This window comes from Comamonas sp. C11, assembly GCF_024496285.1.
Taxonomy (GTDB): Bacteria; Pseudomonadota; Gammaproteobacteria; order Burkholderiales; family Burkholderiaceae_C; genus Comamonas; species Comamonas testosteroni_F.
Window position 1 is genome coordinate 2,285,740 of sequence record NZ_CP101743.1, and the last position, 226,765, is coordinate 2,512,504.

Genomic DNA, 226,765 nt, shown 5'->3' on the forward strand with positions numbered 1-226,765 from the left:
TGGTGCAGCTGGAGGCAGGCATTGCCGTTAAGGCTGCAGTCCGGGTCGATTCTGTCAGGCTGTTGCCGTTGCGTCCTGGCGCATGACGCCCTGCAAAAACGCCTGTTCGGCAAGCTGTGCCAGCGGGGCGCGAGGGATGCGACCGCGGCGTTCTCCATCGATGAGCGCGATCACGGTTCCCAGCCATAACTCGGTCAGCGTTGCGGCACTGAAATCGATGCGGAACACGCCTTCTTGTTGGCCGCGCAGGAAAAAGGCGTCGACCTTGGGTTCCCAGATCGCATTTTCCTCCATGGGTTTTTCGACTTCGTTCCAGTAATAGGTCAGGAACAGCGTGAATTCGCGATGTTCAAGATGCTTGGCATTGAGGCGCTTGAGTGCTTCGAGCACCGGCCCTTCCTCGATACGGGCCTCATCCAGCGCTTCGTCCAGCGTGCGCAGGCTTTGCTCCAGCAGGCGCTTGATCAACAGATCGCGTGTGGGGCAGAAGCGATAGAGGGTCGCCTTGCTGATGCCTATGGCCTTTGCCAGTTCCTGAAGCGTGGCGCGCGGGTGGTTGACCAGGGCCAGGGCCAAGGGGGGGAGGATTGCTGTGTTGTCGTGAGGGGCTGTCGTCATTCGTGGCTCCGGTTGGGGCGGATACGGATGAACCTATTTTGATTCAAGCAGCGTGCCTGAAAGCTTGGGATAGCAACTTTACTTGGTATCAAAATGCCATGAATCAATATAGGTCTTAATGAATCAAATTTGATTCAAAAAATATTTTCATGCATCATGCGCTTCTTTCAAGATTTGACAAGACTCAAAAGCCATGAAGAAGAACAGCCAGAATGTGCGTGCCTGGCCGGCCCTGGCCGCATTGGCGGCCGCAATGATGTTGGCCGGCTGCATCAAGTCGGAAGCGGGCGCCCCGCCTCAGGAATTGCCGCTGGTGGATGTGGTGACCGTCAAGCCCAGGGCGCTGAGCATCAGCGCTGAACTGCCCGGGCGGGTCGAGCCCGTGCGTGTGGCGGAGGTGCGTGCGCGGGTGCCGGGTATCGTGCTGAGCCGCAACTTCAAAGAGGGTGCCGATGTGAAGGCCGGCGAGGTACTGTTCAACATCGACCCTGCGCCGCTGCGCGCGGCGCTGTCGCGGGCCCGGGGCGAATTGGCACGAGCCGAGGCCGCGCTTTCCGATGCTCAGTCCGTGGTGCGTCGTTACGAACCGCTGGTTGCCCAGGAAGCCGTCAGCCGCCAGGATTTCGATAGTGCCAAGGCTGCGCTGCACAGTGCCATGGCCACGCGTCAATCTGCTCAGGCCGAAGTAGAGGCGGCACGCCTGAACCTGGACTATGCGACGGTGAGGGCCCCGATTGCGGGCCGCATCGGCCGTGCGCTGGTGACGGAAGGCGCCCTGGTCGGTCAGGGGGAGGCCACACCGATGGCTGTGATACAGCAGCTCGACCCCATTTATGCCGATTTCCGCCAGACCGCAGCGCTGGCCACGCGCTTGCGTTCACAGCAGCAGGGGGAGCAGTCGCAGAGGAGTGCTTCCGTGACGCTGGTGGCGGACGGCCTGGACGAGAAGCGTCAGGGTCGCATGCTGTTTTCGGATGTGACGGTGGATCGCGGCACCGGCCAGCTTGCGCTGCGTGGTGAATTTCCCAACAAGGATGGCTTGCTGTTGCCCGGCATGTATGTGCGTGTGACCCTGGGGCTGGGTGAGGATCCCGCGGCCATTCTCGTGCCTCAGCGTGCGGTGCAGCGCGGCAGCGATGGACTGGCCCATGTCTTGGTGCTCGATGAGCGCAACACTGTGCAGGCTCAGAAGGTGAGCACCGGCGCCATGTACGGATCCGAGTGGCATATCACCGAGGGCCTGAAGGAAAACGCCAGGGTGTTGGTCGGGGGCCTTGCTGCAGCCGTGCCCGGCACCAAGGTGCAGGTCAGAGCTGCCGCTGCAAATGTCGCGGACGCCGTCAAAGACGCGGAAGCCGCTGTAAAAAAATGAGCAGTATGCGCTGGTCCTGAAAGCGCTGAATGCCCAAAAGACAAGCCTTATTCAAGGATAGATAATGTCCCGGTTTTTTATTGATCGCCCCAAGCTGGCCTGGGTGGTCGCGATCTTCATCCTGCTTGCCGGCCTGCTGGCGATCCCGGCCTTGCCCGTGGCGCAGTTTCCCAACGTGGCGCCGCCGCAGATCTCCATCTCTGCAACCTATCCGGGGGCATCGGCCACCACGGTAATGGAGTCGGTGACCAGCGTCATCGAGGAGGAACTCAATGGCACCAAGGGTCTGCTGTACTTCGACTCGTCCAGCGGTGCCACGGGTCTGGCCGAAATCACGGCCACCTTCGCGCCTGGTACCGATCCCGCACTGGCCCAGGTCGAGGTGCAGAACCGCATCAAGAAGGCCGAGGCCAGGCTGCCCGCATCGGTCATGCAGATGGGTCTGCAGGTAGAGCAGGCCAGCGCCAACTTCCTGCTGATCTATTCGCTGACCTACAAGGGTGACGACAGCGGCAAGAACGAGGTCCGCCTCTCCGACTATGCGGTGCGCAACATCAATAACGAGATTCGCCGCGTGCCCGGGGTGGGCAAGGTGCAGTACTTCGGCGCCGATGTCGCCATGCGGGTCTGGGTCGATCCGCAGAAGCTGCTGGGCTACGGCCTGTCGGTGGCGGACGTGAATGCGGCCATTGCCGCGCAGAACGCCCAGGTGCCGGCGGGCAGCTTCGGCAGCCAGCCCGGATCGTCCGAGCAGGAGCTCAGCGCCACGATTGCCGTCAAGGGCACGCTGAGTTCGCCCGAAGAGTTCGGTCAGATCGTGTTGCAGGCCAGGGCCGATGGCTCGGCCGTGCACCTGGCCGATGTGGCGCGTCTCGAGGTCGGCCAGCTCGATTACAGCTTCGCCTCGCGCGAGGACGGCCACAAAGGAGTGGCGGCCGCCGTGCAACTGGCACCTGGTGCCAATGCGATGCAGACCGCCAAGGCGGTCAAGGCGAGGCTAGCCGAGCTGTCGCAGAACTTCCCCGACGATATTCAGTACGCCGTGCCCTACGACACCTCGCGCTTTGTGGAAGTCGCCATCGGCAAGGTGATCCAGACCCTGGTCGAGGCCGTGGTGCTGGTGTTTCTGGTGATGTGGCTGTTTCTGCAGAACCTGCGCTATACGCTGATTCCCACCATCGTGGTTCCGGTGTGTCTGGCCGGTACCCTGGCGGTGATGTATGCGCTGGGCTTCTCGGTCAATATGATGACCATGTTCGGCATGGTGCTGGCCATCGGCATTCTGGTCGACGATGCCATCGTGGTGGTGGAGAACGTGGAGCGTCTCATGGCCGAGGAGGGCCTCTCGCCGCTGGCCGCCACGGTGAAGGCCATGCAGCAGGTCTCGGGGGCCATCGTCGGCATCACGCTGGTGCTGGTGGCCGTGTTCCTGCCTCTGGCCTTCATGAGTGGCTCGGTGGGCGTGATCTACCGTCAGTTCTCGCTGTCGCTGGCGGTCTCCATCCTGTTCTCGGGCCTGCTGGCACTGACATTCACGCCAGCACTGTGCGCTACGCTGCTCAAGCCGGTTGCCGAGGATCACCACGAGGAGAAGAAAGGCCTCTTCGGCTGGTTCAACCGTCACTTTGCCAAGCTGACAGAGCGTTTTTCGCTGCTCAACCAGCGTCTGGTCAGGCGCACGGGCCGCTATATGCTGATCTATGCGGCCATCGTGGGCGGGCTGGGCTTTGCCTATACGCGCATGCCCGAGTCCTTTGTGCCCTATGAAGACATGGGCTACTACATCGTCAGCGTGCAACTGCCTCCTGGTGCGACCGAAGCACGTACCGAGGCCGTGGTGCGCGACATGGAAGCCTATGTGCAAAGCCGCCCCGCCACGGCCCAGGCCGAGTTCCTCATGGGCTACAGCTTCTCGGGCATGGGGCAGAACGCGGCCATGGCCTTCGTCACGCTCAAGGACTGGTCCTTGCGCGGCAAGGGCCAGGCGTCGTGGGATGAGGTCCAGGCCTTCAATCAGCGCTTCGGCAGTCTGTCCGACGGTGCGGCCATGGCTGTGGATCCGCCACCCATTGACGGCCTGGGCAATTCAGGCGGTTTTGCGCTGCGTCTGCAGGACCGCGCCAATCTGGGCCGCGAGGCCCTGGTCGCCGCGCGCGACGAGCTGCTGAAGAAGGCCAATGCCTCGCCGGTGATCGCCTACGCAATGATGGAGAACCTCGAAGACGCGCCGCAGCTGCGTCTGGACATAGACCGGCGCAAGGCCCAGGCCCAGGGCGTAAGCTTCGCGAGCATCAGTGCCGTGCTGTCCACGGCCTATGGCTCGGCCGTGATCAACGAGTTTCCGAATGCCGGGCGCCTGCAGCGCGTGGTGGTGCAGGCCGACACGGCCGCGCGCATGACGCCCGAGGCCCTGCTGCGCCTGTATGTGCCCAATGCCCAGGGCGAGCAGGTGCCGCTGGCCTCGTTTGCCAGCGTGGAATGGGAGCAGGGGCCGGTGCAGATCTCGCGCTACAACGGCTATCCGGCCTTCCGTATCGCGGGTGATGCCAAGCCCGGGCACACCACGGGCGAGGCCATGGCCGAGCTCGAACGCATCCTGGGCGAGATGCCGCGCGGCATAGGCTACGAGTGGACGGCGTTGTCCTATCAGGAAAAGGCTGCTGGCGCACAGGCCCCCAAGCTGTTCGCACTGGCCATCGTGGTGGTGTTCCTGCTGCTCGTGGCCCTGTACGAAAGCTGGAGCATTCCAGCGGCCGTGATGCTGATCGTGCCCATAGGTGCGCTGGGCTCGGTGCTGGCCACTTCGGCGCTGGGTCTCTCGAACGATGTGTACTTCAAGGTCGGCCTGATCACCATCATCGGCCTGGCGGCCAAGAACGCCATCCTGATCGTGGAGTTCGCCAAGGACCTGCACGAGCGTGGCCATTCGCTGGCGGAAGCGGCATTGCAGGCAGCCCGTTTGCGCTTCCGTCCCATCGTGATGACTTCGCTGGCCTTCATCCTCGGGGTGGTGCCGCTGGCACTGGCCACCGGGGCGGGAGCCTCCAGCCAGGCCGCCATCGGCGTCGGCGTGATCGGCGGCATGCTCAGCGCCACTTTGCTGGGTGTGCTGTTCGTGCCCATCTTCTTTGTCTTCGTGCTCTCTCTGCGGCGCAAGCGCCGCGCAGTGCCGGAGGAAAAAAACACAGACTCCGAAGGAGAACCCGCATGAACGGGCGAAACCCCATGCGTACCGCAGCGCTGACGCTGATTGCCGCAGTGCTCTGCGGCTGCTCTTTTGCACCGACCTATGACAGGCCTGCTGCGCCCATTCCCGGCACCTGGAGCGCGGCATCATCGGCCTCGACTGCATCGGTGCAGAGTTTGCACTGGAAGGAGTTCGTGATCGATGAGCGCCTGCGCTCGCGTATCGAAACGGCGCTGGCCCACAACCGCGATCTGCGTCAGACACTGCTCAATGTACAGACTGCTCGCGCGGCCTATCGCGTGCAGCGTGCGGACCAGTTGCCCGGTCTGGAGGCTCAGGCCGGGGGCAACCGCCAGCGCCTGCCTGCCGACCTGAGCGGCACAGGAGCGGCCAGGGTGCAGAGCAACTATCAGGCGGGTGTCGGGCTGATGGCTTTCGAGCTCGATCTCTTCGGCCGTGTGCGCTCGCTGTCCGAGGCCGCGCTCATGGAGTATCTGGCCACCGAAGAGGCCGCGCGCAGCGTGCAGATCAGTCTGATCGCAGAAGTGATCCAGGCCTCGCTGGCCCAGGATAGCGCGCGGCAGCGCCATGCCCTGGCGCTGCGCACCTTGCAGGCGCGCGAGAAGGAATGGCAGCTGATGAGCGAGCGCAGAAAGACCGGCACTGCAAGCCGTCTGGACGAGCAGGAGGCGCAAGGACAGCTTGAGCTGGCGCGCGCAGAAGTCGAGCGCTTCGAGCGCGAGCTGCGCCAGGCCGCAAACGCGCTGGACTGGCTGGTGGGTGATGGCGCGGTGCAGGCTGTCGTGGATTTGAATGCCAAACCCATGGTGCAGGAGATCGGCGCCGGTCTGCCGTCCGAGCTGCTGGTGCTGCGTCCCGATATCCGAGCCGCCGAATATCAGCTGCGCTCACGCAATGCAAGCATTGGCGCGGCGCGGGCCGCGTTCTTTCCGCGTATCTCGCTCACGGGCTCCTATGGCTCGGCCAGTGCCGAGCTCTCCGATCTGTTTGCCGGCGGTCAGCGCTCCTGGTCCTTTATGCCGCAGCTGAGCCTGCCGATTTTTGATGGCGGCCGCAATCGCGCCAATCTGGAAGTCGCTCAGCTGCGCAAGGACATGGCGATCGCCAGCTACGAGCGCAGCATTCAGACGGCGTTTCGCGAAGTCAGTGATGCACTGGCCTCCGTGGAGACGCTGAGGCGCGAGGAGCTTGCCCGCCAGCGCCTGGTGCAGACCAGCGCGAATACGCTCAAGCTCGCCGAGCTGCGCTATCGCGCGGGGGTGGACAGTCATCTGCGCTATCTGGATGCGCAGCGCACCGATTTTGCGCAACAGATGGCTCTGATCGAGGTCAGCACGCAGCGGCAGATGGCTCTGGCCACGCTGTTCAAGGCCTTGGGTGGCGGCTGGGGTCGAGCAGCTGGTTGAGTGTTGCTGGGCTTGTTTCCCGTCAACCAGCTTCACGCGAGCTCGCCAAGCGAGAGCGGCCGCCGGGAGCAATCCGGCGCTGCCGGTGCAAGAGCCAGGACGAAGTCCTGGCTCTTTTTTTGCGCGTGGGTGGCGGCAAGACCATGCCGTCCCTCACACTTGCCGGCGCCAGGCTGGATACGCGTGGTGCTAATGCTGCACCGTGAATTCAATTCGCACTCACGCTCGAATGCGGTGAAAAGAAAAAAGGCCTTGAATCTCTTCAAGGCCTTTTATCATTTGGCGGAGCAGGCGGGATTCGAACCCGCGGTGGGCTATTAACCCACACACGCTTTCCAGGCGTGCGACTTAAACCACTCATCCACCGCTCCACAGCGATCCCAAAATACTTCATTTCTGAAGTAAAAAATCAAGTGTGGTCGACTTGATTTTAAAATCTGGCGGAGCAGGCGGGATTCGAACCCGCGGTGGGCTATTAACCCACACACGCTTTCCAGGCGTGCGACTTAAACCACTCATCCACCGCTCCGTGTGATGAAGCCGCTATTCTAACCAGAAATTTCGACCTCAAAATGAAAGTGCAGAAAGTTCTTTTCTGCATGTGGCCTCAAGCGAGCAGGCTCAGGCGCTCTTGCCCACCTGAACCATCTTCATGGCGGAAGCAATCAGGCCGGAGACCTCGGTCATGTTCGCAGGAATGACCAGGGTGGTGTTGGAGTCCGCAGCCACCTTGCTGTAGGCCTCCACGGCGCTCTCAGCCACCTTGAGCTGAACGGCCTGCTCGCCACCGGGCTGGCGAATGGCCGTGGCCACTCGCTCCAGCGCCTGTCCGGTCGCTTCGGCCACGGTGGTGATGGCGGCAGCTTCACCCTGCGCCTTGTTGATGGCCGCTTGCTTCTCGCCTTCGGAGCGGGCGATGAAAGCTTCGCGCTCGCCGGTGGCGATGTTGATCTGTTCCTGGCGGCGACCTTCGGAGGCGGCGATCAAGGCACGCTTTTCGCGTTCGGCCGTGATCTGGGCCTGCATGGCACGCAGAATTTCAGCGGGCGGTGTCAGGTCCTTGATTTCGTAGCGCAGCACCTTCACGCCCCAGTTCAGCGCAGCCTCGTCGATGGCATTGACGACCTGGGCATTGATCATGTCGCGCTCTTCAAAGGTCTTGTCCAGTTCCAGCTTGCCGATCACGCTGCGCAGCGAGGTCTGGGCGAGCTGGGTGACGGCCATGATGTAGTTGGACGAACCATAGCTGGCGCGCATGGGGTCGGTAACCTGGAAGTAGAGAATGCCGTCCACGGTCAGCTGCGTGTTGTCGCGCGTGATGCAGACCTGGCTGGGTACGTCCAGGGGAATTTCCTTGAGGCTGTGCTTGTAGGCGATGCGATCCACGAACGGGATCAGAAAGTTCAGGCCGGGTGTGAGCGTGCCTGCGTATTTGCCCAGGCGCTCCTTGACCCATGCATGCTGCTGGGGAACCACCTTGATCGAGCGGACGATGAAGATGACGGCAATGATGGCGATGGCGAGAGGGACTGCGTAATCCATATTGTCTCCAGCCCTTGTGGGGCGTTGGTGTGAAGAAAGAGAGCGAAGCGTTGCAGCGCCCAGCATAACCATGCCGGGGCTGGCTGGTGATCAGATCTTGTCAACCAGAAGGCGGTTGCCAATGACTTCGGCCACGCGATGCGGGCCCGGGATGGGCAGGGCGCCCTGACGTCCCATGACGGTCCAGGTGGCGCCGCGATAGCGGACCTGGGCCGTGCCGTCGGCATTCCACTGCTCCACGACCACGGTTTCGCCCACATCCATGTTGACATCGCGATTGCTGGAGGAGGGCAGTCTGCGCGGGCTGCGCTTGCGCAGCAGATAGCAGACGAGGACGGCGCCCGAGCCCAGCAGGGCCGCGGCGACGATCTGGTTGCTGGTGCCCAGGCCGAAGTGAGCGCAAAGCGCACCGGCAATGGCACCAAGAGCCAGCATGAGGAGATAGAAAGTACCGGTCAACAGCTCCGCAATGACTAGCAAACCGACAAGCAACCACCACGCGGTGGAGTGATCCATACCTGAGCTCCTGTTAAGGCCTGTATTTAGTGCACCACATTCTGGGTTAAAAACAGCCTGTTTCAAAGCCGCAATAAGGATATTCCTTACACTTCGCGGCTGTTTCGTTTTTTAGGCCTGATTGGTACGGAGGCTGTTCATGAAGTTTCGCTTTCCCATCGTCATCATCGACGAGGACTATCGTTCCGAGAACACCTCGGGACTGGGTATCCGCGCCCTGGCTCAAGCCATTGAAGAAGAGGGCTTTGAAGTCCTGGGCGTGACCAGCTATGGCGATCTGTCGCAGTTCGCCCAGCAGCAAAGCCGGGCCAGCGCCTTTATTTTGTCGATCGACGACGAGGAATTCCAGCTCGGCGGCGACAAGGACCCCATCATTCACAGCCTGCGCGACTTCATCGGTGAAGTGCGCCGCAAGAATGAGGAGGTGCCCATCTATATCTACGGCGAGACCAAGACCAGCCGTCACCTGCCCAACGACATTCTGCGTGAGCTGCATGGCTTCATTCACATGTTCGAGGACACGCCCGAGTTCGTGGCCAAGCACATCATCCGCGAAGCCAAGAGCTATCTGGAGAGCGTGCAGCCCCCGTTCTTCAAGGCGCTGCTGGACTACGCCGAAGACGGCTCCTACAGCTGGCACTGCCCCGGTCACTCGGGCGGCGTGGCCTTTTTGAAGAGCCCCGTGGGCCAGATGTATCACCAGTTCTACGGTGAGAACATGCTGCGCGCAGACGTCTGCAATGCCGTGGAGGAGCTGGGCCAGCTGCTGGACCACAACGGCGCCATCGGCGAGTCCGAGCGCAATGCCGCGCGCATCTTCAATGCCGACCACTGCTACTTTGTGACCAATGGCACATCGACCTCCAACAAGATCGTCTGGCACCACACTGTGGCACCTGGCGATGTGGTGGTGGTGGACCGCAACTGCCACAAGTCTATCCTGCACTCCATCATCATGACGGGTGCGATTCCGGTGTTCCTCAAGCCCACGCGCAATCACTTCGGCATCATCGGCCCGATTCCGCAAAGCGAATTCAGCGTGGAGTCCATACAGGCCAAGATCGCCGCCAACCCCCTGCTCAAGGGCGTGGATGCCAAGGCCGTCAAGCCCCGCGTGCTGACGCTGACGCAGTCCACCTACGACGGCGTGCTCTACAACACAGAAACCATCAAGGGCATGCTGGACGGCTATGTGGCCAATCTGCACTTCGATGAAGCCTGGCTGCCCCACGCTGCCTTCCATCCCTTCTATGGCAGCTACCACGCCATGGGCAAGAAGCGCAAGCGCCCGATGCACTCGGTGGTCTATGCCACCCAGTCCATCCACAAGCTGCTGGCCGGCATCAGCCAGGCTTCGCATGTGCTGGTGCAGGACAGCCAGACCGAGAAGCTGGATCACCCGCTGTTCAACGAGGCGTATCTGATGCACACCTCGACCAGCCCCCAGTACAGCATCATCGCCAGCTGCGACGTGGCTGCTGCCATGATGGAGCCGCCCGGCGGCACGGCGCTGGTGGAGGAGTCGATTGTCGAGGCGCTGGACTTCCGCCGTGCCATGCGCAAGGTGGAAGACGAGTTCGGCGACGACGACTGGTGGTTCGAGGTCTGGGGCCCTGAAGCCCTGGCCGAGGAAGGCGTGGGCACGGCCCAGGACTGGATCATCCGCGGTACGGACGCATCGACCAAGACCCGCTCCAAGAAGAACGGCAAGGAGTTCGACAACTGGCACGGCTTTGGCGATCTGGCCGACGGCTTCAACATGCTGGACCCCATCAAGTCCACCATCGTCACGCCCGGCCTGGACCTGGATGGCGACTTTGCCGACACCGGCATTCCCGCGTCCATCGTCACCAAGTACCTGGCCGAGCATGGCGTGGTGGTCGAGAAGACCGGCCTGTATTCCTTCTTCATCATGTTCACCATCGGCATCACCAAGGGCCGCTGGAACACCATGCTGACGGCGCTGCAGCAGTTCAAGGACGACTACGACCGCAACCAGCCGCTGGCGCGCATCCTGCCCGAGTTCTGCCAGCAGCACCGCCGCTACGAGCGCATGGGCCTCAAGGACCTGTGCCAGCACGTGCACGAGCTGTATGCCAAGTACGATATTGCGCGCCTGACGACCGAGATGTATCTGTCGGATCTCAAGCCTGCGATGAAGCCCTCGGATGCCTATGCGCATATCGCGCAGCGCAAGACCGAGCGTGTGGAAATCGACCATCTGGTCGGCCGCACCACCGTGGGCCTGGTCACGCCTTACCCACCCGGAATTCCGCTGCTGATCCCCGGTGAAGTCTTCAACAAGAAGATCGTGGACTACCTGGTGTTTGCGCGTGAATTCGCCAAGGAATGCCCGGGCTTCGAGACCGATATCCACGGCCTGGTGGAGCTGGAAGACGAAAACGGCGAAATCCGCTACTACGCGGACTGCGTGGCCGGGGAAGGCGTCAAGCCTGTGGCAGTGAAAAAGACTGCTGCGGTGAAGAAGCCCGCTGCAAAGAAGACGGCAGCCAAGAAGACGGCTGCGGCGCCCGTAGCCACGACCGTTGCCAAGACGCCTGCCAAAAAGGCGGCAACAAAGCCGGCAACAAAGGCAGCGGCCAAGTCCACCGCAAAGCCGGCAGTGAAGGTCGCGGCCCAAACTGCACGGAAGGCTGCATAAGCCTTGGCTTTTGCAAGGTCGGGGTGACCCCGGCCTTTTGCACATCAGCCCGGAGTGCCTGCACTTCGGGCTTTTTCATATCCCTGCCATGCATCCATTCCTGCAACCGGCTGGCCCCGTGCCTCTGTGGAAGCTGCTGGCGGCAGCCAGCCTGGGCTGGGCCCTGTTCATGCTCTGGGGCTGCCTCAATGAGACAGGCAGCAGCGGTGGGCTGATTCTCAGGCTGTTCCCGTTTCTGCGTGGCTTCGAGCACGCGGACAAGCTGGTGCATGCCGGCCTGCATACGGTGCTGGCGGGTTTGCTCTGCTGCGCGGGGCTGGCGCGTGCGCATGCTACGGGCTTGCGCTGGAGCGCCGGGCAAGCACTGGCCGTGGTGCTGATCTGTGCCGGCTATGGCGGCATGATCGAGTTGCTGCAGGCCGGCTTCTCCACCACGCGGTCAGCCGAGTGGCTTGATGCGCTGGCCAATGCCGCAGGCGCGAGCCTGGCCGTGCTGTTCATTCAGGGGCTGTGCTGCATGAAGCAAAAATAGTAGCTGCTTGCGCTTGACCTGAGTTGCGTACAGGCATGAACCTATTTGAGAAACAGGTGGTTATTGCGCAAGCCGCTCCTGCTTTTGATGACTATTCCAGAGTGATCTTCGCGTCGCGGATCAGCGCGGCCCAGCCTGCCTGCTCCTTTTGCAGATAGGCCTGGGCATCCTGAAGGCTGCCCCCCATGGGTGTGCTGCCTTCGGACTGCAACTGCTTGAGCACTGCAGGGTCCTGCAAACCGGTGTTGACTGCGGCGTTGATCTTCTGCGCCAGCGCTGCAGGCGTGTTCCTGGGAGCCACGATCAATTTCCAGTCCACGGCTTCAAAGCCGGGAAAGCCGGACTCGGCCACGGTGGGTACCTGGGGTAGGATGGCTAGACGCTTGGCCGAAGTCACGGCCAGTGCGCGCAGGCGCTGGCCCTTGATCATGGGGTAGACCGCCTGAGGCGTGCCGAACATATAGTGGGTCTGCTTGCCCAGCAGATCGGTCACGGCCGGCGCGGCGCCCTTGTAAGGCACGTTGAGCACATCGATCTTGGCCTTGAAGGACAGCATTTCCCCTGCCAGATGCCCGACGGTGCCCGTGGAAGCCAGACCTTGCTTGATGGCTCCAGGCTGGGCCTTGGCTGCGGCGATCAGGTCCTGCAGCGATTTCCAGGGCGAATCGGTGGGCACGACCAGCACCACGGGCTGAGAAGCCACCAGCGCCACGGGAAGCAGATCGGTCTTGGCGTTGAACGGCATGCTGGGCAGCAGCGAGGGATTGATGGCCAGATTGGCAGTCTGCCCCATGCCGAAGGTATAGCCGTCGGCCGGTGCCTTGGCGACAGCATCGAGACCGATATTGCCGCCTGCGCCAGGCTTGTTGTCCACCACGATGACCCAGCGATTCGCGGTCGCCATGCGTTCGCTGATCTGGCGCGTCACCGTGTCGGTGCCGCCGCCAGGCGTGAAGGGCACGACCATGCGTATCGACTTGGCAGGCCATTCGCCGGGCTGGGCCGCAGCACTGCCGGCGGCCAGCGTCATGGCCGTCAGCGCGCATGCTGCCATCGCCAGGCGGCGGTTCGGGTGTCGGGAAGAGGGGCTGTACGGCATGGTCTTGTCTCCTGAATGATGGAAATGGGGCGAAAGAATCCCCGCAGGGCGCGCGTGGGCGCCCTGTTCTGGGGTGGGTGAGTCGTGCGGGGCGATGGCCCCGCAGGGCCGCTCAGTCGGGCTGGCCCTGTGCCAGCGCCTGGGCCTGGGCCTGGCTATAGCCCAGCGCCGTCAGAATCTCCAGGCTGTGCTCGCCGAGTCTGGGCGGCGAGAGGCGCACCTGCAGATGCTTGCCGTCCAGGGTCAGCGGCAGCAGCACGGTCTTGCTGTCGCGGCCGTCCGGCAGGGTGATGGGGGCCAGCGCACCGGTGGCGTTGAGGTGAGGGTCCTCGAGCAGATCGTGCGGGCGGGCGATGGGCGCAAACGGCAGGCCCTTGGCCTCGAAGACGCTGGCGATATGCGCGGCGCTGTAGCCGGCCATGGTTTCGCGCAGCAGCGGCATCAGCCAGCTGCGGGCCTGCACTCGATCGTTGTTGCTGCCAAGGCGCGGATCGTCACGCAATTGCTCCAGGCCAAAGGCATCGCAGAACTCGCGCCAGGCGCCGTCGCTGACCACGGCCAGAAAGATCTGCTCGCCGCCCTGGACTTCGAACACGTCGTAGATCGCCCAGGCCGAAATGCGTGCGGGCATGGGGGCTGCGGGCTTGCCAGTCACCGCGTACTGCATCATGTGCTGGGCGATCAGAAACACATTGTTCTCGAACAGTGCGCTTTGCACTTCCTGGCCCTTGCCCGTCTTCTCGCGCTGGGCCAGGGCTGCCATGGCTCCCATGGCGCCGAACATGCCGCCCATGATGTCGTTGACGCTGGTGCCCGCGCGCAGCGGGTCGCCAGGGCGGCCCGTCATATAGGCCAGGCCCCCCATCATCTGCACCACCTCGTCCAGGGCCGTGCGGTGTTCGTAGGGGCCGGGCAGAAAGCCCTTGTGGCTCACATAGATGAGGCGTGGAAACTGCTGCTTGAGGCTTTCATAGTCCAGGCCCAGCTTGGTCATGGTGCCGGGCTTGAAGTTCTCGGTCACCACATCGGCTGTGGCGATCAGCCGCAGCGCGGCCTCCTTGCCCTCGGGGGTCTGCAGATCCAGCGTCAGGCTTTTCTTGTTGCGGTTGAACAGCGGGAAAAAGCCCGAGCCCGAGCCCAGCAGCTTGCGCGTGGCATCGCCGTTGCGGCCGTGACCTACGGGCTCGACCTTGATGACTTCGGCGCCCAGGTCGGCCAGCATCAGGCCGCAGCTGGGGCCCATGACCATATGGGTGAATTCCACCACGCGGATGCCTGCATAGGGCAGGGGAGCAGCGCTGGTGCTGGCGGATTCGGTTGAGGAGTACATATTCATCTCTTGTGGTGCTCGACTCATCGGTATGAGCCGAGGCGTGATCAGTAACGGTGAGGCACAAAGCCCTTGGGCAGGCCTGCAGGTGGCAGCATGCCGTACAGCGCCTCCCCGGGCAGGCCGGCGGCCAGCGTTTCTCGCGCTGCAAGCAATCGCTCAATATCAATGCCGGTGCGCAGCCCCATGGCTTCGAACATGAAGACCAGATCTTCGGTCACCACATTACCCGAGGCGCCGGGAGCATAGGGGCAGCCGCCCAGCCCGGCCTGGGAGGCGTCGAAAGTGCGCACGCCCGCCTCATAGGCGGCCAGGCAGTTGGCCAGGCCCAGGCCTCTGGTGTTGTGCATATGCGCAGCGCCCGCCCTGTCGCCGAGTTCGCTGCGCAGGCGCGTGAACAGGCGCTTGACCTGGGCCGGGTTGGCCATGCCCGTGGTGTCCGACAGGCCCGATTCGTCGGCGCCGGCAGCCACGCAGGCTGCTGCCAGAGCGATCACCTCGTCCTCGGGCACCAGGCCCTGCAAGGTGCAGCCGAAGGCGGTGGAGATGCCGGCCTCGATATGCACGGCAGGGGCCATCTCGTCGCGAAGCCTGGCGATGGCGTGCACTTCCTCCACCATCTGTGCGGGTGTCTTGCGCACATTGGCCATGGAGTGCGCGGGGCTGGCCGATACGGGCAGTGTGATCTTGTGCGCGCCGGCGCGCATGGCGGCTTCGGCTCCCTTGAGATTGGGCACCAGGGCCATGATGGTGACGCCGGGGTGGGTGACGGCGTGGCGCACGACCTCGGCGGCATCGGCCATCTGAGGCAGCAGCTTGGGCGAGACAAAGGAGCCGACTTCGATTTCCTGCACGCCCGCTGCCACCAGGGCATCGATCCAGGCGTATTTATGGGCCGTGCTCATGGTGGCAGAGACCGACTGCAGGCCGTCGCGGGGGCCGACTTCGCTGATCAGGAGATCGAAGCGGTGGGGGAATGACATGGTTGCCTCACTTGGATTTCATGCTTGCATTGCAGCTGACACAATGCTTTAATGGTGTTCTATCTAATAGAACTTAATTCTTTCTATTGAAATATTGCCTTGCGTCCTGATGCCCTGTCAAGATGCGGGGCAGGAGTTTTTCATGCCGCGTAAATCCCTGAATGAATCCGTAGCCGACGAGAATGCCGCGCCTGGCGGTGTGGCAGCCGTGGACCGCGCCCTCAGTGTGCTGGGCGCATTCCAGGATGGCGATGCCGCGCTGAGCCTGGCCGAGCTGGCCGAGCGCACGCGCCTTTACAAGAGCACGGTGCTGCGATTGCTGGCTTCTCTGGAGCATGGCGGCTGGGTTCAGCGCCAGGATGACGGGCGCTATGCGGTGGGCCCGGCCGTGGCCAGGCTGCATGCGGTTTACGAACAGAGCTTCTCGCTGGACAAGCTGGTCATGCCGGTGCTGCGCGCACTGGTGCAGGCCACGGGCGAGAGCGCTGCCTACCATGTGCGCCAGGGGCGCGAACGCCTGTGTCTGTACCGCGTGGATTCGCCGCATCCGGTGCGCGATCATGCGCGCACCGGCGATCTGCTGCCCCTGGACAAAGGCGCGGGCGGGCGCGTGCTGGTTGCTTTTGACCCGGAGCTGGGCGACTGGTTGAAGAAAAATCGCAACCACTATGCGCGTGTACGGGCTGATGGTTACGAAGCCCTGGTGGGCGACAGGCACAGCGAGATCGCCGGCATCTCGGCACCGGTCTTTCGCCGCAACGGGGAGCTGGCGGCCGCCCTGACGCTGACCATGCCAGCGCATCGCTATGACGAACGCTATGTCAAAAACGTGTTGCAGGCCGCGCGCGACCTGGGGGCGCAACTGCCGTAGCCTTGGGCGCCGTTGGCATGAGGCGCATGGTCGGCAGTCGCAGACGGAGATGAAGCCCGAGTCACGGGCCTGCCGGCTCGGGCTGAAAGCCCGGTTCGCTGCGTATGCGCAAAAAGCGGGCAAAGCGCGGCAGGCCGCTTTTTTCGTGCAGGCCCTGGTAGCGGTAGGTGACCCAGCTGCCCAGCGCAGGCGGGCTTTTGCGCATCTGTGCCGTCAGCCCGGAGCCCAGTGAAAACTGCTTGCCGTCCGGGGTCTGCACCAGCAGCGCACCCGTCATGCCCTGCCATTGTCCGCGTCCGCTTTTGTAGCCTATGACCCGGGCTTCGGCATCATCGAAAGGCTTGAGCTTGAGCAGATCGTCGCTGCGGCCCGGGCGATAGGGTGCGCTGCCTTTGTGCAGCATCAAGCCCTCGCCGCCGCCTTTGACGACTGTGTGCATCCATTGCCGCAACTCGGCTTCCGAGCCCAGCTTGCGCTGCTCCACCATCTGCACCCAGTCCTGGGCAATGGCCCCGACGGTGCGCTGCAACAGCGGCAGGCGCTGGTCAAAGCTGCCCGGAGCTGCGGGCAGATCGAACACCATGAATTTCATCTGGCGCCAGGCCCTGTCGTCCGGGATGGCCTGTGCCGTGGTGGACTGGGCATGGGCAAACCGGCCGCGTCCGGCCCAGAGCTCGCCATCCATGGGGGTGGCTGGCCAGCCCCGGACAAAACACTCTGGCGTCGCGATCCGCTGCCCGCCACGGCTGACGAGCTGGTGGCCGTTCCAGTAGCCGCGTACGCCGTCCAGTTTTTCGCTGACCCAATAATCCTGCAGCGGCAGGCCGCTGCGCCAGACCTGGGCCAGCATCAGCGAAGGCGGCTGTGCCGTGGTCTGGGCCCGCACGGCAACAAAGCCCATGCAGAGACAGGCACAGACCAGCCAGAGAATGCATTCCCGAAGGGATCGGTGCCGTGGTTCAGGCATGGCTATCTCCCGGTAAAGAGGCAACTCATGCTAGAGCGCGCAGCCTATGCTGTCGATGCGGGTACGAACCCATGTCAAAGAACATAGCTATCAGCGGCTTATCTATCAAGGATTGTGTTGATTCCAATGAAAAAGCCGCTGCGGCCAGGCAGCGGCTTTGTCCCGGGGCAGGGCCTTCAGTCGCGGCTGATAACGGCGCAGGCGATGCGCGCGCCGGCATTGCCCGTGGGCTGGGTGGTGTAGTCGTCGGGCTGTGCATGGACGATGACCGCCCGGCCTATGACATTGCCGGGGCCGGCCAGCAAGGTGATGTCTGCCGACTGTACGTTGACGGTGGCCACGCCGTTGGAGTCGGCCTTCAGGCTGGGCAGGTCGCCCATATGGTGCTGGGTCGAGTCATATTTGCCATGCGGATTGCCCAGTGGGTTGAAGTGGCCGGCAGCGGCATTGCCGTTGTCGCCGCAGTCGCCCTTGTCGTGGATGTGAAAGCCGTGCTCGGAATTGGGCTTGAGGCCGTGAATCACGGCATTGACCACCACCTGCTGGCCGGTCTTCTGGGTGAATTTCACATCGCCGCTGACCTTGCTGCCCGAAGTGGCCTGCAGCCTGGCGATGGCCTGGGCGGGCTGGGGCTCGGGGGTGCTGCAGGCCGTCAGGGCAGCAGCGGATGCGGTCAGGATGAGAAAACGATATGGCATGTAAGCTCCTCTTGAATATTCGTCAGAACCATAGAGAAAACACTGTGAACCATAGCGTCAGTGCTTTGCCGCGCTTGTAGGGCAAGGGCCAAGATGTCGGCAGCGGTCTCAAAAAACAAAGCCCCGCAGGCTGCTGAGGCCTGCGGGGCTGGTGTCGTCAAAAGCCTGGGGCTCAGACCTGATCGGCAGACAGGCCTGCAGTCTGGCTGAAGCCGCCGTCCACATAGGTGATCTCGGCGGTCACGCCGGAGGCCAGGTCGGACAGCAGGAAGGCCGCGACATTGCCCACGTCTTCAATGGTCACATTGCGGCGCAGAGGAGCGGCATCGGCCACGCGGCCCAGCAGCTTGCCGAAGTCCTTGATGCCGGAGGCGGCCAGGGTCTTGATGGGGCCGGCGGAGATGCCGTTGGCACGGATGGCGCGGCCGTCGGCAGTGCGGCCCACGGCTTCTGCCAGGTAGCGCACGGATGCTTCCAGCGATGCCTTGGCCAGGCCCATGGTGTTGTAGTTGGGGATGGAGCGCAGAGCCCCCAGATAGGACAGCGTCAGCAGCGAGGACTTGTCGTTCAGGTAAGGCAGGGCAGCCTTGGCCATGGCGGGGAAGCTGTAGGCGCTGATATCGTGGGCGATCTTGAAGTTCTCGCGGCTCAGACCGTCGAGGAAGTTGCCGGCAATGGCTTCACGGGGGGCAAAACCGATGGAGTGCACAAAGCCGTCGAACTTGCCCCAGGTGGCACCCAGGTCGGCGAACAGCTTTTCAATCTGGGCGTCGTCGCCCACGTCGCAGTCGAACACCAGCTTGGAGTCGAAGTCGGCAGCAAATTCGGTAATGCGGTCCTTGAAGCGTTCACCCACATAGCTGAAAGCCAGTTCTGCGCCTTGCTCGTGGCAGGCCTTGGCAATGCCGTAGGCAATGGAACGGTTGGACAGGACGCCCGTGATCAGCAGCTTTTTACCGGCGAGAAAACCCATTGTTGTTCTCCAAAGAAAATTGAAAGAGACGATGGCTGCATCTGTGGCAGACGCGCCATCTTTGAAAACGTATCTGTTCGAACTGGGTGCGAACCAGTCGGGGTAGGGCAGAATTGTCGCATGCGCCATTGGATGATTTGCTCAGCCCTGATTGTCAGCAGCCAAGTTGCCACGCCTGCCCTGGCAGCACATGGCTATGCGCTCTGGGGGCAGCCCAGGTACGCGGTCGACTTCAAGCACTTTGACTATGTGAACCCTCAAGCGCCCAAGGGCGGCGAGTTGCGCATGGTCAGCAATCTGCGCTATTCGACCTTCGACAAGTACAACCCCTTCACCATCAAGGGCTCGCCGCCTGCCTATCTGGCGGACATGCTGTTCGAGACCCTGCTGACCCCCAGTCTCGACGAGACGGCTACGGGCTACGGCCTGCTGGCCGAGGATGTGGATGTGGCGGCCGACGGCCTGTCCGCGACATTCAAATTGCGCAAGCAGGCGCGCTTTCACAACGGAAAGCCGGTACTGGCTCAGGATGTGAAGCACAGCTACGAGACGCTGCTGAGCAAATATGTCTCGCCTGGCTACAAGACGCTGTTTGCCGAGGTGGCTGCCTGTGATGTGCTCGACGAGCGCACGGTGCGTTTTCGCTTCAAAAAGCCCAACCGTGATCTGCCGCTGACCGTGGGCGCTCTGTTGCCGGTGTTCAGCCGTGACTGGGGGCTGGGCGCGGATGGCAAGCCCAAGGCCTTCGATCAGGTGGTGATGGACACGCCTATCGGCAGCGGGCCCTACAAGATAGGGCCGGTCAAGTTTGGCAAGGACATCAGCTATGTTCGCGATCCTCAATATTGGGGGGCAGCCTTGCCGGTGCGTGTCGGCCTGGCCAATTTTGACCGAATCACCATCAAGATCTACAAGGACAACACGGCGCGGCTGGAGGCACTCAAGGCCGGCGAGTTCGATCTCATGCGCATCAACAGCGCGGGCGACTGGGCCAGGCGTCTGACGGGGCGGCGCTTCGCCTCGGGCGAACTGGTCAAGGGCGCGTTCGAGAACAAGCTGCCCTCGGGCTTTCAGAGTTTTTTCCTGAATACGCGGCGTGAGCTGCTCAAGGATGTGCGTGTGCGCGAGGCCTTGGGCCTGGCTTATGACTTTGAGTGGATGAGCCGTCAGATGTTCTATGGCGCATATCAGCGCGTGCATGGATTGTTTGGCAATACCGCTTGCGAAACCACGGGCGATCCCAGCGATGCCGAGCTGGCCCTGCTCAAGCCCTACGAGAGCAGTCTGTCGCCAGGCACGCTGGGGCAGATGGCCCAGCCGCCACGCACCGATGGGCCTGATGGCCTGCGCGGCAATCTGCGGCGTGCGCAGAAGCTGCTGGCCGATGCCGGCTGGACGGTCAGGGATGGCGCCTTGCGCAATGCCGGGGGCGAGCCCATGGTGCTGGAATATCTGGACAGCAGCGAGAGTGGTGTCAAGATCGTCAGCAGCTGGATGCGCAATCTGGAGAAGCTGGGCATCACGCTCAAGGTGCGCAATGTGGACTACGCGCTCTATCAGCAGCGCATGGACAAATACGACTTCGACATCGTGACGCTGAACGTGCCCGGTACGCACAACCCGGGTCAGGAATATGCCGAGCTGTTTGGCAGCGCCGCCGCCGATGTGGAGGGAGCCTCGAACTATGTCGGCCTCAAGAGCAAGGCGGTGGATGCCATCATCGCCCAGATGGCTGCGGCCAAGTCCGAGCAGCAGATGCTGCCCGCCTGCCATGCGCTGGAGCGCATCATCGTGCACGGGCATTACCTGATTCCCCAGTATTACTCGGGCACGCACCGCATGGTCTATGACGCCTGGAGGCTGGCGCTGCCGGGGCAGATTCCGGCCTATTCGCCGGGCGAGCTATGGGCGGTCTATGCCTGGTGGGCCAAGTGAAGTCGCCCCCACGCTCCACCGTTGCACGGGTCGCTGCCCGCCGAGGGGGCTGGCCTTGCTTGGGGCGGCCCGGCGCTGCGGCCATCGCCACCGCAGCTGAAAACAAGGGTTGATCGAAGATGTTTGCCTATATTCTCAAACGCATTTTGCTGATGATCCCCACGCTGCTGGGCGTGCTGCTGCTGACCTTTGTGGTCATCCAGTTCGTGCCCGGCGGCCCGGTGGAGCAGTATCTGGCCGAGGCCAAGGCTGGCGCTGGACATGGAGCCGAAGGCGCTTCCATGAGCTATCGCGGCGGCCAGGGCGTGGATCCCAAGCGCCTGGAGGAGATCAAGGCGCTGTACGGCTTTGACAAGCCGCCGGTTGAACGATTCGTGCAGATGCTGGGCCAGTTCGCACGCTTCGATCTGGGCACCAGCTTTTTTCAGAACAAAAGCGTCTGGGCGCTGGTCAAGGAAAAACTGCCGGTCTCCATCAGCCTGGGGCTGTGGACGTTTTTCATCAGCTATCTGGTGGCCGTGCCACTGGGCGTGGCCAAGGCCGTTCGGGCCGGCTCGCGCTTCGACCTGGCGACCACCATTGTGATTCTCATCGGCTATGCCATCCCGGGCTTTGTGCTGGGCGTGGCGCTGCTGGTCGTCTTTGGCGGGCAACTGCAGTGGTTTCCGCTGCGCGGGCTGACTTCGGCCAATTTCGACGAACTCAGCACCATGGGCAAGGTGGCGGACTATCTCTGGCATATCGCGCTGCCTGTGACGGCCATGGTGGCCGGCAGCTTTGCCGTGACAGCCATGCTGACCAAGAACTCGTTTCTCGAGGAGATCCGCAAGCAATATGTGCTGACGGCCCGTGCCAAGGGTCTGTCCGAGCGCCAGGTGCTCTACAAGCATGTGTTTCGCAATGCGCTGATTCCCATCGTCACGGGCTTTCCCTCGGCTTTCATCGGCGCCTTCTTTGCCGGCGCGCTGCTGATCGAGACCCTGTTCTCGCTCGACGGTCTGGGTCTGCTCAGCTATGAAAGTGTGATCCGGCGCGACTTTCCCGTGGTGCTGGGCACGCTGTATCTGTTCACGCTGATCGGTCTGGTGACCAAGCTCATCAGCGATCTTTGCTATGTCTGGGTAGACCCCCGGGTCAAGTTTGACTGATTTATGCAAGATAAGCCTCAAACCAATGCCCTGCAAGCGCAAGCAGCTATGAATTCAGGAGTTGATGCCATGCAGACTGTGTCTGCTGCCCAATCCGAGTCCCCGGGGCGCCGGGCCTGGAGGCGTTTCAGATCCAACCGGCTGGGCTTTGTCAGCCTGCTGATCTTCACGGTGCTGGTGCTGCTCAGCCTGTTTGCAGAGCTGCTGTCCAACGACAAGCCGCTCATCGTGCGCTACGAGGGGCAGACCTATTTGCCGCTGCTGCACGATTACCCGGAAACCACGTTTGGCGGCGACTTCCATACGCCTACCGATTACCTTGATCCCTTCATCCGGCAAAGGCTCGGCGAGGGCGACAACTGGGCGATCTTCCCCCTCAACCGCTATGGCAAGTCCACCATCAACTACTTTGCCAAGTCACCCAACCCTTCTGCGCCGTCGACCGACAACTGGCTGGGCACCGACGACCGGGGGCGCGATCTGCTGGCCCAGCTCATCTACGGTTTTCGCGTCAGCGTGCTGTTCGGTCTGGCGCTGACGGCCGTGGGCGTGCTGCTGGGCGTGCTGGCGGGGGCGATACAGGGCTTTTTTGGCGGCAAGACGGATCTGGCCTTTCAGCGCCTGACGGAAATCTGGGGCTCCATGCCCGAGCTCTACCTGCTCATCATCTTCAGCGCGCTGTTTGCTCCCAGTGTCTCGCTGCTGCTGATTCTGCTGAGCCTGTTCGGCTGGATGGGGCTGGCCGACTATGTGCGCGCCGAGTTCCTGCGCAATCGCCAGCTCGACTATGTGAAATCCGCCCAGGCCCTGGGTGCCAGCAATCGCTCCATCATCTTTCGCCACATCCTGCCCAACAGCATGACGCCGGTGATCACCTTTCTGCCGTTTCGCATGAGCGGGGCCATCCTGGCACTGACCTCGCTCGATTTCCTGGGCCTGGGCGTTCCCCCGGGCACGCCCAGCCTGGGCGAGCTGCTGAGCCAGGGCAAGAACAATATCGATGCCTGGTGGATTTCCCTGTCCACCTTTGGCGTGCTGGTCGTCACGCTGCTGCTGCTGACCTTCATGGGGGACGCCCTGCGCGATGCGCTGGACCCGCGCAAGCAGGCGCGTACCGAGGCTGCAAAGCGCGCAGGAGGCAAGCCATGAGCAAGGAGAAATACGAGGGTCAGGCCGGCAGCAAGCTGCTGGCCGTGCACGATCTGAGCGTGTCTTTTGCGGGCAAGCCCGTGGTTCAGGGCGTGAGCTTCGAGATGGCTGCCGGTGAAAAGCTGGCGCTGGTGGGGGAGTCCGGCTCGGGCAAGTCGGTCACTGCGCTGTCGCTGCTGCGCTTGGTGGGAGACGCCCAACTGGGTGGCCGAGCCCTGCTGGACGGGCGCGATCTGCTGCAGCTTTCGGAGCGCGAGATGCAGGGCATACGCGGCGGCGATATCGCCATGATCTTCCAGGAGCCGATGACAGCGCTGAACCCGCTGATGACCGTCGGCGCGCAGGTGGCAGAGGTGCTGCAGCTCAAGCAGGCACTGAGCCGTGCCCAGGCCCAGACGCAGGCGGTGGAGCTGCTGGCCACCACCGGCATCCCCGAACCGGGGCGCAGGGCGCAGAGCTTTCCGCACCAGCTCAGCGGTGGCCAGCGTCAGCGCGCCATGATTGCCATGGCCCTGGCCAGCCGTCCCCGGTTGCTGCTGGCCGACGAGCCGACAACGGCGCTGGATGTGACGCTGCGTGGCCAGATCCTGGATTTGCTGGCCGATCTGCAGCGGCAGACCGGCATGGCCGTGCTGATGATCACGCATGACCTGAACCTGGTGCGCCGCTTCGCCGACCGTGTGGCGGTCATGGAAAAAGGCCGCCTTGTGGAGCAGGGCGCTGTGGCCGAGCTGATGCGAAACCCGCAGCACGCCTATACCCGCAAGCTGCTGGCCAGCAGGCCGGTGCGCAATGTGGCCGATGGGCCCGTGCCGGCCGGTGAGGCTGCCGTGGTGCAGACCCAGGCCTTGCAGGTGAGCTATGCCACGCCCTTGCCCGGCATTCGTGGCTGGTTCAAAAAGGGGGCGTTCGTTGCGGTCAAGGGCGCGGATATGCTGCTGCGGCCCGGTCGTACCCTGGGTGTGATCGGCGAATCGGGTTCCGGTAAATCCACGCTGGCCCAAGCCGTGCTGGGGCTGTTGCCTGCGGCCGGGGAGCTGCAGGTGGCCGGCAGGCAATGGCAGCAGCCGGCAATCCGCAACAGCGCCGCCAATCTGGCGCTGCGGCGCAAGATCCAGGTGGTGTTTCAGGATCCGTTCTCCTCGCTCTCTCCGCGCATGACGGTGGAGGAGATCGTTGGCGAAGGCCTGCAGATCCATGCCCCTGAGCTCGCTGCCGCGCTGCGGCGCGAGCGCGTACTCAAGATGCTCGAAGAGGTGGGCTTGACCGAGGCCCAGTTTCCCGGCCTGCTGCAGCGCTATCCGCATGAATTCTCGGGCGGGCAGCGGCAGCGCCTGGCGATTTCGCGTGCGCTCATCATGGAGCCCGAGGTCCTGGTGCTGGATGAGCCCACGAGTGCACTCGACGTCACCATTCAGCAGCAGGTGCTGGCCCTGCTGCAGCGGCTGCAGAAGGAGCGTGGCCTGGCCTATCTGCTCATCACCCATGATGTGGATGTGATTCGCGCCATGGCCCATGAGGTGCTGGTCATGAAGGATGGGCAGATCGTTGAGCAGGGCGGCGTGCAGGCGGTGCTGACGGCGCCGCGGCAGGCCTATACGCGCCAGCTGGTCGAGGCCGCCGGGGTCGTTGCCGAGTCGCCGGCGGTCTGAATTGATAGCGAGCAGCGCTTTCCCTTCAACGGCTTGAGGCTTTGAATGCCCGCAATTGCTGTCGATTCGCTGATGCGCGAGGCGGGCATTCGCTGAAAAACACTGAATCCGCACTCGAAAGTTCGTATTTATTTGGCGCGAATTCTCTGGCTGTGGCCTAATTGATCCTTTTCAACCTCCCAATTGAGAATTCGACATGGGCAATAAGATCGTTACCGAAGCAGACCGCAAGGCCACTCCCCGTCCCCAGGCACCCAATGGCGTGACCCTGCCCACTCCCGGCCGTGGCCAGCGCGTGAGCCTGGAGCGTGGTTCGCACACTCGCAGCAAGAAGCAGCCCGGCAAGCGCCACGGCTAATTCCTGCAGCAGGCTGCGCCCCGGTGCGGCCCGCAAAAAAGCCCTCGTCACTTCGGTGCGAGGGCTTTTTGCTTTTCACGGCTTCAGAGCGTTGGTTTGCTTATCCCTGCAGATTTTTCAGCTTGCGGCGCAGCTGCTGCACTTCCTCGATGAGGTCGGTGGTCAGGGCGGCGAGCTGGGGGTCGGCGTCGAAGCTGTGTTCCAGCTGGGCAATGCGGCGCGCACGCACCAGCGTCTGGCTGCTGAAGCGCCATTGCTCATGGCTGATCTCGCGGATCTGGCCGGCGTTGTCGTAGCTGATGACGCCTGTCTGCACATGCTCGATGACCCATTGCGGGCTGGTGCAGCAATGGCGGGCCAGCTCGTGCAGATCGAGAGCGGCCTGCTCCAGCAGCTCGGCAGGTTCGTAGAAAGGGTAGTGGGAGGTGCTCATGGGAAAACCTTTCAACTCAGGCTGCGGGCATCGAACTGCGGGAAGGCCTTGGCAAAGTCGGCATAAGCCTGCTTTTGCGCGGGTGTCGCGGCGGGCGGGAAGACCACATCCAGCACCAGATACAGATCACCCGGCGTGGCGGCGGGCAGGCCCTTGCCCTTGAGGCGCAGCTTGCGACCCGAGCGATAGCCGGCGGGCACGGTGACTTCCAGTTCCCCGGCCAGCGTCTTGAAGGGGATGGGGCCGCCCAGCTCGGCCTCCCAGGGTGCGAGTGGCACTCGCTGGTACACATCCTTGCCCTCGGACCACCAGCGTGGGTCGCTGCGAAAGTGCACTTCCAGCAGCAAATCTCCTGGGGCACCCTTGCCCAGGCCTGGGTTGCCCTGACCGGCAAGGCGAATCATCTGGCCCTCGCGCACGCCCTTGGGAATGGTGACCTGCAGCTCCTTGTCCTTATGGGTGGGGATGCCCTGGTCATCGAGCGCGGTGCTGCGCAGATGCAGCGAGCGCACGGCTCCGCTGTAGCTGTCCTGCAGATCCAGCTCTATGCGGGCATGCTGGTCCTGGCCGCGCATATCGGGCGTGCTGCGTGCGCTTTGCTGGCCTTGATGGCGTCGTGCACGCGCGGCCTGGCCGAACATCTGCGAGAAGAACTCGCTGAAATCGGCGTCGCTGCCGGCATCGCCATGACTGCTGAAGTGAAAATCCTGCTGATCCCAGTCGGGTGGCGGGCGAAAGCCTCCGCCGCCCTGGGCTCTGGCATTTTGCGCAAACTGCATCTCGTCGCCCATGGCGTCATAGGCCGCGCGTTTTTCGGGGTCGGAGAGTACGGTGTTGGCCTCGTTGACTTCGGCCATGCGGGCGTCCGCATCTTTTTCCTTGCTGATGTCGGGGTGGTATTTGCGGGCGAGTTTGCGATAGGCCTTCTTGATGTCCTCGGTAGAGGCCTTCTTGTCCACGCCAAGTATCTTGTAATAGTCCTTGTAATCCATGGAGTCACCAATCTTCTTGTCAAAAGATGGGCGCAAGACTGTTGCCTTGGCTGCCGCCATTGCTGCGCCCGCATTCAGGAAAATAATAGGGATAGAGTGCGGCAGCTTCAAGGGTCTCAATGCGCGCTGGTAGGGTGATGAACGGGGTTTGAGTCCTTGGGGGCATCTGGCGCTACCATTGCCGGGATCAATGCAAGGGCGTGTGCGAAGGCCTGCCCAGAGTTTGTGAAATGAAACAAGAAATTACAAAAGCAGACGCATGGCTGGTTGTCTGCCTCTGTGCTGACTGGTGCGGTACCTGTAAACAGTACCGGCAGCCCTTCGAGGCTCTTGCTGCCCAGTTTCCGCAGATGCGTTTTGTCTGGCTCGATGTGGAAGACCGTGAGGATGTCGCTGGCGATCTGGACATAGAAACCTTCCCGTCCATCTTGGTGGCGCAGGGCGAGCAGGCCAGATTCCTCGGGCCTGTGCTTCCGCAGTCGGGGGTGCTGGCGCGGATGCTGCAATCCCTGCCCGCAGATGCAGCGGCGAGGCCAGCCGATGTGCAGGAGGCCCAGGATTTGCTGCAGCGATTGTTGCGCGCCGATGACCTGGAGGAAGTCTTGCGTTGATCGCTGTTTTATGCGAGACACTTTTTGCGAAAACAATGGTTTGCGGCTACAATCACGGCTTCACGACCAAACGGGCGGGTACATACCGCCCGTTTTTTTTGGGCAATTCATGGCGAAACCTGTTTCTTGCAGAGCTAAGTCCATGATTTGACAGATTTTTCGGGATTGAACTGAATACACGTGGCACTACAGCAAATCGTTGAACAAACCGTGACAGGTCTGGGCTATGACCTGGTTGAAATCGAGCGCTCGGCCGGCGGCCTGCTGCGCATCACGATTGATTTGCCTTGGCAGGCGCCGGAGGAAGGTGCGCCTGAGCTGCCCGAGCAGTTCGTGACAGTGGAAGACTGCGAAAAGGTCACGCGCCAGCTTCAGTTTGCGCTGGAAGTCGATGGTGCGGACTATGCCCGCCTGGAGGTCTCTTCTCCAGGCATCGATCGTTTGCTGCGCCATGAGCAGGACTTCATCCGCTTTGAAGGCTCGGAGGTGGATCTGACGCTCAAGGCTCCCATCGGGGCTGCCGGTGGCGACAAGATCAATGCAAACCGCAAGAAATTTCGTGGCACGCTGGAACGGACTGAAGAAGGTGGCTGGCAGATCGTCTGGAGCGATGAGCCGCCTCCCAAGCCTGGCGTGCGCGTCAGCAAGAAGCGTGAGCCAGCGCCATTGAACGCGATGGGCTTTACGCTTGACGAGTTGCGCGAAGCTCGTCTGGCACCGATTGTGAATTTCAAAGGACGCGCAGCCAAGCCCGAATGAGGCAGCTGAAGCGTTGGAATCTTTTGGGGCAAAGAGGTCGCATGCAAATCCTCTTTGTGTGATTGAAATAGGAGAGTCGTCGCATGAATCGCGAACTGTTGATGTTGGTTGAAGCCATTTCGCGTGAAAAGAACGTGGAACGCGATGTGGTTTTTGGTGCCGTGGAATCTGCACTGGCACAGGCCACCAAGAAGCTGTACCAAGGTGAAGTAGACATCCGCGTGTCCATCGATCGCGAAAGCGGCGACTACGACACCTTCCGCCGCTGGGTGGTGGTGTCTGACGATGCCGGTCTGCAGAACCCCGACGCCGAAGAAATGCTGATGGATGCGGAAGACCGCGTGCCCGGCATTCAAATTGGTGAGTTCATTGAAGAGCAGATCGAGTCGCTGCCCATCGGTCGTATCGGTGCCATGGCTGCCAAGCAGGTCATCCTGCAGAAGATTCGCGACGCCGAGCGCGAAATGCTGCTCAACGAATTCCTGGCCCGTGGCGAGAAGATCTTTACCGGTACCGTCAAGCGCATGGACAAGGGCGACATCATTGTCGAATCCGGCCGTGTGGAAGGCCGACTCAAGCGCGGCGAGATGATCCCCAAGGAAAATCTGCGCAATGGCGACCGCGTGCGTGCCATGATCATGGAAGTCGATGCCACCTTGCGCGGCGCTCCCATCCTGCTGTCGCGCTCGGCTCCCGAATTCATGGTGGAATTGTTCCGCAATGAAGTGCCCGAGATCGAGCAAGGCCTGCTGGAGATCAAGAGCTGCGCCCGTGACGCCGGCTCTCGTGCCAAGATCGCCGTACTGAGCCACGACAAGCGCGTGGATCCTATCGGCACCTGCGTCGGCGTGCGTGGTACCCGTGTGAACGCCGTGACCAACGAACTGGCCGGCGAGCGTGTGGATATCGTGCTGTGGTCCGAAGACCCCGCCCAGTTCGTGATCGGTGCTCTGGCTCCTGCCAATGTCTCTTCCATCGTCGTGGACGAGGAAAAGCACGCCATGGACGTGGTGGTGGACGAGGAAAATCTGGCCATCGCCATCGGTCGCGGCGGTCAGAACGTACGTCTGGCCTCCGAGCTGACAGGCTGGAAGATCAATATCATGGACGCTGCCGAGTCTGCTCAGAAGCAGGCCGACGAGTCGGCTGTCTCGCGCAAGCTGTTCATGGAAAAGCTGGATGTGGACGAGGAAATCGCCAACATCCTGATCGAAGAAGGTTTCGAGACCCTGGAAGAAGTGGCCTATGTGCCGCTGCAGGAAATGCTCGAAATCGAATCCTTCGACGAAGAGACGGTGAACGAGCTGCGTAGCCGCGCCAAGGATGCACTGCTGAGTCAGGAAATTGCTCGCGAAGAAAATGTGAGCAAGGCATCCGAGGATCTGGTGTCTCTGGACGGCATGAGTGCCGAACTGCTGGACAAGCTGGCGCAAGCTGATGTGCACACCCGTGACGATCTGGCCGACCTGGCGATCGACGAGCTGACCGAAATCACCGGTCAGACCGCCGAAGAAGCCAAGGCCTTGATCATGAAGGCGCGTGAGCACTGGTTTACCGATGGGCAAGAGTAAGGTCAGGGAGGTACAGAGCATTTATGTCGAGTAATACGGTTGCAGAATTTGCGAAAGAGCGCAACACGACCCCTGATACCTTGCTGCAGCAGCTCAAGGCCGCCGGGGTTGACAAGGCAAATGCCGCTGATGCGCTGACCGAAGGTGACAAGCAGCGCTTGCTGTCTCACCTGCAGGCAAGCCATGGCAGCGGTGCCAAGAAGATCACGCTGACCAAGAAGTCCACCAGCGAAATCAAGCAGGCGGATTCATCGGGCCGTGCCCGTACGATTCAGGTGGAAGTGCGCAAGAAGCGCACTTTCGTGAAGCGGGAAGACACTCCCGCCGAGGCTCAGGCCAATGCGGAAAGCATGGCTAAGGCTGTGCAGGAGCGTGCCGCTAGTCAAGAGCTGGTACGCCGTGAAGAAGATGCTCGCCGCGAGGCCGAGCTGTTGAGCCATCAGGAAGAACAATTGGCCAAGGAACGTCAAGAGCGCGAAGAGCGCGAGCGCCGCGAGCGCGAAGCCGAGGAACGTGCTGCAGCCTATGCAGCCGCGGAAGTCGCCAAGGTGGCTGAAGCCAAGGCGGCAAAGGAAGAGGAAAAGCGCGAGCACGCCGCAGGCGCTGCCGCACGTGCAGCGGCCCAGGCCGAGGCACGCGCCAAGGCGGAAGCCGAATCCCAGGCCAAGGCTGCTGAAGAAGCCAGCCGCGCCAAGGATCTGGATGAGCGCCGCCGCAAGGCCCTGGCCGAGGCGGAAGCCATCCGTGCCATGATGGCTGCGCCCAAGAAGGTGCTGGTCGCCAAGAAGCCCGAAGAGCCCAAGAAGGCTGCTCCGGTCGCTGCGGATGCCAAGAAGCCTGTTGCCGCCAAGGATGGCAACAAGCCTGCAGGCGGCGCTGGTGCAGCCAACGCTGGTGGTGGCGCCCGTCCCGGCAAGGAAGTCAAGTCCGCCAAGCTGTCTTCGAGCTGGTCCAACGACGCGGCCAAGAAGAAGGAAATCAAGACCCGTGGCGACAGCTCCGGTGGCGTGGCTGGCCGTTCCAACTGGCGCGGTGGCCCCAAGGGCGGCCGTCGTGGCAATGACCGTCACGAGCAGCAACAGCAGCAGGCTCCCGAGTTTCGTCAGCTGGAGATTTCGGTGCCCGAGACCATCACCGTGGCCGAACTGGCCCACAAGATGGCCATCAAGGCATCCGAGGTCATCAAGGTTCTGATGAAGATGGGCCAGATGGTCACCATCAACCAGCCGCTGGACCAGGACACCGCCATGATCGTGGTGGAAGAAATGGGTCACACCGCCAAGGTGGCAGCGCTGGACGATCCCGAGGCCTTCACTGCCGAGGAAGTTTCCAACTCCGAAGCCGAGCAACTGCCTCGCGCTCCTGTGGTGACCGTCATGGGCCACGTGGACCACGGCAAGACCTCGCTGCTGGACTACATCCGTCGCACCAAGGTGGCATCGGGCGAAGCCGGCGGCATCACGCAGCACATCGGTGCCTACCATGTGAAGACGCCTCGCGGCATCATCACCTTCCTGGACACTCCCGGTCACGAGGCCTTCACGGCCATGCGTGCTCGCGGTGCCAAGTCCACCGACATCGTGATTCTGGTGGCTGCTGCCGATGACGGCGTGATGCCCCAGACCAAGGAAGCCATCAAGCACGCCAAGGCAGCTGGTGTTCCTATCGTGGTGGCCATCACCAAGGCTGACAAGCCCGAAGCCAACCCCGACCGCGTCAAGCAGGAACTGGTCGTGGAAGAGGTGCTGCCCGAGGAGTACGGCGGTGATTCTCCCTTCGTTGCCGTGTCCTCCAAGACTGGCCAGGGCATCGACGAGCTGCTGGAGCAAGTGCTGCTGCAGGCCGAAGTGCTGGAACTCAAGGCGCCGGTGGAAGCCGCTGCCAAGGGTATCGTGATCGAAGCCCAGCTGGACAAGGGCCGTGGTACCGTGGCTACGGTGCTGGTGCAGTCCGGTACGCTGAAGGTCGGCGATGTGGTGCTGGCTGGCCAGACCTATGGTCGCGTGCGAGCCATGCTCGACGAAGACGGCAAGCAGACCAAGGAAGCCGGTCCTTCCATCCCTGTCGAGATCCAGGGTCTGAACGAAGTGCCCCAGGCGGGTGACGACTTCATGGTGCTGAGCGACGAACGCCGTGCCCGTGAAATCGCAACCTACCGTGCCGGCAAGTTCCGCAATACCAAGCTGGCCAAGCAGCAGGCTGCGAAGCTGGAAAACATGTTCGCCGAAATGTCCGCTGGCGATGTGCAGACTCTGCCCATCATCATCAAGGCCGACATGCAAGGCTCGCAGGAAGCTCTGGCAGCCTCGCTGCTCAAGCTGTCGACCGACGAAATCAAGGTTCAGCTGGTGTACTCCGGTGTGGGCGGTATTTCCGAGTCCGACGTCAACCTGGCTCTGGCTTCCAAGGCCATCATCATCGGCTTCAACGTGCGTGCGGATGCTCAGGCCCGCAAGACCGCGGAAGGCAACGATGTCGACGTTCGCTACTACAACATCATCTACGACGCCGTGGATGAGGTGAAGGCTGCGATGTCCGGCATGCTGGCTCCCGAGAAGCGCGAAGAGATCATCGGCATGGCCGAGATCCGTACCGTGTTCGTGGCGACGAAGATCGGCACCATTGCCGGCTCGTACATCACGCAAGGTCACGTCACCCGCAACGCACACTTCCGTCTGCTGCGCGACAACGTGGTCATCTACACGGGCGAGATCGAGTCGCTGCGCCGCCTCAAGGACGATGTCAAGGAAGTCAAGGAAGGCTTCGAGTGCGGTATCAAGCTGCGCAACTACAACGACATCAAGGAAGGCGACGTGCTGGAAGTCTTCGAGATCAAGGAAATCGCTCGTACGCTGTAAAAGCAATAGCTGCTAGCGCCTGTTGTGCAAGGGTTTGAGGCTGAAAATGCCTTGAGCTCCTTGTGCGGCAAGCGCAAATAGCTCCTTTTTTATTCATGGCAACCAAACGCAAATCTGCTGCTCCCAACCGCAGCTTCAAAGTTTCCGACCAGATCCAGCGTGATCTGTCGGAGCTGATCGCCCGCGAGTTGAAGGACCCGCGCGTCGGCATGGTCACGCTGCAAGGCGTGGAGGTGACTCCTGACTATGCCCACGCCAAGGTGTTCTTCAGCGTGCTTGTCGGCGATCCCGAAGTGACGCTGGCTGCACTCAATCAGGCCGCAGGCTTTCTGCGCAACGGCCTGTTCAAGCGTCTGCACATTCATACCGTGCCCACGCTGCATTTCGTCTACGACCGCACTACAGAGCGCGCTGCCGACATGAACGCCTTGATCGCCAAGGCCGTGGCGTCGCGCGGACCCGAACAGGAATAAGCACATGAACGCCCCTCGCACCCGGGTGCAGCGGCGCCCTGTGCATGGGGTGTTGCTGCTCGATAAACCGCTGGGCTGGTCCAGCAACGATATCTTGCAGAAGGTCAAGTGGCTGCTGCGCGCCGAAAAGGCCGGGCATACAGGCACGCTTGATCCGCTGGCCAGTGGCGTGCTGCCGCTGTGTTTCGGCGCTGCCACCAAATTCAGTCAGCTTCAGCTCGAAGCCGAGAAAACCTACGAAGCCATTGCCCGCCTGGGCCAGACCACGACCACGGCCGATGCCGAGGGCGATGTGGTGCTGGAGCGTGCCGTCGATCTGGCCGCCATCACGCCCGAGCGCCTGGCGCAGGTGCAGGCCCAGTTCACGGGCGACATCAAGCAGGTGCCGCCCATGCACAGTGCGCTGAAGAAGGACGGCAAGGCACTCTATGAATACGCCCGTGCGGGCGTGGAAGTGGAGCGTCCCGCACGCGATGTCACCATTCATGCATTGGATCTGACGCTGGTGCAGGACGATCAGGGGCATCCAGCCATCAAGATGAGAGTGACCTGCAGCAAGGGCACTTACATCCGCACATTGGGCGAAGACGTGGGCGAGGCCTTGGGCTGTGGCGCCCACTTGCGTTTTCTGCGCCGTGTGGAAACCGGCGGTCTTGAGGTGTCGCGCTGCGTGACGCTGCAGGCGCTGGAAGCCATGAACGATGAAGAGCGCATCGCACAGGTCCGGCCTGTGGATACCCTGCTGCATCGTCATGCCGTCGTCACCTTGGGTGAACAGGATGCAGGTCGCTTTCTATCAGGCTTGCGCCGCCGAGGGTCTTGGGCTGATGCCCCGGCCGTGGCGGTGTATGGTGAGCGCCCGCATGCCCTTTTAGGGGTAGGCCGTGTGGCGAGCGGGGAATTGATCCCCGAGCGCCTGCTCAGTCCGCTAGAAATTCAACAAATTTTGGAAGGAACGCCGCGTCCACAAGCAAGCGGCATTTTGGAAACATTATGAGCAAACAAATCCGCAACATTGCGATCATCGCGCACGTTGACCACGGTAAGACCACCATGGTGGACCAGCTGCTGCGCCAGTCCGGCACTTTTGCCGAGCACGAAAAAGTCGTCGACACCGTGATGGACAACCATGCCATCGAACGTGAGCGCGGCATCACCATTCTGGCCAAGAACTGTGCCGTGTCCTGGAAGGACACCCACATCAACATTCTCGACACGCCCGGTCACGCGGACTTCGGCGGCGAAGTGGAACGCGCTCTGTCCATGGTTGACGGCGTGGTGCTGCTGATCGATGCGCAAGAGGGCCCCATGCCCCAGACGCGTTTCGTGACCAAGAAGGCTCTGGCCCTGGGCCTGCGCCCCATCGTGGTGGTGAACAAGGTGGACAAGCCCGGCGCCAACCCCGACAAGGTGATCAACGCCGCTTTCGACCTGTTCGACAAGCTGGGTGCCACCGACGAGCAGCTGGACTTCCCCGTGGTCTACGCCTCCGGCATCAACGGCTGGTCGTCCAAGGAAGAGGGCGAGCCCGGTGCCAAGTGGGGTGAGGACATGTCCGCCCTGTTCGACACCATCCTGGATCACGTGCCTTCCGTGCAGGGCGATGCCAGCGCTCCCCTGCAGCTGCAGGTTTCCGCTCTGGACTACTCCACCTTCGTGGGTCGTATCGGCGTGGGCCGCATCACCCAGGGCACGCTCAAGCCCGGCCAGCAAGTGGCCGTGATGGCCGGTCCTGACGGCAAGAGCTACAGCGGCAAGATCAACCAGGTGCATACCTTCCAGGGTCTGGATCGCGTGCAGGCCACCGAAGCCGGTCCTTCCGAGATCGTGCTGATCAGCGGTATCGAAAACATCGGTATCGGCGAGACCGTCACCGACCCGGTCAATCCCCAGCCTCTGCCCATGCTGAAGATTGACGAGCCCACGCTGACCATGAACTTCTGCGTGAACACCTCGCCCCTGGCAGGTCGTGAAGGCAAGTTCGTGACCAGCCGCCAGATCTGGGACCGTCTGCAAAAGGAACTGCGCTCCAACGTGGCTCTGCGCGTCAAGGAAACCGACGAAGACGGTATCTTTGAAGTCTCCGGCCGCGGTGAACTGCACCTGACCATCCTGCTGGAAGAAATGCGCCGCGAAGGCTACGAGCTGGCCGTGTCCAAGCCCCGCGTCGTGATGCAGATGATCGACGGCGAAAAGCACGAGCCTATCGAGCTGGTGACTGCCGACATCGAAGAAGGCCACCAGGGCGGCGTGATGCAGGCACTGGGCGAGCGCAAGGGCGAGCTGGTGAACATGGAACCCGATGGCCGCGGTCGCGTCCGTCTGGAATACCGTATTCCTGCCCGTGGCCTGATCGGTTTCACCAACGAATTCCTGAACCTGACACGTGGTTCCGGCCTGATTGCCAACATCTTCGACAGCTACGAACCCCATAAGGGCGACATCGGCGGCCGCAAGAACGGTGTGCTGATCTCCATGGACGACGGTGAAATCTTCACCTACGCCCTGGGCAAGCTGGACGACCGTGGCCGCATGTTCGTGAAGGCCGGCGACCCCGTGTACGAAGGCATGATCATCGGCATCCACAGCCGCGACAACGACCTGGTGGTGAACGCCACGCGTACCAAGCAGCTGACCAACTTCCGCGTCAGCGGCAAGGAAGATGCCATCAAGATCACGCCACCCATCGAACTGTCGCTGGAATACGGCGTGGAATTCATCGAAGAGGACGAGCTGCTGGAAATCACCCCCACCAGCCTGCGCGTGCGCAAGCGTCACCTGAAGGAACACGATCGCAAGCGTGCTTCGCGTGATGCGTAATTCACAGGCCTAGGCTGTGAATCCAAAAAAAGGCCCTTAGGGGCCTTTTTTATTGCACGCTGCTGCCCGACGGGCCGCTCGTCTGCCTGGTTTGATACATCGCAACCGCTGCAGTATCGATTCGTCGCTATGCGAGCCATGGGTCGAGTTGCTGCCGGGCTGCAGCTGTCAAGTGCTGCAGCAGATGCTGACCTCACGGGTCCGCAGCGAAGCCTGGAATCCTGGCTCCGGAGCGCTGATGAAAGAGCAGGGGATCCGCTGAGTCGCGGTAGCTTCAGAAACAAAAAACCGCATGGGAGGCATGCGGTTTTTGATAACGGCCCTGTCTCGCGCCGTTGAGAAGCAGTCGATTTACTTCTGCGTCAGAATCCAGGCCACCAGCTTCTTGGCATCGGCATCGTTCACCTGGGGATTGGCGGGCATGGGCACGGGGCCCCACACGCCGGAGCCGCCCTTGATGACCTTGGCAGCCAGCTTGTCGGCTGCATCCTTCTGGCCTGCATACTTGGCGGCCACATCCTTGAATGCGGGGCCAACCAGCTTCTTGTCAACAGCGTGACAGGCCATGCAGTTCTTGGACTGCGCCAGGGCCTGATCGGCCATGGCAGGGGCCACGGCAGCGGCGGAAAGGGCGAAAGCGATCAGAAATTGCTTCATCATGAGTTCCCAGGGTGCGGGGTTAAAGTTGATCTTTTAGCGCATTGTAGTGCTTGGCTTGTGTACTCTCCAGTGCACTCTGTGTTCTGGAAAATCAACAAAAAGGGGGATGTATGTATCTGTTAGGTTTGGCGATCGTGTTGTCGCTGCTCAAGCTGGCTGAGATCGGGCCTGTCGCAGGCTGGAGCTGGTGGCCGATTCTGGGCGTTTATGGCGGGGCTGCCGCCTGGTGGGCCTGGGCCGATGCTTCCGGCTATACCAAGCGCAAGGCCATGGACAAGATGGACCGGCGCAAGAAAGAGCGTATCGAACGTCAGAGGCAGGCCATGGCACCGGGTCAGCGACGTCGTTGAGTGGCGAATCAGGCATCGTGATTGACGATGTCTGGCGATTGTTTTGCCTGACAGCCCGCCATGGGCTAGGCATCGCTGCCTTGCAGTGCTGGGCCATAATCCAAAGAATCATTTCCCGATAACGTCTTATAGCGAACCCCATGCCCGCATACCGTTCCAAAACCTCCACTGGCGGCCGCAACATGGCCGGTGCGCGCGCCCTGTGGCGTGCCACCGGCATGAAAGATGGCGATTTTGACAAGCCCATCATTGCGATTGCCAATTCCTTCACCCAGTTCGTGCCTGGCCATGTGCACCTGAAGGATCTGGGGCAACTGGTCGCGCGCGAGATCGAGGCGGCCGGCGGTGTGGCCAAGGAGTTCAACACCATCGCCGTGGACGATGGTATCGCCATGGGTCATGACGGCATGCTGTATTCGCTGCCCAGTCGCGACCTGATCGCGGACTCGGTCGAGTACATGGTCAATGCCCATTGCGCGGATGCGCTGGTGTGCATCTCCAACTGCGACAAGATCACTCCCGGCATGCTGATGGCCGCGATGCGCCTGAACATTCCGGTGATCTTTGTTTCCGGCGGCCCTATGGAAGCCGGCAAGACCAAGCTGGCCAACCCCGAAACCAAGACCATCGAGTTCAAGAAGCTGGATCTGGTGGATGCCATGGTGATCGCGGCCGATCAACGCTATTCCGACGCCGAAGTGGCCGAGGTGGAACGCTCCGCCTGTCCGACCTGCGGTTCCTGCTCGGGCATGTTCACCGCCAATTCGATGAACTGCCTGACCGAAGCGCTGGGCCTGTCCCTGCCCGGCAACGGCACCGTGGTGGCTACGCATGCCGACCGCGAAGAGCTGTTCCTGCGCGCCGGCCGCCGCATCGTCGAGCTGGCCCGCGACTATTACGAGAACGGCAACGACAACGTGCTGCCGCGCTCCGTCGGCTTCAAGGCGTTCGAGAACTGCATCACGCTGGACATCGCCATGGGCGGCTCCACCAATACCATCCTGCACCTGCTGGCCATCGCCCAGGAAGCGGGTATCGACTTCACCATGGCCGACATCGACCGCCTCTCGCGCGTCGTGCCCCAGCTGTGCAAGGTGGCGCCCAACACGCCCAAGTACCACATCGAAGACGTACACCGCGCCGGCGGCATCATGGCCATCCTGGGCGAGCTGGACCGCGCCGGCAAGCTGCACACCGATGTGCCCACGGTGCATGCCAAGACCATGAAGGATGCGCTGGAGCAGTGGGACATCATGCGCACGCAGGACGAGGCCGTGCGCCACTTCTACATGGCCGGACCGGCCGGCATTCCCACGCAGGTGGCGTTCAGCCAGAACACCCGCTGGCCCAGCCTGGACCTGGACCGTGCCGAAGGCTGCATCCGCAGCTACGAGCACGCTTTCAGCAAGGAAGGCGGCCTGGCCGTGCTGCGCGGCAACATCGCGCTGGACGGCTGCGTGGTGAAGTCCGCAGGCGTGGACGAGTCGATCCTGGTGTTCGAAGGCCCGGCCCATGTGGTCGAGTCGCAGGACGAGGCCGTGGCCAACATCCTGGCCGACAAGGTCAAGGCCGGCGATGTGGTCATCGTGCGCTACGAAGGCCCCAAGGGCGGCCCCGGCATGCAGGAAATGCTCTACCCCACCAGCTACATCAAGTCCAAGGGCCTGGGCAAGGCCTGCGCGCTGCTGACGGACGGCCGCTTCTCGGGCGGTACCTCCGGCCTGTCCATCGGTCACTGCTCTCCCGAAGCGGCAGCCGGCGGCGCGATTGGTCTGGTGCAGAACGGCGACATCATCCGCATCGACATTCCCAACCGCAGCATCAACATGCTGGTCAGCGACGAAGAGCTGGCCCGCCGCCGTGAAGCGCAGAATGCCAAGGGCTGGAAGCCTGCCCAGGCGCGTCCCCGCAAGATCTCCGCGGCCCTCAAGGCCTATGCCAAGCTGGTGACCAGCGCCGACACCGGCGCTGTGCGCGATCTGTCGCTGCTCGACGATTAAGTTACGTTTGTTTCGTCATTTCGTCAGCGCGGCCTCCCATGCTGACGGACAATCCCACAGCCGCTCGATGCAAGTCGTGCGGCTGTTTTTATTGTCTTGCCAGAAAGTGATCTCCATGTCTTTCGCTGTTCGCCCCTCCTTCTTGTCGAAGACAGCAGGGCTGCTGGCCTTGCTGGGGGCATTGACGGCGCAGGCTGCAGAAGGGCGTTACCCGCAGCGTCCCGTGCGTCTGGTGGTCCCTTTCACACCCGGAGGCTCCACCGACATCGTGGCGCGACTGGTTGCCGATGCCATGCACACGACTATGGGTCAGCCCGTGGTGGTCGACAACCGCTCCGGCGCCAGCGGCTTCATCGGGGCCGAGGCCGTGGCCAATGCGGTGCCTGACGGCTACACGATCGGCCTGGGCACCATCAGCACGCTGGTGGTCAATCCCATCATGCTGCCTCAGTCGGCACGCATAGATCCTGCCAAGGCCTTTGTGCCGGTGGTTGCACTGGCATCCATTCCGTCGGTGTTCTCCGTGCATCCCAACATGGGTGTGCAGAACTATGCCCAGTTCCTCACTCTTGCGCGCAGCAAGCCGGGTCAGTTCAATATCGGCTCGGCCGGAGTAGGCTCCATCGGGCATCTGATTGCCGAGCGTCTCAATGTCGATCTCAAGCTCAAGCTGCACCACATTCCCTACAAGGGGCAGGGGCCGGTGATCAGCGGCGCATTGTCGGGCGAGACCCAGGTGCTCAGCGATCAATACCCCTCGTCGGCTCCGCATGTGGCTGCGGGCCGCCTGGTTCCGTTTGCCGTGGCTGCACAGGAACGCTTGCCTGCCCTGCCGCAGGTGCCCACGTTCAGGGAGTTGGGTCACCCTTCGCTCAATGATCTGGCCATCACCTGGTTCGGCATCGTTGCTCCGGCAGGAACGCCGCAGGCCGTCGTGGCCAGGATCAACGGCGCTGCCAACGCGGCCTTGCAGGAGCCAGCCGTGCAGGAGCGGTTGCAGGCCATGGGCGTGCAGGTATTGGGCGGCACACCGCAGCGATTGAGCGCCATGATGGATGAGAGCGCCAAGGTCGTGCGCCAGACCGTGCGCGAGCAGGGCCTGGCGGTGGACAAGCCGCATTGACGCTTGAAGGAGCGCCGCCTGCGCCGCTGGCGCCGGATGCAGCAGGATGCCAGGTCGAGGTTTTTCGCATCAGGGGGCTTTGAGCCGGTGAATGAGGCCCTGCAGCGTTCTCGGAGCATGCAGTTTTGCAGAAACGTCATCGGCCTGCGGCACAATGCCTGACATGCTGATGTATCCGCACATTGATCCTGTAGCCGTGCAGATTGGCCCGCTGGCCGTGCACTGGTATGGCATTACCTATCTGGTGGCCTTTGGTCTGTTCCTGTTTCTGGGCACGCGCCGACTGCACCACCCTCCATTCAAATACATGACGGGCGAGCGTGCCTGGGCGCGCAAGGATGTGGAGGACATTCTCTTTCTCGGCGTGCTGGGCGTGGTCGTGGGCGGGCGCATCGGCTATTGCCTGTTCTACAAGCCCGGCTACTACCTCTCGCATCCGCTGGAGATTCTTGCCGTTTGGCAGGGCGGCATGAGTTTTCACGGCGGCCTGCTGGGCGTCATCGGCTCCATGATCTGGTTTGCGCGCTCGCGCAGGCGCAACTGGCTGGAAGTCGCAGATTTTGTGGCGCCCTGCGTGCCCACAGGGCTGGCTGCGGGCCGCATCGGCAACTTCATCAACGGCGAACTCTGGGGACGTTTTGCGAGTGCCGATCTGCCCTGGGCCATGGTGTTCCCGCAAAGCGGCTCCATGCTGCCGCGTCATCCCTCGCAGATCTATCAGTTCCTGATGGAAGGGCTGCTGCTGTTCATCATCCTGTGGCTTTACGCGCGCAAGGAGCGCAAGCCCGGCCAGGTCGCGGCGGTTTTTCTGATCGGCTATGGGGCCTTCCGCTTCATTGCTGAGTACTTCCGCGAGCCCGACGACTTCCTGGGCATTCTGTCGCTGGGCATGAGCATGGGGCAGTGGCTGTGCATTCCCATGATCGTGGCCGGTGTGCTCATGTGGGTGTGGTGCGGCAAGCGCCAGGCCTACGCGGTTCAGCGGACCACGGCCTGAAGGCCAAATCCAGAAAAGCGCAGACTCCGGTCTGCGTTTTTCATGGCGTGCCATGCGAGGCCGAAAAACTGCACATAATGGCTGAAAGCGTTACTGCAATTGCGGTATCTGCTTCTTCAATGAGAGCATGATGGTGCTGGAACAAGGAGATGCATATGGGGTGGGCAGCCGAGTGGATTGAGCAAACCAAGCTGTGGGTGCGCGGTGCAGAGGGCGAGAAGGGCGATGGCAAGCATCGCCCGCTGGCGCAACGCCTGGAAGCCACCTTGCGTCGTGGGGAGGAGGCGCTGTCGCCGCGCGAGCTGCGTCGCTTGCTGCAGGACATGCAGCAGGTCGCCGATACCGCGCTCAGCGACGTGGAGGGCGGCCGTCACGCGCAGCTGCTGATGGATTGGTATGCCAAGGCCGATCTGGCCGCACGCAAGGACTTCTGGCTGCTGGCGATCGAAAAGTTCGGCCCTGATGCCAAGGCCCTGCAGGCGGCCCGCGAGCGCTACGACAAGGCGGGCAGCGATGTAGAGCGTGGCGAGGCCGAGATGAGCCTGCGCCGCGCCCTGGTTTCATCGCGCACGCGGCTGTTGCAGCGTTTTGCCCAGCCCAAGGGCGGCATGGGCTTTCTGGTCGACATGCGCGCCGAGTTGCTGGCCTTGCCCAAGGCGGAGCAGCACTATGTGGCGCTGGACGCCGAGCTGGAGCATCTGTTCTCCAGCTGGTTCGATGTGGCCTTGCTGGAGCTCAGAAGCCTGAACTGGGATTCGCCTGCATCGCTGCTCGAAAAGCTGATCAAGTACGAGGCAGTGCACGATATCCGCAGCTGGGCCGATCTGAAGAATCGCCTCGACAGCGACCGCCGCTGCTATGGGTTCTTCCACCCGCGCATGCCCAATGTGCCGCTGATCTTTGTGGAGGTGGCACTGCTGGACAAGATGGCTGGCAGCATGGCTCCGTTGCTGGACGAGGCCGCAGCGGCTGCCGATCTGGCCAAGGCCAACACCGCCATCTTCTATTCCATCAGCAACACCCAGACCGGACTCAAGGGCGTGAGCTTCGGTGATTCGCTGATCAAGCATGTGGTGGAGACGCTCACGCAGGAGTTTCCCAAGCTCAAGCAGTTCGCCACGCTGTCGCCGATTCCGGGACTGCGCAGCTGGCTGAGCAAGAACGGCGATGCTGCGCTGGCGGAGCTTGACGACAAGCAAAAGGCAGCCCTGGAAAAAGTCGCCGGCGGAGTGAGTGCCGCGCAATTGCTGGCTGCGCTGGACGATCCCGGCTCGCTGCCGGAGAAATCGGTGGTGCGTCAGGCTGCCATGTTCTGCGCTGCGCGCTATCTGGGTCGGGAAACTGCCAAGGGTCGTCCGCTGGATGCCGTGGCACGCTTTCACCTTGGCAACGGTGCGCGCGTGGAGCGCCTGAACTGGGCGGCAGACCTGTCGTCCAAGGGGCTCAAGCAATCCATGGGGCTGATGGTCAACTATCTGTATGACCTCAAGCGCCTGGACAAGCACCGCAGCCTGTTGGCGCAGAGCAAGATTCCCGTTTCCTCGGAGATCGAATCACTGTGCAAGGGTTGAGTGCATCGCGGCTCGCGCTGCGCCCGGCCTGAGCCGGCTTTTGCTGCTGCGTCTTCCAACCACAAGCCTGGCGGCGGCGATGCGGCTGACCGGGCGCGCAGAGGAGACATGCATGCAGGATTCTTGGGCAAAGAGCGTGGGTTTGCAGCGGCGCACGCTGCTTGGGTCGACGGGGGCATTTTTAGCGGCAGGGGCGTGGGGCTGGTCCGGCATGGCCCAGGCATCGGAATGGCCGAGCAGGCCTGTCAATCTGATCGTGCCTTTTCCTGCCGGCGGTGGCACCGACACCTTTGCCCGACCGTTCTCTGCCCAGTTTGCCAAGACTTCGGGCAAGACCCTGGTGATAGACAACCGCGGTGGCGCGGGCGGTACGCTGGGTGCCAGCATTGCGGCCAAGGCCGCACCCGATGGCTACAACTTCTTCATGGGCGGCACCCACCATGTGATTGCGCCATCGGTCTATCCCAAGCTCGAATACGATCTGGAGCGCGACTTCATCCCGCTGGCGCTGCTGGCCAGCGTGCCGCAGGTCGTGGTGGTCAATCCCAAGAAGGTGACGCATGCCAGCTTGCAGGCTCTTGTTCAGGACCTGCGTGCCAACCCCGGCAAGTACAACTATGCCTCGGCAGGGCCGGGTTCCTCGCACCATCTGGCGGGCGAGTTGTTCAAACTGCAGACCAAGACCCAGATCACCCATATCCCCTACAAAGGCGCAGGGCCGGCGCTGCAGGACCTGATTGCCGGCAATGTGGACATGCTGTTCGATGGCCTGGGCTCATCGGCCCAGCATATCAAGGGTGGCCGCATCAAGGCCTTGATGGTGGCGGGCGCCAAGCGCAACCCCGCCTTTCCCGATGTGCCCAGCGCGGCCGAGTGCGGCCTGCCGGACTTCACCGTCACCACCTGGTATGGGCTATGGGCCCCCAAGGGCACGCCTGCCGCCGTGCAGCAGCAGATGCTGGACGAGGTGCGCAAGATCGGTGCCGCCGAGGACATCAAGGCTGCCTGGGCCAAGAACGGCGCCGATTACGGGCAGCTGAGCCAGCCGCAGTTTGCCAGCATGGTGCAAAGCGAGATCCAGCGCTGGGCCCATGTGGTCAAGGCGGCGAATGTGAAAATTGACTCCTGAGCCTGCTGGCTGCCTTGCGGGGCGCCCTTTGCTGACGCCCCATTTTGAAGAAGTGATTTTTCCAGTGCCTGGCGCAACCGGCCAGGCCAGGGCCGGGCCTATGATGGCCATGGACCTTTTGCTTTCACCGTTTCCGAGTTCGACAGCATCACGATGACCGACATGCCTCAAGCCAATCTTTTCAGCGCGCTGCGCGCTGCATTTCCTGCGGATCTGACGAAAATCGCCGTGGAGGCCATCGAGCCCGATGGCTCCAGCCTCTACTACACCTGGGCCGATCTGGAGCAGGGCAGTGCACGCATGGCCAATCTGCTGGCCTCGCTGGATCTGCCCGAGGGCAGCCGCATTGCGGTGCAGGTGGAAAAGTCGGTCGAAGCCATGATGCTCTACCTGGCCACGCTGCGCAGCGGCCATGTGTTCCTGCCGCTGAACACGGCCTACCAGAGCGCCGAGATGGAGTACTTCATCACCAATGCCGAGCCGGCCGTGGTGGTCTGCTCCCCCGGTTGTTTTGGCTGGGTGTCCAAGATTGCCTTCAACCACGGCGTGGGCCATGTCTACACCCTCGGCACTGATCGCACGGGCAGCTTGCTGGAGCGTGCGGCGCACCATAGCGATGAGCACCAGGTCGCTGCGCGCCGCGCCGACGATCTGGCGGCGATTCTCTACACCAGCGGCACCACGGGGCGCAGCAAGGGCGCCATGCTCAGCCACGGCAATCTGCTGAGCAATGCGGCCATGCTCAAGGTCTACTGGGGCTGGCAGGACGGCGATGTGCTGATTCACGCGCTGCCCATCTTCCATGTGCATGGCCTGTTTGTCGCCATTCACGGGGCGCTGCTCAACGGCAGTCCCATGATCTGGTTTGCCCGCTTCGAGCCCGAGGCCGTCATGGCGCGCTTCAAGGATGCGACCGTCTTCATGGGGGTGCCAACCCTTTATGTACGCATGCTGGCCGATGCCAGGCTGGACCGCGACATGGCTGCGCACATGCGTCTGTTCATCTCGGGCTCGGCGCCCATGCTGATCGAGACCTTCCGTGCCTGGAAGACACGTACCGGTCACACCATCCTTGAGCGCTATGGCATGAGCGAGACCATCATGCTGACCTCCAACCCCTATCAGGCAGATGCGCGCTATGGCAATGAGGCCGAGCGTCGCGGCGCAACCGTCGGCTTTCCCCTGCCTGGCGTGGGCGTGCGCATTCATGGCGATGACGGCAAGGCCCTGCCCGCAGGCGAGATCGGCAATATCGAGGTGCAGGGCCCCAATGTCTTCAAGGGCTACTGGCGCATGCCCGAGAAGACGGCAGAGGAGTTCACGGCCGACGGCTGGTTCAAGACCGGCGATGTGGGCCTGCAGGACGAGCGCGGCTATTTCAGCATTGTGGGGCGCAGCAAGGACTTGATCATCTCGGGCGGCTACAACGTCTATCCGGCCGAGGTGGAGGGCTTCATCAACGATCTTCCCGGTGTGGATGAAAGTGCCTTGGTGGGCGTGCCGCATCCGGACTTTGGCGAGGTCGGCGTTGCCGTCATCGTGCCGCGCAAGGGCGTGCAGCTGGATGGGTTGAAGATTCTGGAGTCGCTCAAGGCCAGGCTGGCCAATTTCAAGGTGCCCAAGCGCTGCTATGTGGTGGACAGCCTGCCGCGCAACACCATGGGCAAGGTCCAGAAGAAGCTGCTGCGCGATCAGTATCAGCAGGAGTTCTCCTGAGCCTGGTCGAAGCGGACGCCAAGCGTTGGTTTTTGGCTGCAATATTGCCTGTGTTTCAGGCGCTTGTCTTTTGACTTGACTCCTGAAAAGTGAGCTGATTGTGCAGTCTGTAAGACATATTCAGCATTGAATCGACTCAAAAATAAAGCGGCTTGTACGCAGGCTGCTTTTAATTTGTGAGTTGCAAACGGCGGCCCTTGAGCGGCCTGTGTCACCGAATATCTGGGACAAGCCGGGCCAGGAACGCCCGGTCAGGGACGCCCGGTCAGGGCGACCGGCCGGGGCTGTCCCCCAGTACAGATGCCATCCCCTCAAGGGAAGCCGCTAAGCGGCTCAGGGGGATCCGATCAGCGCAGCACCAGCACAGGCACGGGCGAGTGCGTCAGCACATGCTGGGTTTCGCTGCCCAGCAGCAGGCGCTGCAGACCCTTGCGACCGTGCGAAGCCATGACGATCAGGTCGCAGTCGTGCTTTTTGGCCATCTCCACAATCGACTCGGCCACCAGGTCGGAGTGGGCGATTTCGGTGGTGACATTGACCTTGCGCTCATGGCCAAAGGATTTGACGCCGTTCAGCAGGGTCTGGGCCTGATTGGTCCATTGCTCCTCAATGCGCTTGGCTTCCTTGATGTCCAGCAAGTCGCTGCCTTCCAGATAGCTGCGCGGATAGTGCGAGACAACCTTGAGCGCAATCACGCTGGCGCCGCACAAAGCGGCCAGATCCAGGCCTGCATGCACAGCCTTGTCTGAGAGTTCGGTGCCGTCGGTAGCAATCAAAATGCGGTTGTACATAGCTTTCTCCTTGGGTTGCATGCGTTGTAAATACAAGCATATGTCGATTGGGCAGTTAACGGTTGATTAATGTCAAGATGGGTATCATCTGGCGTAGTTACGCTTGAAACATGTCCCAACACACTACTGTCCAGCCATCCGCGGCAGAGCCTGCTGTTGCTGACACCGGTTTCCTGAACGTGTCCCAGATGCACAGTCATCTGCTGGACGATCCGCAAGAATGGAGCTCGTTTGGCCGACCCGCCGGCCAGGGCTCCAAGGCTCCAGTCTCCGAAAACACGACCGAATTCCCAGTTTGGGACTCTTTTGTGGTTTTGGAGGGCATGCACTGTGCTGCATGTGCGCTGACCATCGAGGAGGCGCTCAGAGCTGTCCCCGGAGTGCAGGCCGCCGAAGTCAGCGCCGCAACGCGCCGAGCCCGTGTCCAGTGGCGCCCGACCCAGGTGCTTCCATCGCAATGGATGGAGGCCGTCTTGCGTGCGGGCTACCGCGCCTTGCCCGCGCGCGACGCATTTGCGCGCGAGCTGCGCCAGGCCGAGACGCGCCGTGCCCTGTGGCGCTGGCTGGTGGCCGGCCTGTGCATGATGCAGGTGATGATGTATGCATGGCCTGCCTACACGGCGCGTCCCGGCGACCTGTCGCTGGAGATGGAGACCTTGCTGCGCTGGGCATCCTGGGTGATTTCTCTGCCCGTGGTGCTGTTTTGCTGCGGCCCGTTCTTCAAGAGCGCGCTCAAGGACATCACCCAGCGCCGCGTGAGCATGGATCTGCCCGTGGCCATAGGCATGCTGATCACCTTCGTCATCAGCACGCTGGGAACTTTTGATCCTGCCGGTCCCTTTGGTCAGGAAGTCTTCTTCGACTCGCTGACCATGTTTGTCTTTTTCCTGCTCACGGGGCGCTGGCTGGAGCTGCGTCTGCGCGATCGCACGGCCGGTGCATTGGAAGCCGTGATGAACCGGCTGCCGGATTCGGTGCTGCGTCAGCAGCCCGACTCGGGCGAGTTCGAGCGTGTGGCCACGCGCCGCCTGCGTGTGGGTGATGTGGTGCGTGTGCTCGCGGGCGAGGCTTTCCCCGCTGACGGCCGGATTCTGCGCGGCACCACCCATGCCGATGAGGCTCTTCTGACTGGCGAATCCACGCCTGTTTTGCGCGCACAGGGCGATGCAGTCACCGCCGGCAGCTACAACCTTGACAGTGTTGTCGAGGTGAGAGTGGATAGCGTGGGTGAGGGCACCCGCTTTGCGCAGATCGTGAATCTGATGGAAAGCGCTTCGCTGCAAAAGCCAACACTGGCCCAGTTGGCCGACAAGGTGGCCCGGCCTTTTCTCGTCGTGGTGCTGCTGGCGGCGCTGGCTGCAGCCATCTGGTGGTGGCCCACCGACCCAGGCAAGGCCATGATGGTGGCCGTGGCCGTGCTCATCGTCACCTGCCCCTGTGCGCTTTCCCTGGCCACCCCCGTGGCCATGCTTACGGCGGCCGGCACCCTGGCGCGCAGCGGCGTGCTGGTGCGCAATCTGCAGGGGCTGGAGGCGCTGGCCGCCGTGGATACGCTGGTGTTCGACAAGACCGGAACGCTCACGCGCGACGGCCTGGTGCTGCGCGCGCTGACGCCTGCTGAAGGTCAAAACACCGATGAGCTGCTGGCGTTGGCCGCCTTGCTGGCGCGCCAGTCCATGCATCCCGCTTCCAAGGCACTGGCCCAGGCGGCCGAGGTGGCCGAATTGCCTGCCAGCGCATGGCTGCTGGATTCCGTCCAGGAAATCGCTGGCAGCGGCCTCGATGTCTGGGTGCAGGCGCGCAGCAATACCGCCTTGCGCCGCCATCTTCGTCTGGGCTCGGCCGCGCATTGCGGCGTGCCTGAGCTGGCTCCGCATGAGCTGGGGCAGAGCGTGGTGCTGGCCGAGGAATCGCAAGGTGGCTGGCTGCCCCTGGCGCAGTTCCATCTGAGCGAGGATGTGCGCCCTGAAGCAGCCCAGGTCATTGCCGACCTGAGGCAGCAAGGCGTGACGGTGCAACTGCTCTCGGGTGACCGCTCTGCAGCGGTGCAAACCGTGGCCGCCAAGCTGGGCATCGAGCAGGCGCAGGGCGACTGCAAACCGCAGGACAAGCTGGCAGCCATGCAGGCGGCACAGGCTGCAGGGCATAAAGTTGCCATGGTGGGCGACGGCCTGAATGACGGCCCAGTTTTAGCCGGAGCGCATGTCTCTTTTGCTTTTGGTAGAGCAGTGCCGCTGGCACAATCGCGAGCAGACTTCGTGGTACTGGGAGACAGCCTGGAGTTAGTGTTGCAAAGCCTGTTGCTGGCCCGACGGACCCTGTCCGTGGTGCGCCAGAACCTGGGCTGGGCAGCAGCCTATAACGCGATCTCTATTCCTCTGGCCCTCGTGGGCTGGATGCCTGCCTGGCTGGCAGGGCTCGGCATGGCGCTGAGCTCCTTGCTGGTCGTCGCCAACGCAGCTCGTCTTGCACGTGCGTTGCCGCTGCAGGCTGCTGATAGCAACGCGTCCGCCCCCGCGCACCTTGCGCTGCGGGGCACCGTCATGCCACTGATTCAAGGAGGCCATTGATGGACATTCTGTATGTATTGATTCCGCTGTCGGTTGTTCTGGTCATGGCCATTGTGGCTGCCCTGTGGTGGGCCGTGTACCGGGGCCAGTTCGAGAGCGTGGAACAGGAAGGCGAGCGCATTCTTCGCGACGATTGATGTGGCTCAACGAGCCCAATGAGAAACCAGTGAACACTTTGCAAGAAATCTAAGAGGTGCCCGATGGAAGCAACAAATAACAATGCTGTCTATTACGACGACACCGTCGTAAGACAGTTCTCTATCATGGCCGTGGTATGGGGGGTGGTAGGTATGGCAGTGGGCGTGTTTATCGCGTCCCAGCTGGCCTGGCCGGAACTCAACTTCGGCATTCCCTGGCTGAGCTACGGACGTCTGCGCCCGCTGCATACCAATGCCGTGATCTTCGCCTTTGGTGGCTCGGCCTTGTTCGCCACCAGCTACTACGTGGTGCAACGCACCTGCCAGACCAAACTGTTCATGCCCAAGCTGGCCAGCCTGACCTTCTGGGCCTGGCAACTGGTCATCGTGGCTGCGGCCATCAGCCTGCCCCTGGGATACACCCAGGGCAAGGAATATGCCGAACTGGAATGGCCCATCGACCTGTTGATCACCGTGACCTGGGTGTCCTATGCCATCGTGTTCTTCGGCACCATCGGCATCCGCAAGGTCAAGCATATCTATGTGGCCAACTGGTTCTTCGGTGCCTTTATCCTGGCCGTGGCCTTGCTGCACGTGGTCAACAACGTCTCCATTCCTGCAGGCTGGATGAAGAGCTACTCGGCCTATGCCGGCGTGCAAGACGCCATGGTCCAGTGGTGGTATGGCCACAACGCGGTGGGCTTCTTCCTGACCGCCGGCTTCCTGGGCATGATGTATTACTTCATCCCCAAGCAGGCCGGTCGTCCCGTGTACTCGTACCGCCTGTCGATCGTGCACTTCTGGGCACTGATCTTCACCTATATGTGGGCCGGTCCTCACCACCTGCACTACACTGCGCTGCCCGACTGGGCCCAGTCGCTGGGCATGGTGTTCTCGCTGATCCTGCTGGCTCCCAGCTGGGGCGGCATGATCAACGGCATCATGACGCTGTCGGGTGCCTGGCACAAGCTGCGTGACGACCCCATCCTGCGTTTCCTGATCGTGTCCCTGTCGTTCTACGGCATGTCCACCTTCGAAGGCCCGATGATGGCCATCAAGACCGTCAACGCGCTGAGCCACTACACCGACTGGACCGTGGGCCACGTGCACTCCGGCGCTCTGGGCTGGGTGGGTCTGATCACCATGGGCTCTCTGTACTACCTGATTCCCCGCCTCTTCGGCCGCGAAAAAATGCACTCCGTGCCCGCGATCGAGCTGCACTTCTGGATGGCGACCATCGGCATCGTGCTGTACATCGCCGCAATGTGGATTGCCGGTGTGATGCAGGGCCTGATGTGGCGCGCCGTCAACCCCGACGGCACGCTGACCTACACCTTCGTGGAAAGCGTGAAGGCGACCTATCCCTTCTATGTGATTCGCGTGACTGGCGGTCTGCTGTATCTGGGCGGCATGCTGGTGATGGCATGGAACACCTGGAAGACCGCAATGGCCGGCCGTTCCGTCAAGGTGGCAGTGCCTGCTGTGGTGGCTCACGCCTGAGCATTGAGGAGCAAAAGCAATGTCTGATCAAAATAACGCAGCTCCCAAGAGCTTTTCGCACGAGAAGATCGAGACCAGCAACTTTTTGCTGATCGCGCTGACGCTGTTCGTGCTGACCATTGGTGGCCTGGTGGAAATCGTGCCGCTGTTCTTCCAGAAGTCCACGACCGAAGCCGTGGCGGGTCTCAAGCCCTACACGCCGCTGCAGCTGATGGGACGCGACGTCTATCTGCGCGAGGGTTGCTACAACTGCCACTCGCAGATGATCCGTCCCTTCCGCGCCGAGACCATGCGCTACGGCCACTACTCGGTGGCGGGCGAGTTCGTGTACGACCACCCCTTCCAGTGGGGCTCCAAGCGCACCGGCCCCGACCTGCACCGTGTGGGCGGCAAGTACAGCGACGAATGGCATCGCATCCACCTGAACAACCCGCGTGATGTGGTGCCCGAGTCCAACATGCCTGCTTACTCCTGGCTGGAAGCCAACAAGGTGGATGACACGGCCGTGGCAACGCGCATGAGCGCGCTGCGCAAGGTGGGCGTGCCCTACACCGATGCGGAGATCGCTGGTGCTCAGGCCGAAGTCAAGGACAAGACCGAGATGGAGGCAGTGATTGCCTATCTGCAGGTCCTGGGTCGCGCCGTCAAGTAACAGAGGAGGGACTGGAAAATGGATATCACCACCATGCGTGTTCTGGCCACACTGGCATCGCTGGCGTGCTTCGTGGGTATCTGGTGGTGGGCGTATGCCCGCCGCAACCAGGCCCGTTTTGACGAGGCAGCTCAGGTTCCATTCCTGGAAGACTGAGTCTGATCACTACAACGAGAACATCCCATGAGCGACTTCTTTAACAACTTCTGGTCCGTGTATATCGCGGCCGTTTCGCTGATCGGCATCCTCGGCTGCTTCTTGCTGCTGGTGCTGGTGGCGCGCCGCAAGGTCGTTCCTTCCACGGACAACACCACCGGTCACGTCTGGGACGAAGACCTGCGCGAGCTCAACAACCCCATGCCCAAGTGGTGGATGGGGCTGTTCGTGATCACCGTGGTCTTCAGCCTGGCCTATCTGGTGGCCTATCCAGGTCTGGGTTCCTTCAAGGGCGAGCTGGACTGGACCCAGTATGGTGCCTATGACAAGGAAATGGAGAAGGCCCGTGTCGACCTGGAGCCCATGTACGCCAAGTTCGTCAGCATGCCCACCGAAGAAATGGCCAAGGACCCCCAGGCCATGGCCATCGGCGAGCGTCTGTTCATGAACAACTGCGCGCAATGCCACGGCTCCGATGCGCGCGGCAGCAAGAGCTTCCCCAATCTGGGCGACGGTGACTGGCTGCATGGCGGCACGCCCGACAAGATCAAGGAAACCATCACCAACGGCCGCATCGGCGTGATGCCTCCCATGGCGGCAGCCGTGGGCTCGGCGGAAGATGTGCGCAATGTGGCGCACTATGTGCTGAGCCTGTCGGGCAGCCCCCACGATGCCGTCAAGGCTTCGCAGGGCAAGTCCAAGTTCGTGGCCTGCGCGGCTTGCCACGGCATGGACGGCAAGGGTAACCAGGCGCTTGGCGCACCCAACCTGACCGATGACATCTGGCTGCATGGCTGGGGCGAGTCCGTCATTGTCGACATGGTCAACCATGGCAAGATGAACGAGATGCCTGCTCAGAAGGACAAGCTGACCGAGGCGCAGATCGCGGTGCTGGCTTCCTATGTCTGGGGGCTGTCCAACGCAAGCGCCCGGAAGTAAGACGGGTGATGAAGGCGGTGCCGAGGCACCGCCTTTTTCGCATTTGAATTTTCAGTAATTACAAAAATATTAAGGAACTGCGATGCCCTGCGATCCGGAGAAACCTCGCAAAGTCATTCCGATCACGGCTGAGCCTGTGGACGGCGGTCAGGAATATATGCCCATGTTCGCCTCCGAACAGAAGGTGTACTCGCGCGCCATCAGCGGCGTCTTCTCGCGCTGGCGCTGGATCATGGTGTTCCTGACCCAGATCGTCTTCTACGGTTTGCCCTGGCTGCAGTGGGGTGAGCGCCAGATGGTGCTGTTCGACCTCGGGGCGCGGCGCTTCTATCTGTTCGGACTGGTGCTGTATCCGCAGGACTTCATCTATCTGACGGGGCTGCTGATCATCAGCGCGCTGGGGCTGTTCCTGTTTACCGCCGTGGCCGGGCGTCTGTGGTGTGGCTTCTCCTGTCCGCAGACGGTCTACACCGAGATCTTCATGTGGATCGAGAGCAAGGTCGAAGGCGATCGCAGTGCCCGCATGCGTATCGACAAGCATGGTTGGACCTTCGAGAAAATCTGGAAGAAGTCGCTCAAGCAGTTTCTCTGGATCGTTCTGTCTCTTTGGACAGGCTTCACCTTTGTCGGCTACTTCGTGCCCATCCGTGAACTGGGTGTGGAGCTGATGGCCTTCCAGGGCGGCTGGCAGATTTTCTGGGTGGCGTTCTACGGGTTCGCAACCTACGGCAATGCCGGCTATATGCGCGAGCAGGTCTGCAAGTACATGTGCCCCTATGCACGCTTCCAGAGCGCCATGTTCGACAAGGACACCATGATCGTCAGCTACGACGCCCAGCGTGGTGAAGCGCGCGGCCCGCGCAAGAAGGACGTTGACTACAAGGCACAAGGCCTGGGGGACTGCATAGATTGCAAGCTTTGCGTTCAGGTCTGCCCTGTGGGCATCGACATCCGCAAGGGGCTGCAGTATGAGTGCATCGGCTGCGGTCTGTGCATCGATGCCTGCAACTCCGTGATGGACAAGATGGAGTATCCGCGTGGCCTGATCCGGTTGACCACTCAGAATGCCGTGGCCAAGGCCTGGAAGCAGGTGCAGGTGATTCGCCGCATTTTCCGTCCGCGCGTGCTGATCTACTCGGCCGTGCTGGTAGCCCTCAGCGCCGCCATGATCGCCAGTCTGGTGCTGCGCGAGCCGCTCAAGGTCGACGTGATTCGCGACCGTGCCGCGCTTTCGCGCATCGTGGCGGGCGGCAAGCTGGAGAACGTCTACCGTCTGCAGATCATGAACGCCACCGAGTCCGAGCAGCGCTACCGTATCAGCGCCGAGGGCCTGGAGAATCTGGAGGTCGCATCCGATCAGGAAGTGAGCGTTGGCCCTGCAGAGACACGCGGCATTGCGGTGCGGCTGCAGATTCCGTATGGCTCAGCCACTCCCGGCTCGCACCCCGTACACTTCAATGTGGATGCAGTGACTGCCGGAGCAGGGCGTATTTCCGAAAAGACGGTGTTCCTGGTGCCGCGTTAATGCCAAGTCTTGCCGGTCTTCATGAGCCATCACGGAGGCCGGACAAGGGCACCGCCAATCGGCAACAATTGATGCCACCCTGCCATGCGTGCCTGGGTGGTCAGAATTTTGGAAAGAGGTTTCATCATGTTGGCAGCACAAGCCAAGGTCTCGCAAACGGCCAAGATCATCCACCCCGAGGACGGCAAGCCCTGGTGGAAGTTTGCCCATGTCTGGCTCATCATCGCCGGCCCGGTGATCGTGGTGATTGCCGGCTTTGTCACCGCATACATCGCACTGAGCAGGCCCGATCCCGTGATTGACCCTGACTACTACCGCCATGGCATGGAAATCAACCAGCGCCTGAGCGAAAGTGAAAAAAGCCTGGCGCCGGCAGTGACGGGGCGCAACCATGCCGCGACGCCAGCCAAGGATCATCCGCTGGATCGCTGACTGCGATTTCAACGCATCATCCTCAAGGCCGCTTCCGCGGCCTTTTTTTACGCCTATGGTTGCAGACTTTTCTGGAGCACGGCCGGTCGTGGCGGAGCTCTATGTCTTGGTCGACCGCAGAGTCGGACGGTTGTCTGCAGTGCTCAAAAACCGGCAAAGGATGGCCGGGCGGGTTCAATATCAGGAGCGCATAGCGCTTTATCAAAGCTTATTTCAGATAGATATTGACCTTAAGTCAATACAAAGAATGCACTGGAAGCTCTTTAAATAATAGCGGTTCAGGGTTTCCTATCTGAGTGCATGCCCTTGGTGTGGCAGGGAAGGTCATGGCAATTGTGCAAAATGGGTTCAAACCCACAGGCCAAGGAGAATCGCGATGGATGCTCGACGCTGGATGTGGATTGTCTGGCCGGCTTTTCTGGCTGCGGCAATCATGGAAATGGTGGTATTTGCCTTTGTGGACCCGCTGGACATGCACTGGCTGGGCTCGCCTCTGGAATGGTCGCGCAATGCCATTTACACCCTGGCCTTTTTTGCCTTCTGGGCGGTCGCCGTGGCCAGCGGACTGATGACTGTCATGTTGGGGCGTTCGGCCAGCGATCTGAACCAGGGCATAGTCTCGGAGCCCCTGGTCGAGTAAAGCGCTGCGCACAGGGCCGCAGTTTCGGGGCCGGTGGCGGCCCCGGATGGTGCTTGGTCGCTCTCTGTGCTGGCGGCCTCGGCGGCGGGAAGCTTCTGGCAGGCATTCGCTGCCATCAAAAAAGCCCGCTGTCTTAACTTAGCCCTGGCATTGCTGGCTGTTGACGATGCGCTTGAGCGCATCGGTATCCAGAATGCGCAGATGGCGCTGTCTGACTTCGATGATGCCTTCCTCGGCGAACTTGGAGAAGGTGCGGCTCACGGTCTCCAGCTTGAGTCCCAGATAGCTGCCGATTTCTTCACGCGTCATGCGCAGCACCAACTCCGACTTCGAAAAGCCGCGTGCCGACAGACGCTGCACCAGGTTCAGCACAAAGGCTGCCAGACGCTCTTCGGCGCGCATGCTGCCCAGCAGCAGCATTACGCCATGCTCGCGCACGATTTCGCGGCTCATGACCTTGTGCACATGATTTTGCAGCGCCGTGACTTCGCGCGAGAGCTGCTCGAGCTTGTCGAAAGGCATGATGCAGACTTCGGCATCTTCCAGGGCCACGGCATCGCAGGTGTGGTGGTCGTTGACGATGCCGTCCAGGCCAATGATCTCGCCGGCCATCTGAAAGCCTGTGACCTGGTCGCGTCCATCCTCAGTGGCCACGCTGGTCTTGAAGAAGCCGGTGCGAATGGCGTACAGCGAGGTGAACTCTTCGCCATTGCGAAATAGCAGCCCGCCGCGCTTGACCTTGCGGCGCGTGGCCACAATCTCGTCAATACGCTCCATTTGTTCATCGTCCAGGCCCATGGGCATGCACAGTTCACGCAGATTGCAGTTGGAGCAGGATGCTTTGATGGTCTGAAGATTCATGGGCTTTTAGCAACGGCGCAGACAGACACAGAGTGGAGAGTCGCGCCGGTCGTTGACCTCGTGGTTGAAGATGAGATGGATCAAATTGTCGCAGCACTCGCCTTGATGTCTCTTGATTTTCATCAAGGACAGGGTGATTGCCTTGGGGCACATTGCCCGTATTCGTTCAAAAACATGCGCTTTTGCCTATTTCGGGCATGATTTTCAGGATCTGATTTCCATTGAAATCTGCTCTATACAGAGTGTGGGCGCACCCTAACTCCCAGTTATGACCGCAGTCACGCCTGAGTTGCTGAGCCGCTTTGATATCCCCGGCCCACGCTACACATCATTCCCAACAGCCGACCGTTTTGTTGAGGCTTTTGGTGCAGACGACTATATCCTGGCATTGAAACAGCGCAAGACGCATTCGGGCTCACGTGCCTTGCCCCTGTCCGTTTATGTGCATGTGCCGTTTTGCGAGTCGCTTTGCTATTACTGCGCCTGCAACAAGATCGTGACCAAGCATCATGAGAAGGCTGCCGAGTATCTGGATTATCTGAGCCGTGAACTGGCCATGCATACCGAGCATTGCGGCAAAGGCCAGTTGGTAAGCCAGCTGCATCTGGGAGGCGGCACGCCGACCTTCTTCAGCGATGCCGAGCTGCGGCAGCTGATGCTTCTGATGCGTGAGCATTTCAAGCTCGATCCAGCCGGCGAGTATTCCATCGAGGTCGATCCGCGCACGGTCAGCAACGAGAGGTTGAAGGCACTCAAGGACATGGGCTTCAATCGCCTGAGCTTTGGCGTGCAGGATTTTGATCCCGCAGTGCAGAAAGCGGTGCACCGGGAGCAGCCCGCCGAGCAAGTCTTTGAGTTGGTGGCCGAGGCCCGCCGTCTGGGCTTTGTCTCCATCAATGTGGACCTGATCTACGGTCTGCCCAAGCAGACAACCGAGTCTTTTGCGCGAACGCTGGCCCAGGTCAATGAGCTGCGTCCCGACCGCATTGCGTTGTATGCCTATGCGCATCTGCCTGAGCGCTTCAAGCCGCAAAGGCGTATTGCATCCGCTGACTTGCCCATGGGACAGGACAAGCTGAACATGCTCTCCGGCGCAATTGATGCCTTCATGAATGGCGGCTATGTCTATGTGGGCATGGATCACTTTGCGCTGCCCGACGACTCTCTGGCCGTCGCCAAGCGCCAGGGGCGCCTGCATCGCAATTTCCAGGGCTACAGCACCCAGCCCGATTGCGACCTGATTGCGTTGGGCGTATCGGCCATCGGCAAGGTGGGCGCCACCTACAGCCAGAACGTCAAGACCCTGGAAGAGTATTACGACGCCATTGATGGCGGCATGCTGCCCGTGCAGCGCGGATTGGCGCTCTCGCGTGACGATCTGGTGCGCAGAGCCATCATCATGGCCATCATGTGTCAGGGCTCCGTCCTGTATGAGCCGATGGAGCAGGCCTGGCTGATCAATTTCCGCGAGTACTTTGCTCGGGAGCTGGCAGCACTGGCGGAAATGCAGCGCAATGGCCTGGTTCAGCTATCCGACGAGGGCTTCAAGGTCACGGGCCTGGGCTGGTTTTTTGTGCGCGGAGTAGCCATGCTGTTTGATCGATATTTGCAGGCCGACCGAAACCGCGCGCGCTTTTCGCGCATCATCTAGCGCATGTTGTTTTCGCTGGTCTGGACTGCTTTGATCATGGGGCTCGTGGGTGGGCCCCATTGTCTTGTGATGTGCGCTGCACCCTGCAGCGTTGTGACGGGTGCAAGGCCTACCAGCGACGGCCAGGTCATCGCCTTGCACGGCCTGCAAAAACGCCAATGGCTGCGTACCAGTCTGTTTCATCTGGGACGCATTGCTGGTTATGCCCTGCTGGGCGGAGTGGCTGCCGTGGCCATGGAGAGTCTGGCCTGGCTGACCAGCCAGACAACGGCCTTGCAGAAGCTGTGGACGCTGATGCATGTCGCGGTCATGGCCTGGGGTCTGGCCATGGTGGTGCAGGCGCGACAACCGGTGTGGCTGGAGCAGGCGGGGCGTTCTGTCTGGACCAGGGTCCAGCCCTGGGTCGTCGCCCCAGGAGGGAGTCTGGCCGCGGGCTTTGCCTGGGCCCTGATGCCTTGCGGCTTGCTGTATTCGGCAGTGCTGGTGGCCGCGCTGAGTGGCGGAGTCTGGCAAGGTGCTCTGTCCATGACAGCCTTTGCCGTTGGCGGCGCAGTGTGGCTGCTGGCGGGTCCCTGGTTGTGGCAACTGGGGCAGTCGCATCTCAATACATTGCGGGCGCGCTGGGGCACCAGAATTGCGGGTCTGATGCTGATTGGTGTTGCGAGTTGGGCTTTGTGGATGGATCTGGTCTACAAACCCAGCCTTTGGTGCCGATAAGTCACACAGGAAGGGAATGTTGGTGCAGTTTGCATCCCAACAGACCCTAGTCATGCTTGAGCAGTCATGGAACTGCGGAATAATGTCTTATCTTGTGTGTAGCGCTCAAAGTGAATCGTTTCGTTGCTATTGATATCGGACAACTGCGAATTGGCATGTATGTCCATCTGGAGACTGGCTGGTTGCGCCACCCGTTTCCCGTCAGCAGCTTCAAGATTGTCAATGAAGAGCAGTTGCAGACACTCAGGACCTTGAAGCTCAAGGCAGTTCAGGTTGATCTATCCAGAAGCGATCTGGAAGCAGAGGCTGCGCCTCCGGCCGCAGACCCTCAACTCGCTCCTGTCCCCCCTGAGAATGATGCGCATGCATGGCGCAACAGTATCTTGGGCGTGCAATCCAGGTTTCTGGGCGCGGTTTCCGTATTTGATGACGTGCAGGCCTTGTTGCCAGCCAACCCCGAGAAGGCGCGGACAACGACGGATATGCTGGTTGCGCAGCAAGTCGTCAAACTGGCGCAGGCTCGTGATCTGAGTTTGCATCTGCTCGCGGATACGGGTGGCGCGACCTTTGGCGTTCATGGTGTCAACGTCTCTGTACTGAGCCTGCTGCTGGGTAAGACGCTGGGCCTGTGCGATGACATATTGAAGGATCTGGGCACGGCAGCCCTGTTGCATGACATCGGCAAGCCAGGGCTTGAGATTTCCGCGTCGGCCAATGCACTGAATCAGGGCACGGGCCGCACGCCTCTGCGAGAGACCGTGTATGCGCGCCATGTCGGAGAGTCGGTGGCACTGGCGCTATCCATGGGCTATCCCCCTTCCGTCACGACGGCCATCGCCCAGCATCATGAATGGGCCGATGGGTCAGGCTTTCCACTTGGCTTGCTGGCCGAAGACATGGACATTGCCGGACAGATCCTGGCGCTGGTCAATAATTTTGAGCGCTTGTGCAATCTGCCACTGCAAGGCAACGAAATGACGCCCCATGAAGCCATGGCTGCACTGTACGGACAGTATCGCCAGCGATATGCGCCCGATGTGCTCAAGGCATTCGTGCAGACCTTGGGGGTCTATCCGCCGGGCTCTTTGGTGGAACTAAGCGATGGGCGGATGGGCGTAGTGGTGTCTGTCAACACCAGCCAGTCGCTCAAGCCGCAGGTGCTGACCTATGACATGCAGGCGCCGCAGAAGCTGCGGTTCGTAGATTTGCTTGAATATGTGGGTTTGGGTATTCGCCGAGGCTTGACGCGAAATCAGCTTTCTCGAAATGCGTTAGAAGCTTTACAGCCGCAAAGGCGTCTTTGCTACTTTTTTGACAGTTCTGCAGCACCTGCTGCCGAGAAAGACCTCGCGTGACTTTGCAGCAGAGTTTTCTGATTGACCCTCTGCTTGCCTCCATGCTCGATGGTTTGCAGGAGGCGGTCTGGCTGCTGGATGCGCAGACATTGCGTGTCGTGCATGCCAATGCAGCCAGTATGCAGCTCACGGGCTACACGCCCGAGCAGGCGCAGGAGCAGTATGTCGATGTGCTGTGCGCCTCCCTGGTGCAAAAGGCGTTCTGGCAGGATGCCTCAAACTGGGTGGGTGGGGCGAAATTTCTCACAGAAATTTGTACCGCCAATGGTTCATTGACAGCTGTGGAGATGGGGGTGGGCTCCATCGCCTTGAATCCACGCTGGTTGATGCTCACCATGCTTGACCGCAGCGAGCAGTTGCGGCACGAGAGCGAACTGGACATGCTGCTTGCAGAGTTGCGGGCGACGCTTGAGTCCGCTGCAGATGGCATGCTGGTCTGTGATCTGCGCGGCGGAATTCGTGCATTCAACCACCGTTTCGCGGAGCTGTGGCAACTACCCGAGCCACTGCTCGTGCAGCGAGATGATGCGGCCGTCTTTGCCCATCTGGAAGCGCAGACCATCAGCAGCGATAGTCAGTTCACTCTTTTGCAGGATGCGCAGGACCTGTCGGCTCCTGAAACCTCGGAGGTACTGCAACTGCTCAGTGGCAGGGTTCTGGAGCGCCGCTCCGTGCCTCAGCTCAGTCGCGGTGTGGCGATAGGGCGTATCTACTCCTATCGAGACATCACGGTGGAGTCCAGCTCGGCGACAGAGCTGCGTCTGGCTGCAAGAGTGTTCGAGTCCAGCCTGGACGGTATCTTCATTGCCGATGCCAATGGTGTCATCGTTCAGGTCAACCCGGCTGGCGGGCAGCTGCTGCATGGCAAGGCGGTGCTTGGGCTCGCTGCCTGGACTCTGTTCGAGTCCGAGGGAGGGCCTGTGTCCGACCTGCTGGAGCTGGCGGCTGCGCGCTGGGATGTGGGCAGCTTCTGGGAGGGCAATCTTTGGCTCAAGCAGAGCGAAGGTCAGCGCTGCGCGGTCTGGCTGTCCTGGGTGGCATTGCGTGACGGCTATGGGCGTCTGGTACAAAGCATTGGCTTTATGCGCGACATGACCATGCAGCGCAGTGCCCAAAAGCAGATTGAGCAGCTGGCTTACAGTGATGCGTTGACAGGGCTGCCCAATCGCCTGAGCTTGAGCCGTCACGTGCAAGCCGCCATCACTGCAGCGCGCTTCACACAGCAGCCCTTCAGCATTCTGTTTCTGGACCTTGACCGTTTCAAGATCATCAACGATTCACTGGGCCATGACTTCGGCGACCGGGTGCTCAAGCTGGTTGCTCAGCGGCTGAGCGGCCTGCTGCGTCCTGCCGATGTGCTGTGCCGTCAGGGCGGGGACGAATTTGTTCTCTACCTGCATGATTGCACGGGGGAAGGTGCTTCGGCCGTGGCCGCCCGTATTCTGGACGAAATGCGCCAGCCCTTCATGCTTGACGGTCTGGGCTTTTCCGTTCAGTGCAGCATTGGGGCTGCGCAATTTCCGGCGGATGGCTTGACGCTGGACGAGCTGATTCGTCAGGCCGATATCGCCATGTATCGCGTCAAGGAGCGTGGACGCGGCAATTTCAGCTTCTACCAGCCGCAAATGAGTGCGGGTCTGCTCTCGCGCATGAAGCTGGAGCATGCCATGCGCCAGGCGCTGGACAAGGGACATATGGCCGTGCACTTTCAGCCACAGGTACATATCCGTTCGGGTCGCATCGTGGCTGCAGAGGCCTTGCTTCGATGGACGGACCCCGAACTGGGGGTGATCTCTCCTGCAGCCTTCATTCCCTTGGCGGAGGAGTCCGGCTATGTGGTTGCGCTGGATGCCTGGGTGCTGGAGCAATCAGTACAAGAGGCGGCGCGCTGGCTGGCTATGGGCAAGCCCGTCAAGGTATCGGTGAATGTCTCCGCGCTGGAGTTCAGGCAGCCGGACTTTGTGGACCGCCTCAAATACGTGCTGGAAGCCAGCGGCTTGCCGGCACAGTGGCTGGAGCTGGAGCTGACCGAGAGCATTTTGCTGCAGGAGGCGCAGGAAATGGCTTTGCGCGTGCATCAGATCGCAGAACTGGGTGTGGGCCTGGTCATTGACGACTTCGGTACCGGCTATTCGAGCTTGGCCTATTTGAAAAAACTGCCGATCTCCAAGATCAAGATCGACCAGAGTTTTGTGCGCGGCCTGCCGCACGATGCGGGAGACAAGGCCATTGTGGGCGCCATCATCAGCATGGGGCAGGCATTGGGTGTGGAACTGGTGGCAGAAGGTGTGGAAACACAGGAGCAATGCCAGGCCATTGAGCAGTTACAGGGTGACTACTTTCAGGGCTATCTGTGCTCGCCAGCCTTGCCTGCGGAGCAATTCCGAAAGCGCTTGGAGCTGGGTGCATCCGGGCAGGAGCCGAGAGTTCAGCCGTATTCGTCGGATGACGATGCCAGCGGTATTCATATTGCAGGTCTGCAATAGTTGGAGGCCATGCTTTTTTGCTAGGTTTCCTATCGTCTGATTTGACGATGTGCAGTTTGTGGGGACTCAGCAAAATCAAGCCATTTCTTGGGCCGACTTCCGGGTGCGTGCATCAATGAAGAACGCGCGCAGAGTTGAGTAACTGTGCGGTATTTGATGGGCCGGATTTTTTGAGATAGCAAATGCCCAAAAGCGATTACGCAACTTTTGATTTCTACAACTATCGCTCGGATGCTCTTCAGGCCGTCACCGGCTTTCCCGTTCCGTATGCTGTGGAGCCTGAGGCAGCTTCTTCGCCGGAACAGGTTTCGGTCATCAGTACCGAAGCCTTGAGTCCACTGATTACTGCGCTGTACGAGTCAGCCATGGACCCGCAGAACTGGAGGGTATTTCTGGAGCTGCTGCGCTCAAGCGCCAATGGCAACTACGCTTCGCTCGTGGTGCGCGACCCTCATGGTGAGAATGTGGGCTGGGTAATTTCGGCAACGGGCGGTCGCTCCGAAGTCATTCCCTACGACCCTTATGCGCAATGGAGTCCGTTTCTCGGTATCGTCAAGGACAAGGTGTTCACCCTGTTGGATGTGATGACGGAGGCCGAATGGCATTCCTGTCGCTACTACACCGACTGGTGCAAGGGGGTGGACATCGAGCACATTCTGGCTGTGGATGTCATGACCGATAACGGCTGCTCCTATGGTTGGCGTGTCACGCGGCCTGCGGCGGCGGGAGCATTCGAGTCAACACATCTGGACGTGGTGCGCATGTTGGTGCCGCACCTCAAGCGGGTGTTGAACATGCAGCTGAATCTGCATCGTGACCGGCAGGTCATATCGCTATACGGGCGTGCCACCGCGCAACTGATGATGGGCGTGGTCATTCTCGATCAGACGGGGAAAATGATAGAGGCCAACCCAGCGGCCACCACCATTCTGAACGTGGGTGATGGAATACGGGTCAACAACGGTGGGCTCGAGGCGGTCTATGCCAATGACAATCGCCGGCTGCAGCGTCTGATCCGCGATGCCTTGCTTTCGCCCAAGCTGGAGAGCGTCTCCATGGCCGAGGGTATGTCCATCACTCGCCAGTCCGGTCAACTCAACTGGGGCGTGGTGGTGCAAAGCATCTCTCCCGATGAATGGACCGAAGGCAAGCAGCGTCCCAGCGTAGCGGTTTTTCTGCGCGATACGACGGGCAAGGCAGAGCCGCCCGTCAAGCTTACACAACAGCTTTTTCATCTGACTCCTGCAGAGACAGCAGTGGCCACGCATCTGAGCAACGGCATGTCTTTGGAGGAGGCTGCTGACGCCCTGGGTATCAAACCCAATACCGCCCGTGCCCATTTGCGCTCCATCTTTTCCAAGACCGGGGTTCGTCGTCAGACCGAACTGGTGCGACTCTTTCTCAACAGCGTGGCCTGGCTGGGCAATCATTGATTCCAGCCCGGAAAACAGGCAAAAAAGGCCCGCATTGCAGGCTGTTTCTTGTGCCTCGTTGGGGGTTGTTGCAAGCACGGGGGCATCTGCCATTGCCTCGTGGTTGCTGGAGTCGCAGTCATGACGCCTGAAGTCCTCATTCACCGGCTGGGCTCATGCCTTAGAGGTCGGCATTATCACGGCAGAGACGCAGCCTGCAAGGTTGAAACCAGCTTTGAATGCGAATGCAAGCAGGTCACCGACGTCTGGAACTGTTGAATGCCGATCGCAGTCTTTCAGTTGGTCGCCTAGTACGCCTGCTGCACAGGCGAGAGCATCGGGCACTGTCGGCTGAGTTGCCTGCGCAGGCCGCATGCAGGGGAACAGGGTGGCAGTTGTTTGCAATGCTTTGTGGCATGGTCGGGGATCTTGCTTTCGGTTTCCGCTCCTCGAATGAGAACAGTACGCGACGGGCCGAGGTGTTTGTGGACAGTGGCTGCAGGGAGGTGCTCGTCCCTGGGCTTCTTGAAAGCAGGAGGGGAGGGATGCATGGCAGCTGCCGCAGCACCTACCAGATTGAATGGTGATCAGAGGGCTTCAGAAAGTAAAAGCCACATAGTGGAGGGCTATGGGTAAACTATTGCTGATTAATTAAGTGAGGCATGTATGGATCGAATGGATGCCAGTGCAACGTATGAAATGAGCCCGCGCAGGGTTGTTTTTGAGTACATGACCAACGGTGAGGCTCGATCGGCAGCTATCAGTGGCGATGCGCTTGAGCGCCTGACGAGAGCCAAGGAACTTGCTGGAGCGGGGCAGAACTTGGCGGCATACAGAGCCCATTGGCAAGCAATTCACGGGCTGGCAGCGACAAAGCACGATCAAGGTCAGGGTCCTGTCGTCATTCGCGTCGGTGATATTCAAGCTCGATAGAGTGATGTGGGTCCTGTGCCAGACTCCCTGTGCTCGTGAAGGAGTCGGGCGGCGACCTTTCTTGCTTTCTGAATCTGAACGTCAAGCCATTCGGCCTTGACGGCACGCTCTGTACGTTACGAAGCGGCTGTAAAGGGTATGGAGTTTGCTTAATGGTGCAGTGCGCATGGCGCGCGAACCTGTTTGTCGGTTGAAGTGGCTTGTCAGAGCCCACTCATGTGGCTCACGGCTGGAGTGCAGTTAACTCATGTCGGGCGGCGTGGAGTTGGCAGATGGCCGCCGTCGACGTAGATGTTCTGACCGGTGATCCATTCGCCTTGGTCGCTGCACAGGAATGTGACCAAATGGGCAATGTCTTCGCCGGTACCTGCCCGACCCAGAGAGATGTAGCCGGCGATCATGTCGTCCCACACTTTGCCGCGAGGAACATCATCCAGGCGACTTGTTTCCACGATGCCTGGAGCCACGACATTCACGCGGATCTTCTTGGGGCCAAGCTCTCGCGCCATGATGGTGCTCAGGCCATTGATGGCCACCTTGGTGGTGGCATAGGCGCCGGTGTCCGGCGCCAGCAGCTGCGCTGCCAGCGATGAAATATTGATGATGGCGCCGCCATCTCCCTGTGCCCCCATTTGTTTTGCGAACGCACGAGACATATAGAAGGTTCCGTTCAGGTTGACATTCATCACCCGATGCCATGTATCGATGGACAGCTCCGTCACCGGGGTGCGGTCGTCGCCGCGGGTTGCGCCCGCGTTGTTGATCAGAAAATCCACACGCCCCAATTCTGCAATCGTGCGTGCAAGCAGTGCGTCGATGGACTCCGGGTTGCTGACGTCGGAAACCACAGGCAGGGCGCGGCGCCCGAGCTGGCGGATTTCATCTGCCACCGATTCGATATCGCGCCAATGTGCATCACGCTCATCTTCCGGATAGGTTTCGGGGGCGCGGCCCGTGCCCGTCAGGACGACATCACAACCCGCCTGCGCCAATGCCAGTGCAATGGGCCGACCAATGCTGCGCATCCGGCCAGCACCGGTGACCACGGCCACTTTGCCTTCAAAACCAGTCAACGTATACGACATGCCACTTCCTTGCGATAGGTTCCCGGAACATTCAGACGAATCAAGATTCTTCGGTCTGGCCTGAGGCTCATGCACTCCAATCTGCGCATCAAGGACGATGCAACCGTTGAAGATCGAGCAACTCATCAGCCGGATTCTTGGAGTGGCGCCGCTGAGGAAAATCGTCTGATGAGACTAGGGATACGCGCCCATTGAAGGGCTCCTGCTGGCTTGTCAGTCTGGGGGCTTTGGGCGTGCGCTGGGTGCAATTGGATAATCCCGGTACTCCTTTTGCGTTAGAGCATTGGCAGCACAGACGCAGGTTGGATCGACTGCCTGCATGGGCTGGAGCAGCGCTTTCCAGAAAGAAAAAACCCGCTCGGTGCGGGTTTGGATCGGGGCCGATCAAGCGCGGCGAAGTGCTCAGATGCCTTGAAATTTGAATGGCGGCGACGCTTTGAATTGTTTGGTTGCATCCCCGGAATAGGTGTGATTCTGGTCCGGTCCCAGATCGATCTTCATTACCTTGCCTTTTTCCTTGCTGAAGTCCAGTGCCTTCAGGTCCACCCAGAATGTGTTGGGCGTCAGCGCCGACTCAAAGAAATACAGCTTGCGCTCGTGATCGAACACGGTGCGCCAGCGGGTGGAGGAGATATTGGGCTCTTCCGGGGTATTAAGGCCGTACGGCACGGAGGCATTGCGGATCACGCTGAAGACGCTGGCCAGTGCCTTGTTCGGGCTTTGATCCTTGGGGATGGCGTTGACGTAGAACGAAGCGCGGGCGAATCGGTCTGCAGCACGGTTGGTACCGGGCAGCATGGTGGTGCCCCCAATCTGCTTCCAATAGGTATTGAGCGCCAGTTGCTGGTCGAAGGTCGGCGAGTTTGTCATGACCTGGTATTGACGACCGTGATGAATGACTTGCTTGCCACCGATGTATTCCACGATCGCGCTATCACCGCTGGCATCGGAGATGGAGAGGTGCACGGTGGTCAGCCGATTTTCGCCAGGCATGTTGTCGGATACCAGAGTGAATGGTTCTTCGCTCAGGGCGGCCACAGCCTGCTGTACGGTCGCAAAGTTGTCCAGCACATATTGAGCCCAGGCAGCGATCGACAGACCCGGCTTGCTGTTGGCGCCGAAGGAGGGATATTGAGACTCGACGAGCCACAGAAGGTTGGCATTCAGGCCGGCCTCGTTGACGCCGTCGGTGGTGGAAATGTCATAGCCCGAGGTGATGACGCTGCCGTACTTGGACGTCCAGCGCACGGTGTTGGGGCCGGTCTCGCCAGTGCGCTGCATGCCTCGCGGCAGGACCCAGAGGTTGCTGACGATGTCACTCTTCCAGTCCATGGATCGTGCAGTGATCACGTGGCCGTTGGCGCCCTGAAATACCAGCCGTGTGCATGCCCAGGAACTGGACGCCGCCGCAAGACCTGAAACTCCCAGCACGAAAGCAGCCACATGAGGGCGGATACATGGCATGTTCATCTTCATTAGTGCCTCCACGGTTAAAAAATGTGAATGGTGCCAAGCATGCCACATGCATCGGTAGTGAGATATTGATCAAGCTCCAGCGGCATGGATGCCAGGCCATGGACATTCAAACGGCCTCGGTACCCGCTCTTGCAAGAAGCCCAGTAAGGCAGCGGTGATTCACGATCTGTTCGCTTCCACCATATCAGGCATCAGGCATCAGGCATCAGGCATCAGGCATCAGGCATCAGGCATCAGGCATCAGGCATCAGGCATCAGGCATCAGGCGCGGAAGCTTGCCCTTGGCAATGGCTCCACCGGTATTAAGCTGCGATCGTCCAGGCTCTCTTCGTCCATGACCGCATCGAGAAGCACCATGTTCTTGATAGCTGTGGGTAGAGGACGGAATGACCATCCACAAGGATGTTGTCTTGCGGATCAGGCTCTTGGCTAGCCAGAGATTTGAACTAGGCGAGAACTACGCGATTGCGTCCAGCTGCCTTGCCTCGATACATGGCTGCATCAGCGCGCGAGATGAGGGCTTCCGCGGTTTCTCCCTGTCGATACTGAGTCGCACCCAGCGTACAGGTCACTCGCAGATCTTGGTGCACCAACTGTGCCCACGGGAGTGCTTCTGTGCTTTCGCGAATTCTTTCGAGCAGCGCTCCTGCCTGGGCCAGTTGTGTGTCACAGAGCACCAGAAGAAATTCTTCTCCGCCGTAACGACCAGCGCAATCGGTTGCACGAATCTGCGAAGAGAAAAGTTGTCCAAAGGCTCGAAGCACTTGATCTCCTCCTTCGTGACCGTAACGGTCATTGACCTGCTTGAAGAAGTCAATGTCAAGCATTGCGATGCAAAACGGTGCGTCTCTGCGTTGAGCTGCATGAATACATTGTTGCAGTCGATCCATGACCCCTCGGCGGTTGGCCAGTCCCGTCAAGTCATCGTTGCGCACCAAGTTTTCAATCTGCTTCAGCGCGACGGCCAGTTTTTCATTGCTCGCACTGAGTCGATATTGCATGCTGCGAAAGTAGGTGACCAGGACGCTGCATCGGACGACCGCTCCGAGCATGACACCGACAGTGAGGAACTGCCCGATGAGGGTATCGGTGGTCATGCGCATCTGCGGCCCTACCCAATAAACGGCCAGCGCAATTGCAATGAGCGTGCAACTCCAGGTCATCCAGAAACTTGTACGCCGCGGAGCAAGAAAGCCGTCGGTACTGAAGACCAGAAGCATAACCAGTGCCTGGAACGCAACCTGAGGAGCTGCGACAAGCAAGCCCAGCACCCCTGTAACCGCGACTAGCTGGTGCCAGAAGAACAAGCCTGGGTCACTCCGAGTCTGGCTCCAGCCACTGGCGTAGGCCCAGGTGATGAAGGCCATCCCTGCGCCTATCCAGAGGCCATACAGCAGCACTGCATGCAACGGCACGTAGCCTGCCCAGCAGTGGCCGAGGAATAAAAGGAAGGCATATAGATGGCTCAATAGGACCGAAGCGTGCAACTGCCATGTACGCTTACGCCAGCGTTTGAAATGCTGAGTTTCATCGGCAAGAGGCGATGAAGACTTGGGGCCCCACAAAGGTGGTCCGCGTGTTTTTTCAGGGGAGTAAGCCATTGCCGATTAATGGTCGCTAAGGTGCAAAGTGCGATTGGTTGTTACAAATAATAGTTTGCCCGAATTCTCGCCCTGGAAAAATACGGTGAGTGACCTGACAAAGCTCGGATCGAACTGACAGCTATCGGGGTATCAGGCAATGCGACTCAGAGCCATTGCAAGGCTATATCGGTAGAAGTGTTTCCTGACGCCATTAACTCGACATGACGACCTAAGACACAGCGGTAAATGTTCATGCTCTTGAACAGTGCACTCCAGAAATAAAAAAGCCCGCTTGAGCTGGGCTGGTGCACTAATTGGGTAGGCAAACAGGATGTTCAACAAGAACTTACATGAGGCGCGCGCGGCAAGACTAGCCTGCAAGGCTCCACGTTCTTAAGGAGTTGCTATGAAGGCGCTACTTTTAATCGCGGCACTTGCCGGTACGCTGGCCGGGTGCTCAATGATGCCGGGGCGTAGTTCCGGGTCTATGCCTGCCGAGGGTTCCAGTCAGACGATGGGTGGCATGAATATGAGCGGCGACCGGGATCGCTGGATGTATGACGACAATGGGCGTTCTTGGACCGGAGGTGATGGTGCCTTTTCTGGCGCCCAGAACAGATAGGTGAATAGCTGGGTCAAGGTTTTGCTTTGAGACACTGCACGGTCCTTTCGTCCAGCCGCTCGGCATACGCGTCTGGGTACACGAATTCGTCGTGCAGTGCCTTCACTGGAACAAAGGACTCATCAGCCTGCGCGAAAGAGCCGATCAGCCTCGACCTCTGATAGACAGGCAAGTTTTATGGCTTCGAAGCTTCAAAAAACAGAGCGTATGAATACTGACTGTTGTATGAATTAGGTAAGCAAAGTAGCCGTTCAACAAGAATTTACAGCGGGCACACGCCTCAGGAATAGTCTTGAAGACTCCTTCTTCTCAAGGAGTTGTCATGAAAGCGCTACTTTTAATTGCAGCAGTGGCCAGTACGCTGGCGGGCTGCTCAATGATGCCGGGGCGTGATGCCGGGCGCATGCAAGAGCAAGGTGCCCAACGGACGATGGGAAACAGTGATATGCGCTATGAATGGGGGCGTGGAGCGTATCAAGGTCCGGAAAGCATGCCGCTGTGGGCTGGCGGGGATGACACTTCTGGAGGCCTTGGCTTGCGTCGTGATTAAGCAGGAAGAACCACATCTTGCAGCGTTGTTGCATTACAGGGACTTCTCATCAATGCAAGCGCGGATAGGTAAGTTGTGACTGACCTGTCTGCCAAAGACGATACAGGTGCTTGAAACGAGGAACAGACTGCACATCTACAGACGGGGTTAGGCACGAGGTGTGCGCCCCCAGAAACAAACCGCGCAGCAGGGCTCCATTCAAATCTCGTGACGTCTTGCGACTCACAATGCAACAACCGAGCTTGCCTGCTGCTGGTCTGACCTGTTCATTGCATCTTTGATTTCACGTCTGGGATGTTGAAGTGCCTCTCTCAGGCAACGGCAGAGACGGGTGGCCTGGATGCGCGCAATCTGATGCTCACCGGGCACGATAACTGGTATGCCCAGATCTTCAAAAGGTGTCTTGAAGAATGTATTCGCCATGGTGAACACGGTACCCCGCAAACCGACTTTTCGTGCACCTCGCTCCTTTGCCGCATTGCAGGTGGCGTCAATGGCGCTCACTATGGGAATCGGTGACAGCGCGAGTATGCGGTCCAGAACGATGTTGGGCGTATTGCCAGTCAGCCCCACCATGTCCGCGCCACCGGCGGCCAGGCTGTGAATTGCGCCGAGCACGTAGTCGGAAAGCTGGTCAAACTCGCGTGCACGACAAAGGCTGAACACCTTGAAAGCGTTGAGGCTTTCGATGGACAGGCGAGGCAGATTCTCGTTGCCTGCCTGTGTCTGAACGCCGTGAATGATCTTTCGGTAATAGGCTACGGTGGACGCAGGGCCGATACCACCAATGAGACCGAGTTTTTTTATTTCGCTGTTCCTTGAGGTCATTCCGGGTGCTTGCCCATGGCTGCATTCAGCGAGGCTGATGTATTGCCTGCTGGAACGGTGCCGGCATGGGTTTCTATGAAGCGCCTGAGCAGCATCAACGGCGTTGGTGTGGGGCTAACGCCTTGCAGCATGGCCGCTGGATCCAGACCTTCCGCGCGAAGCAGTTGCGCTCTCGCATTGATGCAGGCTGCCATGACTTCCGATGTGAACTCTGGATGAAACTGCACGGACACTGCGGTGGGGCTGTAGCGGACGATCTGATGAGGATCGTGAGTTGAGCGAGCCAGTGCCCTGGCTCCATTGGGTAAGCACAGGATGGTCTGAAGATGTGTGAGGTGAGCCTGGAAGCGAGGTGGGCATCCGGCGAGCCAGGCGTCCGGCTCTGCAGCCGAGAGCTGTTCGATTTCCAGACTTCCCATCTCTCTGCCGTCAGGGTGGTAATCCACGATTCCTCCCAGTGCGTGGGCCATAAGCTGATGCCCATAGCAAACGCCCATGAGCGGCATCCCCTGTGCCACAGCCTGCCGTATCCATTTGGCTGTCGCTTCGCTCCAGGGGTGCTGATCGGTCACCATGGACCACGAGCCCGTGATGATCGCCGCACGGTGCTGTCCGGGCTCGGGCAGAGGTTCTCCTTCATACACCTTCACTATGTCCATGGTTTCGGGCATGCAGCCGACGGCTGTCAGAAACCACTGGGGAAGATCGCCTGTGATGGCTCGAATGTCCTCGGGCGGTGTGCCCGCCTGGATCAGCAGCAAAGCTTGAGAGTCCACGAGAAATGGGAGAAGGTGGCAAGACCTCACACTTTAGTGAAACAAAACCATCATGAATACTGAATTTCAATGATGAGTGAGGCCTCCTCGATTCTTCACGCCACTTCAAAGTAGAGAATCCACCCCAGGGAGGTGTCTGCATGAAGAAATCCAGATTTACTGAAGCGCAAATCGTCGGCGTCCTCAAGGAGGTCGAACTCGGCGCCAAAGTCGGTGACACCTGCCGCAAACATGGCATCAGCGATGCCACGCACTACAAGTGGAAGAGCCAGTATTCAGGGATGTCCGTGCCGCATCGGGCCCAGATGCGACAACTGCAGCAAGAGAACGCCAAGCTCAAGCGCATGTATGCCGATTTGGTGCTCGTGCACCATGCCCTGAAGGATGTTGTCGAGCGAAAGCTCTAACCCCGGAGCGTCGGCAGTCCATCGTGCATGCGTTCATAACCGAGCACCGCCTAAGCCAGCGCAGAGCTCGCCAAACTGTGGGCCTGGCTCGATCAACGCTGCGATATGCACCTTCGGCCTGTGACGACTCCGGGGTGATCGACTTCATCCAAGGATAGGTGGCATTGAATCCTCGTCACGGGTTTGGGCTGCTTTACGCCAGCGCCCGCTATCAAGAACGGCCCTGGGGCAAGACCGCGCTTTGGCGTGTGTACTGCCAGCTAAAGCTGAATCTGCCCAGACGGGGCAAGAAGCGTTTGCCTCAGCGCATCAGGCAGCCGTTGGACGCCGCCCACAAGCCGAATCCGGGCCGGAACTGTGACTTCATGTCTGACGCACTGTGGTCAGGCCGACGCTTCAGAACCTTCAACTTCATTGACGAGTTCAAACGGGAGTTCCTGCGCATCGAGATTGATACCAGCTTGCCTGCCGCTCGAGTGGCGCGGGCCTTGGAAGAGCTTGCCGAGGTCCGCAGGGTGCCACAGTCCATTCGCCTGGACAACGAGCCGGAGTTTATCGGCCAGGCATTGAAACAATGGGCACAGAGTAAAGGCATAGAGCTGAACCACATTCAGCCGGGCAAGCCGGCGCAGAACGCTTATGTTGAGCGTTTCAACAGAACTTACAGAACGGAGGTGCTCGACTGCCATGTCTTTGAATCGTTGCCGGAAGTGCGCTCGATGACCGAGGACTGGCTGCATCGCCACAACCTCCATCGTCCACATGAATCGATAGGCAGGATTCCGCCGGTCGCGTATCGTGTCAAACGTTTCCCCAACCTCTACTTTTAGGTGGCGCAGGAAAACGAGGAAGCTTGAATTAGACTGAACATTGATTGCAGGTGGCCCTACCTGCCGGAAGACTACCTGATGAACCACTCTGCGCGCTTTCCCTGGCAGCTACGCATTCGCGTGCACATCGCAGTCTTGACCATAGCCTGCATGGGCTTGGTGGCCATCTTGCTGATTGGCCTCGGGTGGGTGGCCACAACCCAGCGATTGGTGCAGGACTCTGGTCAGCGTGCAGCGCGCGACACCGAGGTGTTAAGTCAGCAGATACGCTTGCAGTTGACACCGGCGCAAGGGGCATTGCGCCATATCGGTGCTGGGCGCCTGCCCTTGGCGACGGATGAATCCAGCCGTTTGCAGGCGCTGGATGCATTGTTGGGCGAATTGCGTGCCAATCCGCTGGAAGCTGCCGTGTATGTCGCCTACCCGAATGGTGATTTCGTCGTGGTACGCCCTTTGAAACTGGACGTTGTACGGCAAAGCGTGGCAGCGCCCGATGGGGCAGAATTTTTGATCCAAACGGTCACACAACAGCCGGATGGCAGGCGCCTTGGCCGTTATCGCTTTCTAGACAAAGCCGGCAATCTGCAAGAAGTTCAGGACAAGCCAGATTACCAGTATGACCCGCGCACGCGCCCCTGGTACGCAGTCGCACGGCAACAGCCTGGTGTCGCGCAGCTGACGCAGCCCTACCGGTTTGCCACCACCCAGAGGCTGGGTGTGACACTGAGCCGGCAGTCTGCAACAGCCGATGCTGTGGTTGGCATCGACGTGGATTTTGATGATCTGGAGCAGTTGTTCTTGACGCTGCGTGCCACCCCAGGCACCCGCCTCGCCTTGGTTCACAGCAGTGGCCAGGTGATGGCGGCAACCGTCGACCTGCACAGTGTCGGTGGCGATGCGCAGCCGATGCTCGACGCCATCAACGAACCCCAGTTGCTCCAACTGCTCAAGGCCCCGAAGGCGTTTGGCACACCGCAGGTGATGGAGATCGAGGGGCACCGTTGGGTGGGTCTGCACACACAGATTGATATCGGTCTGGGCACCGCGCTCGATCTGCTGCAAATGCTGCCGTTTGACGAGCTGGCCGCAGAGGCACGGCAACGCGCGCTCTACTTCATCGGCATGGCTGCGGCCTTGGCACTGTTGCTGCTGCCCCTAGGCTGGGCCGCCGGCAACGCCATTGGACGCAGCATCAATCTGCTGCGCGAGCGCAGCCTGCGCATCGCACGCTTCGACTTTACGGGAGCGCCGCTTCCTCCCAGCCGCGTCAGCGAAGTGGGCGAATTGTCCCAGGCCGTGCAACACATGGGAGGCACGATCGAAGCCTTCCTCAGCTTGACGGAAAGCCTGGCCACGGAGCCTGAGGTGGAGCGCATGCTGCAGCTTGTGCTTGAACAGCTGACGCAGGCCACCCAATCCGAGGCAGCAGCTGTCTATCTGTGGGATGCCCAATCTGCGCACATGCAGCGCGCCGCCCAGGCTGGCAGTTTGGCCATCCCCCTGTCCGAGCGCTTCACCTACCCGCCCTTGGATGACGCCGGAGCGGGGACCGCTGCGTCGGGCAGCGTCAAGCGGCTCGAATGTGAACTACGCGGTCGCCAAGGCGGTCTGCAAGGGCTTTTGGTGCTTGAGTTCAAGGCCGACGCGGCGCACGAAGATGCCGCCTTCTACCGGTTTGCCCGTCGTCTCTCGGGAATGTTGGCTGTGGCCATCGAGACACGCCAGCTTCTGGAATCGCAGCAGCGCTTGTTCGATGCCATCATCCAGCTGATGGCCGATGCCATCGACGCGAAAAGCCCCTACACCGGCGGCCATTGCGAGCGGGTTCCGCAGATGGCCATCGAATTCGCTGATCGCTTGCATGCATCTACTGATGGGCCGTATGCAAGCTTCAGCATGAACAAAAACGAGCGCTACGCGTTCCACTTGGGCGCGTGGCTGCACGACTGTGGCAAAGTGACCAGTCCAGAACACATCGTCGACAAGGCCACCAAACTTGAGGTCATCCGCAACCGTATCCATGAAGTGCGGCTGCGCTTTGAAATTCTGTGGCGGGATGCTGAACTGGCAGCCACGCGTGGCGAATTGAGCGCCGACCAGTTGCGCGCCCGCCAACTGCAACTGCAAGACGACTTCGCATTTGTCGCCAATTGCAATCTGGGGGGCGAGTTCCTGTCCGATGAATCCATTGCCAAATTGCGCAGCATCGGCGTGCAAGGCTGGCAACGCCATTTCGATGATCGCCTTGGTTTGTCGACCGCGGAGTTGCGCCAACTGGATGCATTGCGCCCCGAGGCGCCGCCGCTACCAGCAATCGAAGCCTTGCTGGCGGACCTTCCAGAACACCGGATTCCCTGGGGCGACGACTGTCCCGCCGTGGAAGTGGGAGACCCACACAACAAGTACGGTTTTGACATGAAGCGCCCCCCTTATCAGCAAGACCTTGGGGAACTGCACAACCTGAGTATCCGGCGTGGCACTCTCACTGACGAAGATCGCTTCAAAATCAACGACCATATGGTGCAGACCTACATCATGCTCAAGGGACTACCCTGGCCGACAGGGTTAGAGCAGGTCCCAGAGTTGGCTGCTACGCACCACGAACGCCTTGATGGCGAGGGTTATCCGCGGCGCATCCCGGGTGAGCGACTGGGTGTGCTGGACCGAGTGATGGCAATATGTGATGTATTTGAGGCGCTAACCGCTGCAGACCGCCCATACAAACCAGCCAAAACCTTGAGTGAGACTCTGCGAATCATGGCCTCTATGTGTATGGAGCAGCACCTGGACGCCGAGTTGTTCCGCTACTTTCTGCACACTAGGCTGTGGGAGGTATTTGCAGCTCGCTTCATGAAAGCCGAACAATACGATGCTGTGGATCTGGATGCTCTTGAAGCATTGCTACCTCTGCAGCCTAGTTCTACAAGTAGTTCTGAGATAGCCCCCTGAATCTCCGGACATGGTCCATCATTTATCTTTGAGATAGGCATAGGACTGTGCGTATGACTAGGCATACAGAGACGATTGAGGTCATCACCCGAGACCAGCGCAGGCGGCGCTGGTCGGCTGTCGAGAAGGCGGCCTTGATTCGCAAGACGTATGCCGGGCATGAGCGTCTCGCTTGTGGCCCGCCAGGAGGGCGTGTCGGCGAGCTTGCTATTCACTTGGCGGCGATTGGATCGCGAAGGCGCACTGGTGGTCGTGAGCGCCGGCGAAGCGGTTGTGCCGGCTTCGGAGCTGGCCGCAGCTCGCGCCGAGATCGCCAAGCTGCAACGTGTGCTGGGCAAAAAGACCTTGGAGAACCAGATCCTCAAGGAAGCCGTGGAGCTTGCCGCAGCAAAAAAGTGGATTGCGCGCTCGCCCTTGTTGCCTGGGGATGACCGATGAAGTCGGTCTGCTCGGTGCTGGGCGTGGCGCGCTCGAATCTGCATGTGCGACATCACCGCTCTGCCCACTGGCAGGACAGCCGCAGAGGCCGCACCCCGGTTCAGGATGAGCTCTTGCTGGCTGACCTGAGGTGCCACATTGCCGAGTTGCCCAGCTATGGCTATCGCCGCGCCGGTGCGCTGCTCAATCGAGAGCGACGTTCGCAAGGTCAACAGGTGCTGAACCACAAGCGCATCTACCGGGTCATGGCGCAGCATCGACTGCTGTTGCCCAAGGCGCCCAAGCGATGGCATTCGAGCCGTATTCACGATGGTCAGGTCAGTGTGCCGATGAGCAACATGCGCTGGTGCTCTGACGGCTTTGAGATCAAGTGCGATTCGGGCGAGACGGTCACAGCCACCTTCGCCAAGGACTGCTGCGACCGGGAGATCCTGGCCTGGCGAGCTTGGGAGGGCAAGGGACTTGCGGGAGAGCCTGTGCGCGACATGCTGGTGGAAGCCGTGGAGCGGCGCTTGGGCACGGTTGAAGCCGTGCCCCTGGAGCGTGAATTGGAGTTGCTCACCGACAACGGCATCGCCTACATCGCGCATGAGACGCGTGGCATTGCTAGATCGCTGGGCCTGAAGCCGATCAACACGCCCGTGTGTAGCCCGCAGAGCAACGGCATGGCCGAGAGCTTCGTCAACACCTTCAAGCGCGACTACATGAGCCGTATGGACCTGCGTGACGCGCCGACGGTGCTGGCGCAATTGCCGGGTGCGTTCGAGCACTTCAACGAAATCCACCCGCATTCGAGTTTGAAGATGATGTCGCCCAGGGAGTTCCGACGACGGCAGAATCACCCCGCCCATCAGGGCTAGCTTAGCGACAGGACGGTGTCCGGAACTACGGGGCAAGATCACACGTTTCAGAGGCAACCTCAAGTCAGGGGCGGTTTGGGTTAGCGGTCTTGGCTCCGACTCCAGTATGTACGACGCAGTTTTTTTGCCTTGCTTGTTGGAGGCATATTTGCGCCTAAGGAGGATTTGCAATCCGGTGTGCTGCAACCCGGTTTACCAGTGCCTTGGCTAATATTGACAATGCGCCTGTTGCCATCTTTGTCACGTACTTGTACGGAACCGTACCAAGGCGAGGGCGGCATGCCGCCACCATCGAACAATACGTTGTTTCTCGCACCAGTCAGATAGCTCACTTGGTACCCGCGTGCATTGCCGAGGTTAGCCTTGCAGGTCTTTGAGTCCAGAGGCAGAGGCTGATTGGTACCGAATGCCACTGAGGAGCCGATGATGGTTGGTGCATTCACTCCTTTTTCACCACTGGACGCGAGGTTGACATAGAACCCCTTTCAGCTGTCTGCCAAGCTAGGGGTGTACGGTACAGAGGTGGCATCTTTCAGATGAGTCGTATTGGTATCGTTGACCACGCTCCAGCTGTCTCCACTCAGACCGTTGGCGCCTATTTGCGTATCCTTGATCATGTAAAAGCGGTTTTGCACGCTAGTTGCCTGACTTGCGTACATAGGATGCTCACGGTCACCCGACACAGCCACCACAATGTCTACCGATTTCGACATTGTCACATCCGGTGGAAAAAAGAATTTACGCTTGGGCGTACTTGAACCTCCTAGTGCTGCCAACTGATAAGCCTGCCAGGTGCTTGGGCCGTAGTTGAGGGTGTGCAGAATTTTGTGTAGATGGACAATCCACCGCCGGCGCAAGCCGGCCTGTCCGTAAGCACAATGAGCACCAAGAAACGCGACGTACCCGAAGCACTGCTGTCTGGCCTGCTGGCCAACTACAAGAAGCCCGAAGACCTCATCGGCGAGAACGGCCTGCTCAAGCAGTTGACCAAGCTGCTGGTGGAGCGAGCCCTGGACGCCGAACTGACCGAGCATCTGGGCCACGAACGCAACGAAGCGGTAGCCAACACCACTGGCAACACCCGCAATGGCAAGAGCAAGAAGACCCTCAATGGCGATTTCGGCGAGTTGCCCATCGAGGTGCCACGTGACCGCCATGGCAGCTTCGAGCCCCAGCTCATCCCCAAGCACCAGACCCGCTGGGCCGGCTTCGACGACAAAATCATCTCGCTGTACGCCCGCGGCATGACGGTGCGCGAGATACAGGCCCACCTGGAGGAGATGTACGGCACCGAGGTCTCGCCCAGCCTGATTTCCTCGGTGACCGACGCCGTGGCCGATGAAGTCAAGACCTGGCAAGCCCGCCCGCTCGATGCAATCGACCCCATCGTCTATCTGGACTGCATCCATGTGAAGGTGCGCGAGGGCGCTGTGCGGGTCAAGGCGGTGTAGTTGGCCATCGGCATCACCATGACGGGTGACAAGGAGGTGCTGGGCCTGTGGCTGGCGCAAACCGAGGGTGCCAAGTTCTGGCTGCAGGTCGTCACCGAACTCCGCAACCGGGGCGTGCAGGACATCTTCATCGCCTGCGTCGACGGGCTCAAAGGCTTCCCCGACGCCATTGAGGCGGTATTCCCCAAGGCGGTGGTGCAACTGTGCATCGTGCACATGGTGCGCCACAGCCTGAACTACGTCTCGTGGAAGCGTCGCAAAGAAGTGGCCGCCGACCTGCGACGCATCTACACAGCAACCACCACCGAGGAGGCCGAGCTGATGCTCGGTGAATTCGAGGCCCGCTGGGATGCCGAGTACCTACCCATCGGCCAGTCCTGGCGCAGGAACTGGAGCCGGCTGATTCCGTTCTTTGACTACCCACCCGAAATCCGCAAGGTCATCTACACCACCAACGCCATCGAGTCGGTCAACATGAGCCTGAGGAAGCTGACCAAGAACCGGGGCTCGTTTCCCAGTGACGAAGCGCAGACCAAACTGTTCTATCTGGCCCTACGCAACATCAGTCAGAAGTGGAGCATGCCCATCCGGGATTGGAAGGCTGCGCTTACCCGCTTTACCATTCAGTTCGGAGGCCGCATCTCCGTCAATTGAAGTCCGAACCGTTTACACAAAAATTCGGACACGCCCAGGCGCGATACCACCCAGCCATGCCTTGCGAGATCATGGCCAAGACTGCATCGAGTGTGCGCGGCGCCAGTTGGCGCTGAGGCGGGAGCAACCCAGACAGAGCACACTTGTCGCTTGTACCGGCCTATCTTGGTGCAACGTCGCTCAGCTTATTTCTGAAATGTCAGAGCTCGGCGAGTGCTTACCGAACACCTTCTCCAAATGGCTGCTCGCGTTCTGGGGCGTCGATGCCCTACGGCCTGACTTTGACTTGCTCATAAGCGCCAGATTGGCCGCAGTGAACTGTCAGAGTGTACCGTCCGAGATGCTGACAATGAGGCAAAGGAGGGCGGCTGCCAAGCATAACCTCAGTCTATTAGGCAAGAAAAAAGGTTCATCGAGGAATTCCGTGGAGATGAGCCCGTTCGTTTTGTAATCTGACGGCTGCGAAGCTGACATCGGAGAACAAATCAAATGCTGGACTCGAAGTTATTGCAGGCTCTTGGCGGCTGGGAGGGCTACGAGGTTGAACGTGTGCAGTGGCCCCAGGGCGATAGCCGCACCGTGTCGATCTATCTGAAGCCGCAGGCCAGCATCATGCATTGCGAACGCTGCGGTGCGCAGTGCAGCCAAGTCCATGAGACCACGACACGGCGCGTGCGCGATCTGGCACTGTTCGAGTACAAGGTGGTGCTGCATGTGCCGCGTCGGCGTCTGTGGTGCGATAGCTGTGGTGGCCCGCGCCTGGAGAAACTCAGCTGGCTCGGTCGCTACCAGCGCGTCACAGACCGTCTGGCACAGGCGTGCAGCCAGTTGCTTCGCAGCAGCAGCATCAAGGCAGTCGCGGCCTTCTTCGATCTTGGGTGGCACACGGTCAAGTCCATCGACAAGGCCTTATTGCTGGCCACTACCGCGCAGCCGCAATGGGAGCGGATCGAGTACTTGGCAATGGACGAGTTTGCGTTGCACAAGGGCCATCGCTACGCCACAGTCGTCGTCGACCCCATCAGCCGGCAGGTGCTGTGGGTGGGGCAAGGGCGCTCACGCGAGACGGCCCGCCAGTTCTTCGAGCAGTTGCCCGTTGGCGTTGCCCAGCGCATTCGCGCGGTTGCTATCGACATGACTACTGCCTACGAGCTGGAGATCCAGGCCAACTGCCCCAACGCCGAGATCGTCTATGACCTGTTCCATGTCGTGGCCAAGTATGGCCGGGAGGTTATCGACCGAGTGCGTGTCGATCAGGCCAACTTGCTGCGCCAACAGCCCTTGGCGCGCAAGGTGCTCAAGTCCAGCCGCTGGTTGCTACTGCGCAATCGCAACAAGCTGCAGGCTCAACAAGCAGTGCAGCTCAAGGAGCTGCTGGCGGCCAATGAGCCATTAATGGCGGTATACGTCTTGCGCGATGAGCTAAAACAGCTGTGGTTTTACCGTCGTCCGGCTTGGGCGCATCGCGCCTGGCAGCACTGGTGTGAGCAAGCGCGCCAAAGCGGTATTACAGCACTGAGCACCTTCGCTCAGCGCTTGCAAAGCTACCTGCACGGGATCATCGCCCGATGCCGGCATCCGTTGAACACAAGTGTTGTCGAGGGCATCAACAACACCATCAAGGTCATCAAGCGCCGGGCCTATGGCTACCGCGATCAGGACTATTTCTTTCTGAAGATTCGCGCAGCCTTCCCCGGTAATGCGCGATGAACCAAAAAAAAGCCCGCAATGCGGGCTAATCATCAATTCAAAACAGATGCCTAAGTTGTTGATTTCAATGACGTGCAACTGCTTGGTTTTGTTTGGCCTTTTAGGCTGTTTTTATCAAAAAACCAACTGAATCAACAGCCCGTGGCGTGTAAAGGTGTCTGCAAATGCCACCGATTCGTCATCCTGAACCGGGGGTTCAGGTGGGCAAGAGCAACCTATCGTTGGGTTCATCTGACGCGAGACGATCACGCTCAATAGGTGATTTATCAAGCCCATGCTCGTTGAGCATTGGTTCAAGGAAATATAAAAACCGGCAGATTTGCAGACGGTTTTATTCTAACGGGTATTGGCAGTCGCGCGGAGGTCATGACTGCTTTGCTGCTGAGGTTACCTGATCAGAGCAGCCTGGCGTCAGCATCCAGTGCCTGATCGAGCTTGAGCACCAGTTGCTCGGCAAGCTCTTGCTGGCGCTGCAGTTCAGCCTGGGCGGCCTCATTGACCTCGGGGGGCGCGAACTGCTCCTGAGCAAGCGCCTGCATTTCAGCCTGGGCGTTGGCCATATGGGCCTGCTGGGCATCGCGGTCGAGCACATCGAACGCCATGTTGAGGGCTGCCAGCACTGCCACCCGCTCGCGTGAGCGGACCTTGCCGCTGTCGCGGATACGGGTCATCGCCTCGTCCACGCGGCGAACGGCTTCCTGCACACGTTCTTCTTGACCATCGGGGCAGGTCAGCACATAGCTTTGCTGCATGATTTGCACATCGATCTGCTTCATGGGCGTCAGTGGCGGGTCTGGTGATGGAGGGTGACGGCTGTCACTCTCCCTGGTTGGCGGGCAGGCGTTCGATCAATGCATCGACGCGCGCACGAGCGGCCTGCAGGCGCAGACGCAGCAAATCGCGCTCTTGCGTCAGAGCGATGACCTGATCGGTGAGCAGGGTGTTGGTGCGCTGCAGTTCCTCGTGGCGCACCAGCAGACGCTCTACGCGCTCGGCAATGAGATCAAGAGAGGGCTGGGTGGTCATAGACTCTGCCATTGTAGGTCTTGCAGTCCGTGGGTGAGTATAAATGTGCAGGCAAATTCGCAGTTTGCGCCAGAGCACGGCCTGCTTGACTGCCGCAGTCGGGAAACTGCAATATTTCTCTCAAAATCGTAGCGTGCTGCGCAAGTTCTGTGTGCCTCAAAGGCGTGTTTAAGGTAAAAAATCGTCACCTGAACCGCGCAAGGCTACTTCGAATGAAGGATTTGCGCCGCGTAGCGCTCATTACAATGGGCGCCTGTTGGTGCTCGAGGCTGCTTTCTGTGGTCTCAGTTCAACGGGAAGCAGGGAGGGGCTGGCCAGATGCACTGGCTCTCCGAACCTGCGCTGCCCCCGCAACGGTCGGCGAATGGAGTGCTGCGGCATTCCGCCTTTTTCCCCATGGCCACTGGCGCTGCGCGCTGGGAAGGCCGGCAAGAGGATGATTCGCCTAGCCCGGATACCGGCCAACATGGGTTGCCTGCATTTTGTGCAGGTATGTTTGCTCAATGTCGGCGGGTAGGCTGACGTGGGCGTATTCAAGTGTGCTTTCCATGAGTCAGCAATCTTCGTCCCTGCGCATGGCGCAGGTGGCTTCGCGCGCACGCGCATCGTTTGTTCTCCGTCCCACCTTGCTGGCATCTGCGTTGGCCATGGCGTTTGCCGCACAGGCTCAGTCAACTGCACAGGCCGATGCGGTGCAGATGAAAGAAACCGTGGTCACCGCCAATCGCATCGAGCAGCCTTTGTCCGATCTGGTGGCTGATATGTCGGTTGTGGGGCGTGAAACGATTGAAGCTGCGGGCGCCGTGGGCGTGGCCGATGTGCTCTCGCGTCTGCCAGGTGTGCAAATGGTGCGCAACGGCGGCGCCGGCTCGACCACCAGTGTCTATCTGCGCGGTGCCGACACGCGCTTCACTGCCGTCTATGTCGATGGAGTGCGCGTGGACTCGCAGTCCACGGGCGGTGCCTCCTGGCAGGATGTTCCGCTGGAAGCGATCGACCGCATCGAGGTGTTGCGAGGCCCGGCGGCGGCTGTCTACGGCTCGGACGCCATCGGCGGCGTGGTGCAGATCTTCACCAAGAAGGGCGAGGGCAAGGCCAAGCCCTATGTGGGCCTGGGCTGGGGCAGTCGCGGCACGGTGAAGGCTCAGGCCGGCGTTAGCGGCGGTGTGGCGGGCTGGGACTACAGCCTGGGTGTTTCACATGCCAGCAGCAACGGCTTCAATGCCAAGACCTCCGCGGGCTTCAATCCCGATGCCGATGGCTATCGCAGCAATGCCTTCAACGGCCGTGTCGGCTACCAGATCAACAGCAATCAACGTGTTGAGGCCACGGCTCTGACCAGCTACATGAATGCGGGTTACGACGCCACTGTCTCCAAGACCAGCCCCATGACCGACGACCGCAGCATCTACAAGATGAATGCGGTAGGCCTGAACTGGCTGGCCAAGTGGAGCGATGTCTACAGCACACGCCTTCAGTACACGCAGTCACGCGATTTCTACCAGACCAAGCCCAGTGTCTATGAAACCGACACGCGTTTGCACAGCTATCTGTTCCAGAACGAGTGGCGGCTGGGAGCGCAGACCGTGACGGCCGCGCTGGAGCGCCGTGAGGACAAGCTGGTCAACAATGGCTTGGATATCGGCAGCCGCAATCGCTCTCAGAATGCGCTGGCACTGGGCTATGGCCTGCATGCTGGCAAGCACACGCTGCAGCTCAACGCCCGTCATGACCGCGACAGTGAATTTGGCGGCCACACCACGGGCAGCGCTGCCTATGGCTACGAGTTCATGCCTGATTGGCGCGCAACCGCGTCGGCCGGCACTGCCTTTCGCGCGCCAACGCTCTATCAGCGCTTCAGCCAATATGGCGATGCCAGCCTGTCGCCTGAAAAAGGCCGCAATGTGGAACTGGGCCTGAAATGGGGTAAGGGCAGCGACAGTTTCTCGGCCACGCTTTATCGCAACAATGTCTCCAATCTCATCAACTATGTGGGTGGGACGGGCTCCTGTGCGGGGAATACCGGCATTTACGGCGGCTGCTATGCCAACGTGGCCAAGGCCCGTTACGAAGGTATCACCCTGGCCGCCACCACCCGCTTGGGCATGGTGAATCTGCAAGGTTCGGTGGACTTCCAGGATCCGCGCGATATCGATAAGGATCTGCAACTGGCTCGCCGCTCCAAGCGCTATGCCAATCTGTCTGCCGACACAACGCTGGCCGGCTGGAGGCTGGGCGCCGAAATGCAGACGGCCGCAAAGCGCTTTGACGACGCTGCCCACAAGACCGTGCTGGGAGGTTACACGCTCTGGAACCTGAGCGCACAAAAGCAGTTGAGCCGTGAATGGAGCCTGGTGGCGCGCATCAACAATCTGGCTGACAAGCGATATGAGCTGGCCCGAACCTATGCCACCGAAGGCCGCAGCGGCTATATCGGTGTGAAGTGGGAAGCTAACTGAGCAGGGTCGCCATGACATCCATCGCAATGCCGGAAAAAACTACCCGCTGCCCCGCGCTGCTGATCAGTGCTCCCGCCTCCGGCCAGGGCAAGACCACCGTGACGGCTGCTCTGGCACGGCTGCATGCGCGCCAGGGACGCAAGGTGCGTGTATTCAAGTGCGGGCCGGATTTTCTGGACCCCTACTGGCATGAGCTGGCCAGTGGTTCGCCGGTGCATTCGGTGGATTTGTGGATGACGGGAGAGGCGGATGTGCGCCAGCGCCTGCATGAGGCGGCCCAGGAGGCCGATCTGATTCTTGTCGAAGGCGTGATGGGCCTGTTCGACGGCAGCTTCAGCGCGGGCGATCTGGCGCAGTTGCTGGGGCTGCCCGTGCTGGCCGTGGTCGATGCCTCGGCCATGGCGGGCACTTTCGGGGCGCTGGCCTATGGCTTGCAGCATTACCGTGATGGTCTGCGCTGGGCCGGCATGCTGGCCAACCGCGTCGCCACGGCCCATCATGCCGATCTGCTCAGGCAAGGCCTGCGTGAGCCGTCACTGTGGCAGGGGGCCATGCCGGGTGTGCAATTGGGCGATGCAGCAGTCAAGGCCAGGTCTGCGGCGCTGCTGCCCGAGCGCCACCTGGGCCTGATCGCAGCCCACGAGCTCGGCGATGCGCTGCAGCGCCTGGATGCCGCAGCCGATGCCCTGGCCCAGACGCCGCTGGGGCAGAGGGCCTGGGGTTCGGACGACGGCCAGCCCAGCTGGCAGGATTGGTGCGTGGACTTTGCCGCGACGGACATTCGTGCTGATCAGCCGCGCGTGGAGCCCTGGCTGAGCAGCCGTCGCATTGCCATTGCGCGCGATGCGGCGTTTTCGTTTATCTATCCCGCCAATCTGGACTGCCTGCGTGCCATGGGGGCCGAGCTGTGCTTTTTCTCGCCGCTGGCTGGCGATGCGCTGCCGCTCTGCGATGCGATCTGGCTGCCCGGCGGCTATCCGGAGCTACATGCCCGGGCCCTGTATGAGAACCGGCAGTTGCGCGACGGCATTGCCGAGCATATGGCGCAGGGCAAGCCGGTCTGGGCAGAGTGCGGCGGCATGCTGGCCCTGTGTGACGGAGTGACTGCCCTGGACGGCAGCACCCAGCCCATGTGGGGGCTGCTGCCCGGTCAGGTCGTCATGCAGAGCCGGCTCGGCGGTCTGGGCATGCAGCAACTGGCACTCGATACGGGCTTGTTGCGCGGTCATACCTTTCACTACACAAGGCTGGAGACAGCCATGCCGGTGCTTGCACGCAGCAGTCGCCCCGGCGCGACCGTTCAGGCTGATCGTGGTGAGGCACTTTATCAGCATGGCAGTGTGCGAGCCAGTTACTTTCATGCCTGGTTTCCGTCCTGCCCGGCAGCGGTGGCGTCGCTTTTTGGCGCAACAATCGAAGACTGAATCTTTCGTCCATCACCACCATGAGCCCTGCAAGCACAGTCTCCTTCGTCATGCCGCGTACCCAGCTGATTCTGGGCGGGCAAAAAAGCGGCAAATCCCGTCGTGCGGAGCTGCTGGCGCGCCAGTGGCTGCAGGCGGATGCCGGGCATCAGGCAGCGCTGGTGGCAACCGGCCAGGCCTGGGATGCGGAGATGAGCGAGCGCATTGCGCGCCACCAGCGTGACCGCGCCGAGCGCGTGCCAGGCATGCTGACCATAGAGGAGCCGCGCGAGCTGGCCCAGGTGCTGGCGCAGCACAGCAGCCCGCAGCGGCTGCTGGTGATTGATTGCCTGACCTTGTGGCTGACGAACTGGCTGATGCCGGTGCAGGCCGAGGATTTGGAGAGAAATCAGTCTCAAACCCATGACTGGCAAGAGCAGATAGCTCTCTTTTTGAAAGCGATTGATGAAGCGGCAGGCCCTGTCATTCTGGTTGGCAACGAAATCGGTCTGGGCGTGATTCCCATGGGGCGCGAAGTGCGCGCCTTTGTCGATGCGCTGGGCTTGCTCAATCAGCAGGCGGCTGCGCATTGCGAAAGCGTCACGCTGATGTGCGCCGGCTTGCCGCTGGCGCTGAAAGGGCCGCAGGCATGAGGGCCACCGTAAAATATTTTGCCGCTGCTGCGCTGCTTGTTTGTGGCCTGGCTGGTGCGTTGTCGGTGGCCGCGCAGTCCGTGCAGATCACCGATGGACGTGGCGCACAGGTGCAATTGGCAAAGCCGCCGCAGCGCATCGTCAGCCTGCTGCCTTCGCTGACCGAGAGCCTGTGTGCGCTGGGCGGCTGCGAGCGTCTGGTGGGGGCGGATCGCTATTCCAACTGGCCAGCCCATGTGAAGACCTTGCCCGTGGTGGGCGGCGGGCTGGATCCGAATATCGAGAGCATTGTGGCGCTCAAGCCCGATCTGGTGCTGGTTTCCATGGCGTCACGGGCCATTGCGCGAATGGAGGCCCTGGGCCTCAAGGTCGTAGCGCTGGAGCCGCGCACCCACGAGGAAGCACGCACTGTGCTGCAAAAGCTGGGCGTGTTGCTGGCCTTGCCGCCGGCGCAGGGTGCAGACCGTGTCTGGGCCGGGATAGAGGCCGATATGAGCAAGGCCGCCGCCAGCGTGCCTCTGTCCATGCGTGGCCAGCGTGTGTACTTTGAGGCCAGCCGCGGCCCTTATGCCGCAGGCGAAAGATCCTTTATCGGCCAGACGCTGACGCGGCTGCATCTGCGCAACGTGGTCGACGCCAGGCAAGGGCCGTTTCCGCGCCTGAATCCCGAATATGTAGTCAAGCAGGACCCAGACCTGTTGATGGCCGGTGAGCGCTCCTGGAAAAATGGCATGCCAGAGTATCCGGGCTGGGCGCAAATGCGAGCCGTGAAGCAAGGGGCCATTTGCTCCTTCACGCCCGAGGAATCCGACATTTTGGTGCGCCCAGGTCCCCGCATGGCCGAAGGCGCGCAGCTCATCGCCCGATGCCTGAATGGGTTGGCCGCCAAGCAGGGCAAGAGTCGATGAGCGACAAGCCCTCTGGCAGCACTCATGCTCCCAATACTCAGGCAGGCATTGCTGCGCCCTGGCTGCTGATCTGGCTGGCGCTGGCTGCAACTGTGCTGGTCCTGCTGGGTGCGGGAGTTGGCAGCACGGGTTTTGAGAGCGTGCTCAATGCCCGCCAAGACCCGCTAGCCTGGCAGATCGTGATGAATATTCGTCTGCCGCGCACGGTGGCGGCCCTCCTGGCCGGAGGCCTGCTGGGGCTGGCTGGGGCGGTGGCGCAGGGCGTGTTTCGCAACCCGCTGGCCGATCCTTATTTGCTGGGCAGTGCCTCGGGCGCATCGCTGGGCGTGGCGCTGGCCATGGGTGCCCTGGGTGTCTCGCCTTTCGCTCTGGCCGGCCTGGCCCGCTGGGGCGTGACGGGTGCCGCTTTTGCTGGTGCCGTGCTTGCCGTGGTGCTGACCCTGGTGCTGGCCAAGGGCGTGCAGAACACCATGCGCCTGCTGCTGGCCGGCGTGGTGGTGGGCGTGGTGCTGGGCGCGGCCGCATCGCTGGTGCTGCTGATGAACCCCGACATCATGCAGGCCATGCAGTCCTTCATGCTGGGCAGCACGGCCTTTGCGGGCTGGCCTGCCTGCAGGCTGATGCTGTGGGTGCTGCTGCCCACGCTGGTGCTGTCATGGAGCCTGAGCCGGGTGCTCGACGGGCTGGCACTTGGCGAGGCTACGGCCCATAGTCTGGGCCTGCCGCTGGCGCCGCTGCGCCTGCTGCTGATCGTGCTGCTGGCGCTGGCCACGGGTACGGCCGTGGCGCAGACCGGCCTGATCGCTTTTGTAGGCCTGGCCGCGCCCCATCTGGTGCGTTCCGTGGTGCGCGCACTGCACCGCTGGCTGCTGGTGCTGAGCAGTCTGACGGGGGCGGTGCTGCTGCTGGCCGCCGATCTGCTGGCGCGCTGGCTGATCGCACCGCAGGAGCTGCCCGTGGGGGTGCTCACCGCCGTGCTGGGAGGCAGCTATCTGCTCTGGCTGATGCACAAGCGTGGCGCCATGCCGTCTGGAGATGGCACATGAATGGCGATATCGACACTGGTATCGCATTGACGACCGATGCCCTGAGCGTGCAGCTGGGCGAGCGTGAGGTGCTGCGCCAGATCAGCCTGCGCATTTCCCAGGGCCGCTGGACGGCCATCGTCGGCCCCAATGGCGCGGGCAAGTCCACGCTGCTGCGCGCCATGGCAGGCATGCGTGCCGCCAACCAGCGGCAAAGCGGTGCCGTGTTCCTGCAGGGCCGCAAGCTCGGCGACTGGAATGGCCGCGAGCGTGCCAAGGCCCTGGCCTGGCTGGGCCAGAATCAGCCTGTTGCGGCCGATATGGCCGTGTATGACGTTGTCATGCTGGGGCGTTTGCCCCACCAGGGCTGGCTGGCACCGGCCTCGAACGCTGACCGGCAGGCCGTGGAGCAGGCGCTGCGCCAGACCCACGCCTGGGACTGGCGCCAGCGCAGCATAGGCCAGCTATCGGGCGGTGAACGCCAGCGCGTGCTGCTGGCACGGGCTCTGGCAGTGCAGGCCCGGACCCTGCTGATGGACGAGCCGCTGGCCAATCTTGACCCGCCCCACCAGACCGACTGGATGCTGACGGCCCGCAGTCTGGTGCAGCAAGGCGTGACCCTGGTCAGCGTGCTGCACGAGCTGTCCTTTGCCCTGCTGGCCGATGAAATGGTCGTTATGCAGGCCGGCCGTATCACCCACCAGGGCGCGTGCGGCGATCCTGCCACCCATGCCGCGCTGGAGGCCGTGTTTGACCGGCGTATACAGGTGCGCGAACTCGACGGCCTATGGCTGGCCCTGCCGCGCCTGAGCTGAGCTCGGCCGTAATTCTTGAATTTTTGCCCTTAAGCCCTTGATAGACAAGCGAGAGTAGCTATGAATATTGAAACGCCTCCCACCGAGAAGCCTTACGAAAAGCCCGAGGGCGAGCGCCGCGGCCTGATCATCGTCAACACCGGCAATGGCAAGGGCAAGAGCACGGCCGCCTTTGGGCTGGCCTTTCGCGCCACGGGCCGGGGCAAGGCCGTCAAGGTCTATCAGTTCATGAAGGTGCCCACGGCCCGCTTTGGCGAGCATCGCCTGGCCGAGCAGGTCGGTCTGCCCATCGAAGGGCTGGGCGATGGCTTCAGCTGGAAGAGCAAGGACCTCGATCACTCCGCCCAGCTGGCGCGTGACGGCTGGGAAAAGGCCAAGGCCGATATTCTTTCGGGCGAGCTGTTCCTGGTCGTGCTCGACGAGATCACCTATCCGCTGATCTATGGCTGGCTGCCGCTGCAGGAGGTGCTGGACACGCTCAAGGCGCGCCCCAAGGATGTGCATGTCTGCCTGACAGGTCGCCGCTGCCCGCAGGAAATCATCGACATCGCCGACACCGTGACCGAGATGACGCTGATCAAACATGCCTTTCAGGCGGGTATTCCCGCTCAAAGAGGTATCGAAGACTGATGGCTTTTGCCATGTCTGTGGCGCGACAATAGTTCCATGACCGAATCCAAGACCAGCTCCTACGCGACGATTGCCGCAACGCCTTTCACCGAGGCCGAGCGTGCTGCCGTCTACCGCGCCATTTATGAGCGCCGCGACATGCGTCATTTTGCAGGAGGGAAGGTGGCAGACGAGGTCTTGCTGCGCCTGTTGCGCGCTGCGCACCACGCGCCCAGCGTGGGGTTCATGCAGCCCTGGCGCTTTATTCGGGTCAGGAGTGCCGAATTGCGCCTGCAGATCCACGGTCTGATCGAGGAGGAGCGCGTGCGCACCGCCCATGCCCTGGGCGAACGTGAAGAAGACTTCATGAAGCTCAAGGTTCAGGGCGTGCTCGATGCGGCCGAGGTGCTGGTCGTGGCCATGCCGCCGGGACGCGAGGCGCATATCTTTGGCCGCCGCACCCTGCCCGAGATGGATATCGCCAGCAGTGCCTGTGCCATCCAGAACCTCTGGCTGGCCGCGCGTGCCGAAGGTCTGGGCATGGGCTGGGTCTCGATTTTCGATCCGCTGGCACTGGCCAGATTGCTGCAGATGCCTGAGGGTGCCCACCCGCTGGGAGTGCTCTGCCTGGGCCCAGTCGACGCCTACTATGCCGAGCCCATGCTGCAGCAGGAAAAATGGGCCTGCCGGGCGCCTCTGGAAGACATGCTGATGGACGATGTCTGGGATGATTCGCGCGTGGTGGCTGCGGCGACCAAGGGCAAGCAGGGCAGTGGGCCATGCGCCGGCAAGGGCAAGCCAGACGCATGACGAGTTTTGGCTGGACTGAGCTGATCGGTCTTTCTCTCAGTCCGCTGGCATGGCTCTATCAGGCATTCACCGCCAGTGATCTGGCGGCGCTCAACTGGGCGGCCAATGTGCAGGCGGGCCTGCTGGCCGTGCTGGTGGCTCTGCTGCTGGATCGGCTTTGGGGCGAGCCGCCAGTGTGGCTGCACCCCGTGGTGCTGATGGGCAAATTGCTGGGCTCGTCGGGGCAAGCGCTTGCGCCGCGTGCCGAAGTACAGAGTGACTATCTGCGTTTCTGCCTGGCAGCGCTTGTCTGGTGTGCGCTGGCGGCTCTGTTTTTCATCGTTTATGGCCTCGCCCAGTTCATGCTGGGTTTTGCCCCCTGGTGGCTCTGGGGACTGGTGATGGGGGTGTTGCTCAAGCCGCTACTGTCCTGGCGCATGCTCAAGGATGAGGTGCTGGCCGTGGAGACCGCACTGCAGCAATCGCTGCCCGCAGGGCGGGAGCGCCTGAGCTGGCTGGTGAGCCGCGACACGACTCAGCTGGACGCGGCCACCGTGCGAGAAAGCGCCATCGAGACCCTGGCCGAGAACCTCAGCGACTCCGTGATTGCTCCGCTGTTCTGGTTTGCCGTGGCCGGCTTGCCCGGGGCGGCCGTCTATCGTCTTGCCAATACTGCCGACGCCATGTGGGGCTACCCTGGGTGGCGAGGCCAGGGCGACCGCCGCCGCCACTGGCAATGGGCAGGCAAATGGGCGGCCCGCGCCGACGATGTGCTGAACTGGATTCCGGCGCGCATCACCGCAATGTGGCTGGCGCTGCTGGCCGGCGGCCTGTCCTGGACGGGTTTGAGGCGCGATGCAGCCGTGACGCCATCGCCCAATGGTGGCTGGCCCATGGGAGCCATGGCGCAGGCACTGGGGGTTCAGCTTTCCAAGCCCGGCGTCTATAGACTCAACCCGCAGGGGCGGGCACCGCAGGCGACTGATCTGGAGATGTCTGTAAGATTTGCATCAAAAGTGATCGCAGCGCATGTCCTGCTTGCGTTAGCAGCTATGATTTTGATTGTTCTGTGGAGAGGAAGGCTGCTTGCCAATGTTTGATGTGAATGCGGCAGCCATGCATGGCGGTACCGATGCGCTGGGCGTTCCGGCGCACGATTTTTCGACCAATCGCAATGCCTGCGGGCCTTGTCCCATGGCCGTGAAGGCGTTGCAGGCCGCCCATGTGGCGCAATACCCCGATCCGCAATACGGGGCATTGCGCGCGCAGCTGGCGGCTTTTCATGGCGTGGCGGTGGAGCGCATCCTGATCGGCGGAAGCAGCAGCGAGCTGATTCATCGCCTCACGCTGCACGCTGTGCGCAGCGGTGCCAAAAGCGTGCAGTTTCCCCAGCATCACTATGGTGACTATCTGCAGGCCGCGCGGGTATGGCGGCTGGCGCTGTGCCGCCGCACAGAAGCGGCCGTGGCGCCGGTGCTCGGCTGGGCCTGTGAGCCTTCAAGCCCGCTGGGGGCGATGGAAGACATCTGGCCTGCCTGGCAGCAGCCGCCGGCGCAGAAGGAATGGCGCGTGCTGGACTGCGCCTACCGTCCGCTATGGCTGGAGGGCCAGCCACCCGGGCGCGATCTCGACGGTGTCTGGCAACTGTGGACGCCCAACAAGGCCCTGGGCATGACGGGGGTGCGGGCTGCCTATGCGATTGCGCCCATGCAGGTCGCAGCCGCAGAGCTGCAGGCGCTGAACGCGCTGGCGGCATCCTGGGTGGTGGGCTCGCATGGCGTGGCCATGCTGCAGGCCTGGGTGACGGACGAGGTGCAGCAATGGCTGGCCCACAGCCTGATGACCTTGCGCCGCTGGAAGGCGCAGCAGCTTGCGCTGTGCGAGAGGCTGGGCTGGCAGGTTGTTCCCGGTCATCAGGCCAATTACTTTGTCGCAGGTCTGCCGCTGGCAGAGCTTGCCGCGCCTCTGGCCGGGCTGCGTGCCCAGGGCATCAAGCTGCGCGACTGCGCAAGCTTCGGCCTGAGCGGCCATGTGCGGCTGGGCGTACTGCCGCCCGTGTCGCAGGCCGCGCTGGAGCAAGCCTGGAAAAGCATTGAATGACCTTGCCGATCAGACCTGATGAGCGCAAGACGCTACCATTTCCCATGGACACTGAAACCTTGAAGCTGCGCTCGGTGCTGGTGGAGCGCTATGTCACGCCGCTGCGTGAAGGCGGCTCCATGCCGGCGATTGTCGAGGCCGACGACCTGGGCACCTATGTGCTCAAGTTCCGGGGCGCCGGGCAGGGCGTGCGCGCGCTGTTGGCCGAGATCATCTCGGGCGGCATGGCACGTGCGCTGGGCCTGCCGGTGCCTGAAATCGTGCTGCTGCACCTGAACGGCGACCTGTCTCGCACCGAGTCCGACCCCGAGATTCAGGACCTGATTCGCGCCAGCGACGGGCTGAACGTGGGGCTGGACTATCTGCCGGGCTCCATCAACTTTGACCCGGCAGTGGACGTGGTGGACGATGACTTTGCCTCGCGCCTGGTGTGGTTCGACACCCTGGTCAGCAATGTGGATCGCACGGCGCGCAACACCAATATGCTGATGTACCAGAAGCAGCCCTGGCTGATCGATCATGGCGCGAGTCTGACGTTTCACCATGCCTGGAACGGAACGGTTGCCGATCCGGCCAAGCCTTTTGCGCCCAGTGCCGAGCATGTGCTGCTGCCACAGGCCAGCCAGCTGGCGCAGCTGGATGCGCAACTGGCAGCCAAGCTTGGACCCGAAGTGCTCAAGAGCATCGTGGACGAGGTTCCCGACTGCTTTCTGGAGCAGGCCGCTGCCGACAAAGAGGGCGAAGTGCTCAGGAATGTGCAGGCCCATCGCGCGGCCTATGTGAATTATTTCGTGGCCCGGCTTGCCGAGCGTGGCCGCTGGCTGCAAGGAGTGATCGATGCACGCGCATGAGGTCTACGACTACGCCATCGTGCGGGTAGTGCCGCGCGTGGAACGTGAGGAATTTGTGAATGCAGGCGTGATCCTCTCCTGCCAGCGCACCGGCCATCTGCAGGCCGCCGTGGCCCTTGACGAAAAGCGTCTGCTGGCGCTGGACCCGAATGTGGACCTTGAGGCCGTGCACCGTCACTTGGGCTCCATCGTGGCCATCTGTGAAGGCAGGGTCGATGGGGGGCCGATTGCGCGGCTGCCCATGCGCGCGCGCTACCACTGGCTCACGGCCAAGCGCAGCAGCATCATCCAGACCTCGCCTTCGCATATGGGCATGTGCACCCATCCCGGCGAGGCGCTGGCCAGAATCCTGCAGCGCGTGGTGCTGCCGATCCCAACCGAGATTTAAGACATGACAGCACGTTGCATCATGGTGCTGGGTACCAGCAGTGGCGCGGGAAAAAGCTGGGTGGCCACGGCACTGTGTGCCTACTACCGCAGCCAGGGCCTGAAGGTTGCGCCGTTCAAGGCGCAGAACATGAGCAACAACGCGCGCGTTGTGGCCACGCCCGAGGGCCGCTGGGGCGAGATCGGCACGGCTCAGTATCTGCAGGCGCTGGCCGCGGGGGCCGTGCCCGATGTACGCATGAATCCGCTGCTGCTCAAGCCCGAGGCGGACACGCGCAGCCAGGTGGTGCTGTTCGGACAGGTCAATGACGAGCTGAGCGCCATGCCCTGGAGGGGGCGAAGCCTCAAGGTCTGGCCGCAGATCGCGCAGGCGCTGGACGAGCTGTGTGCCGAAAACGATGTGGTGGTGATCGAAGGCGCAGGCTCGCCGGCCGAAATCAATCTGCATGCCAGCGATGTGGTCAATATGCGTGTGGCCAAGCATTGCAACGCACATTGCCTGCTGGTCTCGGACATAGACCGCGGCGGTGCCTTTGCCCATCTCTACGGCACCTGGGCACTGCTGCCTGAGGATGAGCAAAAGCTCATCAAGGGCTTTGTGCTCAACAAGTTCCGTGGCGATGCCGCACTGCTGGCACCGGCGCCCCAGATGCTGGAAGAGAAGACGGGGGTACCCACGGTGGCCTGCATTCCCATGCAGTTCCAGCACGGTCTGCCCGAAGAGGATGGCGTGTTCGATGATCGCGGCAGCACGGGAGCCGGGCGGGCCGTTCACACCACGATTGCCATCATCGCCTATCCGCGCATCAGCAATCTCGATGAATTTCAGCCCCTGCTGCAAGTGCCGGGCGTGCGCGTGGTCTGGGCTCGCTCTCCCGCGCAACTCGCCGAGGCGGACTGGGTCATTCTGCCGGGTAGCAAAGCCACGGCTGCCGACCTGGCCTGGATGCGTGCGCAAGGGCTGGATGCAGCCGTCGTCGCTCATGCCGAACTCGGCAAGCGCGTGCTGGGCATTTGCGGCGGTCTGCAGATGCTGGGTGAGGCGCTGATCGATCTGCATGGCGTGGACGGCAATGCCGCAGGCCTGGGTCTGCTGCCGTTGGCGACATTGTTTGCGCAGGACAAGACCGTGCAGCCAACGACCCTGCAACTGCCTGATCTGCAAGCCCCATGGAATGCCCTGAGCGGCGTGACAGTACGTGGCTACGAGATCCACCATGGCCAGACCCAGCTTCGTGCCGACATGCAGATGGCCAGCGTGCGACCGGCTCAGGAACTATTGCCCGGCATGCTATGGCAGGGTGGCAACAGCGCTGTCATCGGTACCTATCTGCACGGCCTGTTTGAAAACGCCGAGGTAATTCATGCGCTGTTCGGCCACGATGCACCCAGCCTGGAGCAGGTGTTTGCGCGGCTGGCGCAGGGCGTGGGGCAATGGTTTGAGCCGGGCGCGCTCTGAGCTTCGGCCTGGTTTGTAGGACTGATCCTGCGGGCTCATAGCCGCTGAACCGATAAGTCTCGCCTGAGAGTGCGTGCAAGCTGACCGGGCTATTCACTTTTTGGAATGGAGTTGCGTATGGCTTTTTTCAAGGTTCAGACTCTTCAACTAGCTTTGGGTGCAGCGGTTTTGTCACTGGCAGGCATGGCCAGCGCACAGGTGGATGCAGCCAAGCCGGCGGCTGAGGCAGCTGCGATGGATGCGGCCAAGCCTGCGATGAAAAAGCACCACCACCGCCATCATCACAAGGGCCAGCGTCCCATGCGCGAGAGCAATTCGTCTTCTCGCGAGGCGATGGCTGCCAATGCCGAAGCCAAGAAGGGCAAGCTCGACGACGGCCAGGGCATGAGCCAGTACGAGCGCAATGCCTATGCCCGCTGCGGCGTGTTCAAGATCGAAATCGACAAGCAGGCCTGTATGGCGCGTGTCAAGGACGGCGCTGTCAGCGGCTCGGTCAAGGATGGCGGCATCCTGCGCGAAATCACGGTTGAGGAAGTCATTCGCTGATGCTTTTGCAGCGTCTTCAGCCAAGGCCCTTCGGGGCCTTTTTTCATGCTACGCCTGAGCAATCGACGAACTTGGTGTTCCGGTGCCGATGAAAGCGCGATACTTGCAGGATCCCAAAAACGTGCCTTCCGTATCCCGGTGGTGGATGGCACTCAGGCCTGATGCACCGGGAATGACTGCACGCATGAGTTCCGCTTCTTTTTCCGAATTCCTACCGTCCACCATCTGGTCCTGCCCGCAGGTGCAGGACATCCATGACGCGGCGCTGAAAGCCCGCGTCCAGCATCGCCTGGATTTCAAGACCAAGCCTCAGGGATCGCTGGGCGTGCTGGAACAACTGGCCTTGCGCATTGCCGGCATCGTGGGTTGCGAGACTCCCAATCTGTATGCGCCGCAGATGGTGGTGTTCGCTGCGGATCATGGACTGGCTGCTCAGGGTGTGTCGGCCTATCCGGTCGACGTGACCTGGCAGATGGTGGAGAACTTCCTCGCTGGCGGCGCGGCCGTGAGCGTGCTGTCCCTGCAGAACGGAATTGATCTGAATGTGGTCGACTGCGGCGTGGCCCGCGACTTTGAGGTGCGCGAGCAGGATCCTGCGCACAAGCTTCCCAAGGCCCATGAGCCGCGCCTGTGGCGGCGCAAGGTGGCTTATGGCACGGCGGACTGCAGCCAGGGCCCGGCCATGAGCGAAGCCCAATGTGCGATGGCGCTGCGCAATGGCGCAGAACTGGTCAAGAAACTGCCGGGCAATGCACTGTTGCTGGGCGAGATGGGCATAGGCAATACATCCAGCGCTTCATTGCTGCTGGCGCGTCTGTGTGGCGAGCCGGTGGAGGAGGTGACCGGGGTGGGCACGGGCCTGAGCAGCGAAGGCCTGGCACGCAAGATCGCCGTGCTCGGGCGGGTGCTGGACTTTCATGCCGGCGTGCAAGAACCACTGGCCGTACTGGCTGCCATGGGCGGGCTGGAGATCGCCACCATGACGGGAGCTGTGCTGCAGGCCGCTGCCGAACGCCGCCTGATCGTGGTGGATGGCTTTATCACCACGGCCGCCGTGCTGGTGGCCAGCCGCCTGCAGCCCCATGTGCTGCAGCGCTGCGTGTACGCGCATCGATCGGGTGAACCGGGTCATGCCCGCCTGCTGGCCCACCTTCAGGCCCAGCCCATGCTGGACTGGCAGTTGCGCCTGGGGGAGGGTTCCGGCGCGGCACTGGTCTGGCCGCTGCTGCGCTCGGCCTGCACCATGCTCAACGAAATGGCCAGTTTTGAATCGGCCGGCGTCAGCGGCAAGAGCTGAGGAACTTGAAAAAATATAGCTGCAAGCGCTTTGTGGATATTCGTTTGAGGCGTTTTTAGCTCTTTTTTTTAGCTGCCGGTGCCGGGGTTTTGGGCGTGAAATCGCAGTATTTTGAAGCCACGCATTCCCAGCAGCGGGGCTTGCGCGCCTGGCAGACATAGCGGCCCAGCAGGATCAGCCAGTGATGGGAGTCCACCGCGTATTCATCGGGTACGCGCTTGAGCAGCTGCTTTTCGACTTCCAGCGGATTCTTGCCGGGTGCGAGCCCCGTGCGGTTGCTGACGCGGAAGATGTGCGTGTCCACGGCCATGGTGGGCTGACCGAAAGCCACGTTGAGCACCACATTGGCGGTCTTGCGGCCTACACCGGGAAGGGCTTCCAGCTCTTCACGAGTTCTGGGTACTGTGCCTCCATGCAGCTGAACCAGCATGCGGCAGGTCTCCATCAGATGCTTGGCCTTGCTGCGGTACAGGCCTATGGTCTTGATGTAGCTCTCCAGCCCCTCAAGCCCCAGATCCAGAATGGCCTGCGGAGTGTTGGCAACAGGAAAAAGCTTGCGCGTGGCCTTGTTCACTCCCACGTCGGTGGCCTGGGCAGACAGCAGCACGGCGGTCAGCAACTCGAACACCGTGGTGTATTCCAGCTCGGTTTGTGGCGTGGGGTTGGCGGCCTTGAGCGCAGCAAAAAACGGCGCTATATCGTTTTTCTTCATGGGCAATATTGTGGCTTGTCGTTCAGGGAGAGGGACAAAGAAAAAGCCGCTGCAATATACAGCGGCTCGGCGGGCGCAACAGCGGCGAGTCAGGGGTCCAGGTTGTAACTCAACACAAGGCTGTAGCGCAGTTCCCTATCGGGATTGTTGACGGAACGATCGCCCAGCGGCTTGCTCATGGCCAGGTCCAGTGCGTAGTGGCGGCTGTCGGACAGGCGCAGGCCCAGGCTGGCAGAGCGCAGCGTATTGCCTCTGACGCCGCTGGTCTGCTGATGCGTGCGTGCCCACTCATAGAGCAGATAGGGTTCGGCCGACTTGATCCAGACCTGGTTGATGAGGAACTGGTAGTTGAGCTCGGCACTGGCGCCTACGCCGGAGTCGCCCGAGAACTCGCCAGCCTGATAGCCGCGGCCGAAGCGGGTGGAGCCAAAGGAGATTTTCTCCGGGACGGGAAGAATGTCGGCACTGTATTGCCCGCCCACGGCAAAAGCGGCGCCCATCTTGTTCGCGAAGCGATGGCGCTGTGCATAGTCGGCGGTGATGCGTGTGAAGTCCAGCTTGGCCGGATTTTCAAGCTTTTGCAGCAAGCCCTGCCGATAGTAGAGGTCCAGATTTTTGTAGGCCCCCAGACTGTCCAGGCCGTGGGCCAGCAAGACCGAAGCCGAGCGGGTGGTGGTCTTGCCAAAGGACGCCCAGGCCATTTGCGCATAGAGCGTGCGAACCTTTTCCTCGCGCAGCAGGGAGGCCTGGCTATCGGCCAGTTCACGGCTGTAATTGATGGCATACAGACCCGCCGTGGTGCTGAGCTGGGTGGTATTGCTCAAGATCCATGGGTGGCTGATATTGAAGTCCAGCTTGCGCTGCTGTGTCAGGTCGTCAATGCCGGGAATGCGCGTTGCAGGCGGGTTGAAGCTGCGGTAGTCGGAATAGCTGACACGTGCCTGCGTACCCTCGGGTTTCAGTTGCTGAGTGAAGCCTATGCTGCCGAAACGCTCCTTGTCGGGGTTCTGCAACATCGCCGAAGCCTGAAGCTGGCTGCCTGCCCACAAGGGGTCATTCAGGGTGAGAGATGCAATGATGCGCGGCGTGGGCTTGCGCGCCTCGCCTCCGACGGTGACGGCAATGGGCTTGTGCTTGGATTTGATGACCAGGGGCACTGCACCATCGGTGGTGGTCGGCAGATTGGCCGACGCTGTGATCTGCACTCCAGGAAGGCGTGCCATCAGCTGGGTCTGGTGCTGAAAGGTTTTGGTGGTCAAAGGCCTCTCATTGAGCAGCGGCTGGGCAATTTCGCGTATCTGCTCCTCGGAGCGACCGAAGTTCCCCTCCAGATTCAAGCTCTGTACATAGCCCTCGACCACGATGACCTGCACCGCACCATTGGCAAAGTCCTGCGGAGGAAGGTAGGCAAAAGAAAGGGCGTAGCCATGGCGTTGATACAGCTCGCTGACCTTCTGGGTCGCGGCGTTGAGCTCGCCCACCGTATGCGTGCCATTGATGAAGGGCGTGAAAAGCGCGCTGACCTCTTCGAAAGGAATTGCCGTGCTTCCCTGCACATTGACGCCACGTACTGCGACCCGGAGGTTGATGAGATCCTGAAGACTAGGCTGAGGCTTGTCTATCTGCATCGGTACCTGCCTGGGCTGCTGCTGCAGATTCCTTGCAGCTTCGGGTGTCTGGGGCAGGCTGTTGAGCGGGTTGCCAGCCTGCTGTGACCAGGCCAGAGGAGCCCAGGCCGCAAGTGCCAGTGCCTGAATCCTGTAGCTGATGCGGCCCTGTGGTTTTGCTTTTGACTGCAAAAGTCCCTCCTGTTCTATTTTTATGACTCTCATTGTTCCCTACCTCCCCAGAACTGGGTATGGGGCTTTCGTAAAAAAGCCCGCCTGCAGGCGGGCCAGGCTCAAGCGGTGCACAGACCACCGCCGTTCCCCTTATTTGCTGGTGGCTACCGCTCCACCGCCCAGGCCGAGCGCCAGATTGCCGCCCAGCAGTCCACCTAGCAGGCCGCCCGAGGTGCTTGCACCACCTGCAGCTCCTGCGCCCGCAGCTACATTGGTCACGCCGCCAAGTACACCGCCCACAAGGCCTGTGACTGTGCCAACGGTGTTGCCGACCAGGCCCGTCACCGCAGTGCCTGCACTGCCGGTGCCTCCTGCTGGAGCGCCAGCCGATCCCGTGACACCGCCGACAAGCCCTGTGACGCCGCCCAGCATGCCGCCGACAACATTGCCTGGTCCACCAGCGGGGCCGCCTGTGCCGCCCGTGACATTGCCAAGTGCGCCACCGAGCAGGCCGCCGCTAGGTGTGCCCGGGCCAGTCACCACGCCCCCCAGGCCGGCCACGGTCTGGCCGACACCCGAAACCACACCGCCCAGCGGAGCAACAACGGGAACCCCGGTGCTGGTGACGGAAACTCCCACATGATTGACTACACCGCCCACGGTGCCCAGCAAGCTGTTAACCGGTTGGCCCAGACCTGTGGTCTGAACCAGATTCTGGGTGGTACCGAGCACGGTGCTCAATACCGGTGTGGCGACCTGGCTGACCTGAGTCGTCAAACCCGAGACCAGCGGGTTGCCGGTCAGCTTTGCCGCCGTGCCTTCGACGCCGGAAACGGTGGTACCCAGGATTTGTACCGTGCCGCCTGCCAGGCCCGCCACATCGCCGACCACGCCAAGCTGAGGAGTGTCCAGCGCACTGACCGTCTTGCCTGCCGAAGTGACCGCAGCGCCGAGATAGCCGACAGCAGGAGCCACGCCTTGCAAGGTGGTGCCGATGGGGTCGGCCGTCTTGCCGATCTGGCCCAGGCCTGCGCTGACGCCGCTACCCACACTGTTGACGGCATTGTTCACATTGCCAAGAATGCCGCCGGCCGGCTGGGCCACACCGCTCAGAGGCGTGCCGTTGGTGGCCGTGCCCAGAGTGGAGGTCACGATGTTGTTGACGTCGCTGATGACGCCGCCTGTTCCGGAAAGCGTTCCCGTGACATCCGCCACGGTGTCACGCACCGGCGTGAGCGGAGTGCTTGCCACAGGCGGATTGCCCGTGCCGCCATCACCGCCGCCGGTATTGCCACCACCGGTATTGCCACCACCGGTACCGCCGCCTGTGCCACCGCCAGTTCCGCCACCAGTGCCGCCTCCGGCAACAACATCTCCGCCGCCGGTGCCGTCGGGTCCGAGGTCGCTGCGCAGAGAGCCGCTCGAGCCACAGGCAGCCAGACTGGCAACCAAGGCTACGGCACATAGGCTGCGCAGGCTCAACGGGGTCTTGCCGTCAATGGCGACAGACAGGGCCTTGCCGGTAAAAGTATTAGTGCGCATAAATCCTCCATCCCAAAAACAAGTGAAAAAATCCGTCAAATACGCGGTCCGTTGATCGGTAGGCGTATGTTCTTGTCAGAGGCTAGGCGCTGTCCAATTCAAAGTTTGAGACACGAAGTTATGCGTAATTAACAATTACTATCAACTTTTATAAATTGGTAGGAGCTTGATTACTTGCAGCATGGAATAGCGCCTACATAAAAGCCACTTCCTGTCTCTGGAGCTATTCGCGCGCCACAATGGGCATCTGCCGCTCAAGCAGCGACGAGATTCCCGTAGCGCTTTAACCAAGAAAACGTATGCAATTTGCCAAACGACTCGATAACGTAGAAACCTCTGCGATCCGCGAACTCTTCAAGCTGCTGGGCAAGCCAGGCATCATCAGTTTTGCGGGCGGCTTTCCAGACAGTGCCATGTTTGACGTAGCCGGGATCAGCGCTGCCTCTGCGGCAGCCCTGCAGCAGGAGGCGGGAGCCGCATTGCAGTACGGTGCGACAGAGGGCTACCAGCCGCTGCGCGAGCAACTGTCGTCCTTTATGGCCGGCAAGGGCGTGCCCGATGTGGCGCCTGATCAGCTCGTCGTCACCACCGGCAGCCAGCAGGCACTGGACTTGCTGGGCAAGACCATGGTGGGAGAGGGTGACAAGGTCATCGTCGAAGGCCCGACTTTCCTGGCCACGATTCAGTGTTTCCGCCTCTATGGCGCAGAGGTGATCTCTGCTCCTGTGGATGAGCATGGCGTGAAGACCGACGAACTGGAAAAGCTGATTGCCGAGCACAAGCCCAAGCTGGTCTATCTGATCCCGACCTTTGGCAACCCCAGTGGTGCCATGCTGAGTCTGGAACGCCGCAAAAAGGTGCTGGAACTGGCCGTCAAGTACCAGACTCTGGTGGTGGAAGACGACCCCTACGGCGATCTATACTTCAATGAAGCGCCTCCTGCCAGTCTGCTGTCGCTGACACGCGAAGTCCCCGGCAGCCGAGAGTGGCTCGCTCACTGCGGTTCCTTGTCCAAGGTGCTCAGCCCCGGTCTGCGTATCGGCTGGCTGATTGCACATCCCGAATTGCTGGCTCGCGCCGTGATGTGCAAGCAGTTCAGCGATGCTCATACGAGCACCTTTGCCCAGGCCACTGCAGCCCAGTATCTGAAGTCCGGTGCCATGCCCAAGACCCTGGCTCATGTGCGCGAGGTCTATGCCAAGCGTGCCAAGACCATGGGCGATGCGCTGCGTGAGCAACTGGGCGATGCCGTCGAGTTCGTACAGCCTGCCGGCGGCCTGTTCATGTGGGTGCGGCTGACGGGCGCGCGTGGCCAATTGGCGGATGCGGCTATGCTGGCCAAGAAGGCCATTGAAGAGGGTGTGGCCTTTGTACCGGGCGCTCCGTTCTATGCACAGAACCCTGATACGGCGACCTTCCGCCTCTCGTTTGCCACGGCTGACGAGGACAAGATTCGCGCAGGCATTGCTCGTCTTGCCAAGGCGCTGAAGTCATGAGCGATGGTCACGAAGCGCTGCAAGAGCGAATCATGGAGCTGGAGATCAAGGCCAGCTACACCGAGGATTTGCTCGAGCAACTCAATATGACGATCTACCGCCAGCAGCAGCAGATCGATCTGTTGATCAACGAGGTGAGGGAACTCAAGCGCCAAGCGCCAGAAGGCGGGGGCGCGATGGTGCGCAATCTGCGCGACGAGTTGCCGCCGCATTACTGAGCACGCTGGGCGGTGCGGTCGAGAAAAAGGCCGGAGTGAAAGCTCCGGCCTTTTTTTGGTTCATCGAGGAATTCCGTGGAGATGAGCCCGTTCGTTTTGTAATCTGACGGCAGCGAAGCTGACATCGGAGAACAAATCAAATGCTGGACTCGAAGTTATTGCAGGCTCTTGGCGGCTGGGAGGGCTACGAGGTTGAACGTGTGCAGTGGCCCCAGGGCGATAGCCGCACCGTGTCGATCTATCTGAAGCCGCAGGCCAGCGTCATGCATTGCGAACGCTGCGGTGCGCAGTGCAGCCAAGTCCATGAGACCACGACACGGCGCGTGCGCGATCTGGCATTGTTCGAGTACAAGGTGGTGCTGCATGTGCCGCGTCGGCGTCTGTGGTGCGATAGCTGTGGTGGCCCGCGCCTGGAGAAACTCAGCTGGCTCGGTCGCTACCAGCGCGTCACAGACCGTCTGGCACAGGCGTGCAGCCAGTTGCTTCGCAGCAGCAGCATCAAGGCAGTCGCGGCCTTCTTCGATCTTGGGTGGCACACGGTCAAGTCCATCGACAAGGCCTTATTGCTGGCCACTACCGCGCAGCCGCAATGGGAGCGGATCGAATACTTGGCAATGGACGAGTTTGCGTTGCACAAGGGCCATCGCTACGCTACAGTCGTCGTCGACCCCATCAGCCGGCAGGTGCTGTGGGTGGGGCAAGGGCGCTCACGCGAGACGGCCCGCCAGTTCTTCGAGCAGTTGCCCGTTGGCGTTGCCCAGCGCATTCGCGCGGTTGCTATCGACATGACTACTGCCTACGAGCTGGAGATCCAGGCCAACTGCCCCAACGCCGAGATCGTCTATGACCTGTTCCATGTCGTGGCCAAGTATGGCCGGGAGGTTATCGACCGAGTGCGTGTCGATCAGGCCAACTTGCTGCGCCAACAGCCCTCGGCGCGCAAGGTGCTCAAGTCCAGCCGCTGGTTGCTACTGCGCAATCGCAACAAGCTGCAGGCTCAACAAGCAGTGCAGCTCAAGGAGCTGCTGGCGGCCAATGAGCCATTAATGGCGGTATACGTCTTGCGCGATGAGCTAAAACAGCTGTGGTTTTACCGTCGTCCGGCTTGGGCGCATCGCGCCTGGCAGCACTGGTGTGAGCAAGCGCGCCAAAGCGGTATTACAGCACTGAGCACCTTTGCTCAGCGCTTGCAAAGCTACCTGCACGGGATCATCGCCCGATGCCGGCATCCGTTGAACACTAGTGTTGTCGAGGGCATCAACAACACCATCAAGGTCATCAAGCGCCGGGCCTATGGCTACCGCGATCAGGACTATTTCTTTCTGAAGATTCGCGCAGCCTTCCCCGGTAATGCGCGATGAACCCTTTTTTTGCACTCGAACCGTGTCATGTCGCCAGCAACCCAAGGCAGTGCATGTCCAGCGTGCTATGAAGTTTGGATTTACTCCAATGGGGTACTGGCAACGTTCTTTATCTTGCCAAGGAAGAGGCGGGTAAAGAAGGCGGCCATGACGATGATCAGCAAAATCACGGCCAGGCTCATCAGTCCGTAGTCGGTTGAAAAGAGATCGATCATCAGCTTCATGGTGCCTCCCTGTTGAGTTTCCGCCTTCTTGCGGCATGTCTCACTATGGCCGCTCGGCCTGGCTGGAGGCTTGTGCTGCATCAAGCTTTGACTGCTGCCGCTTTGAGGCAGAGCAAGCTGGCGCGCATTGCGAATCCTCAATCCTGGCGGGTGTTTTCAGGGACTTTTGCTTTGAAGTTGACGAAATTCCTTTCAAAGGAGGGAGCCGTTGCCAACTTACTTTCGCAAAAAGGGCAGGGTTACCTCTGCAGGAATGGGGCAGACATAGGGCTTGCCTTCGCGGCGTTGAAGTAGTTCTTCCTTGGCGCGTTCCAGCAACTCGGGCTGGGCGAACAGTTCCACGGCGGTGGCTGTCAGAATTTTTGCGGCGTGCACCATGCCGGTGTGAGCCAGGCCGGACTGCCCTTGTGACACCATCTGCCAGGAGTGCAGCGGCGTGCCGAAAGCATAGCAGGCCACCCAGGCCTGAACCGTGGGCGTAATCCAGCTCACGTCGGCCACGTCGGTGGAGCCGAACATGATGTCTTTGGTGTTCGGGTCGTAGGGCGTCAGACCTTCGAAAATGGCCGGCACCTTGCCGCGCAGCACGCTCGCCAAAGGGCGGCTGACGGCATCGACATCGCTTTTGTCCAGCGTGGCCTGGAACTGGCCGGCAACAGCATGCGCCTGTGCATCGGCCTGCAACTGTCCCAGTGCCTGCATCTGCGCATGCATCACGCTGTTCAGCGTGCTGTTTTGCAGCAGATTGGAACAGGCCTTGTCGAAGATGATTTCGAGCTTGCAGTCCGTCATCAGCGCGGCGCCACGCGCCACGTTCTGAACGCGCTCATAGAGTTCGGTGGCTTCGTGGTTGCGTGCTGCCCGCACCAGATACAGCACTTCGGCGCGCGCCTGCACGACATTCGGTGACAGACCACCGCTATCGGTGACAGCGTAGTGCACGCGGGCGTCCGAGGGCATGTGCTCGCGCAAATAGTTCACCCCTACGTTCATCAGCTCCACTGCATCCAAGGCGCTGCGGCCCAGGTGGGGAGAGTGCGCGGCATGCGATGCCTTGCCGTGGAAGACAAACTTCGCCTGGATATTGGCCAGCGTACTCTGGCTGAACAGACCGGTGTAGCTGGCTGGGTGCCAGGTCAGTGCTGCATCCACATCATCGAACACACCGGCGCGGGCCATGAAGGTCTTGCCGGAGCCGCCTTCCTCGGCCGGACAGCCGTAATAGCGCACGCGTCCATTCGTTCCTGTGCTTTTCAGGTGTTGTTGCAGAGCAATAGCGGCAAAGTGCGCTGAAGTGCCCAGCAGATGATGGCCGCAGCCGTGGCCGGCCAGACCGGGGCTGTCGGTGGACGGGGTGCACACCAGTGCACCGCTTTGCTGGTTCAGGCCTGACAGGGCGTCGTATTCACCCAGCAAGGCAATGACCGGGCCGGTATCGCCCCATTCGGCCATGAAGGCGGTAGGGATGCCTGCCACATCGCGGGTGATGCGAAAGCCAGCCTGCTGCAGCGCATCGATGTGGAGCTGGACCGACGCGTTCTCGGCATAGCGCAGCTCGGCCAGAGACCAGATCTGGTCGGCCAGCGCCGTCATGCGCGGTGTCTCACGTTGAAAGAAATTCTGCAGGGCGCTCATCGCTTGCATGGCAAAAGTGTCCTTGAGCTGTGGTGAAGAAGATGGGGCATGAGTAAGCCGCCGGACGACTGCAGCGAGCGCCGGCCGCAGGGCAGGCTCTTATTCGGGCTTGACGCCGGCCTTGTCGAGCAGGGCCTTGTTGCGCTTGAGCTCGGCGGCGATCTGGGCCGGGAACTGGGAGGGTGCCGTCTCGGTCGCCGTAGCGCCCAGATTCTTCAGATGCTTTTGCACCTCGGGCAGGTGGACGGCTTTGACAGCCGCATCCTGCAACTGCTTCACGATGGGGGCTGGTGTGTTGCTGGGGACGACCAGTCCGAACCAGCTGATGCCCAGTTCGTTGAGTTCGTCGTAGCCCAGTTCCTTGAAGGTAGGCACATTGGGCAGGTCGGGCGAGCGGCCATGTGAGGCGACCACCACGGGCAGCAGCTTGCCGCCCTTGATCTGTGGCATTGCCGAGGGCAGCTGGTCGGTCATGATCTGAACCATGCCGGCCAGGGCGTCATTGAGTGCAGGGCCGTTGCCGCGATAGGGCACGATCTGGATCTGGGTCTTCATGGTTTCGTTGAACGAGGCGACCATCAGATGTCCCAGCGTTCCCAGTCCCGGTACTCCGGCGCTGTAGGTGCCGGGCTGTGCCTTGATCTTGGCGAGGAAGTCGTTGAAGTTGTTCACGCCCATCTTGGGGTGGGCCATATAGACCGAAGGCATGGTCACCAGATTGGCCACCAGAAGCAGCTTGCCTTCAATCTTGCTGGCGCGTTTGTAGAGCAGGGGGTTGATGGTGGCCGTGCTCACGGTAGCCATGCCAATGCTGTAGCCGTCCGGAGCTGCCTGGGCGATGGCCTCGCTGCCGATCAGCCCTCCAGCGCCGCCCTTGTTGTCCACGATCACCGGTTGTCCCAGCGTGGTGCGCATGCCTTCGGCAATCACGCGCGCCACGATGTCGGTGGAGCCGCCGGCGGCAAAAGGCACGATGAGCTTGACCGGCTTGCTTGGATAGGCGTCAGCGGCCAGCGCCTGCGATGCGGCCAGGGTCCACAAGGAGCTGGCAACCGCCAGCGAGAGCAGGCCGACGCGGCGAGTGAGGCCTTTTGTGCAGCAGCGAGTGCGTGAAGAGATGGGCATGGAGGGCTCCTGAAAGGTATCGGCCAATCCATGCCTACACCATCAGTGCTGTTCACGAATTTCTGCCGTCATGGAAATGAAATATAGAAATTTCGGAGCCTTGGCAGTACATGTTATTTGCGGTTAGCTATAAGCTTTGCCGATACCTTGGGTGCGCCTCTCCCTGTGGGGTGTGATTTTTACTGGTGAAAACCCTTATACCCCTCACAATCCTTGAGATCATTGATCACGTTTGCCATGGACAGTGCCTGGGACAGAGATGCCGCTCAAAATCGCTGGATCTGTTTGGGGGGCGTGTGTATTTTGTTCACGCTCGGTGACATCGGAGGTTTCGGCTTCTCAAGTTGATGACTTGAAAGCCACCGTCGAGGTGCTCTCAGCAGATTGCCTTGGCGGTGTGATCGAGCAGCGGCAATATTGCCTTGCCTGCGGCCGGCGCTGCTTGGCCGGCTTGGGCACGAGCAATCGCATCGAGCTTGAGTTCAGACTGTTCGCTGGTTGCCACAGCCGGACGCCGGCCGGGGCAGACTCTCGAATGAGGGCTGGGCAAAGCCTGGGACTGTTGGCGGCGTCGTGCCGTGTTGGGGCACAAGGGTTGTATTGTGTGCACAATGGTGGCTCCGCTCGGACGAGCGGCTCGCGCATTCCAAATGCTGCTTTATATTGATTCGCGTCGCAGACCATCCAAGAAGACCGCATGTCGATCAAATCCATTCTGAAATCCACCGTGGTGGCACTGACGATCGTGACCGGTGGGTCGCTTTTCGCACAGGGCACTCCCATCAATGCAGCGGCCTATGATGCTCTGGTTACCCAGGGGCCTGTGGCCGATGCGGCGACCATCGCATCAAGCACCTGGGCCAGCAAGATCAAACAGGCTGGCACGCTGCGCCTCGGCAGCACGCAAACCTCGAATCTTTTCTCGCTGCTCAATGAGAAAGACGGCAAGATCCGCGGCTTTGACCTGGGTCTGGCCCAGCTCATCACTCGCTATATTCTGGGCGACGCCTCGAAGTACCAGTTCACGCAGGTGACCTCGTCCACGCGTGAGCAGGTGCTTATCAATAATCAGGTGGACATGGTCTTCGCCACCTACTCCATCACTCCTGCTCGCGCCGAGAAGATCTCGTTTGCCGGCCCTTACTACACATCGCAGTCCGGCGTGCTGGTCAAGTCGAACAACAAGACGGTTCAGTCATACAACGACCTGGGCGGCAAGAAGGTGGCCACGCAAGCGGGCTCCACGGGGCCTGCGATATTGGCCCAGTATGCCCCCAAGGCTGTTGTGCAAGAGTTTCAGACACATCAGGAAGCCCTCGATGCACTGCGTCAGGGGCGCGTGGATGCCTACGTGACCGATTACACGCTGCTGCTCAATGCCCTGAGCCTTGGCACCAGCAACGCACGGCTGGCGGGTGCGCCATTCGGCGCGCAGGACCCCTATGGCGTTGGACTGCCCAAGGGCTCGGACGGCGTAGCATTTATCAATGCCTTCCTGAAGAAGCTGGAGGCTGACGGAACCTGGGCCAAACTTTGGACTATCTCCATAGGGCAGCGCACCGGTAGCACGACTGTTCCGACACCGCCCGCTCTGCCTTGAACGATGGGTGAGGTTTCCAGGCTCCTGGCCGACTATGGGCCTGCCTTCTGGCAGGCCCTCTTGCTGACTTGGAAGCTCACGGTGGTGTCCTTTGTGCCCGGGGTCATGCTGGGCACGGTCATCGCGGTGCTTAGGCTTATGCCATTGCCGCCGCTGCGCATGGCACTGACCGTCTACGTCGAGATCTTCCGCAATATTCCCAGCGTAGCGCTGCTGATCTTCATCGTTTTCGCGCTCCCCGATCTCAACATCGTGATTGACTATGAGCCCAGCGTGATCCTGACGCTGACGCTGGTCTGCTCCGCATTCACGGCGGACTATCTGCGCTCGGGGATCAACACCATTCCAGGTAGCCAGATTGAGGCTGCGCTCAGCCTGGGCATGCGGCCGCTGCAGATTGTTTCTGCCGTGGTCTTGCCACAGGCGCTGCGTTCGGTGGTGCAGCCGATGACTTCGCTGCTGATTGCATTGATGCTGTCGACCTCTCTGGCGTCGCAGTTGCCGTTTCCAGGCAGGGAGCTCACCGCGCTCGTATCCAAGATCGCCAACGATTCGGCGCTCGGCATTGCCGCGTTCGCCGTGGCCGCCACGATGTATGTTGCGACAGGCCTGCTCATCGCCTGGGCCGGCGCGGCTCTGGAAAAGAAAGTGCGGATACTGCGATGAGCCGTTCTCTGGAGGACTTTCTGTTTGCTGCGCCAGGCGCCCAGGTCCGGGCCGTCACCAACGCGGTGAGCTCGATCGCGGCAGCCGTGCTGCTTTTGCTGGCGGTGGCAATCGTGTTCCGCTTCCACTCGGCAGGGCAGCTCGATGCCCCGTATTGGGAATTCTTTGCCTGGCCGACGACCTGGAGCTTTCTTGCCAAAGGTCTGCTCGGCACGCTGGCGTCGTCGGCGATGGCCGCCGTCATTGCTCTGGCCCTCGGGCTGGTGCTGCTGCTGGGGCGGCTGTCGCGGCTGAGGCTGATGCGTTGGCCCAGCATTGCTGTCATCGAGTTCCTGCGCGGCACGCCGACGCTGCTGCTCATCTATGTTTGCTTTCTGGTGCTGCCATCGGTCGGGATCAAGCTGAGCACCTATTGGATGCTGACCTTGCCCATAGGCCTGAGTACCGCAGCCGTGGTTGCCGAGGTATACCGCGCTGGCGTGCTCGCCGTTCCGCGCGGCCAGACCGATGCTGCGCGAAGCCTGGGGTTGACCGAAGTCCAGGTCTTTTTCTCCATCGTCTTTCCTCAGGCCCTTCGCTACATTGTTCCGGCACTGGTTGCGCAACTGGTGATCGTGGTCAAGGACACCACCTTCGGCTATGTCGTCACCTATGGTGAACTCATGCAGAACGCCAAGGTGCTGATAGCGAACTACCACTCGCTGGTGCCTGTATACCTGGTCGTGGCGGCGCTTTACTGCCTTGTGAACTATGCGATCTCAAAGGCGAGTCAGCGACTAGGTAGGCCCATGCATTGATTACTCTTGGGAAGTTCACGGGTGGCTGGTACAGCCCTCTGTCATCAGCAATAGGGGCAATCGGGAGCGAGTGCATAGTCAGATGCGTGCACACTATCCGAATAACGGTCATTTCGATGCTCGATGCGAGTGGCTCGCTCTCGAACACCGGATATGTTCGCTGCCGGCATTGGCGAGAGGCTGCAACGAACTTTGCGGAAGCGATCGACACCCGTTGAAATCATGGCTGCTGACTCTTCTTTTTCTCAGATACAGGCCGGAGCAGGGGCTGCAAGCCCCGAGGGCCGCTTGCTCTTTTCCCGTATGGTCAAGCAGGTACGGCTGCGTCAGTTGCAGCTTTTGCTGGCTTTGCAGCAATGTGGCTCGGTCATGCAGGCGGCAGTGGAGCTGAGCATGAGTCAGTCAGCAGCTACCCAGGCCCTGGCCGAACTGGAGCGGGTGCTGGACATCAAGCTGTTCGAACGCCATGCGCGCGGCATGCGGCCCACAGTGGCAGGCCAGGCCTTGATCGATGCGGCACGCAGCATGCTGGTGGGATTGCAGGAAGTGTCCGAATCGCTGGCCTCCATCCGTCGCGGGGCTTCGGCAGCGTTACGCCTCGGGGCCATCCCGGCAGCTGCGCTTTCGGTGCTCTCCCAACTGCTACCACGCTTTTATGAGGCACACCCGCAGGTCTATGTGGATGTGCATGAGGACGCCAGCGCTCCTTTGCTGTCGCAGCTCATGGCTTCGGGTCTCGATGTGGTGTTCTGTCGCCAGCCCCAGCTTTTGCCGGCGGAGTTTTCCTTTGAGCCGCTGCTGCTGGATGCGGCCGTGGTGATTGCGGATGCCGGTCATCCGCTTGTCGGGCGGCGCGATGTGCCGCTGCCTGCCTTGAGGGGCGCGCGCTGGGTGCTGCCGAGCTTTGGCATCGCGGTGCGCAATATCGTGGAGACCGAGGTGCTGCCCGTGCTGGAGGATGCCTCCTGGTTTCCGGCCTCCACCGTGTCCCTGCCCGTGCTCGAGGGCCTGCTCACCCAGCCTGGGGCCGTATCGCTGGTGCCTCGCAGCATCCTGCCGGGACTGCGTTCCCAGGGGCGTGTGCGTGCGCTGGATGTGCGTATAGAGGGAGGTTTGCCGCCGCTGGGTGCGGTGTATCGCACAGACCATGCGCCAGCGCTGCTGCAGGAGATGCTCAGGCTCTGGCATCGGCTCGAGCTGCCTCATGCGGCAGCACCTGCGTCCGCATAGGCAGGCACTGGCAATCAAGCTGAACGTCCCGGACCATCGAGTCCTTGATGAGGTGAAGCACACCGCATGGTGATCCGGTGTACCTGCCAGGCGACTGATGCGCCTTGGCGGCCTTGGGTCAGGGTGCCGCAACCCTGCGCAGCAGGTAGATGTCCATGATCCAGCCATTTTGCTCGCGGGCCTGGGCGCGCCTTCTGGTGATGTCTGGCGCGATGTCGCAAAGCCGGCCATGCATGAGCAATTGCTGGGGCATGCCCAGATAGGCGCCCCAGTAGATGTCGACATCGGTGTCTTTCAGCTGTTCATAGCTGCGTTGGCCATCGAGCATCACGACCAGGGTATTCACCCCGGATGGCCAGCCGTTTTCGCGCAACTGGCGACCGGTGGTGATCAGAAAGGGCTCGCCGATGTCATTGAGTGCAATGCCGTGGGCACTGCACAGCACCTGCATGGATGTGATGCCGGGCACGACGCGTACCTGTTCGCGGGCCAGGCCCAGACGCGAGGCAATGCGCAGCGTGCTGTCGTAGAGGGCCGGGTCGCCCCAGACAAGCAGGGCCACACGCCCCGAGCGCTCAGGAAGACGGTCCTGAAGACTGACTTGCCAGCGCCGGGCAATGGCGTCGTGCCACTCATCCACCTGCTGGTCGTAGTCCGATCCCTGCTGACGGCGTTGCGGCATGTCGAAGTGAGCAATTCGGCGCTCGTCTACGGCCAGGCTTTGCAGCAGCGACAGGCGGACCTGGGCCAGCTCCGCCTTGCTGTCCTCCTTGTGTGGCAGCAGAACCAGGTCGGCGCTGCGAATCGCTTTCTCGGCTTCCCGGGTGAGGTGATCGGGGTTGCCGGTGCCGATGCCGATCAGGAATAGCTCCAGCATCAGGCGCCCTCGGTTCCGCACGGAAAACGCGGTTCGTCGCCGCGCGGCCGATAGCGGCGATCGTAGTCATTGGCATAGAGCCGGCTGCTGCCGAAATCCTGCTGGCTCAGTGTGGCCCCGACCAGAATCAGTGCGCTGCGCTGCAGCGGATTGGATTGGGCTGTGCTGGCGATATCTCCCACGCGGGTGCGCACCAATTGCTCGTCCGGCCATGAGGCGCGCCAGACAATGGCTGCAGGGCAATCGGGGCCGTAATGGCTGGTGAGTTCCTGCTGCACCTGCTCGGCCACATGGACCGACAGATGAATGGCCAGCACGGCGCCGGTCGCCGCGAAGGCGGCCAGGGTTTCGCCGTCGGGCATGCTCGACGCCCGGCCCGAGGTACGTGTCAGCACCACCGATTGGCAGGAGCCAGGCAAAGTCAGTTCCGCTTCCAGAGCAGCGGCCGCTGCGCTGAAAGCGGGGACACCCGGCGTGACGGTGTAGGGGATGTTCAGCTCGCGCAGGGCGCGCAACTGCTCACCCATGGCGGACCAGATGCTCAGGTCACCGGAATGCAGGCGGACAACATCCAGCCCTTGCTCATGTGCGGTCTGGATTTCTGCCACGATGTCTTCCAGCGACATGGGGGCGGTGTTGACGAGACGGGCACCCGCAGGGCAGTGCGCCAGCAACTCGCTGGGTACCAGCGAGCCTGCATATAGACACACAGGCGAGGCAGCCAGCAGATCACGCCCGCGAACGGTGATGAGGTCGGCCGCACCGGGGCCGGCTCCGATGAAATGAACGGTCAAGGCAAAACTCCAGGGATAAATGGTGTGGGCAGCGGCAAGCCGGCAATCGCCAGCGTCGCACGTCGGTCTGCCGAAACGGTGCGCAGCACCAGCAGTCGGCTATGGGCCAGGACGGTGCCGGCGTGCAGGGCCAGGGCTTCTGCAACGCTGCCCGTGGCAAAGCGCTGCTGCAATCTTGCGGAATGGGATGGTGTGGCGATATGAGCAATCGCGCTTTCTGCAAAGCTCTTCCAGTCGATATGGCCCGGAATCTGGCTCGCCCAATCCTGCAAGGCGCTCGCCGCTGAGGTCTGGCTCCTGCTGGCCAGGAAAGCAAAGGTCCAGCGGCAGGGCGCTGAATCAGCGCTCTCTAGCCTCTGCTGGGCCTGGGTCCAGCAGCTTTCGAATGATTGGGGCAGAGCGCCGGCCTGAAAGCCCCAGCCTGCGAACAAATATCTCATTGACTGCTCCAGACCCACTGCACCAGGGGGCGGGCCGGGGACCAGGAATGCATGCTGCCCAGGCTCTGTGCTTCGCTCCATTGCAGCTGATACAACTGGCCACCATGCGTGCGGTGCAGCTCCAGCAGCAGTGCCTGAGTGTGCAGCGCCACGGCATTCACCACCAGCCGCCAAGGTCCGGAAAGACGCATGTGCAGGGCATTGAACAGCTCCGCGCTGAAGCCACCGCCGACAAAAACGGCCTGAGGCTCTGGCTGCAGACGGGGCAGGGCTGCCAGGGCATGGTCGTGAACCACTTCGATCGCTGCCGCATAGCGCTCAGCGTTCTGCGCAATATTGGCCACACGCGCGGCGTGCTGCTCCACGCAGATGGCCTGACCGCCAGCCAGACACCACTCGATGGCGACCGAGCCCGAGCCCGCACCCAGATCCCAGAGCCACTCGCCTTGGCGCGGAGCCAGCGCAGCCAGCGTCATGGCCCGCACCGGGCTCTTGGTGATCTGCCCGTCATGTGCAAACTCACTGACGGGCCTGCCTGGTACCCTGGACAGACCTTTTTCGCCGCGCGCTTCGAAAGCCGCAGTCACAGGGGCCTTGGCTGGCTGGCTTGCCAACAGGGCGGCCAGTTCGCGCACCGTGCCGCTGCGTATGTCCTGCTGATTGCTGCCTGCCTGCTCCACCAGCCACAGCGGGCTGTCGCCCCAGCCCTGTTGCTGCAGCCATTGAGCCAGAGTGTGAGCGGCCGTTCCATCACGCAACAGGCAGATAAAGCGCTCTTGAGGCGCCAGCAGAGGCGTCAGGCTGCTCAGGCTGCGGGCATGAAGGCCCAGACAATGGGTGCGCTCCTGGGACCAGCCCAGCTCGCCTGCAACCCAGGAAAATGTCGAGGCTTGAGGGTAGTTGCGCCACTCGCCCAGTTCCAGGCGTCTGGCCAGCGATGCACCGGCACCGAAGTGAAACGGATCGCCGGACACCAGCACGGCCACGCCTTGCTGTCCGCGCAGTTGCAGCACGGGCTCGACGCTGAAGGGGATCGGCCACGCTCTGCCACGCGCTCCTGCCTGCGCCAGCGCCAGATGACGCGGACTGCCGAACACAACACTGGCATCATCCAGGGCTTGTCGCGCTGCGGGGCTCAGGCCTTCCAGCCCTGACGGATGAATTCCGATAATTGAAAGCCACGGATTGGCCATGACCCAAGTTCTCCTGTTAGGCGGCACTTTCGATGCCTATATGTTGTCCACGCTGCTGCATGAGGCCGGGGTGCAAGCCATCTATTCCTATGCCGGAGCCACCCAGACGCGCCGTACTCCGGCTTTGCCGGTGCGTGTAGGCGGCTTTGGCGGCGTGCAGGGGCTGGTCGATTACCTGAGTGCGCATCACATCACCCATGTCATCGACGCCACCCACCCGTTCGCGGCACAGATGAGTGCCAATGCCATCGCGGCCTGTGCCCAACTGGATCTGCCCTTGCTGTCCATGGAGCGGCCAGCCTGGCAGGCACAGCCCGGCGATCAATGGCGGCATGTGCCGGATATGGCGGCTGCCGCCAAGATCCTGAGCCCCATGCTCAAGCGGGTGTTTCTGGCCATAGGGCGCAAGCAGCTGGCGGCGTTTGCGGGCCTGGCCGGCGAGCACCAGTTTGTGCTGCGCGTCATCGACCGGGAAGGCGGCGCCTTGCCTTTGCCGGCATCCAGCTATGAGCTGATCGTGGCGCGCGGTCCGTTTCGGCTCGCCGACGAACTGGTGCTGCTCGGGCAGTACCGCATCGACTGCATCGTCAGCAAGAACGCCGGTGGCGCAGATACCTATGCCAAGATCGAGGCCGCGCGGCAGCTGGGTATTCCGGTCATCATGGTCGACAGGCCTGTGCTGGCGCCGCGCGCCCAGTGCCAATGCCCGCAGCAGGCCATGGAGTGGCTGCGCCGGCAGTGCTGCTGAGCAGCTGTACCCGGCAAGGCCTTGTGTGCGCTCAGGCATGGTCTGTCACGGCAGAGGTAGCGCTGCTGCTTGTCTCATAGCTGCGCGGGGTATAGACATGCTTGCCCACCTGGCGGGTCTGGCTGTTGCCCACGATCACCACCGTGCGCATATCGGCCATATCGGCTTGTGCATCCAGCAGCCGCACGATCTGCAGCGTTTCATCGGGGCGACTGACGTTGCGGGCAAAGCAGATCAGGCGCTCGGGCTCGCACTCCTGCTGCAGCACCTGCAGTGCCCGGGAAAAGCCTTGCGGGCGTGACCGAGAGCAGGGGTTGTAGAACGCCATGGCGAAATCGGCCTGGGCGGCCAGACGGATGCGGCGCTCGATGATGCTGGCGGGTTTGAGGTTGTCGGACAGGTTGATGGTGCAGAAGTCATGTCCCAAGGGGGCGCCCAGACGCGCTGCCGCGGCCAGCATGGCGGTGATGCCCGGCTGCACCTGAACGTCCACGCTCTGCCAGCGGGCATGCTCCTCGGGGCTGGCCTGCTCCAGCGTCTCGAACACGGCACTGGCCATGGCGAATACGCCCGGGTCGCCCGACGAGAGCATCAGCACCTTGCGGCCCTGGGCTGCAAGATTCAAGGCATTGCGCGCACGCTCCAGCTCCTCGCGGTTGTCGCTGGCGTGCAGTTGCAGATGTTCCAGACCCTGCAGCCGCGCCACATAGGGAAAGTAGCCGAATGCATCGCTGGCGCTGGCAATGCTTTCGCGCACCTGCTGCGTCAGCAGGGCATCATCGCCCGGGCCCAGGCCCAGCACTAGGAGTTGTGGAGGCATTGTGGTCGTGCTCATGACAGCGCGATCACATGTCGTTTGCCGGGCGGCGGCCCTGGCCGTGCACGACGATGATGGCGAAATAGGGGCAGCGCTCGGGTGCATCGCGCAGCGGCATGACCTGCTGATCGCTCATGGTGCCGTTGATGACCAGCCAGGCGCGCTCCAGCTTGCCTTGCTCGTCCAGCAGTGCACGGATGCGGCCCAGATGCCGTCCCACCTTCATGATGACCAGTGCGTCCGAGCGCGCCATATGCTCGCGCAGCGGCGTATCGGGCAGGGTCGCGGGCAGCACGCTCATCACATCGTCGCCCCAGGTCATGGGAATGCCGGTGGCATGCCAGCAGCCCACCATGCCGGGTATGCCGGGCAGCACCTCCACCGTCACCTGTTCCGCCTGGCGCAGGCGCACATAGAGATGCATGAAGGAGCCGTAGAAGAATGGATCGCCTTCGCAGAGCACGATCACATCCTCGCTGCGCGTCAGCTCCGTCAGCCGGGCCTGCCAGTCCTGATAGAAGCTGGACAGCTGGGCGATGTAGCGCGGGTCGTCGTGCGGAATCTCCGTGGTCAGGGGGTACTCCATCGGGTACTCCGTGACCTCGGCATGCAGAAGGCCATTGACCAGTTGCCGCGCCTTGCCCGGGTGACCGCGCTTGCGGAAGTAGGCCACATGACGGGCGTTTCTCAGCAAGCGGTCGGCCTTCACGCTCATCATGTCGGGATCGCCGGGACCCAGTCCCACGCAGAAGATTTTTCCGTGATTCATGGTGACTCTTCCTACTCCACCGTGGTTGCCAGTGCGTTGATGGCGGCAACCGTGATGGCGGATCCGCCGAGGCGTCCTTGCACGATGGCAAACGGAATCTGCCCCCATTCGCGCAGCGCGTCCTTGGACTCCGCAGCTCCCACAAAGCCGACCGGGCAGCCGACGATGGCGGCCGGGCGCGGACAGCCCGGGTCCTGCAGCATATGGAGCAGATGAAACAGGGCCGTCGGCGCATTGCCTATGGCGACCACGGCGCCGTCCAGATGCTCGCGCCACAGCTCCAGCGCAGCGGCGCTGCGGGTGTTGCCCATGTCGGCTGCCAGCGCTGGCACACGCGGGTCTTGCAGGGTGCAGATGATGGGGTTCCGGGCCGACAGGCGCTTGCGCGTGATCCCCTCGCTGACCATGCGTGCATCGCAGAGCACGGGTGCTCCGCGCTGCAGCGCGGCTTCCGCTGCTTCGGCAAAGGTCGGGGAGAAATGGATATGTGCGGCCAGTTCCACCATGCCGGCCGCGTGAATCATGCGGCAGGCGACCCGCTCTTCCACGGGGTTGAAGCGCTTGAGATCGGCCTCTCGGCGGATGATGCTGAACGATTGCCGGTAAATCTCTTCACCGCACTTTTCATAGTTGTAGGTCATTGAGTTGTTGCTGTATCTCGTGAGGATCGGAGTTCAGAGGCCGATAGGGAATGGATGCCCGGGCCGACGGCTGCGCTTCGGCGGGGCTGGCGTGGAGCCATATCTGGCCCGTTGTGTCCTGGCTGGCAAACACCACACTTGTCGCATCGGCAGGCAGGGCACAGAGCTTGGCGCAGCCGCTGATATGAAGATGCCGGTCCGCCGCCTGTGAGCTGGCGAATTGCAAGGCCATGGGCTGGGCCGGGATATGGGCCTGAGGGCAGTTGGGGGCACCGGTGCAGGCCGAGACCCGCAGGCGCACATCCGCAGACTGGCTGATCCAGTCCCTGGCATCGAGCCTGGCAGGCAGTGAATCCAGGTGCTTGTTCGGCAGCAGCAAGGATTTCCAGGGCGTGACCCGGATCTCCGCTTGTTCGGGCATGAGAGCCGCCAGCTTCTGTATGGCCCATGCGTCCAGGCGTCCCAAGGGGGCGCCGAGCAGCAGGCCGTGAGGATTGAGCGCTCCGGGCCGCAACGGCCTGGCAGCGCTCCTGTCCGGAGTGCGGGGCTCAAGGTGATGACTGGCCTTGGCGAGTCCGCAGGCATGAAGGTCGATAGGCTTGGCAAGGCCGCGCAATCGGCCTGCCGCCTGCGCACTGCGCTCGCGGGCAAACCACAGGGCAATCTGTATGGCTGCCTGCACGGCAGCCGGTGCAGTCTCAAAGCCATACCAGTCTTCCGATTGGCCCAGGGCAAGTCCATAGCCTCCATCGGCGCAGGCCCATAGTTGAAGGTCGGAGCTCAGGCTTCGGAGATGGCACTGCGGATCGTCGACCAGCATGTCGAATTTGCCGGGCAGGGCCGGCATGTTCTGCTGTTGCAGGGCCAGGGGACTGAGGTCACGCGCAGTTGCACCGCAAAGCGCCAGAGCCAGTGCATGGGTGCGATCTCCTCTTGTATAGAACGGAGTGCAATGCACGGCAGGCGCCAGATCTGCCTGCTCATCGGCAGGGGCCAGCCTGGAAACAACGAGCGCTGCGCGCAAGGCAGGCAGAGCCGATTCGTGCACGCCGCGCAATTGCAGATTGCCGAGGCGGGTCAACTCGATCTGGCCCGCGGCATGGGTTCGTGCGAGTTCGGCCAGTACCAGCCACTGAGCGGCGGTGAGAGACGCACAGCGAGGTCGCACGCGCACGATCCAGCCGTCCTGTGCCTGCATGGGCTTCCAGGTGCTGGGACACCAGCCACGAATCTGGATGGGCTCAGGGCTGGACAAGCTCTGCTCCACACAGTGCGGTCAGCGCGCCGCCGACCCACAGGGACAAATCTGAATGGCAAATTCCATGCAACATAGGTCATTCACGGTCGGTTTGGCCGAAACCCGGGCCAGACAAACAAAATGTGCAGAGGGAAAATGAAGAGGTGATGAGCCGCGCGCAGGCACGGACATATCACAAGCCACATGCAATCCCGCTGCGTCTTGTACACATCAGGCCGGTCTCCGGACTTACAGAGCCCACCTGAGGGTGGCATATCGATGCGCCTTCCCGCTTTCGCAGTGGCTGCCATGGCCGTGGGCCAGAGCTTGCATCTCCATATCTCTGATTACCGTTGCGGGTGCAGTGCAGGATTGATGGGAGAACTCCATCCACCTGCTTCTCGTTTCACCTCCGCGTGCAAAAGCACGCCATGAGGCACCTGTGGTGGCGCGATCTTACGCGATAACCTGATGCACCCGGCCCAATTCATCGGCTTGGCAGTAGCTCTCCTGCTGTCTGTACGGTGACCGTATATCGATCAGGCGAGCAGGCGGGCCGCAGTGATGCCCTGTTTGATGATTATCAAAATAGATGGCTATTGGCGCTTGTCTGTTAGAGGGTCGGGGTCATTTATTGGGCGAATTTCAGCGGCAGTCGCAGGGTGTCCGGCCAGACCTTTGCCAGTCGCTCGGCGCCGCCAAACAGACGTCTGCTCTGGCCCGCAGCGGTTTCACAGTCCACCAGAATCTGTGTCAAGGCAGGTACGGGACCGCGCTCCAGCTGCAGCACATCGGGGCTGCGGAAGTCGCTGATCAGCCACAGGCAGGACGGTTGCCGGGAGTGTCTGGCCGCCATCTGCCAGCCTGCCTGCAGGGCCTGGGTCAGCGGCGTGCCGCCACCGCCGCGCAGCGGCTCGATCAGATCGGCATTCCAGCGTGGCGCCCTCGCGGGCTCCAGCAGCCAGTGCAGCCGACCTGCGCCGAAGCAGAGCAGGGCCACGGATTCGCGCTGCAGATAGGCCCGGCGCAGCCACTGCAGCAGCAGACCCTTGGCCTGGGCAAACGCACCGCTCTCCACCATGGAGGCCGAGCAGTCCAGCAGGAACAGGTGTTGCCTGGGTACAGCTCCCTCCGGCTGGCGCCAGCGCAGATGTGCGGAGGCCAGCGGCTGACCTTGGCGCTGGCGCAGGGTAGCAGTCCAGTCAATCGATGCCCCTGGCATCTTGAGGATGCTGGGTGCGGCGTGGCTGGCCAGGGCCAGGCCATGGTTTTCTGAGCCGACTTGCCTCCGGCCGGCGCTCAGCGCAGCGGACCGGAGGCTCGGGCTTTTTTTGCGGCCAGGGCCTCCAGGGCTGCCTGCGCCATGGCGTCGGCCTGTTGAGCCTCAAATGCGACGCTGCTCACGGCCCGAGCTTGCCCCCAGCCGGGAGGCGGCTGTTCGAGGCCCGGACCTGTGTCTTGAGGCAAGGAGCTGGTGGCGCCGGGCTCGCCGATGGCCGGCGAATGGGATGCTGGCACCTGGGTACCAGGCTCTACGCGGTCTTTGCTGTCCTTGCCGGATTGGGCTGCGGGCGCGGCTGGCGGTGTGCTGGCCGGTGTCTGCCGGGGCTGACTGGCGCTGCCCGGGTCTGGCTGGGCAGCGCGATGCTGCAGCACCAGTGGCGCGACTTCGGCCACATGTGCGGGCGTGATGCTCTGACTGCCTTGCCAGGCCGCCAGGGCGCGTGCAGCGCGCAGCATGACCAGGTCGGCCCGCAGCCCGTCGACCTGGGCAGCAATGCACTGCAGGGCCACGGCCTCGTGGACGTCATCACTCCATGCCAGCTCCGAGGCATTGCGACAACGGCTGCGGGCCTGCGCCAGCCTTTGGCGAATCTCCTGTTGCTCGGTTGCATGAGATCGGGCAAAGCCCTGGGGGTCCTGATCAAAGCGCAGCCTGGCCCTGACAATGCTGCTGCGCAGTTGCGGATCATTGGCATTGTCCAGTTGCACGCACAGGCCCAGCCGGTCCAGCAACTGTGGTCGCAGCATGCCTTCTTCGGGGTTCATGGTGCCGATCAGCACAAAGCGCGCGGCATGGCTGTGCGAGATGCCGTCGCGCTCTATGCGATTGATGCCGGAGGCCGCCACATCAAGCAACACATCGACGATGGCATCGGGCAGCAGATTGATTTCATCGACATAGAGCACGCCATCGTGCGCCTTGGCGATCAGACCCGGAGCGAAGTCCACTTCGTGGCCTGAGAGCGCCTTGGACAAGTCCAGACTGCCGGTCACATGTTCGATGGAGGCACCTAGCGGCAGGGTGACGAAAGGCGCAGGTGCCAGCAGATCCGCCAGCGCACGTGCTGCCGTGGACTTTGCCGTGCCGCGCGGACCTCGAATCAGCACGCCGCCCAGCTGGGGCTCGATAGCGGCCAGCAACAGGGCCTGTACCAGGGTGGGCTGTCCCTGTATGGCAGAGAGTGGGAATACGGGGGTCAGATCGTGGTTCGGGCTCATTGGGAAACCTGTCCTTCCATGAATTCTTCGTGCTCCAGCATCTGGGCCAGCAGGCTCTGGTGATGTTCGCCGGGCTGCTCCCACATGCCGCGGTCTATGGCTTCCAGCAGGCGCGAGACGATATCGCCCAGCGCCTGTGGATTGTGCTGGCGCAGAAACTGGCGCACGTTCTCATCCTCCACATAGGCCTGGGTGACCATGGCGTAATGCTGGTCCGAAACCAGCGCGGTGGTGGCATCGAAGCCGAACAGATAGTCCACCGTGGCCGCCATTTCGAAGGCGCCCTTGTAGCCGTGGCGCATGGCGCCCGCAATCCACTTGGGGTTGGTGACGCGGGCGCGCACCACGCGGCCGATCTCCTCGGCCAGGGAGCGAATCCTGGCAGACTGAGGATTGCCATGGTCGCCATGGTAGATGGCAGGGTCGCTGCCGCCCAGATGGCGCACGGCTGCTACCATCCCGCCCTGATGCTGGTAGTACTCGCTGGAGTCCAGCAGGTCATGCTCGCGGCTGTCCTGGTTCTGCAGCACCACATCGAGTGCCTGCAGACGCCGCTCCAGCGCGGCGCGGGCCGGCACGCCATCGGCCTGCTGGCCGTAGGCGTAGGCTCCCCAGTGCAGATAGTGGCGTGCAAAGTCGCCCGCGTCGGTCCACTGGCCGGTACGCAGCATCTCATGCATGCTGGCTCCATAGCTGCCGGTGGGCGCACCGAAAACGTGCCACAGCGCCTGTTCGCGGGCCGCGTCGGCGCTCAGGCCCTGGTCCATTGCGGTTTGCGTGTCACGCAGCATGCGGGCGCGGATAGGGTTGTCCTCGGCGTCCTCATCGAGTTCGGCCACGGCACGTACTGCGGCATCGAACATCTGCACGACATTGGGAAAGGCATCGCGGAAAAAACCGCTGATGCGCAGCGTCACGTCGACACGCGGGCGACGCAGCCCCACGGCGGGAATGACTTCAAAGTCGGTCACGCGCTGGCTGCCGGCCGCCCATTTGGGGCGAACCCCGATCAGGGCAAAGGCCTGGGCGATATCGTCACCCCCGGTACGCATGGTGGCCGTTCCCCAGACGGAAAGACCGATGGCCTGCGGATATTCGCCATGTTCCTGCAGATAGCGCTCCAGCACGCGCTGAGCGGACTGTTGTCCCAGCGCCCAGGCGGTCTGGGTGGGGATGGCGCGGGTGTCCACGGTGTAGAAGTTGCGCCCTGTGGGCAAGGTGTCGCAGCGCCCGCGCGAGGGCGAGCCGCTGGGCCCGGGCGGCACAAAGCGCCCTTGCAGTGCACGCGAGAACTGCCGCAGCTCCTGCGGGCCGCAGGCGTCCAGTGACGGTGCAATCTGCTGCTCTATGCGTCTGAGCACCTCCTGGGTGTGCGGCCAGTCGCGGGCCAGCTCGGGCCGGGCAATGACCTGCAGGGCCAGCAACTCGAGCCGCTCGCGCGTATCGCCGCCGTGGCGCCAACTGCCGGCATCCTGCTGCTGCAGCTCGGCCGGGCGCGGGCCGTTCCAGGGGGCTGCGGCGTCCATGTCCAGGGGGTTCCAGTCCATGGCCGGCAGCAGGTCGGCTGCCAGTGCGCTGAGCAGGCCCTGCTCGCTGCCGGCATTGCCGGGATAGCGCGCCAGTGAGACCAGGGTGGATTCACGCAACTGACCTTGGGGGGAGCGGCCGAAGATATGCAGGCCATCGCGGATCTGGGTTTCCTTGAGTTCGCACAGATAGGCATCGATGCGCTCCAGCAGTTGCTCGTCGGCATCGGGCTGCGCGTCCGCCGCTTCGAGGCCGAGTTCGCGCAGCAGATCCTGGCGTCTGGCGCAGTCCAGAATCTGCTTGCGCAACAGGCCGGAGCGGCGCAGATCGACCAGCAAGGCTTCGTAGTATTCGTCCACCAGGCGTTCCAGCTCCTGCATGGGGCCGTGATTCTCGGCGCGCGTGAGCGGCGGCATCAGATGGTCGATGATGACAGCCTGGCTGCGGCGCTTTGCCTGTGCTCCCTCACCGGGGTCGTTGACGATGAAAGGATAGATATGCGGCAGCGGGCCGAGGATGGCATCGGGCCAGCATTGCTGCGACAGTGCGAGGCTCTTGCCTGGCAGCCATTCCAGATTGCCGTGCTTGCCCACATGGACCATGGCGTCCACGCCGAACACATCGCGCAGCCAGAAGTAGAACGCCAGGTAGTGATGGGGCGGCACCAGCTCGGCGTCGTGATAGCTGGTGTAGTCATTGCGTCCATCGAGCGTGCGCGCGGGTTGTATGCCCACGAAGACATGGCCCAGCTGCAGGCCGGCAATCATGAACCAGCCATCGCGCAGCATGGGGTCCTGCTCGGGTGCACCCCAGCGCTCGGCTATGGCCTGGGCCATATCGCCGGGCAGCTTTGCCAGGCGCTGTTGATAGGCCTGCAGCGAATAGCCCTGGCTCGCGGGACGCAGAGGCCATTTTTTGGGGTCGTTGGCAATGCCTTGCTGCAGCAGGCCCATCAGAGCCAGACCGGAGTCGGGTCGCGCAGCGGCATCGCCCAGCTGCCAGCCATCAACTGACAGCTGATCCAGCAGGGCGATCACGGATTCCGGCGTATCGAGGCCCACGCCGCTGCCCATGCGCGCCTCGCTGCCCGGGTAGTTGGCCAGTATCAGCGCGGCTTTCTTCTGCGCTGCGGGCTTGCTGCGCAGACGACACCAGCGCCAGGCCAGCTCGGCAATCCAGGCAATGCGGTCGGGCTCGGCCTGGTAGCTGATCACGTCGGCTTGCGTCAGCTCGCAGCGATGAGCCAGGCCCTTGAAGCTCATGGCGCGCGTCATGATGCGGCCATCCATTTCGGGCAGCACCACCTGCATGGCAATGTCGCGCGGGCGCAGGCCCTGGCTGTCGGCCAACCAGTCTTCGCGGTTGCTGCCGCTGGCAATCACCTGCAGCACCGGGATGTCGCCCGCCAGCGCGTCGGCCACTTCACCCGTGCGCGCATGCTCTCCCAGTGCGGCAAATGCCGTGGTGTTGAGGATGATCTGCACCTGGTGGGCGATGCACAGGGAGCGCAGCGTCTGCAGACACAGCCCGTCCTTGAGCGACTCCAGAGCCAGCGGCAGTGGGTTCAGGCCGCGCGCGAGCAGGGCGTTAGCCATGGCATCGAAGGCCTCGGTATTGGCCGCCAGCAGATGCGAGCGGTAGAACACCAACATGGCGACGGGGGCGCCGGGCTGCCAGCGTGCCTGCAGGTCGTCGAGGCCCGCAAGATGCCCGGCATCGTCAGCCAGCCAGCTTTGTGGCACATGCACGGCCACGGGGGGCAGAACCCGCACGGGCGCGCCCTCGCGGCCCTGGTTCAGGCCCCAGGCTGCCGCCATGCGCAGGAACTCGCGCGCATTGCCCAGGCCGCCAGCGCGCAGATATTGCCACAGCGCGCGGCTTTGCTCGGGCTCCAGCGTTCCCTTGGCCAGCAGCTCCGGGTCTTCCTGGTTGTCGCCCGAGAACATGGCCAGCTTCTGGCCCTTGCGGCGCGCCAGCTTTTGCAGCTGCTCGATGCCGTAGGGCCAGGTGGACTCGGCTCCCAGGTGGTCGACGATGACCAGCCTGGCATGCTGCAGCACCTCGTCGATATACAGATCGAGCGAGGCGCTCTGGCGCAGATGCAGCAGATTGGCGAGCCGCAGCGTGGGCACGGACCCAGTGGCCTGGGGCTCGGCCTGCAGCCACATCCGGTAGGCATCGGCCAGCAGCGACAGCGTGGTGTCGGCGGAACTGAGCACCACCATATCGGCAGGCGTCTGGTCCAGACGGGTGATGATGCTGTCGTCTTCGACAAAGCCGCCAGGGCGGGAGCTGAGCAGGTGCATGATTCAAAAAGATAGCTTTATCCGCTTGCCAGTAAAGCGATTGAGGCTGATTTTGCTTGGATTCATGCCTGTGCGCCCAGCAAGGCCTGGCGCAGCACGGCGGCGTCCAGCTGCTTGCCGATGAACACCAGGCGCGTGGCTGCAGCTTCGCCCTCGGCCCAGGCACGGTCGAAATAGGCATCGAAGCGGCGACCCACGCCTTGCACCAGCAGACGCATCTTCTTGCCCGGCAGAGCGGCAAAGCCCTTGACGCGCAGCACGCCATGTTGCTCCACGATGGACTGCAGGGCCTGCATCAGGCGCTCGCGGTCCACGGCACCCAGGTCGAGGTGCAGGGAGTCGAAGGCATCGTGGTCGTGGTCTTCGTCATGGTCGTGGTGGCTGTGCTTGTCGTCGATCGACAGCTCGGCGGCGCGATGCTGGCCCAGCAGCACGTTCAGCGGCACCTGGCCCTGCACGGCTTCGATCATCTTCACGCTGGCCGGTACTTCTTCTGCCACCAGGGCACGGACCTGGCCGAGCTGTTCGGCCGTGACCAGATCGGCCTTGGACAGCACCACCAGGTCGGCGGCCGAGAGCTGGTCTTCGAACAGCTCATGCAGGCTGGCGTCATGGTCCAGATTGGGGTCGGCCTGACGCTGTTCATCGACGGCATGCGGATCATGGGCGAACTGGCCGGCAGCCGCAGCGGGCGTGTCGACCACGGTGACCACGGAATCGACGGTGAAGACATTGGCAATGTCGGGCCACTGGAAGGCCTGGACCAGGGGCTTGGGCAGGGCCAGACCACTGGTTTCGATCAGCAGCACATCAATGTCGGCGCGGCGTTCGGCCAGGGCCTTCATGACGGGGAAGAACTCTTCCTGCACGGTGCAGCACATGCAGCCGTTGGCCAGCTCGTAGATTTGTCCATCGGCACCGCCTTCTTCCTTGCAGCCTATGGCGCAGGTCTTGAGGATTTCGCCGTCAATGCCCAGTTCGCCAAACTCGTTGACGATGACGGCCACGCGCAGACCCCTGGCCTGTTCCAGGATATGGCGCATGAGCGTGGTCTTGCCGCTGCCGAGAAAGCCGGTGACGATGGTGGCGGGGATCTTGGTGGTTTGCATGGATCTATCTCCGGTAGAGGAAAGCAAGAGAAATCAGGGGCGCTTCAAGGCGACCGGCCCGTGGACATGGCGTTCCGCATTGACGCGGTCATGCAGCACATGGCCCGTGAGAGTGGCCAGCATGCTGTCGGCATCCATGGGACCGTACCAGACGCCATCGGGGTAGACGATCATCAGCGGACCATGGTTGCAGGGGTACTGGCAGCCGGTCTGCAGCGGCTGCAGCTGGCTTTTCAGTCCCGGGGTTTCGCGTATCGTGCGCGTCAGCGTGGGCCATAGCTGCAGCGCTCCCTTGGCAGCGCAGCGCGGGCCCACGCACCACAGCACATGATGGCGGTGCTCGGGCACCAGCGACCAGCCTTTGGGGTCGTGCTCCCATGGATCGTCGCCCAGCACCTCGGGCACATCGGGCTGGCGCAGTGCTTCTTCCACGGACCGCGCCAGTAGCTCGGTCAGCCCGGGCAGCTGCAACAGCGGCTGACCAAAAACCAGGCGCGGTGAGGGCTGTGAGGAATCACGTGCTGCACGCCAGCGCATGATGAGCTTGTGCAGCCAGCGGCGCAGCGACGCCTCGTCGGGCACCATCACGGGCAGGATCAGGATGGTCCATGAGGTGGCGCACAGGTCCAGCGCCTCGTTCAGCGTGGGCTGGGCGCGGTCCACATAGGCGGTGCTCACCTGCTGCACAGGCTTGCCCGCAGCAGTCATGGCCGTTTCCAGCCGTGCGGCCAGGTCGTTCAGCTCTGTCAGGCCCGCGCTATATGCGCCGCCACGGCTGAGCAGGATGATGGACAGCGACGTCGTCGCCGCTGTCTGTGCGTCTGCGAGCTGTTGCATGGCAAGGGATGCCTTCACGGCAGCTCTCCTGCAGAAAACTCCACGCGCTGAACGCTGATCTTGCGCTCGGGGTGCAAGGCGGCTGCCAGGCGCTGCGCGGCTTCGATATTGCGCGGGCCGGGCGTGGCCTCGGCATAGCTCATCACGAAGAACCGGCGATTGCGAATGGCGGAAACCGCTTCAAGCTCCTTTTTTTGCAGCAGGAAGTCGATCTTGCCCTGAGCATCGGGCTGGCCGTAGTCAATGATCACGATCCACTCGGGGTCGCGCTCGATCACGTCTTCCCAGTTGCCGCGCTGCCAGTTCTGGCTCAGGTCTGCAAAGATATTGCTGGCACCGGCTTCGTCCAGCATGGCTTGCGGCATGCCGAAGTGGCCGACGGTGACGGGAATCTCCTGGCCGCTGTCGTAGACAAAGACGCGCGGCGCCGTGCGATTGCCTTGCATCTGCTGGCGCAGCAGGGCCTGGGAGGCCCGCAGCTTGTCTATGCGTGGCTGGGTCTGCTGGAGGACGCCAAATATGCGGCTGATGTTCTCCATGTCCAGCAATGCATCGTCCAGTGCGATGCGCTCGCGCTTTTGCACGCGGATGCAGGACTCGGACAGCACATAGGAGGCGATGCCGTGGCTGGCCAGGCGCTCCGGGGTCACTGCACCTTGGCGAAAGCCATAGCTCCAGCCGCCAAAGACAAAGTCGGCTTCGGCGCCCAGCAATACCTCCAGATTCAGGCCCTGGGATGAAAGATCGGGCAGGCGCTGCAGCCAGGGCTTGAGCTGGGGGCTGATCTCCTTGCTGGAGGGGATGCCCGAGTAGCCGACCAGGCGCCGGCCCAGGCCCAGATAGAGAAAGCTCTCGGTGATGTTGACGTCGTGGGTGACGGCGCGCTGGGGAACCTTGTCATAGCGCACGGTCTGCCCACACACCGGCAACTCCAGCGCTGGCCGATGCTGGCGCGTCGATACTGCAACCGCCTGCGGCTCGGGTGCTTTGTCGCAACCGGCCAGCAGCAGCGAGGCGGCCAGCAGCGCCGAGGCGCAGGGGCGATTCAAGCCAAGAGCTTGCATGGCAACAGGCCTGCGCAGCATCAGAAGCGCATCACAGCGGACAGCTCCACGCTGCGGCCGCGCCCCAGCAACCATTGATTGCTGCTTTGGGCCGATGTGGCGTAGAGGCGGTTGGTCAGGTTGCGGCCCACCAGACGCAGCGTGGTGCGCGGGTTCATATCCCAGCTCAGCACGGCATCGGTCACTACATAAGAGGGCAGGCGGGTGGTGTTGGCGTTGTCGGAAAAGCGGTCGCCCACGTAGCGCAGGCCCAGCGAAGCCTGCCATGGGCCGGTGCGGTAGTGGCCCCAGAGGTTGGCCGTCACGCGCGGCACGTTGCTGGGGCGGTTGCCTGTACGGTCCACCCCCTTGCTGCCTTCGAGCAGACGATCGAACTTTGCATCCACATAGGACAGATTGCCTTCGAAGCGCAGTGTCTTGCTGGCATGGATGAGGCCGGTCAGCTCCAGCCCCCTGGACGACTGCTTGCCGCCCTGAACCGATAGTGCCGGACGATCGGGGTCGCGGGTGATGATGTCGTCCTTGACGATGCGATAGGCCGCCACGGTCCATTCGCCACGCCCATTGGCCAGCTGCTGCTTGTAGCCGACTTCGATCTGGCGGCCCTGGCTGAGGCTGAAACCCGATTGCGACTGGGCAATCGACAGCAGGCTGGTGACGGGGTCATGGCCGGTGCTGGTCTGCACATAGGCGCTGCTGAGTGCATCGAACTTGTGAGTCAGGCCCAGGCGCCAGGAGGTGCCGTTCAGCGGCTTGTCAAAACCCGATCCGTCCTGAATATTGTTGCGCGAGAAGGCATACCAGTCGCGGCGCATGCCGGCCATCAGCAGCCACTGTTCGCTGATCTTCCAGGCATCTTCGAGATACAGCGCATTCTGGCGGATGCTGGAGTTCATGCGCGGCAGATAGGCGTCGGGGCTGTCCCAGTAGCCATGCTGCGGCTCGAAGGCCGAAACCGTGGACTGACCGGTGTAGGGCGAGTTGCTGCTGCTGGTGAACTGGGCGTTGGAGATGTCCCAGCCCATGGCGATCTGGTGGCTGGCGGCCTTGAGGTCTAGCCCCATGCGATTGCCCGTCTGCTGCACATCGTGGCCGATTTCCAGATAGTCGGATCGCCCCACCTGGCCAGTGGCCGGCTGGTAGTCGTAAGCCTCGATATTCTTCCAGTGGCGATCGGACCTGAAGTGATAGAGCTCGTTGCGAACTGTCAGCGTGTCACTGGCACGCCATTGGGCCTTGGCGCGAAAACGCTGGTCCTTGAACTGATCGATGGCATCGAGCACGTTGTAATTCTTTTTGCGCAACTCCCTGACGATCTGCCCGTCGACCACGGGTGTGCCGAAATAGCGCTCGGGCTTTTGCTGGCTGATGTCGGCGCTCAGGTCCACGGTCAGATCGCTGCGCGGCGTCCAGCGCAGTGCGCTCATCAGCTTGCCGCTGCTGGCCTTGCCCAGCTCGCGCTCGCCGTCGGTGCGGTCGCCATAGGCATCGAGCCGGTAGCTCAGGGTCTCGCCCAGTGCGCCACTGGCGCCGATGCCGGCGTAGGCCCTGCCGTGGCTGCCTGCTCCCAGCAGCACTTCGGTGGAGCGCTCGCGGCTGGGCTGCTTGCGGATGGCGTTCATGGTGGCACCTGTGGTGCCACTGCCATACATCAGCGATGCGGGGCCGCGCAGCACTTCGATGCGCTCATAGCCCCAGCTGTCGCCCGGATAGTTGACGGTGCCCGAGGCCACGCCCAGCATGATGCCGTCCTCGGCAATGCCGATGGAGTTCACTCCACTGAAGCCGCGACTTGAAAAAGACAGCCCGCCATTGCCAGGGGCGCCCGATGCGCTCAGGCCTACGGTGCGGGTGACGGCGTCGGAGACCCGGTAGTCAGCACGCTCGTCGATCTGCAGCGAAGACACGCCGCTGACACTGGCAGGAAGGTCCAGCACGGGTACATCCACATGGGACGCCGTGGTTGCCGGCTGGCTGGTCTGCAGCTCATGCGAGGGCAGACGGTTTTCCCGCACTGTGACTTCGGGCAGGGACTGCTGGGCCATGCCGACGGCGGGACAGAGCAAAAGCAGCTTGAGTGCGGTGCTGCCTAGATGGCGCAGCTGAGGCTTGGAGTTGAGGGCGGAATGAAGAGCAGCAGAGGTTTGTGGATGAGAGCACATATCACGAGGCCGAAACTGCCTGAAGGGATAGCTGTGCCGCAGACAGGTCCGCCTTTTTCAGGCATGACGCAATCCACTTTCTGGCCGCTATCCGCACCCCGCAGACAGTTTTCGTAAAGACCGCCCAGAGGGGCGGAGTTGAGTCATCGGCAGGCCGGTCTCCGGGCTCACAGGCAATTCATTGCTGAACTCACGACTCGCCTTCCCGGAAGATGCAGACCGTCGCGAGGCGAGGGGCCGGATCATGTCCAGTGGCTGCAAGCGCCGATGCGCTCGCATGAGTGTGTTGACCTGTTTACCGTTGCGGGGGCAGCCAAGGCTTCCTGAGCTTGCGATCAGACCTTGTTCCCGTTTCACTCGCTTCAAGCGAGCACCTTCCGAAACGAAGCGCCATCAAGGCGCCGCGAGAGTTTATCAGCCCCTGGGCGAAACGCAGAGGGATTTAGAGCAACTCGTCCGGCATGAACTCGATCAGCGGTTTGCCGCTGCGCTCGGCGATGCGTACCTGGGCACGTACTCCATAGACTTCGGCAATGGTCTGCTCGGTCAGCACCTGGGCCGGCGTGCCCTGTGCCACCAGTTCACCTGCCTTGAGCAGGTACAGGCGGTCGCAGTAGTGGGCAGCCAGTGGCAGCTCGTGCAGCGCGGCCAGCGTGGTCAGGCCCAGGCTGCGGATCAGGTTCATCAGCTCGAACTGGTGGCGTACGTCCAGGTGATTGGTGGGCTCGTCCAGCACCAGCAGCCTGGTCTGCTGGGCCAATGCCCTGGCCATGAGCACGCGCTGCTTCTCGCCACCTGACAGGGTGGAGAACATGCGCTGTGCCAGCGACTGGGCCTGGACCTGGGCCAGGGACTGGGCGATGATGCGAAAGTCTTGCTCGCTGTCCCGGGCGAAAGATCTCTGGTGCGGCGTGCGACCCATGAGCACCACATCGCAGACGCGCAGATCGAACTCGCTGGCGTTTTCCTGGGTCAGCACCGCCATGGAGCGGGCATTGTCGCGAGCGCTGCGCTGCCAGACGTCCTGTCCGTCTATGCAGACCGTACCGCTCGCAGGCCTGAGCATGCGGTAGATCATGCGCAGCAGTGTGGACTTGCCGCTGCCGTTGGGGCCGAGCAAGCCGACCAGTTCGCCATGCCGGATATGCAGGCTGATGTCCTCGACAATGGAGGCGGCCGCCGTCTGCCAATGCAGGCGGCTGGCCTCCAGCAGGCAGGAAGAGCTGGGTGCGGAACTCACGGATTGTCCTTTTCCCGCACGCTCTTGCGGCACAGCATCCAGACAAAGAATGGGCCGCCCAGCAGCGAGGTGATGACACCCACGGGTACTTCGGCGGGGGCGAAGCTGATGCGCGAGAACACATCGACCCAGATCAGGAAGATGGCGCCTGTGAGCGCTGCCACAGGCAGCACGCGCCGGTGCTCGGAGCCGACCAGCATGCGGGCGACATGGGGCACGATGAGGCCGACAAAGCCGATCGGACCTGTCAGCGCCACCAGCACGCCCGTTACCATCGAGACCAGGACAAATAGCCAGCGCCTGGTGCGGGTGGTGTCCACCCCGAGCGTGGCGGCGGTCTCTTCGCCTGCCAGCAGCGCATTGAGCGAGCGGGCCTGTGCCAGCAGCAGGACCACGCCAGCCGCCAGCAGGGCGGCCGGCAGGCCCAGCTCCTGCCAGCGGGTTCCTGCCAGGCTGCCCAGGGTCCAGGTCAGCACGGAATTGGCCAGCTCGCGCTGATCGGCCGTCAGCACAATCAGGCTGGTAACGCCGCCCAGGCAGTAGGCAATGGCCACGCCACCCAGAATGAGTCGCGATGCCTGCAGTCTTCCATTGGCATGGGCCAGTAAGTACACGGCCACACAGGCCAGCAGCGCACCGCTGAAAGCTCCCAGTGGCAAGGCCAGCTCGCCGGCAAATGCCAGTGCGCCGAAGGCCAGCACGCTCACGGCCCCGACCGACGCACCGGATGAAACGCCCAGCAGATAGGGGTCGGCCAGCGGATTGCGCACCATGGCCTGCATGGCCACGCCCACCAGCGCGAGGCCTGCGCCGGTCAGGGCAGCCAGCAATACGCGCGGCAGGCGCACACGCCAGACAATCTGGTATTGGGCGCTGCTCCAGCTGCCCGAAGGCCAGTCCAGGCCCAGGCGCTGACCCAGCTCATAAGCCGTGATCTGCCAGGCTTGCCCGGGGGCGATCCGTACCGGCCCCAAGGTGATGGCCAGAGTCAGGGACAGCAGCAGCACTGCCGTCAACATGGCCAGCCATAGCTTCAGCTGATGGCGTTGCTGGACGAACATCTGTGTCAACGGCTGGGTCATGGCTGCAGCCGGGCGGGGCTCCAGGCCGGGCAGGGCAGGGTGCCGTCGGAATCGGCAAAAGGCATGGTGCCAGCAGGTCCAAGGCGCAAGGCGCAAGCCTGTGCAAGGTGTCTCATTGTCATCAGCCAAGGCAGACGGTCTGCATGCTGGTGACGAGATCGGGCGGAGGGCGGGCCTCGCAGCCTGTTGCCGTCACGCTGCTCCCCGCAGACGCTCGTTGCACATGCCGACTGCCGGAACTGGGCCCGGGCGGTCAGCGCTCAACAGGCCGGTATCCGGGCTGGCAGATTGCGCGAGGCATGTCACTTCGCCTTCCCGGCGTTGTCGCGCGCCTCGTCGAAGAGGCCACGTAGAACGCCAGTGACGGGCTTGTGCAAGCGCAAAAGCCATGAAGTGGTTTGATCTGCTTACCGTTGCGGGGGCAGCCAAGGCTTTGAACCTTGTTCCCGTTTAACCCGATGAAGCACCGGGCACCTGTCGCATGGAGAAAAAGCCTGCAGCACCGCAGTGCCGAGACTTGTTTCAGCGAAAAATTATATAGCAGCGCATCCAGACATCGTCTGGGAGATATGGGCGACTCCTTTGAGGCGGCGAGGCGCAGAGACGGGGGCAGCCGTCGCGTTCAGCGCGACGCCGGTGCTGGAAGGCACGAAGTTCATGCCCTGTGTCGACACTGTCTGCGATCGATATCCGATCTCCAAACAGGCTGTAGTGGCCTGAAATGTCGGTGGCGGCTGTTTTTTGAGTGGTCGCAGTCAAAACTGAGCTGACATTTGTGCATAAAAATAGAGGCTGAGACAGCCCCTGATTTTGAGGACACCATGAGCATCTGGTCCATCGACGCACAGACCGTCACCCACAGCATTCAGCTCGCTGTTGCGCCGGTTTTTTTTCTGACTGCCGTGGCCGGCATGATTGGCTCCGTTGCGGGGCGGCTGGCCCGCATCATTGACCGCGCCCGCAAGCTGGAGGAAAGCCTGCGCACCCTGGACGATCACGATCTGATCGCGCGCCACCTCAAGGAGCTGCATTTTCTGCGCGAGCGCGGGCGGCTGGCCAATGTCTCCATCGCGCTGCTGACGCTGTGCGGCATGTGCATAGGGCTGACCATCGTGCTGCTGTTCGTGGGTCAGGCCTACGGCGTCAGCGGCCACGGCTATGCCGTTTTCAGCTTCCTGCTGGGGGTGCTGGCCTTTGTGCTGGCGCTGTGCTGCTTTCTTTGGGAGACCATCATGGCAACACGCATTCTGGACTTTCATATGCTCACCCAGGCCAGGGCGGCCGTGCGCCATGTGGAGTCCGAGCATCGCCCCTGATTGCGCTGCGAGACATGTTTTTCCTGCCTCTGATCCTGGTACCCATCGTCTTGCTGATGGCACTCTCTCGCCTCTATCAGATTCCCGTGCAGCTGCGCTCGGGCCGGCTACGGTTGGTCGAGCGCGGCAGGCCGGGCTTGCGTCTGGCCACCTTGCTGGCCTATGTCGGCCTGCTGGCAGGCAGCGGGGCATTGCTTGCGGCCTTGGTGTATGCAAGCTTTTTCGCGGCCGACCGGTGGCCGGCCTATCTGCACCTGGCCCCTTGTCTTGCGCTTTATCCCTTGCTGTATCTGGCGTCCGCATGGGTGTTCTATTACGGCCTGAAAAGCCTGCTGCAGACTGAGCTAGTCCTGCATGGGTTCCAGCCAGGCAGCTGCGGCATGGATGATGCAGTCGGTCAGGCGTTGAAGGCTGGCCTGGGCATTGCGGGTATGGGCCCAGTACATGGGGATGTGGAGGTCTCTGCCCGGAAGCAGTTGCATCAGATCGCCACTGGCCAGTTGTGAGGTAATCAGCTGGGCCGGGTGCATGCCCCAGCCCATGCCCAGTTCCACGGCACGGGTGTAGCCCTGGTTGGAGGGCAGAAAGTGACGCGCATTGTTGCGCCGTCCGTCCAGCCCCAGGCCGTGCAGCCATTGGTCCTGGAGGCTGTCCTTGCGGCCGTAGTACATCATTGGCGCCTTGGCCAGCATCTGGGCCCGCTCCCGGTCTGACTCGGCTTGGGCCAGGTGACGCTGCACAAACTCCGGGCTGGCCACGGCGATATAGCGCATGCGGCCCAGGGGCCAGGTGTTGCAGCCAGCAATCGCAGAGCCCGTGGCCGTGACGGCGGCCATGACTTCGCCTTCCTTGATGCGTTTGGCCGTGTGGTCCTGGTCGTCAATGCTGATGTCCAGCAGTTCGTTGCCGTCCTGCGTGAAGGCCGCCATGGCATCCATGAACCAGGTTGACAGGGAGTCGGCATTGACCGCCAGCTTTAGCGTGGGCAGGGCGGTCTGTCCTTCCGGGATCAGCTCGGGGTTCTTGCGGCGCAAATCGTTTTCCAGCAGCGCTACCTGCTCCACATGCAGGCACAGGCGTCGGCCGGCCTCCGTACCGGTGCAGGGCGTGCCGCGCAGCACCAGCACCTGTCCCACGCGTTCCTCGAGCAGCTTGATGCGCTGGGAGATGGCGGAGGGTGTGACATGCAGCTTGCGCGCCGCACGCTCGAAGCTCCCCTCGCGCAATACGGCGGCAAGTGCTTCCAGTCCTGCATAGTCGAGCATTAGAGTTTCTTCATTGGATTGAGTAAATGTAATTTTACTTAATTGATGCGCAGAGCAAGAATCCGGGCCGGTTTGGAGGAGTCAGCGGCTCATGGACATGACAACTAATTTTTATTCCGCCTGGATTGCAGGCTTTACGGTGTGCGCTTCGCTCATTGTTTCCATCGGCGCCCAGAACCTGTATGTGCTGCGCCAGGCAGTACAGGGCGAGCATGTGAAGGCCTGCGTGGCTCTGTGTGTGCTCAGCGACGGGCTGCTGGTTGCGTTGGGGGTGGCCGGCATGGCGCAGATGCTGACCAGCTATCCGGCATTGGCTCAGTATCTGACGCTGGGCGGAGCCGCATTCCTGCTGGCCTATGGCCTTTTCGCCTTGCGGCGCATGTGGCTGGCCCCGGATGCGGCCATGGAGATTGGCGGGCGCAGGGCGGCGCCGCGCGGGATGACGAGCGTGCTGGCAGCGCTGGCGGCCATCACCTTGCTCAATCCCCATGTGTACCTGGATACGGTGTTGCTGATGGGCTCGATTGGCGCCCAGCAGGAGGGCGCAGGCCGCTGGTCCTATGTGATGGGGGCGGCCTCGGCCAGCTGCCTCTGGTTTGTGCTGCTGGCGATGGCGGGGCGCCGTCTCAAGCACCTGTTTGCCAACCCCGGTGCCTGGCGCGTCATGGATGGCATCACCGGTGTGATGATGCTGGGTCTGGCCTGGTGGGTGGCGAGCAGCGCTTTGGGAATGGAGGTTTGAGTCTCAAGCTGTGCCTGCACCATGCATTGCAGACTCTTTCCCACACTCGTCTTGGCTTTTCAAGCCTCTGCAGCCTGCTCCCACAGACCCACGGCTTCGATGAGGTTCCAGCTATTGCATTCGATGCGGTAGTGGCCTGTGGCTCCGGTTTTCTGGCTCTGGCCCTCGATCACCACAATATGCTTGCCATGACGCCGGGCTTCTGAGATCGGGCGGATCTTGTCGTAGTTGTGCTTCTCGGCAATGTCGCCACGAAAGGCAATCGTCACCTGCTCGCGCCGGGGGAAGTAGTCCTTGGCATATTTGTTCAGGGTGCGATCGGCAACCAGCGTGGCCATATCGGGCGAGGTGGCGGAAGAAGCGTTCATCGTGTCTCCTCAAGAGTGGACTCTTGTTGTGCGCAGAATCTGAGCCGGTTTATGACGCAATTGTTGCATTTTGTTTCCAGTGGCGCCAGTGCCAGTCGCCATGGCAGATGGCAGATGGCAGCCCTCGTTCTGCATCAAATCGGGTCGCACTGCCGAACTGCCTTATGGCGCGGACAGCGGCAGCTGCAGCCCTGTCTTGATGCGCTCCAGCGCGATCGAGGTGCTGTAGCGGCGAATGTTCTCGTCACCTTCGAACAGGCGTTTGCAGATGGCCTGGTAATCATCCATGTCGGTTGCCGTGACGACCAGGATGTAGTCGGTTTCGCCCGTCACATAAAAGCATTGCTGCACCGCCGCTTCGTCGGCGATCCTGGCCCTGAAGCCGCGCGACAGGTCCGGCCTGTCGTTGACCAGCTGCACGGTAATGATCGCGGTCAGCGTACGGCCCACCTTGACGGGCTCCAGCACGGCCACGTTGGCGGCAATCACCCCTGTTTCCTGCAATCGCTTGATGCGCCGCTGCACGGCAGGGGCCGAGAGGTTGATGTGCTCCGCAATCAGGCGCTGTGGCATGAGGTTGTCACGCTGGAGCAGGGCAAGAATCGCGTGGTCAAAGGAGTCCAGGTCGGCAGCAGGCATGGTGTGGGATGGGTTGAGAGCGAAACTTGCAGATTCAATGCTGAAAACGAGCAAATTTCGCGGGTGACATGCAATATCGTACTCACCTATGTCAAAGAACAGCTGGAATCATTGGTGGCCCGTGTTGGCCGTGTTGGGATCGGTCACTGCACTCGGGCTGGGGACTTCGCTGGCCAAGCAGCTTTTTCCCCTGATCGGTGCCCAGGGCACATCGGCACTGCGAGTGGGCTTTGCAGCGCTGATTCTGGTGTGCGTCTGGCGGCCCTGGCGCTGGTCGCTCAACCGTCAGCAGGCACAGGCTCTGCTGGTTTTCGGCATGGCGCTGGGCGGCATGAATCTGATGTTCTACATGGCGCTGCGCGATATTCCGTTTGGCCTGGCCGTGGCCATCGAGTTTTCCGGGCCGCTGGCCGTGGCCATCTACTACTCACGCCGCGCACTGGACTTTGTCTGGCTGGCGCTGGCGGTTGTCGGCCTGGCACTGATTCTTCCTCTGGGCGGCAATGCTTCGGGCCTTAACCTGTCGCCGGTGGGCATTGCCTGCGCGCTCGGGGCCGCCATCTGCTGGGCCTCCTACATCGTGCTGGGACGCAGACTGGGCCATATCCCCAGCGGCCAGGCCGTCTCCCTGGGCTTGCTGTGCGCGGCGTTGGTGGTGGTGCCGTTTGGTGTGGCCGAGGCCGGGCTCAAACTGCTGACGCCGTCGATCCTGCTGTTCGGGCTGATGGTGGCGGCCATCTCCAGCGCCTTGCCTTACTCACTGGAAATGCTGGCTCTGCGCCGCCTGCCGCCTGCCACCTTCGGCATCGCGCTGGCAACCGAGCCAGCCATTGCAGCACTGATGGGCATGCTGCTGCTCAGCGAGAACCTGACGGCCACGCAGTGGACCGCCATTGCCTGCATCATGGCTGCAGCCATGGGTAGTGCCGTGACGCGGCCAGGCGCCAAATCACCCGCAGTGGATGCTTCTGCAGCTACTTCCGGATGAATACCCATGCTATGAAAAGAGATGCTGTTAGCGCTTGCTCATCAATACTTTGCTGAAATATTTCTAGTGAATAACCCTTGAAATTTAAGCAGCAAGCTCTTTTTTCTGTAGCTGCAATGGTTCTAAACGCTGCTTGTTCAGCGTTTTTTATTGCCACCTCGACTGCCTGTAAATCGATGTTCCGATCAGTTTTTCGAGTCGTCGAAATCTTGAATGATGGCAGATAGATAGGGGGCTTTGTTGCTTCAACGAGAGCAGGCTTCTATGCTCATTTCGAGTCATATTTTTTGACCGATTTTTACGCTATCCGGTTTGCGGTTTTGGCTGTCGTGGCTACTGCGTATTTGTAGGAATCTCGGTCTATTCAAATTAGGAGCGAGGTGCTACAACGGATGCACACGGTAACGAATGCCTAGCAACTTTGCGGCACTGATTCGAGCCCTGGTGCCGCCACGGGAGGTCATATGGATGTCATCAGCAATTCTGCAGCACGCTACGTTCGTCTGCGTGAAGAAGAAATGTCGCTGGACGAGTACCTTAGCCTTTGCCAGCGTGATCCCATGGCTTATGCCGGAGCCTCACAGCGCATGCTGTCCGTCATCGGTGAACCCGAAATGGTGGATACCCGCAACGATCCCGTGCTGTCGCGTCTGTTTGCCAACAAGGTCATCCGCCGCTACCCCGCGTTCTCCGAGTTCTACGGTATGGAAGATTCCATCGAGCAGGTGGTGAGCTTCTTCCGCCATGCGGCCCAGGGTCTTGAGGAACGCAAGCAGATTCTCTATCTGCTGGGGCCTGTTGGCGGCGGTAAAAGCTCGATTGCAGAGCGCCTCAAATACCTGATGCAGAAAGCCCCGTTCTACGCGCTCAAGGGATCGCCGGTGAACGAATCGCCACTGGGTTTGTTCGACCCCGTGGAAGACGGTCCGGTGCTGGAAGATGAGTTCGGCATTCCGCGTCGCAGTCTGCAGCATGTACTCTCGCCCTGGGCAGTGAAGCGGCTGGAGGAGTTCGGCGGAGACATTCGCCAGTTCCGAGTGGTCAAGCGCTACCCCAGCATTCTCAAGCAGATAGGCATTGCCAAGACCGAGCCCGGCGATGAGAACAACCAGGATATTTCCAGCCTGGTGGGCAAGGTGGACATCCGCAAGCTGGAAAACTTTTCGCAGGACGACACCGACGCCTACAGCTACTCGGGCGGCCTGTGCCTGGCCAATCAGGGTCTGCTGGAGTTTGTGGAAATGTTCAAGGCTCCGATCAAGGTGCTGCACCCCTTGCTGACGGCCACGCAGGAAGGCAATTACAAGGGCACGGAAGGCTTTGGCGCGATTCCGTTTGACGGTGTGGTGCTGGCACACAGCAATGAAAGCGAATGGAAGGCCTTCCGCAACAACCGCAACAACGAGGCGTTTCTCGATCGTATCTACATTGTCAAGGTGCCTTACTGCCTGCGCGTGAGCGAGGAGGTTCGCATCTACGAGAAGCTGATCCGGGAGTCTTCGCTGGCCAACGCCATCTGCGCGCCCGGCACGCTCAAGATGATGGCTCAGTTCTCGGTGCTCACGCGCCTCAAGGAGCCAGAGAACTCCAGCATCTTCAGCAAGATGCAGGTCTATGACGGCGAAAGCCTCAAGGACACTGATCCGCGCGCCAAGAGCTATCAGGAATACCGCGACTACGCGGGCGTGGACGAGGGCATGGAGGGCATCTCCACCCGCTTTGCCTTCAAGATACTGGCCAAGGTCTTCAATTACGACAGCACCGAAGTGGCGGCCAACCCCGTGCACCTGATGTATGTGCTGGAGCGGCAGATCGAGCGCGAGCAGTTCCCGGCCGAGCTGGAGACCAAGTACATAGGTTTCATCAAGGAATATCTGTCCCAGCGCTATGCCGAGTTCATCGGCAAGGAAATCCAGACTGCCTATCTGGAGAGCTATAGCGAGTACGGCCAGAATATCTTTGACCGCTACGTCACCTACGCCGATTACTGGATTCAGGACAGCGAATACCGCGATACCGATACCGGCGAGGTGTTCGATCGCAATGCGCTCAATGCCGAGCTGGAGAAGGTGGAAAAGCCGGCCGGCATTGCGAATCCCAAGGACTTCCGCAACGAGATCGTCAACTTTGTGCTGCGGGCCAGGGCCAACAACCAGGGCAAGAACCCCAGCTGGACCAGTTACGAGAAGCTGCGCGTGGTGATCGAGAAGAAGATGTTCTCCAACACCGAGGAGTTGCTGCCGGTCATCAGCTTCAACGCCAAGGCCAGTGCCGAAGATGCGCGCAAGCATGAGGACTTCGTCACTCGCATGGAAGCCAAGGGCTATACGCCCAAGCAAGTGCGTCTGCTTTGCGAGTGGTATCTGCGCGTGCGCAAGAGCAGCTGACAGTGGTGTCGGTGGCCCGGCGCGGCCACCGGCAGGACGGTTGAGGACAGCCCCTTGAGATGGGAGCACAGATGGCACTGCATATCATCGACCGCAGGCTCGCAGGCAAGAATAAATCGGTGGGCAACCGCGAGCGGTTTGTGCGGCGTTTCAAAGAGCAGATCGCTGAGGCGGTGCGCAAAGCCGTGTCTGCGCGCGACATCCGCCACATCGATCAGGCGGAAAGCATCACCATTCCGAAAAAAGACATTCAGGAGCCGGTCTTCAGGCATGGGCAGGGTGGTATCCGCGATATGGTGCTGCCCGGCAATCGCGAGCATGTGCGTGGTGATCGCATTGCCCGGCCGCCTGGTGGAGGTGGCGGCTCGGGATCGCAGGCCAGCGATAGCGGTGAGGGGCAGGACGACTTCACTTTCACCTTGACCAAGGAAGAGTTCATGGAGCTTTTCTTTGAAGATCTGGCCCTGCCGCGCCTGCTGCGCAACCACATCGGCAACACCTTGCAATACAAGACAAGGCGCGCCGGCTACAGCCATGACGGCACGCCCAGCAATCTGGCGCTGGTGCGCACCATGCGCGGTGCCCTGGGGCGGCGCATTGCGCTGACCAAAGCTTCGCACCGTGAGCTCAAGGTACTGGAAGAACAGCTTGAAACTCTGCTGGCGCAGGATGACGGCACCAGTGAGGCAGTAGCCGAGTTGCAGCGCCGTATCGATACCTTGCGTGAGCGTATCGGCGCAGTGCCTTTCCTGGAACAGCTGGATCTGCGCTTTCGCAATCGCAGCAAGGTGCCCGTGCCCAGCAGCCAGGCCGTGATGTTCTGTGTGATGGACGTGTCCGGCTCCATGGACCAGGAGCGCAAGGAGCTGGCCAAGCGCTTTTTCATCCTGCTGTATCTGTTTCTCACCAGGCATTACGACAAGATCGAGATTGTTTTCATCCGCCACCACACACAGGCCGCAGAAGTCAGCGAAGACGAGTTCTTTCACTCCACGGAAAGCGGCGGCACGGTAGTCAGCAGCGCGCTGGTCCTGCTCGAACAGATCATCAGGGCCCGCTACCCGGTCAATGACTGGAATATCTATGTCGCCCAGGCCAGCGATGGCGACAACTTCAGTGACGACGGCGGCAAATGCCACAGCCTTCTGGCCGAGAGAATATTGCCGCTGGTGCGCTACTACGCCTACCTGCAAGTGGTGCTCGAGGAGCAGAGTCTCTGGGAAGAGTACAGCCGCCTGCTGCCGCTGTTCCCCCATTTCGCCATGCGCAAGGTATCGGCAGCCAGCGAGATCTACCCGGTGTTCCGCGATCTCTTCAAGAAGGATGGGGTATCGATATGAACCTCAATCTCTATCCCGTGCTGGATCTCAGCGCCAGCAGAAAGGCCGGAAATTCGCATGCCCAGGGCGAGCCTCGCTTTCGCGATGTGCCGCAGGCACCTTTGATGGCATCCCAGCGACCGGCGTCTCCCTTGCCCGACCCCAGCGACTGGACTTTCGAGCTGATCGAGCAGTATCACGCGGCGATTGCGGCCACGGCTGAACGCTACGGCCTGGATACCTATCCGAATCAGCTGGAGATCATCACTGCCGAACAGATGATGGATGCCTATTCCAGCGTGGGCATGCCGGTCAACTACCGGCACTGGAGCTATGGCAAGGAGTTTCTGGCCACGGAGCGCCGCTACCGACGAGGTCACATGGGACTGGCCTATGAGATCGTCATCAATGCCAATCCTTGCATCAGCTATCTGATGGAGGAGAACAGCACGGCCATGCAGGCCCTGGTGATTGCTCACGCGGCCTATGGGCACAACAGCTTTTTCAAGAACAATTATCTGTTTCGCATGTGGTCCGACGCGGGCAGCATCATCGACTATCTCGTCTATGCGCGCGACTATGTGGCGCAATGCGAGGAACGCTACGGCTTCGACACCGTGGAGCAGTTGCTGGATTCCTGCCATGCGTTGTCGAATTTTGGTGTAGACCGCTATTGCCGTCCCTCGCACAAAAGCCTGTCGCGCGAGCGCGCCGAGAGAGAGGCGCGTGAAGCCTATGTGCAGCAACAGGTCAATGTGCTGTGGCGCACGCTTCCTGCCCGAAGGGACAAGGACAAGGACAGCACGACGCAAGGCAGCGAGCGTTTTCCCCGAGAGCCCGAAGAGAACATCCTCTATTTCATCGAGAAGAACGCTCCCTTGCTCGAGCCCTGGCAACGGGAGATCGTGCGCATCGTGCGCAAGATCGCCCAGTATTTCTATCCGCAGCGCCAGACTCAGGTGATGAATGAGGGCTGGGCCACCTTCTGGCATTACACATTGCTCAACACTCTTTATGATGAGGGCTGGCTGACCGATGGCGTGATGCTGGAGTGGCTTTCATCGCATACCAATGTGATCTACCAGCCGCCCGCCGGCCACCGGGCCTTCAGCGGCATCAATCCTTATGCGCTGGGCTTTGCCATGTACCGTGATATTCGGCGGATCTGCGAAAAGCCGACGGAGGAAGATCGCCGCTGGTTTCCCGACATGGCCGGTACGCCATGGCTGCCGGCTCTGCACCACGCCATGCGCAATTACAAGGACGAGAGCTTTGTCGGCCAGTTCCTGAGCCCGCACCTGATACGCGACATGCGTTTGTTCTCTCTGCATGATGACCCTGAGGAACGTGATGTTCTGGTCAGTGCCATTCACGACGAAGATGGCTACCGCACGCTGCGCCAGTTGCTGTCTCAGCAATACGACCTGGGGACGCGCGAGCCCAATATCCAGGCCTGGAGTGTGAATCTGCGTGGCGACCGCAGTCTTACTCTGCGGCATACCCAGTACCAGGGCAGGCCGCTGGCAGAAGATGCACAGGAGGTACTCAAGCATGTGGCTCGCCTGTGGGGGTTCGGCGTGCATCTGGAAAGCGTCAACGGAGATGGCGAGACACCGGTTTTGCTGCACTCGGTGCCTGCACCCTCGCATTGAGAAATCTCAGGTGGTAATTGCTTTAAGTCATTGCATGTAAAGCGCTATATGCAATCAAATTAAAAGCAAAAAGCGCTGCTACTGCAGCGCTTTTTCTGGGGCAGGACGTCAAGTGTGGCCGATGGCCGGTTCTGTCCGGCCCGGGGCCACAGCAGGTGTCTGTACCCGCCGCACCCTTCGCAGCACGACCGCCATCCCCTGTCTAGGAAGGCTGCGCCAGCGCTTCGAAAGGCTTGGCGAATCAGAACGCAGGAACCACAGCGCCCTTGTACTTTTCCTGGATGAATTTCTTGGTGTCTGCAGAGTGCAGAGCGCTCATCAGCTTGGCAATGTCGGCACCGTTGGCGCGATCCTTGCGGGCCACCACGATATTGGTGTAGGGCGAGTCGGCACCTTCGATGAACAGGGCATCCTTGGTGGGGTTGAGCTTGGCTTCGATTGCGTAGTTGGTGTTGATCAGAGCCAGGTCGACATCAGCCAGGGCGCGGGGCAGCAAAGGCGCTTCCAGTTCCTTGAACTTCAGCTTCTTGGGGTTCTTGACGACGTCCAGAGCAGTGGGTGTCAGGCTCTTGGGGTCCTTGAGCTCGATCAGGCCATGCTTGGCCAGCAGAATCAGTGCACGGCCGCCATTGGAGGGGTCGTTGGGAATGGCCACGGTAGCGCCATTCTTCAGATCCTTGATGTTCTTGATCTTGCTGGAGTAGGCGCCGAAGGGCTCCACATGAACCTTGCCGTTGGGTACGGCCACCAGCGAGGTCTTGCGGTCCTTGTTGTAGCTGTCCAGATAGGGCTGGTGCTGGAAGAAGTTGGCATCCAGCTGCTTGTCTTCCACCGCTGCATTGGGCTGCACGTAGTCGCTGAACTCCTTGATTTCCAGATCGATACCCTGAGCCTTCAGCGCGGGCTTGATGTGATTGAGGATTTCGGCGTGAGGAACGGCCGTGGCGCCCACCTTGAGCACGTCAGCAGCCTGGACCGACAGCGCCAGAGTGGCAATAGCGATAGCAGAGAGAGCTTTCTTCAACATTGGTTCTGACCTTTTTCAGCAAGTTGCAATAAATTCCGGGCCTCATCTGGACCGCAGTGAACTAAGGTGCATAGTCTAGTGCCGTGCATCAACGTCTGCAGGACATTTTTCTTATTTGGTTATAAGAGCGTCGTTTTTTATACAAAATTTCATTCCGATTGACTGTCATGAATGCCGAAATGCTGGAGCGCCTGGTGCGCGTGCCTATGCCTTATGGCAAGTACAAGGGCCGTTTGATTGCCGATCTGCCCGGTAACTACCTCAACTGGTTTGCCCGCGAGGGCTTTCCCAAAGGAGAGATCGGTCAGTTGCTGGCTTTGATGCAGGAGCTTGATCACAACGGACTCAGTGGCTTGCTGGAGCCCATTCGCAAGGCTGCAGGGCTGCCGCCAAGAGCACAGGAATAGGCCGCAGAGAGGGCCTCTGCAGTGATGGCGCCAGGCGGCTGAAATACCCTGCTTTGGCCCCGAAGGCGTTGTCAATCCTCGGTTCTGGACATGTACGGATGCAGCTGGTCACAGGGGCGGCCTCAAGCCTCGGATTCTTGCGAGAGGCCCGAATGCTGAACAATGCGTCCCTTGCCTGCATGTTTGGCTGAGTACATGGCCTCGTCCGCACTCTGCATCAGGTTGGCCGAGGAACTACCTGCGGTGCTGATGGAAATACCGATGCTGCTGCCGACTTGCACCATCACTCCACCATCCAGCGCAATGGGCTGGCGCACGGCCTCCATGCAGCGCTTCATGACAGACATGGCCTCACCGGAAGTTCGCAAGCCGGATAGCAGTACCACGAACTCATCGCCGCCCAGGCGGGCAACGCAGTCGCCGGCACGAGCCTGGGCCGTCAGGCGGGCAGCCACCACACGTAAAACCTCGTCGCCTGCGTCGTGACCCTGGGTGTCGTTGACCTGTTTGAAACCATCCAGGTCCATGAAGCACACGGCAAGCATCTGGCCGTCGGCCAGTTCCTGGTTCAGCGTTTCCTCAAGTGCTCGGCGGTTCGCCAGACCCGTCAGAGCGTCGTGGTTGGCAAGGTGGTTGGCGGCTTGTTCACCTCGCTTGAGGGCGTCGATGTCCACCAGAATCCATAGCGACTCTTCGGCATTCAGCAGTGTGCCGGATGCATCCACCCACAAAAGCTTGCCCTCGGCATTCTGCACCTGGAACTGCGCGTGAAATTTGCCCCGAGCCAGCAAGGAGGCATAGGCTTTTTCGCCGATACGCCTGTAGGAGGCTTCGTCAGGGTAAAGCATGCGCGTGGATGCGCCTTGCAGTGCAGCTGCTGGCTGCTTGAGCAGACGACGCATGGCGGGGTTGGTCCAGATGATCTTGCGCTCGCGCAGGCGAGCCATGCCGATCAGGTCATTGTTGATGACCAGCTCCTGCTCTTTGCGAATGCGGCGTTCACGCTGCTGCAGTCGGTACAGGGCGACCGAACCCAAAGCAATCAGGGCAATGCACAAGCCGGCTAGACCCCATGCACGCCAGGCGGAGGCGCGCCACATGGCCATATAGGCCTCCGTACCCAGCCCGGTAAACACCGTCAGAGGATATCCGGGCAGCCGATGGTAGGCCGTGATGCGCTCCACGCCATCGATCAGGGTCGGTGTGATGTACCAGCCTTCCTCGCTGTTGCGGCTGATGGCCTGGTGATATTCAGACGAGACAGCGGCCTTGCCGATACCCGCGTCGGCATCCTGGCTTGCAGCTGGATAGCGTGCGACCAGCAGTGCCTGATCGGTGCGCAATGCCATGGCGCTGCTGGTGCCGAACGACTGGCGCTGGAATAGCTGGTGAAAATGTTCGGCCGCGACTATGGCATAGACGATGCCCTGGAACTGGCCGCCCTCGGCCTGAAGACGTCTTGCCAGCACGATAGACCATTTTCCGAAGGAGTGGCTGATCAAAGGCTGGGACACCACCATTCGGTCCGTTTCGCGGGCTTGAGCGAAATAGGCGCGCTCTGCCACTGAAAACGGCACATCAATTTCGCTGGGAGTGATGAGTACCTCGCCAGCACTGTCTGTGATGCGCAGGGCGGTGACAAAAGGAATCAGGGCACGCTGCTCCTGAAGCATTTCGTACAAGGCAAAGTTGGCAGCGGAAAGGCCGTCAAGGCTGCGCGTGCGGTAACGACTGGCAATCGATGACAGAGCGTTGTCTACCTGTCGCACCTCGGCAGCCATCTCCAAGCTCAGGCTGCGTGCCTGGTGCCTGGTTACGGCTACTCCCAGGTCCATGTCCGCGCGGTAATTGGCATGAACGCCAAGCCACGTGGCAAAGCACAGCAAGGCCGCTACCAGCAGGTTGCCGAGCACGATGCGATGCAAAAGCTTGTGAGAGCGAAAGCTAGTCATCTTGATTCTTGAGGTTCTTGAATACCAACCTGGATAGGAAACAGCTCGGTTCCCGACATTTGCATCAATCAGCTGCCGAGTAAAGCGTCGCAGAGCTCAACAGCGCAATGGTCTTGCAATCATCCAACAGGTGCCGGGAGGTTGATGCGAGCAGGTGCCAGAGAGGGTGTGCCGCGTGCGTGAATGGTCAGTAGTGGAGTTCCAGCCATCGATGTATTCCTGGTGAGTGATTGTGCAGGGCCGGGACCTTCCACCATGCTTGTCGCGGGCACAAGGCGATGCGGTCGGCAGAAGATGGAGCCGAAGCATATGCGGAAATAGTGAAGGCATTGAGAAACCTGAAATGAGAATTGATATCATTTAAGGTCTGTTTGAGATTTACCCCCATTGCACCATGTCCGTTGTCGAAACAGCCTCCCATCGTGAAGTCGCCGCGCTCTACACAGATCATCACGGTTGGTTGCAAGGCTGGTTGCGCCGAAAGGTGGGCAATGCCTTTGATGCAGCAGATCTGACGCAAGACACTTTTGTCCGAATCCTGGGCGTGCGTGAGCCGCCGCGCATAGAGTCGCCGCGCGCTTATCTGACCACAGTGGCCAAAGGGGTACTGGTCAACTGGTGTCGGCGGCAGGCGCTGGAGCGTGCCTATCTGGAGGCTCTGGCCCTGTTGCCCGAACCTGAAGCGCCGTCGCCTGAGCACCGGGCCCTGGTGCTGGAGGCCCTGCATGAGATAGATGCCATGCTTGATGCCTTGCCGCCGCTGGTACGACGCACTTTTTTGCTTTCACAGCTGGAGGACATGAAGTACGGAGATATCGCCTTGCAGCTGGGCGTGTCGCTGACCAGCGTCAAGCGTTACATGGCCCAGGCTTTCAGGCAGTGTCTGGCGCTGATGGAATGACTGCAATGGATGCACGTTTGCTGGACGAAGCTGCGGACTGGCTGGTCCGTCTGAACGATGAAGGCCTGACGGCTGCCGAACGCATCGCCTTGGAGCGCTGGCGCCAGGCCAGTCCCGCCCATGAAGGCGCCTGGATGCGGGCCGAGCGGCTGATGGACAAGCTGGGCGGGTTGCCGCCGGCGCTGGCCATGCCGGCGCTGGGCCGATCGCAGCGGCGCAGCCGACGGGCCGCTGTGGCCAGGCTGGCGGTTTTGCTGGCCGCCGTGCCTGGTGGCTGGATGAGCTGGCGTGTGGCACAGCAGCAGGGGTGGGCCGCTGATCTGCGTACTGTCACGGGCGAGCAGCGCCGCGTGACATTGGCCGATGGCAGTCGTTTGCTGCTGGATACAGGAACGGCCGTCGATATCCGGTTTGATGCTCATCAGCGCCTGATACATCTGCACCGGGGCTCCATCCTGCTGGAAACTGCTGCCGATCCCAGTGGCGTGGATCGGCCGTTGCTGGTGGCGACGGCCGTAGGGCGCCTGAGGGCGCTGGGCACACGCTTTTCGGTGCAGCAAAACAGCGAGGGCAAATTCGTGGATCTGGCCGTAACCGAGGGTGCGGTCGAAGTCACATTACTCGGAGCCTCCCGGCCCGCGCTGGTGGTGCCCGCGGGCAGCTGGGCGAGGTTGACTGCGCTGGGCACAGGGGAGCTGCAGACGGTACGACCGCAGCAACTGGCCTGGGCGCACGGCATGCTGGTGGCGGACGCCATGCCCATGGCAGAAGTCTGCACTCAGTTGTCGCGTTACCGGCCCGGCCTGCTGCACTGTACCCCGGAGGCTGTGTCCATCAAGGTGTCGGGCGCGTATCCCTTGGCCGATACCGACCGGGCCTTGGCCATGCTGGCCGAAACCTATGCCGTGACGGTGCATCGGCGTTGGCAGGGTTACTGGGTCACGGTGGCGGCCAGCTGAGTTCACAAGCAAGGCACCTTAAAAAATGCACGAAGGTGAGACTTTCTTGAAAGTTGTTTGGCAAGCAAGGTGAACCACTCATTTTTGCTTCCAAAGGACTGTCTTTCATGCCTGCTTCCATGGCCTCCCGTTCCTTATCGAATCCTGTATTCAGCCCCGTTGCGCGCGCCGCGCAGCTTGCCTTGCTGGGCTGGGCGCTGGCGGCGACCACCGTGCAGGCTGCCGAGCCGCCCGCAGCCGGGCAGGCTCAGGCTTACCGGATAGAGGCAGGGCCGCTGGGCCGGGTGTTGTCCGAGGTGGCAGCTACGGCCGGCATGGCGCTGTCGTTCGATCCTGCGCTCACACAAGGTCGGCAAAGCCCGGTGCTTTCCGGCAGCTATACGCCGCGCGAGGCACTGCAGCGCCTGCTGGCTGGCAGTGGGCTGGAGCTGGTGTCGCGTCCCGGCGGCAGCTACACCCTGCAAAGGCAGACCGTGGCGCCCGTCTCGAGTGAGGAGGGCAGCGTCCTGTCCGAAGTGCGCGTCACGGCTCAGGCCGAGCGCAGCGGCACCACGGAAGGCACGGGCAGTTACACCCAGACCGGTCCCAGCCGCACGGCCACGGGTCTGGGCTTGACACTGCGCGAGACGCCCCAGTCGGTAAGCGTGATGACACGCCAGCGGATGGATGACTTCAAGCTGGAGACGCTGGCCGATGTGCTGGAGCAGACGCCCGGCATAGGCGTCTATCGACAGAACAACGCGACGGACTTTCAGGCCCGCGGCTCGGAGGTGAATCTCCAGGTCGACGGCATGTCCCAGCTCAGCAATGGCTGGTACTTTGTCACCAGCACCATGTATGCGCTGGACGATATGGCGGAAATGGACCGCGTCGAGGTTCTCAAAGGCTCGTCGGGACTGGTTGTCGGCAAGGGCGGCTATGGCGCCACAGTCAACCTGATCCGCAAGCGTCCCACACGCGAGTTCCAGGCCAGCGTGCGCGCCAATGCCGGCAGCTGGGATACCTATCGAGCGCAGGCCGATATAGGCGGCTCGCTCAACGAGGCGGGGACGCTGCGTGGTCGTGTGGTGGCCTCCATGACGGATGCGGGCAGCTTTCGCGACAACGAAAAGAGCAACAGCAAGATGCTGTTCGGCACGCTGGAGGCCGACCTCACCCCCGATACCCTGCTGAACCTGGGCATCACGCTGCGCCAGCGCGAGGCACGCGGCTTCGGCACGACCCGACCCATACAGCGCTACACCGCAGCGGGTGCCGAAGTGGGGCTGATGCCGCGTTCGTTCAACAACGGTGCACCCTGGTCGGGCTATGAACAGGAAAGCACCGAGCTGTTCGGCAGCGTGGAGCAGCGTCTGGCCCATGACTGGACGGCAAGTCTGAAGTTCTTCCATCAGAGCGTGAAGATGGACGACATGATGCTGGGCTACCTCTGGAACAGCACAACCGCTGCCTATCTGCCATGGCAGGACGTGGAAAACCGCAACTGGTCGGTCAACCTCGATGTCAAAGGTCCTTTCACCCTGCTGGGCCGCACACACGAGTTGCTGGCCGGCGTGGGCATGTCGCGCTACCACAGCGGCCTGCTCTACGGCAGCTCGAAGAATGTCCCGCTGGCCAATCTGGGCCTGAGCTATGCCCAGGGCGGCGGTGCGCTGGCCCAGCCCGACTTCGGCAACTGGAACTACGACCGGCATGTCTTCAATCAGCGCCAGCGCTATGCCTATGCTGCAGGGCGCTTCCGTCTCGCAGATCCGCTGCAGCTGATTGCGGGCATGCGCGTGACGCAGTACCGTCAGCATGATGTGACGCCAACCTGGTGGAATTACGATATGCGCGAAACCGTCACCACGCCCTATGCGGGCCTGGTCTATGAAGTGCATCCCCAGGTCTCGCTGTACGGCAGCTACGCGACCATCTTCAAGCCGCAAAGCGCCCAGGACGAGCAGGGGCGTACCCTAGATCCCGAGCAAGGCAAGACCTATGAGGTCGGGGCCAAGGGCGAGTTCTTCGACAAGCGGCTCAACGCCAGCATCGCTCACTTCTGGATGAAGACCGATAACTCGGCCGAGGAGACAGGCGGTTTCACCCCTGGCGGCGACATGGCCTACCGTGCCGTCAGCGGTGCCACGCGGCGCGGCTGGGAGCTGGAACTGTCGGGTGAGCTGGCGCGCGGCTGGCAGGTACAGGGCAGCCTGGTGCAGCAAAACAGCTCGCTGACCAGCTCCAGCCAGTATCCCAAATACCAGCTCAAGCTCGGCAGCACCTACCGCTTCGAGGGTGGATCACTGCGCGGCCTGACGCTGGGCGCGGCCACTCGCTGGCAAAGCAAGACCTCGACCAGCGACAGCCGCAACACTCTGGCGCAGCAGTCCTATGCAGTGCTGGATCTGATGGCCCGCTACCAAGTCGACAAGCATCTGTCGCTGAGCCTGAATGTGAACAATCTGCTGGACAAGAAATACTTTGCCGGCGTCAGCAGCCTGGGTGGCCTGTACTACACCTGGGGTGCGCCGCGCAGCGTGAACGTGGGTATGCGCTACGACTTCTGAGTGCAGACAGTGCTCCAGCCCTGGGGGCTCCCGGTGCAGTCGGCCTGAGAGCAGCGGCGCTCCAGGCTGGCGATCTCTGCTGCCGCTGCCATGGTTCAGCCAAGGCTCCGTGCGGGCTGGCGGTGTCAAGCCTGCGCCGCCGCAGGCCCTGCCGCTGGAACCGGCCTGTGCCACGGGGCGGGGCGGATGACCCTTTTTGCTTTTTCGTTTGTCATACATAGAGACAGGCCCTGCGGCCTGCTTCGCCCCGGGTTGTCCGGGACATCCATCTCTCTCCTTATGTCATGACCCCCTTCTTTCCAAGCTTCGCGGGCAGCAGCGTCCTATCCCGACTGCTGGCCGCCGTCCTGGGCGGCTACCTGCTGGCCAGTGCCCTGGCCGTATTCCTTGCCACAGTCTTGCCTGCATCGCGTGCCGAGGCCGTGCTCACTGGCATGCTGTGGAGTTTTGCGCTGCACGTGCTGGCCGTGATCTGGGCCTTCTCGCCGGTGTCGCCCGGCCGCGTCTGGCTGGGCCTGCTGCTGCCGGCTGTCGTCATGGTAGCGGCATCGGCGTGGCTGGCAGGGGGAGGCTGAGCATGGACGAGCAGAAAAAAACCTCTGGCGCTGGGCAGGGCGGCTTTCGCCAGGCCCAGGCCTGGTTGCATACTTGGTGCGGTCTTTGGTTTTCCTGGCTGCTGTTCGCGGTGTTCCTGACGGGCGCGCTGGCAGTCTTTGCGGAGCCTATTTCGCACTGGATGACGCCCGAGCACCATGCCAAGGAGGCCGAACATGCGCAGGCGGCAGTCGCCGGCAAGCAAGGGGGCGACCTCGCGCAGCGGCTGGCATGGGGCTTGGCCTATATGGAAAAACACCATCCGGGGGCCGAGATGTGGGAGCTGTGGCCCTCGGATGCCCAGGGAGCCGGCGACCTGCGTGTGTACTGGTTCGATGAAAAGCACCAGTACGCCTCGGCCCAGCTGGATTCCGCTACCGGCCAGCCGCTGGGCAAGGACCCAGCTCATGGCGTTGTGCGCGCCACCCAGGGCGGCCACCATTTCGTGGATTTTCACTATCGGCTGCATGCGGGGCAGGCGGGACTCTGGGTGGTCGGCTTTGCCGGCGTGGCCATGCTGGTGGCGCTGCTCAGCGGCATCATCACGCACCGGCGTATCTTCAAGGACTTCTTCACCTTTCGTGCTCACAAAGGTCAGCGCAGCTGGCTGGATGCCCACAATGCGGTGGCCGTGCTGACGCTGCCGTTCCAGATCATGATTGCCTACACGGGGATTGCCATCTCCGGTTCGACCTTGATGCCGGCCGGCATTGCGGCCTACTTCGGTACGGGTAGCCAGGGGCTGCGCTCCTATGTGGTGGCACTCAACGAGTCGGACAGGCCTGAGCGTTCGGGCCGGGCCATGGCTGTTCCGGATCTGGAGCCGTTTGCCCGGCTCGGCCAGGAACTGATGGGCCAGCCTGTACGGGCCGTGGTCGTGGACAACCCCGGTGACGCTGCGGCACGCATCGGTGTCTATGGCTGGAACAGCGACGAGGAAATGCAGCAGCGCCTGAGCCCCACGACCGGCATGGTGATGTTCTCGGCGGCAACCGCAGAAGTGCTGAAGCTGCGCCAGCCTGGCGATGTGGACGGTGCTGGCGCCTCCATGACCAAGACGGTGATGGGCAGTTTGCATCAGGTGGAGTTCGGTGGACAGCCGCTCAAGTGGCTGTATTTCCTGTGCGGGCTGGCAGGCAGCGCCATGATGGCAACCGGGGCCATTCTGTTCGTGGTCAAGCGTCGTGGCAGGCATCTGGGCAGGCAGGCTGGCGAGTTCGGCAGCGCCACGGCGCGCGTGTACCGGCTCGTCGAAGGACTCAATGTGGCGGCCATCGCCGGTCTGAGTCTGGGCTGCATCGGCTATCTGTGGGCCAACCGCCTGGTTCCCGTCGGGCTGTCCCACAGAGCGAATTGGGAGCTGGCGGTGTTCTTCTGGCTCTGGAGTCTGGCGCTGCTGCATGCTCTGGTGCGTGCGCCCGCAGCGGCATGGCGGGAGCAGCTGGGCCTGCTGGCCGCTTTGTGCCTGCTGCTGCCGTTGCTGAACTGGATTACGGTCGGTGACAGTCTGCCGGCCCAGGTTTCTCGCGGTGACTGGGAGAGCGCGGGTGTGGAGCTGTGTTCCATGGCGCTGGGATTGCTTGCCGCCTGGGCCTGGGCTTGCCAGAGGCGCCGCGGCGCCGATGCAGCGCGGCGTGTTTCTGCCGTCAAGATGGAGGTGGGAGCATGAATGCCTTGCAAGCATCGGTGCTGGCTTTTGCACTGGCCCTTGCGGGCATGGTGGCGCTGGCTTTTGCCATGGAGCGCCATCATGAACAGCTCACGGGAGACATGGAGATTTCTCGGGCTCGATCGCGGCTGTTGCGCTGTGCGGGAGTATTGCTGCTGGCGGTTGCCGTCATGCCCTGTCTGCGCGCCTGGGGCTTCTCCGTGGGATTCGTGGCCTGGCTGGGCTGGCTGTCGATAGGAGCGCTGCTCGCCGTTGCCCTGATCAGCGCCGCCGCCCGTGGGGCCGCTGCCGCTGGTTGCATTTTTTCAGTGGTGGCTCTGGCTTGGGTCTTTAGCGTGTGACGGGATCTGGCGGAGCATCATCGCCAGTTGCGGTCGGCACAGACCGTGGTACAGGTGTCTGCCGGGGCGCTTTACGCTGGACGTGTGCATGTCGTTCTGACTTCTCGCGCAGCCAGGAATGGTCGCAGATGAGGGCCATCTGAATGTCGAGCGGATGAGTTGGCCGGCGGCTTTCGATTTTGCAGTCTGGCGCAAGGCAAGTCATGGAGTAGGGTCTGGCATTGCGCAACGCCTCAGATGCAAAAAAAGGGATGCGATTCGCACCCCTTCCTTCTTAAATGAGGCCGGGAGATCTGAATTCCTGGCCGGCCTGTATTGATGCCCGGTTGCGGGCTGATGATTACTTGGCGGCTGCGCGTGCTGCTTCCGCCTTGGCCTTGGCCTCGTCCAGCTTCTTTTGCAGAGCGGCGGCTTCCGCTTCAGCCTTCTTGGCCTCTTCTTCCTTGGCCTTCTTGGCTTCTGCTTCCTTGTCGCCGCCACCCATGGCGCCTGCAATGGCATTGCCAGCCATGGTGCCGGCCACGGCACCAACGGCGGCGCCCGCCATGGTGCCCATCATGCCGGATCCACGAGCTGCAGGAGCCGCTGCTGCAGCGGGAGCGGCCGCAGGAGTTGCCGCTGCGGCGGGGGCTGCGGGTGTGGCAGGTGCAGCAGCCTTGGGTGCGGCGGCGGCAGGAGCCACGGGTGCGGGCTGAGCGGGCGCCTTGCTGCCGATGCTGGCAGGGCGGACAGACTTGCTGCTGCCCATGCGCTTGGCCTGAGCCAGGGAAGGCACGGTCAGCGATGCGATGGCGATGGCAATCACGGAGGCAGCAGCACGGTACGAAGTCTTCACGAAATGGTTTCCAGTCATGGTTGTCATAGATGGCTGCCTGCTTCTCAAGGATGCAGGCAACCAGCATGCCTTGCGACGCCTGTCGCATCAGGTTTGCTTGCTATGGTATTTAAAGTCAATGGGTGGATTTTCAAGGTGCTGAACTGAAACTGTCCGTAAAAGGACAGGGCTCAGACCCTGGCGGCCGGATGTTGTGTGATGTATGAGGCCGCACGCTATTGTAGGAACAGTCTGCATGCGCAAAAGTTCCAGCAGTCTTCAATGCAGGGAAATAGTCATGAAGTGCCCCGCAGCGGCTGAAGCGTAAGCGGGGCATGCTATCGAATCAGAGAGAAATTGCTTTAGCGCTTTTGGTGCAGCTGCACCCAGTCCAGAAAGCGTGTCATGTACTTGACGAGGAAGTCATGGCTGCCCTGGCCGATCCTGCCGTCGGCGTCGAGCAGCGTGTCGGACCAGCGCACAAAGCCCTCGGGCTGGGGCAGGGTGGGCATGTCCAGCGACACCAGCACATTGCGCAGGTGCTGCTGGGCCATGGCCGTGGCAGCCGCGCCGGGCGAGCTGCCGATCACGGCGGCCGGCAGTCCTGCCCAGACGGATTGGCCATAGGGACGGCTCAGGCCATCGAGCACGTTCTTGAGCGATGCGGGGATGGAGCGGTTGTATTCGGGCGTCACAAACAGAACGCCGTTGCAGCCGCGAATCAGGGGTTTGAGCTCGTCGAAGGGCTTGAAATCGGGGGTGTTATCGAAGTCGCGGTTGTAGACCGGCAGGCGGCTGATATCGATGAATTCGAAATCGGCCTTGTCCTGCATGAGTGCGGCCAGGCCCTGGCCGAGCTGGCGGTTGATGGACTGCTTGCTGAGACTGCCCACGATGACGGCGATTCTGAGTTGGCCCATGCTCTGACCTTTCGACTGGGTTGAGGGAGATGCATGGCACTGTAGCAAAGCTGCCGGGGATTGCTGCGCCGCAGTGGGCGCAAAAAAGCCGCGGCCCCAAGATGACGGGACAGCGGCTTATGGGCGCGTGTGCTTGTTGCTGCCTATCGGAGCACTTCCAGCAGGCGATCCAGGCCGCCCTCGTTGATGGCAACCTTGGCCTCGTTGCGCACGCGCGGCTTGGCGTGGAAGGCCACGGACAGGCCGGCCGCCTGCATCATGGGAATGTCGTTGCTGCCATCGCCCACGGCAATGCACTGGCTGGCATCGATGCCGATCAGCGAGGCCACTTCAAGCAAGGTACGTCGCTTTTCAGCGCCGTCGCAGATATCGCCCCAGGCCTGCTCGATCAGGCCACCGGTCAGTGCACCGTCCTTGATCTCCAGCACATTGGCGCGCACAAAGTCGATATCCAGCAGGCCGCGCACATGCTCGGCAAAGTAGGTAAAGCCGCCGGAGACCAGCAGCACCTTCAGGCCGGCGGCCTTGGCGGCCTTGATCAGGGTTTCAGCGCCCGGCGAGAGTTTCAGGCGTTCGGCCAGAACGCGGGCCATGTCGGCTTCGGTCACTCCGACCAGCTTTCCTACGCGCTGGCGCAGGCTGTCCTTGAAGTCGGTGATTTCGCCGCGCATGGTGGCTTCGGTAATCGCCGCCACTTCGGCTTTCTTGCCCGTGGCGTCGGCGATCTCGTCGATGCATTCGATGGTGATCAGCGTCGAGTCCATATCAAAGGCGATGAGCTTGTAGTCCGCCAGCTTCTGGGGGGCGGTAAAGCCGCGGATCATCAGGCCGGGAGCGAATTCGGTGGCGTCGGTCATTGCGAGTCGTGCGAATGAGGAGGTAGCAAAAAGGGGAATGGCGGAGATCGGGTCTGCGCCATTCCTCAAGATGGCCGCCATTATCCGCTGTTGTGGCGGGCTTCGGCTTGCCATTCACCCAGGAGTCTGCCCCCTGGTGCTGCACGAGACGGCATCTACTGCGGCTGAATGCCTGCGGCCTTGACCAGTTCGGCATGCAGCCTGATGTCCTGGGCCACGGTCTGCCTGAGCTGCTCTGGCGTCGATGGCGCGACTTCCATGCCGTTTTCACCCAGTTTGGTCTTGATATCGCTGTCCAGTGCAACGCGCACGGCGCGGTTGAGCTTGTCGATCACGGGCTGAGGCGTCTTGGCCGGGGCGAACAGACCGACCCAGGCCGAGAGGTTGAGATCGGTAAAACCGCCTTCCGCCATGGTGGGAGTGTTGGGCAGCATGGCCGCGCGCCTGGGCGCCATCAGCGCAAGGGCATGCAGCTTGCCGGCCTGGATATGGGGCAGGGCTTCGGGCAGCACGGCAAACAACATGTCCACATTGCCCGCCAGCGTATCGTTGACGGCTGGCGCACCGCCTTTGTAGGGCACGTGCAGCATCTTGGCCTGGGTGCGCGTCTCGAACATCAACGCTGCCAGGTGCTGGGGGCTGCCGTCGCCGGATGAGGCAAAGGTCAGCTTGCCCGGGGCGGCCTTGGCTGCCGCCACCACGGCAGCCACACTGGGGAACTTCTGCCTGTCCTTGACCACCAGCACCATGGGTTGGTTCACCAGCTTGCTGATGGGCGCGAAGTCGGCCTCGGGGTCATAGGGCAGGGATTTGAAAATGCTCCTGTTGGTGGTCAGGAATGAGGCTGGAGAGACCATCAGCGTATAGCCGTCCGGTGCAGAGCGTGCCACGGCCGGCGTGCCGATCTGGCCCGAGGCGCCGGCGCGGTTGTCCACCACAAAAGGCTGCTTGAGTTCGCTGGCCAGCTTTTGCCCCACGACTCGGGCAATCATGTCGGCGCTGCCTCCTGCGGGCAGGGCGACTATGACCTTGACCGCGCGCTCGGGATAGGCGTCCTGTGCCTGGGCCGTGGCGGCAAAGCCCGCCACCAGCGCGCAGGCCAGTGCGGGGCGGGCCATGGCATGAACGGCATGGTGAATTCTGCTGTGAGCGGTATTGCGGACGGGTTGGAGCAGCATGCGATCCCTCTCTTTCTCAAGATATGCACCGGCTTGGTGATTGCCGCGGTGCGATAGCCCGATGATGAGCAAGCCTTGTGCCAAATGCCTTGGCGTCTTGCCGGATGGGAAAGATGCGGTTTGCGCAGTGGCCGGGAAAGTGGCAGAGCTGAAGTGGCAGAGCTGATGCGCCTCGACGGCCTCAGCTTTCAGGATTGCCAGGCGGCTGCAGATATATGGCATCGGACCAGGTGGCCACCCAGTGCGGGCGAAACACCACGAATACTGCGGTCAGCATGCCGGTGGTCACGCCGTCGCTCCAGGCCATGAGCCAGCGGGCCATGCGCGAGAGCTCGTCGTTGACATTGGGCAGCACATGCCCCGCCCATTGGCCGAGCAGGGATGCGATGAACACGCACACAACCGTGCCCAGGAAGCCGCGCAAGAAAATAAAGACAAAGATGTTGTGCCAGCACCAGCGGCGCACTGCAGCTCCCCAGAGCATGGCCAGCGTGGCCGGCACCAGCCCCTGCCAGACCGCCAGGCCCAGAGCGTCCTGCAGTCCGAGTGCGGGAGCCAATGCAAAGGCAATAGCGCTTGTCGCAATCAGTACGGGCACTGCAAGTGGCCAGCCGATCAGAAGCAGCACCAGCGGTGCACCAGACCAGTGCAGCTGCAAGGGCATTTTGTGCAGCGCAGGCAGTGCCCAGATCCAGGGCAGCAGCACCAGAATGGCCAGCAGCGGTGTGATCAGCGGCGACAGCACCGGGTCATGCATGCCGCCGGGACCGGCCCGGCTGCCCAGCATGCGCCAGGGGCGGCAGAGCAGGGCCAGCAGCAGGGCCAGCAGGGTAATGGCGGCTTCAAGAAACATGGCGGCTCGGAAAATCAGGTTCCATCGCCATCTTGCACTGTCTGCATCGGCCGGGGCTCAATAGCCCTGCTGGCTTTGTCAGCAGCCCCGTTATCAGGCATGAACGGCAGCTTCGTTCTTGAGCGGCTGGCCCAGGCTGCGCAGTACATCGCGCACCATCTGGGCACGGTCCTTGGGGTTCTCCAGCTCTTTTTCGATGCGCAGCTTCTCATTGCCCGCCAGCTTGATGTGCTTGTTCTTCTGGATCAGGTGAATGATGCTCATGGGATCGATGGGCGGCTGAGGCTTGAAGCTGATGTTGATCACGCCGGGTGCAGCATCGACCTTGACCACGCCATAGGGCTGGCTCAGCACGCGCAGGCGGTGCACGTCGATCAGGGTCTGCGCCTGGGGCGGCAACTTGCCGAAGCGGTCCACGATTTCCTCGAGCAGGGTATCGATCTGATCGGCGGTCTTGGCCGTGGCCAGCTTCTTGTAGAACGACAGGCGCAGATGCACATCGCCGCAGTAGTCGTTGGGCAGCAGGGCCGGAGCGTGAAGATTGATATCGGTGGAGGCCGACAGCGGCGAGAGCAGATCGGGTTCCTTGCCTGCCTTGAGGCTGCGCACGGCTTCGGACAGCATCTCGTTATAGAGCTGAAAGCCCACTTCCATCATATTGCCGCTCTGGTTTTCACCCAGCACCTCGCCGGCGCCACGGATTTCCAGGTCATGCATGGCCAGATAGAAGCCCGAGCCCAACTCCTCCATCTGCTGGATGGCCTCCAGCCGCTGCTGGGCCTGCTTGGTCAGGCTGTCCAGGTCCGGCACCATCAGATAGGCATAGGCCTGATGGTGGCTGCGTCCCACACGGCCGCGCAACTGGTGCAGCTGTGCCAGGCCGAACTTGTCGGCGCGGCTGATGAGAATGGTGTTGGCCGATGGCACGTCGATACCGGTTTCGATGATGGTCGAGCACAGCAATATGTTGTAGCGCTGGGCCACGAAGTCGCGCATCACGCGCTCCAGCTCGCGCTCGGGCATCTGGCCGTGGGCCACGGCGATGCGGGCCTCGGGCAGGATTTCTTCCAGCTTTTGCTTGCGGTTCTCTATGGTCTCGACCTCGTTGTGCAGGAAGTAGATCTGTCCTCCGCGCTTGAGCTCGCGCAGCACAGCTTCGCGAATCACGCCCGTGCCTTCGTTGCGCACAAAGGTCTTGATGGCCAGACGCCGCTGCGGCGCCGTGGCAATCACCGACAGATCGCGCAGCCCCTCCAGGGCCATACCCATGGTGCGCGGAATCGGGGTGGCCGTCAGTGTCAGCACATCGACCTCGGCACGCATGGCCTTCATGGCCTCCTTGTGGCGCACGCCAAAGCGGTGTTCCTCGTCGATGATGAGCAGGCCCAGGTTCTTGAACTGTGTGGATTCGGACAGCAGCTTGTGCGTGCCGACCACGATATCGACCGTACCGTCCGAGATGCCCTCGATGGCGGCCGTGATTTCCTTGCCCGAGCGAAAGCGCGACACCTCGGCCACCTTGATCGGCCATTTGGAGAAGCGGTCCACCAGGGTCTGGTAATGCTGCTCGGCCAGCAGCGTGGTGGGGGCCAGGAAGGCGACCTGCTTGCCGCCCATGGCTGCCACAAAGGCCGCGCGCAGCGCGACCTCGGTCTTGCCGAAGCCCACATCGCCACAGACCAGGCGGTCCATGGGCTGGGGGCTGATCATGTCCTGCACCACGGCGTGGATGGCAGCGCGCTGGTCGGCCGTTTCCTCGAAGCCGAAGTCGGCCACAAACTGCTCGTAGTCGGCCGTGGGGAAGCGGAAGGCATGGCCCTGGCGCGCAGCGCGGCGGGCGTAGATATTGAGCAGCTCGGCCGCCGAGTCGCGCACCTGCTCGGCGGCCTTGCGCTTGGCTTTTTCCCATTGCGTGCCGCCCAGCTTGTGCAATGGCGCATCGTCGGGCGAGACGCCGGTGTAGCGGCTGATCAGATGCAACTGGCTGACGGGGACATAGAGCACGGCGTCGGCCGCATATTCCAGATGCAGAAACTCCTGCAGTGCGGGCGTGCCGTCAGGGTTCTTCTGGCCCATGTCCATGTTGATCAGCCCGCGATAGCGGCCTATGCCATGGTCGGAGTGAACAATGGGGTCGCCTACCTTGAGCTCGGACAAGTCCTTGATCAAGGCCTCCACGTCGCTGACCTGCTCCTGGCGTCGACGACGCCGGCCCGTGGGGCTGCTGGCAAACAGCTCGGTTTCGGTAACGAAGTCCAGGCCTTCCTCGACCCAGGCAAAGCCCGTCATCAGGCTGGAGGTGGCAATGCCGACCTTTTCCGTGGCATCGGCCTGGAACTCGGCCAGAGAATCGAACACGGGCGGGTTGACGCCCGAGGCGCGGAAAAAGTCCAGCAGGCTCTCTCGCCTGCCATCGGATTCGGCCAGAAGCAAGACCCTGCTTGCACCAGCTGCTATATGTTTTTGCAGCTTGGCCAGCGGGTCATCGGCTCCGCGCAGCACGGAAAGGTCTTCGAGCTTCTGGAAGATGGCGCTGTCGGCCACATCTTCGGTGCCCGGGCGCAAGGCCAGCTGGGCATGCTCCTTGCTGCGGGTATAGAACTGGTCGGCGCTGAGAAACAGGGTCTCGGGCGGCAGCGCCGGGTGGTCGGGGTCGCCTTGCACCAGACGGTAGCGGTCCTTGGTGTCCTGCCAGAAGCGCTGGAAGGCCGGCTCCAGATCGCCATGCAACACCACGGTGGCCTCGTCGCCCAGATAGTCGAAGACGGTGGCCGTCTCGTCAAAGAACAGCGGCAGGTAGTACTCGATGCCGGCCGTGGCAATACCGGCACCCATGTCCTTGTAGATGCGGCTGCGCGTGGGGTCGCCCTCGAGCAGCTCGCGCCAGCGGCTGCGGAACTTGGCGCGCGCCTCATCGTCCATCGGGAACTCGCGGCCTGGCAGCAGGCGCACCTCGGGCACAGGGTAGAGGCTGCGCTGTGTGTCGGGGTCGAAGGTGCGGATGGAGTCGATCTCGTCGTCGAACAGGTCCACGCGATAGGGCTGGAGCGAGCCCATGGGGAACAGGTCGATCAGGCCGCCGCGCACCGCGTATTCGCCATGACTGACCACCTGGGACACATGCTGGTAGCCCGCCAGCGTGAGCTGGGCCTTGAGCTTGGCCTCGTCCAGCTTCTGGCCTTGCTTGAATTCAAAGGTATAGCCGGCCAGAAACGAGGGCGGAGCCAGGCGATAGAGGGCCGTGGTGGCGGGCACGATGACCACATCGGCGCCATGCTGCTTGTCGCGCTGGTTGATGCGCCACAGCGTGGCAAGGCGTTCGCTGATCAGATCCTGGTGCGGCGAGAAGCTGTCGTAGGGCAGGGTTTCCCAGTCGGGGAACAATGCGCAGCGCAGCTCGGGGGCGAAGAAGGCCATCTCTTCCATGAGCCGGTGGGCGTCGGCTGCATCGGCCGTGACGATGGCCGTGACCCGGCCGTCCTGCTTTTCGCGCTCGCCCAGCCTGGCCAGCAGCAGCGCGTCGGCGCTGCCGACAGGGCGGGGCAGGTGAAAGCGTTTACCGGGAGTGAGCTTGGGCAGTTGCATGGTTTTTCACAGACGAACGCAGGCAGCGGCGCACAGAAGCGGGCTGGATGCAAAAAAAACGGGGACAGATTGAATGCGGGCGAGTCCGGCCATCAAAGGCAGGGCTCACAGCCCAATCAGCGCGGAGCTGATGGTTGGCGGCGCATTCACTCAAAATGGGGACACCTCAAGGCGATGCAAGCCGAAAGCAGGTCTTCGATGGGTCTCAGGGGCTTTCGGACGAAATGGTGATTTTAAAATACTGTGCATGACAGATCGGTTTTTCTCGCCTGAGTCCATGACGGACGACAAGGCAAACGCTGCGGCGGCTTCATCGCCCGCATCTGCGCCCCGCTGCTGGGGGCTGATTCCCTGCGCGGGCGTCGGTCTGCGTGCCATTGCCGCAGACTCTCCTGCCCCCGAGTTGCCCAAGCAATACCAGAACGTTGCGGGGCAGCCCATGGTCATGCACACGCTGGCCGCCATGTTGGCCGTGGAGCGCATGCACCGTGTGCTGCTGGTGGTCTCTGCTGCCGATGGCTTCTGGCAGGAGCGCGACACGGACGCCCGGCTCAGCATTGCTGCCTGTGGAGGAGCCACCCGTGCCGAGACAGTGGGCAACGGCCTGCAGGAGTTGCTGCGCATGGGAGCCAGCGGCGAGGACTGGGTGCTGGTGCATGACGCGGCGCGCTGTCTGGTCGCATCGGCGCAGGTCAATGCCTTGATCGATGCCTGCCTGCCGGATGCGGTGGGGGGGCTGCTGGCGCTGAAGCTGCCCGATACGCTCAAGCAGCAGGCCGCCGGCGTGGGCCCGGCGCGTGTGGCGCAGACGGTGGAGCGCAGCGACAAATGGCTGGCTCAGACGCCGCAGATGTTCCGCATCGCAGCCTTGCTGGCTGCGCTGCAGGCGGCGGGAGCCGCCGTGACCGATGAAGCCAGCGCCATGGAACTGGCCGGCCACTCCCCCAGACTGGTGCCGGGCGGTGCGCAGAACTTCAAGGTGACCTACCCCGACGACTTTTCGCTGGCCGAGGCCGTGCTGCTGCAGCGCAAGGCGCGTGGCTAGACGGATCGCCACCGACTGGGCATATGCACACAAGAATGCACGACTGGCATTGCTATCGGCAGAATGCCGTGCCTGACCCGGTTCGGTGCAGGTGGTATTTAATTTGATAGCTGCTTGCGCTTATTGGGCAAAGGTTTGACAAGGATTTATATGAATTTTCGTATTGGTGAAGGCTGGGATGTCCATGCCCTGGTTCCAGGGCGCAAGCTGATTCTCGGCGGTGTCGAAGTGCCTCACAGCCTGGGCTTGCTCGGTCATTCGGATGCCGACGTGCTGCTGCATGCAATCACCGATGCCTTGTTCGGTGCTTCGGCGCTGGGCGATATCGGTCGCCATTTCTCGGACACCGACGCGCAGTTCAAGGGGGCGGACTCCGCCGTGCTGCTGGCCGAGGCTGCCAGGCGCGTGCGCGCCAAGGGCTTCGAGATCGGCAATATCGACAGCACCATCGTGGCCCAGGCGCCCAAGCTGGCACCCCATATCGAGAAGATGCGCGAGCGCATTGCCCAGGTGCTGGAGCTGGATGTGGAGCAGGTCAACGTCAAGGCCAAGACGGCCGAGAAGCTCGGGCCTGTGGGTCAGCAGCAGGCCATGGAGGCCCGTGCAGTGGCCTTGCTGGTGCGGGCTGGCTGACCCCGCTTGACGCAATGGCCGCGGCGAAAGCCGGTCATGAATCGCCGTAGAGGGCTTGCACTTCGGCTCCGGTCAGGGTCGGGGTGTCATTGGCCAGTGCGTAATAGTCGGGCTTCTCGTCGATATAGATCTGCTGTGCCAGTGTCAGTCCCTGGGCGTCCTGAAACAGCCCGGCAGACAGAAAATGCTCGTTGCTTGCCAGCAGGCGGTAGAAGAGGTGGGTGCCGCAGTTGCTGCAGAAGGCACGCTCGGCCCAGGGCGAGGAGGCATAGCGCATGACGGGGCCGCTGGTCTGCACCGCCGTGCCGCCATGCAGGGTGAAGGCAGGGCCTTCTCCCCAGCGCCGGCACATGCTGCAGTGGCAGACATGAACTTCGTGGGTATCGGGTGCGGTGACGAGAACGGCTTTGCACAGGCATCGGGCTTGCATGGTGAATTCTGCGGCAGATGGTTGAAAGGCGATGCCGATTGTGCAATCAGGTGGGCAGATTCAGTCTTGCCCTATCTCATCGTCTTTCTTGTCGCGCGGCAGATTGCGCTTGACCTGGGGGCGCTGCAGGCGCTGCTCGGGTGCCGCACCGGCTGTCACGCCCATGGCACGCTGCAACTGCAGATGGGCGACCAGGCCGCCCGTCGATGAATTGGACAGGGCAAACATGCCGCCCATGCGCTGAACCGTCTTGTCCACGATGGATAGACCCAGGCCTGCGCCTGCTGCTGCCGTGCGTGCCGTGTCGCCGCGGAAGAAGGGCTGGGTCAGATTGGCCAGTTGCTCGGCCGGCACGCCCTTGCCATGGTCGCGGATGCGGATGACCACCCATTTCTCGCTTTCCTTGGCAACCACATCCACCTCGGTCGTGTCGGTGGATGGGGTCTTGCCATAGCGGCGTGCATTCTCGAAGAGGTTGGAGATCACGCGGGCCAGCTCCACCTCATCGGCCATGACATAGAGGTCTTCGGGCACGTTCATGGTGATCTGCAGCTCACGGTGGTCCTGCACGGCATAGACGCAGGAGGCAACCACGGCGTGCAGGTCCACGGGGCTGAGCATGACGCGATGATCGGGGCGGGCGTAATCCAGGAATTTGTCGATGGTGGCGTCCAGCTGCACGATGTCGGCCACCATATGCTCGCGCGCCACATCGTCATAGACGCTCATCTCGGTTTCCAGGCGCAGCCGCGCCAGCGGCGTACGCAGGTCGTGGGAGATGCCGGCCAGCATCACGGCGCGGTCCTGCTCCAGCTTGGCCAGCTTCTGCGCCATGCGGTTGAAGCCGATATTGACTTCGCGGATTTCGCTGGTCACGGCCTCCTCGTCAAGCTGGCTGGCGTCGAAGTCCCCCTCCCGCACTCGATTGGCCGCGTAAGACAGCTGTTTGAGCGGCCGGTTGATCAGGCGGGCGATGGCCGCCGCGCCGATGAGCGAGAGCAGGGCGGCCGTGATCAGCCAGATCAGCCAGGTCTGGCCGCTGGCAGGAGTGAAGCGCGACTGATCCATCAGCATCCAGTTGCGGTCGCCGTTGATGGTGAAGCCCACCCACAGGCCGGGCTCCCCGTTGACGCTGCGCGCCACCACGGTGCCGTAGCCCAGGCGAGTGGTCAGCTCTTCGGTCAGCTTCTGGCCCAGGGCGTTCTGCTCCAGCAGCTCGAAGGAGTCGCCGGGCTCGCGGGGCAGAATGCGCACGCCTTCCTGGTCGGCCATGGTCTTGATCAGGGAGACGCGATTGATCGCATCCGAATGCTCGAGGGCTGCGCGGCTCAGGTTGACCAACGAGGCCACTTGCTTGGCAGTCTGCAGCGTGCGCGGCTCGAAATCCAGTGCCCGCAGTGTCTGCAGCCAGGCCAGAATGCTGCCCACCAGCAGCAGGGCCAGCAGGCAGAAGGTGCGCCAGAACAGGTTCAGCCCCACAGGTGAGCGAGCGGTGCTGCGCCGCTCGTACTCCAGAGGTACGGGGCTGGTGGCGTCGGGCGGCGGATGGTGAAAGGCGCTCATGAACAGCAATGCGGAAATAACTGGACCCGAGGGTACGCCCAATATGGGCGACTCGGGTTACGGTTTGTCCAAAAAGTGTCTATCTACTGGTGGTTGTTGAAAGAGCTTGACTTATGGGTCTTATGGGCCTGCACCCAAGCGCAACAAGCCGCGCAGCGGGCGGCTTGTTGCAATGGAGGCAGGCAGAATCAGTTCATGCCATCGGGTACGAACACATAGCCCACGCCCCAGACGGTCTGGATATAGCGCGGTGCGGCAGCGTCCTCCTCGATCAGCTTGCGCAGGCGGGAGACCTGCACGTCCAGGCTGCGGTCGAAGGGCTCGAACTCGCGGCCGCGGGCCAGCAGGGCCAGCTTTTCACGTGACAGAGGCTGGCGCGGGTGGCGCACAAGGGCCTTGAGCATGGCGAATTCGCCGGTGGTGAGTGGCAACTCTTCGCCATTCTTTTGCAGCACGCGGGTGCCCAGGTCGAAGGTGAACGGGCCAAAGGTCACCACCTCGTTGTCGCCCGAAGGAGCTCCCGGCGCTTCCTGAGGAGGGCGGCGGCGCAGCACGGCATGGATGCGGGCCAGCAGTTCGCGGGGGTTGAAGGGCTTGCCCAGATAGTCGTCGGCACCCACTTCCAGGCCCACGATGCGGTCCACATCCTCGCCCTTGGCGGTCAGCATGATGATGGGGGTGCGGTCATTGGCCGAGCGCAGGCGGCGGCAGATGGACAGGCCATCCTCGCCGGGCATCATCAGGTCCAGCACGATCAGGTCGACAGTCTCGCGCAGCAGGATGCGGTTGAGAGCCTTGCCGTCCTCGGCAATCATGATCTCGAAGCCTTCCTGCGTCAGATAGCGGCGCAGCAGGTCGCGGATGCGTGCATCGTCATCCACCACGAGGATCTTGTCAGTACGGTTGTTCGTCGTTGCCATGATCATCCTTGTCGATTTATTTGTAACTGGCCCATTGTTATCGCTGGATCCAAAAAATCCAGCAAAACAAGGTCAAGTCTTGCTACTTGTTACGATTGTTGCGTTTGTAAATAGAACAATAAATGTTTCATGAGGAACTTTTTTCAAGAATCTTGCACTATTGTTTCAGTGTTTGTTCTGTTGGTGTGTTGAATGTGGCGTATTCGTACATAAAGTCACACTCTGGGCTGACATGCTGCGCTGCAGCGACTTTGCGCAATGGTGAAATGCATGTGTATCTGCATGGCCTGATTTACTTACAAGGGTGAACCGCATGAATCAATTTTCCAAGTCTTCCTCTTCCTCTCGCGCCGCGGCTGCCGCACTTGCGCTGGCTGCGGCCTGCGCTGGTGGCAATGTATGGGCTCAGGGCGCCGCGCGTGACATGCAAAGACCTGCCAACGTGGTGCAGTTGTCGGCTCAGGGAACCGTGGAGGTCAAGCAGGACTGGATGACGGCGACGCTGTCTGCCAGCAAGGATGGTCGCGATGCGGCGTCCGTTCAGTCCCAGCTGCAAAAGATCGTGGAGTCCGCCATGGCCACGCTGCGTAACGACGCGCAAGGTCGGCAGATGGAGTTGAGCACCGGTAATTTCTCCATCTCGCCGCGTTATGGCAACAACGGCAAGATCGAAGGCTGGCAGGGCCAGGCCGAGATCGTGCTGCAGGGGCGTGACTTCGTACGCATTACCCAGGCTGCGGCCAAGGTGCAGGACATGACGCTGGCCAGCATGAGTTTCGGCCTCTCGCGCGAAGCGCGGGAAAAGGTGGAGGGCGAAGCCCAGGCCAAGGCGATCGAGAACTTCCGCCAGCGTGCCGCGGCCATCTCCAAGAGCTTTGGCTTTGCAGGCTACAGCCTGCGCGAGGTCAATGTGAGCAGCAGCGGCGGTGGCGGGCATCCCATGCCGCGCCCACGCATGATGAGCATGGCCAAGGCCAGCTATGCCGATGCCGCGCCCGTGCCGGTGGAGGCGGACCGTGCCGAGGTGACGGTCACCGTTGGCGGCTCGATTCAGATGCAGTGATCGGATTCGTGCGGCATATATAAAAAAAGGAGCAGCTTGCGCTTCTCCTTTTTGATTTTCATCATGATTTGATGCTGAATATGTCTTCTGGAGAGCGCTAGATGCTATCTAATTGATAGACGCATTCGCTGGAGCCGAGCGGCTTTTATTGTGCGGCCCAGCCGCCGTCCATATTCCATGCCACGCCGCGCACATTGTTGGCAGCGGCCGAACAGAAGAAGACGGCCAGCTCGCCCAGCTCTTCGGGCGTGGTGAACTGCATCGAAGGCTCTTTTTCACCCAGCAACTGTCTGGTGGCGTCTTCATTGCTGATGCCTTGGGCGGCAGCCTTCGCATCCACCTGCTTTTGTACCAGTGGCGTCAGTACCCAGCCGGGGCAGATGGCGTTGCAGGTCACGCCGGTGGTGGCGTTTTCCAGTGCCGTCACCTTGGTCAGGCCGACGATGCCGTGCTTGGCGGCGACATAGGCCGATTTTTCGGCCGAGCCGACCAGGCCGTGCACCGAGGCCACATTGATGATGCGGCCCCAGTTGGCCTGCTGCATGGCTGGCAGGGCCAGGCGCGTGGTGTGGAAGGCGCTGCTCAGGTTGATGGCGAGGATGGCATCCCACTTCTCCACGGGGAAGTCCTGCACCCTGGCCACATGCTGAATGCCGGCGTTGTTGACCAGGATGTCGACGCGGCCGAATTCGGCAGCGGCGTATTTCATCATGGCTTCAATGTCGGTGGTCTTGCTCATGTCCGCACCGTGGTAGCCGACTTCGATACCGGCTGTCTTGCCGGCATCCAGTACCTGGGCGCGTGGTGCTTCGACGTCGCCAAAGCCGTTGAGCACGATATTGGCACCCTGGCGTGCCAGAGCGATTGCGATACCTAGGCCGATTCCGCTGGTCGATCCCGTCACGAGAGCGGTTTTGCCTTTCAACATGGACATACAAGGTCTCCGAATGAATTACGATGCGACGACAGCCATTATCGGCCCCGGTCTTGAAAACGCGTTCTCCATGAATCAACCTACGCTGAATTACGTATCGTGTCCCGGAGCCTCTGCAACCGCTCCCACCTGGGCCAGCGCTCAGCGCCGCCAGCAGGTCGAGGCTCAGCCCGAGGGAACGCACCGAATGGCGTACTGGGAATGGAACCATACCGGCAACCCAAGACATCCTCATGTCATCGTCTGCGTGCACGGCCTCTCACGCCAGGGACGAGACTTTGATGTGCTGGCAACCAAGCTCAGCCGCTTTGCCCGCGTGATCTGCCCCGATGTAGTGGGGCGCGGCGAAAGCGACTGGCTGGCCGACCCCATGGGTTATCAGCTACCGCTGTATGCGGCCGATATGCTGGCGCTGCTGGCCCAGCTGCATGCTCAGGCGCCGATTGAAACCCTGGACTGGGTGGGTACCAGCATGGGGGGCTTGATCGGGATGGGTGTCGTGGGGCAGCCCGGTCTGCCGCTGCCGGTGCCTGTGAGGCGGCTGGTGCTCAACGACGTAGGGCCGGCGATTGAATGGGAGTCGCTGGAACGAATCGGCTCCTATGTCGGCAAAGGCTTGCAGTTTCCCAACTTTGAGAGCGCTGCCGCCGCCATGCGCTTGATTTCCGAGGGATTCGGCCCACATAGCGATGAGCAGTGGAACCGGCTCTCGAAAGCCATGATCAAGCCTGATCCCCAAGGGGGGGTGGTGCTGCATTACGACCCTCGTATTGCAGTGCCCATGGCCCAGATGACGCGCGAGACTGCCCAAGCGGGAGAGGCCTTGCTCTGGCAGCTCTACGACCAGATCAAGGCACAGGTCTTGCTTATCAGAGGAGCCGAGTCCGATCTGCTTTCGAGCCGTACCGCCAGGGCCATGACCGAGCGTGGCCCCAGGGCGCATTGCACGGAACTGGAAGGCGTGGGACATGCTCCAACACTGGTGGTGCCGGGGCAAGTGGCGTTGATACAAAAGTTTTTACAAGGGGATAAGGGTCTGCCTGCGAGCATCAGTCTTGCGCAGCAGGCCCAAGAGGAAGCTGCATGAAGACCAGCGATACCGTAACCACAGTCTCTGACGCCGCACCCAAGCTCACGGAGCCTACGCCGCATCTGATTACCGCCACATCCGAGGTTTTGCCCGATCAAGTCAATGCGCTGGCGCGCGCCCGTGCCTTTGCAGAACCGCTGATTGCCGGCGAAGTCATGGAGACCGGTGAAAACACCCTGACCCACGCCGACGCAGTTGCCGCCATCCTCAAGAAAATCGGTGGCTCGGAAACCATGCAGGCGGCCATTTATCTGGTGCACGCCAGCGTGCACCTGAACAAGCCGCAGGAAGTGATTGCCAAGGCGTTTGGCGACAATTTTGCGACCCTGGCGGTCGAAACCATCAAGCTCATCCGGGTGCAGCAGCAGGCGAGAGACGCCGAGCTGAGCAGCCAGCATGTCGATGGCGTGGCCACGCAGACCGAGAACGTGCGCAAGATGCTGCTGGGCTTCTCGCGCGATCTTCGCGTGGTACTGCTGCGCCTGGCGTCGCGGCTGCAGACGCTGCGCTACTACGCGGCCGAGAAGAGCCCGGTTTCGCCCAGCATCGCGCGTGAAGCGCTCTATGTCTTTGCGCCGCTGGCCAACCGTCTGGGAATCTGGCAGATCAAATGGGAGCTGGAAGATCTGGCTTTCCGTTTTCTGGAGCCCGATACCTATCGCCAGATTGCGCGCCTGCTCGACGAAAAGCGGGTCGAACGCGAGGCCTATATGGAGCAGATGCGCGCGCGCCTCGAGGCCGACTTGCGCGCCCACAGCATCAGCGCCTCGGTTCAGGGGCGACCCAAGCATATCTACAGCATCGTCAAGAAGATGCGCGGCAAGTCGCTGAGCTTTGACCAGCTGTTCGATATTCGTGCCATGCGCGTCATCGTGCCTACGGTCAAGGACTGCTATGCAGCCCTTTCCTGGGTGCATGAGCAGTTCACGCCGCTGGAAAAGGAGTTCGACGACTACATCGCCAAACCCAAGCCCAACGGCTATCAGTCCCTGCACACGGTGGTGCGCGATGAAACCGGCCGCACCATAGAGATCCAGATCCGTACCCAGGCCATGCACGACCATGCAGAACATGGCGTGGCCGCACACTGGGCCTACAAGGAGGCCGGCACCAAGGGCTATGCGGGCGTGTCGGCGTCCAGCGAGTATGACGCCAAGATTGCCGTGCTGCGCCAGTTGCTGGCCTGGGGCAGCGACCTGACGGGCTCGGCCCAGCGTGGTCTGTTTGAAGATCGCATCTATGTGCTGACTCCCGATGCTGCCGTGATCGAGTTGCCGCAAGGGGCCACGCCGGTGGACTTTGCCTACTCGGTGCACACCAGCCTCGGCCATCGTTGCCGTGGCGCGCGCGTGGATGGAGCCATGGTGCCGCTGAACACAGCCCTGGAAAGCGGCCAGACGGTAGAAATCAACACGGCCAAGGAAGACCGGCCCTCACGTGACTGGCTCAATGCCGAGCTGGGTTATCTGGTCAGCAACCGTGCCAAGGCCAAGGTGCGCGCCTGGTTCAATGCCCAGGCCACGCATGAAACCGTCTCGCGGGGGCGCGAGGCCGTTGAAAAGCTGCTGCAGCGCGAGGGCAAGACAGCGATCAAGCTTGAAGAGCTGGCTGCACAGCTGGGCTTCAAGTCTGCCGATGCACTGTTTGAAGTCGTGGGCAAGGACGAGTATTCACTGCGCAATATCGAAGTCGTGCTGCGTCCCAGTGAAGAAACGCCAGAGGAAGACGCATTCACTCCGGTGCGCAAGGCGCGTGGCCATGACTCGTCGCGAGGTGGAGTGCTGGTGGTGGGCGTCGATTCGCTCATGACTCAGTTGGCCAAATGCTGCAAGCCGGCTCCTCCGGATGAGATCGGCGGCTTTGTGACTCGTGGCAAGGGCGTGAGCGTGCACCGCTGCGATTGCTCCAATTTCCGCGAGATGATGGCCAAGAGCCCCGAACGTGTCATCGAGGTCGACTGGGGCACTCCCAAGCATGTGGACAAGGGCGGACCGGTTTACCCTGTGGACGTTGCGGTGGAGGCGGCCGACCGCCAAGGCTTGCTGCGCGATATCTCGGACGTGTTTGCACGCGAGAAGACCAATGTCATCGGGGTGCAGACCCAGTCCGTCAAGGGGACGGCGTGGATGACGTTCACGGTGGAGGTGGCAGATTCGGGTCGCCTCAACAAGGTGCTAGGCATCGTCGCCAGTGTGTCCGGCGTTCGCTCGGCCAGAAGGCGCTGATGTAAGTCCCGATTGCGCCTGACAGGGCTCGATGACAAGAAAATGTTAGCTCTCAAAAAATGAGTGAAAAACCCGTGCTACAATTGCTTCATCGAACAGAACAACAGGCGCGTAGCTCAGCTGGTTAGAGCACCACCTTGACATGGTGGGGGTCGTTGGTTCGAGTCCAATCGCGCCTACCAAATGTGCAGACGAAACCAGAGTTTGCAACAAAAATGCCCGCTGAAAAGCGGGCATTTTTGTTTTGTTGGTATGAAGCCGTTCGAGGAGAACGGCATTCAAACAGACATTTTTTCGCAACTGTCGGTTGATTTCTGCCTGTGTCCGGATCACGCATCCCGATCACCGTCCAGAGCGCAGTAGTGGTTCAGGATTGAGCCACCCCTCGCAACATGGCCGCTCTTGATTCCGTATTCCGATGCGCTGTCACAGCACATGACGGCGCAATGCTTGCACCGGAGAGGGCAATAACGCACGTTGTCTGCTTGGCTGGCTGCAGTCCAGACACACTTGCTAGAAAGCCGGATTCAATTCCAGCAGCAAGTTCGAGGAGCCGGGAGTCACCGAGAACGACTGACTGTAGAGATCTCCAGCTCGTGGCATGGCTTGGCCGTCCAGCGACAGCCGCGCCTGCAAACGTAGCTCCGGGAATGACGACAGCGAAACTGCAGGGTCGAGCAGGTTCTCCGGTCCCAGCGTGAAATGTGCTGGCAGGGAGGTTGCAGGCAGGCGCAGCACTGCCACAGGTCGGGGGTGACCGTCGGCGCGAGCCACGACAAAAACCTGAGCCTTGACCAACCGGGCCGGTTCAGATGGATTGGCCTTGGAGACTGCCCATCGCAATTGTCCGCTCAGGCGGCTTTTGGAGACAGCCGCAGTCTTGGCAGTGATGCTCGAACTGTCTTCAGACGCCAAAGCCTCCAGCTTGAGCAGATCATCTTGCACTCGCAGTGCCATGTCCGATCCAGGCTCCAGCTGCATCAGCAGGGCTTGCCAGTTCTTTTTTGCCTCATCCAGCTTGCCATGGCGCACGGCTGCACTCCCTGCAAGGGCCAGAGCCTTGGGTTGATCTGGCTGCAACATCAGTGCCTGCGTTATGGCCTTGCCGGCCTCGCCATCCAGATCACCGCCCTGTGCCGATGCCAGCGCGTCGGCAAGATCGGCCCATAACCTTGCCTGGACTTCCTCATCCGCCGCGCTACGCCGCGCTTCCTGCAAAGCCCGCCGGTACGCTTGGGCCGCAGCGTCAAAGAGTTCCAGAGTTTCATAGGAGCGGGCCAGCATCACCCAGCCAGGCAGGTTCTGGGGTTGCTCCTCAAGACGCCGGGCCAGCCCGTCCACCATGGCCTGCACCTGTGCATCGCCCACCCCGTCTCCGTGCGCGCCGGGCTGCTCCTGCGCCAGCTGCGCTGCAGCCTTGGGGTCGCCAACCTGCAGGTACAAAGCGAACGCGGCGACAGGTAGCAGCACCGCCAACAACAGCGCGCTGCCACGGCGCAGCCATGGACTTTGGCGCCAGGCAACCGATGCCCGGGGTCTGTCCAGTTCGCTGAGCAGACGCCGCTGAAGTTCTTCGACCGCTTGAGCATGGTCGGTCTCGCTCAGGCGCCCGCCTGAGCGCTCCAGCTTCAACTCGGCCAACTGGGCCTGGTAGAGGCGGCGCAGCGCTTCATCAGGATCGCAGGCGGGCAATGGGAATGGGACCTCGGCCAGCAAAGGCGGCAGCAGTACCGCCAGGCTCAGCAGCATCAGGGCGATGGCACCCAGCCACAACCAGTGCATCGCAGTCATGAGCTCTCCTTCTTTGCGGCCGAGTCCAGCCACCGGCGTGCACGATCACGCTGCTCCGGGGTCAGCGGGACATTCGGCACCAGCCTGCGGCGCAGTGTTCTGCGCAACAGCACAAAGCCTCCCAGCGCGGCCAGGAAAGGGCCGCTCCACAGCAGCCAGGTCGACGGCTTCCAGGGCGGGTTGTAGCGCACAAAGGCACCGTAGCGCTGCTCGAAGAAGGCGATCACCTGGCCGTTGCTCTGTCCCTGCTCGAGCTGATGGCGGATTTCCCGGCGCATGTCCTCGGCCATGGGGGCGCGCGATTCGGCCACAGTCTGGTTCTGGCAGACGACACAGCGAAGCTGAGCGGCCAGCGCCATTTCACGATCCAGCAGTTCCTGGTCCCGAGCGGTCTGCACTGTCTGCCCGGCCTGGGCCAGCACTGCCATGCAGGCAATCAGGGCCGCTGTGCAGGCTGCGCCGGTGCTTCGCGGTTTCATTGAATACTCCTGATGACCGGCAGCAGCCGATCGCGCCATATCTCTGCGGTTACCGGGCCCACATGGCGATAGCGCACGCGGCCCTGGCCGTCAATGACAAAGGTTTCTGGCACTCCCTGTATGCCGAAGTCCATGCCCACGCGGCCATCGCCGTCCATAGCCGAGGCGCGGTAGGGGTTGCCCGCAACTTGCAGCAGCGCGCGGGCCTTGTCCGGCTGATCCTTGTAGTTCAGGCCGTAGACGGCGACCGAGTCGCGCTTCGAGAGTTCGGCCAATACGGGGAGCTCCTGTCGGCAGGGTGCGCACCATGAGGCCCAGACATTGAGCAGCCAGGCCCGGCCTCGCAGATCCTGGAGATGCAGGACCTGCCGCTGGTCCTCGAGCAGTGGGCGGTCTATGGCCGGTGCGGGCTGCTCCAGAAGTGCCGAAGGCAGGGCCCGAGGGTCACGCTGCAGGCCAAGCCCGAGCATGATGGCCAAGCCTAAAAATATTGCCAGAGGCAGGACAAAGCGCATCAGGCAGCTCCTTGCAGGGCCGGAGCGCCGGACTGACGGTGCGCTCTTTGCTTGGCTGTACGAAAACGCCGGTCCATAAGGCTCAGACCAGCGCCCAGCGCCATCATCAGTGTGCCTATCCAGACCCAGTCCATGAAAGGCTTGACCTGCAGGCGCACGGTCCAGCGCAGGCCTTGATCGTCCAGTGGATCGCCCAGAGCCACGAAAACGTCGCGTGTCCAGCCGCTGTCGATAGCGGCCTGGCTCAGCGCCATGCCCTGGGCGCGGTAAACCCGCTTCTCGGGAAACATGCTCCAGCTATCCAGCCCCGCTCGGCTGACGGTGAATTGGGCACGCTGCGCGTCATAGTTGGGGCCGGTGGCCGGACCAAGGCTGTCGAAGCGGAAGCGGTAGCCACCCGCCTCGGCAGTCTCACCCTGCGCCAGCGTGGTTTCGTGCCGGCTCTCCAGCCCGTCGGCCAAGCTTACCGCCAGCACGAACACGCCCGCTCCGGCATGGGCCATCAGCATGCCCCACCAGCCCCAGGGCTGGCGCGACAGGCGCCGACCCAGATGGCCGATTTCCAGGCCTTGTCCCAGGCGCTGCCAGATATGGGCCAGTGTACTGAGCAGGCACCACAGGCCCAGTGCCAGGCCCAGCAAGGTGGCCGGGGACAGGCGCACACCCATCCAGCCGCCAGCCAGTGCCAGCACTGCCGAGCAGGCAAGGCTCAGCACGAGGGCTACGCGAAGGCGCTGCCACAGCTCGCCAATCAGGCTGCTCTTCCAGCGCGCCACCGTGCCCACGCCCATCAGGGCCAGGGCCGGCAGCACCAAAGGCAAAAAGACGGCCTGGAAGTACGGTGGCCCCACGGAGATCTTCTCGCCGCTCAGCACATCGAGGGCCAGCGGGTACAGCGTGCCTATGAGCACCGCCAGCGCTGCAGCGGTGAAGAGCACGTTGTTGATCAGCAAAAAGGTTTCGCGCGAGAGCATGGCAAATTCCCCGGAGCCGCGGCCAAGCTCAGGTGCGCGCCAGGCGAACAGCCACAGCGAGGCGCCCACCACAGCCACGATGAAGCACAGGATGAAGAGCCCCCGCCCTGGGTCCACGGCAAAGGCATGAACCGAGGTAAGCACGCCTGAGCGCACGAGAAAGGTACCCAGCAGGCTCAGTGAAAATGCGCAGATGGCCAGCAGGGCCGACCAACTGCGGAAGGCTCCGCGCTGGTCGGTCACGACCAGCGAATGCAGCAGGGCCGTTCCCACCAGCCAGGGCATGAAAGAGGCGTTTTCCACCGGATCCCAGAACCACCAGCCTCCCCAGCCCAGCACGTAGTAAGCCCAGGCGCTGCCTAGCAGAATGCCCAGCGTCAGAAAGCCCCAGGCCGCCAGCGTCCAGGACCTCGACCAGCGCGCCCAGGCAGCACCCAACTCGCCCGAGATCAGTGCCGCCAGCGCGAACGCAAAAGGTACGGCAAAGCCCACATAGCCCATGTACAGCAGCGGCGGATGCAGCACCATGCCGGGGTCTTGCAGCAAGGGATTGAGATCCTTGCCTTCGGCAGCTGCGGGGATCAGGCGCACAAACGGATTGGAGAGAAACAGCAGGAACAGCAGCAGGCCCACACTGATCCAGCCCAGCACGGCGAGCACGCGCGCCACGAAGGCCGGCGGCAGGTCTCGGCTGCGCCAGGCCACCGCCAGGGTCCAGCCCGAGAGCATGAGCTGCCACAGCAGCATGGAGCCTTCATGCCCACCCCAGAAAGCTGCCAGCTTGTAGGCCATGGGCAGGTCGCTATGCGAATTGGCCGCCACATACAGCACTGAGAAGTCTTCGCGCCAGAAGCACCAGAACAGGCTGGCCGAGGACAGCACGCACAGTAGACATAGCAGCAAGGCCGCAGGCCGGGCCAGCTTTACCCAACTCGCCAGTCCCCAGTGGGCTCCGGCAAGCGGCAGCACCGCCAGCAGTACTGCCGTGACCAGGGCTAGTACCAGAGCGAACACGCCGAGTTCAGCGATCATGTATGGCCTCCCTTGGTGGCGGTATGGGCACTGTCCTGGCCGGTTTCCTTGACAGTGACATCCCCGTCAGATTTTTCTGGCGGCTTTCCGGCGGCGTTTTTCAAGGCATGGGCCGCTTCGGGCGGCATATAGTTCTCGTCGTGCTTGGCCAGCACCTCGGAGGCATGAAAGGTTCCGTCCGCCTGCATACGGCCCGATACCACCACGCCTTTGCCCTCGCGGAACAGGTCGGGCAGCAATCCCCGATACTGCACAGGCACACTGCGCACTTCATCGGTCACGGCAAAGCGCAGCAGCATTCCGTCGCCGCTGCGCTGCAGCGAGCCTTGCTCCACCAGGCCTCCCAGGCGAAAGGCTGCACCATGCGGAACCTCGCCCGCGTGAACCTGGCTGGGGCTGTAGAAGAACATCACATTGGAGTTGAGTGCTCGCAGCACCAGCGTGACGGCCACGGCCACCAGCGCAAGTCCTGCCAGCACCCACAGCAGGCGACGCTGGCGCGGCTTCATGGGGTCTCCCTGGTTGCGAGTCCGGATGCGGCCTCGGCTTTCAGGCGACGGCTGCGCACAAAGATGCTGACCAGCTCGATGCCCAGCGCCATCGCGCTCACACCGTAGGCCAGAGCAATGAAAAAAGCATGATCCTGCATTACAGACTCTCCTCGCGGGCTCGCTCCAGAATCAGGCAACGTGTCCGTACCAGAGCGACGGCCAACGTATAGGCCCAGCAGGCCAGTGCCATCAGCAGCATGCCGGCCAGCATGGTGTGTGTCATGCTGGGAGCTGTATCCATGCGGATACTCGCACCCTGATGCAGGGTGCTCCACCACTGAACCGAGAAATAGATGATGGGAACATTGACCACGCCAGCAAGCAGCACGATGGCGCCAGCGCCATCGGCCCGACGCGAATCTTCTATGGCCGAGACCATGGCCATATAGCCCAGATACAGGAACAGCAGGATCAGCTCCGACGTCAGACGGGCATCCCATACCCACCAGGCTCCCCAGGTCGGCTTGCCCCAGGCAGCCCCGGTCCACAAGGCGATGGCCGTGAACAGCGCACCTGTAGGTGCCAGGGCCCTTGCCAGCAGGGGGGAAAGGCGGGTGCCGTAAATCAACCCCAGGGCAGCATGGAGCGCTGCCACCAGATAGATGAACATGGACATCCAGGCGGCCGGCACATGCAAAAAGATGATGCGGTAGACCTCGCCCTGTTGGTGATCCGTAGGTGCCAGTCCAAATCCGACCCATAGACCCGCAGCAGCTAGCACGGCAGCCAGCACAGCCATCCAGGGCCACAGCTTGCCTGCCCAGTGGTAAAAAACCGGGGGCGAGGCCAGCTGACGCCATTTGCGGCTGCTGGACCCTGTCGCAGGCGTAGGTGATGCATTGGAAGTAAGGGAATTCATATCACTCCAGCGCGAGGCGCAAGGCCGCTGCTATTGCCCAGGGACCGGCCAGTAACGCCAGGCACAGGCAGGCACCCAGCAGATTGAGAGCAGGCGCTGCACTCAGCCCTTGCTGCGCCTGGGCTACGGCATGGCTGCCAAAGATCAGGATGGGCACGCTCAGCGGCAGCACCACCAGAGCCAGCAGCAACTGCCCCCGCACACCCAGTGTCAGTGCTGCGCCCAGAGCCGCCAGCAGGCACAGGCTGGGCGTTCCCAGGGCCAGCGATGCCAGCAGAATGCCGATCACCGCCCCATCCAGGCCGTACTGCCAGCCCAGCAGGGGAGCCACCAGCAACAATGGCAACACGCCCAGCAACCAGTGCGCGGCCACCTTGAGGCCCACCAGCAGCGGAAGGGGCGCAGGCGCCAGCAACCACTGTTCCAGCGACCCGTCGGCCATGTCGCTCTCGAACAGCCGGTGCTGCCCCAGCAGCACGGCCAGCAAGGCCGCGACCCACACAATGCCCGGTGCAATCTGCCTCAGCAAGGCCGCGTCCGGCCCCAAAGCCAAGGGGAAAAGACTGCCTACCAGCACAAAGAAGAACAGCCCGCCCAAGGCATCGGAAGGCCTTCTAGCGGCCAACTTCAACTCTCTTGCACACACAGCTATCAGCAAACAGCCACCTGCTCATTCTTTGCGGTCGTGACCACGGAGCGGGATAAATCCAGCACCGACACCCGGGGCGTCGGCAGCACCAGGTTGCGGTGCGAAGCCACCACGGCCATTCCTCCGGAGGCCAGATGCTGCTCCAGTGCCTCGCCCAGATATTGTTCGCCCTGGACATCCAGGCAGTTGTCGGGTTCGTCCAGCAACCACAGCGGACGCTCGCCCAGCAAAACACGGGCCAGCCCCAATCGCCGACGCTGCCCCTGGGACAGGCGGCCAAAAGGCCGAGCGACGACTTCCGTCAAAGACAAGGCCTGCAAAACGGCTTGCACGCGTGCTTCATTCCAGCTCACTGCCATCAGATCCAGCGCAAAGCGCAGATTCTCCATCCCTGTCAAGGCGTCACTCATTCCAGCCTGATGTCCCATATAGGCCAGTTGTCGCTGGTAGGCCGGATCCTGGGGAGACAGCGTACCGCCGCACCACTGGAGGCTTCCAGTACGCCATGGCAGAAGGCCGGCCAGACAACGCAGCAGGCTGCTTTTGCCCGCGCCGTTATGACCTCTGAGCATCAGGAGTTGACCGCTACCGAGTTCCAAACCCCGATCGCGCAGCACCACCCGGCCGCCGCGTACACAACCCAGGCCGGATATGCAAAGAAATCTGGAAGCAGCCGTGCCCAAGCCATTCATCCCGCTACTGCACTGACGCAACCGACGCCTCAGCTGGCCCTGGCACTTTCTGACCTGGCGTGTCGCTGGGGCCCTGTCCGGGAGGAATGTGAGGCAGCTTGTGGGCAATGCCCTTGTGGCAGTCGATACAGGTTTTTTCCTTGCTGGCCAAATAGGTGCTGTGCATGTTCTGCGCACGCAAACTCTGCCGCGTCATATCCATGGAGTCGTAGTTGTGGCAGTTGCGGCACTCCAGCGAATCGTTGGCCTTGAAGCGAGCCCACTCGTGCTGTGCCAACTCCAGCCGCTTGGCTTCGAATTTTTCAGGCGTGTCTATCGTTCCGAAGATCTTGCCCCACACTTCCTTGGAGGCCTGCATCTTGCGAGCGATCTTGTCGGTCCAGTCGTGCGGCACGTGACAGTTGGAGCACACGGCGCGTACGCCCGAGCGGTTGGTGTAGTGGATCGTGCTCTTGAGCTCGGCAAACACGTTGTCCCGCATCTCATGACAACCCGTGCAGAATTTCTCCGTATTGGTCAGCTCCATGGCGGTATTGAACGCGCCCCAGAAGAGAATGCCGCCGATGAAGCCGCCGATGGTCAGAAAGCCCAGGCTGAAATGTACGCTGGGGCGGCGGATCACCGCCCAGTAGCGCTTGAGAAGTGTCAACATAGATGAGCCTCGTGCGCCGCAGCGTCAGTTTTTCTTGGATGCCTTGCCCGACTGGGACTGCAGGGCCTTCAGAATCACGGTATCCACGTCTTCGAAGGTGTTGCTGACCAGAGGGCGGACGGCATCCTGAGCCACATGGCATTGCTGGCAGAAGTAGCGTCGCGTGGATACCTGCCCCAACATGCGCCCGTCGCGATCCATATAGTGCGTGACCGATACCGGCACGGCCTGCGAGGTCTCGGCCTTGGTTCGCGAGTGGCAGTCCATGCATTTGTTGAAGTTCTTGTCTACCTGATAGCCGTCCACGCGATGGGGAATCGTGGGAGGTTGCCAGGTGTAGTTGCGCGTGCGGCGCACGTCATCGTTGACGGCATTGCCAAGCACTGGTGGCTTGGTCGCCTGCATGATGGGCGTAGGGCCGCGCGCCGAGTCATAAAAGGTCTCCGCGATAGCGGCTGGCGTCCAGGCCATACCTATATTGAGCATGAGCAGCATGCCCACAAGACGGACGAATTTGCGGACGAAGTTCATGGTCAGCCTCTCTTTCGTCAAACCTTGGTGACCTTCACAGCGCACTTCTTGAAGTCCGTCTGCAATGAAATCGGGTCGGTCGCATCCAGCGTCACCTTGTTGATCAGCTGGCTGGCGTCGAACCAGGGGACATAGACCAATCCGCGCGGGGGCTTGTTGCGGCCGCGGGTTTCGACGCGCGTGCGCATGGAACCGCGCCGCGAGGACAGCTCAACTTCGCTGCCGCGGCGCACGCCCAGTGCCTTGGCATCGTCAGGATGCATGTAGCACAGTGCGTTAGGCACGGCACGATGCAGCTCGGGTACGCGCCGGGTCATTGATCCTGAGTGCCAGTGTTCAAGCACTCGGCCCGTGGAAAGCCAGAAAGGGTAATCCTTGTCCGGAGCCTCCGCCGGTGGTTCGTATGGCAAGGCAAAGATGTTGGCCTTGCCGTCGATATTGCCGTAGAACTGGTAGCCCGTACCAGCTTTCACATAGGGGTCCGAGCCTTCGCGGTAACGCCAGAGCGTTTCCTTGCCGTTGACCACGGGCCAGCGCATGCCGCGCACCTTGTGGTACTGGTCGAACGGTGCCAGATCGTGGCCATGGCCACGGCCGAACGAGGCGTACTCCTCGAACAGACCTTTTTGCGGATAGAAGCCAAAGGCCTTGGCTTCCTCGTTTTCATAGGCAGGGTCCATGTCGGCCAAGGGGAACTTGTCCACGTTGCCGTTGCGGTACAGCACCTCGAACAGGGTCTTGCCGCGCAGCTGGGGCTTCTTGGCCAGCAGTTCCTCGGGCCAGACTTCCTCGACCTTGAAACGCTTGGAAAACTCCATCAATTGCCACAGGTCGGAGCGCGCCTCGCCAGGAGCCTTGACCAGTTGGTGCCAAAAGTGGGTGCGGCGCTCTGCATTGCCGTAGGCGCCTTCCTTCTCGACCCACATGGCCGACGGCAAGATCAGATCGGCGGCTACGGCCGTGACGGTGGGATAGACATCGGAGACCACCACGAAATTGTCAGGATTGCGGTAGCCCGGGTAGCCTTCCTGCGCTAGGTTGGCGCCGGCCTGTATATTGTTGTTGACCATCACCCAGTAGGCATTGAGCCTGCCGTCCTTGAGCGCACGGTTTTGTTCCACGGCATGGTAGCCGGGCTTGGGTGGAATCGTGCCTTCGGGCAGCTTCCAGATGGTTTCAGCAGTCTTGCGATGTTCTGGGTTAGTCACCACCATGTCCGCTGGCAGGCGGTGCGAGAAGGTGCCCACCTCACGCGCTGTTCCGCAGGCAGAAGGCTGACCCGTCAGTGAGAACGGGCTGTTGCCGGGGGTGGCGATCTTGCCCAGCAGCAAGTGGATGTTGTAGACCATGTTGTTGGCCCAGACACCGCGTGTGTGCTGGTTGAAACCCATGGTCCAGAACGACACCACCTTGCTATTGGGGTCCGCATAGAGCTCGGCAAGAGCCTTGAGACGGTTGGCCGGTACACCTGTGAGCTTGGTTGTGTACTCGAGCGTATAGGTGGATACGAACTTGGCGTATTCCTCGTAGTTTATTGACTTGGCACCGTTGGGGTCCTTGGCGTTCTTGGCCGCCTTCTGCAGAGGGTGCTCGGGACGCAACCCGTAGCCGATATCGGTGTTGCCGAGCTTGAAATTGCAGTGCTTGGAGACGAAGTCCTTGTTGACCCTGCCTGTGGTGATGATGTGGTTGGCGATGTAATTGAGTATGGCCAGATCGGTCTGAGGCTTGAAGGTCAGAGACATATCCGCCAACTCATAGGAGCGGTGCTCGAAGGTGGACAGCACGGCCACCTTCACGCCTGGTGTGGACAGGCGCCTGTCGGTCACGCGCGTCCACAGCACCGGATGCATTTCAGCCATGTTCGAGCCCCAGAGCACAAAGGCAGTCGCTGCCTCGATGTCGTCATAGCAACCCATGGGCTCGTCCATGCCAAAGGTGCGCATGAAGCCGGCAACTGCCGAGGCCATGCAGTGGCGTGCATTGGGATCAATGTTGTTGGTGCGAAAGCCTGCCTTGAACAATTTGGAGGCTGCATAGCCCTCCCATACCGTCCACTGGCCGGAGCCGAACATGCCCACTGCGTCGGCCCCCTTGGCCTTGAGCGTCTTTTTGAACTGCTCTGCCATGACGTCGAAGGCGGTATCCCAGGAAACCTGCTGGAACTCTCCATCCTTGGCGTAGCGACCATTCTTCATGCGCAGCAGCGGCTTTGTCAGACGGTCACCGCCATACATGATCTTGGACAGGAAGTAACCCTTGACGCAGTTCAGCCCCCGGTTGACCTCGGCCTCAGGGTCACCCTGAGTGGCCACCACGCGGTTGTCCTTGACGGCCACCATGACGCCGCAACCTGTACCGCAAAAGCGGCATGGCGCCTTGGACCACTTCAGATCGGCGGCCATTGCACCTGCATCCTGGGACAGAACTTCTATGGGTATGCCTGCAACGGCCCCTGCGGCTGCGGCTGCAGATTGACGGACAAAATCACGCCTAGTGCTAGTCATGTGTTACCTCTTGGTTTAGCGACTGCCAGTTCTCAACATGCTGATAAACCAGGGATGCGTTGATTACGCCATCAAGCAGCTCAATCTGAGACACGCAATCAAGTATTTCCCTTGCATGGGGCGCTTCCAAGGTCACCACCAGCTTGCCGGCCGGATGACTTCCATGTATTTGGGCGCCTTTGATCGTGACGATGCCAGCAGCTACTTGTGCCAATGCCTGGGGAAGCACATGCACAACCAGACTGGTGATATGCAGGTCGGTGTGAGTTTCAATGGGCTCAGATTCTTCATGCATGTGGGGGGCCACCGATGATCATCTGATAAAACCAGATTGCAAAGCCATAAGCCGCAATCAGTACAACGGCCAATATAGGCGCCATAACAACTGCGAGAAATGCGAAGCTGCGCCACTCCTCGGCACGAGTCGATTCAGGCTGAGGTTCTGTCATTAGCAATCTCCCTTGGCTTGGATGTCCGAGCATCCGTGATTTGGCGATAGAGATCCGATAACGAACTTTGCCACGAGATTACATACAAATTTGACTCGCAACAAGACTCTTCTCGACTCGTTGCTTCGCATCAATTCCTTCATTAAGATTTCATTAAGTCAATTGACATTCAAGTAAATGCCTCGGGCGTTGAATCGTCCGGCTGTACTAGACATCTCTGAGTCTCAGATCTGAGGCACCAGTAGGAGGTGCCATGACGGACAAGCAGCCATGCCCCGAAGAGTTCAAGATTGAAGCGGTCAAGCAGATCACTGAGCGAGGCCACCGAGTGGCCCATGTATCTGCCGGATCGGCGTGAGCCAGCGCAGCCTGTACAAGTGGATCAAGCTTTATGCAGTGCCCGCACCTGAGCGATAGGCGCAGGCATCTCAAACCGAGGAGTTGAGGCGACTAAAGGCAGAACCTCAGCGAGTGAGCGAGGAGCGCGACATCCTAAAAAAGCTGCCGCGTACTTTGCCAGGCAGTCCAGGTGAGGTATTCATTTATCGAGCGCCATGAGCAGGAGCACAGTATGTGGAGCATGTGCAAGGTAATGCAACTGCACTCCAGTGGCGACTATGCGTGCAAGACAGCACTTCAGAGTCCGCGGACTAGGGACGACCTAAGGCTGCTTGGCTTGCTCAAGCAGGCATGGCTTGAGAGCGGTGGTGTCTAGGGCTACCGCAAGCTGACGCCGGATATGCGCGACCTTGGAGAGCGCTGCGGCAAGCACTATGTGGCACGGTTGCTCAAGCTGGAAGGTTTGCCTTCGCAGACGGGTTATGGCCGAAGGCCAGGAGTACACGCTGAAAAGCCAGCCTTGATTGCCCCCAACCACTTGCAGCACCAATTTAAGGTGGCCCAACCCAATCAGGCCTGGGTCACAGACCTCACCTACATCCGAACCCACGAAGGCTGGTTGTACCTGGCCGTTGTGGTCGATCTGTTCTCATGTCAGGTGGCGGGTTGATCCATGGGCAGTTGCATCGATGGGTTGAACTCACCCAGTTCACAGGCCAAGAATGGCAGGCCTTCCTGCGGGACCAGAGCCTAAAATGTTCTACAACTCGCGGCGCCGTCATTCGTCGGCAGCAGGGCTATCGCCCATCGAGTTTGAACAGCGCCATTCCCAACGGCTCAAGAGCGTCTAGCCAAGCCGGGGCGATTCATGGACGTACGGCAAGAGTGCTTTGTGGATGCGGACTCAGTGAACGTCGAAGAGGCTTCCAAAGACGATCTGGCTGCGACCGTGCTTCGCGATCCTGCAGCGGAGAACCTGTTAGTTCCTTTTCTCTGCTACAAGGGCTTTCACGCATCTGCAATACCACAGGGTTGCACACCATCTCTGGAACTCGGGGAGAACCACGCTAGCGCGCCTGCTGCAGAGCTGGGTTTCCGGGCTCTTTGGTATAGATATCCATCCCACTGTTGTGGTAGGCCGGCGTGTCTTCATCGACCATGGCACGGGGATAGTCATCGGCGACGATGTGTCTATTCTTCAGAAGGTCACCTTGGGAGGAACCGGCAAGGAACAAGGGGACCTGCATCCGAAGATACGGGATCGCGCGTTCATTGCGGCTGGTGCAACGATTCTGGGCAACATCGAAATTGGATGGGGCGCGATCGTAGGTGCAGGAAGTGTCTTGCTCGAATCGGTCCTGCCATATGTGACAGCTGTAGGCATTCCTGCTCGCGTTCTGGGCCCGAGCCGCACGGGATAGTTGTGCGCTAAACAGTGGTTGCAAACATGCACAGTATCTGCTAAAAGGAATCGTTATAAATGTTATTGATTATTGTTCGTGTTTGCGGCGAGGCAGACATAGCGGATACCTCATCATGGAAGGCGCAACGCACACATCAACCGCATCTTCGCCTGCTGCGGAGGCTGACTACGGCGTAGTCACGCTGCAGCCAGGGCTGGCTGTTTGCCATACGGTTGCAAGCAGCCTGGACGCTGTCGCCACTAGCAAAACATTTGAGGGTGACTGCGAGTTCATCCATCTCAACTGCCAGTTGGCGGGCAAGTTCTCTGGCAGGGTTGGGCGCCATCCGTTGGACTTCACCTGCGGGGAAGTCTCGCTCGGATTCTCCGCGGGCGAGCAATTCCAAGTGCAGCACTGCGAGCATTTTCAGAATTTAACGGTGATGGTTACACCAAACCTTCTCTGCGAGCTCGCGGGTGAGGAAGTGCGAAACATGTTTGGAACCGGCAGCGCTCTTGGATTCTTCGTACGGTGCGCGGGACGCTGCCGAAGATCGATTCGGTCGGCTCAAAGCGTTGTCAATCTCCTAAGTGAAGCGCCAGATCAGCGTCTCCTGCTGCATGCTGCCACCCTCGATTTCCTACATTGGCATCTTGCTGCGTTCCGCAACTGCGAAGACTGCAGACGGCTTTCCGCACGTGAATGCCACCAGTTGGAGAGCGCCCGGGCATTGCTGCTCCAGGATCTGAGTGCTCCCCCTACCATTCCCGAACTTGCAAAGGCGGTTGGCATGAACCAGTGCAAACTCAAAAAAACCTTCAAGGATCACTTCGGCAGTACCATCTACGCCCTGTTTCAAGAGAAGCGGATGGCCAACGCCCAGCAGCTGTTGCAGAGCCATAACGTGACCGAGACGGCAATGATTCTTGGTTACTCCAATGTCAGTCATTTCAGTACTGCGTTCATGAAGCAGTTTGGGAGCTTGCCGAGCAAGGCTCGCGAGACTGTCGCCATCAACTACAAAGTGACATCGACCTGAACCAGCGCTCGAAACTCATTCGAGATGGCCATCGGGACCATTCACGACGCTGCATATCTTCTTGCTTGGGGAAAGCTGCTGCGAAGCTGGTGATCAGGCCGAAGTCGACGACGGGGTTGACGCAACTCAGGCTCACGTCAATCTGAGAGTCTCCGACAGGTCTTTGGCGATCCCGAAATCGGCAACCTTGCATTCATCGACGCCGTTGATGAGTAGAAGCGACAATCAGGCTGCATGGCCGATGCGCATCTCGCCATTGCCCCCAACTAGCAGCACATCCGCCAATTTTTCTCAGACATCAGTAGGGAAACGTTTGTAGCGGATTCCTGCCTGCTCCCCGTTTGGGGCTGCGGTGAAGTGGCAGCTTCACAGTTCCCGCTATCGCTGGGAACTAACGGAGGCTTCACGCCCTCTCCACTCAGAACAGGACATTCATGCCGAGACCCAGAGTCCGGCCCCGCCCGGGTGCACCAATAATGGCGTCCATCCCGCCGGGCGTGTATGCCGGGATTCGGTAGCCGTACAGTTCATACTGCTTATTGAGCAGGTTGTCGGCCCAGAAGTAGATCTCGGTGCCACGACTTCTGAGGCCAACCCTGAAATCCATCTTGTTGTAGGCTCTCAAATCAAAGCTGTTCTGGGGCGTTGCCGCTCGGCTGCCCACGTATCTGTTGGTGAGCTGGGCATGCAAGACCGGGGACGAAAGCCCAAACATCGAGCCTATAGGCCTTTGGTAGGCGACGGACAGGGTGCCTCCCCAACGCGGTACTTCGGGGACGTCGTTGCCCCACGCGACACCATCAGCATTGCTGCCATCACCGCCACCCTTAATCTTGGCTCGAGTGTATGCAACACCGCCGCTGACGCTCCATGCATTGTCGATGTGCCAGTACACATCAGCCTCCAGTCCTTGGCTGGTCACGTCCCGGTTACTCTTGTGGGTCGCCATGGTCTGCGGGTCAAACATCAGCAAATGATCGTTCTTAACCTGATTCAGGAACATTGTCACATTGAAGGCCAGCCGTCGATCGGCATTTTCATACTTGAGGCCCGCTTCGTAGCTGTCCACCTTCCCTGGCTTGTAGGGTGCGTCGGGGTGGCCATAGGTGAAGCCGACACCTTCCTCGTCAAAGCCGCCAGACTTGTAGCCGCGGGCATAAACGCCGTAGAGGTTCCACTGGGGATTCAGGGCATGACTGAGCCCGATACGCCCGGTGGCATAGCTGTCGAAAAGAGATTGGGAATCCCAAGCTTCACGAATAGGGCTGGGGTTTTCCGGGTTTGCCTTCCAGTGTGCGCGGTAGTTCTTTTTTTCCCTGGTGTATCGTCCTCCCAAGGTGAGCTTGGTCTCATCAGTAATCGGGAGGGTCGTTTCTGCAAACAGTGCATGCGCTCTTGAGCTGAGATCCCTGTTGGCGCTGGATGCAGCAGGATTGTCCAGAAAGTAGGTGTCGTAGGAATTGAATCGGTCCATGTCTCGATCCGATTGATAGATGTTCGTGCCCAGGACCCAGAACGTCTTTGCCTCGGGGTGTGAACTCAGGCGAAGTTCATGGTTGAAGACGCGTTCGCGAATCATGTTGTGCCACGTTGCGTCTGGGCGGAAGCCAATCAGTCGCGTGTAAGTGCGGCCCTCGTAAATAGGTGTCGTGCTGCGATGGCGTGTTCTCGCAAATCCGGTCAGTGCCGTTACTCGCACGTTGTCGAAGGAATGGGTGAATTCGGCACTGTATCGATCGACCTCGCGGCGGTTCTGCTCGCTGCCCGGCGGGATATCGCTCTGGGGAGGGTCGCCATACGGATACAGGAGATACACCCAATCACGATGCTTCAACACTTCGCGACCTGCGCTCAGGTGGAGGACGGAAACTGGTCCGATATCCCAACGCAGGCTTGCTCTTGAACTGAAGTCGCTCGGCTTGTTCAGTGGCTTGCCGGTTTGGCTGTTCTCGATGTAGTTGTCGGAACCCGATCCACGAATTGCCAGACGTGCCGACACAGACTCAGACAGTGGACCACTGACCATGCCTTCCAGCAGCCGCTGACTATCCTGGCCGATCTCGCCACGCAAGCTGCCCTCGAAGTACTGAGTCGGCTTGCGCGTCACCACGTTGACTGCACCGGCCTCGGCATTGCGTCCGAACAGGGTGCCCTGGGGCCCCTTGAGCACTTCCACTCGTTCCACGTCCAGGATGTCCAAAGTAGCGTTGGACGCCGACATTGGCATGCCGTCGACACTGATCACCACAGAAGTGTCGTCGCCGCTGATCTTCTGCAGCGCACCGACGCCGCGCATACGCAGCGTCGTGTTGGCGAGTCCCATGTTGGTGACCACGTCAACGCCCGGTGTTTGGCGCAAGACATTCTCCAGGCTGTACAGGCGCCGCTCTTCGGCTTCCTCGCCGGTCACGACGGTGACGCTGAAAGGGAGATCCTTGGCCTTTTCCTCAGTGCGGCGAGCAGTGACGTTCACTGCAGGCAAGCTGACAGTCATTTCGTCTTCCTTGGACTTGATCTCTTGCGCCAGTGCGACATCGGGTACAGGAGCGCACGCTGCCAGAATCAGCGCCATCAGACGCTTTCGACGAGACGGAAAGTGTTTAATCATGGTGAAAACCTGCTAGGTGAATCAAGTCCTTGCTCTGCGCGACAGCGGGGGCGGCAGGCATTGCTTCGTGCGCGCGGTGCCCTGGTCGTAGCGGGCCAACCGGCAAGCAATAAGGCACCAGCCTTCCCTCGAGACTGCGATCGATGCGTTGTGTGACGAGACCAAACAACCGCTCGCTCAGTTGGGAGTCGACGACATCAAGTGGAGCTCCGTCGGCGAGGATCTGGCCATCCCGCATGGCCAGCAGGCGGTCGGCGTATTGGCAGGCCTGATTGAGGTCATGCAGGGCCATGACGATGGTCAGTTGACGCTGTCGCTGCAGCTTAGCCAGGAGTTCCATCAGTTCCGCCTGGTGGCCCATGTCCAAGTAAGTGGTGGGCTCGTCCAGAAGAATGATGTTCGACTCCTGGACCAGAATCATTGAAATCCAGGCCCGCTGCCGTTCCCCTCCGGAAAGGGAAGCGACATCCCGGTCGTGCAGGTGCCCGATGCCGGTGGCATTCATGGACCAACTGATAACCTCATGGTCGTAGGCCGACAGCCGAGAAAAGATGCCCTGGTGCGGATAACGGCCATGAGCGACCAACTGGCGTACGCTGACCCCCTTCGGCGTGGCCGGCGACTGGGGAAGAAAAGCCAATCGTCGGGCTAGCGCTTTGGGATTCCATGCGGTCAGGGGCTTTCCTTCCAAGCTGACTATTCCAGTTGCAGGCTTGCGCAGGCCCGCCAGTGTCCGGAGAAGTGTGGATTTTCCGCAGCCATTGGGTCCGATCAGGCACACCGTGCTGGCGCGTTCGAGCTGCAAACTGGGCACTTGAACCACGTCGCGAGAGCCGTAGCTCAGTTTCAATTGGCTGGCGGTCAGAGTCATAGGCGGAGGCTCCGTTGGCGGTGTAGAAGCAGGAGGAAGACCGGGATGCCGAGCAGTGTCGTCAGTGCGCCGGCGGGAATTTCCAAGGGGCTGATCAAAGAGCGCGCAAGCAGGTCGGCGCCGAGCATCAGCAGGCCGCCCACGAGCATGTTTACGATGAGAAGCCGGCGCGCATCCGATCCGGCAAGCAGACGGGATAGATGCGGGGTCACCAAGCCAACAAAGCCGACCGGCCCCGTGACCGCGACTGCGCTGGCGGAGAGAACAACGGCCACGGCGATGGCCATGGCCTTCCAGAACATTCCACGCATGCCAAGACCGGCGGACACTGCATCTTCCAGGCGCAGCAGTGCTAGCGGTCGAAGCAAGATCAAGGTGCCGACAACGCCAGCTAGACACCATGGCCAAAGCACCTGCAAATGCAGGAAGTCCCGGCCATACAAGCTGCCAGCCAGCCATATAAGCGCGATCTCCGTGCGTGCGCCGCCCCAGGCGACAACGGTCCACATCACCAGGGCATTGAGCACGGCGCCTACGGCAATGCCATTGAGCGTGAGGCGTGTGGGACAGAGCTGGGCGCGCCACGACATGCCAAGCACGAATCCGGATGCCGCCAGACCACCGAGCAGCGCGACGATCGGCAGCCAGAGCATCATCGCTGCGTGGCTGGTACCGATCAAGGAGTCGGCCTGGGTCACGTCAGCAAGCAGCAGCACGGCAATGACTGCGAGTCCTGCACCACTGGATATGCCGATGACGCCGGGATCGGCGAGCGGGTTACGTATGACGGCCTGCAGGATCAGGCCGGCCGTGGCTAGCTGCAACCCGACGAAGATGGCGAGCAAGGTCCGCGGCAGCCGCAGTTGCCAGAGCAGGGCGCTTTCCAGGGACGCGCTCCGCCGCAAGAGCAAGCCCTCGAAAACATGTCCGGGCGATAGTGGTACGGCGCCCCAGAACAATGAAGCCAGCACCAGCAGGAGCAGCGCGGTGCTCAGCAGCACCAGCGTTACCGCAAATCGGCTACGCATCTGCTACCTCCTGCTTGCCGATAAGGCAGACGAGTACCGGCCCACCCAGAAGCACGCAGAGGACTCCTACCGGCACCTCCTGCCATTTGGCGGCGAGATCGGCCGTGCATACCAAGCAAGCTCCCACCAGTGCGGATAGCGGCAGCAAAAGCCTGTAACGGACACCCTGGGTACCCAAAGCGAATCGGACAATGTGTGGTGCGACCAAGCCGATGAAGGTAATCGGACCTGCAGCCGCCACAGCTGCAGCAGCAAGCAACACCACGACGATGCCGAACAGGAGTCGCCACGCCGTCACGCGCATGCCCAGCGAGGCGAGAATGTCCTCGTCCAGGATCAGTGCGTCCAGCTTTTCGGCAAACACCAGGCCGAGAAGCAATCCTGCCGCCGTCCAGGGCCATAGCACTGCAACGTGTTCCCACGTGCGATTGATCAGGCTGCCGGTCAGCCAGTAGTAAATGCCATTCACTTCCACGTTGGCACACACCAGCATCACGACGATGGCCGCAGCAAAGAACAGATTGACGCTCATTCCGGTCAGCGTTAGATGCATTGGATCCAGCCGGGCGCTCATGCCGATTGCAAGGGTGAGCATCGCTGCAACGATTCCACCAAAGGTCCCGACTGCGAGCTCGCTGGTCGTGGGGAGGCTGAAGTACGTCATGCACAGAGCCATGGCAAATGCCGCCCCAGCCGTAACACCGAGCAGCCCAGGCTCTCCCAGCGGGTTGCGGGTGACTGCTTGAACGACGGCGCCCGCCAGCCCCAACGCAGCCCCTACCAACATTCCGGTCAGCAAGCGAGGCAGGCGCAACTCGCGAACCACAAAGGCAGCATCGGTTCCGTCATCGCGGAGAAAGGCCTGCATGACACCGGGAAGCGGGACGCCGAAGTCACCCAGTACCAAGGAGCCAACCACCGCCACGCCGATCGTGAGCAGGCTCAGGCATGCCACGCGGAGCGCGCGCGAACGCAGTGAGACTCTGGTCCGTGCATCGATTGCGCACATATCCATTTCGGTCAGCGCTCGAAATCCATTGGCTTGGCGCGCGCAGCCACAGGGACTTCCAGGGGCAGGGGGTACGTGGCTGGGTAAAGCAGGTGCGCCATTTCGTGCATTACCAGCCGTCGTGCAATCGGGCCATGCGACATGACGTACTGATCTCCGACCCTCCAGGCGCGTCCGTTCTGGACCGCCTTGAGACGCTTCCAGGCTGGATGGTTGACGAACGGGCCGTCATCTCCCTTGAACGACAGAATCACATCCGGATTCAGCCGCAGCAGTGTCTCCATGGTCATCACGGCAGAGTCCGCGGATTCCATGTCCTTTGGCGGATCGCCTTGTGCGTTGATCGCCCCCAGCCGCTGCATGATGTGCGTTGTCAGGTGGTTGCTATAGTAGGCATACGGAACATTGCCCCAATGCCAGAGGAATACCGCACTGACCTTGCCGGGCGACCGCTTGCCCGCAGCCTCGAGTTCGGTCAGGAAGCGTCTGTTCATTGCCACTCCCTGGCTGTCGGCACCGAGCGCTTGCGTCGTCCTCGCCACTGCACTCAGTGAATGCTCCAGCGTGATCAGATCGAATGCGAGAAATGCCCCTGCTTCCTCGATCTTCTTGGCAAATGGCTCGGTATAGGTCCGTAGGCCAATGGTCAAGTCTGGAGCTAACTGAGTCAGGACTTCAAGATTCGTCTGATGCACCTCGCCCAGATTCACGGCCCCGACCACTGAATCTCCCAGAAAGGCTGATTGCTTGTTGTTCAGTGTCGATAGTCCCGAGACCTTGCGATCAAGCGCTGCCATGACATCGGCCCCGAAGGTTGATACCGATGCGACAGATCGTGGCTCCGACTTAATGATGACGGGCTTGTTGCGATCGTCGACGATGGTTCGCGGATAGCCCTGAGCCTGCGCAGCAACTGCTCCCACGGCGAGGAGCAGCAACAGAAATGATCGAGCCGTACGCATGGAGAATTGCCTTCCCAAAATCCAGACAGGACATCAATGTGTCCCGGATGGCCTTGCCACAGCTACCCAAATCGGAAATCACTGCGTTGGCAACTGCTGCCGGTTTGGGGTGGCGGGTTGGTATCGGGCGCGCGTACGCTGCCAGCATTCCCTCTATTTGACGAATCCCCATGGGCAATATCTTCAATCGCATGGGCGCATTGCATATGCTGTTTGCGCTCTCGGCAGGCCGCCGGTGGGCCATCGCGTGCGCCTTGGTGGTGACGCTGGTCGCGGTGCTGGCGGAGTTGACGCCTTTCGTTGTGCTGCTTCGCGCGGTCGAGGTTCTGCTCGCGGATTCGCATGCCTTCGGCAGCGAGGTGCTTGCGTTGGCGCCGTGGCTGATGGGCGGTATAACGTTGAAATATGTTGCCTATGGCATCGCCTATCTGATCAGCCATCACGCGGCCTACGACATCATGGAGCAAACGCGCAGCCGTCTGGTCGCGAGCCTGGATGCGGCTCCCTTGCACTGGGTCCATGCACAGGGTTCTGGTGCGCTAAAGCAGTCAGTGATCCAGGATGTCGAACGTATGGAGGCGTTCATTGCCCATCACTCCGTAGAAGTGGCTGCCGCAGTGTTGGCGCCGGTATGTGCCACGGTCGCTTTGCTTTGGATCGACTGGCGCCTTGCGCTTGCTGCCTTGACGGTCGGGCCCTTGGCATTGCTAGCGTCCTCGTTTGTCATGCGCGGCGCCGGGCAGTACCATGACCGCTTCAACCAAGCGACGGCCAGCCTGAACAATGTGACCGTCGAGTACCTGCGCAATATGCCGGTTCTGAAGGTGTTCTGCCGGAGTGCTTCCGGTTTTCGGCTGCTGCAGCGACGTCTTCGCCAATACTACCGGCTCGCCGACCGGATTACCCGGAACGTCGTTCCTGGCTGGGCACTGTTCACGAGCGTGCTGGGCGCTCATCTGTTGTTCTTGCTGCCATTAGGCGCTTGGCTCCACGCGCGCGGCGACGTCAGTATTGCTCAGGTCGTAGTGGCGGTGCTGCTCGGGGCGGGACTCTTTCGCCCCTTGCTCAAAGTCAACCGATTCTTCATGGATATCCCGCCCATTCTTGCGGGTCTGCGGCGAATGGCTCCCATCTTGGCGTTCCGCCGCCAACAAGGCGGTGCCCGACTGGCGGCCGATGTGCCTATCCAGGTCAAGCTCGACCAGGTCAGCTTCGGGTACGGTGATCGCCAGGTGCTGAAGGATGTGAGCTTGTTATTGGCTCCCGGCACATTCAACGTGTTGCTGGGGCCTTCCGGTTCTGGCAAATCAACCATCGCGCAGCTAATTGCCGGCCTGCTGGCGCCGGACACAGGATCTGCCACCATCAATGGTCAAGCCATCACCTCGCTTGCAGATGAAGATCGTGCTTGCCTGATCGCGCTCGCCACCCAAGACGTATTCCTGTTCAGTGGTTCAGTGCGCGACAACTTGGTGTTGGCGCGACCGGACGCATCCGAGGTCGAAATCCGTCGAGCTGTTCGTGTGGCCCAGGCGGAGGCGCTCATTGATGCGCTGCCCGCAGGCTACGACACTCAGGTCAATGAACTCGGTTCCCGCCTATCAGGCGGTGAGCGCCAGCGTCTGGCTGTCGCGCGGGTGTTGCTTGCCGATACCGCGGTGCTGGTGCTGGACGAGTCCACGGCATTCGCCGATAGCATGACGCAACGTGCATTCTTCCAGGCCTTGCTTGCCGAGTACCCGGAAAAGACCTTGCTCGTTGTGGCGCACAGGCTATACGGGATCGAGCATGCTGACCAGATCCTGGTACTCGAGGCGGGAAAGCTACGTTTGCGCGGGAACCACGATCAGCTGACGCGAGAGAGCGAGCACTATCGATCAATGTGGACCTACGAGGAATTGGCGGAAAGCTGGAGCCTGCGTGGAGAGGATGCGTTGAGCGCTCCGTTGGCCGCAACGGGAGGTTGAGAACATGGGAAAGCTCAATTCCTGGGGCAGCATTCACCGGATCGTCCGCAACAGCGGTGCATCCACTTCGCCTCTGGCGCTGGGGCTTGCACTTCGTGTCCTGGAGCGTTGCTGTGAAGTGTTTCCTTATCTGCTCTGTTGGTTGTGGCTGGGCGCTGTCCTGGACAGGCCTCTACCCGGCTTCTCCTGGGTGTCCAGCCCGTACTGGCTAGCGTTTGGACTGATATGCCTGTTCGCGTTGCAATGGGGCTTCGCCTTCGGCGGGCAAAAGCTCTGTTTCCTGAGCAGCTATCAGATCATCGGAAAATACAGAGAGCAGCTGCTTGAGCGGGTCCGCAATATGCCCATCGGGCAGCTCAGGGACCGACAGGTGGGGCATATGGCCGACCTGCTGACCGATGATATCAACCGCGTCGAATCCATTTTTGCCCATGCTCTGGCGGATCTCGTGGCAGCGGCGGGCCTGGCGCTGACGGCGATCCTGCTGCTGGCAGCTATCGAGTGGCGGCTTGCATTGGCTCTCGCTGGGTTCGTTCCTGTGGCAATGCTGGTATTAGTGGCAAGCCAGAAGCTGTTCGAGCAAACCGTCCTGCGCAAGCACTCACGGTTCAATGCGGCTTCCGGAATGCTGGTGGAGTTCATCGGTGGCCTGCCGACCCTGCGGCTCTTTAATCGCGTTCCGGCATGGATGCATAGGCTCAACAACGCCTTTTCCGAGTTGAAACCATTGAGCCTGGGCATCGAGAAATGGGGTGGAGGGCCAGTCACGCTTTTTCGGTGGATGGTCGAAAGTGGCTTGGTTCTCCTATTTCTAGCTGGTGGCTGGAGCCTGCTCGCAGGCGATTATCCAGTGCTGGCCTGGCTGGCCTTCTTTCTGCTGTCCTACAAATTCATCGGGCCACTGCTGGAACTGGCCGAGTATGTAGTCATGATCCGGCACGCCAGCCAGAGCGAAGTCAAGCTCAACGAAATTTTGGAAATCGAAATTGTGCGCGAGCCGGCCTCGGCTAAGTGTCTTGGCAACTTGGCTCTGCAGTTCGACAAGGTGTCGTTCTCCTATCGCGATCAGCCTGTCTTGCGTGATATCTGCTTCATGGTTCCAGCCGGAAGTGTGACTGCCGTTGTCGGACCATCCGGTGCGGGAAAGAGCACGCTATTGAATTTAATCGCGCGTTTTTACACGCCCGACAGTGGCGCAATGCGGATTGGTGGCGTTGACCTGCGGGATATCTATTCCGATCAGCTGTATGGCTTAATCAGCATGGTCTTCCAGCATGTCCAACTGTTTAACGGCAGCATCATCGAGAATGTGCGTGCCGGTCGCGAGGATGCCAGTGACCAGGATGTGTTGCTCGCGTGCGAAGCAGCCAACTGCAACGAGTTCATTGCGAGACTCCCCGACGGCTACCAGACGCAAGTAGGTGAGTCGGGGTTCAGTCTATCAGGAGGGGAGCGCCAGCGGTTGTCTATTGCCCGGGCGCTGCTGAAACGCGCGCCCCTGCTCCTGCTGGATGAGATGACCGCCTCAGTCGACCCACGCTCTCAGCATGCCATCCAGACATCGCTTGGCCGGTTGGCGGCTGGCCGTAGCGTCATCATCGTCGCGCACCGGCTAAGCACCGTCAGGCATGCAGATCAAATTCTGGTTCTGAATGAAGGCGCTTTGGTAGAGGCTGGAGTCCACCAAGAGCTTGTCAACCGTAATGGGCTATATGCGTCGATGTGGAAGGCGCAGGTGTCCAGTACATAGATGTTGCTGAGCCTGTGCATGGCTGAATGTGGAAAAACTCCTTTCTGGGTCTTTCTGAGCCCCTGCGGGTAGCGGACATACCTCTTGTCTCAATAGGCTTTCGTGCATGTTCGCTCAACGCGATCTACATGCCTGAGCACATCCGTGTTCACCGGCCTGAATCGCCCCGGCTGTACTAGACATCTTCCAGCCTCAAATCTGAGGCCCAATAGGAGGTGCCATGAGGAACAAGCAGCCATGCCCCGAAGAATTCAAGATTGAAGCGGTCAAGCAGGGATATTTCAGTCCTTGAAGAATATCCGGCGATGGGGCATGAGGCTTGAACGTAAAAATGACTGGAAGTCACTGATTACGAAGTACACATGGAGAAGCCACGGTCAGGGCTCATTTGCCCATTGGCTAGCTAGGACAGGCCATTGCGCTGCACATGCTGTACCAGAAAATCAAGAAATATCCGGGTCTTGAGAGGCAGGTGTGTGCGGTGTGGGTAATAGGCATAAAAGCCCGGAAAGCTTGCCCAATAGGGCTTCAGCACTTCAATCAACTGGCCTGTGTTGAATGCGTCGGTCATGGATTCGTGCCAGCCGGTAATCACCCCGATGCCATCCAGGGCTGCGCGCATGGCCGTGTCACTATGGTTGACTGTCAGTGGCCCGCTCACGGAGCGCTCGCTCAGCTTGCCGTCGATATTGAACTCCCACTTGTAGACTGCGCCGCTGCTGCTCATGCGGTAGTTGATGCATAGGTGCTGCTCCAGCTCATCGGGGTGCCCGGGTGTGCCGTGTGTTCTGAGATAAGCAGGAGATGCACCGAAGCACATGGTCAGATCCTGTGTGAGTGGCACGGCAACCATGTCGCCCTCCAGTGACTCGCCATTGCGTATGCCGACGTCAAATCCTTCTCGCACGATGTCCACAAAGCCGTCGTCATAGACCAGCTCGACGTGAATGTGCGGATGCAGTGCAAAGAACTCGGCGAGCATGGGCTCGACGAGCACCTGGCCTGCAGGATGAGAGATGGTGAGGCGCAGCGTGCCGCCTTCGACGCCCGCTTGCAGTTGAAGATCTTCGGTCGCTTCGCGCAGGTTGGTGAGAGCCGGGGAAATGCGCTCCAGATAGATTCTTCCGGCTTCTGTCAGATTGAGGCTGCGCGTTGTTCGATCGAACAGGCGTACATCCAGACGGGTTTCCAGCTTCTTGATCGTCTGGGACAGTGCGGCCGGTGTGACCCCGATGGCGTGGGCGGCATAGGTCAGACTGCGATGCTGAGCTACCTGCTCAAAGGCGGCCAGATAGGCGAGTATTTCGGGCTTCATGGCTTCTATTTTTAAGTGAAACTTAATAACTTAAATAGATTGCCTGGCTTTTTCTTTTGCATTGCCTGGCGCACACTGCCTCTGCTTCGCGCGATGCATGCGCCCGTGCGGCAGCTCCTGTGTTGAAAAGCAAATAAGAAAGCACTCCCCATGCCTGTCAAATTCACTCTCAACGGCAAGCCCGCATCGGCCGATGTGGATTCTTCAACACCCATTCTCTGGACCCTGCGTGACACGCTGGGTATGACAGGGACCAAATTTGGTTGCGGCATGGCCATGTGTGGAGCATGCACTGTGCATCTGAATGGCCAGGCCATCCGTTCTTGCATTACGCCCATATCGGCGGCGCAAGGGCAAAAAATCGACACCATCGAAGCACAGGCTGCCGACAAGGTGGGAAAGGCTGTCGAGGATGCGTGGGTTCGCAACGATGTGGCGCAATGCGGCTATTGCCAAAGTGGGCAAATCATGAGTGCGACGGCGTTACTCAAAAGCAATCGCCAGCCCAGCGATGCAGATATCGATGCAGCCATGGCGGGCAATATCTGCCGCTGCGGTACTTATGCACGCATCCGTGCAGCCATCCACGATGCTGCCAAAAGCCTGTCGGTCTAAGAGAAGGAGTACATCCCATGCCTATACCCAACCATTTTCTTGCAGACATGCCCAAAGGTCTGCGTGCGCTGGCGGCTGACACGATAGATGCAGGCACAAAGCTCGAGCGACGCGATTTCCTCAAGCTGGCGACGGCCTCCGGTTTTGCATTGGGCGTATTTCCCTCCGCCGCACTGGCACGGGCAAAGGGTAACGAGCAGGTTTCTGCAAACGTACTCAAGCCCACCCAGCAGCCGTCGGCTTTTGTGAAGATTGATCGCGATGGCACGGTGACGGTAACGATCAACCGTCTGGAGTTCGGTCAAGGTGTGCAAACCGGCCTGCCCATGGTTCTGGCCGAAGAGCTGGACGCCGATTGGTCCAAGATGAATAGCGTGCATGGCAATGCGGATCCCGCTTATATGGATCCGGTCATGGGAATGCATCTCACGGGCGGCTCCACTGCCATCAAGAACTCGTATGTCCAGTACCGTGAACTGGGGGCGCGTACCCGTTCCATGCTGCTGGCCACGGCTGCCAAGCGCTGGGGTGTGGATCCGCAGTCCTTGCGTACTCAGACAGGGCAGGTGATCGGCCCTCGAGGCAAGAGGCTGGGCTATGGCGAGTTGGCGGATGAGGCCATGAAGATGCCTGTTCCGCAGCAGGTGAAGCTCAAGGACGTCAAAGACTTTCGCATCATTGGTCATGCCACGGGGCGGCTCGACGCACGGACCAAATCCAGCGGCAAACAGTCCTACGGCATTGACATGCACCTGCCGGGAATGTTGACCGCACTTGTGGCACATCCGCCGGTGTATGGAAGCAGGATTCAATCGGTGGACGATTCGGCAACCAAAGCCATCAAGGGCGTGCGTGAGGTGCTTCGTGTGCCCAGCGTATGGGGTGGCGAGCTGGTTGCTGTGCTAGCCGATGGTTACTGGCCAGCCAAGCAGGGACGCGATGCCCTGAAAATCCAGTGGGACAGCGCAGCGGTTGGCAAAGTCGATTCTGCTCGACAACTGGCGCAGTATCGTGATTTGGCCAAAAAGCCGGGCGCGCTCAAGTTTGATGCCGATGTTTCGGCAATGAACGGTGCTGTTCACAAAATCAGTGCCGAGTATGTATTCCCCTACCTTGCCCATACGCCGATGGAGCCGTTGAACTGCACGGTGCGTGTGACCGGTGCAGGAAAGGATGCCAAGGCTGAGCTTTGGTTGGGCACGCAGGCTCCGGGCTGGGAGGTCGCAACTGCTGCGCGCGTGCTTGGCGTGGCTCCTCAGAATGTTCGAGTCAATGTTCAGATGGCAGGGGGCGGTTTCGGTCGTCGTGCCAACCCGCGCAGTGACTACGTGGCCGAAGCCTGCGAGATTGCCAAGGCCGCTAGAGCATCCGGTATCGACGCCCCGGTGCGCATGATCTGGAGTCGCGAGGACGATGTCAAAGGAGGCTATTACCGACCCATGCATGTGCATCGCGCCGAGATAGGTTTTGACGGTAAGGGAAAGGTGATCGCCTGGGATCATGTGATCGTAGGCCAGTCGCTTGCCAAAGGCACGGCGTTTGAAGGCTTCATGGTCAAGAACGGAGTGGACACCACGACGGTTGAAGGAATGAAAGAGCCGTACGACCTGCCGATGCGACTCTCGGTGCATCACCCCGAACTCAATGCGCCGGTTCTCTGGTGGCGCAGCGTGGGCTCCACACACACCGCTTATGTGATGGAGACCTTGATGGACGAAATCGCCCGAGCTGTAAAGCAGGATCCTGTTGCATACAGGCTGCAACAGTTTGGCGACAGGCATCCGCGTCACAAGGCCGCGTTGCAACTGGCAGTCGAAAAGTCGGGCTACGGAAAGCGCCAACTGGCCGAAGGCAGGGCCTGGGGCGTGGCCGTGCATCAGTCTTTTGATTCGGTGGTTGCCTATGTGGTCGAAGCATCGATGAAGGACGGCACTCCCAAGCTGCATGCGGTTACAGCTGGCGTGCATTGCAATCTGGCGGTGAACCCCCGAAGTGTCGAGGCCCAGGTGCAGGGTGGGGCCTTGATGGGTCTCGGCATGTGTCTGCCTGGCGCGGCCATCACATTCAAAGATGGGCAAGTGGAGCAAGGTAATTTCAATGATTACACTGTAGCCCGCTTAACCGATATGCCCGCGATCACCGTGCATATCGTGCCGAGTGCCGATGCCCCCACGGGTATGGGTGAGCCGGGTGTGCCGCCATTGGCCCCCGCTTTTGCCAACGCCATCGCCAAGCTGAGCGGTCATACGCCACGCGAGCTGCCTTTCCCGAAAGCGTGAGAGCATGAGCTTGGATCGCTAGAAAAGCTCCTGCTGAGAAGATGTCAGAGTGACGAAATCCTCTCCGAGGGGGATCAAGATCGAGTCGGCAATCGGCTTGATCTGTTTGGCCAGATAGTGCTCGTAGTCGATGCGTGAGCGGCGGATTTCCAAAGGCTCAGGGCCATTCCTGGTCATGACGTATCGGATCCAGCCGCCGTTCTGGTACTGCCTGGGTCGTCCCACGCGATCGTTGTACTCATCGGCAATGCGAGCGGCGCGGACCTGTGGTGGCACATTGGCGACGTAGGCATCCAGGCGATGCCGCAGGCGTTTGCGGTAGATGAGCAGATCATCCTTCTTGCCCGCCAGCGTCGAATGAGCGTACTCGATGACGAACTCGCGGTAAGGGGTACCTTGGAAGACGCGCGAGAGCAAGCCCTCCTGGAACTGCCGTGCCAGCGGTGTCCAGTCGCTTCGCGCCATTTCAAGGCCGCGGTAGATCATCGACTCGTTTCCGTCGGTGTCTACACTCAGACCGGCATAGCGCTTCTTGCTGCCGACGTCCGAACCGCGGATGGTGGGCATGAAGAACTTCTTGTAATACGTGTCGAACTCGATCTCAAGAAAGCTCTTCAGGCCTTGCTCTTGCTGCAGTGTTTGAACCCACCACGCGTTGATGTCCTGGGCCAGCTTGGCAGCCACGGCATATGCCTCTTCGGTGCTATGGGGCCTCTTGAGCCAAATAAAGATGGAGTCAGTGTCTCCATAAATAACTTCGTATCCGCGCTCTTCGACCAGATCCCTTGTGAGCTTCACCATTTCGTGGCCACGTAAGGTAATGGCTGAGATCAAATCCGGATTGAAGAATCTGCATTCCGAGGCGCCTAGTACTCCTGCGAATGAGTTCATCACCAGCTTGAGCGCTTGCGACAGTGGTTCGTTCCTGGCGCGTTTGGCCTCATCTCGGGCCTGCCAGAGGGTGGTCACGATTTCCGGAAGACAGTGTTTCTCTCGAGAAAAGAGTGTGCCCCTTGGGCCTTTGATCGGAAGCTCGGAAGAGCTCGCATGTCGACCTTCGACCAAACCCACGGGGTCAACGAGGAAGGTGCGGATGATTGATGGATAGAGACTCTTGTAGTCCAGAACCACGACGGAGTCGTAGAAGCCAGGCTTGGAGTCCATGACGTAGCCACCGGGGGATGACTTTCCTTGAACATCGCCCACGTTGGGTGCGACATACCCCATGCGGTGCATGCGTGGCAAATAGTGGTGGCTGAATGCGGCAATAGAGCCACCGAACTGGTCGAGCTGCAGGCCTGTGGTGTGGGCGCGCTCCATCGCAAACTGCAGCAGCTTCGCCTTTTCGAAGATTCGCAGAACCAGCTCGCAGTCGCGTATGTTATAGGCTGCAAGGGCGGGCTTGTCTAGCTGGTAGCGCCGCTCGATTTCCGCCATTTTGTCGTACTCGTCTCCGATATCCTTGCCTTCGCCCAGAAGCTCTTGTGCGACGTTCTCGAGGCTGAACGACGGAAAGCTCCAGACAGCGGCCCTGAGCGCTTCAATCCCGTCAACGACAACTCGCCCTGGCATGGGAGCAAACAGATAGCCTTGTTTGCCGGGATGAGTTCGCCATGCAATGGGCCTGCTCTCGCGCCCCAGGAGTAGCGGTGTTGCACATTCGTCTGCAGTTTTCTGCAGCACACGAAGGTCGAACTGAATGACGTTCCATCCAATGATCACGTCCGGATCATTGCGTGCAAACCAATCGTTGAGCTTGTCAATCATGGCTTTGCGTGTTGTGCAATGAATCAGCTCGAAACCAGGCGTTTCTACCGGTTTGGCGGGAGGCTCACCCAGCATGAAAACGACACGCTCCGCCATGCCGTCCAGCGCGATCGAATACAGATCTTGGTGCTGACTGGTCTCGATATCCAATGACACGACCTTCAGAACCGGCCGGAAATCGGGCGCAGGAACAAGCTTGCAGTTCACCAGCGCCGCATGTTCCGTCCGGCCGCCTTGCAGCGCGACTCCCGCCGTGATGAAGCGCTCCATCAAGTAGCGCTCATGTGGTCGAACATCCGCTTCCAGAAGGGGAATGCCTAGTTGCTGGAGAGTGCGTGCAAGTCGCCGTAATTGACGAAAACTCCTGGCATAGATACCCAGGACGGGCTCTTGCTGAAAACTCTTCAGATCCAGTTCCCGCAATTCCACTCCAGCCAGGGGCGGGAGTTGCGCTTCTACCGCTTCTCTGTGTCGGGCTTCGACGAAAGCCACAGATTTCTGAGCAGTCAGGAGAACCTTCAGGGGGCCGCTATCCGTTGCCAGCCAGTACTCGAGCTCTACGCCCGCCTGCGTGTCTCGCCAATTGCGAGTAAGGATGAAGCCCTGGCGTTCCGGAGATAGCACGAAAGATGAAGTCAAGCGAATGTGACCGTCTTGAACCGGAGTTCAAGGCTCTGGCGGTGTGTGATGACATGAGCTTGCAGAGCAAGCCACATGCTTCGAAAGAGGTGCCAATGAGATGATACCCAGCAATCATGGCCGCGTTTTTCCAACAGAGCCACGTCAACAGCAATCCAGGTGTTCCTCGGATCCAAAGCGGATGGAGCGAATAGAGGGAGTGACGCCAATGTTCCGTGAGGGCTGAAACCGTCATCAAGTTGTTGCCAAGCGATGGCTTCCCATATCGATAGCAGGCGTTGCGAGAGGCTTGCTCCGCAATTCCAAACTGGCGTGGGAGTTATACGAGAGGCCGCACAGATCACACTCCTGCTGAAGTGTTTTAGCGTTTGTATTGCGTTGACCGGTTGAACCTGCCGTCGTGCAGAGGCGCTAACTCTAAAGGTCCCTGAAGCTGTAGGTTTTTCAGAAAAGGCTTGCTAACTCAGCATTGACTTCTCATTGGAAAGAGGGAGGGGCAGGGTAAAGCCAGCTTATCCCGGCAAGCGTCTTCGAATATGATTTTCCAATGCGCTACGAGCTGACCGATCTACGCCTGTTTCTTGAAATTGCCCAAGCAGGCAGTCTGACCGCGGGGGCATCGGCGGTGTTCATCACCCCATCTGCTGCGAGTTACAGGCTCAAGAATCTGGAGCAAGCCATGGGTACGACACTGTTCGAGCGCACTCCTAGGGGAATGGAGCTGTCACCTGCCGGTGATGCTGTGCTGACGCATGTGCGAGAGATCTTTGAAGGCATAGAGCGAATGCAGGGCGATGTGAGCCGCTTTATCTCCGGTATCAAGGGGCATGTGCGCCTGGTGGCCAACAGCAGCTCTCTCAATGGCTTTATCACCCATACCTTGGGGCGCTTTCTCGTGGCCTATCCTGGTATCGATGCCGAAGTGGACGAGCGCCAGAGCGAGACCATTCCAACCGCGGTGCTGGCGCGCGAGGCCGACATCGGCATTTTCGCGGGTGAAACGAATGTAGAAGGCTTGAGCATCTATCCATACGCGGTAGACCGTCTGGTGATAGTCACGCCGCGAGATCATCTGCTGGCGTCACAGCACAGCATTCGCCTGGCTGCAGCATTGGACTTCGATTTTGTCTGCACCAGCAGAGCCAGCAGCAACTACCTGTTCCTACGGGACACGGCTACCAAGTCCGGGCGTGCGGTGAGAGCCAGATTGCACACACATGGCTTTGAGTCGGTTCTGTCTCTGGTGGCTTCAGGAGTGGGTGTGGCCATGGTTCCGACCAGCGTGCTGGCGAACCGGCAGCAGGCCAAGCTCTTGTCGGTCATTGAGCTGGATGAACCATGGGCGCTGCGCAAGCTGAATCTGGCGGTGCGAAAAGATGCTCGCTTTCCCAACTTCATCACCGCCTGCATGAATTTCCTTCTGGAAGATCCACTGGTCGCAGCGACACGAGTGCAGTTGCCAACCCCAGCCACGGAATAGTCGCTTTCACGTGTTCTGGGCGCGTGAACAGGCCATCGCATCCAAGTCTCCTATCAAATTCTCAAACAGAGCGTTCGAATCTTTCTGATTGAGCTGTCAGGTAGCGATTCATACACTGAATCGGCGCTGAAAAAGCGTTACTAACTACAGATTGGAAGGAGACACGGATGGCGATTTCACCTCTGGGCAAAGCCTGCCCAATTGCTTGTGCCTTGGTGTTGGGATGGGGGGCTGTATCCGCTTCGACAGGTACTGCATTGGCGCAAGCTCGTGTCTATCCGAGCAAGCCTGTCACGATCGTCGTTGCATTTCCTCCGGGTGGCATGACAGATATCGTCAGCCGTGCGTTGGCCAAAGAATTGTCGGAGAACCTCAAACAGCCTTTTGTGATCGAGAACCGTGCTGGCGTGGCTGGTCAAGTGGGGACCGAGTATGTCGCAAAGCAGGCGGCAGACGGCTACACCTTGCTGGTGGGCGCTACGGGCTACGTGATTGCTCCAGCCATGAAAAAGGTCGGTTATGACCCTCTCAAGAGTCTGGAGCCGGTAGCCGTTCTGGCCAGGTCGCCAAATCTGATCGTGGTGAACCCGAGGGTTCCGGCCAAGACACTTCCCGAGTTTCTGAACTGGGCCAAGACGCAGAGCTCGATTCCCTATGGAACGGCAGGCGCGGCAGGTTCCACACATCTGGGTGGAGAGTGGCTGGGCAAGGTCACTGGATATCCATTCGTGCATGTCCCCTACAAAGGGGCTGCGCCTGCGACCAATGATGCCGTCGCGGGGCAGATTCCCATGGCCGTCCAGGACTCGATGAGCGTCTCGGCGTTCATCACATCCGGGCGTCTGCGCCCCATTGCCAATATGGCGTCCGAACGCAGCAAGCTGTTCCCTGAATTGCCGACGATGCAGGAGAGTGGGTTCAAAGGCTTTGACGTGTACACATGGCTGGGCTTGTATGCCCCGGCCGGAACGCCCGCGTCCGTCGTGACGATGCTGAACAAGGAGATCAGCACCATCATGAACTCTCCTGAAATGGTCGAGCGTCTGCGTTTGCAGTACAGCGAGCCTCTGGGTGTGATGGATGTCGCCCGAACCCGCAAGTTCGTCGAAGCCGAGGTGAACAAGTGGATGCGTGTGGTGCAGGAAACCGGTGTGAAGTCCGATGACTGAGCTCGATGCAAACAGGATGGGAGAGCGTCAGTCTGCTACGGCGGCTGCCTGTGACAAGCGGTATTTCGATGCCTTGGCCGATGGCCGCTTCGAGATTCCTCAATGTCGCGACTGCGGACGGTTCCACTTCTTTCCTCGTGTTTGCTGTCCCCACTGCGGCTCGCAGGCGATTGACTGGGTGACGGCTTCGGGAAGGGCAGTCGTGTATTCGGTGACGATTGTCCGCGCGCGCGAAGGAGCGGATTACACAGTGGTGCTGGTGACTCTTGAGGAAGGTCCGAGGCTCATGAGTCGTGTGGTCGACATCCCGGTCGATGAGGTGCGTATCGGTATGCCTGTTCGGGCCCGCATCGACATGGTGGAAGAAAGCCCTTTGCTCGTATTCGTCGCGGCACCGGGAGGACAGGAATGAATACAGCATCTTCAAGAGGCTCCATCGCCATCCTCGGTACCGGCCTGGCCGGCATGGGGCATGCGGGTGGTGCCACGGAGCAGGAAATCATCGCACAGGCATCCTGCATGGCGATCGAGCGCAGCGGCCTGCGCAAATCCGATATCGACGGCATCATTACTTCCAGTCTCACCTCGCCCTGGTGGGTGATGCGCATGGCGGAGTACCTGGGCATTCGTCCTCGGTTTTCCGACAGCACCATGTTTGGTGGATCGGCCTTCATCGCAGACCTGAAGATCGCACAGATGGCGATCGATGCGGGGGAGTGCGAGAACGTGCTGATCTGCTATGGAAGCACGCCCCGCAGCGCGCCCAGCAGCTCTCGCGTCAATCAGATGCGCGCCGAGCTGGACCCGCAGCCCTACGAACATCCCTACAAGGCCTTCAATCCGGTGTCCAGTTATTCGCTGGCGGCGGCTCGCCATATGCATGAGTACGGCACGACACGCCAGCAACTGGCCGAAGTGGCTGTGGCTGCGCGCAAATGGGCGCAACTCAATCCGGACGCATTTTCCAGGAAAACCTTGACGGTCGATGAGGTGATCAACTCCAGGATGATCTCGGACCCGCTGACCGTGCTCGATTGTTGTCTGGTCACGGACGGTGCGGGCGCTATCGTCGTCAGCTCCTCCCGGCGAGCCAGGAGTCTGCATGGCAAGCCCATCTATGTACTGGGGAGCGGCTATGCCCACTGGCATCGTCAGATCTCGTGCATGCAAGACCTGACTGTGACACCTGCAGTGGAGTCGGGTCGCAAGGCGTTTGCTCAGGCCGGGCTTGCACCTGCCGACGTGGATGTGGTGCAGCTATATGACGCCTTCACCATCAACCCCATTCTGTTTCTCGAAGACCTGGGCTTTTGCAGCAAGGGCGAGGGCGGAGCGTTCATCGAGGGCGGACGGATCGAACCAGGCGGTGCCTTCCCCATGAACACCAATGGCGGAGGTCTGTCGTGCGTGCATCCGGGCATGTACAGCATTTTCCTCATCATCGAGGCTGTGACGCAGCTGCGTGCACAGGCAGATGCACGCCAGGTGCCGGGTGCAGAAGTGGCACTGGTGCATGGCAACGGAGGCGTGCTTTCCAGTCAGGCAACGGCCATCCTGGCTTCGTCACGGTAGAAGGAGCAGACACATGATCGACAAGATCCTCGATTCGGCAGCGCAGGCAGTGGCCGATATCGCAGACGGCTCCTGCGTTCTGGTCAGCGGGTTTGGCTTGGCGGGTCAGCCCAATGCATTGCTGGATGCCCTCTATGAACAGGGGGCGAGTGAACTCACCGTGGTTTGCAACAACAGCGGCAGCCGGGATATCGGTCTCGCCCGGCTGATCCGCGCCGGCAGAGTACGCAAGCTGCTTGCCTCCTATCCACGCGGTGCCGAATCAGAGGCCTTCGAGAGCGCTTATGCCCAGGGGCGCATCGAGTACGAATGCGTCCCCCAGGGCACGCTGGCCGAGCGCTTGCGCGCTGCAGGCGCTGGATTGGGTGGATTCCTGACACCCACGGGCTACGGCACAGAGCTGGCCGCGGGCAAGGAGACGCGGATCATCGATGGCGTCGGCTATGTTTTCGAGCAACCTTTGCATGGCGACTATGCGTTGGTGCAGGCGCATGTGGCCGACCGTTGGGGCAATCTGCTGTATCGCAAGGCGGCTCGCAATTTCGGTCCGATCATGTGCATGGCGGCGAAGGTGTCGATTGTGCAGGTAGCAGAGGTTGCGACGCTTGGGGAGCTGAACCCAGAGAGCATTGTCACTCCCGGAATTTTCGTGCAGCGCGTGGTCGTGAATGCCGCCGCTGCACAGGAGCGACGCGCATGAAGCAAGGAATGGCACGCCAGCAGATGGCACAGCGTGTGGCCAGGGATATTCCTGCAGGTGCCTACGTCAATCTTGGAATTGGTCTGCCTGTCACCGTACTCGATCACTTCAAGCCTGAAGACGAAATCGTGGTGCACAGCGAGAACGGCATTCTCGGCATGCGTGCGCTGCTCGACGGTGAGGCGCCAGATCCAGACATGTCTAACGCCGCCAAGCTGCCTGTGAATATTCGGGCTGGTGGCAGCTTTTTCCATCACGCAGATTCCTTTGCCATGATGCGTGGCGGGCATCTGGACTTCTGCATTCTGGGTGGATATGAGGTCTCGGAACACGGTGATCTCGCCAACTGGTCTTTGGGGCAGAAGAACGTGGCGACCGCAGTGGGCGGTGCTATGGATCTGGCGGTGGGGGCCAAGGCCGTTTACGTGCTCATGGAGCATGTCACGCGAGAGGGCAGGCCGCGCATCGTGAGCCGATGCAGCTTGCCCTTGACGGGGCGACGTATCGTCAAGCGTATCTACACCGATCTGGCCGTCATTGATGTTCGGCCCCAGGGGCTTGTTGTCATCGACATAGTGGAGGGGATGGACGAACAGACCCTCGAAGCATGCACGGGGGCCGATCTGCGGTTCGAGCTGGAAAGGGCGCTGCCATGATCGACTCCATCGGCAGCTTCGCGGTGGAAGCATTCCGTGATGAAGTGCGCGCCTTTCTGGCAGAACAGCTTCCGGTCGATCTGCGGCGCAAGGTGCTGGAGCACAAGCGTCTCAAGAAGGAGGATTTCCTGCACTGGCAATCCATCTTGCGCAGCAGGGGCTGGGCTGCACCCAATTGGCCTAGCGAGTATGGCGGGACGGGTTGGTCGCTGGCGCAGCGGCTTGTCTTTGATGACGAATGTGCAATCGCAGGCGCTCCTGAAACCGTTCCCTTCGGACTTCGCATGGTTGCACCGGTACTGATGAAGTACGGCACACAGCAGCAGAAAGACCACTATTTGCCAAGGATACTGTCTGGTGAAGACTGGTGGTGTCAGGGCTATTCGGAGCCGGAATCCGGCTCGGACCTGGCTTCGTTGCGCACTTGTGCAGAGCTGAAGGATGGCGAGTTCATCGTTCATGGTCAGAAGACCTGGACGACCTATGCGCAGTATGCAGACATGATGTTCTGTCTGGTTCGGACGGACCCACAGGCCAAGGCGCAGTCCGGGATTTCCTTTTTGCTCATCGATATGAGGTCGGCAGGCGTCACCGTGCGTCCGATCCGAACCATCGACGGCGACACTGAAATCAATGAAGTGTTTCTTGACGGAGTGCGTGTTCCCGAAGCCAATCTGGTGGGCGAGTTGAACCGGGGCTGGACTTGCGCCAAGTATCTGCTGTCGCATGAGCGCTTTGGTGCGGCTCGCGTCGGCCGCTGCAAGCGTGAGCTGACATTTCTGAAACGTCTGTTGGAGGAGCGGGTCGTCGATGGCGTTTGCCTGGCGCAGCGCGCGGACTGGGTGCATAACGTGGCGCGCCTTGATCTGGAATTGCTCGCGCTTGAAGCCTCTGTTCAGCGTTTGCTCCGTCAGACCGAGGGCGGGACAGGCAATGGGGTGGAAGCTTCGGTACTCAAGCTCATCGGCACGACGCTGGCGCAGGCGATTACCGAGCGCCAGCTCGAGGCGGCGGGCCCGCTCGCTCTGGAGTTCTGTCAACAGGCATTTGAGCTGACATCGTCCGAGCCGGAAAGCTCCGTATCAACGCTCGCGGGCTTCTATCTGAATCTTCGAAAGATCTCGATCTATGGGGGGACGGACGAAGTGCAGCGAAACATCATTGCCAAAATGGCTCTGGGACTGTGAGCGCCATGAGAGACTATCTGAACGACGAGCAGCGCCAACTGGCGGATTCGCTGGAGCGCTATCTGGAGCGGGAACATCCCATTCCCGAGTCCGGTATCCCTTGCTGCGCTGCAGGGCAGCTCAGTTCCGCTTCGGTGCATTGGGGGGAATTCGCCAACTTTGGCCTCCTCGCTCTCACCGTGGACGAAAGCCGTGGAGGCATCCAGGACGATCCGATAGCTGTGCATGTGATCATGGAGCACTTTGGGCGCCACTTGGTGCTGGAGCCTTATGTAGCAACCGTGGTACAGGCGGCTAGTCTGTTGGCGGCTACGGGCACGCAGCAGCTTGCAAGTGAGCTGCTGGCTCTGGTTCTGGCTGGTGATTGTCAGATCGCCATGGCCCATGCAGAGGAACAGACCGACTACAGCCTGCACAATGTCAGCACCCGGGCCGAAGTCTTGGAGCAAGGATGGGTGCTGGACGGCCACAAGGTGGGTGTTCGTCATGCGCAGCACGCGGATATGTGGCTGGTGCTTGCCAGAACGCGGGGATCGGCCCTGCAAACGGATGGTCTGTCCCTGTTCATGGTGAGACCGCAGACCCCAGGCATCCGTGTCCGCTCCTATTTCAACATCGACGGGTCTCCGGCGTCTGACATCTGGTTCGACAGGGTTCAGCTGCCCAAGTCCAGCTTGCTTGGAGAGCTCCATTTGGCCTGGCCGTTGTTCGAGCATATCTGTGCCAGAGCCAATGCCGCCTTGTGTGCCGAGTCCGTAGGAATCATGTCGGCTGTACTGGAGGCCACGCTCGGATACGTGAGGGAGCGCAAGCAGTTCGGCAGCTCGATCGGCAGCTTTCAAGCCATTCAGCACCGTCTGGTGGACATGTACATGCAGCTGGAGAAGTCACGCTCGTTGTCGCAAAAGGCCAGCGCCATGGTGCGCTCTGAAGACTTTCTGGCTGCGGTTTCGGCGGCCAAGGCCGTGTGCTGCCAAGCGGCCCGGTTCATCTGTCAGAGTGCGATTCAGCTGCATGGCGGCATAGGCATGACTGACGAACTGGCACTCGGCAAGTTTGTCAAGAGGTTGCTGGTGCTATCCCATACCCTCGGTGACGAGCAGCACCATGTCCAGCAATTCGCGCGCCTGACCCAGACCCCATCCGCGATGCATTCGCTCGTGCAGCACTGAAATATGACCTCCATGAACGACTACAAACAAGCAGTTTCACTTTCCGAAACCGTGCGCTATGAGGAGCGCCAAGGCGTTGCGCTCATCGTCATCGACAATCCACCCGTCAACGGGCTGGGTGACACGGTTCGACGCGGCATTGCCCAAGGCATTGCCCGTGCACAGGCCAACGCAGCCGTGAGAGCCGTGGTGCTGCGTGGGCAGGGCAAGGTCTTCTGCGGCGGCGCGGACATACGCCAGTTCAATACCCCTGCTGCGACGGCGAGCCCCATGTTGCGTCAAGTCAACCGATGCATAGAGCGGTGCGTCAAGCCCGTGGTAGCCTGCATTCACGGTGTGGCGCTGGGCGGTGGACTGGAGCTGGCGCTTGCCTGTCACTACCGGGTCGCGGATTCATCCGCACGAATGGGGCTGCCTGAGGTGAATCTGGGGCTGGTCCCCGGTGGTGGAGGAACGCAACGGCTTCCACGGTTGATCGGGGCGGCAGATGCCGTGCGGCTGGTCACCTCGGGCAAGCATGTCGGAGCCAAGGAGGCTCTGCAGCTCGGTCTGGTGGATGCAATTTTCGAGGACGATCTGGAGCAGGCCAGCATGAGGTTTGCGCTGGGCATGGCAGACAATCATTCAGTGCTGCCGGTGCTGGCTGACATCAAAGTTCCCCCTCCCAAGGGTGAGCTGCCAGACTTCGAGCGTCTTCGTGCAGGCGTCAACCCCAAGGCCCGTAACGCGATTGCGCAGCGCGCCGCCATCCAGTGCGTGAAAAGCGCCATGAACTTGCCTTTCGAGCAGGGCCTTGACAAGGAGCGTGAACTGTTTGAAGAACTGGTTGCCGGAGGGCCTTCCAAGTCCTTGCGTCACATGTTCTTCGCCGAGAAGGAAGCGGCCAAATTTGTCGGCAAGGACTGCAATGTGGTTGAGAGGAAGATTTGTCGTGTCGGTATTCTGGGCGCAGGCACCATGGGCGGCGGCATTGCCATGGCGTTTGCGAATGCAGGCATTCCCGTCGTCTTGTGCGAGCGAGAGCAGGCGGCACTGGACCGCGGCATGGCACTAATCGAGCGCAACTATCAGATTTCCGTATCGCGTGGAGGGCTCAGTGCCGAAGCGGTCCAAGAAAGGATGCAGCACATTCATCGGACATTGGACCTGTCGACGTTCGCAGAAGTTGATCTGGTCATAGAAGCCGTTTTCGAAGATATGGCTGTCAAGCGCGATGTGTTCGTGCTGCTCGACCGGATCTGCAAAAAGGGTGCGATTCTTGCCACCAATACATCGCGGTTGAACATCAACGAGATTGCTGCTGCGACCCAGCGACCCGAAGATGTCATCGGCCTGCATTTCTTCAGTCCGGCCAATGTGATGAAGTTGCTGGAAGTGGTGCGTGGAGAGCGCACCTGCGACGCAGTCATCGCGAGCTGCATGCAGATGGCCGTGGCCATCGGCAAGATCCCCGTGCTGGTGGGCGTTTGTGAAGGCTTTGTGGGAAACCGCATGCTGACCGGTTACTGGCGAGAAGCGGGCTTTCTGCTTGAAGAGGGGGCCACGGTACCGCAGATCGATTCCGCCATGCAGGCATTCGGCTTCGCGATGGGCCCTCTTGCCATGGCAGATCTTGCAGGGATGGACATCAACTGGGCGACACGCAAGCGTCTTGCATCCGCGAGGCCGTCTCATCTGCGCTACTCCAGGGTGGCTGACAGGATCTGCGAGCAAGGCCGCTTCGGTCAAAAGACCGGTGCCGGCTACTACCGCTACGAAGCCGGCAATCGCACGCCAGTTCCCGATCCCTTGAACGAGGAGCTCATTGCGGAATGCGCACGGGAGGCCGGCATCGAGAGGCGTCGGGTCAGCGATGAGGAAATCGTCGAACGCTGTGTGCTTGCGCTGGTGAACGAAGGTGCGCGCATCGTCGACGAAGGAATCGCTCAACGAGCCTCCGATGTGGATGTGGTGTATGTCAATGGCTATGGCTTTCCAGCATGGCGGGGCGGGCCGATGTTCCATGCGCAGAGCCTGGGATGGACGCAGGTTCTCGCAAAGATTCGGGATCTGCATGCCCGGCATGGCGAGCACTGGATTGCGGCGCCATGGATCGAACAACAAGCGCTGAACGACATATTGGCCCAGCCATGAGCAACTCCGCCTTCGTACCCCCAGAGGGATTTGAGGAACATGTGTCTCCCAGCAACTTCGTGCTTGCGCAAGGCCCCATGTACAAGAGGCAGCGCGAAGACGGCTCCACCATCATAGGAGTCAGGGTGCTCGAGCAGCATCTCAATCTGCACGGCATCGCACATGGTGGCTTTGTGGCGACGGTGGTCGACAACGCCATTGGCTATAACGTGGCGACGGCACTTTCCGCATCAATAGTGACGGCTCATATGAACATCGACTACCTGTCTAGCGCGCGCCTTGGGGACTGGGTCGAGGCCGAGGTGCTGATCACCCGCAGGGGCCGGAGAATGTGCTTTGCCGATTGCACTTTGAGCAATGGCAATGCGCTGATGGCGCGAGCCAGCTGCATTCTCGTACCCGTCTCCTGAGGTGAACAGGTCGCGCGCATTTCAGGCGTTTCGTCGGGCTGGAAGACCATCCAAATTCCGCGAACTCCGGGTGCAAAAATGGCCAATTGACCCTAGGCAAGCCCGCTCCAAGAATACAGAAAAATTTTGGAGGTGTGATGCTTGCGAATGCACTGGATGGAGTCCGTGTCGTGGACTTGTCAAGAATTCTGGCTGGGCCATGGTGCACCCAGAATCTGGCTGATCTTGGCGCGAATGTCCTCAAGATCGAGCGGCCTGAAACAGGGGACGATACCCGCAGCTGGGGGCCTCCGTTCCTGACTTCGGAAAGCGGTGAGCGGGTGGCTGCCTATTTCCTCTCCTGTAATCGAGGCAAGCAATCCGTCACGCTGGACTTTACCAGAGAGGCGGAAGTTGCCTGGCTGGTGCGCCAGATCCAGGATGCCGATGTGGTGGTCGAAAACTACAAGGTCGGAACGCTGGCTCGTTATGGTCTTGACTACGACACCTTGGCGCGTATCAACCCGGGACTGGTCTACCTGTCCGTCACGGGGTTTGGACAGACAGGACCGTTTGCTCACAAGCCCGGATATGACTACATCTTCCAGGGCATGGGTGGCTTGATGAGCTACACAGGCATTGCCGACGGTGAAGAGGGGGCAGGCCCCTTGCGCACCGGCGTGGCCGTGGTGGATCTGATGACGGGAATGTATGCCACCAGCGCGGTGCTTGCGGCCTTGGTGCAGCGTGGACGCTCCGGGCAGGGTCAGCACCTTGATATCGCACTGCTGGATGTAGCGGTGGCGATGAATGCGAATCAGGGAGCCAACTTCCTGGTTTCCGGTGAGAAGCCGGCGCGCATCGGCAATATGCACCCCAATCTCGCGCCATATGAAGTCTTTGAATGCAGCGATGGCCACATCATTTTGGCAATAGGCAACGACACTCAGTTTTCGGCCTTTTGCAAGCTCATGAAGAGTGAATGGCATCTGCAGCCCGAATTTGCAACAAATGCGGGACGCCTGACGAATCTGGCGCAACTCAGGCCGCTGTTGCGCGCCGTATTGATGAACTGGAGGACTGCCGATCTGGGCCTTGTTCTCGATATCAATGGCATCTCCTGGGGAAACATCAACAGTCTGGAGCAGGTCTTCCTGCACCCGCAGGTGATTCATCGTCAGATGCTTCAGACCGTCGAGCACCCCGAACTGGGGAAGCTCCAACTCGTGCGCAATCCCATGCTGCCCCCGAGTGCGGGGTTGCAGATTTGTCCGCCGCCCACGCTGGGGCCGGCCGCAGCCGCATCTGCTGCTTGAGTCATTTCGGGTCAGCCTTCCAGCAGACGAACGATGCCGATGCTGATCAAAGCATCAGGTCTTGCTTCTACATAACAGGAGACGTGAATGAAGCCTTTGAAATCTCTGCTCGCCTTGGCCCTGGGTCTTGGTGCCATGTCCATGGCTCGTGCTGCAGGTGCCACTTCCTATCCGGATCGCCCCGTACGGCTGGTCGTCCCCTACGCCGTGGGCGGAGCTACCGATGTCATAGGGCGCGTGATGGCTCGCTATCTTGGCGAGGCGCTCGGACAATCCATCGTCGTGGAAAACAAGCCCGGAGCCGGAGGTAGTACGGGTTCGCAGTACGCCTCCAAGCAGCCTGCCGACGGCTACACGCTGGTCATGATGGTGGAGAGTTCTCATGCAGTGAATCCCAATGTTTATGCCAAGCCTGCCTATGATGCGGTGAAGGACTTCACGCCTATCACCAATATTGCCAATGTGCCGGGTGTGATGGTGGTGAATGTCTCGTCGCAGTACAGGACGGCTCAGGATGTGATCGATGAAGCTCGAAAGGCGCCCGCCAAGCTGAACTATGGCTCGTCGGGCAATGGCGGGCTGAGTCACCTGAGCGGCGCCTTGTTCGGCCATACCACCAGGACCAATATCACCCATGTTCCCTACAAGGGCCTGGGCCCCGCACTCAATGATCTGATCGCCGGCCAGATCGACGTTGTATTTGACAACATGCCCTCATCGGGTGCCCTGATCGCAGGCAATCAGCTGCGTGCCCTGGCGGTCTCCAGTCCCAAGCGTCTTGCCCATCTGCCCAACGTACCGACATATGCTGAAGTTGGGTTGAAGCCCATGAACGATATGTCCTGGTATGGGCTGGGTGCACCTGCCGGCCTGGATGCTGCGGTGTTGCACAAGCTGAGCGTTGCTGCCAAGGCCGCGCTAAAGAATCCTGAACTTGTCAAGACGATAGAACAGCAAGGCGCGGTGGTCGATTACCAGTCACCGCAGCAGTTTCGCGACACGGTAGAACGGTCCAACAAGGCATGGGCCAAGCTCATCAAGGACATCGGCTTCAAAAAACTCTGACAGGACAATCATGTATTCGCAAGTGACCTATCCCACCTCGACCACCGCAGTGCTGTCCATCACGGACGCTGGTGTTCTCAACGTATTGAGCACTCCCGTCATTCAGGGCCTGATCCAGACGCTCAGCGAACTGGCAGAAAACAAAGAGCTGCATTGTCTTGTGCTGAGAGGCTCAGGCTCGCGGGCTTTCGTTGCGGGAGCCGATATCAAGGAACTGGCCAGCTTGAATGCCGCTACCGGGCGGGCCTTCATCAGCGGCCTGCGCGATCTTTGCAATGCGGTGCGGCACTTCCCGGTGCCCGTTATCGTGCGCCTGGAGGGGCATACTCTTGGCGGCGGCTTGGAGCTGGCGATGGCTGGTGATTTGCGAATCGCTGCTGATAACGCCGTTGTTGGCATGCCTGAGGTGAAGGTCGGAATCCCATCGGTGATTCATGCCGCCATGATGCCGTCCCAGATCGGCACGACACGCGCTGCCTGGCTGTTGCTGACGGGAGAGAACATCCCGGCAGCTCAAGTGAGGGAATGGGGCCTGATCAACGAATGCGTCCCTCAGGAGAAGCTGGATGAGCGCATTCTGGAGGTGGCCGCCGGCCTCTCCGAAATCGGCCCGATGGTACTTAGGCAGCAAAAGAAACTGCTGCGCCGCTGGGAGCGCATGACACTGGATGCAGCGGTTGATGACAGCATTGCCGAGTTTGGTGCGGCTTTCCAGACCGGTGAGCCACAGCAGCATATGAATGCTTTCTTGAGGGAGAAAGCGGAAAAACACAAATCTCGTTAAGCACTTGCCATTCAACTGGTGAGTCAGGCGAGTTTGTGGGATTTAGGCCGCTTACATTACGCCTGAATTGGGTATGAGCTTTATACATGCATGTGTACATCGTTGCATTATGGGAGCTTCCATCAATGCAAGCGCTGATAGGTAACTTGGGGCCGACCTGTTTGGGCTGACCAGTTTGCCAAGATAATCAAGGGCTTGAGACGAGTAGCAGACTGCATATCTACAGACGGAGTCAGGCACGGGGCGTGCGTCTCAAGAACAAGCTGCGCAACAGGGCTCCATGCAAATTATGTGGTGTCTTTCGAATTGCCGCGCAACAGCCGAGCTTGCCTGCTGTTGATCTGAGCTCTCTATTGCGTCTTTGATTTCACGACCGGCATGTTGAAGTGCCAGTCTTAGGCTGAGGCAGAGCTTGGTGTCTAGGGCGTTCGCTGATATCGGGCGCCTTATAAGTACGCCCATTTGCTGTGAGCGCCTTAAGGATGCGTGCTTTTTGTTGGTCAAGGCCACGGATGGCATTTTTCTTTGCTCTCTCAGGCGTTGGTGCTCAGGTAGAGGCTAAAACACTGAGTCTGAGAGCTGCACTGGACCCCCATTCCGGGCAGGATGCCATAACACGGGTCATTCGCTTTTCACACCAGAGCCTTGGGCTCGGAGTTGCTCACCTCTTGCTTGTGGCGTGATCGCTGTGCCCGCCCGGACCGGGCAGGGTTCAGGCAATCAGCGCGCGGGTCAGCAGATCGACTCCTGCCAGGAAGTCGCCGATGTCCATGGCCTCATGCGGATTGTGAGAGCCATTTTCGTTGCGAATGAAGACCATGGCCGATGGCACGCCTGCATTGGCGAACACTGCTGCATCATGGCCGGCACCGCTTGCCATGCGCTCCAGTTTCATGTTCTGGGCAGCGGCTGCTTCCAGGCGGTTCAGCCAACCCGCATCCATGGTGGCAGGCTCCGTGAACAGGCGCTCGTCGAATTCGAAACGCACGCTGCGGGCGCGCTCTATGGCCTGGCACTCTTCACGCATCAGGGTATAGAAGCGCTCCAGGGTCTGCGTGTCCTGGCTGCGCACCTCAAAGCTGAATGCCACTTCGCCGGGAATGACGGAAACGGCATGCGATTGTGCCGAGGTGGAGCAGATGCCCGTGGTCATTACCATGTCCATACCCATCTGCAGCAGCACGCGCCAATGCTCGTCCATGCGCGACAACAGCTCGGCAACTGCCAGCAAGGCATCCTTGCGCAGCCAGCGCGGCACGGCGCCCGAGTGGCCGGTTTCGCCGATGCAACGGATCAGGTTGTGGCGGACGTTGCCGCGGATGCCTGTGACCAGGGCCACTGGCCAGTCGCGATTGACCATGACCGGTCCCTGCTCGATATGCAGTTCCAGATAGGCTGAGACATTCGCAAGATCGAGCAGCGGCTCGGCGTGCTGAATGGCATCGACATCGGCGCCGCAGCGCGACATGGCTTCGCTGAGGATGCCTGCGCCATCTCGGTGAGGGCGTTTCAAGGTGGCGGCTGGCAGCTTGCCCAGCAGGGACAGAGAACCCAGATAGGCCTTGCCGTACCATGCGCTTTCCTCGCCGCGCAGGGCCAGCACGCGCAGCGGTGGGGCCTGTTCGTGGCGACCGCGCAGCTGAAGCAGCATCAGCATGCCGGCGACAATGCCTGCCAGTCCGTCGAAGTTGCCGCCCTGTGGCACGGAGTCGGCATGCGAGCCAACCACGACGTAGGGTTCCGTCCGGTTTTCCTCTGGCAGGCTAAGCCACAGGTTGCCGGCTCGATCCCATTCATGATTCAGGCCCAGATCTTCGGCCCGCTCCTCAAGTATGCGCAGCGCAGCAGTCTCGCCTTCGCCATAGCTTTCACGGGTGACGCCCAGGCCGTCACGGGTGGCCTCGCGGATTTCAGAGAGCAGGGCTTGCGCCAGTGCGCTGGTATCCGTCATGGTGTTGCAGGCCATCATGCTCCGCTACCTCCATGTCGGATGGACCAGTCCACAGGCGAGGCCGAGAAGTCCGCCAGCGTGGCCTTTTGCTCGTCACTGAGCTGTCCGCTCGCCAGCAGCGCTTCATGCAGCTGATTCCAGGTCGCCAGAGCATGCAGGGACAATGCGTGATCGGCCAGGGTGCCAGCCTGGGGGGCATAGAGCGCATAGTCGAGCAGAACCAGCACGTCCTCGACAACGGGACCGGCGCGGCGCAGGGCGGCAACCGTCCCGGCCTTGGAGCGACCGTCGGTGGTGACGTCATCGACCAGCAGTACCTTGGCATCGGCAGGCAGGCGGCCTTCGAGCTGAGCGGTGATGTCCCAGCCGACAGGGCGCTTGCGCAGATAGAGCATGGGCAGCTCCAGTCGCTCGGCCAGCCATGCCGCAAAGGCAATGCCCGAGCTTTCGGTTCCCACGATGGCATTGATGCCGCTGGCGGCAATCAGTGGTCGCATGCGTCGGGCCGCGATGTCCATGATTTCGCTGCGCAGAGCGACATCGGACATCAGGACCTGGGCATCCACATAGACCGGGCTGGCCCAGCCCGAGGTGTAGATGAACGGTTGATGCGAAGCAATGCGTACAGCGCCGAGGCCGACCAGGACCTGGGCAACGCGTGGCGCGTCGGAAGCGGAAAGAAGCATGAGCGTGTGTGTTGGCAAAGTGGGCATGTTAAGTAGGCAGGCTTGCGGCAAGAAGTGGCTAAAATTCCTTGAGCCGTTCCAAAACGTGATGGCTTGAGCTGCGGGTCTGGGTTTTGACCGCTGCGTCCTGGCTGAAATCCCTGGCTGCGCTTCCGTGCGCCTGTTTGTCATCGTCCCATGTCCGACTTCACTTCGCCGCGCAGTTTTCTGCGCCAGATAGATCTTGCATCGCTGGATTTGTTCGTGCTGATCTGCGAACATGGCAGTATTGCGCGGGCGGCCGAGCAGGGCGGCATGGTCGCCTCGGCGGTCAGCAAGCGTGTTGCCGAACTGGAATCCCTGGCCTGCACTCCCTTGCTGCTGCGCCATGCCCGCGGGGTGCGCCCGACCCCCGCCGGAGAGTTGCTGCTGGCGCATGCGCGCACGATTCTTCTGGGTGTCGAACACCTGCGTGACGACCTTGGCGAATATGCGCGGGGCGTACGCGGGCTGGTGCGCCTCAGTGCCAATGCCTCCGCAGTGGAACAGTTCTTGCCCGAGGATATTGCTGTCTTCGTGAAGCATCATCCCGACATCCGCATCGATCTGCGTCAGGCAACCAGTCGCTCGGTAGCGCGCGCTGTGCGCGATCACATGGCTGATCTGGGGGTCTGCAGTCCCAGCGACGAAGTCGAGGGCCTAGAGTCCATGCCGTACCGGCATGAACGCATGGTACTGATCATGCCCAATGACCACGCTCTGGCCCGGCATCAGCAGCTGGCCTATGAAGAAGCACTGGACTACGCCCAGATCGGTTTGCGCGACAGCAGCATCGTTCAGGAGGTGCTCAATCAGGAAGCCCGCGCCGGCCGACGTATGCTGCGCCAGCGCATCGAGGTCGACAGCCTGAGTGCCATGTGCCGAATGATCGAATGCGGGCTGGGCGTAGGCGTCATGCCCGAAGGCGCGTACCAGAGACTGGGCGAGGCTCGCGCTCTGCATGCGGTGCCGTTGACCGATGCCTGGGCAGAGCGCAGCCTCAAGCTGTATGCCAATAGCTTTGCCGACCTGACTGCGCCAGCCAGACATTTTGCACAGGCACTGATGCCGAAAGAGTGAGGCAGGGCGGGTTTCATGAAGCGCTAGGGGCGCTGCAGCCATGGATAAGTGGCGCAGGCGGCTTGCACGGTCCAGGGGGCTTGGTTGCTGAGTGCCTCCCGAGCGGATCGCCGCCAGATCTCAGCTATTTTTTGCCGTCCACAGATGCTGCGCCCACATGCCAGCCAGCATGGCGGCGACAAACAGCCAGACTTGCGGTGTGAGGGTCGCCAGATTCATCAGCGCCGGGCCGGGGCAAAAACCTGCCAGTCCCCAGCCTATGCCAAACAGGGCTGAGCCTGTCAGCAGCTTGCGATCAATGACGGTGCTGGTGGGCAGTTGCATGGGCTCGCCCAGCAAAGCGGTCTTGCGGCGCTTGGCCCAGCTGAAGGCAATCAGGCCTACGGCGATGGCTCCGCCCATGACGAAGCCCAGCGAAGGATCCCATTGACCGGAAAAATCCAGAAAGTTCTGCACCTTGGTGGGGTTGCCCATGCCCGAAAGAATCAGACCGAGGCCAAACACCAGGCCGCAGAGCAAGGCTGCAATATTGATGATCATGATGTTCTCCTTGCTGACTCAGGCAATGACATGGCGCATCACGAACACGGTGATCGCGCCCGTGGCGATAAAGGTCGCCGTAGCGGCCAGAGAGCGCGGCGACAGGCGTGAAAGACCGCACACGCCGTGGCCGCTCGTGCAACCCGAACTCATGCGCGTGCCGAAGCCCACCAGCAGCCCGGCGGCAATGATGATGGCCGGGCTGGAAGGCCGCTGCATTGCTGGCAGCGGGGCAAACAGCGACCAGACCAACGGCGCTGCAACCATGCCCACTATGAATGCCAGGCGCCAGCCCCATTGTCTGACAGAGGACCAGGTCGGCAACTGCAGCAATGCACCGGCAATGCCGCTGATGCCGGCCACGCGACCGAGCAAGGCAATGAGCAGGGCAGCGGACAGACCAATCAGCAGGCCGCCGATCAGAGATGTCCAGGGCGTAAATTCACTCCATAAGATATTCATGCTGTCTCTCCTGGTTGGCAGAACAATTGATACAGGGTTTGCATCAGCTGCAGGGCGCGGGCATCGGCCAACTGATACCAGATGAATTTGCCTTCGCGGCGGGTGGTGACCAGACCCTCACGCCGCAAAATGCCCAATTGCTGGGACAAGGTAGGCTGGGACACGCCTGTCAGTCGCTCCAACTCGCCCACGGTGCGCTCCTGTAGGGAGAGCTGGCACAGCAGCAGCAGTCGGTCTTCATTGCCGAGTAGCTTGAGCATGGCCACAGCTTTGCCTGCATGGGTTCGCATGGCATGCAAATCCAGCGTGGCCTGTGCTTCGTCAAAGGTTGATGAGCTCACTGTTTCACTTTCAAAATATTTTCATATATTATATAAAAAAGTAAATTAATTGCTGTGCTGCGGTGTTTCGGGCACATCGTTTCAGGAGTCACCATGTCAGCCAATATGATGCATATCGAGCCATTTTTTGATGCAGCTACCGGTACCGTGAGCTATGTTCTGGCCGATACGAGCAGTGGTCAGGCCGCAGTGATTGACCCGGTGCTGGATTTCGAGCCCAAATCCGGCACCTTGAGCAGTTGCTCCGCGGACAAGCTGATTGACTATGTGCGAAGCAATGGCTGGCAGCTGCAGTGGATTCTGGAAACTCACGCTCATGCGGATCATCTTTCCGCGGCCCAGCATATTCGTCACCATCTGGGCGGCAAGGTGGCGATCGGAGCCCATATTCGCGATGTGCAGGCCGTGTTTCGCAAGATCTATCACTTCGAGCGCGGTTTCTTGCCTGACGGCAGCCAGTTCGACCATCTGGTGCAGGATGGCGAACGTCTGCCGCTGGGCCAGTTGGAGTTGCTGGCCATGCATGTGCCCGGCCATACTCCGGCCGATATGGCCTATCGAGTGGAGGATGCCGTGTTTGTGGGCGACACCCTGTTCATGCCCGATGTGGGCACGGCACGTGCCGACTTTCCTGGCGGCGATGCGGCGACGCTCTATCGTTCGATTCGGCGCATCCTGGAACTACCTGGGCAGACCCGCATTTGGGTCTGCCACGACTACCCGCCGGCTGGGCGCAAGCCGCAATGGCAGACCACGGTGCAGGCCCAGCGCGACTGCAACATCCATGTGAGTGATGGCATCAGCGAGACGGAGTTTGTGCAGATGCGCACCGCACGCGATGCCACGCTGGAGATGCCCACGCTGATTCTGCCCTCGGTGCAGGTCAATGTGCGTGCCGGCAAGCTGCCGCCTGCACAGGACGATGGCCGTACCTATATTCAGCTGCCCATCAATGCCTTTGCCAAGAGTGGGCAGCTGCCGCAGGGTCTACTGCAGTGACTGATGCACTGTGCTGCTCTGACTGGCACTGGCCGCGTGTGTGCTGTCCAGCTTATTGAGCTTGAGCTGCAGGCTCACCATGTGCTCGGCATAGACCGGCACTTCCTGCTTGTGCAGAGGCTTCGCAACACGCGTGGAACAGACCTTCAGTGCGCCTTGAGGCACCTCGAGGTCATCGCTGTCTGCATACGCCTTATTGGCCAGGGGCGTCGGGCGCCTGTGCGATGGAATATGGTCCCATCAGCCGTTGTGCTCGCTGACCACCATTCGGTCGATGTGCTTGGCCGGGACATAAAGCTCGCGCGCATCGCTTCGCCGGGCCAGCTCCGGCGGCAGTGTGATTTTGTCAATCACCAGATCGCGGCGCTCGCCGCTGTTCAGGCCAGCCACCACTTGCTTGGAGATGCTATCCAGCAACTGGGCCTGGGTGGGCTGTCGGTCCTGAGTTTCCTCGGGCCTGGTCATGGCTGGATCATGGGCGGGCAGAAGCAGCCGGGGCTTGAGCGCAGCCATGTCGCGCAGAGCTTGAGCCCACTCCTCGGGGTAGCACCGGCGGCGCTTGCCATTTCCCGCATTGGGCAAAAAGTCCTGGAAGTAATCGGCACTGGCCACAATGCCGCGACCGGGTACAGAGACCCAGATCTGGTCTTCGGTCTCGCCGCGCGCATGGGGCAGCACAAAGTCTTCGCCGCCTATGGTGGGAGTGGTCGCTGGTTGTTGTGCGCGATCAGACCGTTGCTGCGCATGTCCAGCTCCATCTGAGTGATGAAGCGCTGCTCGGTTGCTACACGCGGTTTCTGGTCCGTCAGCGCCCAGGCGCCGAAGGCATGGTCGGCATGGAAATGCGTGAGGATGATGGTGTGCAGCGGCTTGTTGCTAAGCTTCTTCAGCGTTTCTGCCAGCGCGGGACCGGCAGGTGCATAGCCGTTATCGACCAGAACCAGGCCTTCATCGGTCTCGAAGACCACCACATTGACGATGGGAAGGCGCAGCAGCCAGGTGCGTGAAGCCACGGCCTTGACTTGGAGCTTGGCTCGGGCATCTGCAATGGCGCTCTGGCCGGTTCGGCTGTACATGCTGTTGGCTGCTGCATACGACAGCTCAATGCCAGGGCCGTGACAAAAGCGTATCGGGAGATCTGAGATATTTTTTCATGTGTGCCATCACTGCATTGATTGGGCGTTGATCCGTTGCACGGGGTCCAGAATCCATGAAGCATCCCGCACCTCTGGCCAGGGCTGGTAGGCACTGGCCATCAGATAGAACAGGTTCTTCTCGGGCGTGGGCAGCCAGTTGGCACGCTTTTCAGGGCCCGGGTCTGTGGGCTGCAACCAGATGTCGAGGCAGCCGTCGGCGTTGAACTTCATGCCCTTGGTGCGGTCGCCAATGAAGTAGCGGTTGATGGGTTGTCCACCAGATATTGGCCTCCGTTCACGAATTCATAGAGAGATGGACCAGAACGACAAAGCGGCTCCAGTCCAGGGCTCGGGGCTTGAGACGCGGACTGTCCTCGGCCGTTGGGAGCACCGGCGCTATGCGAAAGCCGTCCTGAACAGCGTGGGCGGCCTTGAGGCCGTCTTCGCCGGTGACCAGCACCCGCAGATTCAGGTAGACATCACGCGTAGGCGCTCGCACTATCTGGTCGACCTGCGAGATCTGGCCGCTCCAGTACGGGCCGACCAGGGCCATCTGGCGAAGAGTCTGCTTTGCTGTCGGGCGTTGCCGGCGCTTGGCTCAGCTGCCGGGCATGCCAAACAGGTCATGCGCATCCAGCAGGGCCCAGGCAATCTCGGGCCTGCGCTCCAGCCCCTTGCGGATCGCGGCGGGGATGCTCTGACGCGTTTTACGGCATAGACCGGGCATATCGCCGAGATCGATCTGGATGCCGCGCATGGTGCGCACCTCGTTGTTGCCGGGGGTGATGCGTATCTCCAGGCCCAAGAGCGCGTGAATGCGCTGCTGCATATGCTCGAGATCGACCAGGCTGCTGATGCTTTCCAGGCGCTGCAGCAGCTTTTTCTCTTCCTCGCGCGTGAGCTGCAGAATGCGCAGATCCGCGTCCGGCGTGCCAAGCAGCTGCTCACGTCGGCAGTCGCAGGCGCCGGGTGGGCATTCAACACGGATGGGCAGAGGGGGCGGCTGCATAGGGAGGCAGAGAAAACCAGGGGCAGATGCAAGCATGCTAAGGCCTGCAAGGCCTTGCCGCCAGTGGGGACAGGCCCGGGCAAGGCCTGCGTTTGCTGGCTTGCTAGCGGCGCCATAAGTGAATTCACTTGTCCCAGTTGCTCTCAGGTTTGCCTAGACTCAGGCATTATTGAGGGTTACTACTAAAAGTAGGGTGGCCTGATCTGCCCGCACCTACCAGAACGAAGGCCTGCATTGCCCGCTTCCCGGCAGCGCTGCAGCCGGGATGGGAACAATCACTTTTTATAGCGTCAAGCGCATTATTCATGCGTAATTCGCGATATTCTTCATGATAGAAATTCGGGATTTATCCCTGACATACCAAGGCCCCAAGGGCCCGGTGCACGCCTTGCGTGGCATCAATCTGGAAATCGCTTCGGGCGAGGTGTTCGGCATCATCGGCCGCTCCGGCGCGGGCAAAAGCTCGCTGGTGCGTTGCCTGAATCTGCTCAACCGCCCCACAGAAGGCAAGGTCATCGTCAACGGACGGGACCTCATGCAGCTGTCCGATGGCGAGCTGCGCGCCGCGCGCCGCGATATCGGCATGGTGTTCCAGCACTTCAATCTGCTGTCGTCCCGCACCGTGTATGACAACGTGGCCCTGCCGCTGGAGCTGGCCGGTATTTCCAAGGACGAGATATACCAGCGCGTGACGCCGCTGCTGGAACTGGTGGGCCTCGATCATCTGGCCGACCGCTATCCGGCCCAGATTTCCGGCGGCCAGAAGCAGCGCGTGGGCATTGCCCGGGCGCTGGCCAGCAACCCCAAGGTCCTGCTGAGCGACGAAGCCACTTCGGCACTGGACCCCGAAACCACACGCTCGATTCTGGATCTGCTGCGCAAGGTCAACCGCGAGCTGGGCGTGACCGTGGTGCTGATCACCCACCAGATGCTGGTGATCAAGCAGATCGCCGACCGCGTGGCCGTGATCGACGGTGGCGAGATTGCCGAACTGGGGCCTGTGATTGATGTCTTCACCCGCCCTCAGAAGACGATCACCAAGAGCCTGATCGACGAAATCGTGCCCCAGCAACTGCCCGAGTCGGTGATGACGCGCGTGAACCAGCTGGCCGCACAGTTGCAGGCCGGCCAGCAAGGCCAGCTGCTGCGCCTGTCCTATGCGGGCGAGAGCGCCTATCGGCCCATTTTGTCCCACCTGATTCGCGAACTGGGTCTGGACCTGTCGATTCTGCACGGCCAGATCGACGAGATTCAGGAGCAGACCTTTGGTTCGCTGGCTGTCTATGCCAGCGGCGAGGCAGCCAAGATTGATGCTGCCGTGGAGCACCTGCGTGCCAGCGGTGTGCAAGTGCAGATCGTGTCCAGCAAGGATTGAGAGCGATGTTTGAGAATTTTTCGGAAATGATGCTCCAGCTGTTGCTGGATTCCTTCTGGGAGACGCTGATCATGGTTGGCGTCTCGGGCCTGATTGGCGGTCTGATCGGTATTCCGCTGGGCGTCTTCCTGCGCCTGACCGACCATGGCGGCATCTTGCAGAACGGCCCGGCCAACAAGGTCGTGGGCTGGATCGTGAATGCGCTGCGCTCCACCCCCTTCATCATCTTGCTGGTGGCCATCATTCCGCTGACGCGTCTGATCACGGGTTCCTCCATCGGTACCTGGGCGGCCGTGGTGCCGTTGACGATTGCTGCAGCGCCTTTTGTGGCCCGGCTGGTGGAAACCGCCTTGCGAGAGGTCGATGGCGGTCTGATCGAAGCGGCCCAATCCATGGGCGCGACCACCGGCCAGATCGTCTGGAAGGTGCTGCTGCCCGAGGCGCTGCCTGGCATCGTCGCAGGTCTGACCATCAGCTTCGTCAGCCTGACCGGCTACTCGGCCATGGCAGGCGCCATCGGCGGTGGTGGCCTGGGCGACCTGGGTATTCGCTACGGCTACCAGCGCTTCTTGCCCGACGTGATGCTGGTCGTGGTGATCATCCTTATCTTCTTTGTGCAAGCCATTCAAAGCCTGGGCGACTGGGCCGTGCGCCGTCTGAGCCATCGCTGAGCCGTGCCGTACATTACAAAAAATTAAGAAAAGGGTTGCTGCCTGGAAACAGGCGCCGCCCTAAAATGCAGGTTCAAGATTTTTTGAAAGGCCGCTCTTGCTCAAGGGCGGCCATGATTTTTTCTGGGTAGATAACAGCAAATGATGGATGGTTTGATTACCGGCCGACTGACCGGCATCCCCGAGAGTCGCGTAGACCGAAACCGCCGCCCCTATATGGTGGCCCGCATGCGAGCCAATGCAGGCGACGGCTCCTCGATTCCCGTGAATATCGTCGCTTTCGACAACGCACCTTGCGCC

The 226,765-nt window shown here is 61.1% G+C and carries 201 protein-coding genes, 3 tRNA genes, 4 pseudogenes and 4 riboswitches (1 of these 212 cut by a window edge); of the genes and pseudogenes, 115 read left to right on the forward strand and 93 right to left on the reverse strand.

Going from position 1 to position 226,765, the window contains the following annotated elements; translation table 11 throughout:
* Positions 1-54: 54 nt before the first annotated feature.
* A complete protein-coding gene (locus NOX35_RS10505; protein WP_182286624.1) occupies positions 55-618 on the reverse strand; it encodes a TetR/AcrR family transcriptional regulator in 564 nt (187 codons plus the stop codon).
* Positions 619-811: 193 nt separating this feature from the next.
* Between NOX35_RS10505 and NOX35_RS10510 the strand changes: the two genes are divergently transcribed.
* The 3 genes from NOX35_RS10510 (at position 812) to NOX35_RS10520 (ending at position 6,604) form a co-directional block, all read left to right on the forward strand.
* Complete coding sequence (locus tag NOX35_RS10510) at positions 812-1,990, forward strand: efflux RND transporter periplasmic adaptor subunit (RefSeq protein ID WP_182286625.1); 1,179 nt, start codon at positions 812-814, stop codon at positions 1,988-1,990.
* A gap of 64 nt (positions 1,991-2,054) precedes the next feature.
* Positions 2,055-5,201, forward strand: coding sequence for an efflux RND transporter permease subunit (locus NOX35_RS10515; RefSeq protein ID WP_182286626.1), 3,147 nt, complete (start codon positions 2,055-2,057; stop codon positions 5,199-5,201).
* On the forward strand, positions 5,198-6,604 hold the full coding sequence (locus NOX35_RS10520) for an efflux transporter outer membrane subunit (protein ID WP_182286627.1): 1,407 nt from the start codon (positions 5,198-5,200) through the stop codon (positions 6,602-6,604). Before NOX35_RS10515 ends, NOX35_RS10520 begins: the two co-directional genes overlap by 4 nt.
* A gap of 280 nt (positions 6,605-6,884) precedes the next feature.
* Here NOX35_RS10520 and NOX35_RS10525 read toward each other — a convergent pair.
* The 4 genes from NOX35_RS10525 to NOX35_RS10540 form a co-directional block, all read right to left on the reverse strand.
* A tRNA-Ser gene (locus tag NOX35_RS10525) sits at positions 6,885-6,975 on the reverse strand.
* 67 nt (positions 6,976-7,042) lie between these two features.
* Positions 7,043-7,133, reverse strand: a tRNA-Ser gene (locus tag NOX35_RS10530).
* A 92-nt stretch (positions 7,134-7,225) separates the two neighbouring features.
* Complete coding sequence (locus tag NOX35_RS10535; protein WP_003063190.1) at positions 7,226-8,146, reverse strand: SPFH domain-containing protein; 921 nt, start codon at positions 8,144-8,146, stop codon at positions 7,226-7,228.
* Positions 8,147-8,236: 90 nt separating this feature from the next.
* Positions 8,237-8,662: an NfeD family protein gene (locus tag NOX35_RS10540; protein ID WP_114862288.1), complete on the reverse strand. Its 426-nt coding sequence runs from the start codon at positions 8,660-8,662 to the stop codon at positions 8,237-8,239.
* A 139-nt stretch (positions 8,663-8,801) separates the two neighbouring features.
* On the opposite strand from NOX35_RS10540, the gene NOX35_RS10545 reads away from it, so the two are divergent.
* Entirely contained in the window at positions 8,802-11,324 is a 2,523-nt protein-coding gene (locus NOX35_RS10545) for an arginine/lysine/ornithine decarboxylase (protein ID WP_182286628.1), read from the forward strand.
* An 88-nt stretch (positions 11,325-11,412) separates the two neighbouring features.
* Positions 11,413-11,856, forward strand: coding sequence for a VanZ family protein (locus tag NOX35_RS10550; RefSeq protein WP_182286629.1), 444 nt, complete (start codon positions 11,413-11,415; stop codon positions 11,854-11,856).
* 91 nt (positions 11,857-11,947) lie between these two features.
* Here the strand turns inward: NOX35_RS10550 and NOX35_RS10555 are convergent, their stop codons facing one another.
* The 3 genes from NOX35_RS10555 to NOX35_RS10565 form a co-directional block, all read right to left on the reverse strand.
* Positions 11,948-12,910 carry a tripartite tricarboxylate transporter substrate binding protein gene (locus tag NOX35_RS10555; protein ID WP_232538251.1) on the reverse strand — a complete coding sequence of 321 codons (963 nt, stop codon included), beginning with the start codon at positions 12,908-12,910 and terminating at the stop codon, positions 11,948-11,950.
* A gap of 157 nt (positions 12,911-13,067) precedes the next feature.
* Positions 13,068-14,285: a CaiB/BaiF CoA transferase family protein gene (locus NOX35_RS10560; RefSeq protein ID WP_371878529.1), complete on the reverse strand. Its 1,218-nt coding sequence runs from the start codon at positions 14,283-14,285 to the stop codon at positions 13,068-13,070.
* A gap of 47 nt (positions 14,286-14,332) precedes the next feature.
* Positions 14,333-15,268, reverse strand: coding sequence for a hydroxymethylglutaryl-CoA lyase (locus NOX35_RS10565; RefSeq protein WP_182286632.1), 936 nt, complete (start codon positions 15,266-15,268; stop codon positions 14,333-14,335).
* Between the two features lie 142 nt (positions 15,269-15,410).
* Here NOX35_RS10565 and NOX35_RS10570 point away from each other — a divergent pair, with 142 nt between their 5' ends.
* Positions 15,411-16,139, forward strand: coding sequence for an IclR family transcriptional regulator (locus NOX35_RS10570; RefSeq protein ID WP_182286633.1), 729 nt, complete (start codon positions 15,411-15,413; stop codon positions 16,137-16,139).
* A 61-nt stretch (positions 16,140-16,200) separates the two neighbouring features.
* Here NOX35_RS10570 and NOX35_RS10575 read toward each other — a convergent pair whose 3' ends face one another.
* The 3 genes from NOX35_RS10575 to fabI form a co-directional block, all read right to left on the reverse strand.
* Positions 16,201-17,106, reverse strand: coding sequence for a DNA ligase (locus tag NOX35_RS10575; RefSeq protein ID WP_256496588.1), 906 nt, complete (start codon positions 17,104-17,106; stop codon positions 16,201-16,203).
* Between the two features lie 176 nt (positions 17,107-17,282).
* Positions 17,283-17,804, reverse strand: coding sequence for a superoxide dismutase family protein (locus NOX35_RS10580; protein ID WP_182286635.1), 522 nt, complete (start codon positions 17,802-17,804; stop codon positions 17,283-17,285).
* Between the two features lie 172 nt (positions 17,805-17,976).
* Entirely contained in the window at positions 17,977-18,777 is an 801-nt protein-coding gene (gene fabI / locus NOX35_RS10585; protein WP_003063172.1) for an enoyl-ACP reductase FabI, read from the reverse strand.
* 120 nt (positions 18,778-18,897) lie between these two features.
* Between fabI and NOX35_RS10590 the strand changes: the two genes are divergently transcribed.
* The 5 genes from NOX35_RS10590 to NOX35_RS10610 all read left to right on the forward strand — a co-directional run bounded on the left by NOX35_RS10590 (position 18,898) and on the right by NOX35_RS10610 (position 25,019).
* Positions 18,898-20,712 (forward strand): extracellular solute-binding protein, encoded by a 1,815-nt coding sequence (locus NOX35_RS10590; protein ID WP_256496589.1) that lies wholly within the window; start codon positions 18,898-18,900, stop codon positions 20,710-20,712.
* A 119-nt stretch (positions 20,713-20,831) separates the two neighbouring features.
* On the forward strand, positions 20,832-21,860 hold the full coding sequence (locus NOX35_RS10595) for a microcin C ABC transporter permease YejB (RefSeq protein ID WP_034351795.1): 1,029 nt from the start codon (positions 20,832-20,834) through the stop codon (positions 21,858-21,860).
* 69 nt (positions 21,861-21,929) lie between these two features.
* Positions 21,930-23,009, forward strand: a complete 1,080-nt coding sequence (locus NOX35_RS10600) for an ABC transporter permease (protein ID WP_371878530.1) — start codon at positions 21,930-21,932, stop codon at positions 23,007-23,009.
* Positions 23,006-24,661, forward strand: coding sequence for an ABC transporter ATP-binding protein (locus NOX35_RS10605; RefSeq protein WP_256496591.1), 1,656 nt, complete (start codon positions 23,006-23,008; stop codon positions 24,659-24,661). The genes NOX35_RS10600 and NOX35_RS10605 overlap by 4 nt, the downstream gene beginning before the upstream one ends.
* A 196-nt stretch (positions 24,662-24,857) precedes the next feature.
* On the forward strand, positions 24,858-25,019 hold the full coding sequence (locus NOX35_RS10610; RefSeq protein ID WP_003056362.1) for a hypothetical protein: 162 nt from the start codon (positions 24,858-24,860) through the stop codon (positions 25,017-25,019).
* Positions 25,020-25,119: 100 nt separating this feature from the next.
* Here NOX35_RS10610 and NOX35_RS10615 read toward each other — a convergent pair whose 3' ends face one another.
* A complete protein-coding gene (locus NOX35_RS10615; protein ID WP_182286639.1) occupies positions 25,120-25,452 on the reverse strand; it encodes a chaperone modulator CbpM in 333 nt (110 codons plus the stop codon).
* Between the two features lie 11 nt (positions 25,453-25,463).
* Positions 25,464-26,444 (reverse strand): DnaJ C-terminal domain-containing protein, encoded by a 981-nt coding sequence (locus NOX35_RS10620; RefSeq protein WP_256496912.1) that lies wholly within the window; start codon positions 26,442-26,444, stop codon positions 25,464-25,466.
* 230 nt (positions 26,445-26,674) lie between these two features.
* On the opposite strand from NOX35_RS10620, the gene NOX35_RS10625 reads away from it, so the two are divergent.
* The 7 genes from NOX35_RS10625 to typA all read left to right on the forward strand — a co-directional run bounded on the left by NOX35_RS10625 (position 26,675) and on the right by typA (position 35,536).
* Positions 26,675-27,055 (forward strand): thioredoxin family protein, encoded by a 381-nt coding sequence (locus tag NOX35_RS10625; RefSeq protein WP_256496592.1) that lies wholly within the window; start codon positions 26,675-26,677, stop codon positions 27,053-27,055.
* Between the two features lie 180 nt (positions 27,056-27,235).
* Entirely contained in the window at positions 27,236-27,814 is a 579-nt protein-coding gene (gene rimP / locus NOX35_RS10630) for a ribosome maturation factor RimP (RefSeq protein WP_003080490.1), read from the forward strand.
* Positions 27,815-27,897: 83 nt separating this feature from the next.
* Positions 27,898-29,385, forward strand: coding sequence for a transcription termination factor NusA (gene nusA, locus NOX35_RS10635; protein WP_003080487.1), 1,488 nt, complete (start codon positions 27,898-27,900; stop codon positions 29,383-29,385).
* A 23-nt stretch (positions 29,386-29,408) separates the two neighbouring features.
* Positions 29,409-32,243: a translation initiation factor IF-2 gene (gene infB / locus NOX35_RS10640; protein ID WP_182286641.1), complete on the forward strand. Its 2,835-nt coding sequence runs from the start codon at positions 29,409-29,411 to the stop codon at positions 32,241-32,243.
* Between the two features lie 95 nt (positions 32,244-32,338).
* The gene (gene rbfA / locus NOX35_RS10645) at positions 32,339-32,716 is read left to right on the forward strand and encodes a 30S ribosome-binding factor RbfA (RefSeq protein WP_003056352.1); all 378 of its coding nucleotides are present in this window, start codon (positions 32,339-32,341) and stop codon (positions 32,714-32,716) included.
* Positions 32,717-32,720: 4 nt separating this feature from the next.
* The gene (gene truB, locus NOX35_RS10650) at positions 32,721-33,713 is read left to right on the forward strand and encodes a tRNA pseudouridine(55) synthase TruB (RefSeq protein WP_256496593.1); all 993 of its coding nucleotides are present in this window, start codon (positions 32,721-32,723) and stop codon (positions 33,711-33,713) included.
* A complete protein-coding gene (gene typA, locus NOX35_RS10655) occupies positions 33,710-35,536 on the forward strand; it encodes a translational GTPase TypA (RefSeq protein ID WP_182286643.1) in 1,827 nt (608 codons plus the stop codon). Before truB ends, typA begins: the two co-directional genes overlap by 4 nt.
* A 351-nt stretch (positions 35,537-35,887) precedes the next feature.
* Here the strand turns inward: typA and NOX35_RS10660 are convergent, their stop codons facing one another.
* Positions 35,888-36,193, reverse strand: coding sequence for a c-type cytochrome (locus tag NOX35_RS10660; RefSeq protein ID WP_003063149.1), 306 nt, complete (start codon positions 36,191-36,193; stop codon positions 35,888-35,890).
* A 113-nt stretch (positions 36,194-36,306) separates the two neighbouring features.
* On the opposite strand from NOX35_RS10660, the gene NOX35_RS10665 reads away from it, so the two are divergent.
* From NOX35_RS10665 to NOX35_RS10695, 7 genes are all read left to right on the forward strand, one after another.
* Positions 36,307-36,546 (forward strand): TIGR04438 family Trp-rich protein, encoded by a 240-nt coding sequence (locus NOX35_RS10665; RefSeq protein WP_182286644.1) that lies wholly within the window; start codon positions 36,307-36,309, stop codon positions 36,544-36,546.
* 140 nt (positions 36,547-36,686) lie between these two features.
* Positions 36,687-38,546, forward strand: a complete 1,860-nt coding sequence (gene ilvD, locus NOX35_RS10670) for a dihydroxy-acid dehydratase (protein WP_182286645.1) — start codon at positions 36,687-36,689, stop codon at positions 38,544-38,546.
* Positions 38,547-38,661: 115 nt separating this feature from the next.
* Positions 38,662-39,669 (forward strand): tripartite tricarboxylate transporter substrate binding protein, encoded by a 1,008-nt coding sequence (locus NOX35_RS10675; RefSeq protein WP_256496594.1) that lies wholly within the window; start codon positions 38,662-38,664, stop codon positions 39,667-39,669.
* Positions 39,670-39,823: 154 nt separating this feature from the next.
* Positions 39,824-40,666 carry a prolipoprotein diacylglyceryl transferase gene (gene lgt, locus NOX35_RS10680; protein WP_182286647.1) on the forward strand — a complete coding sequence of 281 codons (843 nt, stop codon included), beginning with the start codon at positions 39,824-39,826 and terminating at the stop codon, positions 40,664-40,666.
* A 155-nt stretch (positions 40,667-40,821) separates the two neighbouring features.
* Positions 40,822-42,237, forward strand: a complete 1,416-nt coding sequence (locus tag NOX35_RS10685) for a malonyl-CoA decarboxylase (RefSeq protein ID WP_256496595.1) — start codon at positions 40,822-40,824, stop codon at positions 42,235-42,237.
* A 112-nt stretch (positions 42,238-42,349) separates the two neighbouring features.
* The gene (locus NOX35_RS10690; protein ID WP_182286649.1) at positions 42,350-43,366 is read left to right on the forward strand and encodes a tripartite tricarboxylate transporter substrate binding protein; all 1,017 of its coding nucleotides are present in this window, start codon (positions 42,350-42,352) and stop codon (positions 43,364-43,366) included.
* 162 nt (positions 43,367-43,528) lie between these two features.
* Positions 43,529-45,082 carry a malonyl-CoA synthase gene (locus tag NOX35_RS10695; RefSeq protein ID WP_182286650.1) on the forward strand — a complete coding sequence of 518 codons (1,554 nt, stop codon included), beginning with the start codon at positions 43,529-43,531 and terminating at the stop codon, positions 45,080-45,082.
* Positions 45,083-45,429: 347 nt separating this feature from the next.
* Here the strand turns inward: NOX35_RS10695 and NOX35_RS10700 are convergent, their stop codons facing one another.
* A complete protein-coding gene (locus tag NOX35_RS10700; protein WP_256496596.1) occupies positions 45,430-45,873 on the reverse strand; it encodes a universal stress protein in 444 nt (147 codons plus the stop codon).
* Between the two features lie 188 nt (positions 45,874-46,061).
* On the opposite strand from NOX35_RS10700, the gene NOX35_RS10705 reads away from it, so the two are divergent.
* The 9 genes from NOX35_RS10705 to NOX35_RS10745 all read left to right on the forward strand — a co-directional run bounded on the left by NOX35_RS10705 (position 46,062) and on the right by NOX35_RS10745 (position 54,424).
* A complete protein-coding gene (locus tag NOX35_RS10705) occupies positions 46,062-48,443 on the forward strand; it encodes a cation-translocating P-type ATPase (protein WP_182287164.1) in 2,382 nt (793 codons plus the stop codon).
* Positions 48,443-48,580, forward strand: coding sequence for a cbb3-type cytochrome oxidase assembly protein CcoS (gene ccoS, locus NOX35_RS10710; protein WP_003056328.1), 138 nt, complete (start codon positions 48,443-48,445; stop codon positions 48,578-48,580). Before NOX35_RS10705 ends, ccoS begins: the two co-directional genes overlap by 1 nt.
* Positions 48,581-48,643: 63 nt before the next feature.
* Positions 48,644-50,080: a cytochrome-c oxidase, cbb3-type subunit I gene (gene ccoN / locus NOX35_RS10715; protein WP_182286651.1), complete on the forward strand. Its 1,437-nt coding sequence runs from the start codon at positions 48,644-48,646 to the stop codon at positions 50,078-50,080.
* A gap of 19 nt (positions 50,081-50,099) precedes the next feature.
* Positions 50,100-50,732: a cytochrome-c oxidase, cbb3-type subunit II gene (ccoO, locus tag NOX35_RS10720; protein WP_182286652.1), complete on the forward strand. Its 633-nt coding sequence runs from the start codon at positions 50,100-50,102 to the stop codon at positions 50,730-50,732.
* An 18-nt stretch (positions 50,733-50,750) separates the two neighbouring features.
* Positions 50,751-50,888: a cbb3-type cytochrome c oxidase subunit 3 gene (locus NOX35_RS10725; RefSeq protein ID WP_182286653.1), complete on the forward strand. Its 138-nt coding sequence runs from the start codon at positions 50,751-50,753 to the stop codon at positions 50,886-50,888.
* A 27-nt stretch (positions 50,889-50,915) separates the two neighbouring features.
* A complete protein-coding gene (ccoP, locus tag NOX35_RS10730; RefSeq protein WP_182286654.1) occupies positions 50,916-51,827 on the forward strand; it encodes a cytochrome-c oxidase, cbb3-type subunit III in 912 nt (303 codons plus the stop codon).
* A gap of 82 nt (positions 51,828-51,909) precedes the next feature.
* Positions 51,910-53,352: a cytochrome c oxidase accessory protein CcoG gene (gene ccoG / locus NOX35_RS10735; RefSeq protein WP_182286655.1), complete on the forward strand. Its 1,443-nt coding sequence runs from the start codon at positions 51,910-51,912 to the stop codon at positions 53,350-53,352.
* A gap of 126 nt (positions 53,353-53,478) precedes the next feature.
* Positions 53,479-53,784 (forward strand): FixH family protein, encoded by a 306-nt coding sequence (locus NOX35_RS10740; protein WP_256496597.1) that lies wholly within the window; start codon positions 53,479-53,481, stop codon positions 53,782-53,784.
* A 376-nt stretch (positions 53,785-54,160) separates the two neighbouring features.
* Entirely contained in the window at positions 54,161-54,424 is a 264-nt protein-coding gene (locus tag NOX35_RS10745; RefSeq protein WP_182286657.1) for a hypothetical protein, read from the forward strand.
* 138 nt (positions 54,425-54,562) lie between these two features.
* Here the strand turns inward: NOX35_RS10745 and fnr are convergent, their stop codons facing one another.
* Positions 54,563-55,285 (reverse strand): fumarate/nitrate reduction transcriptional regulator Fnr, encoded by a 723-nt coding sequence (fnr, locus tag NOX35_RS10750; protein ID WP_182286658.1) that lies wholly within the window; start codon positions 55,283-55,285, stop codon positions 54,563-54,565.
* Positions 55,286-55,553: 268 nt separating this feature from the next.
* On the opposite strand from fnr, the gene hemN reads away from it, so the two are divergent.
* From hemN to NOX35_RS10780, 6 genes are all read left to right on the forward strand, one after another.
* Complete coding sequence (hemN, locus tag NOX35_RS10755; RefSeq protein ID WP_182286659.1) at positions 55,554-56,936, forward strand: oxygen-independent coproporphyrinogen III oxidase; 1,383 nt, start codon at positions 55,554-55,556, stop codon at positions 56,934-56,936.
* Between the two features lie 3 nt (positions 56,937-56,939).
* Entirely contained in the window at positions 56,940-57,653 is a 714-nt protein-coding gene (locus NOX35_RS10760) for a sulfite exporter TauE/SafE family protein (protein WP_182286660.1), read from the forward strand.
* Positions 57,654-57,763: 110 nt separating this feature from the next.
* Complete coding sequence (locus tag NOX35_RS10765; protein ID WP_256496598.1) at positions 57,764-59,008, forward strand: HD-GYP domain-containing protein; 1,245 nt, start codon at positions 57,764-57,766, stop codon at positions 59,006-59,008.
* Positions 59,005-61,494: a bifunctional diguanylate cyclase/phosphodiesterase gene (locus tag NOX35_RS10770; RefSeq protein ID WP_182286661.1), complete on the forward strand. Its 2,490-nt coding sequence runs from the start codon at positions 59,005-59,007 to the stop codon at positions 61,492-61,494. Before NOX35_RS10765 ends, NOX35_RS10770 begins: the two co-directional genes overlap by 4 nt.
* Positions 61,495-61,676: 182 nt before the next feature.
* Complete coding sequence (locus NOX35_RS10775) at positions 61,677-62,927, forward strand: helix-turn-helix transcriptional regulator (RefSeq protein WP_182286662.1); 1,251 nt, start codon at positions 61,677-61,679, stop codon at positions 62,925-62,927.
* A gap of 645 nt (positions 62,928-63,572) precedes the next feature.
* A complete protein-coding gene (locus NOX35_RS10780) occupies positions 63,573-63,839 on the forward strand; it encodes a DUF1488 family protein (RefSeq protein WP_182286663.1) in 267 nt (88 codons plus the stop codon).
* A gap of 245 nt (positions 63,840-64,084) precedes the next feature.
* On the opposite strand, the gene NOX35_RS10785 is transcribed toward NOX35_RS10780, so the two are convergent.
* From NOX35_RS10785 to NOX35_RS10795, 3 genes are all read right to left on the reverse strand, one after another.
* Positions 64,085-64,924, reverse strand: coding sequence for an SDR family NAD(P)-dependent oxidoreductase (locus NOX35_RS10785; protein ID WP_256496599.1), 840 nt, complete (start codon positions 64,922-64,924; stop codon positions 64,085-64,087).
* A gap of 402 nt (positions 64,925-65,326) precedes the next feature.
* Entirely contained in the window at positions 65,327-66,400 is a 1,074-nt protein-coding gene (locus tag NOX35_RS10790) for a linear amide C-N hydrolase (protein ID WP_182286665.1), read from the reverse strand.
* Positions 66,401-66,846: 446 nt separating this feature from the next.
* Entirely contained in the window at positions 66,847-68,001 is a 1,155-nt protein-coding gene (locus NOX35_RS10795) for a diguanylate cyclase (RefSeq protein ID WP_256496600.1), read from the reverse strand.
* A gap of 926 nt (positions 68,002-68,927) precedes the next feature.
* On the opposite strand from NOX35_RS10795, the gene NOX35_RS10800 reads away from it, so the two are divergent.
* Complete coding sequence (locus NOX35_RS10800) at positions 68,928-69,155, forward strand: hypothetical protein (protein WP_256496601.1); 228 nt, start codon at positions 68,928-68,930, stop codon at positions 69,153-69,155.
* Positions 69,156-69,377: 222 nt separating this feature from the next.
* Here the strand turns inward: NOX35_RS10800 and NOX35_RS10805 are convergent, their stop codons facing one another.
* Together NOX35_RS10805 and NOX35_RS10810 are read right to left on the reverse strand one after the other, a co-directional pair.
* Positions 69,378-69,983: an aspartate/glutamate racemase family protein gene (locus NOX35_RS10805; RefSeq protein WP_256496602.1), complete on the reverse strand. Its 606-nt coding sequence runs from the start codon at positions 69,981-69,983 to the stop codon at positions 69,378-69,380.
* Entirely contained in the window at positions 69,980-70,759 is a 780-nt protein-coding gene (locus NOX35_RS10810; protein WP_256496603.1) for a glutamine amidotransferase, read from the reverse strand. The genes NOX35_RS10805 and NOX35_RS10810 overlap by 4 nt, the downstream gene beginning before the upstream one ends.
* A gap of 140 nt (positions 70,760-70,899) precedes the next feature.
* On the opposite strand from NOX35_RS10810, the gene NOX35_RS10815 reads away from it, so the two are divergent.
* The 6 genes and pseudogenes from NOX35_RS10815 (at position 70,900) to NOX35_RS10840 (ending at position 80,058) form a co-directional block, all read left to right on the forward strand.
* Complete coding sequence (locus tag NOX35_RS10815) at positions 70,900-71,166, forward strand: transposase (RefSeq protein ID WP_256496604.1); 267 nt, start codon at positions 70,900-70,902, stop codon at positions 71,164-71,166.
* Positions 71,167-71,330: 164 nt separating this feature from the next.
* Positions 71,331-71,996: an integrase core domain-containing protein gene (locus NOX35_RS10820; RefSeq protein WP_256496605.1), complete on the forward strand. Its 666-nt coding sequence runs from the start codon at positions 71,331-71,333 to the stop codon at positions 71,994-71,996.
* A gap of 150 nt (positions 71,997-72,146) precedes the next feature.
* Positions 72,147-74,945 carry an HD domain-containing phosphohydrolase gene (locus NOX35_RS10825; RefSeq protein WP_232538191.1) on the forward strand — a complete coding sequence of 933 codons (2,799 nt, stop codon included), beginning with the start codon at positions 72,147-72,149 and terminating at the stop codon, positions 74,943-74,945.
* Between the two features lie 53 nt (positions 74,946-74,998).
* A pseudogene (locus NOX35_RS10830) lies at positions 74,999-76,243 on the forward strand (IS3 family transposase).
* Between the two features lie 878 nt (positions 76,244-77,121).
* A pseudogene (locus tag NOX35_RS10835) lies at positions 77,122-78,348 on the forward strand (IS256 family transposase).
* A gap of 489 nt (positions 78,349-78,837) precedes the next feature.
* Positions 78,838-80,058, forward strand: a complete 1,221-nt coding sequence (locus tag NOX35_RS10840) for an ISL3 family transposase (RefSeq protein ID WP_182286442.1) — start codon at positions 78,838-78,840, stop codon at positions 80,056-80,058.
* A 395-nt stretch (positions 80,059-80,453) separates the two neighbouring features.
* Here NOX35_RS10840 and NOX35_RS10845 read toward each other — a convergent pair whose 3' ends face one another.
* Both NOX35_RS10845 and NOX35_RS10850 read right to left on the reverse strand, forming a co-directional pair.
* Positions 80,454-80,834, reverse strand: a complete 381-nt coding sequence (locus NOX35_RS10845) for a cell division protein ZapA (protein WP_182286668.1) — start codon at positions 80,832-80,834, stop codon at positions 80,454-80,456.
* Between the two features lie 40 nt (positions 80,835-80,874).
* Positions 80,875-81,084, reverse strand: coding sequence for a hypothetical protein (locus NOX35_RS10850; RefSeq protein WP_003063053.1), 210 nt, complete (start codon positions 81,082-81,084; stop codon positions 80,875-80,877).
* Between the two features lie 240 nt (positions 81,085-81,324).
* A riboswitch (cobalamin riboswitch) is annotated at positions 81,325-81,565 on the forward strand.
* A 67-nt stretch (positions 81,566-81,632) separates the two neighbouring features.
* Between NOX35_RS10850 and NOX35_RS10855 the strand changes: the two genes are divergently transcribed.
* From NOX35_RS10855 to cobT, 15 genes are all read left to right on the forward strand, one after another.
* Entirely contained in the window at positions 81,633-83,543 is a 1,911-nt protein-coding gene (locus tag NOX35_RS10855) for a TonB-dependent receptor domain-containing protein (RefSeq protein ID WP_256496606.1), read from the forward strand.
* An 11-nt stretch (positions 83,544-83,554) separates the two neighbouring features.
* On the forward strand, positions 83,555-84,967 hold the full coding sequence (locus NOX35_RS10860; RefSeq protein WP_256496607.1) for a cobyrinate a,c-diamide synthase: 1,413 nt from the start codon (positions 83,555-83,557) through the stop codon (positions 84,965-84,967).
* Between the two features lie 50 nt (positions 84,968-85,017).
* Positions 85,018-85,599, forward strand: a complete 582-nt coding sequence (locus NOX35_RS10865) for a bifunctional adenosylcobinamide kinase/adenosylcobinamide-phosphate guanylyltransferase (RefSeq protein WP_182287169.1) — start codon at positions 85,018-85,020, stop codon at positions 85,597-85,599.
* Positions 85,596-86,507 carry an ABC transporter substrate-binding protein gene (locus NOX35_RS10870; protein WP_256496608.1) on the forward strand — a complete coding sequence of 304 codons (912 nt, stop codon included), beginning with the start codon at positions 85,596-85,598 and terminating at the stop codon, positions 86,505-86,507. Before NOX35_RS10865 ends, NOX35_RS10870 begins: the two co-directional genes overlap by 4 nt.
* On the forward strand, positions 86,504-87,553 hold the full coding sequence (locus NOX35_RS10875) for an iron ABC transporter permease (protein ID WP_256496609.1): 1,050 nt from the start codon (positions 86,504-86,506) through the stop codon (positions 87,551-87,553). Before NOX35_RS10870 ends, NOX35_RS10875 begins: the two co-directional genes overlap by 4 nt.
* Complete coding sequence (locus NOX35_RS10880; protein ID WP_256496610.1) at positions 87,550-88,347, forward strand: ABC transporter ATP-binding protein; 798 nt, start codon at positions 87,550-87,552, stop codon at positions 88,345-88,347. The genes NOX35_RS10875 and NOX35_RS10880 overlap by 4 nt, the downstream gene beginning before the upstream one ends.
* Before the next feature lie 60 nt (positions 88,348-88,407).
* Positions 88,408-88,977 carry a cob(I)yrinic acid a,c-diamide adenosyltransferase gene (gene cobO, locus NOX35_RS10885; protein ID WP_003080011.1) on the forward strand — a complete coding sequence of 190 codons (570 nt, stop codon included), beginning with the start codon at positions 88,408-88,410 and terminating at the stop codon, positions 88,975-88,977.
* A 36-nt stretch (positions 88,978-89,013) separates the two neighbouring features.
* The gene (bluB, locus tag NOX35_RS10890; RefSeq protein WP_182286674.1) at positions 89,014-89,766 is read left to right on the forward strand and encodes a 5,6-dimethylbenzimidazole synthase; all 753 of its coding nucleotides are present in this window, start codon (positions 89,014-89,016) and stop codon (positions 89,764-89,766) included.
* The gene (gene cbiB, locus NOX35_RS10895; protein WP_256496611.1) at positions 89,763-90,845 is read left to right on the forward strand and encodes an adenosylcobinamide-phosphate synthase CbiB; all 1,083 of its coding nucleotides are present in this window, start codon (positions 89,763-89,765) and stop codon (positions 90,843-90,845) included. Before bluB ends, cbiB begins: the two co-directional genes overlap by 4 nt.
* Positions 90,838-91,845, forward strand: a complete 1,008-nt coding sequence (locus tag NOX35_RS10900; protein WP_256496913.1) for an aminotransferase class I/II-fold pyridoxal phosphate-dependent enzyme — start codon at positions 90,838-90,840, stop codon at positions 91,843-91,845. Before cbiB ends, NOX35_RS10900 begins: the two co-directional genes overlap by 8 nt.
* A gap of 44 nt (positions 91,846-91,889) precedes the next feature.
* Positions 91,890-92,696 (forward strand): HipA family kinase, encoded by an 807-nt coding sequence (locus NOX35_RS10905; protein ID WP_256496612.1) that lies wholly within the window; start codon positions 91,890-91,892, stop codon positions 92,694-92,696.
* On the forward strand, positions 92,683-93,084 hold the full coding sequence (locus NOX35_RS10910; RefSeq protein WP_182286677.1) for a DUF3037 domain-containing protein: 402 nt from the start codon (positions 92,683-92,685) through the stop codon (positions 93,082-93,084). Before NOX35_RS10905 ends, NOX35_RS10910 begins: the two co-directional genes overlap by 14 nt.
* A gap of 3 nt (positions 93,085-93,087) precedes the next feature.
* Positions 93,088-94,542 carry a cobyric acid synthase gene (locus NOX35_RS10915; RefSeq protein WP_256496613.1) on the forward strand — a complete coding sequence of 485 codons (1,455 nt, stop codon included), beginning with the start codon at positions 93,088-93,090 and terminating at the stop codon, positions 94,540-94,542.
* Between the two features lie 117 nt (positions 94,543-94,659).
* Positions 94,660-95,088 (forward strand): hypothetical protein, encoded by a 429-nt coding sequence (locus NOX35_RS10920; RefSeq protein WP_256496614.1) that lies wholly within the window; start codon positions 94,660-94,662, stop codon positions 95,086-95,088.
* A 184-nt stretch (positions 95,089-95,272) separates the two neighbouring features.
* Entirely contained in the window at positions 95,273-96,385 is a 1,113-nt protein-coding gene (gene cobT / locus NOX35_RS10925; RefSeq protein WP_182286680.1) for a nicotinate-nucleotide--dimethylbenzimidazole phosphoribosyltransferase, read from the forward strand.
* Between the two features lie 55 nt (positions 96,386-96,440).
* Here cobT and nth read toward each other — a convergent pair whose 3' ends face one another.
* The 3 genes from nth to NOX35_RS10945 form a co-directional block, all read right to left on the reverse strand.
* On the reverse strand, positions 96,441-97,097 hold the full coding sequence (nth, locus tag NOX35_RS10930) for an endonuclease III (RefSeq protein ID WP_256496615.1): 657 nt from the start codon (positions 97,095-97,097) through the stop codon (positions 96,441-96,443).
* A gap of 89 nt (positions 97,098-97,186) precedes the next feature.
* Positions 97,187-98,896 carry a ShlB/FhaC/HecB family hemolysin secretion/activation protein gene (locus NOX35_RS10935; RefSeq protein WP_256496616.1) on the reverse strand — a complete coding sequence of 570 codons (1,710 nt, stop codon included), beginning with the start codon at positions 98,894-98,896 and terminating at the stop codon, positions 97,187-97,189.
* 132 nt (positions 98,897-99,028) lie between these two features.
* Positions 99,029-100,420: a collagen-like triple helix repeat-containing protein gene (locus NOX35_RS10945; protein WP_305881701.1), complete on the reverse strand. Its 1,392-nt coding sequence runs from the start codon at positions 100,418-100,420 to the stop codon at positions 99,029-99,031.
* A 299-nt stretch (positions 100,421-100,719) separates the two neighbouring features.
* Here NOX35_RS10945 and NOX35_RS10950 point away from each other — a divergent pair, with 299 nt between their 5' ends.
* The 3 genes from NOX35_RS10950 to NOX35_RS10960 all read left to right on the forward strand — a co-directional run bounded on the left by NOX35_RS10950 (position 100,720) and on the right by NOX35_RS10960 (position 103,495).
* Complete coding sequence (locus NOX35_RS10950; RefSeq protein WP_256496617.1) at positions 100,720-101,916, forward strand: PLP-dependent aminotransferase family protein; 1,197 nt, start codon at positions 100,720-100,722, stop codon at positions 101,914-101,916.
* Positions 101,913-102,134, forward strand: coding sequence for a SlyX family protein (locus NOX35_RS10955; RefSeq protein WP_182286684.1), 222 nt, complete (start codon positions 101,913-101,915; stop codon positions 102,132-102,134). The genes NOX35_RS10950 and NOX35_RS10955 overlap by 4 nt, the downstream gene beginning before the upstream one ends.
* 140 nt (positions 102,135-102,274) lie before the next feature.
* Positions 102,275-103,495 carry an ISL3 family transposase gene (locus NOX35_RS10960; protein ID WP_256496171.1) on the forward strand — a complete coding sequence of 407 codons (1,221 nt, stop codon included), beginning with the start codon at positions 102,275-102,277 and terminating at the stop codon, positions 103,493-103,495.
* A gap of 80 nt (positions 103,496-103,575) precedes the next feature.
* On the opposite strand, the gene NOX35_RS10965 is transcribed toward NOX35_RS10960, so the two are convergent.
* The 4 genes from NOX35_RS10965 to NOX35_RS10980 all read right to left on the reverse strand — a co-directional run bounded on the left by NOX35_RS10965 (position 103,576) and on the right by NOX35_RS10980 (position 106,984).
* Positions 103,576-103,719 (reverse strand): DUF3149 domain-containing protein, encoded by a 144-nt coding sequence (locus NOX35_RS10965; RefSeq protein WP_182286685.1) that lies wholly within the window; start codon positions 103,717-103,719, stop codon positions 103,576-103,578.
* A gap of 216 nt (positions 103,720-103,935) precedes the next feature.
* Positions 103,936-105,363: a M20 family metallopeptidase gene (locus tag NOX35_RS10970; RefSeq protein WP_256496618.1), complete on the reverse strand. Its 1,428-nt coding sequence runs from the start codon at positions 105,361-105,363 to the stop codon at positions 103,936-103,938.
* 90 nt (positions 105,364-105,453) lie between these two features.
* Positions 105,454-106,479 carry a tripartite tricarboxylate transporter substrate binding protein BugE gene (locus NOX35_RS10975; protein WP_256496619.1) on the reverse strand — a complete coding sequence of 342 codons (1,026 nt, stop codon included), beginning with the start codon at positions 106,477-106,479 and terminating at the stop codon, positions 105,454-105,456.
* A gap of 376 nt (positions 106,480-106,855) precedes the next feature.
* Positions 106,856-106,984 (reverse strand): hypothetical protein, encoded by a 129-nt coding sequence (locus NOX35_RS10980; RefSeq protein ID WP_256496620.1) that lies wholly within the window; start codon positions 106,982-106,984, stop codon positions 106,856-106,858.
* A gap of 192 nt (positions 106,985-107,176) precedes the next feature.
* Here NOX35_RS10980 and NOX35_RS10985 point away from each other — a divergent pair, with 192 nt between their 5' ends.
* From NOX35_RS10985 to NOX35_RS11000, 4 genes are all read left to right on the forward strand, one after another.
* The gene (locus NOX35_RS10985; RefSeq protein WP_182286688.1) at positions 107,177-108,079 is read left to right on the forward strand and encodes a glutamate ABC transporter substrate-binding protein; all 903 of its coding nucleotides are present in this window, start codon (positions 107,177-107,179) and stop codon (positions 108,077-108,079) included.
* Positions 108,080-108,082: 3 nt separating this feature from the next.
* Positions 108,083-108,745 (forward strand): amino acid ABC transporter permease, encoded by a 663-nt coding sequence (locus NOX35_RS10990; protein ID WP_182286689.1) that lies wholly within the window; start codon positions 108,083-108,085, stop codon positions 108,743-108,745.
* Positions 108,742-109,542: an amino acid ABC transporter permease gene (locus NOX35_RS10995; protein ID WP_256496621.1), complete on the forward strand. Its 801-nt coding sequence runs from the start codon at positions 108,742-108,744 to the stop codon at positions 109,540-109,542. Before NOX35_RS10990 ends, NOX35_RS10995 begins: the two co-directional genes overlap by 4 nt.
* Before the next feature lie 222 nt (positions 109,543-109,764).
* Entirely contained in the window at positions 109,765-110,772 is a 1,008-nt protein-coding gene (locus tag NOX35_RS11000) for a LysR family transcriptional regulator (RefSeq protein ID WP_182286691.1), read from the forward strand.
* A gap of 118 nt (positions 110,773-110,890) precedes the next feature.
* Here NOX35_RS11000 and cobF read toward each other — a convergent pair whose 3' ends face one another.
* Genes cobF through cbiT form a run of 4 tightly spaced genes read right to left on the reverse strand, consistent with a single transcriptional unit; the run spans position 110,891 to position 114,076 of the window.
* Positions 110,891-111,649, reverse strand: a complete 759-nt coding sequence (gene cobF, locus NOX35_RS11005; RefSeq protein WP_182286692.1) for a precorrin-6A synthase (deacetylating) — start codon at positions 111,647-111,649, stop codon at positions 110,891-110,893.
* Positions 111,649-112,443: a precorrin-4 C(11)-methyltransferase gene (cobM, locus tag NOX35_RS11010; protein WP_182286693.1), complete on the reverse strand. Its 795-nt coding sequence runs from the start codon at positions 112,441-112,443 to the stop codon at positions 111,649-111,651. Before cobM ends, cobF begins: the two co-directional genes overlap by 1 nt.
* A complete protein-coding gene (locus NOX35_RS11015) occupies positions 112,440-112,883 on the reverse strand; it encodes a cobalamin biosynthesis protein (RefSeq protein ID WP_182286694.1) in 444 nt (147 codons plus the stop codon). Before NOX35_RS11015 ends, cobM begins: the two co-directional genes overlap by 4 nt.
* Complete coding sequence (cbiT, locus tag NOX35_RS11020; RefSeq protein WP_182286695.1) at positions 112,880-114,076, reverse strand: precorrin-6Y C5,15-methyltransferase (decarboxylating) subunit CbiT; 1,197 nt, start codon at positions 114,074-114,076, stop codon at positions 112,880-112,882. Before cbiT ends, NOX35_RS11015 begins: the two co-directional genes overlap by 4 nt.
* Here cbiT and NOX35_RS11025 point away from each other — a divergent pair.
* Complete coding sequence (locus NOX35_RS11025) at positions 114,069-114,824, forward strand: cobalt-precorrin-6A reductase (protein ID WP_198424713.1); 756 nt, start codon at positions 114,069-114,071, stop codon at positions 114,822-114,824. The genes cbiT and NOX35_RS11025 overlap by 8 nt on opposite strands.
* 31 nt (positions 114,825-114,855) lie before the next feature.
* Here the strand turns inward: NOX35_RS11025 and cobJ are convergent, their stop codons facing one another.
* From cobJ to NOX35_RS11090, 13 genes are all read right to left on the reverse strand, one after another.
* On the reverse strand, positions 114,856-115,644 hold the full coding sequence (gene cobJ / locus NOX35_RS11030) for a precorrin-3B C(17)-methyltransferase (RefSeq protein WP_182286697.1): 789 nt from the start codon (positions 115,642-115,644) through the stop codon (positions 114,856-114,858).
* A gap of 25 nt (positions 115,645-115,669) precedes the next feature.
* On the reverse strand, positions 115,670-116,410 hold the full coding sequence (gene cobI / locus NOX35_RS11035; protein WP_256496622.1) for a precorrin-2 C(20)-methyltransferase: 741 nt from the start codon (positions 116,408-116,410) through the stop codon (positions 115,670-115,672).
* Positions 116,411-116,421: 11 nt separating this feature from the next.
* On the reverse strand, positions 116,422-117,051 hold the full coding sequence (locus NOX35_RS11040; RefSeq protein ID WP_182286699.1) for a precorrin-8X methylmutase: 630 nt from the start codon (positions 117,049-117,051) through the stop codon (positions 116,422-116,424).
* Positions 117,035-118,306 (reverse strand): nitrite reductase, encoded by a 1,272-nt coding sequence (locus NOX35_RS11045; protein WP_256496623.1) that lies wholly within the window; start codon positions 118,304-118,306, stop codon positions 117,035-117,037. The genes NOX35_RS11040 and NOX35_RS11045 overlap by 17 nt, the downstream gene beginning before the upstream one ends.
* A 198-nt stretch (positions 118,307-118,504) precedes the next feature.
* Positions 118,505-118,747: riboswitch (cobalamin riboswitch) on the reverse strand.
* Between the two features lie 172 nt (positions 118,748-118,919).
* Positions 118,920-119,510, reverse strand: coding sequence for a VWA domain-containing protein (locus NOX35_RS11050; RefSeq protein WP_182286700.1), 591 nt, complete (start codon positions 119,508-119,510; stop codon positions 118,920-118,922).
* 77 nt (positions 119,511-119,587) lie between these two features.
* A complete protein-coding gene (locus tag NOX35_RS11055) occupies positions 119,588-120,790 on the reverse strand; it encodes an ATP-binding protein (protein ID WP_256496624.1) in 1,203 nt (400 codons plus the stop codon).
* Positions 120,787-124,623 carry a cobaltochelatase subunit CobN gene (gene cobN / locus NOX35_RS11060; RefSeq protein ID WP_256496625.1) on the reverse strand — a complete coding sequence of 1,279 codons (3,837 nt, stop codon included), beginning with the start codon at positions 124,621-124,623 and terminating at the stop codon, positions 120,787-120,789. Before cobN ends, NOX35_RS11055 begins: the two co-directional genes overlap by 4 nt.
* A 62-nt stretch (positions 124,624-124,685) precedes the next feature.
* Entirely contained in the window at positions 124,686-125,732 is a 1,047-nt protein-coding gene (gene cobW / locus NOX35_RS11065; RefSeq protein ID WP_256496626.1) for a cobalamin biosynthesis protein CobW, read from the reverse strand.
* Between the two features lie 33 nt (positions 125,733-125,765).
* Positions 125,766-126,587: a (2Fe-2S) ferredoxin domain-containing protein gene (locus tag NOX35_RS11070; RefSeq protein ID WP_256496627.1), complete on the reverse strand. Its 822-nt coding sequence runs from the start codon at positions 126,585-126,587 to the stop codon at positions 125,766-125,768.
* Positions 126,584-127,654, reverse strand: coding sequence for an ABC transporter substrate-binding protein (locus tag NOX35_RS11075; protein WP_342760611.1), 1,071 nt, complete (start codon positions 127,652-127,654; stop codon positions 126,584-126,586). The genes NOX35_RS11070 and NOX35_RS11075 overlap by 4 nt, the downstream gene beginning before the upstream one ends.
* Positions 127,654-129,678, reverse strand: a complete 2,025-nt coding sequence (locus NOX35_RS11080) for a TonB-dependent siderophore receptor (RefSeq protein ID WP_256496629.1) — start codon at positions 129,676-129,678, stop codon at positions 127,654-127,656. Before NOX35_RS11080 ends, NOX35_RS11075 begins: the two co-directional genes overlap by 1 nt.
* Before the next feature lie 251 nt (positions 129,679-129,929).
* Positions 129,930-130,188, reverse strand: a riboswitch (cobalamin riboswitch).
* Between the two features lie 49 nt (positions 130,189-130,237).
* Complete coding sequence (locus tag NOX35_RS11085; RefSeq protein WP_256496630.1) at positions 130,238-131,035, reverse strand: ABC transporter ATP-binding protein; 798 nt, start codon at positions 131,033-131,035, stop codon at positions 130,238-130,240.
* Positions 131,032-132,096, reverse strand: a complete 1,065-nt coding sequence (locus NOX35_RS11090; RefSeq protein WP_182287172.1) for an iron ABC transporter permease — start codon at positions 132,094-132,096, stop codon at positions 131,032-131,034. Before NOX35_RS11090 ends, NOX35_RS11085 begins: the two co-directional genes overlap by 4 nt.
* A 269-nt stretch (positions 132,097-132,365) precedes the next feature.
* Positions 132,366-132,610, reverse strand: a riboswitch (cobalamin riboswitch).
* 328 nt (positions 132,611-132,938) lie between these two features.
* On the opposite strand from NOX35_RS11090, the gene NOX35_RS11095 reads away from it, so the two are divergent.
* Positions 132,939-133,433 (forward strand): DUF2721 domain-containing protein, encoded by a 495-nt coding sequence (locus NOX35_RS11095; RefSeq protein ID WP_003062966.1) that lies wholly within the window; start codon positions 132,939-132,941, stop codon positions 133,431-133,433.
* 344 nt (positions 133,434-133,777) lie between these two features.
* On the opposite strand, the gene NOX35_RS11100 is transcribed toward NOX35_RS11095, so the two are convergent.
* Positions 133,778-134,698 carry an HTH-type transcriptional regulator ArgP gene (locus NOX35_RS11100; RefSeq protein WP_182286708.1) on the reverse strand — a complete coding sequence of 307 codons (921 nt, stop codon included), beginning with the start codon at positions 134,696-134,698 and terminating at the stop codon, positions 133,778-133,780.
* 91 nt (positions 134,699-134,789) lie between these two features.
* Between NOX35_RS11100 and NOX35_RS11105 the strand changes: the two genes are divergently transcribed.
* On the forward strand, positions 134,790-135,440 hold the full coding sequence (locus tag NOX35_RS11105; RefSeq protein WP_182286709.1) for a LysE/ArgO family amino acid transporter: 651 nt from the start codon (positions 134,790-134,792) through the stop codon (positions 135,438-135,440).
* A gap of 59 nt (positions 135,441-135,499) precedes the next feature.
* Here NOX35_RS11105 and NOX35_RS11110 read toward each other — a convergent pair whose 3' ends face one another.
* Positions 135,500-135,808 (reverse strand): hypothetical protein, encoded by a 309-nt coding sequence (locus tag NOX35_RS11110; protein WP_182286710.1) that lies wholly within the window; start codon positions 135,806-135,808, stop codon positions 135,500-135,502.
* A gap of 162 nt (positions 135,809-135,970) precedes the next feature.
* The gene (locus tag NOX35_RS11115) at positions 135,971-136,447 is read right to left on the reverse strand and encodes an Lrp/AsnC family transcriptional regulator (protein WP_043004189.1); all 477 of its coding nucleotides are present in this window, start codon (positions 136,445-136,447) and stop codon (positions 135,971-135,973) included.
* An 88-nt stretch (positions 136,448-136,535) separates the two neighbouring features.
* Here NOX35_RS11115 and NOX35_RS11120 point away from each other — a divergent pair, with 88 nt between their 5' ends.
* From NOX35_RS11120 to NOX35_RS11135, 4 genes are all read left to right on the forward strand, one after another.
* Positions 136,536-137,435: an EamA family transporter gene (locus tag NOX35_RS11120; protein WP_256496631.1), complete on the forward strand. Its 900-nt coding sequence runs from the start codon at positions 136,536-136,538 to the stop codon at positions 137,433-137,435.
* Between the two features lie 464 nt (positions 137,436-137,899).
* Complete coding sequence (locus NOX35_RS11125; RefSeq protein ID WP_182286712.1) at positions 137,900-139,822, forward strand: PrkA family serine protein kinase; 1,923 nt, start codon at positions 137,900-137,902, stop codon at positions 139,820-139,822.
* Between the two features lie 71 nt (positions 139,823-139,893).
* On the forward strand, positions 139,894-141,162 hold the full coding sequence (locus NOX35_RS11130) for a YeaH/YhbH family protein (RefSeq protein ID WP_256496632.1): 1,269 nt from the start codon (positions 139,894-139,896) through the stop codon (positions 141,160-141,162).
* On the forward strand, positions 141,159-142,793 hold the full coding sequence (locus NOX35_RS11135; RefSeq protein ID WP_003062951.1) for a SpoVR family protein: 1,635 nt from the start codon (positions 141,159-141,161) through the stop codon (positions 142,791-142,793). Before NOX35_RS11130 ends, NOX35_RS11135 begins: the two co-directional genes overlap by 4 nt.
* 241 nt (positions 142,794-143,034) lie before the next feature.
* Here the strand turns inward: NOX35_RS11135 and NOX35_RS11140 are convergent, their stop codons facing one another.
* The gene (locus NOX35_RS11140; RefSeq protein WP_182286714.1) at positions 143,035-143,820 is read right to left on the reverse strand and encodes a MetQ/NlpA family ABC transporter substrate-binding protein; all 786 of its coding nucleotides are present in this window, start codon (positions 143,818-143,820) and stop codon (positions 143,035-143,037) included.
* Positions 143,821-143,987: 167 nt separating this feature from the next.
* On the opposite strand from NOX35_RS11140, the gene NOX35_RS11145 reads away from it, so the two are divergent.
* Entirely contained in the window at positions 143,988-144,227 is a 240-nt protein-coding gene (locus tag NOX35_RS11145; RefSeq protein WP_182286715.1) for a DUF3820 family protein, read from the forward strand.
* A 122-nt stretch (positions 144,228-144,349) separates the two neighbouring features.
* Here the strand turns inward: NOX35_RS11145 and NOX35_RS11150 are convergent, their stop codons facing one another.
* Positions 144,350-146,179, reverse strand: coding sequence for a sensor domain-containing diguanylate cyclase (locus NOX35_RS11150; RefSeq protein WP_256496633.1), 1,830 nt, complete (start codon positions 146,177-146,179; stop codon positions 144,350-144,352).
* A 394-nt stretch (positions 146,180-146,573) separates the two neighbouring features.
* Here NOX35_RS11150 and NOX35_RS11155 point away from each other — a divergent pair, with 394 nt between their 5' ends.
* The 6 genes from NOX35_RS11155 (at position 146,574) to NOX35_RS11180 (ending at position 153,192) form a co-directional block, all read left to right on the forward strand.
* Positions 146,574-147,080, forward strand: coding sequence for a sigma-70 family RNA polymerase sigma factor (locus NOX35_RS11155; RefSeq protein ID WP_256496634.1), 507 nt, complete (start codon positions 146,574-146,576; stop codon positions 147,078-147,080).
* A 5-nt stretch (positions 147,081-147,085) separates the two neighbouring features.
* Positions 147,086-148,039, forward strand: coding sequence for a FecR domain-containing protein (locus NOX35_RS11160; protein ID WP_256496635.1), 954 nt, complete (start codon positions 147,086-147,088; stop codon positions 148,037-148,039).
* A gap of 107 nt (positions 148,040-148,146) precedes the next feature.
* Positions 148,147-150,588, forward strand: coding sequence for a TonB-dependent siderophore receptor (locus tag NOX35_RS11165; protein ID WP_182286719.1), 2,442 nt, complete (start codon positions 148,147-148,149; stop codon positions 150,586-150,588).
* Between the two features lie 284 nt (positions 150,589-150,872).
* The gene (locus NOX35_RS11170; RefSeq protein WP_256496636.1) at positions 150,873-151,163 is read left to right on the forward strand and encodes a DUF3649 domain-containing protein; all 291 of its coding nucleotides are present in this window, start codon (positions 150,873-150,875) and stop codon (positions 151,161-151,163) included.
* A 2-nt stretch (positions 151,164-151,165) separates the two neighbouring features.
* The gene (locus NOX35_RS11175; protein ID WP_256496637.1) at positions 151,166-152,851 is read left to right on the forward strand and encodes a PepSY domain-containing protein; all 1,686 of its coding nucleotides are present in this window, start codon (positions 151,166-151,168) and stop codon (positions 152,849-152,851) included.
* On the forward strand, positions 152,848-153,192 hold the full coding sequence (locus tag NOX35_RS11180) for a DUF3325 domain-containing protein (RefSeq protein WP_256496638.1): 345 nt from the start codon (positions 152,848-152,850) through the stop codon (positions 153,190-153,192). The genes NOX35_RS11175 and NOX35_RS11180 overlap by 4 nt, the downstream gene beginning before the upstream one ends.
* Positions 153,193-153,532: 340 nt before the next feature.
* On the opposite strand, the gene NOX35_RS11185 is transcribed toward NOX35_RS11180, so the two are convergent.
* From NOX35_RS11185 to mfd, 6 genes are all read right to left on the reverse strand, one after another.
* A complete protein-coding gene (locus NOX35_RS11185) occupies positions 153,533-154,054 on the reverse strand; it encodes an ABC transporter substrate-binding protein (RefSeq protein WP_256496639.1) in 522 nt (173 codons plus the stop codon).
* Between the two features lie 314 nt (positions 154,055-154,368).
* Positions 154,369-154,926, reverse strand: a complete 558-nt coding sequence (locus NOX35_RS11190) for an NADPH-dependent FMN reductase (protein WP_256496640.1) — start codon at positions 154,924-154,926, stop codon at positions 154,369-154,371.
* 143 nt (positions 154,927-155,069) lie between these two features.
* Positions 155,070-155,783 (reverse strand): phosphoserine phosphatase SerB, encoded by a 714-nt coding sequence (gene serB, locus NOX35_RS11195; protein WP_256496641.1) that lies wholly within the window; start codon positions 155,781-155,783, stop codon positions 155,070-155,072.
* Positions 155,784-155,938: 155 nt separating this feature from the next.
* Entirely contained in the window at positions 155,939-156,961 is a 1,023-nt protein-coding gene (locus NOX35_RS11200) for a tripartite tricarboxylate transporter substrate binding protein (protein WP_256496642.1), read from the reverse strand.
* 181 nt (positions 156,962-157,142) lie between these two features.
* A complete protein-coding gene (locus tag NOX35_RS11205) occupies positions 157,143-157,814 on the reverse strand; it encodes a hypothetical protein (RefSeq protein ID WP_256496643.1) in 672 nt (223 codons plus the stop codon).
* A gap of 93 nt (positions 157,815-157,907) precedes the next feature.
* Positions 157,908-161,399: a transcription-repair coupling factor gene (gene mfd / locus NOX35_RS11210; protein WP_256496644.1), complete on the reverse strand. Its 3,492-nt coding sequence runs from the start codon at positions 161,397-161,399 to the stop codon at positions 157,908-157,910.
* Positions 161,400-161,646: 247 nt separating this feature from the next.
* On the opposite strand from mfd, the gene ispD reads away from it, so the two are divergent.
* Positions 161,647-162,444 (forward strand): 2-C-methyl-D-erythritol 4-phosphate cytidylyltransferase, encoded by a 798-nt coding sequence (gene ispD / locus NOX35_RS11215; protein ID WP_371878531.1) that lies wholly within the window; start codon positions 161,647-161,649, stop codon positions 162,442-162,444.
* 150 nt (positions 162,445-162,594) lie between these two features.
* On the forward strand, positions 162,595-163,077 hold the full coding sequence (ispF, locus tag NOX35_RS11220; protein WP_256496645.1) for a 2-C-methyl-D-erythritol 2,4-cyclodiphosphate synthase: 483 nt from the start codon (positions 162,595-162,597) through the stop codon (positions 163,075-163,077).
* A gap of 34 nt (positions 163,078-163,111) precedes the next feature.
* Here the strand turns inward: ispF and NOX35_RS11225 are convergent, their stop codons facing one another.
* The 3 genes from NOX35_RS11225 to ompR form a co-directional block, all read right to left on the reverse strand.
* Complete coding sequence (locus tag NOX35_RS11225; RefSeq protein WP_256496646.1) at positions 163,112-163,507, reverse strand: GFA family protein; 396 nt, start codon at positions 163,505-163,507, stop codon at positions 163,112-163,114.
* Positions 163,508-163,567: 60 nt separating this feature from the next.
* Positions 163,568-165,070, reverse strand: coding sequence for a sensor histidine kinase (locus NOX35_RS11230; RefSeq protein WP_182286730.1), 1,503 nt, complete (start codon positions 165,068-165,070; stop codon positions 163,568-163,570).
* Between the two features lie 188 nt (positions 165,071-165,258).
* Positions 165,259-165,990: a two-component system response regulator OmpR gene (ompR, locus tag NOX35_RS11235; protein ID WP_003055820.1), complete on the reverse strand. Its 732-nt coding sequence runs from the start codon at positions 165,988-165,990 to the stop codon at positions 165,259-165,261.
* A gap of 313 nt (positions 165,991-166,303) precedes the next feature.
* On the opposite strand from ompR, the gene NOX35_RS11240 reads away from it, so the two are divergent.
* Positions 166,304-167,053, forward strand: a complete 750-nt coding sequence (locus NOX35_RS11240) for an SIMPL domain-containing protein (protein WP_182286731.1) — start codon at positions 166,304-166,306, stop codon at positions 167,051-167,053.
* Positions 167,054-167,198: 145 nt separating this feature from the next.
* Here NOX35_RS11240 and NOX35_RS11245 read toward each other — a convergent pair whose 3' ends face one another.
* Positions 167,199-167,981, reverse strand: a complete 783-nt coding sequence (locus NOX35_RS11245; protein ID WP_182287174.1) for a 3-hydroxybutyrate dehydrogenase — start codon at positions 167,979-167,981, stop codon at positions 167,199-167,201.
* Between the two features lie 76 nt (positions 167,982-168,057).
* Here NOX35_RS11245 and NOX35_RS11250 point away from each other — a divergent pair, with 76 nt between their 5' ends.
* From NOX35_RS11250 to NOX35_RS11260, 3 genes are all read left to right on the forward strand, one after another.
* A complete protein-coding gene (locus tag NOX35_RS11250) occupies positions 168,058-169,074 on the forward strand; it encodes an alpha/beta fold hydrolase (protein WP_256496648.1) in 1,017 nt (338 codons plus the stop codon).
* Positions 169,071-171,302: a bifunctional (p)ppGpp synthetase/guanosine-3',5'-bis(diphosphate) 3'-pyrophosphohydrolase gene (locus tag NOX35_RS11255; protein ID WP_003070275.1), complete on the forward strand. Its 2,232-nt coding sequence runs from the start codon at positions 169,071-169,073 to the stop codon at positions 171,300-171,302. Before NOX35_RS11250 ends, NOX35_RS11255 begins: the two co-directional genes overlap by 4 nt.
* Before the next feature lie 105 nt (positions 171,303-171,407).
* Positions 171,408-171,484, forward strand: a tRNA-Val gene (locus tag NOX35_RS11260).
* Between the two features lie 331 nt (positions 171,485-171,815).
* Here the strand turns inward: NOX35_RS11260 and ccmI are convergent.
* From ccmI to NOX35_RS11330, 14 genes are read right to left on the reverse strand one after another with little or no spacing between them, the layout of a single operon-like run.
* A complete protein-coding gene (ccmI, locus tag NOX35_RS11265) occupies positions 171,816-173,093 on the reverse strand; it encodes a c-type cytochrome biogenesis protein CcmI (protein ID WP_256496649.1) in 1,278 nt (425 codons plus the stop codon).
* Positions 173,090-173,572, reverse strand: coding sequence for a cytochrome c-type biogenesis protein (locus tag NOX35_RS11270; protein WP_182286734.1), 483 nt, complete (start codon positions 173,570-173,572; stop codon positions 173,090-173,092). Before NOX35_RS11270 ends, ccmI begins: the two co-directional genes overlap by 4 nt.
* Positions 173,569-174,087 (reverse strand): DsbE family thiol:disulfide interchange protein, encoded by a 519-nt coding sequence (locus NOX35_RS11275; protein WP_256496650.1) that lies wholly within the window; start codon positions 174,085-174,087, stop codon positions 173,569-173,571. The genes NOX35_RS11270 and NOX35_RS11275 overlap by 4 nt, the downstream gene beginning before the upstream one ends.
* Positions 174,087-176,093: a heme lyase CcmF/NrfE family subunit gene (locus NOX35_RS11280; RefSeq protein ID WP_256496651.1), complete on the reverse strand. Its 2,007-nt coding sequence runs from the start codon at positions 176,091-176,093 to the stop codon at positions 174,087-174,089. Before NOX35_RS11280 ends, NOX35_RS11275 begins: the two co-directional genes overlap by 1 nt.
* Positions 176,090-176,602: a cytochrome c maturation protein CcmE gene (gene ccmE / locus NOX35_RS11285; RefSeq protein ID WP_182286737.1), complete on the reverse strand. Its 513-nt coding sequence runs from the start codon at positions 176,600-176,602 to the stop codon at positions 176,090-176,092. The genes NOX35_RS11280 and ccmE overlap by 4 nt, the downstream gene beginning before the upstream one ends.
* Positions 176,599-176,742 (reverse strand): heme exporter protein CcmD, encoded by a 144-nt coding sequence (gene ccmD, locus NOX35_RS11290; protein ID WP_087863608.1) that lies wholly within the window; start codon positions 176,740-176,742, stop codon positions 176,599-176,601. Before ccmD ends, ccmE begins: the two co-directional genes overlap by 4 nt.
* Positions 176,742-177,503: a heme ABC transporter permease CcmC gene (gene ccmC / locus NOX35_RS11295; protein ID WP_256496652.1), complete on the reverse strand. Its 762-nt coding sequence runs from the start codon at positions 177,501-177,503 to the stop codon at positions 176,742-176,744. The genes ccmD and ccmC overlap by 1 nt, the downstream gene beginning before the upstream one ends.
* 1 nt (position 177,504) lies before the next feature.
* Entirely contained in the window at positions 177,505-178,101 is a 597-nt protein-coding gene (gene ccmB, locus NOX35_RS11300) for a heme exporter protein CcmB (protein ID WP_232538254.1), read from the reverse strand.
* A gap of 53 nt (positions 178,102-178,154) precedes the next feature.
* Positions 178,155-178,844: a heme ABC exporter ATP-binding protein CcmA gene (gene ccmA / locus NOX35_RS11305; protein WP_182286739.1), complete on the reverse strand. Its 690-nt coding sequence runs from the start codon at positions 178,842-178,844 to the stop codon at positions 178,155-178,157.
* 4 nt (positions 178,845-178,848) lie between these two features.
* Positions 178,849-179,496 (reverse strand): cytochrome c3 family protein, encoded by a 648-nt coding sequence (locus NOX35_RS11310; RefSeq protein ID WP_003070157.1) that lies wholly within the window; start codon positions 179,494-179,496, stop codon positions 178,849-178,851.
* A gap of 24 nt (positions 179,497-179,520) precedes the next feature.
* Positions 179,521-180,027, reverse strand: a complete 507-nt coding sequence (locus tag NOX35_RS11315) for a nitrate reductase cytochrome c-type subunit (protein ID WP_182286740.1) — start codon at positions 180,025-180,027, stop codon at positions 179,521-179,523.
* Between the two features lie 17 nt (positions 180,028-180,044).
* Positions 180,045-182,534, reverse strand: a complete 2,490-nt coding sequence (gene napA, locus NOX35_RS11320; RefSeq protein ID WP_034363267.1) for a periplasmic nitrate reductase subunit alpha — start codon at positions 182,532-182,534, stop codon at positions 180,045-180,047.
* Positions 182,527-182,829, reverse strand: a complete 303-nt coding sequence (locus NOX35_RS11325; RefSeq protein WP_223305786.1) for a chaperone NapD — start codon at positions 182,827-182,829, stop codon at positions 182,527-182,529. Before NOX35_RS11325 ends, napA begins: the two co-directional genes overlap by 8 nt.
* Positions 182,822-182,983, reverse strand: a complete 162-nt coding sequence (locus tag NOX35_RS11330; RefSeq protein WP_182286741.1) for a periplasmic nitrate reductase, NapE protein — start codon at positions 182,981-182,983, stop codon at positions 182,822-182,824. The genes NOX35_RS11325 and NOX35_RS11330 overlap by 8 nt, the downstream gene beginning before the upstream one ends.
* Positions 182,984-183,236: 253 nt before the next feature.
* Here NOX35_RS11330 and NOX35_RS11335 point away from each other — a divergent pair.
* The 4 genes and pseudogenes from NOX35_RS11335 (at position 183,237) to NOX35_RS11340 (ending at position 185,764) form a co-directional block, all read left to right on the forward strand.
* Positions 183,237-184,173 (forward strand): annotated as a pseudogene (locus NOX35_RS11335) (IS3 family transposase).
* Between the two features lie 17 nt (positions 184,174-184,190).
* A pseudogene (locus NOX35_RS28770) lies at positions 184,191-184,325 on the forward strand (hypothetical protein); the annotation flags it as partial.
* Positions 184,326-184,509: 184 nt separating this feature from the next.
* Positions 184,510-184,743, forward strand: a complete 234-nt coding sequence (locus NOX35_RS28775) for a hypothetical protein (RefSeq protein ID WP_371878532.1) — start codon at positions 184,510-184,512, stop codon at positions 184,741-184,743.
* 115 nt (positions 184,744-184,858) lie between these two features.
* On the forward strand, positions 184,859-185,764 hold the full coding sequence (locus NOX35_RS11340) for an AraC family transcriptional regulator (protein ID WP_256496653.1): 906 nt from the start codon (positions 184,859-184,861) through the stop codon (positions 185,762-185,764).
* Between the two features lie 418 nt (positions 185,765-186,182).
* Here NOX35_RS11340 and NOX35_RS11345 read toward each other — a convergent pair whose 3' ends face one another.
* Genes NOX35_RS11345 through NOX35_RS11365 form a run of 5 tightly spaced genes read right to left on the reverse strand, consistent with a single transcriptional unit; the run spans position 186,183 to position 192,242 of the window.
* A complete protein-coding gene (locus NOX35_RS11345) occupies positions 186,183-188,372 on the reverse strand; it encodes a TonB-dependent receptor (RefSeq protein WP_256496654.1) in 2,190 nt (729 codons plus the stop codon).
* Positions 188,365-189,243 (reverse strand): ABC transporter ATP-binding protein, encoded by an 879-nt coding sequence (locus NOX35_RS11350; RefSeq protein ID WP_182286744.1) that lies wholly within the window; start codon positions 189,241-189,243, stop codon positions 188,365-188,367. Before NOX35_RS11350 ends, NOX35_RS11345 begins: the two co-directional genes overlap by 8 nt.
* Positions 189,240-190,271: an iron ABC transporter permease gene (locus NOX35_RS11355; RefSeq protein WP_256496655.1), complete on the reverse strand. Its 1,032-nt coding sequence runs from the start codon at positions 190,269-190,271 to the stop codon at positions 189,240-189,242. The genes NOX35_RS11350 and NOX35_RS11355 overlap by 4 nt, the downstream gene beginning before the upstream one ends.
* Positions 190,264-191,286, reverse strand: a complete 1,023-nt coding sequence (locus NOX35_RS11360; protein ID WP_256496656.1) for an iron ABC transporter permease — start codon at positions 191,284-191,286, stop codon at positions 190,264-190,266. The genes NOX35_RS11355 and NOX35_RS11360 overlap by 8 nt, the downstream gene beginning before the upstream one ends.
* Before the next feature lie 5 nt (positions 191,287-191,291).
* A complete protein-coding gene (locus tag NOX35_RS11365; RefSeq protein ID WP_256496657.1) occupies positions 191,292-192,242 on the reverse strand; it encodes an ABC transporter substrate-binding protein in 951 nt (316 codons plus the stop codon).
* A 170-nt stretch (positions 192,243-192,412) separates the two neighbouring features.
* Here NOX35_RS11365 and NOX35_RS11370 point away from each other — a divergent pair, with 170 nt between their 5' ends.
* Together NOX35_RS11370 and NOX35_RS11375 are read left to right on the forward strand one after the other, a co-directional pair.
* Positions 192,413-194,209 (forward strand): ABC transporter ATP-binding protein, encoded by a 1,797-nt coding sequence (locus NOX35_RS11370; RefSeq protein WP_256496658.1) that lies wholly within the window; start codon positions 192,413-192,415, stop codon positions 194,207-194,209.
* 4 nt (positions 194,210-194,213) lie between these two features.
* Positions 194,214-195,959, forward strand: a complete 1,746-nt coding sequence (locus NOX35_RS11375) for an ABC transporter ATP-binding protein (protein ID WP_256496659.1) — start codon at positions 194,214-194,216, stop codon at positions 195,957-195,959.
* 403 nt (positions 195,960-196,362) lie between these two features.
* On the opposite strand, the gene NOX35_RS11380 is transcribed toward NOX35_RS11375, so the two are convergent.
* The gene (locus NOX35_RS11380) at positions 196,363-197,274 is read right to left on the reverse strand and encodes a LysR family transcriptional regulator (protein WP_256496660.1); all 912 of its coding nucleotides are present in this window, start codon (positions 197,272-197,274) and stop codon (positions 196,363-196,365) included.
* Positions 197,275-197,424: 150 nt separating this feature from the next.
* Between NOX35_RS11380 and NOX35_RS11385 the strand changes: the two genes are divergently transcribed.
* Both NOX35_RS11385 and NOX35_RS11390 read left to right on the forward strand, forming a co-directional pair.
* A complete protein-coding gene (locus NOX35_RS11385; RefSeq protein WP_182286751.1) occupies positions 197,425-197,889 on the forward strand; it encodes a (2Fe-2S)-binding protein in 465 nt (154 codons plus the stop codon).
* 17 nt (positions 197,890-197,906) lie between these two features.
* A complete protein-coding gene (locus NOX35_RS11390; protein ID WP_256496661.1) occupies positions 197,907-200,168 on the forward strand; it encodes a xanthine dehydrogenase family protein molybdopterin-binding subunit in 2,262 nt (753 codons plus the stop codon).
* 18 nt (positions 200,169-200,186) lie between these two features.
* On the opposite strand, the gene NOX35_RS11395 is transcribed toward NOX35_RS11390, so the two are convergent.
* Positions 200,187-202,574: a DNA polymerase II gene (locus tag NOX35_RS11395; RefSeq protein ID WP_256496662.1), complete on the reverse strand. Its 2,388-nt coding sequence runs from the start codon at positions 202,572-202,574 to the stop codon at positions 200,187-200,189.
* A gap of 547 nt (positions 202,575-203,121) precedes the next feature.
* Between NOX35_RS11395 and NOX35_RS11400 the strand changes: the two genes are divergently transcribed.
* The 13 genes from NOX35_RS11400 (at position 203,122) to NOX35_RS11460 (ending at position 216,197) form a co-directional block, all read left to right on the forward strand.
* Complete coding sequence (locus tag NOX35_RS11400; protein ID WP_182286753.1) at positions 203,122-204,054, forward strand: LysR substrate-binding domain-containing protein; 933 nt, start codon at positions 203,122-203,124, stop codon at positions 204,052-204,054.
* Positions 204,055-204,221: 167 nt separating this feature from the next.
* Positions 204,222-205,223, forward strand: coding sequence for a tripartite tricarboxylate transporter substrate binding protein (locus NOX35_RS11405; RefSeq protein WP_182286754.1), 1,002 nt, complete (start codon positions 204,222-204,224; stop codon positions 205,221-205,223).
* Entirely contained in the window at positions 205,216-205,635 is a 420-nt protein-coding gene (locus NOX35_RS11410; protein ID WP_182286755.1) for a Zn-ribbon domain-containing OB-fold protein, read from the forward strand. The genes NOX35_RS11405 and NOX35_RS11410 overlap by 8 nt, the downstream gene beginning before the upstream one ends.
* Positions 205,632-206,795 (forward strand): thiolase, encoded by a 1,164-nt coding sequence (locus NOX35_RS11415; RefSeq protein WP_182286756.1) that lies wholly within the window; start codon positions 205,632-205,634, stop codon positions 206,793-206,795. The genes NOX35_RS11410 and NOX35_RS11415 overlap by 4 nt, the downstream gene beginning before the upstream one ends.
* A gap of 13 nt (positions 206,796-206,808) precedes the next feature.
* Positions 206,809-207,495, forward strand: a complete 687-nt coding sequence (locus NOX35_RS11420; RefSeq protein WP_256496663.1) for a 3-oxoacid CoA-transferase subunit A — start codon at positions 206,809-206,811, stop codon at positions 207,493-207,495.
* A complete protein-coding gene (locus NOX35_RS11425; RefSeq protein WP_256496664.1) occupies positions 207,492-208,151 on the forward strand; it encodes a 3-oxoacid CoA-transferase subunit B in 660 nt (219 codons plus the stop codon). The genes NOX35_RS11420 and NOX35_RS11425 overlap by 4 nt, the downstream gene beginning before the upstream one ends.
* Complete coding sequence (locus NOX35_RS11430) at positions 208,151-209,338, forward strand: acyl-CoA dehydrogenase family protein (RefSeq protein WP_256496915.1); 1,188 nt, start codon at positions 208,151-208,153, stop codon at positions 209,336-209,338. Before NOX35_RS11425 ends, NOX35_RS11430 begins: the two co-directional genes overlap by 1 nt.
* 5 nt (positions 209,339-209,343) lie before the next feature.
* Positions 209,344-210,510: an acyl-CoA dehydrogenase family protein gene (locus NOX35_RS11435; RefSeq protein WP_182286759.1), complete on the forward strand. Its 1,167-nt coding sequence runs from the start codon at positions 209,344-209,346 to the stop codon at positions 210,508-210,510.
* A gap of 12 nt (positions 210,511-210,522) precedes the next feature.
* Positions 210,523-212,643: a 3-hydroxyacyl-CoA dehydrogenase NAD-binding domain-containing protein gene (locus tag NOX35_RS11440; RefSeq protein ID WP_256496916.1), complete on the forward strand. Its 2,121-nt coding sequence runs from the start codon at positions 210,523-210,525 to the stop codon at positions 212,641-212,643.
* On the forward strand, positions 212,640-213,053 hold the full coding sequence (locus tag NOX35_RS11445; protein WP_256496665.1) for a PaaI family thioesterase: 414 nt from the start codon (positions 212,640-212,642) through the stop codon (positions 213,051-213,053). The genes NOX35_RS11440 and NOX35_RS11445 overlap by 4 nt, the downstream gene beginning before the upstream one ends.
* A gap of 137 nt (positions 213,054-213,190) precedes the next feature.
* Complete coding sequence (locus NOX35_RS11450; protein WP_182286761.1) at positions 213,191-214,348, forward strand: CaiB/BaiF CoA-transferase family protein; 1,158 nt, start codon at positions 213,191-213,193, stop codon at positions 214,346-214,348.
* Between the two features lie 87 nt (positions 214,349-214,435).
* Positions 214,436-215,413, forward strand: coding sequence for a tripartite tricarboxylate transporter substrate binding protein (locus NOX35_RS11455; RefSeq protein ID WP_256496666.1), 978 nt, complete (start codon positions 214,436-214,438; stop codon positions 215,411-215,413).
* A 10-nt stretch (positions 215,414-215,423) separates the two neighbouring features.
* Positions 215,424-216,197: an enoyl-CoA hydratase gene (locus NOX35_RS11460; RefSeq protein ID WP_256496667.1), complete on the forward strand. Its 774-nt coding sequence runs from the start codon at positions 215,424-215,426 to the stop codon at positions 216,195-216,197.
* A 712-nt stretch (positions 216,198-216,909) separates the two neighbouring features.
* Here NOX35_RS11460 and NOX35_RS11465 read toward each other — a convergent pair.
* Complete coding sequence (locus NOX35_RS11465; RefSeq protein WP_256496668.1) at positions 216,910-218,166, reverse strand: hydantoinase/carbamoylase family amidase; 1,257 nt, start codon at positions 218,164-218,166, stop codon at positions 216,910-216,912.
* Positions 218,163-218,834, reverse strand: a complete 672-nt coding sequence (locus tag NOX35_RS11470; RefSeq protein WP_256496669.1) for an orotate phosphoribosyltransferase — start codon at positions 218,832-218,834, stop codon at positions 218,163-218,165. The genes NOX35_RS11465 and NOX35_RS11470 overlap by 4 nt, the downstream gene beginning before the upstream one ends.
* Before the next feature lie 177 nt (positions 218,835-219,011).
* Here NOX35_RS11470 and NOX35_RS11475 point away from each other — a divergent pair, with 177 nt between their 5' ends.
* Positions 219,012-219,932 carry a LysR family transcriptional regulator gene (locus NOX35_RS11475; RefSeq protein ID WP_256496670.1) on the forward strand — a complete coding sequence of 307 codons (921 nt, stop codon included), beginning with the start codon at positions 219,012-219,014 and terminating at the stop codon, positions 219,930-219,932.
* Between the two features lie 120 nt (positions 219,933-220,052).
* Here NOX35_RS11475 and NOX35_RS11480 read toward each other — a convergent pair whose 3' ends face one another.
* Genes NOX35_RS11480 through NOX35_RS11490 form a run of 3 tightly spaced genes read right to left on the reverse strand, consistent with a single transcriptional unit; the run spans position 220,053 to position 221,275 of the window.
* Positions 220,053-220,472, reverse strand: coding sequence for a YeeE/YedE family protein (locus NOX35_RS11480; protein ID WP_182286767.1), 420 nt, complete (start codon positions 220,470-220,472; stop codon positions 220,053-220,055).
* 18 nt (positions 220,473-220,490) lie between these two features.
* Positions 220,491-220,934, reverse strand: a complete 444-nt coding sequence (locus tag NOX35_RS11485; RefSeq protein ID WP_256496671.1) for a YeeE/YedE family protein — start codon at positions 220,932-220,934, stop codon at positions 220,491-220,493.
* On the reverse strand, positions 220,931-221,275 hold the full coding sequence (locus tag NOX35_RS11490) for a helix-turn-helix transcriptional regulator (RefSeq protein ID WP_256496672.1): 345 nt from the start codon (positions 221,273-221,275) through the stop codon (positions 220,931-220,933). The genes NOX35_RS11485 and NOX35_RS11490 overlap by 4 nt, the downstream gene beginning before the upstream one ends.
* Before the next feature lie 93 nt (positions 221,276-221,368).
* Between NOX35_RS11490 and NOX35_RS11495 the strand changes: the two genes are divergently transcribed.
* Complete coding sequence (locus tag NOX35_RS11495; protein WP_182286770.1) at positions 221,369-222,274, forward strand: MBL fold metallo-hydrolase; 906 nt, start codon at positions 221,369-221,371, stop codon at positions 222,272-222,274.
* 240 nt (positions 222,275-222,514) lie between these two features.
* Here NOX35_RS11495 and NOX35_RS11500 read toward each other — a convergent pair whose 3' ends face one another.
* The 5 genes from NOX35_RS11500 to NOX35_RS11520 all read right to left on the reverse strand — a co-directional run bounded on the left by NOX35_RS11500 (position 222,515) and on the right by NOX35_RS11520 (position 224,419).
* A complete protein-coding gene (locus NOX35_RS11500; protein ID WP_256496673.1) occupies positions 222,515-222,952 on the reverse strand; it encodes a hypothetical protein in 438 nt (145 codons plus the stop codon).
* 14 nt (positions 222,953-222,966) lie between these two features.
* Positions 222,967-223,350: an MBL fold metallo-hydrolase gene (locus tag NOX35_RS11505; protein ID WP_256496674.1), complete on the reverse strand. Its 384-nt coding sequence runs from the start codon at positions 223,348-223,350 to the stop codon at positions 222,967-222,969.
* A gap of 87 nt (positions 223,351-223,437) precedes the next feature.
* Positions 223,438-223,641: a DUF1214 domain-containing protein gene (locus NOX35_RS11510; protein ID WP_256496675.1), complete on the reverse strand. Its 204-nt coding sequence runs from the start codon at positions 223,639-223,641 to the stop codon at positions 223,438-223,440.
* A gap of 64 nt (positions 223,642-223,705) precedes the next feature.
* The gene (locus NOX35_RS11515; RefSeq protein WP_256496676.1) at positions 223,706-223,963 is read right to left on the reverse strand and encodes a DUF1254 domain-containing protein; all 258 of its coding nucleotides are present in this window, start codon (positions 223,961-223,963) and stop codon (positions 223,706-223,708) included.
* Between the two features lie 45 nt (positions 223,964-224,008).
* Positions 224,009-224,419, reverse strand: a complete 411-nt coding sequence (locus tag NOX35_RS11520; RefSeq protein ID WP_182287179.1) for a hypothetical protein — start codon at positions 224,417-224,419, stop codon at positions 224,009-224,011.
* A gap of 328 nt (positions 224,420-224,747) precedes the next feature.
* On the opposite strand from NOX35_RS11520, the gene NOX35_RS11525 reads away from it, so the two are divergent.
* The 3 genes from NOX35_RS11525 to NOX35_RS11535 all read left to right on the forward strand — a co-directional run.
* On the forward strand, positions 224,748-225,794 hold the full coding sequence (locus NOX35_RS11525; RefSeq protein WP_256496677.1) for a methionine ABC transporter ATP-binding protein: 1,047 nt from the start codon (positions 224,748-224,750) through the stop codon (positions 225,792-225,794).
* Positions 225,795-225,799: 5 nt separating this feature from the next.
* On the forward strand, positions 225,800-226,465 hold the full coding sequence (locus NOX35_RS11530) for a methionine ABC transporter permease (RefSeq protein ID WP_003070061.1): 666 nt from the start codon (positions 225,800-225,802) through the stop codon (positions 226,463-226,465).
* A 141-nt stretch (positions 226,466-226,606) separates the two neighbouring features.
* Positions 226,607-226,765, forward strand: partial view of a single-stranded DNA-binding protein gene (locus tag NOX35_RS11535; RefSeq protein WP_012838140.1) — the 5' portion only. The gene runs 150 nt beyond the window's last position; the window shows 159 of its 309 coding nt (coding positions 1-159); it begins with the start codon at positions 226,607-226,609; the stop codon falls past the right edge of the window.

Bases quoted from the DNA above. Each gene is read 5' to 3' on its own strand.
- NOX35_RS10505 (WP_182286624.1), bottom strand. From the start codon at position 618: ATGACGACAGCCCCTCACGACAACACAGCAATCCTCCCCCCCTTGGCC.
- NOX35_RS10510 (WP_182286625.1), top strand. From the start codon at position 812: ATGAAGAAGAACAGCCAGAATGTGCGTGCCTGGCCGGCCCTGGCCGCA.
- NOX35_RS10515 (WP_182286626.1), top strand. From the start codon at position 2,055: ATGTCCCGGTTTTTTATTGATCGCCCCAAGCTGGCCTGGGTGGTCGCG.
- NOX35_RS10520 (WP_182286627.1), top strand. From the start codon at position 5,198: ATGAACGGGCGAAACCCCATGCGTACCGCAGCGCTGACGCTGATTGCC.
- NOX35_RS10535 (WP_003063190.1), bottom strand. From the start codon at position 8,146: ATGGATTACGCAGTCCCTCTCGCCATCGCCATCATTGCCGTCATCTTC.
- NOX35_RS10540 (WP_114862288.1), bottom strand. From the start codon at position 8,662: ATGGATCACTCCACCGCGTGGTGGTTGCTTGTCGGTTTGCTAGTCATT.
- NOX35_RS10545 (WP_182286628.1), top strand. From the start codon at position 8,802: ATGAAGTTTCGCTTTCCCATCGTCATCATCGACGAGGACTATCGTTCC.
- NOX35_RS10550 (WP_182286629.1), top strand. From the start codon at position 11,413: ATGCATCCATTCCTGCAACCGGCTGGCCCCGTGCCTCTGTGGAAGCTG.
- NOX35_RS10555 (WP_232538251.1), bottom strand. From the start codon at position 12,910: ATGGCAGCATGCGCGCTGACGGCCATGACGCTGGCCGCCGGCAGTGCT.
- NOX35_RS10560 (WP_371878529.1), bottom strand. From the start codon at position 14,285: ATGTACTCCTCAACCGAATCCGCCAGCACCAGCGCTGCTCCCCTGCCC.
- NOX35_RS10565 (WP_182286632.1), bottom strand. From the start codon at position 15,268: ATGTCATTCCCCCACCGCTTCGATCTCCTGATCAGCGAAGTCGGCCCC.
- NOX35_RS10570 (WP_182286633.1), top strand. From the start codon at position 15,411: ATGCCGCGTAAATCCCTGAATGAATCCGTAGCCGACGAGAATGCCGCG.
- NOX35_RS10575 (WP_256496588.1), bottom strand. From the start codon at position 17,106: ATGCCTGAACCACGGCACCGATCCCTTCGGGAATGCATTCTCTGGCTG.
- NOX35_RS10580 (WP_182286635.1), bottom strand. From the start codon at position 17,804: ATGCCATATCGTTTTCTCATCCTGACCGCATCCGCTGCTGCCCTGACG.
- fabI (WP_003063172.1), bottom strand. From the start codon at position 18,777: ATGGGTTTTCTCGCCGGTAAAAAGCTGCTGATCACGGGCGTCCTGTCC.
- NOX35_RS10590 (WP_256496589.1), top strand. From the start codon at position 18,898: ATGCGCCATTGGATGATTTGCTCAGCCCTGATTGTCAGCAGCCAAGTT.
- NOX35_RS10595 (WP_034351795.1), top strand. From the start codon at position 20,832: ATGTTTGCCTATATTCTCAAACGCATTTTGCTGATGATCCCCACGCTG.
- NOX35_RS10600 (WP_371878530.1), top strand. From the start codon at position 21,930: ATGCAGACTGTGTCTGCTGCCCAATCCGAGTCCCCGGGGCGCCGGGCC.
- NOX35_RS10605 (WP_256496591.1), top strand. From the start codon at position 23,006: ATGAGCAAGGAGAAATACGAGGGTCAGGCCGGCAGCAAGCTGCTGGCC.
- NOX35_RS10610 (WP_003056362.1), top strand. From the start codon at position 24,858: ATGGGCAATAAGATCGTTACCGAAGCAGACCGCAAGGCCACTCCCCGT.
- NOX35_RS10615 (WP_182286639.1), bottom strand. From the start codon at position 25,452: ATGAGCACCTCCCACTACCCTTTCTACGAACCTGCCGAGCTGCTGGAG.
- NOX35_RS10620 (WP_256496912.1), bottom strand. From the start codon at position 26,444: ATGGATTACAAGGACTATTACAAGATACTTGGCGTGGACAAGAAGGCC.
- NOX35_RS10625 (WP_256496592.1), top strand. From the start codon at position 26,675: ATGAAACAAGAAATTACAAAAGCAGACGCATGGCTGGTTGTCTGCCTC.
- nusA (WP_003080487.1), top strand. From the start codon at position 27,898: ATGAATCGCGAACTGTTGATGTTGGTTGAAGCCATTTCGCGTGAAAAG.
- infB (WP_182286641.1), top strand. From the start codon at position 29,409: ATGTCGAGTAATACGGTTGCAGAATTTGCGAAAGAGCGCAACACGACC.
- rbfA (WP_003056352.1), top strand. From the start codon at position 32,339: ATGGCAACCAAACGCAAATCTGCTGCTCCCAACCGCAGCTTCAAAGTT.
- truB (WP_256496593.1), top strand. From the start codon at position 32,721: ATGAACGCCCCTCGCACCCGGGTGCAGCGGCGCCCTGTGCATGGGGTG.
- typA (WP_182286643.1), top strand. From the start codon at position 33,710: ATGAGCAAACAAATCCGCAACATTGCGATCATCGCGCACGTTGACCAC.
- NOX35_RS10660 (WP_003063149.1), bottom strand. From the start codon at position 36,193: ATGAAGCAATTTCTGATCGCTTTCGCCCTTTCCGCCGCTGCCGTGGCC.
- NOX35_RS10665 (WP_182286644.1), top strand. From the start codon at position 36,307: ATGTATCTGTTAGGTTTGGCGATCGTGTTGTCGCTGCTCAAGCTGGCT.
- ilvD (WP_182286645.1), top strand. From the start codon at position 36,687: ATGCCCGCATACCGTTCCAAAACCTCCACTGGCGGCCGCAACATGGCC.
- NOX35_RS10675 (WP_256496594.1), top strand. From the start codon at position 38,662: ATGTCTTTCGCTGTTCGCCCCTCCTTCTTGTCGAAGACAGCAGGGCTG.
- lgt (WP_182286647.1), top strand. From the start codon at position 39,824: ATGCCTGACATGCTGATGTATCCGCACATTGATCCTGTAGCCGTGCAG.
- NOX35_RS10685 (WP_256496595.1), top strand. From the start codon at position 40,822: ATGGGGTGGGCAGCCGAGTGGATTGAGCAAACCAAGCTGTGGGTGCGC.
- NOX35_RS10690 (WP_182286649.1), top strand. From the start codon at position 42,350: ATGCAGGATTCTTGGGCAAAGAGCGTGGGTTTGCAGCGGCGCACGCTG.
- NOX35_RS10695 (WP_182286650.1), top strand. From the start codon at position 43,529: ATGCCTCAAGCCAATCTTTTCAGCGCGCTGCGCGCTGCATTTCCTGCG.
- NOX35_RS10700 (WP_256496596.1), bottom strand. From the start codon at position 45,873: ATGTACAACCGCATTTTGATTGCTACCGACGGCACCGAACTCTCAGAC.
- NOX35_RS10705 (WP_182287164.1), top strand. From the start codon at position 46,062: ATGCACAGTCATCTGCTGGACGATCCGCAAGAATGGAGCTCGTTTGGC.
- ccoS (WP_003056328.1), top strand. From the start codon at position 48,443: ATGGACATTCTGTATGTATTGATTCCGCTGTCGGTTGTTCTGGTCATG.
- ccoN (WP_182286651.1), top strand. From the start codon at position 48,644: ATGGAAGCAACAAATAACAATGCTGTCTATTACGACGACACCGTCGTA.
- ccoO (WP_182286652.1), top strand. From the start codon at position 50,100: ATGTCTGATCAAAATAACGCAGCTCCCAAGAGCTTTTCGCACGAGAAG.
- NOX35_RS10725 (WP_182286653.1), top strand. From the start codon at position 50,751: ATGGATATCACCACCATGCGTGTTCTGGCCACACTGGCATCGCTGGCG.
- ccoP (WP_182286654.1), top strand. From the start codon at position 50,916: ATGAGCGACTTCTTTAACAACTTCTGGTCCGTGTATATCGCGGCCGTT.
- ccoG (WP_182286655.1), top strand. From the start codon at position 51,910: ATGCCCTGCGATCCGGAGAAACCTCGCAAAGTCATTCCGATCACGGCT.
- NOX35_RS10740 (WP_256496597.1), top strand. From the start codon at position 53,479: ATGTTGGCAGCACAAGCCAAGGTCTCGCAAACGGCCAAGATCATCCAC.
- NOX35_RS10745 (WP_182286657.1), top strand. From the start codon at position 54,161: ATGGATGCTCGACGCTGGATGTGGATTGTCTGGCCGGCTTTTCTGGCT.
- fnr (WP_182286658.1), bottom strand. From the start codon at position 55,285: ATGAATCTTCAGACCATCAAAGCATCCTGCTCCAACTGCAATCTGCGT.
- hemN (WP_182286659.1), top strand. From the start codon at position 55,554: ATGACCGCAGTCACGCCTGAGTTGCTGAGCCGCTTTGATATCCCCGGC.
- NOX35_RS10760 (WP_182286660.1), top strand. From the start codon at position 56,940: ATGTTGTTTTCGCTGGTCTGGACTGCTTTGATCATGGGGCTCGTGGGT.
- NOX35_RS10775 (WP_182286662.1), top strand. From the start codon at position 61,677: ATGCCCAAAAGCGATTACGCAACTTTTGATTTCTACAACTATCGCTCG.
- NOX35_RS10780 (WP_182286663.1), top strand. From the start codon at position 63,573: ATGGATCGAATGGATGCCAGTGCAACGTATGAAATGAGCCCGCGCAGG.
- NOX35_RS10785 (WP_256496599.1), bottom strand. From the start codon at position 64,924: ATGTCGTATACGTTGACTGGTTTTGAAGGCAAAGTGGCCGTGGTCACC.
- NOX35_RS10790 (WP_182286665.1), bottom strand. From the start codon at position 66,400: ATGAAGATGAACATGCCATGTATCCGCCCTCATGTGGCTGCTTTCGTG.
- NOX35_RS10795 (WP_256496600.1), bottom strand. From the start codon at position 68,001: ATGGCTTACTCCCCTGAAAAAACACGCGGACCACCTTTGTGGGGCCCC.
- NOX35_RS10800 (WP_256496601.1), top strand. From the start codon at position 68,928: ATGAAAGCGCTACTTTTAATTGCAGCAGTGGCCAGTACGCTGGCGGGC.
- NOX35_RS10805 (WP_256496602.1), bottom strand. From the start codon at position 69,983: ATGACCTCAAGGAACAGCGAAATAAAAAAACTCGGTCTCATTGGTGGT.
- NOX35_RS10815 (WP_256496604.1), top strand. From the start codon at position 70,900: ATGAAGAAATCCAGATTTACTGAAGCGCAAATCGTCGGCGTCCTCAAG.
- NOX35_RS10825 (WP_232538191.1), top strand. From the start codon at position 72,147: ATGGGCTTGGTGGCCATCTTGCTGATTGGCCTCGGGTGGGTGGCCACA.
- NOX35_RS10840 (WP_182286442.1), top strand. From the start codon at position 78,838: ATGCTGGACTCGAAGTTATTGCAGGCTCTTGGCGGCTGGGAGGGCTAC.
- NOX35_RS10845 (WP_182286668.1), bottom strand. From the start codon at position 80,834: ATGAAGCAGATCGATGTGCAAATCATGCAGCAAAGCTATGTGCTGACC.
- NOX35_RS10850 (WP_003063053.1), bottom strand. From the start codon at position 81,084: ATGACCACCCAGCCCTCTCTTGATCTCATTGCCGAGCGCGTAGAGCGT.
- NOX35_RS10855 (WP_256496606.1), top strand. From the start codon at position 81,633: ATGAGTCAGCAATCTTCGTCCCTGCGCATGGCGCAGGTGGCTTCGCGC.
- NOX35_RS10860 (WP_256496607.1), top strand. From the start codon at position 83,555: ATGACATCCATCGCAATGCCGGAAAAAACTACCCGCTGCCCCGCGCTG.
- NOX35_RS10865 (WP_182287169.1), top strand. From the start codon at position 85,018: ATGCCGCGTACCCAGCTGATTCTGGGCGGGCAAAAAAGCGGCAAATCC.
- NOX35_RS10870 (WP_256496608.1), top strand. From the start codon at position 85,596: ATGAGGGCCACCGTAAAATATTTTGCCGCTGCTGCGCTGCTTGTTTGT.
- NOX35_RS10875 (WP_256496609.1), top strand. From the start codon at position 86,504: ATGAGCGACAAGCCCTCTGGCAGCACTCATGCTCCCAATACTCAGGCA.
- NOX35_RS10880 (WP_256496610.1), top strand. From the start codon at position 87,550: ATGAATGGCGATATCGACACTGGTATCGCATTGACGACCGATGCCCTG.
- cobO (WP_003080011.1), top strand. From the start codon at position 88,408: ATGAATATTGAAACGCCTCCCACCGAGAAGCCTTACGAAAAGCCCGAG.
- bluB (WP_182286674.1), top strand. From the start codon at position 89,014: ATGACCGAATCCAAGACCAGCTCCTACGCGACGATTGCCGCAACGCCT.
- cbiB (WP_256496611.1), top strand. From the start codon at position 89,763: ATGACGAGTTTTGGCTGGACTGAGCTGATCGGTCTTTCTCTCAGTCCG.
- NOX35_RS10900 (WP_256496913.1), top strand. From the start codon at position 90,838: ATGTTTGATGTGAATGCGGCAGCCATGCATGGCGGTACCGATGCGCTG.
- NOX35_RS10905 (WP_256496612.1), top strand. From the start codon at position 91,890: ATGGACACTGAAACCTTGAAGCTGCGCTCGGTGCTGGTGGAGCGCTAT.
- NOX35_RS10910 (WP_182286677.1), top strand. From the start codon at position 92,683: ATGCACGCGCATGAGGTCTACGACTACGCCATCGTGCGGGTAGTGCCG.
- NOX35_RS10915 (WP_256496613.1), top strand. From the start codon at position 93,088: ATGACAGCACGTTGCATCATGGTGCTGGGTACCAGCAGTGGCGCGGGA.
- NOX35_RS10920 (WP_256496614.1), top strand. From the start codon at position 94,660: ATGGCTTTTTTCAAGGTTCAGACTCTTCAACTAGCTTTGGGTGCAGCG.
- cobT (WP_182286680.1), top strand. From the start codon at position 95,273: ATGAGTTCCGCTTCTTTTTCCGAATTCCTACCGTCCACCATCTGGTCC.
- nth (WP_256496615.1), bottom strand. From the start codon at position 97,097: ATGAAGAAAAACGATATAGCGCCGTTTTTTGCTGCGCTCAAGGCCGCC.
- NOX35_RS10945 (WP_305881701.1), bottom strand. From the start codon at position 100,420: ATGCGCACTAATACTTTTACCGGCAAGGCCCTGTCTGTCGCCATTGAC.
- NOX35_RS10950 (WP_256496617.1), top strand. From the start codon at position 100,720: ATGCAATTTGCCAAACGACTCGATAACGTAGAAACCTCTGCGATCCGC.
- NOX35_RS10955 (WP_182286684.1), top strand. From the start codon at position 101,913: ATGAGCGATGGTCACGAAGCGCTGCAAGAGCGAATCATGGAGCTGGAG.
- NOX35_RS10960 (WP_256496171.1), top strand. From the start codon at position 102,275: ATGCTGGACTCGAAGTTATTGCAGGCTCTTGGCGGCTGGGAGGGCTAC.
- NOX35_RS10965 (WP_182286685.1), bottom strand. From the start codon at position 103,719: ATGAAGCTGATGATCGATCTCTTTTCAACCGACTACGGACTGATGAGC.
- NOX35_RS10970 (WP_256496618.1), bottom strand. From the start codon at position 105,363: ATGCAAGCGATGAGCGCCCTGCAGAATTTCTTTCAACGTGAGACACCG.
- NOX35_RS10975 (WP_256496619.1), bottom strand. From the start codon at position 106,479: ATGCCCATCTCTTCACGCACTCGCTGCTGCACAAAAGGCCTCACTCGC.
- NOX35_RS10985 (WP_182286688.1), top strand. From the start codon at position 107,177: ATGTCGATCAAATCCATTCTGAAATCCACCGTGGTGGCACTGACGATC.
- NOX35_RS10990 (WP_182286689.1), top strand. From the start codon at position 108,083: ATGGGTGAGGTTTCCAGGCTCCTGGCCGACTATGGGCCTGCCTTCTGG.
- NOX35_RS10995 (WP_256496621.1), top strand. From the start codon at position 108,742: ATGAGCCGTTCTCTGGAGGACTTTCTGTTTGCTGCGCCAGGCGCCCAG.
- NOX35_RS11000 (WP_182286691.1), top strand. From the start codon at position 109,765: ATGGCTGCTGACTCTTCTTTTTCTCAGATACAGGCCGGAGCAGGGGCT.
- cobF (WP_182286692.1), bottom strand. From the start codon at position 111,649: ATGCTGGAGCTATTCCTGATCGGCATCGGCACCGGCAACCCCGATCAC.
- NOX35_RS11015 (WP_182286694.1), bottom strand. From the start codon at position 112,883: ATGAGATATTTGTTCGCAGGCTGGGGCTTTCAGGCCGGCGCTCTGCCC.
- cbiT (WP_182286695.1), bottom strand. From the start codon at position 114,076: ATGGCCAATCCGTGGCTTTCAATTATCGGAATTCATCCGTCAGGGCTG.
- cobJ (WP_182286697.1), bottom strand. From the start codon at position 115,644: ATGCCTCCACAACTCCTAGTGCTGGGCCTGGGCCCGGGCGATGATGCC.
- cobI (WP_256496622.1), bottom strand. From the start codon at position 116,410: ATGAATCACGGAAAAATCTTCTGCGTGGGACTGGGTCCCGGCGATCCC.
- NOX35_RS11040 (WP_182286699.1), bottom strand. From the start codon at position 117,051: ATGACCTACAACTATGAAAAGTGCGGTGAAGAGATTTACCGGCAATCG.
- NOX35_RS11050 (WP_182286700.1), bottom strand. From the start codon at position 119,510: ATGCCAGGGGCATCGATTGACTGGACTGCTACCCTGCGCCAGCGCCAA.
- NOX35_RS11055 (WP_256496624.1), bottom strand. From the start codon at position 120,790: ATGAGCCCGAACCACGATCTGACCCCCGTATTCCCACTCTCTGCCATA.
- cobN (WP_256496625.1), bottom strand. From the start codon at position 124,623: ATGCACCTGCTCAGCTCCCGCCCTGGCGGCTTTGTCGAAGACGACAGC.
- cobW (WP_256496626.1), bottom strand. From the start codon at position 125,732: ATGCAAACCACCAAGATCCCCGCCACCATCGTCACCGGCTTTCTCGGC.
- NOX35_RS11075 (WP_342760611.1), bottom strand. From the start codon at position 127,654: ATGCTGCGCAGGCCTGTTGCCATGCAAGCTCTTGGCTTGAATCGCCCC.
- NOX35_RS11080 (WP_256496629.1), bottom strand. From the start codon at position 129,678: ATGGCCCAGCAGTCCCTGCCCGAAGTCACAGTGCGGGAAAACCGTCTG.
- NOX35_RS11090 (WP_182287172.1), bottom strand. From the start codon at position 132,096: ATGTTCGTCCAGCAACGCCATCAGCTGAAGCTATGGCTGGCCATGTTG.
- NOX35_RS11095 (WP_003062966.1), top strand. From the start codon at position 132,939: ATGAGCATCTGGTCCATCGACGCACAGACCGTCACCCACAGCATTCAG.
- NOX35_RS11100 (WP_182286708.1), bottom strand. From the start codon at position 134,698: ATGCTCGACTATGCAGGACTGGAAGCACTTGCCGCCGTATTGCGCGAG.
- NOX35_RS11105 (WP_182286709.1), top strand. From the start codon at position 134,790: ATGGACATGACAACTAATTTTTATTCCGCCTGGATTGCAGGCTTTACG.
- NOX35_RS11110 (WP_182286710.1), bottom strand. From the start codon at position 135,808: ATGAACGCTTCTTCCGCCACCTCGCCCGATATGGCCACGCTGGTTGCC.
- NOX35_RS11115 (WP_043004189.1), bottom strand. From the start codon at position 136,447: ATGCCTGCTGCCGACCTGGACTCCTTTGACCACGCGATTCTTGCCCTG.
- NOX35_RS11120 (WP_256496631.1), top strand. From the start codon at position 136,536: ATGTCAAAGAACAGCTGGAATCATTGGTGGCCCGTGTTGGCCGTGTTG.
- NOX35_RS11125 (WP_182286712.1), top strand. From the start codon at position 137,900: ATGGATGTCATCAGCAATTCTGCAGCACGCTACGTTCGTCTGCGTGAA.
- NOX35_RS11130 (WP_256496632.1), top strand. From the start codon at position 139,894: ATGGCACTGCATATCATCGACCGCAGGCTCGCAGGCAAGAATAAATCG.
- NOX35_RS11135 (WP_003062951.1), top strand. From the start codon at position 141,159: ATGAACCTCAATCTCTATCCCGTGCTGGATCTCAGCGCCAGCAGAAAG.
- NOX35_RS11140 (WP_182286714.1), bottom strand. From the start codon at position 143,820: ATGTTGAAGAAAGCTCTCTCTGCTATCGCTATTGCCACTCTGGCGCTG.
- NOX35_RS11145 (WP_182286715.1), top strand. From the start codon at position 143,988: ATGAATGCCGAAATGCTGGAGCGCCTGGTGCGCGTGCCTATGCCTTAT.
- NOX35_RS11150 (WP_256496633.1), bottom strand. From the start codon at position 146,179: ATGACTAGCTTTCGCTCTCACAAGCTTTTGCATCGCATCGTGCTCGGC.
- NOX35_RS11155 (WP_256496634.1), top strand. From the start codon at position 146,574: ATGTCCGTTGTCGAAACAGCCTCCCATCGTGAAGTCGCCGCGCTCTAC.
- NOX35_RS11160 (WP_256496635.1), top strand. From the start codon at position 147,086: ATGGATGCACGTTTGCTGGACGAAGCTGCGGACTGGCTGGTCCGTCTG.
- NOX35_RS11165 (WP_182286719.1), top strand. From the start codon at position 148,147: ATGCCTGCTTCCATGGCCTCCCGTTCCTTATCGAATCCTGTATTCAGC.
- NOX35_RS11170 (WP_256496636.1), top strand. From the start codon at position 150,873: ATGACCCCCTTCTTTCCAAGCTTCGCGGGCAGCAGCGTCCTATCCCGA.
- NOX35_RS11175 (WP_256496637.1), top strand. From the start codon at position 151,166: ATGGACGAGCAGAAAAAAACCTCTGGCGCTGGGCAGGGCGGCTTTCGC.
- NOX35_RS11180 (WP_256496638.1), top strand. From the start codon at position 152,848: ATGAATGCCTTGCAAGCATCGGTGCTGGCTTTTGCACTGGCCCTTGCG.
- NOX35_RS11185 (WP_256496639.1), bottom strand. From the start codon at position 154,054: ATGACAACCATGACTGGAAACCATTTCGTGAAGACTTCGTACCGTGCT.
- NOX35_RS11190 (WP_256496640.1), bottom strand. From the start codon at position 154,926: ATGGGCCAACTCAGAATCGCCGTCATCGTGGGCAGTCTCAGCAAGCAG.
- serB (WP_256496641.1), bottom strand. From the start codon at position 155,783: ATGACCGACGCCACCGAATTCGCTCCCGGCCTGATGATCCGCGGCTTT.
- NOX35_RS11200 (WP_256496642.1), bottom strand. From the start codon at position 156,961: ATGCTGCTCCAACCCGTCCGCAATACCGCTCACAGCAGAATTCACCAT.
- NOX35_RS11205 (WP_256496643.1), bottom strand. From the start codon at position 157,814: ATGTTTCTTGAAGCCGCCATTACCCTGCTGGCCCTGCTGCTGGCCCTG.
- mfd (WP_256496644.1), bottom strand. From the start codon at position 161,399: ATGCAACTGCCCAAGCTCACTCCCGGTAAACGCTTTCACCTGCCCCGC.
- ispD (WP_371878531.1), top strand. From the start codon at position 161,647: ATGACAGATCGGTTTTTCTCGCCTGAGTCCATGACGGACGACAAGGCA.
- ispF (WP_256496645.1), top strand. From the start codon at position 162,595: ATGAATTTTCGTATTGGTGAAGGCTGGGATGTCCATGCCCTGGTTCCA.
- NOX35_RS11225 (WP_256496646.1), bottom strand. From the start codon at position 163,507: ATGCAAGCCCGATGCCTGTGCAAAGCCGTTCTCGTCACCGCACCCGAT.
- NOX35_RS11230 (WP_182286730.1), bottom strand. From the start codon at position 165,070: ATGAGCGCCTTTCACCATCCGCCGCCCGACGCCACCAGCCCCGTACCT.
- ompR (WP_003055820.1), bottom strand. From the start codon at position 165,990: ATGGCAACGACGAACAACCGTACTGACAAGATCCTCGTGGTGGATGAC.
- NOX35_RS11240 (WP_182286731.1), top strand. From the start codon at position 166,304: ATGAATCAATTTTCCAAGTCTTCCTCTTCCTCTCGCGCCGCGGCTGCC.
- NOX35_RS11245 (WP_182287174.1), bottom strand. From the start codon at position 167,981: ATGTTGAAAGGCAAAACCGCTCTCGTGACGGGATCGACCAGCGGAATC.
- NOX35_RS11250 (WP_256496648.1), top strand. From the start codon at position 168,058: ATGAATCAACCTACGCTGAATTACGTATCGTGTCCCGGAGCCTCTGCA.
- NOX35_RS11255 (WP_003070275.1), top strand. From the start codon at position 169,071: ATGAAGACCAGCGATACCGTAACCACAGTCTCTGACGCCGCACCCAAG.
- ccmI (WP_256496649.1), bottom strand. From the start codon at position 173,093: ATGACTGCGATGCACTGGTTGTGGCTGGGTGCCATCGCCCTGATGCTG.
- NOX35_RS11270 (WP_182286734.1), bottom strand. From the start codon at position 173,572: ATGAAACCGCGAAGCACCGGCGCAGCCTGCACAGCGGCCCTGATTGCC.
- NOX35_RS11275 (WP_256496650.1), bottom strand. From the start codon at position 174,087: ATGCGCTTTGTCCTGCCTCTGGCAATATTTTTAGGCTTGGCCATCATG.
- NOX35_RS11280 (WP_256496651.1), bottom strand. From the start codon at position 176,093: ATGATCGCTGAACTCGGCGTGTTCGCTCTGGTACTAGCCCTGGTCACG.
- ccmE (WP_182286737.1), bottom strand. From the start codon at position 176,602: ATGAAGCCGCGCCAGCGTCGCCTGCTGTGGGTGCTGGCAGGACTTGCG.
- ccmD (WP_087863608.1), bottom strand. From the start codon at position 176,742: ATGCAGGATCATGCTTTTTTCATTGCTCTGGCCTACGGTGTGAGCGCG.
- ccmC (WP_256496652.1), bottom strand. From the start codon at position 177,503: ATGAATTCCCTTACTTCCAATGCATCACCTACGCCTGCGACAGGGTCC.
- ccmA (WP_182286739.1), bottom strand. From the start codon at position 178,844: ATGAATGGCTTGGGCACGGCTGCTTCCAGATTTCTTTGCATATCCGGC.
- NOX35_RS11310 (WP_003070157.1), bottom strand. From the start codon at position 179,496: ATGTTGACACTTCTCAAGCGCTACTGGGCGGTGATCCGCCGCCCCAGC.
- NOX35_RS11315 (WP_182286740.1), bottom strand. From the start codon at position 180,027: ATGAACTTCGTCCGCAAATTCGTCCGTCTTGTGGGCATGCTGCTCATG.
- napA (WP_034363267.1), bottom strand. From the start codon at position 182,534: ATGACTAGCACTAGGCGTGATTTTGTCCGTCAATCTGCAGCCGCAGCC.
- NOX35_RS11325 (WP_223305786.1), bottom strand. From the start codon at position 182,829: ATGCATGAAGAATCTGAGCCCATTGAAACTCACACCGACCTGCATATC.
- NOX35_RS11330 (WP_182286741.1), bottom strand. From the start codon at position 182,983: ATGACAGAACCTCAGCCTGAATCGACTCGTGCCGAGGAGTGGCGCAGC.
- NOX35_RS11340 (WP_256496653.1), top strand. From the start codon at position 184,859: ATGGAAGGCGCAACGCACACATCAACCGCATCTTCGCCTGCTGCGGAG.
- NOX35_RS11345 (WP_256496654.1), bottom strand. From the start codon at position 188,372: ATGATTAAACACTTTCCGTCTCGTCGAAAGCGTCTGATGGCGCTGATT.
- NOX35_RS11350 (WP_182286744.1), bottom strand. From the start codon at position 189,243: ATGACTCTGACCGCCAGCCAATTGAAACTGAGCTACGGCTCTCGCGAC.
- NOX35_RS11355 (WP_256496655.1), bottom strand. From the start codon at position 190,271: ATGCGTAGCCGATTTGCGGTAACGCTGGTGCTGCTGAGCACCGCGCTG.
- NOX35_RS11360 (WP_256496656.1), bottom strand. From the start codon at position 191,286: ATGGATATGTGCGCAATCGATGCACGGACCAGAGTCTCACTGCGTTCG.
- NOX35_RS11365 (WP_256496657.1), bottom strand. From the start codon at position 192,242: ATGCGTACGGCTCGATCATTTCTGTTGCTGCTCCTCGCCGTGGGAGCA.
- NOX35_RS11370 (WP_256496658.1), top strand. From the start codon at position 192,413: ATGGGCAATATCTTCAATCGCATGGGCGCATTGCATATGCTGTTTGCG.
- NOX35_RS11375 (WP_256496659.1), top strand. From the start codon at position 194,214: ATGGGAAAGCTCAATTCCTGGGGCAGCATTCACCGGATCGTCCGCAAC.
- NOX35_RS11380 (WP_256496660.1), bottom strand. From the start codon at position 197,274: ATGAAGCCCGAAATACTCGCCTATCTGGCCGCCTTTGAGCAGGTAGCT.
- NOX35_RS11385 (WP_182286751.1), top strand. From the start codon at position 197,425: ATGCCTGTCAAATTCACTCTCAACGGCAAGCCCGCATCGGCCGATGTG.
- NOX35_RS11390 (WP_256496661.1), top strand. From the start codon at position 197,907: ATGCCTATACCCAACCATTTTCTTGCAGACATGCCCAAAGGTCTGCGT.
- NOX35_RS11400 (WP_182286753.1), top strand. From the start codon at position 203,122: ATGCGCTACGAGCTGACCGATCTACGCCTGTTTCTTGAAATTGCCCAA.
- NOX35_RS11405 (WP_182286754.1), top strand. From the start codon at position 204,222: ATGGCGATTTCACCTCTGGGCAAAGCCTGCCCAATTGCTTGTGCCTTG.
- NOX35_RS11410 (WP_182286755.1), top strand. From the start codon at position 205,216: ATGACTGAGCTCGATGCAAACAGGATGGGAGAGCGTCAGTCTGCTACG.
- NOX35_RS11415 (WP_182286756.1), top strand. From the start codon at position 205,632: ATGAATACAGCATCTTCAAGAGGCTCCATCGCCATCCTCGGTACCGGC.
- NOX35_RS11420 (WP_256496663.1), top strand. From the start codon at position 206,809: ATGATCGACAAGATCCTCGATTCGGCAGCGCAGGCAGTGGCCGATATC.
- NOX35_RS11425 (WP_256496664.1), top strand. From the start codon at position 207,492: ATGAAGCAAGGAATGGCACGCCAGCAGATGGCACAGCGTGTGGCCAGG.
- NOX35_RS11435 (WP_182286759.1), top strand. From the start codon at position 209,344: ATGAGAGACTATCTGAACGACGAGCAGCGCCAACTGGCGGATTCGCTG.
- NOX35_RS11440 (WP_256496916.1), top strand. From the start codon at position 210,523: ATGAACGACTACAAACAAGCAGTTTCACTTTCCGAAACCGTGCGCTAT.
- NOX35_RS11445 (WP_256496665.1), top strand. From the start codon at position 212,640: ATGAGCAACTCCGCCTTCGTACCCCCAGAGGGATTTGAGGAACATGTG.
- NOX35_RS11450 (WP_182286761.1), top strand. From the start codon at position 213,191: ATGCTTGCGAATGCACTGGATGGAGTCCGTGTCGTGGACTTGTCAAGA.
- NOX35_RS11455 (WP_256496666.1), top strand. From the start codon at position 214,436: ATGAAGCCTTTGAAATCTCTGCTCGCCTTGGCCCTGGGTCTTGGTGCC.
- NOX35_RS11460 (WP_256496667.1), top strand. From the start codon at position 215,424: ATGTATTCGCAAGTGACCTATCCCACCTCGACCACCGCAGTGCTGTCC.
- NOX35_RS11465 (WP_256496668.1), bottom strand. From the start codon at position 218,166: ATGATGGCCTGCAACACCATGACGGATACCAGCGCACTGGCGCAAGCC.
- NOX35_RS11470 (WP_256496669.1), bottom strand. From the start codon at position 218,834: ATGCTTCTTTCCGCTTCCGACGCGCCACGCGTTGCCCAGGTCCTGGTC.
- NOX35_RS11475 (WP_256496670.1), top strand. From the start codon at position 219,012: ATGTCCGACTTCACTTCGCCGCGCAGTTTTCTGCGCCAGATAGATCTT.
- NOX35_RS11480 (WP_182286767.1), bottom strand. From the start codon at position 220,472: ATGATCATCAATATTGCAGCCTTGCTCTGCGGCCTGGTGTTTGGCCTC.
- NOX35_RS11485 (WP_256496671.1), bottom strand. From the start codon at position 220,934: ATGAATATCTTATGGAGTGAATTTACGCCCTGGACATCTCTGATCGGC.
- NOX35_RS11495 (WP_182286770.1), top strand. From the start codon at position 221,369: ATGTCAGCCAATATGATGCATATCGAGCCATTTTTTGATGCAGCTACC.
- NOX35_RS11505 (WP_256496674.1), bottom strand. From the start codon at position 223,350: ATGTACAGCCGAACCGGCCAGAGCGCCATTGCAGATGCCCGAGCCAAG.
- NOX35_RS11510 (WP_256496675.1), bottom strand. From the start codon at position 223,641: ATGAAGTTCAACGCCGACGGCTGCCTCGACATCTGGTTGCAGCCCACA.
- NOX35_RS11515 (WP_256496676.1), bottom strand. From the start codon at position 223,963: ATGGCCCTGGTCGGCCCGTACTGGAGCGGCCAGATCTCGCAGGTCGAC.
- NOX35_RS11520 (WP_182287179.1), bottom strand. From the start codon at position 224,419: ATGCAGCCGCCCCCTCTGCCCATCCGTGTTGAATGCCCACCCGGCGCC.
- NOX35_RS11525 (WP_256496677.1), top strand. From the start codon at position 224,748: ATGATAGAAATTCGGGATTTATCCCTGACATACCAAGGCCCCAAGGGC.
- NOX35_RS11530 (WP_003070061.1), top strand. From the start codon at position 225,800: ATGTTTGAGAATTTTTCGGAAATGATGCTCCAGCTGTTGCTGGATTCC.